The sequence below is a fragment of the Bacillus sp. N5-665 genome (genome assembly GCF_022637375.2).
Taxonomy (GTDB): Bacteria; Bacillota; Bacilli; order Bacillales; family Bacillaceae_G; genus Bacillus_A; species Bacillus_A wiedmannii.
This window is the reverse complement of record NZ_CP093324.1, coordinates 57,672-288,357: the sequence shown is the minus strand read 5'-3', so window position 1 is coordinate 288,357 and position 230,686 is coordinate 57,672. Positions and strand designations below refer to the sequence as shown.

Annotated in this window: 172 protein-coding genes, 25 pseudogenes and 1 riboswitch (2 of these 198 only partly in view); of the genes and pseudogenes, 65 read left to right on the top strand and 132 right to left on the bottom strand. The window is 32.1% G+C overall.

Annotated features, from left to right (window positions below; genetic code table 11):
• Window positions 1-1,261 (top strand): annotated as a pseudogene (locus tag MNO09_RS01305) (M56 family metallopeptidase); it begins 655 nt to the left of the window's first position.
• A 1,562-nt stretch (window positions 1,262-2,823) separates the two neighbouring features.
• On the opposite strand, the gene MNO09_RS01295 reads toward MNO09_RS01305, so the two are convergent.
• From MNO09_RS01295 to MNO09_RS01280, 4 genes and pseudogenes are all read right to left on the bottom strand, one after another.
• Entirely contained in the window at window positions 2,824-3,231 is a 408-nt protein-coding gene (locus MNO09_RS01295; protein ID WP_088106863.1) for an NUDIX hydrolase, read from the bottom strand.
• Between the two features lie 393 nt (window positions 3,232-3,624).
• Window positions 3,625-5,057, bottom strand: a pseudogene (locus tag MNO09_RS01290) (IS4 family transposase).
• 128 nt (window positions 5,058-5,185) lie between these two features.
• Entirely contained in the window at window positions 5,186-5,386 is a 201-nt protein-coding gene (locus MNO09_RS01285) for a helix-turn-helix transcriptional regulator (RefSeq protein ID WP_088106864.1), read from the bottom strand.
• Window positions 5,376-5,738 (bottom strand): DUF3796 domain-containing protein, encoded by a 363-nt coding sequence (locus MNO09_RS01280; RefSeq protein WP_088106865.1) that lies wholly within the window; start codon window positions 5,736-5,738, stop codon window positions 5,376-5,378. The genes MNO09_RS01285 and MNO09_RS01280 overlap by 11 nt, the downstream gene beginning before the upstream one ends.
• Before the next feature lie 572 nt (window positions 5,739-6,310).
• On the opposite strand from MNO09_RS01280, the gene MNO09_RS01275 reads away from it, so the two are divergent.
• Window positions 6,311-6,700, top strand: a complete 390-nt coding sequence (locus tag MNO09_RS01275; RefSeq protein WP_070169361.1) for a helix-turn-helix domain-containing protein — start codon at window positions 6,311-6,313, stop codon at window positions 6,698-6,700.
• Window positions 6,701-7,622: 922 nt separating this feature from the next.
• Window positions 7,623-9,023 (top strand): FAD-binding oxidoreductase, encoded by a 1,401-nt coding sequence (locus tag MNO09_RS01270; protein WP_088106866.1) that lies wholly within the window; start codon window positions 7,623-7,625, stop codon window positions 9,021-9,023.
• A gap of 41 nt (window positions 9,024-9,064) precedes the next feature.
• On the opposite strand, the pseudogene MNO09_RS01265 reads toward MNO09_RS01270, so the two are convergent.
• Window positions 9,065-9,226 (bottom strand): annotated as a pseudogene (locus MNO09_RS01265) (IS4 family transposase); the annotation flags it as partial.
• Window positions 9,227-9,557: 331 nt separating this feature from the next.
• Between MNO09_RS01265 and MNO09_RS01260 the strand changes: the two are divergent.
• From MNO09_RS01260 to MNO09_RS01175, 16 genes and pseudogenes are all read left to right on the top strand, one after another.
• A complete protein-coding gene (locus MNO09_RS01260) occupies window positions 9,558-10,004 on the top strand; it encodes a hypothetical protein (RefSeq protein ID WP_241949890.1) in 447 nt (148 codons plus the stop codon).
• A 222-nt stretch (window positions 10,005-10,226) separates the two neighbouring features.
• The gene (locus tag MNO09_RS01255) at window positions 10,227-10,466 is read left to right on the top strand and encodes a hypothetical protein (RefSeq protein WP_070168697.1); all 240 of its coding nucleotides are present in this window, start codon (window positions 10,227-10,229) and stop codon (window positions 10,464-10,466) included.
• Window positions 10,467-10,784: 318 nt separating this feature from the next.
• A complete protein-coding gene (locus MNO09_RS01250; RefSeq protein ID WP_241949889.1) occupies window positions 10,785-11,768 on the top strand; it encodes a hypothetical protein in 984 nt (327 codons plus the stop codon).
• Window positions 11,769-11,859: 91 nt separating this feature from the next.
• Window positions 11,860-12,762, top strand: a complete 903-nt coding sequence (locus tag MNO09_RS01245) for a hypothetical protein (protein WP_070168688.1) — start codon at window positions 11,860-11,862, stop codon at window positions 12,760-12,762.
• A gap of 659 nt (window positions 12,763-13,421) precedes the next feature.
• Window positions 13,422-13,791 (top strand): annotated as a pseudogene (locus MNO09_RS01235) (BlaI/MecI/CopY family transcriptional regulator).
• A gap of 226 nt (window positions 13,792-14,017) precedes the next feature.
• Window positions 14,018-14,455, top strand: a complete 438-nt coding sequence (locus MNO09_RS01230) for a GNAT family N-acetyltransferase (RefSeq protein WP_070168689.1) — start codon at window positions 14,018-14,020, stop codon at window positions 14,453-14,455.
• Window positions 14,456-14,843: 388 nt separating this feature from the next.
• Window positions 14,844-15,062 carry a hypothetical protein gene (locus MNO09_RS01225; protein ID WP_070168690.1) on the top strand — a complete coding sequence of 73 codons (219 nt, stop codon included), beginning with the start codon at window positions 14,844-14,846 and terminating at the stop codon, window positions 15,060-15,062.
• A 113-nt stretch (window positions 15,063-15,175) separates the two neighbouring features.
• The gene (locus MNO09_RS01220) at window positions 15,176-16,606 is read left to right on the top strand and encodes an IS4 family transposase (protein WP_241949888.1); all 1,431 of its coding nucleotides are present in this window, start codon (window positions 15,176-15,178) and stop codon (window positions 16,604-16,606) included.
• A gap of 351 nt (window positions 16,607-16,957) precedes the next feature.
• Window positions 16,958-18,079: an IS200/IS605 family element RNA-guided endonuclease TnpB gene (gene tnpB, locus MNO09_RS01215; protein ID WP_070169416.1), complete on the top strand. Its 1,122-nt coding sequence runs from the start codon at window positions 16,958-16,960 to the stop codon at window positions 18,077-18,079.
• A gap of 312 nt (window positions 18,080-18,391) precedes the next feature.
• On the top strand, window positions 18,392-19,321 hold the full coding sequence (locus MNO09_RS01210) for a tyrosinase family protein (protein WP_070169417.1): 930 nt from the start codon (window positions 18,392-18,394) through the stop codon (window positions 19,319-19,321).
• Between the two features lie 390 nt (window positions 19,322-19,711).
• Window positions 19,712-21,541: a S8 family peptidase gene (locus MNO09_RS01205; RefSeq protein ID WP_070169418.1), complete on the top strand. Its 1,830-nt coding sequence runs from the start codon at window positions 19,712-19,714 to the stop codon at window positions 21,539-21,541.
• 176 nt (window positions 21,542-21,717) lie between these two features.
• Window positions 21,718-23,196, top strand: a complete 1,479-nt coding sequence (locus MNO09_RS01200) for a S8 family serine peptidase (RefSeq protein WP_070169419.1) — start codon at window positions 21,718-21,720, stop codon at window positions 23,194-23,196.
• Between the two features lie 226 nt (window positions 23,197-23,422).
• On the top strand, window positions 23,423-23,653 hold the full coding sequence (locus MNO09_RS01195) for a hypothetical protein (protein WP_070169420.1): 231 nt from the start codon (window positions 23,423-23,425) through the stop codon (window positions 23,651-23,653).
• 329 nt (window positions 23,654-23,982) lie between these two features.
• Window positions 23,983-25,011, top strand: coding sequence for an endonuclease/exonuclease/phosphatase family protein (locus MNO09_RS01190; RefSeq protein ID WP_070169421.1), 1,029 nt, complete (start codon window positions 23,983-23,985; stop codon window positions 25,009-25,011).
• Window positions 25,012-25,791: 780 nt separating this feature from the next.
• A complete protein-coding gene (locus tag MNO09_RS01185) occupies window positions 25,792-26,964 on the top strand; it encodes a serine hydrolase domain-containing protein (RefSeq protein WP_070169422.1) in 1,173 nt (390 codons plus the stop codon).
• Between the two features lie 635 nt (window positions 26,965-27,599).
• Entirely contained in the window at window positions 27,600-28,058 is a 459-nt protein-coding gene (locus MNO09_RS01175) for a hypothetical protein (RefSeq protein WP_070169415.1), read from the top strand.
• 14 nt (window positions 28,059-28,072) lie between these two features.
• Here the strand turns inward: MNO09_RS01175 and MNO09_RS01170 are convergent, their stop codons facing one another.
• Window positions 28,073-28,879, bottom strand: a complete 807-nt coding sequence (locus tag MNO09_RS01170) for a Cof-type HAD-IIB family hydrolase (protein WP_070169414.1) — start codon at window positions 28,877-28,879, stop codon at window positions 28,073-28,075.
• Window positions 28,880-29,208: 329 nt separating this feature from the next.
• Here MNO09_RS01170 and MNO09_RS01165 point away from each other — a divergent pair.
• A pseudogene (locus MNO09_RS01165) lies at window positions 29,209-30,660 on the top strand (oligosaccharide flippase family protein).
• Between the two features lie 200 nt (window positions 30,661-30,860).
• Here MNO09_RS01165 and MNO09_RS01160 read toward each other — a convergent pair.
• Window positions 30,861-31,118: pseudogene (locus tag MNO09_RS01160) on the bottom strand (DDE-type integrase/transposase/recombinase); the annotation flags it as partial.
• A 184-nt stretch (window positions 31,119-31,302) separates the two neighbouring features.
• The gene (locus MNO09_RS01155; RefSeq protein WP_241950014.1) at window positions 31,303-31,599 is read right to left on the bottom strand and encodes a hypothetical protein; all 297 of its coding nucleotides are present in this window, start codon (window positions 31,597-31,599) and stop codon (window positions 31,303-31,305) included.
• Between the two features lie 27 nt (window positions 31,600-31,626).
• Between MNO09_RS01155 and MNO09_RS01150 the strand changes: the two genes are divergently transcribed.
• Window positions 31,627-32,037, top strand: coding sequence for a disulfide bond formation protein B (locus MNO09_RS01150; RefSeq protein ID WP_088106871.1), 411 nt, complete (start codon window positions 31,627-31,629; stop codon window positions 32,035-32,037).
• Window positions 32,038-32,314: 277 nt separating this feature from the next.
• Here MNO09_RS01150 and xerS read toward each other — a convergent pair whose 3' ends face one another.
• The 5 genes from xerS to MNO09_RS01125 form a co-directional block, all read right to left on the bottom strand.
• Window positions 32,315-33,391 carry a tyrosine recombinase XerS gene (gene xerS / locus MNO09_RS01145; protein WP_070168699.1) on the bottom strand — a complete coding sequence of 359 codons (1,077 nt, stop codon included), beginning with the start codon at window positions 33,389-33,391 and terminating at the stop codon, window positions 32,315-32,317.
• 853 nt (window positions 33,392-34,244) lie between these two features.
• On the bottom strand, window positions 34,245-34,613 hold the full coding sequence (locus MNO09_RS01140; RefSeq protein WP_088106872.1) for a hypothetical protein: 369 nt from the start codon (window positions 34,611-34,613) through the stop codon (window positions 34,245-34,247).
• 342 nt (window positions 34,614-34,955) lie between these two features.
• Window positions 34,956-36,800 (bottom strand): sensor histidine kinase, encoded by a 1,845-nt coding sequence (locus MNO09_RS01135; protein WP_241950013.1) that lies wholly within the window; start codon window positions 36,798-36,800, stop codon window positions 34,956-34,958.
• The gene (locus MNO09_RS01130; RefSeq protein WP_241950012.1) at window positions 36,800-37,477 is read right to left on the bottom strand and encodes a response regulator transcription factor; all 678 of its coding nucleotides are present in this window, start codon (window positions 37,475-37,477) and stop codon (window positions 36,800-36,802) included. The genes MNO09_RS01135 and MNO09_RS01130 overlap by 1 nt, the downstream gene beginning before the upstream one ends.
• A gap of 27 nt (window positions 37,478-37,504) precedes the next feature.
• Window positions 37,505-38,317, bottom strand: coding sequence for a C39 family peptidase (locus MNO09_RS01125; RefSeq protein WP_241950011.1), 813 nt, complete (start codon window positions 38,315-38,317; stop codon window positions 37,505-37,507).
• A gap of 845 nt (window positions 38,318-39,162) precedes the next feature.
• Here MNO09_RS01125 and MNO09_RS01120 point away from each other — a divergent pair.
• Together MNO09_RS01120 and MNO09_RS01115 are read left to right on the top strand one after the other, a co-directional pair.
• On the top strand, window positions 39,163-39,924 hold the full coding sequence (locus MNO09_RS01120; RefSeq protein WP_070169500.1) for a hydralysin-2: 762 nt from the start codon (window positions 39,163-39,165) through the stop codon (window positions 39,922-39,924).
• Window positions 39,925-39,992: 68 nt separating this feature from the next.
• A complete protein-coding gene (locus tag MNO09_RS01115; RefSeq protein WP_088106876.1) occupies window positions 39,993-40,400 on the top strand; it encodes a DoxX family protein in 408 nt (135 codons plus the stop codon).
• Between the two features lie 654 nt (window positions 40,401-41,054).
• On the opposite strand, the gene mmuM is transcribed toward MNO09_RS01115, so the two are convergent.
• From mmuM to MNO09_RS01095, 4 genes and pseudogenes are all read right to left on the bottom strand, one after another.
• Complete coding sequence (gene mmuM, locus MNO09_RS01110; RefSeq protein WP_088106877.1) at window positions 41,055-42,032, bottom strand: homocysteine S-methyltransferase; 978 nt, start codon at window positions 42,030-42,032, stop codon at window positions 41,055-41,057.
• Window positions 42,007-43,416, bottom strand: coding sequence for an S-methylmethionine permease (mmuP, locus tag MNO09_RS01105; RefSeq protein ID WP_241950010.1), 1,410 nt, complete (start codon window positions 43,414-43,416; stop codon window positions 42,007-42,009). The genes mmuM and mmuP overlap by 26 nt, the downstream gene beginning before the upstream one ends.
• A gap of 83 nt (window positions 43,417-43,499) precedes the next feature.
• Window positions 43,500-43,607, bottom strand: a riboswitch (SAM riboswitch).
• 522 nt (window positions 43,608-44,129) lie between these two features.
• On the bottom strand, window positions 44,130-44,834 hold the full coding sequence (locus MNO09_RS01100; protein WP_088106879.1) for an anthrax toxin lethal factor-related metalloendopeptidase: 705 nt from the start codon (window positions 44,832-44,834) through the stop codon (window positions 44,130-44,132).
• A gap of 221 nt (window positions 44,835-45,055) precedes the next feature.
• Window positions 45,056-45,434, bottom strand: a pseudogene (locus tag MNO09_RS01095) (Lrp/AsnC family transcriptional regulator).
• Window positions 45,435-45,633: 199 nt separating this feature from the next.
• Between MNO09_RS01095 and MNO09_RS01090 the strand changes: the two are divergent.
• Together MNO09_RS01090 and MNO09_RS01085 are read left to right on the top strand one after the other, a co-directional pair.
• A complete protein-coding gene (locus MNO09_RS01090; RefSeq protein WP_241950009.1) occupies window positions 45,634-46,215 on the top strand; it encodes a DJ-1/PfpI family protein in 582 nt (193 codons plus the stop codon).
• A gap of 136 nt (window positions 46,216-46,351) precedes the next feature.
• Window positions 46,352-47,023, top strand: a pseudogene (locus MNO09_RS01085) (LysE family translocator).
• A gap of 458 nt (window positions 47,024-47,481) precedes the next feature.
• Here MNO09_RS01085 and MNO09_RS01080 read toward each other — a convergent pair.
• The 5 genes from MNO09_RS01080 to MNO09_RS01060 form a co-directional block, all read right to left on the bottom strand.
• Window positions 47,482-48,834 (bottom strand): ANL family adenylate-forming protein, encoded by a 1,353-nt coding sequence (locus tag MNO09_RS01080; protein ID WP_088106881.1) that lies wholly within the window; start codon window positions 48,832-48,834, stop codon window positions 47,482-47,484.
• A gap of 38 nt (window positions 48,835-48,872) precedes the next feature.
• Complete coding sequence (locus tag MNO09_RS01075) at window positions 48,873-49,190, bottom strand: acyl carrier protein (protein ID WP_070169507.1); 318 nt, start codon at window positions 49,188-49,190, stop codon at window positions 48,873-48,875.
• Window positions 49,191-49,357: 167 nt separating this feature from the next.
• On the bottom strand, window positions 49,358-50,446 hold the full coding sequence (locus tag MNO09_RS01070; RefSeq protein WP_088106882.1) for a hypothetical protein: 1,089 nt from the start codon (window positions 50,444-50,446) through the stop codon (window positions 49,358-49,360).
• Window positions 50,447-50,474: 28 nt separating this feature from the next.
• Window positions 50,475-51,797, bottom strand: coding sequence for an alpha/beta hydrolase (locus MNO09_RS01065; RefSeq protein WP_070169509.1), 1,323 nt, complete (start codon window positions 51,795-51,797; stop codon window positions 50,475-50,477).
• A gap of 172 nt (window positions 51,798-51,969) precedes the next feature.
• Complete coding sequence (locus MNO09_RS01060) at window positions 51,970-54,054, bottom strand: alpha-amylase family glycosyl hydrolase (RefSeq protein WP_070169510.1); 2,085 nt, start codon at window positions 54,052-54,054, stop codon at window positions 51,970-51,972.
• 951 nt (window positions 54,055-55,005) lie between these two features.
• Here MNO09_RS01060 and MNO09_RS01055 point away from each other — a divergent pair.
• Together MNO09_RS01055 and MNO09_RS01050 are read left to right on the top strand one after the other, a co-directional pair.
• Window positions 55,006-56,259 (top strand): MFS transporter, encoded by a 1,254-nt coding sequence (locus tag MNO09_RS01055; protein WP_088106884.1) that lies wholly within the window; start codon window positions 55,006-55,008, stop codon window positions 56,257-56,259.
• Window positions 56,260-56,378: 119 nt separating this feature from the next.
• Entirely contained in the window at window positions 56,379-56,960 is a 582-nt protein-coding gene (locus MNO09_RS01050) for a hypothetical protein (RefSeq protein ID WP_241950008.1), read from the top strand.
• A 226-nt stretch (window positions 56,961-57,186) separates the two neighbouring features.
• On the opposite strand, the gene MNO09_RS01045 is transcribed toward MNO09_RS01050, so the two are convergent.
• The 4 genes and pseudogenes from MNO09_RS01045 to MNO09_RS01035 form a co-directional block, all read right to left on the bottom strand.
• Window positions 57,187-58,314: a copper amine oxidase gene (locus tag MNO09_RS01045; protein WP_241950007.1), complete on the bottom strand. Its 1,128-nt coding sequence runs from the start codon at window positions 58,312-58,314 to the stop codon at window positions 57,187-57,189.
• A gap of 357 nt (window positions 58,315-58,671) precedes the next feature.
• Window positions 58,672-58,749 (bottom strand): annotated as a pseudogene (locus tag MNO09_RS30960) (SdrD B-like domain-containing protein); the annotation flags it as partial.
• Between the two features lie 40 nt (window positions 58,750-58,789).
• A complete protein-coding gene (locus MNO09_RS01040) occupies window positions 58,790-60,211 on the bottom strand; it encodes an MBL fold metallo-hydrolase (protein ID WP_241950006.1) in 1,422 nt (473 codons plus the stop codon).
• Between the two features lie 68 nt (window positions 60,212-60,279).
• Window positions 60,280-61,479 (bottom strand): FAD/NAD(P)-binding oxidoreductase, encoded by a 1,200-nt coding sequence (locus MNO09_RS01035; RefSeq protein WP_241950005.1) that lies wholly within the window; start codon window positions 61,477-61,479, stop codon window positions 60,280-60,282.
• A 277-nt stretch (window positions 61,480-61,756) separates the two neighbouring features.
• On the opposite strand from MNO09_RS01035, the gene MNO09_RS01030 reads away from it, so the two are divergent.
• Entirely contained in the window at window positions 61,757-62,473 is a 717-nt protein-coding gene (locus MNO09_RS01030) for an MBL fold metallo-hydrolase (protein ID WP_241950004.1), read from the top strand.
• A gap of 19 nt (window positions 62,474-62,492) precedes the next feature.
• The gene (locus MNO09_RS01025; protein WP_353939945.1) at window positions 62,493-62,717 is read left to right on the top strand and encodes an IS3 family transposase; all 225 of its coding nucleotides are present in this window, start codon (window positions 62,493-62,495) and stop codon (window positions 62,715-62,717) included.
• A 114-nt stretch (window positions 62,718-62,831) separates the two neighbouring features.
• Here MNO09_RS01025 and gshAB read toward each other — a convergent pair whose 3' ends face one another.
• The 4 genes from gshAB to MNO09_RS01005 form a co-directional block, all read right to left on the bottom strand.
• A complete protein-coding gene (gene gshAB / locus MNO09_RS01020; RefSeq protein WP_241950003.1) occupies window positions 62,832-65,108 on the bottom strand; it encodes a bifunctional glutamate--cysteine ligase GshA/glutathione synthetase GshB in 2,277 nt (758 codons plus the stop codon).
• A gap of 76 nt (window positions 65,109-65,184) precedes the next feature.
• On the bottom strand, window positions 65,185-65,493 hold the full coding sequence (locus MNO09_RS01015) for a UDP-N-acetylmuramoylalanyl-D-glutamate--2,6-diaminopimelate ligase (protein WP_241950002.1): 309 nt from the start codon (window positions 65,491-65,493) through the stop codon (window positions 65,185-65,187).
• Window positions 65,494-65,675: 182 nt separating this feature from the next.
• The gene (fghA, locus tag MNO09_RS01010; RefSeq protein ID WP_241950001.1) at window positions 65,676-66,509 is read right to left on the bottom strand and encodes an S-formylglutathione hydrolase; all 834 of its coding nucleotides are present in this window, start codon (window positions 66,507-66,509) and stop codon (window positions 65,676-65,678) included.
• A 4-nt stretch (window positions 66,510-66,513) separates the two neighbouring features.
• Window positions 66,514-67,629, bottom strand: coding sequence for an S-(hydroxymethyl)glutathione dehydrogenase/class III alcohol dehydrogenase (locus MNO09_RS01005; protein ID WP_241950000.1), 1,116 nt, complete (start codon window positions 67,627-67,629; stop codon window positions 66,514-66,516).
• Window positions 67,630-67,750: 121 nt separating this feature from the next.
• Between MNO09_RS01005 and MNO09_RS01000 the strand changes: the two genes are divergently transcribed.
• Window positions 67,751-68,113 carry a winged helix-turn-helix transcriptional regulator gene (locus MNO09_RS01000; protein WP_000234698.1) on the top strand — a complete coding sequence of 121 codons (363 nt, stop codon included), beginning with the start codon at window positions 67,751-67,753 and terminating at the stop codon, window positions 68,111-68,113.
• A 354-nt stretch (window positions 68,114-68,467) separates the two neighbouring features.
• Here the strand turns inward: MNO09_RS01000 and MNO09_RS00995 are convergent, their stop codons facing one another.
• The 9 genes and pseudogenes from MNO09_RS00995 to hfq (MNO09_RS00955) all read right to left on the bottom strand — a co-directional run bounded on the left by MNO09_RS00995 (window position 68,468) and on the right by hfq (MNO09_RS00955) (window position 78,483).
• Complete coding sequence (locus MNO09_RS00995) at window positions 68,468-69,073, bottom strand: GNAT family N-acetyltransferase (RefSeq protein WP_241949999.1); 606 nt, start codon at window positions 69,071-69,073, stop codon at window positions 68,468-68,470.
• A gap of 627 nt (window positions 69,074-69,700) precedes the next feature.
• Window positions 69,701-70,216, bottom strand: coding sequence for a hypothetical protein (locus MNO09_RS00990; RefSeq protein ID WP_070169544.1), 516 nt, complete (start codon window positions 70,214-70,216; stop codon window positions 69,701-69,703).
• Between the two features lie 312 nt (window positions 70,217-70,528).
• Window positions 70,529-70,807 (bottom strand): AbrB/MazE/SpoVT family DNA-binding domain-containing protein, encoded by a 279-nt coding sequence (locus tag MNO09_RS00985; protein WP_241949998.1) that lies wholly within the window; start codon window positions 70,805-70,807, stop codon window positions 70,529-70,531.
• A gap of 492 nt (window positions 70,808-71,299) precedes the next feature.
• Window positions 71,300-71,743 (bottom strand): annotated as a pseudogene (locus tag MNO09_RS00980) (LysE family translocator); the annotation flags it as partial.
• Between the two features lie 510 nt (window positions 71,744-72,253).
• The gene (locus MNO09_RS00975; protein ID WP_241949997.1) at window positions 72,254-74,455 is read right to left on the bottom strand and encodes a M60 family metallopeptidase; all 2,202 of its coding nucleotides are present in this window, start codon (window positions 74,453-74,455) and stop codon (window positions 72,254-72,256) included.
• Window positions 74,456-76,070: 1,615 nt separating this feature from the next.
• Window positions 76,071-76,745: a DUF6037 family protein gene (locus tag MNO09_RS00970; RefSeq protein WP_241949996.1), complete on the bottom strand. Its 675-nt coding sequence runs from the start codon at window positions 76,743-76,745 to the stop codon at window positions 76,071-76,073.
• Between the two features lie 38 nt (window positions 76,746-76,783).
• The gene (locus MNO09_RS00965; protein ID WP_241949995.1) at window positions 76,784-77,230 is read right to left on the bottom strand and encodes a hypothetical protein; all 447 of its coding nucleotides are present in this window, start codon (window positions 77,228-77,230) and stop codon (window positions 76,784-76,786) included.
• 442 nt (window positions 77,231-77,672) lie between these two features.
• Window positions 77,673-78,215, bottom strand: a complete 543-nt coding sequence (locus MNO09_RS00960) for an SEFIR domain-containing protein (protein ID WP_241949994.1) — start codon at window positions 78,213-78,215, stop codon at window positions 77,673-77,675.
• A gap of 79 nt (window positions 78,216-78,294) precedes the next feature.
• Window positions 78,295-78,483: an RNA chaperone Hfq gene (gene hfq, locus MNO09_RS00955; protein ID WP_241949993.1), complete on the bottom strand. Its 189-nt coding sequence runs from the start codon at window positions 78,481-78,483 to the stop codon at window positions 78,295-78,297.
• Window positions 78,484-78,955: 472 nt separating this feature from the next.
• On the opposite strand from hfq (MNO09_RS00955), the pseudogene MNO09_RS00950 reads away from it, so the two are divergent.
• Window positions 78,956-79,321: pseudogene (locus tag MNO09_RS00950) on the top strand (cardiolipin synthase); the annotation flags it as partial.
• Between the two features lie 137 nt (window positions 79,322-79,458).
• Here the strand turns inward: MNO09_RS00950 and MNO09_RS00945 are convergent.
• Complete coding sequence (locus MNO09_RS00945) at window positions 79,459-80,673, bottom strand: MFS transporter (protein WP_070169562.1); 1,215 nt, start codon at window positions 80,671-80,673, stop codon at window positions 79,459-79,461.
• A gap of 57 nt (window positions 80,674-80,730) precedes the next feature.
• Entirely contained in the window at window positions 80,731-81,207 is a 477-nt protein-coding gene (locus MNO09_RS00940; protein ID WP_241949992.1) for a MarR family transcriptional regulator, read from the bottom strand.
• Between the two features lie 289 nt (window positions 81,208-81,496).
• Between MNO09_RS00940 and MNO09_RS00935 the strand changes: the two genes are divergently transcribed.
• Window positions 81,497-81,967 (top strand): MarR family transcriptional regulator, encoded by a 471-nt coding sequence (locus MNO09_RS00935; protein ID WP_070169561.1) that lies wholly within the window; start codon window positions 81,497-81,499, stop codon window positions 81,965-81,967.
• Between the two features lie 124 nt (window positions 81,968-82,091).
• Here the strand turns inward: MNO09_RS00935 and cypX are convergent, their stop codons facing one another.
• From cypX to MNO09_RS00920, 3 genes and pseudogenes are all read right to left on the bottom strand, one after another.
• Window positions 82,092-83,312, bottom strand: a complete 1,221-nt coding sequence (gene cypX, locus MNO09_RS00930; protein ID WP_070169560.1) for a pulcherriminic acid synthase — start codon at window positions 83,310-83,312, stop codon at window positions 82,092-82,094.
• 35 nt (window positions 83,313-83,347) lie between these two features.
• Entirely contained in the window at window positions 83,348-84,067 is a 720-nt protein-coding gene (locus MNO09_RS00925; protein WP_070169559.1) for a tRNA-dependent cyclodipeptide synthase, read from the bottom strand.
• 428 nt (window positions 84,068-84,495) lie between these two features.
• Window positions 84,496-85,769: pseudogene (locus MNO09_RS00920) on the bottom strand (IS4 family transposase).
• 570 nt (window positions 85,770-86,339) lie between these two features.
• On the opposite strand from MNO09_RS00920, the pseudogene MNO09_RS00915 reads away from it, so the two are divergent.
• Window positions 86,340-86,762: pseudogene (locus MNO09_RS00915) on the top strand (IS4 family transposase); the annotation flags it as partial.
• A 252-nt stretch (window positions 86,763-87,014) separates the two neighbouring features.
• Here MNO09_RS00915 and MNO09_RS00910 read toward each other — a convergent pair.
• The 5 genes and pseudogenes from MNO09_RS00910 to MNO09_RS00890 form a co-directional block, all read right to left on the bottom strand.
• A complete protein-coding gene (locus MNO09_RS00910; protein ID WP_241950024.1) occupies window positions 87,015-87,362 on the bottom strand; it encodes an S-layer homology domain-containing protein in 348 nt (115 codons plus the stop codon).
• Window positions 87,363-87,422: 60 nt separating this feature from the next.
• Window positions 87,423-87,647: pseudogene (locus MNO09_RS00905) on the bottom strand (helix-turn-helix domain-containing protein); the annotation flags it as partial.
• Between the two features lie 212 nt (window positions 87,648-87,859).
• On the bottom strand, window positions 87,860-88,771 hold the full coding sequence (locus MNO09_RS00900; protein ID WP_241949991.1) for a DMT family transporter: 912 nt from the start codon (window positions 88,769-88,771) through the stop codon (window positions 87,860-87,862).
• Window positions 88,772-88,937: 166 nt separating this feature from the next.
• Window positions 88,938-89,369 carry a PrpF domain-containing protein gene (locus MNO09_RS00895; protein WP_277884432.1) on the bottom strand — a complete coding sequence of 144 codons (432 nt, stop codon included), beginning with the start codon at window positions 89,367-89,369 and terminating at the stop codon, window positions 88,938-88,940.
• Entirely contained in the window at window positions 89,363-90,037 is a 675-nt protein-coding gene (locus MNO09_RS00890) for a PrpF domain-containing protein (RefSeq protein ID WP_277884431.1), read from the bottom strand. Before MNO09_RS00890 ends, MNO09_RS00895 begins: the two co-directional genes overlap by 7 nt.
• A 438-nt stretch (window positions 90,038-90,475) precedes the next feature.
• On the opposite strand from MNO09_RS00890, the gene MNO09_RS00885 reads away from it, so the two are divergent.
• The 3 genes from MNO09_RS00885 (at window position 90,476) to MNO09_RS00875 (ending at window position 92,847) form a co-directional block, all read left to right on the top strand.
• Window positions 90,476-91,591, top strand: a complete 1,116-nt coding sequence (locus tag MNO09_RS00885; protein ID WP_098654343.1) for a response regulator aspartate phosphatase — start codon at window positions 90,476-90,478, stop codon at window positions 91,589-91,591.
• Window positions 91,591-91,752 carry a hypothetical protein gene (locus MNO09_RS00880; protein WP_081339476.1) on the top strand — a complete coding sequence of 54 codons (162 nt, stop codon included), beginning with the start codon at window positions 91,591-91,593 and terminating at the stop codon, window positions 91,750-91,752. The genes MNO09_RS00885 and MNO09_RS00880 overlap by 1 nt, the downstream gene beginning before the upstream one ends.
• A 723-nt stretch (window positions 91,753-92,475) precedes the next feature.
• Window positions 92,476-92,847 carry a hypothetical protein gene (locus MNO09_RS00875; RefSeq protein WP_241949990.1) on the top strand — a complete coding sequence of 124 codons (372 nt, stop codon included), beginning with the start codon at window positions 92,476-92,478 and terminating at the stop codon, window positions 92,845-92,847.
• Window positions 92,848-93,322: 475 nt separating this feature from the next.
• On the opposite strand, the gene MNO09_RS00870 is transcribed toward MNO09_RS00875, so the two are convergent.
• The 5 genes from MNO09_RS00870 to MNO09_RS00850 all read right to left on the bottom strand — a co-directional run bounded on the left by MNO09_RS00870 (window position 93,323) and on the right by MNO09_RS00850 (window position 98,473).
• Entirely contained in the window at window positions 93,323-93,658 is a 336-nt protein-coding gene (locus MNO09_RS00870; protein ID WP_241949989.1) for a hypothetical protein, read from the bottom strand.
• Window positions 93,659-95,223: 1,565 nt separating this feature from the next.
• On the bottom strand, window positions 95,224-95,772 hold the full coding sequence (locus MNO09_RS00865) for a fascin domain-containing protein (protein ID WP_241949988.1): 549 nt from the start codon (window positions 95,770-95,772) through the stop codon (window positions 95,224-95,226).
• A 255-nt stretch (window positions 95,773-96,027) separates the two neighbouring features.
• Window positions 96,028-96,357, bottom strand: coding sequence for a putative mucin/carbohydrate-binding domain-containing protein (locus MNO09_RS00860; RefSeq protein WP_277884433.1), 330 nt, complete (start codon window positions 96,355-96,357; stop codon window positions 96,028-96,030).
• 308 nt (window positions 96,358-96,665) lie between these two features.
• Entirely contained in the window at window positions 96,666-97,934 is a 1,269-nt protein-coding gene (locus tag MNO09_RS00855; protein ID WP_241950023.1) for a glycoside hydrolase family 5 protein, read from the bottom strand.
• 311 nt (window positions 97,935-98,245) lie between these two features.
• Entirely contained in the window at window positions 98,246-98,473 is a 228-nt protein-coding gene (locus MNO09_RS00850) for a hypothetical protein (RefSeq protein WP_088107618.1), read from the bottom strand.
• 467 nt (window positions 98,474-98,940) lie between these two features.
• Here MNO09_RS00850 and MNO09_RS00845 point away from each other — a divergent pair.
• The 3 genes and pseudogenes from MNO09_RS00845 to MNO09_RS00835 form a co-directional block, all read left to right on the top strand.
• Window positions 98,941-99,488, top strand: a pseudogene (locus MNO09_RS00845) (DinB/UmuC family translesion DNA polymerase); the annotation flags it as partial.
• Window positions 99,485-99,826, top strand: coding sequence for a YolD-like family protein (locus MNO09_RS00840; RefSeq protein ID WP_070169062.1), 342 nt, complete (start codon window positions 99,485-99,487; stop codon window positions 99,824-99,826). The pseudogene MNO09_RS00845 and the gene MNO09_RS00840, both read left to right, overlap by 4 nt.
• 48 nt (window positions 99,827-99,874) lie before the next feature.
• Window positions 99,875-100,249, top strand: coding sequence for a hypothetical protein (locus tag MNO09_RS00835; RefSeq protein WP_070169075.1), 375 nt, complete (start codon window positions 99,875-99,877; stop codon window positions 100,247-100,249).
• A 35-nt stretch (window positions 100,250-100,284) separates the two neighbouring features.
• Here the strand turns inward: MNO09_RS00835 and MNO09_RS00830 are convergent.
• The 5 genes and pseudogenes from MNO09_RS00830 to MNO09_RS00810 all read right to left on the bottom strand — a co-directional run.
• Window positions 100,285-100,498: pseudogene (locus MNO09_RS00830) on the bottom strand (D-alanyl-D-alanine carboxypeptidase family protein); the annotation flags it as partial.
• Window positions 100,499-100,591: 93 nt separating this feature from the next.
• Window positions 100,592-101,836 (bottom strand): serine hydroxymethyltransferase, encoded by a 1,245-nt coding sequence (gene glyA / locus MNO09_RS00825; protein ID WP_241949987.1) that lies wholly within the window; start codon window positions 101,834-101,836, stop codon window positions 100,592-100,594.
• A 15-nt stretch (window positions 101,837-101,851) separates the two neighbouring features.
• Window positions 101,852-102,667 carry a pyridoxine/pyridoxal/pyridoxamine kinase gene (gene pdxK / locus MNO09_RS00820; RefSeq protein ID WP_241949986.1) on the bottom strand — a complete coding sequence of 272 codons (816 nt, stop codon included), beginning with the start codon at window positions 102,665-102,667 and terminating at the stop codon, window positions 101,852-101,854.
• A 58-nt stretch (window positions 102,668-102,725) separates the two neighbouring features.
• A complete protein-coding gene (locus MNO09_RS00815) occupies window positions 102,726-103,886 on the bottom strand; it encodes an aminotransferase A (protein ID WP_088107614.1) in 1,161 nt (386 codons plus the stop codon).
• Window positions 103,887-104,034: 148 nt separating this feature from the next.
• Window positions 104,035-104,760 (bottom strand): type 1 glutamine amidotransferase, encoded by a 726-nt coding sequence (locus MNO09_RS00810; RefSeq protein ID WP_088107613.1) that lies wholly within the window; start codon window positions 104,758-104,760, stop codon window positions 104,035-104,037.
• 418 nt (window positions 104,761-105,178) lie between these two features.
• Between MNO09_RS00810 and MNO09_RS00805 the strand changes: the two genes are divergently transcribed.
• Window positions 105,179-106,075: a LysR family transcriptional regulator gene (locus MNO09_RS00805; protein WP_070169068.1), complete on the top strand. Its 897-nt coding sequence runs from the start codon at window positions 105,179-105,181 to the stop codon at window positions 106,073-106,075.
• Window positions 106,076-106,459: 384 nt separating this feature from the next.
• Here the strand turns inward: MNO09_RS00805 and MNO09_RS00800 are convergent, their stop codons facing one another.
• The 6 genes from MNO09_RS00800 to MNO09_RS00775 form a co-directional block, all read right to left on the bottom strand.
• Window positions 106,460-107,683 carry a cysteine desulfurase gene (locus MNO09_RS00800; protein ID WP_241949985.1) on the bottom strand — a complete coding sequence of 408 codons (1,224 nt, stop codon included), beginning with the start codon at window positions 107,681-107,683 and terminating at the stop codon, window positions 106,460-106,462.
• A gap of 2 nt (window positions 107,684-107,685) precedes the next feature.
• A complete protein-coding gene (gene hemL / locus MNO09_RS00795; protein ID WP_241949984.1) occupies window positions 107,686-108,993 on the bottom strand; it encodes a glutamate-1-semialdehyde 2,1-aminomutase in 1,308 nt (435 codons plus the stop codon).
• Window positions 108,994-109,415: 422 nt separating this feature from the next.
• Window positions 109,416-109,556: a hypothetical protein gene (locus MNO09_RS00790; RefSeq protein WP_241949983.1), complete on the bottom strand. Its 141-nt coding sequence runs from the start codon at window positions 109,554-109,556 to the stop codon at window positions 109,416-109,418.
• 167 nt (window positions 109,557-109,723) lie between these two features.
• Window positions 109,724-110,299, bottom strand: a complete 576-nt coding sequence (locus MNO09_RS00785; RefSeq protein WP_241950022.1) for a replication-relaxation family protein — start codon at window positions 110,297-110,299, stop codon at window positions 109,724-109,726.
• A 22-nt stretch (window positions 110,300-110,321) separates the two neighbouring features.
• The gene (locus MNO09_RS00780) at window positions 110,322-111,488 is read right to left on the bottom strand and encodes an FtsK/SpoIIIE domain-containing protein (RefSeq protein WP_241949982.1); all 1,167 of its coding nucleotides are present in this window, start codon (window positions 111,486-111,488) and stop codon (window positions 110,322-110,324) included.
• Window positions 111,489-111,503: 15 nt separating this feature from the next.
• Window positions 111,504-111,824, bottom strand: a complete 321-nt coding sequence (locus MNO09_RS00775) for a hypothetical protein (RefSeq protein ID WP_241949981.1) — start codon at window positions 111,822-111,824, stop codon at window positions 111,504-111,506.
• A gap of 293 nt (window positions 111,825-112,117) precedes the next feature.
• On the opposite strand from MNO09_RS00775, the gene MNO09_RS00770 reads away from it, so the two are divergent.
• Window positions 112,118-112,339: a helix-turn-helix transcriptional regulator gene (locus MNO09_RS00770; protein WP_016090024.1), complete on the top strand. Its 222-nt coding sequence runs from the start codon at window positions 112,118-112,120 to the stop codon at window positions 112,337-112,339.
• 218 nt (window positions 112,340-112,557) lie between these two features.
• Here MNO09_RS00770 and MNO09_RS00765 read toward each other — a convergent pair whose 3' ends face one another.
• From MNO09_RS00765 to MNO09_RS00735, 7 genes and pseudogenes are all read right to left on the bottom strand, one after another.
• On the bottom strand, window positions 112,558-114,540 hold the full coding sequence (locus MNO09_RS00765; protein WP_140399270.1) for a methyl-accepting chemotaxis protein: 1,983 nt from the start codon (window positions 114,538-114,540) through the stop codon (window positions 112,558-112,560).
• Window positions 114,541-115,897: 1,357 nt separating this feature from the next.
• Complete coding sequence (locus MNO09_RS00760) at window positions 115,898-116,239, bottom strand: zinc ribbon domain-containing protein YjdM (protein WP_070168997.1); 342 nt, start codon at window positions 116,237-116,239, stop codon at window positions 115,898-115,900.
• 132 nt (window positions 116,240-116,371) lie between these two features.
• Window positions 116,372-116,611 (bottom strand): D-alanine--poly(phosphoribitol) ligase subunit DltC, encoded by a 240-nt coding sequence (dltC, locus tag MNO09_RS00755; protein WP_046955295.1) that lies wholly within the window; start codon window positions 116,609-116,611, stop codon window positions 116,372-116,374.
• Between the two features lie 71 nt (window positions 116,612-116,682).
• Window positions 116,683-116,964: pseudogene (locus MNO09_RS00750) on the bottom strand (hypothetical protein).
• 79 nt (window positions 116,965-117,043) lie between these two features.
• Window positions 117,044-118,807, bottom strand: a complete 1,764-nt coding sequence (locus MNO09_RS00745) for a SulP family inorganic anion transporter (RefSeq protein WP_241949980.1) — start codon at window positions 118,805-118,807, stop codon at window positions 117,044-117,046.
• A 135-nt stretch (window positions 118,808-118,942) separates the two neighbouring features.
• Window positions 118,943-119,383 (bottom strand): hypothetical protein, encoded by a 441-nt coding sequence (locus MNO09_RS00740; protein ID WP_016090019.1) that lies wholly within the window; start codon window positions 119,381-119,383, stop codon window positions 118,943-118,945.
• A 1-nt stretch (window position 119,384) separates the two neighbouring features.
• Window positions 119,385-119,738, bottom strand: a complete 354-nt coding sequence (locus MNO09_RS00735) for an ArsR/SmtB family transcription factor (RefSeq protein ID WP_016090018.1) — start codon at window positions 119,736-119,738, stop codon at window positions 119,385-119,387.
• Between the two features lie 262 nt (window positions 119,739-120,000).
• Here MNO09_RS00735 and MNO09_RS00730 point away from each other — a divergent pair, with 262 nt between their 5' ends.
• Entirely contained in the window at window positions 120,001-120,168 is a 168-nt protein-coding gene (locus tag MNO09_RS00730; protein ID WP_140399272.1) for a Tn3 family transposase, read from the top strand.
• Window positions 120,169-120,414: 246 nt separating this feature from the next.
• Here the strand turns inward: MNO09_RS00730 and MNO09_RS00725 are convergent, their stop codons facing one another.
• Window positions 120,415-120,921 carry a GNAT family N-acetyltransferase gene (locus MNO09_RS00725; protein WP_088107608.1) on the bottom strand — a complete coding sequence of 169 codons (507 nt, stop codon included), beginning with the start codon at window positions 120,919-120,921 and terminating at the stop codon, window positions 120,415-120,417.
• Between the two features lie 250 nt (window positions 120,922-121,171).
• Window positions 121,172-121,307, bottom strand: a pseudogene (locus MNO09_RS00720) (ABC transporter ATP-binding protein); the annotation flags it as partial.
• 181 nt (window positions 121,308-121,488) lie between these two features.
• On the opposite strand from MNO09_RS00720, the gene hfq (MNO09_RS00715) reads away from it, so the two are divergent.
• Window positions 121,489-121,674, top strand: coding sequence for an RNA chaperone Hfq (gene hfq / locus MNO09_RS00715; protein ID WP_087985476.1), 186 nt, complete (start codon window positions 121,489-121,491; stop codon window positions 121,672-121,674).
• Window positions 121,675-122,659: 985 nt separating this feature from the next.
• Here hfq (MNO09_RS00715) and MNO09_RS00710 read toward each other — a convergent pair.
• The 8 genes and pseudogenes from MNO09_RS00710 to MNO09_RS00675 all read right to left on the bottom strand — a co-directional run bounded on the left by MNO09_RS00710 (window position 122,660) and on the right by MNO09_RS00675 (window position 130,121).
• Complete coding sequence (locus tag MNO09_RS00710) at window positions 122,660-123,298, bottom strand: nuclease-related domain-containing protein (RefSeq protein ID WP_241949978.1); 639 nt, start codon at window positions 123,296-123,298, stop codon at window positions 122,660-122,662.
• Between the two features lie 16 nt (window positions 123,299-123,314).
• On the bottom strand, window positions 123,315-123,698 hold the full coding sequence (locus MNO09_RS00705; protein ID WP_088107606.1) for a hypothetical protein: 384 nt from the start codon (window positions 123,696-123,698) through the stop codon (window positions 123,315-123,317).
• 322 nt (window positions 123,699-124,020) lie between these two features.
• Window positions 124,021-124,676, bottom strand: a pseudogene (locus MNO09_RS00700) (hypothetical protein).
• Window positions 124,676-125,305 carry a hypothetical protein gene (locus tag MNO09_RS00695; RefSeq protein ID WP_088107605.1) on the bottom strand — a complete coding sequence of 210 codons (630 nt, stop codon included), beginning with the start codon at window positions 125,303-125,305 and terminating at the stop codon, window positions 124,676-124,678. Before MNO09_RS00695 ends, MNO09_RS00700 begins: the two are co-directional and overlap by 1 nt.
• A 328-nt stretch (window positions 125,306-125,633) precedes the next feature.
• Window positions 125,634-126,359, bottom strand: a pseudogene (locus tag MNO09_RS00690) (hypothetical protein).
• Window positions 126,360-127,540: 1,181 nt separating this feature from the next.
• Window positions 127,541-127,957 (bottom strand): VOC family protein, encoded by a 417-nt coding sequence (locus MNO09_RS00685; protein ID WP_088107604.1) that lies wholly within the window; start codon window positions 127,955-127,957, stop codon window positions 127,541-127,543.
• Between the two features lie 376 nt (window positions 127,958-128,333).
• Window positions 128,334-129,425 carry a patatin-like phospholipase family protein gene (locus MNO09_RS00680; protein WP_277884430.1) on the bottom strand — a complete coding sequence of 364 codons (1,092 nt, stop codon included), beginning with the start codon at window positions 129,423-129,425 and terminating at the stop codon, window positions 128,334-128,336.
• 135 nt (window positions 129,426-129,560) lie between these two features.
• A complete protein-coding gene (locus MNO09_RS00675) occupies window positions 129,561-130,121 on the bottom strand; it encodes a histidine phosphatase family protein (protein WP_088107602.1) in 561 nt (186 codons plus the stop codon).
• 380 nt (window positions 130,122-130,501) lie between these two features.
• Between MNO09_RS00675 and MNO09_RS00670 the strand changes: the two genes are divergently transcribed.
• A complete protein-coding gene (locus MNO09_RS00670; protein ID WP_088107601.1) occupies window positions 130,502-132,610 on the top strand; it encodes a hypothetical protein in 2,109 nt (702 codons plus the stop codon).
• Window positions 132,611-132,757: 147 nt separating this feature from the next.
• Here the strand turns inward: MNO09_RS00670 and MNO09_RS00665 are convergent, their stop codons facing one another.
• The 3 genes from MNO09_RS00665 to MNO09_RS00655 all read right to left on the bottom strand — a co-directional run bounded on the left by MNO09_RS00665 (window position 132,758) and on the right by MNO09_RS00655 (window position 138,408).
• Window positions 132,758-133,663: a DNA/RNA non-specific endonuclease gene (locus tag MNO09_RS00665; RefSeq protein ID WP_088107600.1), complete on the bottom strand. Its 906-nt coding sequence runs from the start codon at window positions 133,661-133,663 to the stop codon at window positions 132,758-132,760.
• A gap of 413 nt (window positions 133,664-134,076) precedes the next feature.
• The gene (locus tag MNO09_RS00660; protein ID WP_241949977.1) at window positions 134,077-136,806 is read right to left on the bottom strand and encodes a sensor domain-containing protein; all 2,730 of its coding nucleotides are present in this window, start codon (window positions 136,804-136,806) and stop codon (window positions 134,077-134,079) included.
• 699 nt (window positions 136,807-137,505) lie between these two features.
• Window positions 137,506-138,408 carry a hypothetical protein gene (locus MNO09_RS00655; protein WP_241949976.1) on the bottom strand — a complete coding sequence of 301 codons (903 nt, stop codon included), beginning with the start codon at window positions 138,406-138,408 and terminating at the stop codon, window positions 137,506-137,508.
• A gap of 1,171 nt (window positions 138,409-139,579) precedes the next feature.
• Between MNO09_RS00655 and MNO09_RS00650 the strand changes: the two genes are divergently transcribed.
• Window positions 139,580-141,481, top strand: coding sequence for an S-layer homology domain-containing protein (locus tag MNO09_RS00650; RefSeq protein ID WP_241949975.1), 1,902 nt, complete (start codon window positions 139,580-139,582; stop codon window positions 141,479-141,481).
• Between the two features lie 636 nt (window positions 141,482-142,117).
• Window positions 142,118-142,861, top strand: a complete 744-nt coding sequence (locus MNO09_RS00640) for a CPBP family intramembrane glutamic endopeptidase (RefSeq protein ID WP_088315381.1) — start codon at window positions 142,118-142,120, stop codon at window positions 142,859-142,861.
• Between the two features lie 1,061 nt (window positions 142,862-143,922).
• Here the strand turns inward: MNO09_RS00640 and hlyIIR are convergent.
• Together hlyIIR and hlyII are read right to left on the bottom strand one after the other, a co-directional pair.
• Complete coding sequence (gene hlyIIR, locus MNO09_RS00635; protein ID WP_088107595.1) at window positions 143,923-144,528, bottom strand: hemolysin II regulator HlyIIR; 606 nt, start codon at window positions 144,526-144,528, stop codon at window positions 143,923-143,925.
• Window positions 144,529-145,187: 659 nt separating this feature from the next.
• Entirely contained in the window at window positions 145,188-146,426 is a 1,239-nt protein-coding gene (hlyII, locus tag MNO09_RS00630) for a hemolysin II HlyII (protein ID WP_241949974.1), read from the bottom strand.
• Window positions 146,427-147,694: 1,268 nt separating this feature from the next.
• Between hlyII and MNO09_RS00625 the strand changes: the two genes are divergently transcribed.
• Entirely contained in the window at window positions 147,695-147,910 is a 216-nt protein-coding gene (locus MNO09_RS00625) for a hypothetical protein (protein WP_070169008.1), read from the top strand.
• 285 nt (window positions 147,911-148,195) lie between these two features.
• Entirely contained in the window at window positions 148,196-148,600 is a 405-nt protein-coding gene (locus tag MNO09_RS00620; RefSeq protein WP_241949973.1) for a DUF3221 domain-containing protein, read from the top strand.
• Window positions 148,601-148,920: 320 nt separating this feature from the next.
• Here the strand turns inward: MNO09_RS00620 and MNO09_RS00615 are convergent, their stop codons facing one another.
• Window positions 148,921-149,652, bottom strand: a complete 732-nt coding sequence (locus tag MNO09_RS00615) for a M15 family metallopeptidase (RefSeq protein ID WP_241949972.1) — start codon at window positions 149,650-149,652, stop codon at window positions 148,921-148,923.
• 258 nt (window positions 149,653-149,910) lie between these two features.
• Between MNO09_RS00615 and MNO09_RS00610 the strand changes: the two genes are divergently transcribed.
• Window positions 149,911-150,165: a SunI/YnzG family protein gene (locus MNO09_RS00610; RefSeq protein ID WP_000900627.1), complete on the top strand. Its 255-nt coding sequence runs from the start codon at window positions 149,911-149,913 to the stop codon at window positions 150,163-150,165.
• A gap of 613 nt (window positions 150,166-150,778) precedes the next feature.
• Here the strand turns inward: MNO09_RS00610 and MNO09_RS00605 are convergent.
• Both MNO09_RS00605 and MNO09_RS00600 read right to left on the bottom strand, forming a co-directional pair.
• Window positions 150,779-151,072 carry a hypothetical protein gene (locus MNO09_RS00605; RefSeq protein ID WP_064475225.1) on the bottom strand — a complete coding sequence of 98 codons (294 nt, stop codon included), beginning with the start codon at window positions 151,070-151,072 and terminating at the stop codon, window positions 150,779-150,781.
• Window positions 151,073-151,077: 5 nt separating this feature from the next.
• Window positions 151,078-151,278, bottom strand: a complete 201-nt coding sequence (locus MNO09_RS00600; RefSeq protein ID WP_064475224.1) for a helix-turn-helix transcriptional regulator — start codon at window positions 151,276-151,278, stop codon at window positions 151,078-151,080.
• Window positions 151,279-151,777: 499 nt separating this feature from the next.
• On the opposite strand from MNO09_RS00600, the gene MNO09_RS00595 reads away from it, so the two are divergent.
• Together MNO09_RS00595 and MNO09_RS00590 are read left to right on the top strand one after the other, a co-directional pair.
• Complete coding sequence (locus MNO09_RS00595; protein WP_241949971.1) at window positions 151,778-152,878, top strand: response regulator aspartate phosphatase; 1,101 nt, start codon at window positions 151,778-151,780, stop codon at window positions 152,876-152,878.
• The gene (locus tag MNO09_RS00590; RefSeq protein ID WP_081339416.1) at window positions 152,878-153,036 is read left to right on the top strand and encodes a Phr family secreted Rap phosphatase inhibitor; all 159 of its coding nucleotides are present in this window, start codon (window positions 152,878-152,880) and stop codon (window positions 153,034-153,036) included. The genes MNO09_RS00595 and MNO09_RS00590 overlap by 1 nt, the downstream gene beginning before the upstream one ends.
• 185 nt (window positions 153,037-153,221) lie before the next feature.
• On the opposite strand, the pseudogene MNO09_RS00585 reads toward MNO09_RS00590, so the two are convergent.
• The 9 genes and pseudogenes from MNO09_RS00585 to iolG form a co-directional block, all read right to left on the bottom strand.
• Window positions 153,222-153,581: pseudogene (locus tag MNO09_RS00585) on the bottom strand (hypothetical protein); the annotation flags it as partial.
• A gap of 240 nt (window positions 153,582-153,821) precedes the next feature.
• Window positions 153,822-154,706, bottom strand: coding sequence for an Rpn family recombination-promoting nuclease/putative transposase (locus tag MNO09_RS00580; protein ID WP_070169013.1), 885 nt, complete (start codon window positions 154,704-154,706; stop codon window positions 153,822-153,824).
• 175 nt (window positions 154,707-154,881) lie between these two features.
• A complete protein-coding gene (locus MNO09_RS00575; RefSeq protein ID WP_098251714.1) occupies window positions 154,882-155,673 on the bottom strand; it encodes a 5-deoxy-glucuronate isomerase in 792 nt (263 codons plus the stop codon).
• Between the two features lie 105 nt (window positions 155,674-155,778).
• Window positions 155,779-156,624, bottom strand: a complete 846-nt coding sequence (locus tag MNO09_RS00570; RefSeq protein ID WP_070169015.1) for a class II fructose-bisphosphate aldolase — start codon at window positions 156,622-156,624, stop codon at window positions 155,779-155,781.
• 128 nt (window positions 156,625-156,752) lie between these two features.
• Window positions 156,753-157,649, bottom strand: a complete 897-nt coding sequence (gene iolE / locus MNO09_RS00565) for a myo-inosose-2 dehydratase (RefSeq protein WP_098828684.1) — start codon at window positions 157,647-157,649, stop codon at window positions 156,753-156,755.
• 122 nt (window positions 157,650-157,771) lie between these two features.
• Complete coding sequence (gene iolD, locus MNO09_RS00560; RefSeq protein WP_241949969.1) at window positions 157,772-159,706, bottom strand: 3D-(3,5/4)-trihydroxycyclohexane-1,2-dione acylhydrolase (decyclizing); 1,935 nt, start codon at window positions 159,704-159,706, stop codon at window positions 157,772-157,774.
• 154 nt (window positions 159,707-159,860) lie between these two features.
• Complete coding sequence (locus MNO09_RS00555; RefSeq protein WP_098720609.1) at window positions 159,861-161,324, bottom strand: CoA-acylating methylmalonate-semialdehyde dehydrogenase; 1,464 nt, start codon at window positions 161,322-161,324, stop codon at window positions 159,861-159,863.
• Window positions 161,325-161,402: 78 nt separating this feature from the next.
• The gene (iolC, locus tag MNO09_RS00550; RefSeq protein ID WP_016136258.1) at window positions 161,403-162,401 is read right to left on the bottom strand and encodes a 5-dehydro-2-deoxygluconokinase; all 999 of its coding nucleotides are present in this window, start codon (window positions 162,399-162,401) and stop codon (window positions 161,403-161,405) included.
• A gap of 104 nt (window positions 162,402-162,505) precedes the next feature.
• Window positions 162,506-163,531 (bottom strand): inositol 2-dehydrogenase, encoded by a 1,026-nt coding sequence (gene iolG, locus MNO09_RS00545; protein ID WP_016136257.1) that lies wholly within the window; start codon window positions 163,529-163,531, stop codon window positions 162,506-162,508.
• A gap of 492 nt (window positions 163,532-164,023) precedes the next feature.
• Between iolG and MNO09_RS00540 the strand changes: the two genes are divergently transcribed.
• Window positions 164,024-165,304 (top strand): MFS transporter, encoded by a 1,281-nt coding sequence (locus MNO09_RS00540; protein ID WP_048562795.1) that lies wholly within the window; start codon window positions 164,024-164,026, stop codon window positions 165,302-165,304.
• Between the two features lie 86 nt (window positions 165,305-165,390).
• On the opposite strand, the gene MNO09_RS00535 is transcribed toward MNO09_RS00540, so the two are convergent.
• The 5 genes from MNO09_RS00535 to MNO09_RS00515 form a co-directional block, all read right to left on the bottom strand.
• Window positions 165,391-166,392: a LacI family DNA-binding transcriptional regulator gene (locus MNO09_RS00535; protein ID WP_016136255.1), complete on the bottom strand. Its 1,002-nt coding sequence runs from the start codon at window positions 166,390-166,392 to the stop codon at window positions 165,391-165,393.
• 593 nt (window positions 166,393-166,985) lie between these two features.
• Entirely contained in the window at window positions 166,986-167,615 is a 630-nt protein-coding gene (locus tag MNO09_RS00530) for a Type 1 glutamine amidotransferase-like domain-containing protein (RefSeq protein WP_016136254.1), read from the bottom strand.
• A 305-nt stretch (window positions 167,616-167,920) separates the two neighbouring features.
• Window positions 167,921-168,217, bottom strand: coding sequence for a hypothetical protein (locus MNO09_RS00525; RefSeq protein ID WP_048562796.1), 297 nt, complete (start codon window positions 168,215-168,217; stop codon window positions 167,921-167,923).
• A 258-nt stretch (window positions 168,218-168,475) separates the two neighbouring features.
• Window positions 168,476-170,017, bottom strand: coding sequence for a serine hydrolase domain-containing protein (locus MNO09_RS00520; protein ID WP_241949968.1), 1,542 nt, complete (start codon window positions 170,015-170,017; stop codon window positions 168,476-168,478).
• A gap of 24 nt (window positions 170,018-170,041) precedes the next feature.
• The gene (locus tag MNO09_RS00515; RefSeq protein ID WP_241949967.1) at window positions 170,042-170,584 is read right to left on the bottom strand and encodes a condensation domain-containing protein; all 543 of its coding nucleotides are present in this window, start codon (window positions 170,582-170,584) and stop codon (window positions 170,042-170,044) included.
• A 229-nt stretch (window positions 170,585-170,813) separates the two neighbouring features.
• Here MNO09_RS00515 and tnpB (MNO09_RS00510) point away from each other — a divergent pair.
• Window positions 170,814-171,939 (top strand): annotated as a pseudogene (gene tnpB, locus MNO09_RS00510) (IS200/IS605 family element RNA-guided endonuclease TnpB).
• Window positions 171,940-172,272: 333 nt separating this feature from the next.
• On the opposite strand, the gene MNO09_RS00505 reads toward tnpB (MNO09_RS00510), so the two are convergent.
• Window positions 172,273-172,635 (bottom strand): PH domain-containing protein, encoded by a 363-nt coding sequence (locus MNO09_RS00505; protein WP_016136249.1) that lies wholly within the window; start codon window positions 172,633-172,635, stop codon window positions 172,273-172,275.
• 581 nt (window positions 172,636-173,216) lie between these two features.
• Here MNO09_RS00505 and MNO09_RS00500 point away from each other — a divergent pair.
• The gene (locus MNO09_RS00500) at window positions 173,217-173,513 is read left to right on the top strand and encodes a hypothetical protein (protein WP_000219733.1); all 297 of its coding nucleotides are present in this window, start codon (window positions 173,217-173,219) and stop codon (window positions 173,511-173,513) included.
• 98 nt (window positions 173,514-173,611) lie between these two features.
• Here the strand turns inward: MNO09_RS00500 and MNO09_RS00495 are convergent, their stop codons facing one another.
• Together MNO09_RS00495 and MNO09_RS00490 are read right to left on the bottom strand one after the other, a co-directional pair.
• Window positions 173,612-173,734, bottom strand: a complete 123-nt coding sequence (locus MNO09_RS00495; RefSeq protein WP_353939944.1) for an IS3 family transposase — start codon at window positions 173,732-173,734, stop codon at window positions 173,612-173,614.
• A gap of 23 nt (window positions 173,735-173,757) precedes the next feature.
• A complete protein-coding gene (locus tag MNO09_RS00490) occupies window positions 173,758-173,928 on the bottom strand; it encodes a hypothetical protein (RefSeq protein WP_186367216.1) in 171 nt (56 codons plus the stop codon).
• A 472-nt stretch (window positions 173,929-174,400) separates the two neighbouring features.
• On the opposite strand from MNO09_RS00490, the gene MNO09_RS00485 reads away from it, so the two are divergent.
• On the top strand, window positions 174,401-175,075 hold the full coding sequence (locus tag MNO09_RS00485; RefSeq protein ID WP_144525189.1) for a hypothetical protein: 675 nt from the start codon (window positions 174,401-174,403) through the stop codon (window positions 175,073-175,075).
• Between the two features lie 208 nt (window positions 175,076-175,283).
• Here MNO09_RS00485 and MNO09_RS00480 read toward each other — a convergent pair whose 3' ends face one another.
• From MNO09_RS00480 to MNO09_RS00470, 3 genes are all read right to left on the bottom strand, one after another.
• Entirely contained in the window at window positions 175,284-175,688 is a 405-nt protein-coding gene (locus MNO09_RS00480; protein WP_098720478.1) for a hypothetical protein, read from the bottom strand.
• Between the two features lie 100 nt (window positions 175,689-175,788).
• The gene (locus tag MNO09_RS00475; protein WP_016135844.1) at window positions 175,789-176,112 is read right to left on the bottom strand and encodes a hypothetical protein; all 324 of its coding nucleotides are present in this window, start codon (window positions 176,110-176,112) and stop codon (window positions 175,789-175,791) included.
• 35 nt (window positions 176,113-176,147) lie between these two features.
• Window positions 176,148-179,042: a pre-toxin TG domain-containing protein gene (locus MNO09_RS00470; protein WP_016135843.1), complete on the bottom strand. Its 2,895-nt coding sequence runs from the start codon at window positions 179,040-179,042 to the stop codon at window positions 176,148-176,150.
• A gap of 203 nt (window positions 179,043-179,245) precedes the next feature.
• On the opposite strand from MNO09_RS00470, the gene MNO09_RS00465 reads away from it, so the two are divergent.
• On the top strand, window positions 179,246-180,898 hold the full coding sequence (locus tag MNO09_RS00465) for a Sau3AI family type II restriction endonuclease (RefSeq protein WP_088107581.1): 1,653 nt from the start codon (window positions 179,246-179,248) through the stop codon (window positions 180,896-180,898).
• A gap of 503 nt (window positions 180,899-181,401) precedes the next feature.
• Here MNO09_RS00465 and MNO09_RS00460 read toward each other — a convergent pair.
• Entirely contained in the window at window positions 181,402-181,866 is a 465-nt protein-coding gene (locus MNO09_RS00460) for a hypothetical protein (RefSeq protein WP_098720480.1), read from the bottom strand.
• 701 nt (window positions 181,867-182,567) lie between these two features.
• Here MNO09_RS00460 and MNO09_RS00455 point away from each other — a divergent pair.
• Complete coding sequence (locus tag MNO09_RS00455) at window positions 182,568-183,194, top strand: hypothetical protein (RefSeq protein ID WP_241949966.1); 627 nt, start codon at window positions 182,568-182,570, stop codon at window positions 183,192-183,194.
• 237 nt (window positions 183,195-183,431) lie between these two features.
• Here the strand turns inward: MNO09_RS00455 and MNO09_RS00450 are convergent, their stop codons facing one another.
• Complete coding sequence (locus MNO09_RS00450) at window positions 183,432-191,030, bottom strand: non-ribosomal peptide synthetase (RefSeq protein WP_241949965.1); 7,599 nt, start codon at window positions 191,028-191,030, stop codon at window positions 183,432-183,434.
• A gap of 366 nt (window positions 191,031-191,396) precedes the next feature.
• Between MNO09_RS00450 and MNO09_RS00445 the strand changes: the two genes are divergently transcribed.
• The 4 genes from MNO09_RS00445 (at window position 191,397) to MNO09_RS00430 (ending at window position 196,178) form a co-directional block, all read left to right on the top strand.
• Entirely contained in the window at window positions 191,397-192,323 is a 927-nt protein-coding gene (locus MNO09_RS00445; RefSeq protein ID WP_241949964.1) for an aldo/keto reductase, read from the top strand.
• Window positions 192,324-192,808: 485 nt separating this feature from the next.
• Window positions 192,809-194,461: a pyridoxal phosphate-dependent decarboxylase family protein gene (locus MNO09_RS00440; protein ID WP_241949963.1), complete on the top strand. Its 1,653-nt coding sequence runs from the start codon at window positions 192,809-192,811 to the stop codon at window positions 194,459-194,461.
• A gap of 104 nt (window positions 194,462-194,565) precedes the next feature.
• Entirely contained in the window at window positions 194,566-195,210 is a 645-nt protein-coding gene (locus tag MNO09_RS00435) for a GNAT family N-acetyltransferase (protein WP_241949962.1), read from the top strand.
• Window positions 195,211-195,911: 701 nt separating this feature from the next.
• Window positions 195,912-196,178: a hypothetical protein gene (locus tag MNO09_RS00430; protein ID WP_241949961.1), complete on the top strand. Its 267-nt coding sequence runs from the start codon at window positions 195,912-195,914 to the stop codon at window positions 196,176-196,178.
• A 110-nt stretch (window positions 196,179-196,288) separates the two neighbouring features.
• Here the strand turns inward: MNO09_RS00430 and MNO09_RS00425 are convergent.
• From MNO09_RS00425 to MNO09_RS00405, 5 genes and pseudogenes are all read right to left on the bottom strand, one after another.
• Window positions 196,289-197,633 (bottom strand): annotated as a pseudogene (locus MNO09_RS00425) (IS3 family transposase).
• 448 nt (window positions 197,634-198,081) lie between these two features.
• Window positions 198,082-200,805: an amidohydrolase family protein gene (locus tag MNO09_RS00420; RefSeq protein ID WP_241949960.1), complete on the bottom strand. Its 2,724-nt coding sequence runs from the start codon at window positions 200,803-200,805 to the stop codon at window positions 198,082-198,084.
• Window positions 200,806-200,816: 11 nt separating this feature from the next.
• Window positions 200,817-204,353: a GumC domain-containing protein gene (locus MNO09_RS00415; RefSeq protein WP_241949959.1), complete on the bottom strand. Its 3,537-nt coding sequence runs from the start codon at window positions 204,351-204,353 to the stop codon at window positions 200,817-200,819.
• Window positions 204,354-205,121: 768 nt separating this feature from the next.
• Complete coding sequence (locus MNO09_RS00410; protein ID WP_241949958.1) at window positions 205,122-205,532, bottom strand: hypothetical protein; 411 nt, start codon at window positions 205,530-205,532, stop codon at window positions 205,122-205,124.
• 127 nt (window positions 205,533-205,659) lie between these two features.
• A complete protein-coding gene (locus MNO09_RS00405) occupies window positions 205,660-205,878 on the bottom strand; it encodes a helix-turn-helix transcriptional regulator (protein WP_001105580.1) in 219 nt (72 codons plus the stop codon).
• Between the two features lie 145 nt (window positions 205,879-206,023).
• Here MNO09_RS00405 and MNO09_RS00400 point away from each other — a divergent pair, with 145 nt between their 5' ends.
• Complete coding sequence (locus MNO09_RS00400) at window positions 206,024-206,350, top strand: helix-turn-helix domain-containing protein (RefSeq protein WP_241949957.1); 327 nt, start codon at window positions 206,024-206,026, stop codon at window positions 206,348-206,350.
• 976 nt (window positions 206,351-207,326) lie between these two features.
• Here MNO09_RS00400 and MNO09_RS00395 read toward each other — a convergent pair.
• Window positions 207,327-207,969 (bottom strand): annotated as a pseudogene (locus MNO09_RS00395) (tyrosine-type recombinase/integrase); the annotation flags it as partial.
• Window positions 207,970-208,223: 254 nt separating this feature from the next.
• Here MNO09_RS00395 and MNO09_RS00390 point away from each other — a divergent pair.
• Window positions 208,224-208,796: pseudogene (locus tag MNO09_RS00390) on the top strand (DUF3900 domain-containing protein); the annotation flags it as partial.
• Window positions 208,797-209,195: 399 nt separating this feature from the next.
• Here the strand turns inward: MNO09_RS00390 and MNO09_RS00385 are convergent.
• Complete coding sequence (locus MNO09_RS00385) at window positions 209,196-211,085, bottom strand: P-loop NTPase fold protein (RefSeq protein WP_241949956.1); 1,890 nt, start codon at window positions 211,083-211,085, stop codon at window positions 209,196-209,198.
• A gap of 572 nt (window positions 211,086-211,657) precedes the next feature.
• Window positions 211,658-211,882, bottom strand: a complete 225-nt coding sequence (locus MNO09_RS30955; protein WP_016089934.1) for a DUF3961 domain-containing protein — start codon at window positions 211,880-211,882, stop codon at window positions 211,658-211,660.
• Window positions 211,883-212,273: 391 nt separating this feature from the next.
• Between MNO09_RS30955 and MNO09_RS00375 the strand changes: the two genes are divergently transcribed.
• Together MNO09_RS00375 and MNO09_RS00370 are read left to right on the top strand one after the other, a co-directional pair.
• Window positions 212,274-212,411 carry a hypothetical protein gene (locus tag MNO09_RS00375; RefSeq protein ID WP_241949955.1) on the top strand — a complete coding sequence of 46 codons (138 nt, stop codon included), beginning with the start codon at window positions 212,274-212,276 and terminating at the stop codon, window positions 212,409-212,411.
• 287 nt (window positions 212,412-212,698) lie between these two features.
• Window positions 212,699-213,829, top strand: coding sequence for a toll/interleukin-1 receptor domain-containing protein (locus tag MNO09_RS00370; protein ID WP_241949954.1), 1,131 nt, complete (start codon window positions 212,699-212,701; stop codon window positions 213,827-213,829).
• A gap of 279 nt (window positions 213,830-214,108) precedes the next feature.
• Here MNO09_RS00370 and MNO09_RS00365 read toward each other — a convergent pair whose 3' ends face one another.
• From MNO09_RS00365 to MNO09_RS00310, 12 genes are all read right to left on the bottom strand, one after another.
• Window positions 214,109-214,303, bottom strand: coding sequence for a hypothetical protein (locus MNO09_RS00365; protein ID WP_241949953.1), 195 nt, complete (start codon window positions 214,301-214,303; stop codon window positions 214,109-214,111).
• Between the two features lie 238 nt (window positions 214,304-214,541).
• Window positions 214,542-214,733 carry a hypothetical protein gene (locus tag MNO09_RS00360; RefSeq protein ID WP_016089930.1) on the bottom strand — a complete coding sequence of 64 codons (192 nt, stop codon included), beginning with the start codon at window positions 214,731-214,733 and terminating at the stop codon, window positions 214,542-214,544.
• Between the two features lie 303 nt (window positions 214,734-215,036).
• Window positions 215,037-217,040: an NACHT domain-containing protein gene (locus MNO09_RS00355; RefSeq protein WP_241949952.1), complete on the bottom strand. Its 2,004-nt coding sequence runs from the start codon at window positions 217,038-217,040 to the stop codon at window positions 215,037-215,039.
• Window positions 217,041-217,643: 603 nt separating this feature from the next.
• Window positions 217,644-217,820 (bottom strand): hypothetical protein, encoded by a 177-nt coding sequence (locus MNO09_RS00350; protein WP_016089928.1) that lies wholly within the window; start codon window positions 217,818-217,820, stop codon window positions 217,644-217,646.
• Window positions 217,821-217,959: 139 nt separating this feature from the next.
• A complete protein-coding gene (locus MNO09_RS00345; protein WP_241949951.1) occupies window positions 217,960-220,485 on the bottom strand; it encodes a hypothetical protein in 2,526 nt (841 codons plus the stop codon).
• Window positions 220,452-224,258, bottom strand: coding sequence for a hypothetical protein (locus tag MNO09_RS00340; protein WP_241949950.1), 3,807 nt, complete (start codon window positions 224,256-224,258; stop codon window positions 220,452-220,454). Before MNO09_RS00340 ends, MNO09_RS00345 begins: the two co-directional genes overlap by 34 nt.
• 2 nt (window positions 224,259-224,260) lie before the next feature.
• Window positions 224,261-225,391, bottom strand: coding sequence for a restriction endonuclease-related protein (locus tag MNO09_RS00335; RefSeq protein ID WP_241949949.1), 1,131 nt, complete (start codon window positions 225,389-225,391; stop codon window positions 224,261-224,263).
• 255 nt (window positions 225,392-225,646) lie between these two features.
• Window positions 225,647-226,039, bottom strand: a complete 393-nt coding sequence (locus MNO09_RS00330) for a hypothetical protein (RefSeq protein ID WP_016135816.1) — start codon at window positions 226,037-226,039, stop codon at window positions 225,647-225,649.
• Between the two features lie 121 nt (window positions 226,040-226,160).
• Window positions 226,161-227,513, bottom strand: a complete 1,353-nt coding sequence (locus MNO09_RS00325) for a hypothetical protein (RefSeq protein ID WP_241949948.1) — start codon at window positions 227,511-227,513, stop codon at window positions 226,161-226,163.
• A 169-nt stretch (window positions 227,514-227,682) separates the two neighbouring features.
• A complete protein-coding gene (locus MNO09_RS00320; protein ID WP_241949947.1) occupies window positions 227,683-229,113 on the bottom strand; it encodes a DUF6119 family protein in 1,431 nt (476 codons plus the stop codon).
• Window positions 229,114-229,211: 98 nt separating this feature from the next.
• Window positions 229,212-229,361 carry a hypothetical protein gene (locus tag MNO09_RS00315; RefSeq protein WP_241949946.1) on the bottom strand — a complete coding sequence of 50 codons (150 nt, stop codon included), beginning with the start codon at window positions 229,359-229,361 and terminating at the stop codon, window positions 229,212-229,214.
• Between the two features lie 974 nt (window positions 229,362-230,335).
• Window positions 230,336-230,686, bottom strand: partial view of a GIY-YIG nuclease family protein gene (locus tag MNO09_RS00310; RefSeq protein ID WP_241949945.1) — the end only. It continues 570 nt past the right edge of the window; only the last 351 of its 921 coding nucleotides appear in the window; the start codon falls outside the window, past its right edge; it ends in the stop codon at window positions 230,336-230,338.

Sequence of the window (230,686 nt, the reverse complement as noted above, 5' to 3'; positions counted from 1 at the left end):
TTAAGCCAAAGTTGTTATTGTCAACTGTACATATGAAAATATTAGATGAACATCAGTTACGCTATATTTTTCATCATGAATTAGCTCACATAAAACGAAGAGATGTTGGTGTGAATTGGCTTATGCATGGCTTATTAATTTTAAATTGGTTTAATCCCATTCTATGGTATGCCTACTCATGTATGCGGGAAGATCAAGAACTAGCATGCGATGCATTAGCCCTTACATATATAGATTCAGAGGAACAAATTGCGTATGGACATACTATTATTAGTCTTTTGGAACATTACTCAAGTTATTATCAAGTACCGAGTATGGCAAATTTCAGTAAAAACAAAAGGATGTTAAAAAGGAGAATTTTAATGATTAAAAAATTCCAAAAAAAATCGTATCGTTGGTCTGCACTAGGAGCTATAGCAGTTATTGCTGTATCATCTGTTTCCTTATTAAATGCCCGTGCTGATATGCCGACTAATCCTGAGAAAAAACAAATAGAAGTGAAAAATAATAGGAAAGAATTAAAAACACAAACCGATATTCCTATACAACAAATTGTAGAAAAAATGATTGGTACAAAAGAACAGGCAGAAGCAGAATTTATTGTTTCAGAAGGAGAGTATAATACTTTACTTACAGAACTTGGAGTGGCGCGAAATCTGTTTACGATGGAAGAATTTGAGCGATTTATTAATTTAGAAACAGAATCACAGATTTTGTATAAAAAAGTGAAATTAGCAGGAAGTCCTGAAAATTTAGATCCAGAAGAGGAAAAAAATATGAGAAAAACAGTGAAGAAATTGGACCATTTAGACAGAGAATTTATTCGCATTTTAGATTAACTAAAAAGGAAGCACAGAAATATCTTGATTTTCCAATTAAGACCCCTAGTTATGTGGTGAAAGGGTATAAATTAACTGGACAAGATGTTCAAACACCGATGACTACTGAAAAAATGAATCCCACTATTGTTTCTCAATATCAAAATGAAGATAATGTGTATATTGTGCACCAATCTGCAGTTACTGATCAGGGAGAAAATTTGTTGAACGAGGGAGGGAAGTATAATGAAAAGGTAACAAATTATGAATTAGAAGGTACAAAAATAAGCTTAATTGAAAGTCTCGATACAGAGGAAACCTATAAAGTAATGCAAATGATTGTTCCTGCAAAAGGAAAGAATAGCGCTTATCAAGTCATAATTCTTGCAGATAATTTAAGTAAAGAAGAGTTAGAGAAAATTATGCTGTCCTTTGTAAAATAAAAATAGAGTCTCAGGATTTTGTTCCTAAGGCTCTATTTTTTAACATAAACGAAACTATTAAGTGAGAAGAGAAATTGGTACAGTCTATATAATGAGAAAGTAAGATGAAAATCACTTTAGTTAGCTCGATTGATGTGGAGAAAGATTATATAAAAAATAACAATTTAAAACATAAATTGAATCAAGGTAGATATAGTGTATGGAGAACAGGAGGGAGTACGATTCAAATAGAAGTAATAGCAGAATACATCAACAATTCCCCTGTTAGCAATTAAAATTGTTGTTTATTAAATTTGATTTAGTGATTCTTATAATAGTGGTCCTCACAAACTCGTCCAACTAAAAAATTGTATACATAAAACGAAAAAAACCTCCTCTCTCTATATATCTACAAGAAGAATAACGCTTGCTATGAATTATGGGTATAAAATTATCTTAGGTTAATAGTAATGAGACGATTCTCCTCTATAAACAAAGACGAAGTTTTCAAGCAGACTCCATCTTTTCGGCGTACAATGAATTAGAACAATTATTAGTAACTGACTAAAATTTAACTTTGTAACTGAACTTTCCATTTCTTATAAAAATAAAATAATTGAAAGAGCACTATAGCAACAGAAACAAACGTAATAAGCAAAAAAGTAGTTAATTCTAATTGTACAGAAGATAATATAAATAAAGCTAAAGCAACTAAAGGAATTGAAAAAACGGAATTATAAAATCGTTTTTTATGTATTGAATTATACTTACTAGTTTCACACGTATTATTAACCACTAATGAATCACCTCAATATCTTAATTATATGTAAGTCTATTGTAAAAATGGTAAAGTAATGCATATAAATATATTATCATACAATCCCTTGTCCCGTCTAAAAATTCCGATTATTTATATATTGAAAGAATATTAAATTCTTTTTATTGATACCTAAAAATATTTAAAACAATATATTGGGTTCTGTTACAAAGATTCTCAAAAAACGTTAAACTCTAGAAAAAAGATCATGAGGAGAATACTGCGTAGGATATTATTTTGGGGATTTTTGGTTTAATAACTGAAAACTTAAGCTCTACAAACGAGAAAGTTTGGTGATTTGTCAACCATTCTCGTTTACTATCAATTAATATAAAATCTTAAGTTGATGAATTAAGGGTACAGCCAGTATTTCGGAAAAAATCTAAGCTAAGAACATGCAAGGTTTTATACAATTTTTCGGATAATCCAGTAACAAAAGAAAACCTTAAAATCGCACCAGGATAGGAATGTATAAATAAATGAATAGAGTCATAGAAAAGTAAAAAGGTGTATTCCTTGTGAAAGTAGTAATCTGCCTTTTTCTTTCTACCGATAATGAGACGTTATGTTAACCGAGTATGAATACTATATACATATTATATTTTATTTATCTTGTGTAAAAAGACTACGAAAATTTTAAAACCTAAAACAAGCATAACCCCATTCTAAATTTAAGACGGGGTTAAAAAATAGTTGTTTAATTTCCGATATAAATATACAAAGGAAGGCAATCCATTGAATGAATAATTAAGAAGTCTATTATACCCTACTTCCAATTAGTTAATTTTGTTTGGAATTGGGGACTTTCTAACATTTGTTGAATAATTTCTGTTAATTCCAACGGGAATTTAATTACTTCAAATCTATTGATAAATCGAATTTCCTTTATCTTATCTAACTCATTTATAAATGGAATACCACTAACAGAATTTGCAAAATAGAAGTATCCTTGCCATTGAGTATCCCCGAAACAAAAATTCCCTTGATATATCTCTGTAAGGTCATTAACTTGCAATCCAATCTCTTCTTTAACTTCTCGTTTAGCACATTCTAGAGGAGTCTCATTCAACTCCTGTTTTCCACCTGGAAAGTTCCATACTTCAGCTCTATCTTGAATGATTAAAATTTTATTACTCGTATCTTTAATCAATACACGAGAAAATGAATTTTGCATAAGATTATCCCCCGATTTTTCTTTAGCTAAATTTACCTAGATGCCTCACGATCTTCTTTATAATAAATTTAACATAATTTACTAGGCCATTTCTTTTTTAGTTTTGTTACACCTATTATTATAAGTTCTTTAGCTTTTTATTTGGTGCGTGGAAAAATATAATTAACTTCCGAGAACGATAATTATGTAAATAAGCTGCCCATATGGGCAGCTTATTGTAGTTTTTGCTTAGCGTGGTTTTTTTCCGAAATGCTGGCGGTACCCCATCGCCAGCAAGCTAAGGTTAGGGATTTCATGAGCTTCCGTTCTTGTTGCCTACATGCTTACTATTTTGTTTATTTGTTTTTAAAAATACGCATTCAAATAAACCTTGATAAGGTGTATTTTTAAAGGTTATGCAATTTTCTGCTTTAGATTGGATACAGTGCACTGATAAACAACGCCTAAAATATCAAAGACTGTCTTTTTCTCATATCGATGGGATTTTCGTCCGTTTTTCTGTAAGAGATCAAACAGACGAAGGAAAATTTTTGATACTTCTTGGGTGTCTTTTTGTATAGCTTCATATACTAAGTACAGATGATCTTGAATCATATAAATTGCTTTATATTCACTTAATTCTTTTTGTTTTTTCTGTAGTAACAGCTGTCGCATTTTGAGCATAGTGGAAGAACAAAGAAAAATAGCGATTAACTGTCCATAAAGATGAAATTCTAGACTCTCTCGCTTAATATTGTGACAATGATTGATACCAAAAAGAGATTTCCATGTTTTAAATACAATCTCTATTTGCCAACGTAGTGAGTAGATATAATGAACCTGTTCCATCGGAACAATTTCCCATGGTATTTTGGTAATATAAATATTGATTTCTGTTAAACGTTTACTTTTTTCAGAGTATGTAACTCCTTTTTTCTTTTCAACATAAGATTGCTGTTTCCTACGCTTTTGAATTTGAGTTGATGTAAGTCTGTATATTACAACTCGTGAGGGTAATTTTTGTTGTCCAATATAGGCATTCCGAATTTCATAAGTGTCCCCTGGTTTTATCTGATGCATGATATCTTCAAGGTTAAGTAAAACATATAAAGATTGCTTTTTTACTGTCCCATCCCGAAAGAATTCTGGAGATTTATTTTTTACATATACTCTATTATTTAATTTCAACCGTGAAACATAGAATACGCCTCGTTGGTCCATCTGGTCTAAATCTTTTAGAGAAAAGTATCCTAAATCTCGAATACATAAATCTCCTGGTCGTAAGGTATCCAAACACTCTGTTCCAAAGGTTTTATCATTATTTTTACCTGGTTCTATTTGAAAATTGAGGGATTTCCCACTATGTAAATCATACTCTAGTTGAATCTTAATACCGGCTGTTTGTGCACACCCTCCTGAACCAGGATAAATAGGAGCTAAAAGATTGGGTACTTGAAAAATAGTAGCATCTAAAATACGTATACGTTGAAAATAAGAGGTGTATTGGTTTGAGATTCGAGACGAATCGTTTAGTTTGCTTTTGATTAAAAAGAAAATACACGCTGTAGAAATAAAACAGCGTATCGGTTAAAACGTTGATTAAGTCCTTCTGTACTCATGAGTGTAGCTGTATTCGCATAAAGTTGACTACATAATCGAGTGAGGGAATCGCTTGCTACATGTTGGCTGATCCAAATACATAAAGCAGCCAAATCTTGTGAGCCATATTTACTTTTACGTTTTACAAAACCTGTCTCTTGTGCAAGTTGTTGAAGAATATGTGGAGATAGATATCGCTGTAGTTCTTCAGCGAACAAATGAAATTCATCTTGAATCGAAAGATTCATAAAAAACGCCATCCTTTCCCATAATTCTACTGAAAGAATAGCGTTTTTTTAATGCTATGGATACACAATTATCTTAACTTGATAGTGACCCCTAATAGGAATGTTTACTTACTTGCACTAAAATTAACTTATTCTTCAAACCAAAACAGCACTTCAATAGGTGCTTTTAAAACTTTCGAAATATCATAAGTAAGTTTGAATGAAGGATTATATTTACCATTTTCGAGGTTACCAATCGTTTCTCTTCTAACACCAACCTTGTTAGCTAAATCTTCTTGAGACATATTTAGCCTTACCCTATATTCTTTCATTCGAGTCTTAATTGGCATTTTGCATCCCTTTCTTTTCTCTATGTTCAAATATTTCAAGGCTAATTAGGAATGTACCGAATGGTATGAAAAACGAAATTGAAACAAGGAATCTAATTACAGCTAAATTTTCCAAAATCAAAACACTTAATGTTACTATAATGCCCAGTATGAGTGCTACGAAAAATGCTCTTGTAGCGGCGATACGAACATGCTGTATAAAGAGCTCATCGGGTACAACCTTTGCATACATAAAGAAGAAAAAGAAACCGAAAAAATAACCTACAACCGATGAATAATCACCTAAAAATGAGAACGGGCTTAAAAAGCCAAAAAAACCGAGAAACCCCAAATAAGATAATTTATTTTTCATTTAATCCCTCCTGCGTGATGTATTTCGCTCTTTATGATAAAAATATATCACATTGATTAAGAAATAAAAAGGTCCTATGGTTCAGTTCTATAAAAAGGCATGATTTTTTTATAAACAGTTAATCTTTTTTCAAAACGGTTAAATTTTGTTATAAACGATTCAACTTTCTTTCAAACCCACAATTAATTACCAAATAATTGTGGTTCACCTTGAATAGAAAGATTCATAAAAAACGTTATTCTTTCTAAATATAGCTTGAATAGAAAGAATAACGTTTTTTTACACTTGGGGATAGTCGGATTTCTTAAGTTGATGGGCATGTGGCGGTACCCCGACTATGTATAATTGCATAAAGTTTATAAAAAAATGAGAGCATAATTTGGTATTGTGTAATAAAGGGAATTTGTATTAAAATACTAGCATATTTTTAAAGTTCTTATATTGAGAAATAAAGAAAAGACAACCCAAGGTACCTTGCTCCAACTTTCTTATCAATCGTTTTTTATGGTATCTGTTTACAACTTCTTTATTTCTCTATATAGTGATATTACGTAATTAGGGAGGTTTTAGGAATGCATCGTGATTTACTAAATCAAAATACGAATTCGGTCGTTACTGGACTATTAGAGAACACACCGCATCGCGTTGTTAATAGATTAGGTGAACTGCTAAAAGAAAGGGGAATGTCACAGGGAGATTTAAGTCGCTTGACTGGTATTCGAGTAGCAACAATAAATGATTTTGCAAACATGAAGAAAACAAATGTGAACATGCTTCACCTTGTTCCAATCATGATCGCATTAAGAATTACAGATATGACTGAAATCTTTTATGTTGAGTTTCCTGACGAAGTGAAGGAAAGGTTTGCCGAAGATATGGAAGGTTATGAGGGCGGACTAACAGAAAAAATGATAAAAGAAGTTGAAGAGAATTCAAAAGAAATGTATGTACAAGAGAAATAATGGGGTGATTACCCCATTATTTTTTTATGAATAAAGAAAAGACACCCTAAGGTGCCTTCCTCCGACTTGAACCACTTTAATTTTAATAATATGTATTGGACTCCCATCCAAATATTATTTTACCATGTTAAGTAATATTGTGCATTGAGAAATACGGTACATTTTTTTATTTAAACGTAAAAAGCCCTAGAGGGGACTAGGACTTTTTGACAGAATGAAAATGATTTAAAAAAGGACTTATATAACGTAACATATGAATGTTTCATAAATGTGAACAAAATCTATATTTTGTTCATTAGTCATTTGGCGGGAGATTTTCTAGATAAGTATTAATTTGTATTCTTAGTTCAGTACTCTCATGTTCTAGGTCTTTAGTTATTTCCATATATTGGTCGTTGATGACGTTACTTTCTATTATCCTTCTATTAGATACTATGGAGAAGTTAGTGTCTGAATTATTATTAATGGAGAAAGTTGAAGGGGTAAATATTGAACATCTCCGTGAGATGCTACTAGAATTATCAAATACAGAAAAAGTAAAATAAAGCTTTGAATTGTTGATTTATATAACAATAATTATGTAAATAAGTTATCCATATGGATGGCTTATTTTATTTTTGGTTAACTTTTTCCAAAATGCTGGTGGTACCAAAACGCCAACAAGTAAAAATTTTATATTACCCTTAGAACGAGCTTTTTGGATATTTCTGAATTCGTAGTTTGATAGGCATGCGTCACTAGCCTATATATTAAAAGTACAAGCTTAAAAAGGTTTTTGTCGATTTAAAAGCTGAACGAAATTGTTTAATTTTATGAAAAAGGTAAGAATCACCAATATAATTGGCAGTTCTTACTTTTTTTTACATACATATTATTAACATTATAGCATTAAAAATTCTTGCACGGAGAGTGAGGTTTCTATATGCACTATGATGAAAATATAAGTTTAACAGGACGTATTGTTTCACCTGGCGAAGCACAATATGATTCAGCACGTCAATCGTTTAACACATTTTTTAATAGATTCCCTTTTGTTATAGTCTTTGCACAAAATACTCAAGACGTTGTGAATGCAGTACGATGGTCATTACATAATAATGTACCTATCCGAGTACGTTCAGGAGGTCACAATTATGAAGGCTTGTCAGTTTTAGATGGTGGTATTGTAATTGATGTCAGTGAGATAAATCAAATAAAAATAGATTCAACATCAAAAACTGTTATAGTAGGAGCTGGTTGTAAAAATCTCCAGTTAGCTGAGATTCTTGGGAAAGAAGGATTAGCTATTCCTAATGGGGTCTGTCCTAAACCAGCAATCGCAGGAATAGCTTTAGGTGGCGGTCAAGGTATTCTTTCTCGGCCATTAGGACTACTACTTGATCATGTAGTAGAAATAGAATTGGTTGATGCTAACGGCTGTGTATTACAGGTTAATGATCAGAAGCATCCTGATTTATTTTGGGCTTTACGTGGTGGAGGCGGAAGTTTCGGTATTTGTACATCTTTTCGATTTCGTACTCATGAAATTAAGACAGTTGGTTTTACTGAAGTTAGTTGGGAGCACCAGGATTTAAAAGCCGTTATACAGGAATGGCAAAAGTATACTCTACCTACTTCTGATAAACGCTTTACCCCTACATTATTATTGTCGTCAGAAAAGACAGCCCCCTTGTTGATGCATGGGATTTTTCATGGATCAGTTACAGACTTACAGAAATTGATACAACCACTTCTCCAAATTGGATCACCTATAAAGGTAGACATAAAAGAACTGTCTTATTTAGAAGCTATAACGTTAATTTCCAATCATCAGCCTGCAACTCCTTTTCCATTTAAAAGCGTAGCACCTTTTATGGACACTTTATTACCTGAAGAAGGTATTGCTACGATTCAACATTTTATAAATCAAGCTCCATCTAATTCTACTGTTTCCGTATTTTTTCAGGGCTTAGGTGGAACTGTTTCTGAAGTATCCGAAGAAGCTACTGCTTATTTTTACCGTAATGCTCTAATGAATATGGTGTTATTCTCCACTTGGGACAAACCTGAGGGAGCTGCACAAGGGATTCGCTGGGTAGAAGATTTTCGTCAAGCATTGATTCCTTTTACGAAAGGTGTCTACGTTAACACACCAGATCTTTCAATGAAAGATTGGTCAGATTTATATTTTGGTGAAAACTTCAAAAAATTGACTCAAGTAAAAGCTAAATACGATTCAGAAGATATTTTCAATTTTCCACAAAGTATTCCACCTGTTTTTGAACTACTCCCACTTTCACTTCGTTTAGAAGTGAGCGATTCAGTTCTATCGAACTCTAATTGATTAGGCTAACCCCGCAGTCCTTGCGGTTAGAAGCCTTATCGCTTTGATAGCTCTTGGGTGTCTTTCAATATAGCTTGGAAAAGAAGAAGAAAGTAATTTTTAATTATATATATGTCCTTATATTCATTCAGTTCTCTTTTCTTTTTCATAAGAAGTAATTGCCACATTGGAAACATGGTAGAAGAACAGAGTAGAATAGAAATCTTTTAAAATCCATCGAAAAAACACCTTCAAAAACGGAGGTGTTTTTAATTTATATAAACAAAAAACAGAATATATCACGGTTATCCAAACAAACACGATATTCCAATTATTATAAAAAAGTTAAAAATCATCAATTTTTAGTATATTATGGGTTTGAGGAGAAATTATACTTATAAGGGAGCTGTGTTAATTTGAAAAAATTTTTTGCTTTAGCTTTTGCTGCGGTTGTATTAGCTTTTGGAGTATTTCAACCATAATCACTAAATTTAGGGAAAGTTTTTGCGCAAGATAGTGTTAATAATAACAATACTAACTCAAAAAAGAATGACTATGTACCTTGTAAAAAAACCTGAAAACCTTTCTAAAAATGAAACAAATAAATATGCTGACGAACAAATATTAGACAAAGTAAAAAAACAATTAACTGATCTTAAAAATAATAAATTAAGTATTTATTCTACATCAAATTTTGAATGGGAAGAAGCTGTTAAAGTCGATTATAAAGAAACTAAAACATCGGCTATCATAATTCCTTCAAAAGAAAATCCTAATTCTAATGATACAAAACAATATTTAACTGTAGGGTTCAAAGAAACTGAAGGCAAATTAGCTGACCCTACATTTTTAGAATTGAAAACATCAAATAATGGTGATACGGTAATTTTAACAGTAAAAACTTTAGATGGTGAAAAGGTCGGAACTCTTGACCTAAATTCAAAAGATGGAAAACTTAATCAGGTGAAGTTATTTACTGATGGAAAAGCGAATCACTATTAAAAGAGAACAGTGCTAAAGCAGGTTACTGGGATGATGTTCAACGTTGTATCAAAAATAACTGGAAAACTATGCCTCAATGAGCTAAATGGGCTTGCGAAGGTGCATGTGGAGGATGTTTATTTGCTAGTCCATATGCATGCGGTGGTTGTCTTGGATGTCTAGCTGGTTACGCAATTGGTTGCTCTGCTAGTCAAATATAAAAAGAAGGATGTGATTTCTCAAATGGAAATGTCTAAAGGAATGCTGTTTTATAGACTAACATTGATTATCGCTTGTTTTGCAGTAGTTACCTTCACATATCCATCTGAATTTGCTAAATTCACATTAATCGCAGGTATTGTTGGTATTTTCATTACACTAGACAAAATAGTATCAAGGGAGAACAAAAAAAGAGTCTATCTCCTCGTATCATTACTCTTTATAATCGGATTTGCTATAACCTTCTACTACACATTTTTATAAAAATACTACACAATTAGCTCAAGTTAAATTTTTTTACGTAATAGCCAACAAGATCGGAAGGTCATAGGGTACCATACCTTAGCTTAATAGGGCATGTGATGCGCCCCCTACTGAACCTTTCTGCACAATTTTTCCTAGCTAAATTATATATTTATTAATATTTAAAGGCAACCTTTATAATCGAATATACTTATCAAATGATATAATTAACTATTCTGAATCCTTTTGATAAATATGTTATAGCAGTTACCTTTTATCACCTAATGTGTTAATATATTTATATATTATTCATTGAATATATTTGATAGGGGTGGAAATATGATTAAACTCAAGAAATTATCTACATTATTACTTGCAAGCGCTTTATTAACACTACCTACAAGTGCAAGTGCAGCAAATCTGTATGGTGTTGTGAGTAATAAATGGGATGGAATTGGCACTATTCAGGAAGCTGTAGGTATCGATGGGGATACTATTTTTGTTGGTAATTCTACTGATTTAGCTGTATTAAGCACTGAATCTGGTGGATCAATGGTTTCACATGAAAAGAACAAACCTTCTTTTCCTACAAAAGGCATTGTAAAAACATCTGATGGTAACTTTTTTATTGCGGGTACATCAGGAAAATGGAAAGTTGTAGATTCATCTGCAGGTTTAGTTGAACAAGGACAACTATCGGACAAACGTAATCCGAGATTTGTTAAGCAACTATCGGATGGAAGGCTTTTATTAGTTTACGATAAAGGTTATTATGCTATCCTTGATGGTGATTCTTATGGCGTAACACGAACAGGAAAATGGCCAAATGATTGGAATATTAATGATTCAATTCAGTTATGTGAAGACCAGATTTTGATGGTAGGTGATAAAGGAAAATATCAAGTCATGTCACTAGCAAATGGAAACGTCATCAACTTTGGAGATTGGGGATCAACAAAACATGATATTACGTCAATTGACAGACTTTCTGATGGTACTATAATAGCTGTTGGAGAAGGTGCAAAATTCGCCCTCTTTAATAAAGAAGGGAAAAAGATTGAGAGTTCAGAACTGACTGATCAAGAAAGTAAAAATTATAAATGGAATAAAGTGGTGGCCCTGAAGGATAAACATGCAATAGTAATTAGTTCCACTGGTCAGATGCTTTTGGTTCAGATTGATGGAAATAATAAAATTTCTGTTAAAGCAAAAACAAAATTAAATAATTATACTTCTAACGGCACTGTAGTAAAAATTAAAGAGAATCAAGTATTCGTTACCCTTGCTAGTGGTCGATATATGGTTTATCAAGCAGATTTATAAAAATTCGAATTCAATAGTAAAACCTTTGAAATACAACAACCGTATTATTTGTATAATTAAATTAAATATAAAAATAACCAGGGGGATTATTTTGAAAAAAATATACTTATTTGTCGGTTTTTTGATGGGGTTTATAGTATTTAATTTGGATGGTATTAAAGTTGAAGCTGCTGAGCTAAATGTAGAACAAATAAAACATTTAGAGTCTTTAGGTTTCACTAAAGAAGAAATTTCGGACATGCCTGAAACGGAAATAATGAAAAACTTAGAAATTGATGGCCAAGTTGTAGCTACCAAAGAAAAGTTTATTAAAGTTACTGAAAATGGAGTTAATAATTCAAGTAAAGAAATTGAAATTGATAAGAACCAGTATTTAAATGAAGTTCAACTAGAAGAAGCAAAAAGAGTACAAAAAAGCAATGGTGTGGCAAAGCTTTCTAGTAATACGAATACCACATCTTATAAAAAGGTTACAACTAATATTGTCTCTTTAAAAGCAAAACAAAAGTACAGGGTAAAAACTTCAATAGAATGGAGTGTTATGCCTAGTAATAGAAAAATAGATGTTATAGGTACAGGTGTTAACAGTTCTTTTTGGGCTCCTTCTCCAGGATCACAATACGGACAACAAAAATGGAAGCTAAAGTATGATTGTAATAAAACTAAATCTAAGAATGCAACTTATACGAAGGACAGCAACAAATGGTCAAAAGGACCTTCTGGCTATGCTTTAAATATTGATTTACCTAATGATGTTAATAAATCCTACGCTTGTTATAACGAAAAAGTACTAACTTTATCCGCATTCTCTTATTATACAGTTGAGAAATTAGCATCTACTACCCAGATAGACGCTTATGGTAAGTACTTGCATCAAGAAACAACATTCCAAGTTTCTCCGTCTATATCGTTTTCACCTCTTACGTTTGGAGTTTCAGCTAGTCAATCTGATAAATTTACAGAAACTACTACACATACACAAGTAAAATTCTAAAAACTTTTAAAAAGATTAGCATATATTGCAAGGAGTACGAGGTACAGCTCCTATAGAAAACAGAATGAAAGAAACACGAAAATCTAGTTAACTTTCTGAACAAAATTTTAGTAGCGCTTCAACTACTTAACTGAATTTGAAACAAAACTAAATACTAAAAAAAGAGAGCTATGCTCTCTTTTTTTAGTCCCCAGTAAAACCTTATGAAATTTGGAGTTTAACTAAAATGTAATTTAATTCTACATAAGTAACAAAAGATATTCATTAAGGATCTACTTTCTCGTCTAAATTGTTTAGAAATCCATGTCTTTGTACACTTTTGAAAAAGTGTATAAAGGCATGAAAGTAGGAACTAATTTTATAGTGTAACATGCTCTACCATCTACAGAAACAGTCCAATTAGTACTTATTATCCTGTCCACACATCGGGATAAGAAAATGGGTACTTCTTTAAACAGGGACAAATTTTTTTATCCAAAAATAATTATAGAAATAGAAGTATTCACTTTCTTGTCGCATTAGGAGGATATAAAAGTCCAAACTTCTGTTGATTTTTTTCGTACTTATGTTGATGGACATAGGAAAGGATTCCGCAAAGATAAAATAAGATTGACAACGAAATATTACAAATGTAATACAGAGGTTTGTAATTTTATCTCATGAAAAAAATATCTAAATTTTCGGAAGTTGAATTAGAAGTAATAAAAGTACTATGGTCAAAATCTCCACAAACGGCAAATGAAGTGATTGATGCGTTGGAGATGAAAATGGATTGGAAAACGAAATCGATTTGAACACTAATTTATCGATTAGTTCACAAAGAAGCAATTGCTTACCATCAAGATAATGGGGCGTATGTACGCTTATTATACTTTGGTTTCGCAAGATAGTAATTTACAAGTAGAAACAAAATCTTTACTTAAACGTTTCTATGATGCAGCATTTAAACCTTTGATTGTATATTTCTTGAAAGAAGAAAAATTGTCTTCAGAGGACATTAACGAACTTAAACGTATTCTGGATGAGTAAACTGAGGAAAATCAGAGGAAGTATAAATCATAATGATAGAAATGTTTATCTTTGTGTAAATAATTCAGTTCAGGTTGCTAATCTGTTAAATGTTCCAATTCTTTTCGTTTTTATCCTTTCCTATCCTAAATTACACCAAAAAAGTCTTGTCTTAATATATAATTTAATCGGAATGTTAAAATAATTCATGTCATCGATATATTAAATGCAAAAGGTAGGTAATTATATGATCCGTGAAGCTGAACCAAAGGACAGTAATGTAATTGAAAATCTATATAAAAAATTAGCACCACATAGCAAAAATATTAAGGTTTTACCAGAAAGAATTGAGCAGATAAGGGATGATTCTAATAATTTTTTGTTTGTCTATGGGGATAATGGTAACGTCAAAGGAAGTATATTTATGACGTTTTGCCTTGATCCTGGATATCAATTTAGACCGTATACTGTTTTAGAGTATGTGATTGTAAATGAAGATTTTCGAGGTAATGGGATAGGGGAAAAATTATTGAAACATGTAGAACAGATATCAATTGCAAGGGGATCCACAAGAATTATCTTATTAAGTAGTGCAAATAGAATAAAAGCACATAAATTCTTCACTAAAAATGGATACAATGGAACCATAAGTAAGGGTTTCAAGAAGTATATACCAATTAATTAAATTTTATTTATAAGTGTTTTTTCTTAGAGTGTTTAGAAAGAATAACGTTTTTTTGTACTTAGGGATAGTGAAAATTCTTAAGTTGATGGGCATGGGGTCCCGCCACATGTCCATCAAGCTAAGGATTTGAAACCACGCAAAAATGAAAATTTCACCTTTTTACAGTTATTTATAGAATTCGGCTCATTTTTTTCGTTTTGGAGAACAAATAATTTCTTAAGTTGATGGATGTGGGGTAGCATCACATCGCTATCAAGCTAAAAAAATAGGTCACCCCCAAAACGAAAAAACATGTTAAATTCCCATAGATAACTATCTTATATTAATTACATAATCTAGTGTGTGATATAATAATATAAAGATATTATATTTAAAGGGGGGATTCAAATTGGTTAAAAACTTACCTTTACTAATAGTGATTTTAATACTTGGTGTAAGTTCTTCTACATTAAGTACGACTGGATACTTTTCTCCAGTTATAGAATGGTCTTTAATGATTATAAGTATTATTTTAAACATTACTGCAGTGATAGGTTTATCACTACACGTTCTTGTATATCAACCTATGAAAAGATTTGAAACAAATTTAAAAGAGACCTTCAAATAAAATAATTATATTTGAGGTAATACCACATCGCTATCGAGCTAAAAAAATGTATCCATAAAAAGAAAAAATACGCTATTCTTTCTGTAGAATCATAGGAAAGGATGGCGTTTTTTATGTCTGTTTCTGTGTCTGACGAATTACAACTATTTGCTCAAGAGATTCAAAGTTTTTTATCTCCAAATACCTTACGGGATCTTGCTAGAGATGTTGGCTTTGTACAACGAACCAGTAAGTACCAAGCAAAAGATTTAGTAGCTTTATGTGTATGGTTGAGCCAAAATGTAGCTATGACTTCTTTAACTCAGTTATCTAGCTGTTTAGAAGCATCAACAGCAGTACTTATCAGTCCTGAGGGACTGAATCAACGATTTAATAAGGCGGCCGTCCAACTTTTACAACACCTACTAGCCGAACTACTAAGGAAAAAATTGGCCGCATCTATGCCGATTTCTTCTCCATACACTTCTGTCTTCAAGCGTATTCGTATTTTAGATTCAACTGCATTTCAACTCCCGGATGTATTTTCATCGGTTTATCCAGGTGCAGGAGGATGCAGCCATACGGCTGGGATAAAAATTCAACTTGAATATGATTTGTTAAGTGGACAGTTCCTACATATTCATACAGGTCCAGGTAAACAACATGATCGCACTTACGGCTCTCTGTGTGCCCCAACTGTGACAGCGAATGATTTATGTATCCGAGATTTAGGTTATTTTCATTTAAAAGACCTTCAACATATACAAGATAAAGAGGCCTACTATATCTCTTGTATCAAGTCGAATACACGTATGTATCAAAAAAATCCTAACCCTGATTATTTTCAAGATGGAAGAATTAAGAAAGGTACAGAGTATATACAGATAGATATGGAGACCTTAATGAAATCCCTTCAACCAGGACAAACATGTGAAATGGCTGATGCTTATGTAGGAATGATTGATAAAGTGCCAGCTCGTGTAATTGTTCATCGGTTAACAAAACAACAGCAACAAAAACGATTACAAGATCAAGCTGTAAGAGAAAAAAAGAAAGGAATGAAGTATTCTCCTCGTAGTAAACGACTCAGCGGTATCAATGTATATATGACAAACACCCCTACAGATATTGTCCCGATGGGACAGGTACATAACTGGTATTCTTTGCGTTGGCAAATCGAAATTTTATTTAAAACGTGGAAGTCATTCTTTCAAATTCATCATTGTAAAAAGATAAAACCAGAACGATTAGAGTGCCATTTATATGGTCAATTGATTGCTATTCTACTCTGTTCTTCTATCATGTTTCAAATGCGCCAATTGCTCCTCATGAAGAAAAAACGAGAGCTTAGTGAGTATAAAGCCATATATATGATTAAAGAATATTTTCTTCTTCTATTCCAAACTATACAGAAAAACACCCAAGAGCTATCAAAGGTGTTACTTCGTCTGTTCAATCTTCTACAGCAAAACGGACGGAAATCTCATCGATATGAGAAAAAAACGGTCTTTGATATATTAGGTGTCGTTTACAATTGTACCATGTCTGATAATCAAGCCGCTTAATTCAAAAAAGTGAAACCCGTTAGGGTTTATTTCGTATGCAAATCTTTCAATCACCTACACTTACCCTTTAGAAAAAAGAAACAATCTCGCCTAAAATTGACTTTGCATAAGCTTAGCTTGATAGCGATGGGGTACCGCCCCACATCCATTAATTTAAGAATTTTATCATTTTAGCCAAGAAGACTCCTTCCTCAAGGAACGCGAAGTGAGTAGGTGGGAGATGAATTGGCTTCGAACAAGAGATGGCAGGAAGCCATCTTAATTGTTCGACATACAGAAAGTGTTACTTCACTATATATCGAATGTATGTTTGGTGCATAATAGTTATATACCGAAATGGAGGTGAATGAAATGATGATCAATAAAGCCTATAAGTTTCGTATCTATCCAAATCAAGCACAAGCAATTCTAATCAACAAAACGATTGGTTGTTCTCGCTTTGTATTTAATCATTTCCTATCCTTATGGGATCACACATACAAAGAGACAGGAAAAGGCTTTACCTATGGTACATGCTCTGCCAAACTCCCTGCCATGAAGAAAGAGTTTGTTTGGCTAAAAGAAGTGGATAGTATTGCGATTCAGTCGTCTGCTCGCAACCTTGCCGATGCTTATACGCGCTTTTTCAAAAAACAAAACAGCGCCCCGCGCTTTAAATCTAAGAAGAACAACGTACAATCTTACACCACAAAACAAACAAATGAAAACATTGCCGTTGTAGGAAACAAAATAAAATTGCCAAAACTAGGTCTTGTTCGATTTGCCAAAAGTCGTGAAATAACGGGACGTATTGTAAATGCTACAGTTAGACGGAACCCTTCTGGTAGATATTTTGTGTCACTATTAGTTGAAACAGAAGTACAAGAACTTCCGAAAACACATTCTTACATTGGAATAGATGTAGGACTAAAAGATTTCGCCATTTTGTCAGATGGAAAACCCTATGAAAATCCGAAGTTTTTCCGATCATTAGAAGATAAGTTGGCGAAAGCACAGCGTGTTCTTTCTAGAAGAATGAAAGAATCATCTCGCTGGAATAAACAACGAGTAAAAGTAGCTAGAATTCATGAATACATATCAAATGCTAGAAAAGATTACTTGGACAAAATCTCAACTGAAATCATCAAAAGCCACGATGTTATCGGTATAGAGGATTTGCAAGTATCTAATATGTTAAAAAATCGTAAGTTAGCAAAAGCAATTAGCGAAGTATCTTGGTCACAGTTTCGAACCATGTTGGAATATAAAACAAAATGGTATGGCAAACAAGTCATTGTCGTATCGAAAACATTTGCTTCCAGCCAATTATGTTCCTGTTGTGGATATCAAAACAAAGACGTTAAAAATCTAAACCTACGTAAATGGGACTGTCCTTCTTGTCGTACACACCATGATAGGGATATTAACGCAAGTATCAATATAAAGAATGAAGCAATAAGGCTTCTAACCGCAAGGACTGCGGGGTTAGCCTAATCAATTAGAGTTCGATAGAACTCTTGACTTAGGAATCCCCCACTTTCACTTCTAAACGAAGTGAAAGTGGGGGTAGTTCAAAACACCTACAGGATGAAAATTCCGTGTATTTTTAAGATAATTCAAGGTGGTTATCGCTTATTTGAATCATAAAGCCACTTTTCATTTTTAAATTATAATCAATTTTTTTTTAATATAAAAGTGATGATGTAGAAGGATAATTTGTAATAAAAGAAGTCATGTTAATAATGAAGTGAAATTTTATTATTTAATAGAATTTACACTGAGTTCTAAAAAAGGAAGGTAAATAACATGACTTGGAAACACGCAGCACACAAACATTTTAATCTTTTTTCGGAAATTTATCTTGATTCAGAAAAAGCTGGTGATGAGTTGGAATCTTTATTTTCTAGCACTGATTGTACAGATGAAATCGAGCCTGAATTTATGCATATTACTGCTGAAGCGGCTGTTCAAATAATACGCAAAGATCAAAAGAATTTTGAAGAGAATGATGTAGCTGCATTTAAGAATGCTGTTAATAAATTAATTCAAGATGGGATTTATAATGATTTAGTTGGGTTTCATGCCGATATGTCTCATAATATGCACGGCAGTATGGGGCCAATTGGATTACTTAGATTTTTAGGATGGCACCGACGATACTTATTAGCCTTTGAGGAGGCACTACAAAATGCTGATCGTTTGTTACGTCCAGAAGCAGAAACCTTAATATCTGTTCCATATTGGCGATGGGTGGATCCATTTCCAGAATGGTTACAAGAATTTTTGACTTTTCCTGATCCAAGAACCGGTGGCCCTGTACCTCCAAGAACATTATCAGGATCAGAATTAAAACCTTCATCTAGTGATATTCATTTCATCATAAATAGCTTTGAACAGCAATTACCCGGATCTAATGTAGACGGATATACGAAATTTACGTATGGCTTAGAGGGTTTCGGAAGAAGATCTGATAACTCTAGACTTCCAGCTCATAATCAGATTCATGCATGGGTAGGTGGAATTATGAATGATACAAGTTACTCACCTTCAGATCCTGTGTTCTGGTTGCATCATGCTGAGGTTGATCGTTTGTGGCATATTTGGCAAAAACAACATCCAGATCTTCATCCTGCATTAACAGGAAATGATAGTATAATGGATCCGTGGACCGAATCTTATAATCAATTAGGTTCTATAACAATGTTAGGGTACAGTTATCAAAGTGAGTCTTTGTAAAGTAGTTAAATAAGTCATATGCCTCTTACCTGGTATGGATAAATCAAGTTAATATTTGGATAATGTAGGATATTACAAAGTTAGCTAGGACATATAAATTTTTATAAATGGGATAAAAAAGAATCGTTGTTTCAATGATTCTTTTTTTATTTGGAGGTTTCTTACAATTGTGCGTAGATTTCGTATATTAAACATTTTTGAGTCCAAAATGTTTAATATATGATTAGTTATCTTTTCGTGTATAAATTTCTGCATTTCTATTAATAAATGACTACATACAACATTATGATAGATAAAAACCAACGCTTAATTGACCTACATAAATTTAGTTAATATAAACCATACTTACTTAGAGAGCAATAAATCCTATAAATGGAAGGATGAGACCCTATGCGTTTAAGAAAGACAACGGCACAAATCCCTTCGAGTATAGACCCTCGACTTCAAAGAATTATTGAACAAAGTCAAAGAGAAGTGGAAATGCGAGAAGTTAGCACGGATGCTGCGAAAGACGTATCTGTCATCGCGAAAGTAAAGGACATTAATGAATGGAGTAACATTCCTGGTGTTCATCAAACAAATCCAATTTCTTCAGCACCTGATAAATCAAGTCAAATCGTGACGGCTAAAGTGTCTGTAAATGAATTAGAGGCAATCCGACAATCACCTACTGTGATTAGTTTAAAAGCTGCACAACCTGTTCAAACGGCACTAAAAAAAACTATTGAAGAGGTTGGTGCTAGGAATGACCTCCTACCACCAGGTGTGGCAAGAGATCATGGGGGGCAAGGAGTAGTAGTTGGCATAATTGATTCTGGTTGTGATTTCTTTCATAAAAACTTTCGCAATACAGATGGATCTACTCGAATACTCACTATCTGGGATCAGGCTGCAGAAAGAATCAATGATAGCTCAATCCCATATGGCAGAGTCTTCACTAGAGAAGAGATTAATAATGCCTTGACTTCTTCTAGGCCCTATAAAACCCTGGGTTACCCTGCTAGTGGGTCTTTTCCAGCCAATCCACCAAATCCACCTGGGTACAAACATGGCACACATGTCATGGATATTGCTGCGGGAAATGGTCAAGGAACGGGTACTCCTGGTGTGGCTCCGAGTGCAGATTTAGTGTTTGTAGAGCTAGCTGCAAATGATATCCCATGGGGAGGAAGGGATGTTGTTGGTTCTACACTTGGAGATTCTGCACAACTTCTTGATGCAGTAAAATATATTTTGGATACAGCTGGAGAACGTCCTTGTGTAATCAATATTAGCTTAGGAACCAATGGTGGTCCCCATGATGGAACGTCCCTTTTTGAACAGAGCATAGATAATCTTTTAATTGAAAAATCTAATCGCTCTATAGTTATTGCAGCTAGCAATTCATATGATGATGGTATTCATGCCAGTGGTACTGTGTCCCAAGGAAACTTTGTCGATTTGCATTGGCAGGTTAACAGTGGAGATTTTACATTAAATGAGCTTGAAATATGGTACGACGGTACTGATGATTTTATTGTAGAACTTATTACATCGAACGGAGAAAGTCTTGGTAGTGTTCCGCTTGGAGAAAATGGGAGCATTTTAAATAATGAAGGAGAAACCTTGATTTTTATGGCTAATCGAAAAAGTGATCCTAACAATCACGATAATCAAATTGGTATTTTCTTAGAACAAAATTTACCTACAGGCACTTGGACGGTTCGTCTTCATGGTAGTTCAGTAAATAACGGTAAATTTCATGCTTGGATTGAAAGAGATGATCGAGGTCAATCTAGCTTTAGTCCTCCACATGATAATACCCATACACTAGGGTCACTCTCTTGTGGACACAAAAGCATTGTCGTGGGTTCCTATGATGCTCATGTTCCTGATGCACCACTCTCCTGGTTTTCAAGCTCCGGACCAACAAGAGATAATCGCCAAAAACCTGAGGTTAGTGCTCCTGGTCATAATGTAACCGCTGCAGCGTCAGGTACTGTTGTTAAAGCAACTGAAAAGTCGGGGACTAGTATGGCGGCACCAGCAGTAACAGGGGTTATCGCGTTAATTTTCGCTGAAGCTAAATCTAAAGGTATCAATATTACGATAGATCAACTACGTGATATCTTAATGAAAACAGCGAGGAAAAATCCTCCTGCAGGAGAAGGATGGAACAATCGATATGGATGGGGACGCATTGATGCAAGTAAAGTAGTGGAAGAGGTTATATTAATGTAACTTCTGTGAATTTCTAAATTTGATGGAGAGAATATCGTACGTTTAAAAAAGGAAACGACTATAAATAAATAAATGGCAGCTATTGATGTACTCACTGCGTATCAGTTCTATGCTCAATGTACTGCATTAGAATCCTATAAAGTACATACTTAATTCTATTAAAGGAGTTTTTTATTTTGCAAAATTCAATTACATCTGAACTTCCATCAATTGTTTATGCAGAGGCATCTGTTCATTCAATAGGCGGAGAATCAGTATTTACAACATCAAAAGATATTACAAGTGAAACAGTTGAGAACTTCTATTCCGAGAAAAATAAAATACAAAAAGCTGTAAAAAAATTAAAAGAGAATGGATTTCAAGTGCTAACAATAGGAGAAACATCAATTTCAATTGCTGCTCCTCCTGTAATTTTCGAGAAGGTTTTTCATACTAATATTGTTACAAAAGAACGTGAAGTACAAGGCGTTACAGGAAAAACATCCACAACAATACTAGATTCAACAAATTCAAAGATGCTGGGTTTAATTGATACAAAGAATAGTGATTTAGCAGATGTTTTAGAGGGAGTGGCAATTAATGAAAGAGCATTTTTACATTCGCCATCTAACAGTGCAACCTTAGAGCGATTAGAAACACCTGGAAGTGTATCTCCTGATCCACCTAAAAAAGATTACTATTATTTAGAACCTCCACATGATTTAGTTCAGCATCTTTTAGCAAAAAGAGCACAACAATCTGGAATCACAGGAAAAGGGATAAAGGTTGTCATGGTTGATTCAGGATTCTATAGACATCCGTTCTTTACTAAAAGACAATATCACTTGAATCCAGTTATTCTTGGACCAGAAGCATCTGAACCAATACATGATGAAACAGGGCATGGGACAGGTGAAGCTGTTAATGTATATTCATTAGCACCAGAAGTGGATTTTACAATGGTAAAAATGAACAAGTTTGTAACGATGGGTGCCTTCGAAACAGCAGTAGCACAAAATCCTGATATTATCACCTGTAGTTGGGGATTTCCTACACCTCCAAATGGGTTATCAGCTTCACAAATATTATTTGCAGCGAAGATAGCAGCTGCTGTAAGAAAAGGTATTACAGTTATATTTGCAAGTGGTAATACCCCAGGAGAATCTTTTCCTGGAATACATCCGGATGTAATTTCTGTTGGAGGTGTTTTTGTAGCAAAGGATGGTTCTATGGAAGCTACACCATTTGCGAACGGTTACAAAAGTATAATATATTCAGAACGTCAAGTCCCTGATATATGTGGCTTATGCGGTCTCGAACCTATAGGTGCCTATATAATGCTTCCAGTTGAACCAGGGAGGAAATACGATGAACAAAATGCAGGAAAAAAACATCCACAAGGCGATGAAACGTCTTCTTTAGATGGCTGGGCAGCCTTTAGTGGTACTTCAGCTGCAGCACCACAGATAGCTGGAATATGCGCATTATTAAAACAGGTAAATAATAGACTAACACCTTTTCAAATCCGAGATGTTTTAAAGAAAACTGCACGAGATGTAATAAAAGGTCATTCCAAACAAAATAATCCTGCTCATCAGGGTCCCGATCTTGCAACGGGATTTGGTCTAGTAGATACTTCTAGAGCAGTTGATGAAGCTAAGCATATAGCACAATAATTTTGAAAAGTTTAGTTGGGGATCTAGAGTTTACTCATTTTAAAAAGTAGAAAACCTTGTGAAACATGTTAGTAACCATCAGTATTTATAAAACCAATAGTTGCTATAGCTTTAAAAAATCCAGTTAAAGTACCCAATTTCACTACTAAAGAACTATCGGTTGAAAAAGGTTTTAAGTTTAACCGAACGTCATTAAAAGCTAAAGTAGCAGTTAGGAGGATACAATATGATTGAAAGTTTAATTTTGGTTGAAGGACAGAACATTAGTACAGAAGCATTAAGAAGTATGTCTTTAGGAAATACAAAACAATTGGTTATCGGCGTTACACCACCTGCTAGGGGAGTAATCCTGCATGTCACAGCAACATCTTCTTCTTATTTAGGGAATGCACTCCTTGAAATTTCACAAGTTCCAGGTGTTAAGAACGTTTTAACATTGACACTTGAGAATAATTGATGGGTTCAAAAGTTAAGTAATTAGGCTTGTTTGATTAGTATTAAAAGGGATTTCTGTGAATTGGGGAGGGGGTTTTCTTTAGAAACTACCTACGAGCTCTTCAAATATACAGAGAAAATCACCGCTATAAGAGAAAGTTGGTCTTGGTACAAGGCTCTAATTGGTTTTAAATTCTATTATGCACTACCTGTATAAGCTTGGATTAATAAAAAACAGAGTGATCCCAGTGATTGATTTTTATAATATAGTGTCTAACTGAGTGGTGCTATACACATCTATTGATAACTATCCAATGGGTATAATTACATAACTAAAGAAGGTGAAAGTTTATGCAAATTCGTTTTGGAACATTTAACTTATATCAATTTGTTGAACCTCCTTACAAATGGTATGAGCCAAATAGTTTCTATTCAGATGCTGATTGGTTAATGAAAAAAGAATGGATTAAAAAACAAATATTAGACATGAAATGTGATGTTATTGGTTTTCAAGAAGTATTCAGTACAAATGCTTTGAGAAATTTAGTTGAGGAAGTAGGGTTTACTCATTTTACAACAGTCGAATCTCCTGTTACAGATATAAATGAACCATTAGTATTTATAAAACCTGTGGTTGCTATAGCTTCGAAATATCCAATACTCTCAGTAAGTCCAGTTGAAATTCCCGATTCAATTATAGAAGAAGTTTTCTTAGGAAAAACTTTTAAGTTCAGTCGAATCCCTATAAAAGCTACGATACGTATTGATAGCTCTAGGGATGTCATTTGTTATGTTTCACATTTAAAATCAAAAAAACCAGCTGTTAAAGATATTGTTTTTAATCCTAGTGAGACATGGGATAAACAAATATTAGAAAATTTACGTGCACGGTCAATGGGACATGTAGCATCTTTACTACAACGAGGGACAGAAGCGGCAATCTTATATCGTGAAATTTCAGAAACTCTACACGATCATAAAGAATTTCCAATTATCCTACTTGGTGATCTAAATGATGATGAACACTCTATTCCTATAGAAGCATTAACGAATAGAGAAAAACTTTTAAAAATAGGGAATAAAGTAATTCCTAAAGAGGAACAAAAAATTGTCTACGATTATAAACTTTATGATGCTTTTGACTTAGCTCCAAATCAAAGTGGAGAAAAAAGATTGCCTACACATTATTATGGGAAATTAGGAAACGTATTAGACTTTATTTTTGTATCTAATGCACTTAATGAGAAAAATGAAGAATACATTGGTCGAGTAAGTGAATATAAAGTGCTTGACAGGCATTTAAAATGTGATGATATTGAAAATAAAACACAGTCTGATCATGCTCAAGTAGTTGCAACTATAAAATTTAAAGATATTTAATCCTAATATTAGCAAAATGAGAGTGTACATACTAATAGCATGTCACTCTTTTTTATAAGTTAAAAAATCTTATATATTACAAATATAAAGACAAAACTTTTATAGGGTTAATAAATATTGTTTTATTCTTACTGTAAGGGGTAGCACCACATCGCTATCAAGCTAAGGTTTTAATATATCCCTCTAAATGAACATTTACTTTTTCTACAGGTAGTTCCTTTGAAAAGTCAGCTTGGTTTTTCGTTTTGAGGGCGTTTATTTTTCTTAAGTTGATGGATGTGAAGTACCTCCTTAGGTTAAATAGATTTCGGCTTAGAAACAAGTAATTTTAACAATGTTCGGAGTAAATCGAATCTTTAACAATTAAAAGACGAAAAAAGAAACATAGAAGTGGAAAACTTCTGTGTTTTTTTTATTTAATACATTTATTAGAAAATACTTTGCGTTTTCGGAAACAGATGCTCCTTCTATCCTATTATAGAAGCTATTTTGAACGTAAGAAATTTGTAAGGAATGGATAAGAAAAAAGAAATTTTTATTGTGTAGGATAAAAAAATAAAGAAGAGTGAAAGGGGGATTAGGTTTGGTAAGATATATTTAGTAAAAAAAGAGGGGTTGACCGTTTGTTAGGACAGAATGACGTTTGTAAAAATAATCATTATGAAGATAATTACGAATACCATGTTGCCCTTTTGTCATTGGTAGAGATGATAGCTGTGTGGTTAGCATGAAATAGCAAGCAGCCACCTATACAATATGAATAGAGGAGAGGAATTTCTTATGAAAACACGTAGTCAAATTACATTTGCAAGTCTTGCCCTTTTAATAGCTGGAAGTTCCCTGTTATACACAACACCAGCCTCAATTGTAAAAGCAGAGTCCACTGAAAATGTATCTAGTTCGTCACACACAAGCACTCAACGAGATCGTAATTCCGTCAAGCAAGCAATGCGAGATACATTGCATCTTGGATTCCCGGGGATACTTGTTAAAACCTATGAGGGTGGAAAAACGTGGGGTTATGCCGCTGGGGTAGCGAATCTGAGCACCAAGAAACCAATGAAAATAGATTTTCGCTTTCGTATTGCCAGCGTAACGAAGACGTTCACCGCAACGGTTGTACTTCAATTAGCTGGAGAGAATCGCCTGAATCTAGACGATTCCATCGAAAAATGGTTGCCTGGTGTTATTCAAGGAAACGGATATGATGCTAAACAGATTACTATCCGGCAGATATTGAACCATACAAGTGGTATCGCTGAATACTCAAGGACAAAAGAAGCTGATTTTTTTAAGAATAGAAATAAATCGTTTACTGCTGAAGATCTAGTGAAGTTGGGACTTTCGCTGCCCCCAGACTTTGCCCCAGGAAAGGGCTGGTCTTATTCAAACACAGGATACGTATTACTGGGTATCCTTATCGAAAAAGTAACTGGAAACAGCTATGCGGAAGAGATTGAAAATCGAATTATTGAACCACTTGAATTGTCAAATACATTTCTACCTGGCAATTCAAGCGTTATTCCAGGCACCAACCATGCCCGTGGATATTTCCAACCAGACGGAGCAAGTGAGCTAAAAGACATTACGTATTATAATCCAAGTATAGGTAGCTCGGCTGGAGATATGATTTCTACTGCTGACGACTTAAACAAATTCTTCTCTTACTTACTCAGTGGTAAATTACTGAAGGAACAGCAACTAAAACAAATGCTTACTACAGTTCCTACAGGAAGTGCTGAAATCGTCGGATATGGTCTTGGAATCTATGAAACTAGGCTTCCAAACGGTGTCTCGATATGGGGGCACTCAGGTGGCATTCCAGGGTTTAGTACTTTTGCTGGAGGTACACTTGGAGGTAAGCATACGTTAGCCGTCAATTTGAACAGTTTAGGAAAAGCTGACAATCCTGATCCTTTTAAAAATATTTTACTTGCTGAATTTAGCAAGTAGGCAAAAAGGAAAACCGGATAAATTTTTTATAGTTTTATAGTTAAACATATACCTTTCTGGTTCAAAAACGCCCAACTTACTCTAAAAAATACTTTTGGGTGTTTTTAGAATTTAGGTAGCAACCTAATGTTATTAAGCTAATAAAACAAAACCCTCCCTAAAATGAAAAAATACGCTATTCTTTCTGTAGAATCATAGGAAAGGATGGCGTTTTTATATGTCTATTTCTGTATCTGATGAATTACAATTATTTGCTCAAGAAATTCAAAGCTTTTTATCCCCAAATATCTTACGAACTCTTGCTAGAGATGTTGGTTTTGTGCAACGAACCAATAAATATCGATTCCATACGTATTTGTATTTTAGATTCAAACGTATTTCAGTCCTATAGGTTTCCTGCAAAAAAGAATGGAATTTTATCTATTTATAGTGATTTTTAAAACATTATAAAATAGAACAGTATACATTTATATACCGTTCTATTTAGTTTAAACGTAATGTATATTATACTTATAATAAATAGATATGTGATATAACAATATGGCATAAAGAATATGAAATGTTTATACGTTTGTATTAGCTAGGAATAACACTTTCAAATTAAATGTATCACAAAAGAAAGAGGAAAATGAGAGATGAAAATCAGTTCAAGCATAAATAACAGGCTTTACCCTTTAAATACTACAGTTTTAAATAATACAGCTCCAAGTACTATAACTTCACGTATAGTGAACAATAATCAAAAACATATTCCTGAAAATAAAACTAGGGATAATCAACTTTCTGAAAAAAATATAGAACAACATATTAATAACAAATATAATTCAATTAGCCCACAAGGTCTCTCTATATTTGAATTTCTTAAAATGTTATTGGATAAAGGTGTACCTATGTCGATAATAACAGAAATATTAGTGAGAATGTTAGAGGGGCATAGTAAGAAGAATGAAGAATTGGAAAAAGGATTAGAGAAAGAATCAGAGAAAGAATTAGTACAAGGGTTAAATAAAGAATCAGAGAAAGAATTAGTACAAGGGTTAAATAAAGGATTAGAGAAAGAGTTAGTACAAGGATTAGGTAATATTCAAAAATAATAACAATTTTCAGATTAACTGTTGTTAACAGTACAAATTAACTTTTCTAATACTTGAGCTACACCATCTTTATCATTGGTATCGGTAATAAAATATGCAGCATCTTTCAATTTAGGTATTGCATTTCCCATAGCAATTGGAAAACCACACGTATAGAATAGCTCTAAATCATTCCAATCGTCTCCAAAGACCATTATGTTATCCATAGAGATATTATTTTGAGTGCAGATTGCCCTTACAGCTCGTTCTTTAGAAACACCTTTTGTCATGATTTGAGTTAAAGTTCCTGCATCGGTACATAGCGTACATACTTTATGTGCAAACTGTTTTTGTAGTTTTTCATAATGAGTATATTGTGAAATTAATAATTTTGAGGCACTAACTTTTTTTAATTCATTTAATGGAACTACAATTGGATTTACAACTGCATTCATGGCTTTGTTGTAATCCAATGTTTTATTACTGTACCATCTATCTTCTGATTCAACTGAGAGGCATGCATCAGCCTGGTGAGTAATAACAAACTCTATAATTTCATTTGTGATTGCTGATTCAATCGGGTAATGTTGTCTGTAACCCAATGCGTTATCTATTACCAAAGCTCCATTGTAGTAAATCATAGTTGCAATGTCTTGAAGTTCGTGAGGAAGAAAAACTTTAACTGATCGTGGCGCCCTTGCCGTAGTAAAAATAACTTTTATTCCTTTCTTCAGACACTCCAGTATAGCCTTTCTATTCCTTTCGGACACTTTCTTTTGTGAATCTAACAAAGTACCATCTAAATCTAAAACGATTACTTTAATCTCGGATTCTAGTTCCATATGTATGTCCCCTTATTTACAGTATAAAATCCTCGTTTAATGTTCTATATCAAGTTATAAATCCCTGTATGTTCTATACATTTTCGGTTAAAATACCGTCTCATTATCGGGATCCAATGTATTTAAAAGACTATTAAAAGTCCCCAAGTTTGTTTGTACCGTACCCCTTATTTGGGGCATTATTTATTTCTCTTCCGAATTAGTTAATAGTTGCTTTACAAAGTTCGTATGCTGTAAAATTATACCTGTAGTTATTAACGACGGGTAGTAATTGATTCATTAAGGTATTTATTTCATTAATTAATATAACTCACATGAAAGGTGAAACTATGCAAAAGTCACTTGTATCAAATATTTTCTATAAAATAATGCTTAATACCTTTAATATCATTCTCCCAATTTTAGTAGGCCCTTATGCCTATCGAACACTCGGTCCAACTTCAATAGGGACAGTTAACTCTGCTGAAACCGTCTTTAATTATTTTTTCATTTTTGCTGTATTTGGTGTATATCAATATTGATTACGTGAAATCAGCTTAGTAAAAAATGATACGAAAAAAGTTTCACAACTGTTCACAAGCCTATATGTGATTAACTTTACAACAAGTATACTGGCTCTAGTGGCATTCGTACTCTTTAGTTATCTTGGATACGGTGACCAGAATTTATTCCCTGTACTACTCATCTTTGGATTTAATTTTATTTCAAATTTGTTTTATGTAGAATGGTTTAACGAGGCACATGAAAATTATGAGTTCATTACGAAGAAAACTGTTATCGTTCGACTTACTTATGTAATACTTCTTTTCGTATTAATTCATGGCGTGGACGACTATAAAAAATTCGCTACTTTATTGGTCTTATCAACATTTTTAAACCATTTTATTAGCTTTATATATGTAAAGCGTAGAGTTAAATTTGATTTTTCTAATTTAACAATTGTTGCACATTTAAAGCCGTTAGTGTTAATTGTTATATTTTCAAACGCTAATATGCTATATACACAATTAGACCGCCTCTTTCTACTAGAGAATAATGGAGAAGCTACAGTGGCTTTCTATGTAATGGCCTTTCAAATTATGACTATTATTAACACACTTATGTTAAGTGTTGTACAAGTTACAATTCCAAGACTTTCTTATTTATCAGGAAATGCAACTGACGAAGAATATGAATCAGTATTAAACAAAATTTCAAAAGTATATTTCATTACGTTGTTCCCAGCTGCCATTGGTTTAATGCTTATCGCTCATGGAGCTGTTATTATTTACGGCGGAAAAGAGTATGCTGCTGGTGACGTATTAATGGTTTTTGCAATTTATATGATTGCAGTAGGAATTGAATCTATTTTATCAAATCAAATTATTTACGTAAAAAAGAAAGAAAGTATTTTAGTACGCTTTTTATTTATCTGCGGTTTTATTAATCTTTTATCAAATTTCGCGCTAGTATTCTTTCGCGTACTTACACCAACAACAGCAATTATTACAACAACAATTGCTAACTGTACATTAATTACCTTGGAATATATTTATATAAAAAAGAAATTGAAAGTGAATTACACATTATTCGATATGCAAAAGCTAAAATATCTGTTCTACTCATTAACGTTTTTACCAATATCATTCTTTGTGAAGACGGTAATTTCAGGACAAATTCTACAAGTTATAGTCACAATGTTAGCATGCGGATTAGCTTATGCACTTATCCTATTCAAAGCAAAAGATGAGATTCTCTTTATGTTGTTAGACAAAATAACAGCAAGATTTAAACGGGCTTAATGAAATATAACAAAAACTCTTTTCTAAATTCATAAAAACACGTTACTATTCCTTCATTAACATAAGAGAATAGTAACGTGTTTTTAATTTTTAGAATAGTAAGAACGATAAAGTTGATGGATCCAGGATATCGTCACGTCGTTATCAAGCTAACAAAATACCCCCTAAAATAAAAAACGTGCTATTCTTTCTTTAGAATTATAGTCTGGGTTTTTCTCTACTGCTTTCACACGGGACTTTGAAACATGAAAAGACTGCAAAGCTTTCTTGAAAAAGCGCCTTGCAGCCTTCTAATCTCTTGTTTTGCTTAGAAAAGATTGACCGATTGTTTCCTTTTGAATCAGCAGCACGATACAAGTACATCCATTAACCTTTTACATTAATATATGTTTCATCGCCTCTCCAAGAGCCATTTGTTTAAGATAACGGTGGATTAGTTTGTTCAATTTGGGACCATATTAATTACGGACCCTTTTTAGAGTCATACTATCAGTATATACAAGTTTTATAGATTCAGTGCAATTATATTGAAGTTTTTGAACTAAAAATTCAAATCTTAATATTTTATAGAATTTCAAAAATATTAATGGCACCCTAAGATTAATTTGAAAATATTATAGCTTTCATTAGATTATTTTCTATTTATAATTTTATTGAAAGCCATTGTTTAAATTGTTGTAAATGTATCTTCCATTTCTCATGTTTTACTTGCTCTATTTTATTTAGTAGAAGAGAAGATTCGTGAAATGCATCATCGCCTTTTAGAGTGCTTTGTAAACCTGATAGTAAAGCATTAATAGATAAAATAACAATGGTAAAGAAAATAACAGGCCCCATCGCTAACCAGGGATAATTTATTAGCTTTTGACTTGTGTCATTAATTAATAAAAGGCTGCCTCCAACATTTAAGGAAATTGTTTCGAATAGTGCTAAATGCATCATTAATATCATTATTTGTAGTATTATATGATATATTTTTCTTTTCTTGTTTCACTAGTAGCTACGATAGGGAGTTTATATTTCAGTGAAGTAAAGGGTTATGTTCCCTGTAGTTTATGTTGGTATCAAATAATTTTTATGTACCCAATTCCTTTGTTAATTTTTATTTCAATACTAATTAATGATAAAAATATAAAATATTATCTTCGTTTTTTTTCATTAATAGGTATAATTATTTCTTCTTACCATAATTTCATTCAATTTACTCAACAGAAAAGTAGCTTTTGTGGTGTTACAAGTAGCTGTTTAACAATCTATGATAAATGGGGAGGTTTTATAACAATTCCGTTTATGTCTTTAACAGCATTCATAATAATATTTGCTTTATCATTTTTTTTAAATGAGAAGGTTCTGTTACAAAGTTCGAAAAAATCATAAACTGATTGATAAATGAGAAATAATGTTTGAGATATATCTAGTAGTTAAGTTGAAAAGTTCGATGAATGTATTACAAATAGTATTTCTCATTAAGTAGAAATAAATGACAAGTAAAAGGTAGATAAAGTATAAAATGTTTTTATATACCAATTAAGATAGAACTTAAATTGTGTATTTTTTACATAATAAAATTAAGTTTCAACAGAAATATATATATTATTTAAAACTAAGGTAAGGAAAAAGAATAAGAGTTTAGCAATGTAAAATTGCTAAACTCTTATTCTTTATTTTTTCCTATTCTTCCTAAACTATCTTTAATGGTTGTTTCCCCAAGCTGAGTGTATAACAAAGCTGTATCTTGGCTCGTATGCCCAAGTTGCTGCATGACTTGTAACGAATCTTTTTCTTCCATATATAATTTATTTGCCAATGTATGTCTTAATTTATGAGGAGACATTCTTTTTCCATATGCTTTAGTATATTTTTCTACTATATCTTGGATAGCCCTAACCGAAAGAGGCTGTGCAGTATGTTTATATTTCGACAGAAACACATTTTTTAATTCTTTCCCAGGAGCATATTTGTTATCTCTAACTTCCATATACTTTTCAAGATCATTCAATGCCATTGGAGTAATCCATACAGAATCTTCTTTATTTCCTTTACGGATTACATCAATTAGCCTTTCTTTTAAGTTTATATCTTCCATACGAAGATCGGCCAATTCACTTACACGAATACCGCTACCAAGAAAGAGTGAGAGGATAGCTACATCCCGATCTTTATCCCTTAGGAAATAGAACAACTGATGTTTTGTTAAAGATTTTTCATGTTCGAACTTAATGTAATTCAAAAACTCTTGATCGTCATCATTATGGAATATTTTTGATCTCATACGTTTTGCACGAGCATTTAATGTCTCTTTATCTTTATGTATTTCTATTTTAGCCATTACATTTCTATAAAAATAACATTCTCCATCTTCATTCTCTGATAGGGAAGTAAGGTACTTAAATAAAGATTTTAAGGCCGAAATTTTCCTGTTAACAGAAGAATTCTGCATGTTTTGTTGTAGTTTTAGAAATCTCATAAAGTTCTCAACATCTTTTTTCTTTAAATTCTCCAAATCAGAGAAGGATATGTCCTTAATAGGTTTCAATTCAATAATTTGTTCAGATAATAACCAATTAAAGAAGACTCTAAAATCATATACATAATTCAGTAGGGTGGAGGGAGAGGCATCATGCAATTCTTTATACTCCACAAATTCTTCTATGTAAAAGGGCATTTCATTTAAATTTTCGTATAATTTTTTACGATGTACGGATTTTTGACGTTGCTTGCTATAGTCCATAAAAATCACCTCATATATAATATAACAGAAAATGAACACGAACACAAGTTCGCATTAAATTCAATTTTTACACAAACTTATTTACATAATTAAATTATGAGATGCTGAAATATAATCAATAGTGAAAGGAATAATGTATTTACTCAAATAAAAATTATAGATAATTAAGTGAGAAATTCGTATTTAACCATAAAAAATGGTGGAAAAACTACATATAAATGTATTTAAAAATAAAACAATTTTTATATATAAATTCATGCAAAAAAATCAATATATGAAAACAGTTTAAAATTCGTTATCTAACATGTATTAGTTAATTTAATCATGATTTTGAGGAATTAATTAGATTAACATAAGAATAAATCCTATATATTAAAAGGTAATTTACTATGAAATTTTTCAATGAACAGTTCAGTATTTAATAATTTCTATATAAAATATGAATTATATAGCCACATACCAATATACCAAGATTCATGTAATTGAGCTTGAAATCCCTAAATACGGTATTAGATTTTTATTTAACTATATTATTGTTCGTAAAATTGGTATTTCGCGCGAACTTTATTTGTATTTTTAGAGTATATAATTGCCACTCTTCTATTGTCGAATTTCGTTGATTCCGATATTCTCTCTTTATATTAGAAATACCCTATGGAATGAGTTTTTTCAATTTCTATAAAATAAGTTTTTTATGGAAACTCTTATCTTATATTGATTCTGACTTATACGGAACAAAAAAGTAAAGATAACAGACATTTATATATAATAACTTCTCACTTAAATTCACGTTTAATGTGTGATTTCTATATAACAAAGAAAAAAAGCATCCGTTTGGGACGCTTTTCTAGCTTTATTTTAAAATTAACTCTTTGGGATCTGTAATAATTTGCTGACTCTCATCATCTTTATCAATTTCTTTTCTTAAGTATTCAAGTGTAATTTCGATTTCTTCCTTATTCTCATAATAAATTCCTTTTGTACTTATAATTTCTTGCTCTATTTGTTTTTCTCTTTCTTGAAGCGGATTGATTTCTGCTCTTATGAATAGTTTTTTTCTTTCCCCTTCAAATTTTTCACTCGCTTTTTTTAGAATTTCAATTTTTTTCATTAGAGTACAGGATTCAAGTTCCTTTTCTTTTTCTACTTTTACAATCGCTTTATACTTTTCTATTAATTTTTTTTCCCACTTTAATAATTCATCAAGAATATATTTTTCCATCGCCTAATCCCCTCCAATTAAAATATTCGATAAGAAATACAAATATCCTTTTATATGAATAAACTAATTATACATTTGGAATAATAATCCTAAATAGGGTGTGGGAAAATAAATGAAAAATTCCCTCTTAAGTTAAGAGTGATTACTATAAGGTAGAGATTGATAAGATATTTTTTCTCCAAACTTATTTATACTTACAATAAAAATTCAAGAAAATGGATAGTAAATAAGTAAAAAGGTGTGAAGTCATTGAATTGACTTCACACCTTTTTTAAAAATAATCTATATGAATGAATATCCCCTTTAACACTTTAGTAAGTCTATGCTTTCTGTCACACCTTACTATTTTGTATCCCATTTATCTAAACGGAAGTAGAACAATACCCCATCCTCTGTATTGGTTACGCCGTACTCTGCATCATGTAATTCGAATATATTTTTTACAATCGAAAGCCCAAGGCCAGTGCCGCCACAAACCCGTTTTCTTGATTTATCCACTCTATAAAATTGATCCCATATTTTCTCTATATTTTCTTCCGTAATATGTGAACCTTTATTTTCAAACCCTATATATACGCCATACTCTTCCTCTTTCACCTCAATCACAATGGTTTGTCCCGTATTTGTATAACGAATTGCATTTGTAAACAGATTTGTTATCACTTGTTCCAATAAGTTTGCTTTCCCCTTCACACATACATCATCTATATTTGTTTTGATTTGTAGTGACTTTTCATGAATTTGAACGTGAAGATTATTTTGAACCTGGTGTATCATACGTCCTATAAAAAACTGCTCCATTTGTATTTGATACGTTCCGGATTGATATTTTGCTAAATTAAGCATTTCATCGATTAGCACATTCATTTTCTCTATCTCTTTTTCTAACGCCTCCCAATAGTATTGATTCATTTCAGGCGCAATCCCATCTTGCAACATAGATGCCGATACTTGCATCACACTAAGTGGTGTTTTCAACTCATGAGAAACACCCGCAATAAAATCTTTTCTTGTCTGTTCTAATTGCTTCTCTTTTTCTAGGTCATCTTTCAACTGATTGATATATCCTTCCATTCTTGCTGATAGTTGATTAATATTGGAGGACAATTCGCCTATTTCATTTTTCGACTTTATGGATAGTTGATCTTGAAACTTAAATTCCATGATTTTTTTCGTCGCTTCATTTATTTTCAATAGTGGTTTCGTAATGATTCTTGAATAATAGAAAGACACAATAAGCGATAGAACTAGCACAAATGCAATGATGTATATGTAATAATCACTCATTAAATCGCTTGCTTTGGTAAGTGGTTGTAAAGACGATAATGTATATAGGATCTCTTGCACTTGACCATTTTTAATTATTGGTTTTATTGTTTCAATATACTGTATTCCATTAATACGAATTTCTTTTTGTGTCCAACTACTATCCTCTAATTTCACTTTATCTGTAATCCAGTCAGCTTGAAAATTTAATATGCGTTTCGCAAAAATATCATTGTTATACATTGTATTTACAGCGTCGGGGTCTGCATAATTGGGCATACTTATTTCTTTGACAACACCCTCTAAATAATAGAGCGCATACCGCCCATCAAGTATTATCAATTGATGTCCTTTTTTAGTACTATCCTGCGTATTTTTCAATATCTGATGATATGTTGAAGAATCAAACCTTGTATCATATCCTTTTGCTCTCATACTCATTGGGGTAACTATATCCTTACTTACACCCTTACTAGCTACATCCAAGAGAGCCACATTAGATAATTTATTTATGAAATCGGTAATAATAATACTAAAATTCGAACCCACATGTTCTTTTGCATTAACAAAATTATTAAACACAACTTTAGAAGTTTTTGTAGGGTCATTTCTATCTACGACTTTCAAATAATAATCCCCTGATGGCAACATTTTAATATTTGCTTCTTTATCTAGCCTTGCAATCAAAATACCATGCTGGTTTGCAAACTTCTCTTCTATCTTTTGTATTTTCATCTCTTCTTGTGAATGAGATTCATAGTATTTTTCATACTGTTGTAATTGTTTTTGAACACTTTCTTTTTCCTTATCAATATACAAGTATTTCGTCACATACATTTGACCAAAGAATATAACAGCGATGATCATGCAGCATAGTAAAAAAGTAAGGGAAAACAATTGTAATACAATTTTCTTTTTCATTATCTATCTAGCTCAAACTTATACCCCGTCCGTACGACAGTTGTAATATGTCTTGCTTTCTCTCCAAGCTTCACACGTACATTACGCATATGTGCCGTTAGTGTTTTATCATCCCCATCATAATCATAACCCCATATGTTCGTGATTAACTGCTCCCTTGTCAGCACTTGTCCCTTATGTTGCATTAAAGAAAGTAAAATCTCATACTCTGTATGTGTAAACTCTAGCTTTTGTCCATTTATCGAAACAGTACGTGCCGATTTATCTAAACGAATATCACATAAATCAATGCAGTCCTGGAATTGTACAATTTGATTACTCTCTTTGTATAAGCGATTTGCTCGCGCTAATAATATGGAAGGTTTAAATGGTTTCGTTACATAGTCATCTGCTCCTAGTTCAAACCCCAGTAATGTATCATCCTCATCACTTCGAGCTGTTAATAAAATAATAGGAACCATAGAGTTCTTACGAATCCGTCTACAAACGGACCACCCATCCATAACAGGGAGCATAATATCTAATATGATCAAATTGATATCCTCATGTGAAGCAAACATATCCAATCCAATTTGCCCATCTTCCGCTGTTACTACTTCATACCCATCATGCGAGAAATATTGCGATACTGCCTCTCGTATGATTTTCTCATCTTCAATGATTAACACTTTTTTCATTTCAATTTTCATCCAATCTACAATTATCTACATCGAAATGGCCATGGCTTGCCTTCCCATTTGAATCCATGCTTGTTCAAAATCATTTCGATTGATTGCTATATGTTTCTCCGTCTTTAACGGATCGTTAATATATACATATTGGTCATCATAATCTGTCACAACGACACTATGTTGTTGATAGGTCACTTTCATTTCGCCTGCTTCTGTTTTCCATGTATAAAATTGATCATCAGGTAACTGTTTAAAAAGAGCATTTGTTAATACCCATACAGGGAGTCCTTGATCTATGGCTTCATAAATTTGCTGAGGTTCTTTGTGACTGAGATTCTTCACTTTTTCTTCTGTTACATATAATTTTCCCAATTCTAATATCGGTTCTACATAAACACCTAATCCAGGTTTATCAAAAGTAGCCATATCCCCAATAAACCCTTTGTGCATATTTCCCTTCAAACCATTACTTTGAAATGGTACATGCTTTATTTTCGAAGCTAATTCCATCTTATCGACTTGAACACCAGAAAACTGTAATACCATTGCAAGACTGGTCACTTCACAACCGCGCATCAATTCTGGTTTTTGTAAAATAAGCGGCACATCCAATGGCCTTACTATCTCTTTCTCTTGTTCTATAGGTACATTTTCAGTTTCAACAACCTTTTCTGGCTCTGCAGATACATCCCTCTCATATTCTACTTCTAACCTTGTATCCTCTTCTTGTAGTACGGCAGGTTGTATTTTAGTAAATATAGGACTATCACTATAGGACATACCAATGCCTGTATTGAATATCGATAGTGCAAATACACAATAACTTGTTTTTCTTAATGAATTCATAATTATCTCTCCTCGATGTTTTCTAAGGAGAGTGTAATTTGTTCATATTTAGATAAAATCATATTTATAGAAAGACAAAGTGAATTTTATATCAAGATTATATAAAGATAACTCTCATATGTTTTAATCGTATGTGTTACAAATTGTGCTTTCAACAAGCAATATTTAACTATTTTTATTACTTAAACCTATTTCATCACGCAATATGAATTCTGTAACACGCAAATAAAACCGTAAGGGACATTCCTAAAGTTTAAATGGTGAAATACTTCTACGCGCAAGTGTGTAGTTTCTTTAACATATTCGTAATGTAATCAATAGACTCTTTATATATAAAAAAATCCCACCTAATTGTCATACACACGATAATTAGATGGGGTTGCATATTACATTCTTTACTCATCTCTTATATATACACATTCGACATATACAGTTGTTATTTAGGTAAATCGCAAATAATGACTTCTATTTATCTTTTTATGACCAGATCCACACATCATCATTATTTTGAGTGTTGTTCCTTGTTTCTTTCACTTTTTCGATATGATCTGTGTTGTAGTTAATCGAAATACCACCTCATTCCACATACTTCATATCAATTTTCACTTTCTCACCCATTTTAAATATTACAACCTTCTATTTTCCTAAAATTCAATTAAATTTTTATAAATTTCTAAAAAGTAATTATTGATAGGAATCCTACAGTGGAAAATGGAATTTATTCTCAAAAGTGATTATTTATTGTATCTGTCAAACTATTAGTTTATCTCCTCCTCATATTTCAATTGCTTTTCCATCATGATTAAACAAATAAATAAAATTACTGATAAGTAAGGAGCATTAGTATGATTATACAAGAAAAATTATCTTTTTCAGATCTAGATTCATTAGGTTCAACTACAGATTCCATAATGGACGCGTTTAAAGATCTTTATGGGCTACTTCCTTATGAAATCGCAATAAATAATGAGACATTTCCAATTCATAATAAGCCTGCTATTACTGAACGTTATGGTCACGCTTGTTATAAAACGCTTGGCCCTTTTATATTCAGCAATATTGAAGAGCCTTCAAAGAATGAAGTAAGCCTAGGGGAACAATTTGTATTTAATCCTAGTAATGAAGAAGCAGAAATTATAGTTACAATAAAAGAGAAATGGGCTAATATTCAATCTTGGACTTCGGAATCTACTACAGGTTTAACTTTAACATCAGATTTTACCATGGAAGGTGAATTTCAATTCGGAAACAAATTTAATATTTCAACTTTTGTGGGAGAAAGTAATTCAAAATCCATCATTACCTCCCTTTCCATTGAGCGTTCTATTAAAGTACCTCCAAATAGTAAGATAAAAGTTACAACAGTCGGAACATTAATTACAGAAATTCTACATTTCGAATCAATTATATCGGTAAACGGTATGTTTGGTGCATGTTTTCCACGGATGGTTCGTGGGCATTACGTTGGATTCAAAAGTGCCGGTCACATCCTAAATAAAACATTTGGATCCATTAAAGGGGCCATTAATAGTACAACAATTAAGGATATTCAAATAAAAACTGGAAAGATAGAGCCTTATTTTATTAACCAAAAATGGGAAAGTTGAAAAATAAAAAAAGCATACTGTTCTTTGACTCCATATCATATACAGATTATTAAAAGGAGGAAATTCAATTGCCAAACAGAGACCAGTTAAGTCTATTCATTATTAGATTAGTATTAGGTTTAACATTTTTTACCCATGGACTTACAAAATTTCAAGATGGAATCCATAATACAGAAAATTTTTTCAACAGTTTAGGAATATTTGAATGGCTTGCTTATCCAGTCGCAATTCTTGAGCTAATTGGTGGAATTTTAATTATTTTAGGGCTAGGTACAAGATTTATTTCAACCTTTTTTTCTATACTTATGGCTGGAGCGATTATTACCGTAAAATTCAATAATGGATTTATAGGAGGCTATGAATTTGAGTTATTATTATTAGCGGTATCTTTATTTTTTGCGGTAACTAACATCCAATCTATTTCCTTAGATAAATTACTACTGAATCGTAAAACTAAGCAACAGCAAACTTTATAAGTACTCTAAGGGGTCCCACCACACATCCATCAACTTAAGAATGGAAGCAAAGTCTACTTTCATTTTATGGGGTAAAGCATTCCTAAAATAGAAGCATATTCTTAATAATACGCATACCAAATAAACCCTATCGTTTTATTAAAAGTCAAGGAAATAGTAATGAGATCCTATATTTATGCGATTGAATATAATGTCACACATTTTATAAGGTTAAGAGGAAAGGATAGATGAACAGGAAAGTATACCTGTTTACATCTATCCTTTTTTACAACAATATGACCACATTTACTACTACAACAAGGATTTTTATCACAACAAATTTTCATATAGTTATTGAACTATTTTTTGAATAACTAAATTAATCTCTTCGTTAACTTTAATTACGAATAAATGGTCCCCTTCACCTTCAATTGGATCAACTACATCTTCATTAAAAGGTTCAGCATGTTGTCTACCATATCTATTAAACTAGCGGTTTTTATTTTCCCTGATTCCTTTCCATACCTAAGGTACCCAAAATTTAACTGGATTCCCGAGGCTACCATCCACATTTGTGTCTCTGAAAAGACATTTTGTGCCACTAGACGTAACTGTAGATTCCTGAACAAGCAAAATCATGAAAATACACACAAAGATAGATTATCATCCATTAAATTACTGTTTTGCTTCGTTCGAATAGAAAAACTCGGAAGAACGCCACTTGTTTGATATCTCCTCAATGTGATAAGGTGTCGTTCTGCAGCATCCACCTATTAAACGTGCACCTGCTTGGTACCATTCTTCAGATTGAATATCCAACGAGTTACATTGTTCATGACCATGCCATGTTTTTGTTTCTGGATTATAAGTTTCACCAGAGTTTGGATAAACAATAATCGGTTTTTTGGTGTTTGCCCTCAACTCTTGGATTGCACCAGTCACAACGGTTACTGGCGCACAATTGATGCCTATCGCTACAATTTGTTCACTTTTCTCAAAAGCTCGTGCACACTCCACGAGTTTCATACCTTCACTAATCTCTTTCTCATTTTTTAGCGAAAAGGAAAGCCACGCATATGTTTCTGGAAACTCACGCAATAATGTATCTAATACTCTTGCTTCTTGCAGAGAAGGAATCGTTTCAAATGCCAATAGATCTGCACCTGCTTCGATTAACGCAGACATTCTCGAACGGTGAAAGTCTGCTAATGTTTTATCTGTCACACCATAGTTGCCTACATACTCTGAACCATCTGCAAGGTAAGCCCCGTACGGCCCAACTGATGCAACAACCAATGGTTTAGGCCTATTCGTTTGCGTATTTTCCTTCCAAAAATCATCTCTTGCCCTTCTTGCAAGTAACACCGTTTTCTTAATTAATTCCAAAGCTTCCTGTTCTTGTATTCCACGTGCGGAAAAACCACTAATAGTAGCTTGATAGCTTGCTGTTATGGCACAGTCCGCTCCAGCACGAAAATAGTCCGAATGAACCTGATAAATTAGTTCCGGATTTTCTAGTAACACACGTGCCGACCAAAGGGGATCGTCCAAATTACATCCATGCGCCTCCAATTCTGTAGCTAATGCTCCGTCAAGAAGCATAATGGAATGTTGGGATAAAATAGCATCAATTGGGTTGATTTTGTTCGACATAATCTACACCCCTCTTTTTTAAATTTTTTGTTAGATAATAACTTCCATAGCAAAACAAAATAAACGGTATGCCGCAATATAAGGCAATTCTCTGTGTTGGATCGAATGCAATTCCAATACACGATGCCAGACAAAGGATAAAAGAAGCAATTGGTACTAATGGATATAGTGGTGTGCGATAAATCAAGTCCTTTTCAGAATTCCCTTCTTTCAAAAATTGTCTGCGAAATAGGAACTGGGAAGCACTAATACTCATCCAAACTACAACTACTGCTAGACCGGAAATGGAAACAAGTACGATATAGACAGTATCTGGTGCCACAATACTTGAGAGCAAAGCCAAAGCTCCACCCACCATGCTGAAAATGACGGCGTTGATTGGAACACCTTGCTTCGTCATTTTTCCAATAATCGGGGATATCGTATTCTTATTAGCAAGCGACCAAAGCATTCTAGAAGAGGCATAAAGGCCTGAGTTTGCCGCAGATAAAATGGCTATTAAGATAACGAAATTCATTATGTCAGCTGAATATGGCACCCCAATTCGTTCTAGAACTGCAACAAAAGGGCTCTCTAATACCCCTGCATCGGAAATAGGCAATAACGCAGATAAAACAACAATCGTTCCTACAAAAAAGATGATCAATCTCCACAGAGTAGTTCGAATGGCCTTCGGTATCATTTTTTCCGGGTTCGCTGTTTCTCCAGCTGCAATGCCTATTAATTCTGTTCCCGAAAAAGCAAAATTAACCGCAAGCATGGTCATTATAATGGCCGTAGCACCATGAGGAAATAAACCTCCACTTGTAAAATTAGAAAAGAATGGTGCTGCTTTTGAATGAGTCATCGGAAGAAACCCTAGCATTGCCGCTACTCCTAAAGCAATAAAAATCACAATAGCTATAACCTTTATCGATGAAAACCAAAATTCGGATTCGGCGAAAAATTTAACAGTCAGGACATTTAATACAAAGATCAAAATGGCAAAAAGAGCACTCCATACCCAAACATTAATTGATGGAAACCATCGCTTCATAAGTAATCCTGCGGCTGTAAATTCAGAACCTAAAGCAACAGTCCAAGTTAACCAATACAACCAGGCTACTGTATACCCTGTACCCGGTCCAATGTATTTAACTGCATAACTATGAAATGCGCCCGTTTCAGGCATATGTACGGAAAGCTCTCCTAAACATAGCATAACTAGATAAACCACTAGCGCACCAATCAGATAGGATAGAAGTGTTCCAAAGGGGCCAGCTTGTTGAATAGTGTAACCCGAGCTTAAGAATAAGCCAGTTCCAATCACCCCACCAAGTGATAGCATGACTAAATGACGTGCTTGCATTTTCCTTTGAAATTCTTGCCCATTTTTGTTCTCCATTTCTACTCTCCTTTAGTTACTATCCAGAAAAAACAAAAACGCACTCTAAAAAAGAGGGCGCTACTGACAAATAAAAACGGAAGCTCTCATCTATCAGGATTTTCACCCGCTGGAATTAGCACAGTGTCTACTTAAGCAGACCTGTTGCTGAGGTTTCATAAGGCCAGTCCCTCCACCTCTCTGGATAAGAAATATTTTTTTATAACCTTATCAATCCATTCAATAACTGTCAAGATAATTCTGTCTTTTTAAAAAATTATCTATTATAGAAATACAAAAAATAGAGTATTACTAGGGGTCTCACCACATCGCTATCAACTTAAGAATTTTATAACACCCCAAAACAAAAAAATGTACATTTTCACATGAAGATGTCAATTTTCTCTTTTTGGGCGTATTTGTATTTCTTAGCTTAATAGCGATGGAGCGTGCCCCCCTTTTAGAACAAAAAAATAGGATTCCCCTGGCCAGGAGAATCCTATTATATACCTTAAAATTATAAAAATGATTTATAGCATAAATAAATTATTTTATCAAGTAAAAATCACTGATCACAGCTTTTTTCGCACAAATATTGACACCTAGCAAGCGTTAAATGGATAAAAAGACTTTTCTTTAAGTGGCTCAAAAAAGAAGGAATTCTTGCCGTACCCCTTTTTGAATTCCGTTTCTATAACTTGGGAATCCCATGATTATGGAAAAATTCTATAATTCTACTTGTTTGAATGCTTTTCCGATGGGATATTCCGCTGCAACTCATTAATAAATTTATAAGTTAATGGAGCTTTTTCTTCTAACTCAGCCTTCGTGTCTGGACCAGCATAAATATAGGCAAAGGCTTCGGCGAAATATTCTTCCTTGTAATCGAAATATGGATTGTCATTAAAATCATCATGCTCCAAAGCGTGAATTTCAGTAAACTCATCCGAATAACTAATATTGTCAAATACATAATGATCAATGGAATGGGCTGTTTCATGCAGCTCAAGGCTTACAGAACTATGCATCTTTTTATAGCTGTAACCGATTCGAGCAACAACTGTCTGCCCACCTGCACCTGGCACATCATCCCACGTATATGGAGTTTGTTCCCATCCCCTTGGAACGGTTCCCCTTAAATATTCATACTCCGGCAAATCAGTAAGAGGGAAATTAATCAGTTTAACCTGAACTCCCTGTTTATGCATGGTGATCAATATATTAGTTGGGATGCTCCAGAGACGATCAACCATATTTTGGGTCTCTTCATGATCAAATTCACCCTTTGTTTCAACCGTCACAACCCTTTCAAGAACATTGTTCATTTTAAGTGATTGGGTAGTTCCGGATTCTCCAAATGCAGCAGTAGAAAATGAGAATGTTAAAACTATGGTCAATACTAACGCGGAAAATGCTTTTTTCAATAAAATCCTTTTCATAAGCTCCTCCTAAATTTAGTATATTATAGTTAAATATTCGAAAATTAATTCTTTTTCCCTTTATGGGGTACGACGCATGCCCATAAACTTAAGAAAACAAATCCACCCCAAAACGATAAAAATGATTAGAGACCCTGATTTTTTTATACAAGTCAGAAAAATCAGGGCTATTTTTAAAGGATTATTGAGTAAGCAATAGTTAATTGATTAGGCCTGTATTTTTATTCTTCACTAATAAAGGGAGCAATTATTTTTTTCATAAGAAGATAACACAATATTCGTTGAAGGCGTACCATATTGCATTGTATCATCAATAAATTGTTCTAAACTTTCTACAGAATATGTTGCTAATTTGACAATATAGCTAATTTCCCCTGCTACTCTGTAACATTCAAGTACATCTGGATGATTATAACAAAAGTTAGCTAATGATTTACAATCCTTTGATTTAAACAATATAAGCGCAGAAATTGGACGGTTTATTTTTTTTAGAGAAACATGTGCATGGTAACCTTCAATAATTTGTTGTTCCTCTAACTTCCGTACTCGCTCAGTTACTGACGGAGAAGATAAGTGAACGGCTTCTGCTAAATCCTTCATTGAAATTTTTGCATTTGACTGTAATAATCCCACGATTTTTTTATCAATTTAATCCATAAATTATCCAACCTTTTTTTATAAACTAGAATAAACTAAATTCTTTATATAATAAAGCCAAACAATCGAATATCCTTATTAAACTTATTTATCAGCCTTCTATGTTTGTATAAAATAAGGATATTAGGAGGCGATTTACGATATGAAAAAGATTTTATTATTATTAGCTGACGGATTTGAAGCAGTGGAAGCTAGTGTATTTACAGACGTACTAGGTTGGAATAAATGGGAGGGAGATGGATCAACCGAGGTCGTAACAGTTGGTCTTCGTAATAAATTAACCTGTACTTGGAATTTTACTGTCATATCCGAAAAAACGGTTGATGATATTCAATTAGATGAGTTTGATGCACTAGCTATTCCAGGAGGGTTTGAAGAAGCTGGTTTTTATCGTGATGCATACAGTAGAGAATTCTTACATGTTATTCAACATTTTTATGCCAAGCAGAAGCCTATTGCCAGTATCTGTGTTGCATCATTAGCGCTTGGTAAAAGTGGAATTCTTACAGACAAAAAAGCCACCACATACAGTCATCCAACAAGTAAACGAAAAGAGCAGTTAAAGAATTTCGGTGCAATAGTACAAAATGATTTAATTGTTCAAGATGGAAATGTTATTACATCTTCAAATCCAGGTACAGCTTTTGATGTTGCATTTTTATTACTTGAAAAACTAACATCTAAAAAGAACGCTAAACATGTAAAGGATCTTATGGGATTATAGGCATTGATCTTCAACAAAGGGGTACTTTATGAGTTTTTTGAGATTGCTAGAAGTAATGTGAAAAATCGCAACGCTCTAGTTTTATTTGTTGAACCAAGTGAAAAGAATAGTAATTGACTAAAATAGGAGAATTTTTATGATTGTAACACTTTTTACGTATATATTGTTAGGTTTATCTTTATCAATACCTGCAGGTGCTATGACTGTCCAAATGACCAAACAAGGAATGAGAAATGGTTTCGTACATGGTTGGTTTGTAGGTATAGGAGGAATGACTGTAGATTTATCTTTAATTGTTCTGATTTATCTAGGGTTCTCTAGTGTATTAACCAATCCATGGGTAGAAGCAGTTATGTGGTTGCTAGGTTTTGGGTTTTGGGTTTTGGGTTTTGGGTTTTGGGTTTTTAATGTTTATTGGAATAGAAAGTATTAAAGAAGCAAAGTCAGTAGTTAACATAGAGGGAGAAGGTCCTAATAAATCTTTATTAACAGCTTATTTATCTGGTTTTATGATTGCTATATCACCGGCTAATATTGTATTTTGGATAGGGGTCTTTGGTCCGGTTCTAGTCTCTTCATTAGGTAATGCAAGTACATCTACATTTATATAATAGCTGTAGGTATTATATTAGGTATCTTTATGCATGATATGGTCTTATTGGGCTTTGTCCATTTTACTAGACGTTTTCTAAATCCAACCTTTATTAAATGGGTATCTATATCTGCCGCAATAGTACTATTCGGATTTAGTGGTTACTTTGGTTACGAGTTTATAAAACAAGTAATTACTTTTATCTCAAAAGCATAACTTTTATAAAATTAAATAGGGTGGTTATAATGTAAATGAAAAAGATACACATTTTAAACCCAAACGCAACGTAATTGTGAATATGTTATATTACGCAGGTACCCTCTTAGGAATTCGTTGATCCCTAGTTTTTTTAAAATTCCCTACACGTAGCCTTTAGAAAAAAGAAACAATCTCGCCTAAAATTGACTTTGCATAAGCTTAGCTTGATAGCGATGTGGTGCTACCCCACTAACAAAAATAAAGCTTCTCCTCAACACTTCATTATTTGTGTTAAGGAGAAGCTTATTTAAGCGAAACTTGTAATTAAATTAAAAACAAGCCAATTCGAAAAAGGGCATGATAACATATCCCAGACGTAAGTCAGGCCAATCAATTTCCTAAATTAAAAGAACTTGAAGTACTTTTTTATTTGTATTTTAACCTAAGGCGACCTCTCCCTATTATAAAAGCCGTAATTACATAAATACTTTCTTATTTTTTTTAAACCTATCTGTATGCATTTTCTCAGTTGTTAGAACCACTTTTTGTGGAATCTTATATACTGGTAGTTTATCTTTACAGAACTCTCTCAATCGCTTTCTAAATTCACTTACAGTTTCATTCGTACTCAATTTAACAACAGCCTTAACCATTTGCCCCGTGATTACATTTTTTTCACCAACTACGGCGACCTCTTCTACTCCACTCATTAGCTGTATTACATTTTCAACTTCAGCTGGAAATACTTTTTCCCCGCCAATATTTATAAGCTCTGATTTTCTTCCTAAGATTTTAATATAATCTCCATCTACTTCCACCATATCTCCTGTCATAAGCCAGCCATCTATGGTAAATGGACTTGGAGCATTAATATAACCAATCATCGTAGACATTGATTTAACCTGCAACATTCCATCCACAACTCTTGACTCAATATTCCCATCGCTTAGCTTAATCCACAAAGAATCATTCGATTTAGATTGTGAATATAAAACCCCCAATTCTGACAAGCCATACATTTGTATAATTTTAATATGAGGGAATATTTCGTTTATTTTATTTAATGTAGCCTCAGGCATAACTTCTGATCCATAAGAAATAGTCTGCAAACTATTTAATTTATACTTTTTATAAACCTCACTCAGTATAAGTAAATTTATAAAAGTTGGTGATGCTGGTAAAGCTTGCACTTGATGTTTCTCAATCATATTACATACTCGATTAGGGGTACGTTCATCAATAATTACCAAACACCCTAGGCTAGAAAGAATTTGGAAAAGCGTATTAACTCCCCCAATATGATCAAATAACATAAATGGTATAACCCGCTTTGCACTTCTTGCAACGCTGTACTTCTTTTGAAGTAATGTAAAATCATGTACAATTGCTTTACTGTGTCCAGTTGTGCCAGATGAAAACAATACCAATCCGGGATGTTTTAACTTTTTCAGTTGTAATAATAATTCATTTTGAATGTAACCTCTTTGCATATTAATGATTTCAAAACGTCCACTTTCAACTTTAATCACTTTTTCTAATTCAACTATTTCATAATATTCTTTCTTCTTGCTGTCAACCAAGGAATTTAAGATTGGTACTACTGTACATCCTAATTCAATAAGGGCTAAAAACATTGCTATGGAATATGGAGAATAATCCGCTTCTAAAGAGACTATTTTATAATCCATCTTTCTATGTTCATTTAACTCCCTAGTATAAATCTTTGTTTGATTTAGTAACCACTCATACGTGTAAGTTTTATCCTCCCAAACAATAGCTTCGCATTCTTTGTTCAGTTCAAACCTTTCTAATAGAAAATCAATATGCATACCCAACCTCCTTTTAATTTTTATCCTTTAATATTTTGCTATGTTAGTGATTTTAACGTTTCCTGGCATTCTATAATATACGCAACTAATGTTTCTATTGTTTTAAATGGGCTATTATGTTGTGACATTGTATCTAAATTAACCAAATCAACGGATAAACCCAATTCATCTTCTAAGCCTTGTTCAATACTTACCAGTAAAGATACCAGTCCCAATGAATCTAAATACCCTTCCCAATCATAAAGATGTGCTTTCAAGCCTTTTTCAAGATCAATTTTATTTTCAAGATTTTCATTCACTTCTTCAACACAGCACAATACGATTTGAATAATCTTTTCTTTATTAGTATCTTCCAAGTAAATGCACTCCTTTTTATAAATTATTTTTTACTATGAAGATTTCCTTCCAACACCTGTAGAAGTGTTTAACATTAACACTAGATACACGATTTCATCTACTACTAATATACATAAGTATACATATAGTAGTTCCCTTATTTTACTTCTCAATTATCTCTTCTCTATCAAGACTGGAGACTATAATTATGTTGCAGAAGAAATAAAATATTCTCATGTAATACACACTCTCTGGTAATAACATCCATCATTATCAAATTAAAAGATTCAAGATCACTTAAGTTACTATCTTTTTTTAATAATTTTATATGTGCAATCTTATACAGTCTTTCCCATGATTGCTTTATATCCATTAAGTCACTAGCAAGATGCATAAATTTATCTTTAAATAAATCATTCATATCTATAAGTAAGTCATATAAAAAATATCTACTCCATCTCATATCAAATAAACATTTTAGATACAAAGGAAACATGTTTCGTTGCTTATGAAAATCGGTATTTATATTTTCTTTAAGTTCAAGTGCTGCAATCTTGCCAAAATAATATATCTTATTGTTTTTTCTCATAACTAAACCTCTAATATACTCACTTGATATCTTTTGTAATGTTCTCAAAAAAATATCTCTAATATTTTCTAGGTTTATTTTTTCCTCTATAATCACATTAATAGAGGAGTAAGATGAGATTCTTTCTATTCCTTTTGCCTGAACCAATTCAGGTATACCTCTTCCACCTTTCCAAAAAGAATGAAACTCCTCAAGTGATATCTCTCCCATATATTTATTAGGGACAGGATCTTGAACAAATACACTATCTTCTGTAAGTTTGTTAATTGCTAGGTAGTGGTCTGTAACATACTTATCCGTATGGATATCTATATGACTCTTTATAAATTTTGGATTCAAATAATCATTACTATAAGGTAGAAAAAATGTACTTCCTAAGGCAATAAAAACTTCTTGACGATTCAGACATTCTTTTATAAATTGAAGACCATTTCCAAAATCAGAATACACAGTTTTCTCCATGCGAAATGTTTGATTATATTCTAACAACTGTGTATATCTAGCTACAGAAGGTAAAGATGTGGTAGTATCCACACGGTAAGATGGTATGCTATATAATTCTTCGTTTGCTATTAAGCTCATGTAACTAATACTACCCATACTTTTTAATTTATCGTGAAGAATTGGTATATAACATGAATAATAATAAGGAACATCAAAGGTTGGTGTTAATTCCTTCATTTTCACTGCAGCACTCACCCCACACTTTTAATTTTTATAGTCCTATCCAGTTCTCGACAGTATAATTTAACTGTAAGTCCTTAGTAGCTTTAAATTTTCTATTTTGAATAGGTTGTCCAAATTTATCCACTTCAAAGAGCCTAAAGCCTCTTGAAAACTTAAACTTGCATGCAAGATCCCTTGGCACTGTAAAGTTCCCAGCAAAACGATTTTTTTCTATTCTATCTAGTATCATACCTACACTCATATAAATTCGTTCACCAGCTGGTGTATTTTCAGGTACTTCGACTGTTACGGAAACATCTACAAATTCTGATAATGTTTCTATTACCTTATATTTTTTTGGTATTCCCTTTACACCTTGTGTTACAAAGGTGACTTCGGCTTCTCCTATTTTTTTTGGTATAATCGTTCCATCATTCAAAACCTCTAATACATCTGGGTTATTGACTAAAAACACACCATCTAAATCACTCATTTTAAAGCCACTATCGTACGTCACAATTGGATTAATTTTCACCTTCATTCCAGTTAATCCAACTTCATCTCGCCCATCTAAGGTAACATTAACTATATTCCCTATATCTCCAAAGAAATATATTAATGGAAGATGCATACGATCTCCCCAGTCCTTTTCAAAATGAGCACCATTTGGATCCTGATAAAAAATTAAATTATCTCTATATTTATAACCATTTTTTAATAAAGTTTCTGCAATATCTCTTACATGTTTCACCAAGAAAAAGCCTTCTGCACTACCTATATCCATCCAAACTTTCAAGTCTTTTTTCCCTTTGTACATCTCATATAATTTTAATTCTGAATGGTCATCTTCGACTTTCACAAAGAATGGAGATATCATCCCTATTTTCCCAAACACTTTAGGGTTACGGAAACCGATATTATAAGTTGATAAACCTCCTGCTGAAGAACCTATTAAAGCAGTATTTTTAGCGTCAGACATTGTTCTGAAATTATCATCTATATAAGGTTTCACCTCATTGATTATAAATTTTTCATATAATAAACCTGAGCATTTTATATGTTTATCTGGTGAAATAAAATGGCAAAACTCATTGTTCTCTATAATTCTTTTATGTGCTATACCTACAATTATTATTTTTTGAATTTTACCTTCAAGAATTAGCTCATCAGCTGTCTTGTGGACATTCCAAGATTCATCATTTTTTAGTAAAGGCTCAAATAGACGTTGCCCGGCATGCATATATAATACAGGATACCTTTCCTGTGAATGCTTTTCGTAACCAGGTGGTAAATATACAAATAATTTTCTACTATTTTCTAGTGTTTCAGAGTAAAAATCTTCAATAGTAATCACTTTAGAAGCTTGTACCATAGCAACCTCCAAAATTGTATTTTTCACTTCTCTTCATACAGTTCAACACGGATTTTTATAACTCCAAAGCTATACTCTAGAAATCTTTAATATAAATTTTTGATTTAACCCTCAAAACGAAATAGCTCATGGATATAAATTAATGTTTTTAATAGCAAGTAGATTCATATCATTAAATCTCAACCAAGATAGATTTTTCTGCGGTTTGCCATTTTACCACAACCTCACCTGTTCCAAACTTTGGTGTCTGGTATCTATGATTCTCTCCCCCTTCAATAACTAGTGTTTTATTTACCCTTCTAATAAATTTAAATTCAAGCAGGGTATCTGCTGGAACACTTATATCAAAATAACCAGTGGGAAATTGATACATGATTTGGTTAAAAAATGGCCCCTCTGCTTTGCAAGGGTTCATATCCCCTAATGAATAAGTATTCCCCATTATAAAAACTTCACTCTCGGGTATTTCATATCCGTTTTCAATAACAAATCGAATACAAACTTGTTTTTTATTTAAGACCTCCACATGTTTATAGATATTACTTCTAGTTCCTTTATCTGTTACAACAGTAATTCCATATTTACCGTCGTTCACCACTGGAACTTTTACTTGAATACTAGTATGTGACCATGAAATCACTTCCGCCTCTTCTTCCTCAAAAAATACAGATCCTTTTTTAGAAGTAAAACCACATCCATCAATACAAATTATTTGACCAACCGTAGTCATTTTATGTCCCACAGTTCCTATTAAAGGTAAACTATTTACTCCTTTATGATGCCAAACATGTACAGATCCTGGTCCGAGCCATAATGAATTTATACAATTATTCTCAACTGTAATTACCTCACCATCTAAAAGGCCCTCTAATATATCTTTATACTTCCTAGAAGGAAGTGCTGTTTTAACATCTTTTATTTCATATCCTTCTGTTAAATTTCGATTCAAAGCTATTAATACCACATCACTGCCAAAGCATCTTTCATATACATAGAGATCATCTGTTATATACCGTTCCTTAGTAGTTCCATATGGAAGTGCATTATTTAATCTACGTAGCGAAGATAAAGCTTGTATTATCTTAAAATTGTCTGTATTTACATCAAAAGATTCCATTTGACCACGATTATTCGGATCTCCATTCCCGACCATATACTGTTCTGTACCGTAGTATATAGAAGGTATCCCCCTTGAAGTTAATAAAAATACCAATGATTGTTCTACTCCACGTTTACTTTGTCCATTCATGTGAAAACGATCCATATCATGATTGTCAATAAAAGTAACAAGATTGTTCGCATCATTATAAGTTTGATATGTTTCTTCAATCATTTTGTGTAAACCATAAATGGAATCAATTCCATCTCGAAAAACTTCACGTACTTTATGAGCAAAACTAAAATCTAACAAACTCATACCACTATTATTTGCAAAATGAATATTTCTATGATCATACTCATTCGGATTTATATACCATTCACCAAAAATAAATACTGGCCTATGATTATAGATTGAATTTAGCCAACTTTTTTGCCAGCCGTATGACATGTGTTTCACTGCATCAACTCGTATGCCATCTATTCCTTGATCTAACCAAAGTTTAATAGCTTCTTTAAAATACAAATCAATAACGATATTTTGATGATTTAGATCTGCAAGATCAAATAAATTACGATAAACTCCATCTTCATATTCTTCAAAATCCGTCCCACCATTATGATGAAAATAATGATTGTAATCATTATCGTATCCAGCAAGTAATAATCCATCATCATATAATCTACCATTTTCAGCATAGGTCGCATCATTGTGTAATGCAGGTGAAGTATGATTTGGTGCAAAATCCATAATAACTTTTATGTCTTTTGCATGAGCAGTTTTGATTAATGTTTGGAAGTCTTCAAATGTCCCAAAAAAAGGATTTGTTCTTTTAAAATCACGAGCCCAATACCCATGATATGAAGTACTTCCTACCAAATCATTTATTGGTGTAAAGATATTTTCTACCGGTTGAGATATCCATAGAGACGTCACACCTAGTTCAGTAAAATAATTTGCATTTAATTTTTCAATAATCCCTATCCAATCCCCACCAAAGTATTTCTTTTTATTTCTCCTAGATTCATCGTATAACTCTCCTTTTGGGTTATATGATGGACATCCATTAAGAAATCTGTCAGTTACAATTTGATATATTATATCTTTAGAAAAATTCACACTACTCCTACTAAATTTAAGCCTATCTTTTTCTTTCAAATGACAACCTCCATCCTATAGAAGTATTAATCAGCTATTTTCAAACATTCAGCACTCTACCCTTAAGTACCATTTGAAAAATAGTTAGAATATATTTTCCCTCCTAACTAGTAACTAATGTTTTTTTAATTTTTATATAAAATAACGTCTACAAGTAGGTTCTATATTTGTCCTGTAAACTGTACCATTTGATTTATGTCGAAGTAAGGGAAAAATTGTCATTATATAGGGAGGATAAATATAGAAAATCTTTTCATTGAATCAGCTTATAAAATGGAGAACTAATAAAATATATAGACAAAACATTTTTAATTTGGTAATATTCTCCTGAAAATATTTGGTAATTTTTTCAGGAGAGAGGAGTATTTAAAATAAATACTAGATTTTTAATAAAATCACCATTTATACTACTAATTTCAATCTTATATGCCTAAATTAACTATAAAATATAAATATAGTTTCTGTTATTACAAATATTAAAAACCTAGGAAAAAGTTGTAAGGAAATTTCAAAATAATCTGGAGAAATATTTTATTTTTGAAAATCTTATATAAAAGTTAAAACATTATTGTACAGTTAAAATGTTCTCCCTTAAATATTCATTAACAATTTCTCTATACATTATAGACTTGCTTCTACCAATGTAATAATGCTATTAGTAGTTATTTTCATGTAATTTGATTTCATAAAAATTTTAAAAGTAATATATCTTAAAATTTTTATGATTAAAAAATAATGTATAGGGATTATATTAGTTACTTATGTACTTAAATCTATCTCATCGCTGCCCTTATTACGTCAGAATAACAATATTTTATATTAATATAACTCTAATGCAGCAAGATTCTATTTCATTAGCCTTCTAATTAACTTGATTACTGAAATTCACCCCTTTTAGTTTGTAAGCAAATTTTCAAAATTAAATACTTAAATTTGTGAGGTGGCCATACTATGCAACAACAAGTCGAATTAGATTCTTCTCTTGCTGTTTCTTCTAAAAAGACAATATGGAAAAATCGTACATTTACATTTGTATTTACAGGTTATACTTTGTCAATGTTTGGGAATTCATTTCACAGTATTGCTTTAAATCTCTGGGTACTGCAATCCACCGGTAGTGCTAAATTAATGTCTACGATCGCCATAACTCATATGGTTATGAGCATGTTGTTTTCTTCCATCGCAGGTACTGTTGCTGATAGGGTCGATCGCAGAAAATTAATGTGGATAACAGATATGATACGAAGTCTTTTGATACTAGTTATTGCACTTTGTATTGCACTCCCTGGCACACCATTTATTCTCATTATTATCTTAACTGCCCTCACTTCTTGCGCAGGGCTATTTCAATCTCCCGCCTTCCATGCTTCCTTAATCGATATTGTAGGAAAAGAAAAAGTTCAACAAGCAACTGGTGTATTAAATGTCGCAGATAACGTTTCCCGAATATCAGGGCTAGCTATAGGAGGAATTGTCGTTGCAGCCTTTGGTGGCAGCATCGCTATTTCAGTGGACGCATTTACTTTTATGCTATCTGCCATTCTAGTGTTGTTAAGTGGAAAATTTCCTAATTCTATTAAAAAATCTGATGTGAAAAACTCATTTCATGAAGACCTTATTGCAGGCTTTAAGTATATATGGAAGAATCCATTTGCTAAGTCTGTTATTATTCTCTCACCCACTTTAATTACATTTTTCACCGCTTCTTTAATGCTTATCCAGGTAATGTCTGTAAAAGTATGGAAAGCAAATCCTATTGAATTTGGAATAATAGAATCCAGTATTCCAATAGGTTATATGTTAGGCGCAGGGATTATCATCTTTTTTGATAAAAAATTACATCGTCGTGGTTGGTGGATAATTCTTAGTATGGTTTTATTGGCTCCAATCTTTGTAGGAATATCCTTTGCACCATCAGTACTGTATGCAGTGCCTTTAATTCTACTCTTGGGAATACTTTTTTCGTTCTGCACACTGTTAGTCAATGTCATTATTAAGGTTGAGGTATCACCCGAATTGCAAGGTAGAACCTTTGGAACACTTGGTTCCCTTACGAGTATAGCATCACCAGTCGCTCTAGCTATTTCCTCATTTTTTGCTGACATATATGGTCCACCATTAATCTTATTAATAAATGGAGTCTTATTATTTATTTCAGGGCTAATTGTGCTGTTCTTTCTTAAATCAATTAGATCATATAAATAATATTCTTTAGATATACCAAAAACACAGTAAGTATCTAAACATGAAAAATGCAGAAAGTGTTAGGGATACCGATACCCACTCTTTCTGCATTTTTCTATACTACTTAAGGAGAGATTCATATGACAAAAAAAATCCTTCTACTAGGAACCTTTCTGTTAGCAGCTAGCCTATTAGGTTGCAAAGATACAGAACACAAGGATACTCTAAATAAAATGGAAACACCTCAAAAAAATTCTGAAGGTGAAAAAGAAAAAATTCCATTTAATAATATGACAACAGAAGAATATTTGAAGAACTATAATAATATAAAGAGTACATTATCTGCTCAGGATATCAAAATTCTCCCATTTAATCTTGAGCTAGAAAAAAAATCTAATACATATAGATTTTATTATCCAAAAACAAGAGATGATTTAGATAGAAATGCAAAATGGGTAAGTGTTATGTTAAGGGAAGGCGGAAAAATGATTGATGGAATTATGTATAATGGCCATGCAGATAAACCTACGATTAAAGCGATGATACAAGCTACTAACATTACATGGACTAATGAATTAGATCAATTAATTGATTCAATTGGACATGAAGATTTTTCAAAAACAGTACAACTTGAAAAGATGAAACTATCAGTTAAAGGTAATTCGAATAATATTACAGTTATGATAGATTCAATTAAGTTAAACCCACCTGAATCTCTTTAAAATAAATTATGTTCCGAATTTCTATTAAATATGTGACGCTCCTTTGATTTTACACTCAAAAGAAATTTATATAACCTTAAACACTTAACTATAACTATGAGGCTATACAAAAAAATCGTCAGTGCTTTTAAACAGCGACTGACGATTTTTTATTCTCCTACACCTTTGTGACAAAAAGGCATCAGCAATATGCTCCACCTTCTTATTTAATCTTAATCCCAAATCATTATTCAATGATTTCAAAAAGATTATTACCATTATTACCACTTGGTAAAATGAATTTTACATGTTGGTCTGCTGGAATAGTTATATAATGATATTGATTGGGTTTTGTTAATTTATTAGTACTTTTCCAAGTTCCTGAAGTCCAATAAGTTACTTGTGAAGAAAATGCTAGTGGCGGAAATTTCTCTGGATCAGATGGCTTATCATTTTCTGAAATAATTTCAGGTTTAATTCTAATTTTCTTTCCTGCCGCATTTTTAAATTGAAAGTCGTAAACAATTCCATAATTCCCTTCAAGAGTTGGGTTAGAATTTCCTAGATGCCATATAGGTGCTTCGTATTCATTAATACCAACACGGGATTGAGGATAGGCTTTACTTGTTTTTGAACCTACATAAAAGCTACTTGTTATCGCATTATCAATAACAGCATACCTTTCATCGTAATTATAATTAGCAGTTGAAGTATTTTTATTATAATTTTTAACCTGTGGTGTTTTTATAGAATCAAAGATTTCTGAAGGGCTAGGGAACTGTCCATCTGGTTTTTTCTTTGAAACAAATTGACGTAGTGTTAATTTTGTATTCGGAATGAATTTAATTTTCCCATTAACTGCAAAAGTCTCTTCTACATCTTTCTCTAATATAAATACATGGCCACCTGCTGGAATAGTAATAGCTTGATCATTGCTGCTATTTCCATATTTAACTATAGTACTAGATGTAATTCCCATTATATCCCAAGAACCGTCAGGGCTAACCGGATATGCCGCATTTACAGCGCTATTTTTAATTCTTATAGTTTGTGGTAGACGATCTTCATTGTATACAGCATATCCAAATTTCAATGTAGCCCCTGTATAATTCCGATTAAAAAATTCAGCACTATATTCTTGATTTGCTTCTAATATTCTTTCGTTTGTGTAGTAAGCATACTTACCAGCGTCAAAGTTCGATCCCATATTTGGATTATCGTATACAACTTCAGGTGCATTTGTATATATGTACTTTGCCCCACCTTGTTTATATTTTACTTGTGTAATCGTAGAAGCATCTACCCCTCCTGAATCAGTTATTCCTAAAAACAAAAGTGACGATAGCAAAACGGATGAAAAAACTTTTCTTTTCAAAAATACAGCTCCCTTCCATTTATTACAACTAAATCTAGCATACGCTCCACATACAATAAATGTAAATAAAATATACAGCTGTTGTTATTGAGAAATACTGATTCATTTAAAGATAAATCCTTTTGTTCATTATGTATGTATTAATAACAACTTATAATGGTTTAATAGTTTTTCTACTCTAAGTTCACAAATACACTAGTTTATCCAAATAAAAATCCCTATCGAGGTTACGCTAGGGATTTTCATTTGGATAAATTAATTAAATCTAATGTTATTAATTCTAAAATATTTCTTTAAATAAAATAAGCATCTCCCACTTTTAGTTCAATAGCTAGAAATAGACGATGCAATTTCTACCTATGGAACTAGATTTTTTTTATATCCTAACTGTATACTATCTATATTATAAGACTTAATAATTTCATAATATCTCGTTTATTTAGTTGCAGGATTAAAGAACTAGTTTATAAAAAAATTAATTCTCGTATGGTAATCCCGACTTTTTCCACGCAAGAAATCCCCCCTTTAAATTAACTACTTTCTTTATATCAGCTTTTTGTAAAATGCTAGCTGCTATAGCGGAACGTAACCCCGTTCGACATTGTAAAACTATTGGACAATTTTTCGGTACATCATCTAGCCGTTCAAGTAGATTACCTAAAGTGATATGTATTGCATCATGAAGATGTCCTTCATCCCACTCTTTTTTACTACGCACATCGATAACCTTTACACTTCCATCTTTTATTAACGGATATAATTCATTTGATGTTTTTTCCTTATAAATCTCTAAACTTTGGAAACTTTGAATTACCTTTGAAGGTGCAAAAGCAATAATATTATCTAAGCCAATGGACTCAAAGTCTCTAATAACTTCCTCCACTTTAACCTTTTCCGCATCTAAAATTATTAAAGTTTCTTTTTTATAATCTAATATTCCCCCACACCAAGTTGTGAAAGAATTATTATAAGGTATGTTAATTGACTTCTCGATGTGGCCAGCAGCAAAACACTCTACATCCCTTATATCAACTATTTGCTGAACACCCCTCATCACTTCTTGAAGTTCTTCTATTGTATAAATAGCAGTAATTTCTCTCTTCTTACGAGTTGGTGGACCATACTTATTTAAATTCTTCATTAATGGAAAATACTTTGGAGGCTCTGGCTGTCCCGTCAATAAATTCGATACAAAATTATCTTCATCATTACACTGAAACGCCCAATTAAACATCTTTTCATAACCTAATGTGGAAGTTGGAATTGCTCCTAATGCTTTTCCACATGCACTTCCTGCACCATGTGATGGCCATATTTGCAAATAATCGGGGAGTATTTTTATTTTTTGTATAGAATCAAATAATTGTTTCGCTCCTATTTTCGCGGTATCTTTAATACCAACAGCAATTTCTAACAAATCGGGTCTACCTATATCTCCTACAAATATAAAATCACCTGTGAATATTCCTATCGGTTTATCATTCGTATAATTATTTTGACTTGTATCGGTTACTAAAAAGGAAATACTTTCAGGCGTATGCCCTGGGGTATGAATTACATTAAATTTTATATGACCAACCTTAAACTCTGTTCCCTCTCTAACCAAATTGTATCGGCCTTCGTTAAGATATTGATATTTCCACTCACTATCTCCTTCATCTGATACATATAAAATTGCATTAAAAAGAAGGGAAAGTTCTCTAGACCCAGAAAGAAAATCTGCATGAATATGAGTCTCAGCCGAAGCAATTACTTCCATCCCTTCTTTTTTAGCAAATTCTATATATTGTTCTATATAGCGGCCAGGATCAATAACAATTGCTACGCCTTCCTTCTGACAACCAACTAAATAGGAAGCATGAGCTAATTTTTCATCATAAAAATATTTTAAAAGCATATCTATTCCCTCCAAATGCTTAGTTCAAATTACTTCTCGGTTGTTACAACAACTCTCTCTACCTTTCCTTATAGAATCCCTTTTAACATTAAATTCCAATACATATAAGGCAACATATATCTTTTAAGTAAAAACATACTATACCGTTCTTTCGCTTGATTAAACGGAAACGTTTCTTGAGGCTTATGTTCATAGTTAAATTCAGCGAGTATAAGACTTTTATATCCTGTAACAATCGGACAGGATGTATACCCATAATAATTAGCCTGCAAGTCTCTTCCATTAAGTACGTCTAAAATATTTTGTTTTAAGACAGGTATTTGTTTTCGAATTGCCGCTCCAGTTTTAGATGTAGGTAAATTGGTACAATCTCCAAGTCCAAAAATATTCTTATATTGTACATGCTGCAAAGTATAAGGACTTATATCTACCCATCCCTGATGATCACTTATCTCACTTTCTTTAATAAAGTTAGGTGGCCCCATTGGTGGAACAACATGTATCATACTATATGGTACTGTTTCTTTTTCCATTGTTTGCGTATCTTCAAAAATTGCTTCTCTCTTTTCAGCGATAATTTCAACTAAGTTTTTATTATAATTCGTTATAATTTGCTTTCTTTCAAGTACTTGTTCTAATGCATTAGCATAAAGTGGAACCTGAAATATGTTAGCGTTCGCAGAATAAAACATTACTTTACTTCTGTTTCTTACACCGCTATTAGAAAAATACTCTTCTGCTAAATACATAATCTTTTGTGGAGCACCACCGCATTTAATAGGAGTATTAGGGTGGGTAAAAACCGCATTTCCTCCTTTAAATTTTTCAATTTCTCTCCAAGTAGAATCAACATATTTATAAGAGTAATTGCTACAAACCCCATTAGTCCCAATAGACTCCTTTAAGCCTTTAATGCCGTTCCAATTTATTTGTATACCGGCTGCTACAATAAGAATTTCATACTCAAGCAGCAGTCCATCATCTAAAAGTAGCTTATTTTCTTCCGGAAACAACTTAACAACACTTTTAGGGATCCACGTTGCCCCTTTTGGAATAAGCAATTCTTGATTACGCATCGTACTTTCCTTTGAAACAATTCCTCCCCCCACTAAACTCCATAGTGGTTGGAAATAATGTTTTTTTGATGGGTCAATAATTGCTATACTTTCTTTCAATAGGGGTACATTTCGTAACAAATGTGCAGTAGAAGATATTCCAGCAGTCCCAGCACCAATCACAATGATTTTATATCTATCTCTGGTCTTCATTATCCTCCGCCTATCTGAAATTAGTTTTCAAGTTAACTCATCGTAGTAATAATATTATAAGTTAAAAACACTCTTGTTTTATCTGATTTAAATGAATATTTTGTTAATATCACCCATCGACATTACTATGTGGGGTAGCACCACATCATCAAGCTAAGAAAAGCAAATGCCCCTAAAACGAATACACACACTGTTTTTTTGTAAAAAAATGTATAAGTAAACTTACGAGCATGGTAGTATTGGATAAAGATATGAATATAACAGGAGGATTTATTTTATGGAGTTGAGAAAGCTAACAGATCGTGTTTTTTATACTATGTTTAGTAAAGAGTCCGATAGACCAGTTCTAGGATATATAAACGGACAAAATTATTCTTTAATGGTAGACTCAGGAAATTCTAAAAATCATGTTGAATTGTTTAATGAAGCTGTACGTAATGAGGGATTAAGAAAGCCAGAAAGAATTGTAATTACACATTGGCACTGGGATCATACTTTTGGGATGCATGCAGTGGAAGGAATTACAATTGCCCACAAAAAGACGAATGATAAATTAACAGAATTGGCTATGTGGGAATGGACAGATTCTGAAATGAAAAAAAGGTTAGCAGAAGGAGTTGAAATTGAATTTGCAGATACTTGTATTCGTAAAGAGTACCCTTTGCTATCCGAAATACGAGTAGTGACTTCCGATATATCCTTCAACGGTTATATGGAAATCGATTTAGGAGGTATTGTTGCACAATTACATCATGTAACCTCTCCACATAGTGACGATTCTGTTTGCATATTTGTACCCCAAGAAAGAGTATTATTTATTGGAGATGCTGTTGGAGTGGATTATTATAATAATAGTCACTTGGATAAAGATAAATTGAGTTCTTTAATTACAGCGATTGAAGGATTTGATTTTGATGTTTGTGTAGTAGGGCATGCTGAGCCAGTAAGTAAATTAGAGATTGTTAATTTCATGAATTCTCTTCTGATACGTTAGTGGGAAACGTGTAAGAGAAATGGGGATCAGACAATCTAGTAGGGGCAATTGTTTAGACAATGCACCAATGGAATCCTTTTTTGGTCATATGAAAAATGAATTAGATTATAAAGATTGTCAAACCTTTGAATCTCTTGAGCTCAACATAAAGGATTATATGGAGGAGTATATTTATAATCGTTATCAGTGGACATTAAAAAAGATGGCTCCGATCGAATATCGGAACCACCTTTTAAGTGCTTGATTTTTCAGGGATTTTTTATTAAACTGTCCATTTTATAGGGTACAGTTCACATATCTAAGGGCTTGTTTAATTAATTTTAGGATGTTATTTCTACAACATAAACATTAAATTTAACTATCTGTAATTACTAACTAATAATTCAGGGAATAAATAATGTAATACATGCATAGTTAAACGTCTAGATTTTCCTTTATACGGATATATATGCATGTACATTGATGGATTAAAGTTTGCCTCAATAATTCCATAAGCATTTTTATTTGCTGCAGGAACTTCTTTATTTTCAATAATTAAATCTATACCACTAATTTTAGCTCCAAGTGCAGATACCGCATCTACAGCTATTTTCTTATAATCATCGGGAATTTGATCTGTCACATCAATAGAGTCTCCACCTGTACTGATATTAGAATTTTCTCGCAGGAATACAATTTCGCCACTTGTTGGAATTGAATCTTTTCGATACCCTTGAGCTTTAAGCATTAAGACCTCTAATTCACCTAATTGTATAGTTTCTAAAGGTGTCCTATGGTCCATTCCTCTTAATGAATCCAAGTTTTTTTGAAGGACCAATTCTTCAATCGTATGTGTACCGTCCCCTACAACATTAGCAGGAATTCGTAATAAAACAGCATGAACTTTGTCATCTAGCACAAAAAATCGATATTCTGTTCCATAAACAAATTCTTCTATTAATACGGATGAGTCTTCTTTAAATGCTAATGTGAGTGCTTTTTGATAGTCTTCGTAACTTGCTCCGGCTTCTTTAAAGATAGATATTCCTAATCCATAATTTGTTGTTTTTGGTTTTACAACAAAAGACTTTCTTGCAAATAAATCATAAGAACATACGGCTTTTTCTATATCATTAAATTCCTCACCTATTGGTACACGAAATCCATGCTGTTGAAGAATTTTCTTTGTTACTGTTTTATTTTCCATAATTAAAGGTGAAATATAACTATCTTTACTAGTCATATTCCCATTTTTCACATATTCAACATGATTTCCTAGCTTTAGTATTAAAAATTGATCTTGTCGATCTAAAACGTCTAGTTGTATTCCTAGTTGAATAGCATCAAACATTAAAATTTGTGTAGATAACTCCATGTCAGTAAATCCTGATAATTGATACGGTTTATCCCATAATTTCCTATAATTCCCTTTAGCAATACGGGTAGCTACCTGACTTTGACTACTTTTTATAATCTCTTTATAAAATCTTCCAGCTAAAGTCTTACTTGGATTTGTTAGCATTTCTCTCAAGTTAACAAATAAGGTATTGGAAACCGTTATGTCTAACATCCCTATTAAATTTTCCATCTCATCAATAATAAGCTCAGCCTCTCTCTTAAATTGCGTATGTTCTAACGGATGTTCAAGAGCCACTACATTATTTAGAAAGTCACCGGTTTTTACCCATTCATCATTATTATCGCATTCATCAATCCAAAGTAAATAAATAAGGAAAAGATGTAGAAATTCTGCTTGTTCATGGCTAATTCCATATGTTTCAAAAGGATTTAAATCTAGGTTTCTCAATTCAATATAACGAATACCATGATTTTTTAAATCTGAAACTTGAGGACCTCCCCTTAAACGGACAGATGCATAAAATTCTTTTTCTTCTAATAAAATCCCTTTATCCACCAGTGTAGAAAGATCGGATATATAGTTCTGTATACTACTATAGGATACTTGAACATCATTATCATTGCTATAACCATATATACTATTTCTGATGCTTCTTACGGCGTTATTTAAAGGATTGATTTCAAAGGAATTCTTTTCACTACTAGGAGAAGCACCGAAGAAATAAGTTATTAACCATCGATAGTGTAAATAATTTCTTGTGACTTTCAGATAAATTTCTGTTTTAAATTGATTATAATCTTTTATTTCTGATTGTAATTTAAATAATTCCTGAATCAAATCATCACTAAATTCAAAATTGAAATGTATACCACTAATCATTTGTTTTCGTCTACCATAAGAATTAGATAAATATCGCCGATATAAAACATTTTCATGATTATTAAGTTTTGCAATAACAATATCTTCTTCTTTTTCTGGCAACTGTGGTGGCATGCTTAATGGCCAAAGCATTTCGTTTTCCCCCATAGAACGATAGGCTACATCATGGATAGCTGCTAAGTAATTAAATAAATCTTCTAGTGTCTCGGTAACAGGTGTGATTAATTCCATTTGTGTTTCAGAGAAATCTCGCTGAATATAAGGATGTTCATCTCTTACTGAAATACTTTTTGGATGTTCCGTTTTAGCTAAACTTCCTGATAGGTCAACTCGTTGGCTTTCTTTTTCAACTCCATAACGTGCTTTTAATAAATATGGTTTAATACGGTCATTGTTTAACATTTTTTTCATTTCCATATAAACTGGTACCTCCCATCAACTCAAATATTTAATATAAAAATAGATAAATTTATAGCCTTTATTTTTTTGGAATTCAGCACTTGGATATTAATGGCCAAAGCATTTTATTCTTATCTGCGAAAAGATAAGGGATTTCGCGTATAGCTGCTAAGTAATTAATAATGTCTTGTAATTTTTTAGTATTAGGCTGAATAAATTCTATCTGTACTTCTGCAAAATCTTGCTGAATATATGATTTTGTATCTCTTATCGAAACATATTCAAACTTTTCAGTTGAACTTTCAACTAAGTCAACTTGTCGATTTTCCTTTTCAATCTCATAATGAGATTTTAATAAGGGTGGTTTAACACGGTAATTAAATAACATTTTTTTAATCCACATGGACTCTTCCTCCCAATTTATTTGTTTTTACAAACGATATAATATGACAAAATATAACAATCAAAAGTACCCACATCTCTACATGCGGATACTTTTGTTACTATATTTTGCTGTAAACTTAAATACTTCATATGACATTGGAAGTGGGTATTGTTGTAACCATAATTTGTTGTAAATAAGAATCATCTTAAATACTTCATATGGAAAGAGAAATGCTCATTTAAGAAAGTGGCAATAAAGAAGTAGCTATGATCATATCCCTCCATTTTTTTATAAGTTACTATTTGACTATTTTTTTGAGCATTCTCTAAGAAAATATGCTCTTCCAATTGTTCCGGATAAAACTCGTCTTGACTACCTTGCATAATAAGAATAGGTGGAATAGTATCTTCTTTAATTAATTCTGAAGCATCCCATTCTTTCCAAGAATCTTTGTCTTCACCTAAATAAGAGGTGAAAGCATTTATTCCCCATGGGGCTTGACTAGGGGTTAAGATTGGAGAAAAAGCAGAAACCGCTTTGAATCTCTTAGCATTTTTCAAACCGATCACTAAAGCACCGTGTCCTCCCATTGAATGCCCCATTATGCTTTCTTCACCTGAAAAATTAGGTACTATAGTCGAAGCAATGGATGTTAATTCATCTACTATATACGAATACATTTTATAATGCTGTGCCCAAGGATCCTGGGTAGCATTTAAATAAAAACCTGCCCCTTGTCCAAGATCCCATGCTGCAACATCAGAAACGTATTCTCCACGTGGTGAAGTATCTGGCATAATCACTGCAACTTGATGCTTTTCAGCCAAACATTGAAATCCACTTTTTTGACTAAAATTATCATCTGTACAAGTTAAACCAGATAACCACCATATAAGTGGGATTTTTTTCTTTTCTTTATTTGATGGTAAGTAGATACTAAATTTCATATCACATTGCAAGACTTCTGAATAATGGCTATACTTACGTTGCTCTCCTTCGAAAGAACGATGTTGTTCAATACATTTAAGACTCATTATCTCACTCTCCATAAGTTAAAATCGTACGAATGGATTCACCTTTGTGTAGTAAGTCAAATGCCTCATTGATGTTTTTAAATTCTAAATGATGAGTAATAAATGAATCTAAATCAATTTCACCCTTCATATAATCTTCGACCATTTCTGGAAGCTCAGATCTTCCTTTAACTCCACCAAAGGCTGATCCACGCCATACTCGACCCGTTACTAATTGGAATGGACGAGTATGAATCTCTTTACCAGCACCGGCTACACCGATAATAATACTTTCGCCCCAACCTTTATGACATGCTTCAAGAGCGGACTTCATTACTTCAACATTACCAATACATTCGAAACTATAATCCACGCCTCCATCTGTCATTTCGACTAAAACTTCTTGAATTGGGCGATCATAATCTGCAGGATTCACAAAATCAGTTGCTCCCATTTTTTTGGCTAATTCCCACTTTTCAGGATTTAAATCAACGGCAATAATTCGACTTGCTTTTGCTTGTGCTAATCCTTGAATAACAGCTAATCCAATCGCTCCTAAACCAAATACAGCTGTCACAGCTCCTTCTTCAACTTTCGCGGTGTTGTGTACAGCACCGATACCTGTAGTCACACCACACCCTAATAAGGCAACTTTATCTAACGGAGCGTTTTCGTCGATTTTCGCTAAGTTAATTTCATTAACAACTGTATATTCACTGAATGTACTAGTTCCCATGTAATGGTAAAGTGGCTTTCCATTATAAGAGAAGCGAGTTGTTCCATCAGGCATTAAACCTTTACCTTGTGTTTCTCGTACAGCACTACATAAGTTTGTTTTACCAGAACGACAGAATTTACACTCTCCACATTCAGGTGTATATAGTGGAATAATATGATCACCAGGCTTTACTGAAGTAACTTCATCACCTACTGAAACGACAACACCTGCACCTTCATGACCTAGTACAGCAGGAAATACTCCTTCGGGGTCGTCACCTGATAATGTAAAAGCATCTGTATGACAGACAGAAGTATATAGTATTTTAACTAATACCTCTTTTGCTTTTGGCTCTTCTACATCGATTTCTACGATTTGAAGTGGTTCTCCTGGCTTAAATGCAACAGCAGCTCTACTTTTCAATTGAATCCCTACTTTCTTTTTTTATTGTTTACACCACTAAGATTACACTTTATAATTTTAATTACAATACTGACAAATTCGTCACTATAAACATTTTTTCGCGAGAGGAAGATCAAAAATTATGGTTATTCATTATAAGGACAAGGAATTTTTCACTGGAAAAGATTTAGCTTTATCTGTGATAGGAGGGCGTTGGAAAATAGCAATTATATGGTGTTTGTTACAGCGTTCACCTTTAAGATTAAGTGAAATACAAAAAAAGCTTCCTGATGTGAATCAACGCATGTTAATCAGACAATTAAGAGAGTTAGAAGAAGATAAAATAATTACTAGATGTGTATATCCTATAGTACCTCCAAAGGTTGAGTATGAACTTAGTGAAATAGGTCGTCGACTAGAACACGTAGTAACTGCTATCTGTGATTGGGGAGATGATTTTAATGAATTTGTAGAAATGGACGCTAATAAAGTACCTGTTGAATAAAACTTAATGCAATTTTAAGTAGTTCTATAAAAGTTACGGGGACAATGTATAAAAGCATGTGCATGAATAGTTCAAAAAAGCCACGAAACGCTGGTATGAAGGCGTTTCGTGGCTTTTAAATATTACCAAGCTTATTCATAAAATTTATCGCGCATTATCGTATGTCAATAAATTCATTCTCTAAGTTATATTAGGTTGTACTGTCAGCAAATCAAAAAAATACGTTAAGTATATTTCAACATAAAAATGCTGGCGATACCTTCTATTAAAAAAGACGATTCTTGTATTACGAATATAGGGTAAATAGTATAATAAAACAAAACCAGACCTTATATTTAGAGTTTTTGAGTTTGATTATATATAATCAAACTTTATAATCAAACTTTTTATTTGTATGGGGTAGCACCCCATCGCTATCAAGCTAAGCTTATGCAAAGTCAATTTTAGGCGAGATTGTTTCTTTTTTCTAAGGGGCAAGTTATGTCTTACATCTTTGAATCCTTGCTTTTCATATAAAGTAATAGCGCCGGTATTTTCAGACAGTACATTTAACTCTAAATAATCTAAATTTCGATTTTCAGCCCATTTTTTTGCTTCTAATAACAAAGCGGAACCAATTCCTTGATTTTGATATTTGGTTCCAACAATTATATCAGTAATAAAAGCGTATTTATGTTCAACCAAACACTTATAGGATGGTGTGATTAGTTCTTGAATAAGTAAAAAAACTACTGTACCGTTATCGATTTCAGCTATTAAAATATCCGAATCCTTTTCATTGATTGTCTTCCTGATAAACTCTACATCCTGAATAAGAATAAATTTATGCTTTTCTTGATCTTCATTAATATAATTAAAACCTTCACATGTATTACACCAATATCCTATATCATGCTGATCTAAGTCAAAGTCGCCATCATTTACAGTTCCTTCTGCAAAGCAGAGTTTACATTCTAACAAATCTATTCCTCCAAACACTTTTTATCTGTTAGGACTGATTTTAGCAACTTTCATAAAGTATATCTTATTAAAAAATACCTTATACTAAATATTTTAATATTTACCTCGGAATTTAATGGTAATAAAATACTGTACAATAATACAAAAGGAATCCTTTATTATAAAGGATTCTTTTTGTATTATTCAGCTTACATTCATAGTAATGACTTGGAAATTATGCGAAATTTATATATATAATATAGATTCCCCAAAGAATGTAACTAACTTGTGTTATGATATACATTGTAAATTCGAAACCAGTGAGCTTTCTTTCTCTTTTTATTTTTCGTAAATACAGATAAAAACAAAAAGTAGATAAAAGCATTAAAAATACAGAAACATTATATATATTCTCTATACTAGTAATAACCGATCAACTCCTCACCTGAAAATTAGTTAGTATAGAATAAGCATATCATATGAAAGTTTAACTTACTTCAAATCTACTTTTTTTCAACAGAATATACTTAATATTTTCATATTTAACAGAAAGACTTGTTTAAAAAGATAAAAGAATCTCTTTTGCATCAATAGATTCACAAAAGAGATTCTAATTTTAGTTCATTTACTTATAAGATATCAGGCTTATTATTCATGAGGGTTAGGTGCAATATAAGCTGGAGCTGGCCCGCAAGTTACTGCAAAAGCAAATAACATCGCAGGCTTATATGGTAGCCCAAGCAATGAAAGCATTCCCAATGCTCCCCAGTAATCCTCTTTCTTAAGATACGATTTTATTTGATTAAAATATGATTTACTAATACCTAATGCATCCTGCCAACATCTTTCCCAAACATTACTTGAGTACATATTAGATGGAATATCCTCATCATTCATTACATAAACACCAGCAATAATAGCTGCTTTATCTTCATTGTTATATGAAGATTTCGCTAATTCTTCTTTATTAAGAACATACTTACCTGTTTCTTCATCTTTTACCATTAATACCGAAAATATATATTCTAATTCTTTAACTTGAGCTTCTAACTCTTCAGGTGTAGCCTTATTTTGTTTTCCATCTTGTATAGTTGCAGCTGAAGCGAGAGTTGGAACAAAAACTAGGGTAAGAGCCATTAACATAAACATCAGTTTCTTTAACATAGTGAATTAATCCTCCTAATTTTAATTTTTCTACTTCCCTCAAAACTATAAGTGTATACTATTTATTTTTCAGACCTCTACTTTTCCATCTACCACCCTCTATTTCCAATATTTATAACAATAATAATATAACCAACTATAAATGTATATATTTTACAATCAATCCATCTATTACAATCATTTTAAATTCTATATATTTCTATAAAATCAATTTTTTAGTAACCCGAAAATTTCACTTTAAGTATAGGACGAACATTATATATTAAAAAAACAAAAAAACTAATATGTTCAACATATTAGTTTTTTTGTTTTTTATTTTACTAGATACTGTTCTAATTCCTGAACCAATATCTTAGCGCCCTCAGGGCTTAATGTAATTTTACCCTTTGCTAATGAAATATTTTCATTAGTTACTTCGCCTGTAATAGCACATACACTACCAGGCGCATATTTTTTAAAAATTATATTTTCGTTTTCCACAAATATTTCAATAGGATCCTTCTCTTTAATTCCTAGTGTGCGTCTTAACTCCATAGGAAGTACAATTCTTCCTAATTCATCTACTTTTCTTGTAATACCAGTTGATTTCATATAATCTCTCCCTTACTTCATATATAATATAACTTTCCTACTTATTATTAAGTTTACATATCTTAAATTTCATAATTAGTATAACAGATGTATTTATTATTATCTAAATTGTTTTAGTTCGTTGTATCTTTTAAATATATATGGTGTATCTAGCGAATAATAAACTTATTGAATACCTAAAATAAAAAACTAATATGTTGTATACATATTAGTTTTTTACTTTATAACTGATATTTAAAAATTTATGCACTTTCTTCTTTTCCAAAATTAATATGGTTAGAAATAATAATTAACATGCATACTACTGAAATAAAAACATGTTCTTATTTAATATAATCGATTCACTTCTTTATAAAAAGTTTGGTTATTTTATTGAAGCTTATTCCACAAACGCACCCATTTGTTAACTTTTTTACTGTTTGAAAGCCATACTTTTTATATTGATTCATTTATTGGAAAAATCGAAAGTTTTAAACTCTCTCTATTACAGATTTATTTTTGGAAAAATAGCCTAACTCCAAATACTAATAATACTGTGCCAGTAATACCCTCTATTGTACGTTTCACCTTTTCTTTTCTTAAAAAAGTTCTTAATTGACGTATTAGAGAGATATAAAGTAAATACCATATTGCTGTCAAAGTCGTAAATGTGAGTCCCAACAAAAGAAATTGGAAGAAATGACTTTGATTACTCACAATAAATTGGGGTAGAAAACTAAGGAAAAATACAGCCGTTTTTGGGTTTAAGATTGCCGTAGTAAATCCTTGTCTAAAACTTTTAACCGTTCCAATATCCTTAGAGTTTATTTCCACTGAACCTGACATATCTTCTTTTTTAGAAAAGGCACTTTTAATTGACTTTACAGCTAAATAAATTAAATAAAATGCCCCAGCATATTTTATTAATGTAAATAGTATAGCTTTTTTCCTTAAAATATTAAATATAAAAAGTGTGATCAGGATAGTATCATAAACTTTCAAGGTGTTGTAATTGAATTATAGAGGGCTTCACTTGAATAATGTTCTTCTGTAAATGAGCGTTTTTTAATTACTTTTTCTCGGAACACTCTTAATTTTCTTTTGTTTATCGAGGGTATTAGTATCAACTTGATCAAACATTATCCAAAAACTACATTGATAAAACACACAGCAAAGCTATGCATACATTTTCTTTAGACAATTAGCTAAATATCATTTAAGCTGTAATTTTATAAAAATATAATAGCTGATTTTAAACGTAATTGGAAATAAACGTAAGTCTATCACCTATTTTCACACGCATCTCGGCTATACCCCATATTGATATAAAGGCGTTATCCTTTCCTATGATTTCTCAGAAAGAATAACGCCTTTTTCTTTTTAGGGGGTATTTTGTCTAGTTAGCTTGATAGCGACGTGCTATACTTCTCAATCATTAGAATATCCCCCAGCCATTTGTGTAAACGATTAATATCCCCAAATGTCTACTTCAGCTACTGAAGCAAATCCATTCTGTCCATTCGTTACTTCCATTTTTACATACTTTGCAGTAACTGGGGTAAATGTTGCCGTTTTCTTATCACTATTATTTCCCCATGTTCCTGATGATACTTTGTCATATTTAACGCCATCTACACTCGTATAAATATTGTAGCCTAAAATGCGGCCGTTCTCTGACCCGTCTTGTCTTGGGAGATAGTCCACTTTTGAAATTGTTTGATTTTTATCAAGTTCCAATGTTAAATTGTATGGATATTGATTTGGTGTCCAACTGCTATGCCAAAGTGTATCAGGTTTTCCATCGATTGCCTTACTCGCTGAACCACCGGATTCCTCACTATTTGCACTTGCTTTCATCGTATTTTTAGGCAATACGTATGGTTTAACAGATGGAGAATCAGTTAGAATATCTACTTCAGCTGCTGAGGCAAATCCATTCTGTCCATTCGTTACTTCTACTTTTACATATTTTGCAGTAATAGGATCAAATGTTGCGTTTTTCTTATCACTATTATTTTCCCATGTTCCTGATGATATTTTGTCATACTTAACGCCATCTACACTCGAATAAATATTGTAAGCTAAAATACGGCCATTTTCTGACCCATCTTGCCTTGGAAGATATGCCAATTTTGAAATGGTGCGTGTATCACCAAGTTCTAGTGTCAAATTGTAAGGATATTGATTTGGTGTCCAACTACTATGCCAAAATGTATCTGTTTTTCCATCTATCGCCTTACCAGCTGAACCTGTTGATTCCTCACTATTTGCACTTGCCTTCATTATTTTTTTAGACAATACAGCAAGTGGTTTTACAGGTTTAGCATCCGTCGCTTCCCATATAGATGCAATTAATGTTGGGTTATTTAAAGCTTCTACTTTTTGTCTCGTTTCTTGGGTTGCCTTTAATCCCCACTGATCAAAAAACGGAAGTAAATTTTGTTTTGCTATTTTCGATGTATTGTAAATAAATGCCTGTATTTTATCTTCGTCTGTTTTGGGAAGTTGATCCTCTGGTATCTCACGATATAATTTGTGAAGATTTGGATAAAAATCATCCCCATATGCCAAATGAAGCTGCCAAAGCATAACAAGTTTTACAAACAGGTCGTCAATATTTTTATATTCTTTATTCGTTTGTTTTAAATACGCAAAAGCTCTATTATAATCTCCCTCTGTATCTAAACGTGTTGGTTTATTTGGGTATATTTTCTTGAATGCAGCTAAAGAATATAGATTATTAGTTACTTCACCCATACCTCTTAAATCATTCCACGTCCATGGATATTGTTGTCGTGCATGTCCTGCTTCATGCATTTGTCCCCATCCAAACTCATTGACATTTAAAGTACTTTTGATAGCTTCACCAGCAGTAGTAAATACGGCTCCATCCCAACTTGCATACATGCCCCAACTTTGTGCGTTAGGGTTTTCTACAAAGGCCCAAATACGACGAGTTGAACGATGTAAAGGATTAGGATCTGTTTCAGATAGCCCCGATATCTTGTCTTGCGCTCGAATCATTTCATCATATTTATTTAATAGTGGCACAGGATCTTGATTTACAATATATTTATTGGCACTATCACGAGTTACAGTTAGTACTGCTCGTTCTGATTTCAATTGTACCGCATGTGCATCTGGATATTTGTTCATCATGGCGATCCAGTCTTCTTTCGTGTGTTTCCCTAATTCAAAGAATGGAATAGGACTACCACCTTGTGTTACCTGCACCTTAACTGTTCCTGTACCTTGATAATTATCAAATCCTAATACGCCGCCGTTTGGAGAAGAGATGGTATTAGAGCCAGGAGAAAGATCAATTTCTTTTCCCCATTCTTTATCATATTGATGTGTCCCAATAATGGCTCTAATCTTTTGCGTTCCTGATACTGTAATAGTAACCTGTTCATTAGGTTTTACATAAATTCCTGTTGGCATATAATTTTTTTGTTCACCTCTTTTTTCTCTTTTTGCTTCATCCCAAAAACTTCCTGTACCTAGAAGGTCGAACTCTCTTTGTTCAAATTGAGTTACAGTTTGTGTAGTTTCAGCATGTACATCTAAATTGTTTGTCATAATAGGTGCAAATAACGTGGTTGCTAAAATAGCGGATGTCGCAAACACCTTTATTATTTTTTGTAATCTACCATTTTCCCTTCTGTTCATATAAATCATTCCTTTCGTTCAAATTCGTTATTACTTACATACGAAATATCAGTTTTCTCACTAATGCCAAAAGTGGATTTATTAAATGCGCACTTATTTTAAGCAATGTTGATTATATTTTTGGATGAGTACAAAAAAAGCATAGTAACACTTCAAATTCTTTTCCTAATTAATCTAGAAACACATTACCTTCATTGGTTTCTTAAATCACTCCTCTAAGTAAGAATTTAAGATAAATGTCCTATCTCAAAGCACCTTTCCTAATTTTAGGATTACGCGTTAAGTATAATTCAAAAATAAAGTTATACAATTGAGAAAAATAAAAAATGTTAAAAATTCACTCAAAAATAAGGTGTTATATGGGGATAAATTTAATAGATATATATGATGTTAAAAAATATTTTAAATAGAGTATTTTAAATTCATAAAAGTAAAAAAGATTACGAAATTCTATTTTTTATAGATATGGCGGGTCAATATACGAATCTTCACCGTACTTCTTAGACGAATGAAGGGGTTTTATCAAAAAACAAAAATCCGATTTTAAATTATATTAGAAATAAAAGTAAGTCTGTAACCTATTTTTACACATATCTCGGCTGTACCCCAGGATAGTTCATTTCCATTCAGGAAATCTCCACTTTGGTGTCTTCATATAAAGAAGTACCCACTTTCTTGTCACGATATGCGGACAAAAAAGTGGGTACTAAATGAACTACATTTGTTGGTAATTCAACATTTTACGCTAGAAAATTAGTTCCTACTTTCATGTCTTTCTACAGTTGTACAAGGACGTGAAACTCCAAACTAAAATTTTATATAGTTATTTCCAATTATAAAGCATAAGGATATCCACACACACCGTCATTAGTTTTTTAATATTTGAAATACAAATTAATGTGTAATTTCTATATAAAAAAGAAAAAAGCACCTATTTTTATAGATGCTTTATTGTATTTGATTGATTGTGTATCTAGTCGTAATTACGATTGCCCCTAAAAACAATATACCAACTATTACTTCACCTGGTGTTGTCCAATTAAACATACTCTTCACCTCCTCGCTCTAATAATCAGGAGGAAAGATTACAAACATTTTAAAATCACATTATATTAATTTTTCTTTTTCATTTATATTTGTTACAAAGAAAAATGTTAGTTCTTTATATTTAAAGAAACCTAACTACAGATCTTTGGAGAACCTATTTTAAAAATGAACTAATTTATCTTAGAAAAGTACATCTTAATTTTCAAATCCATTCAATGTATACAATATAAATTTTGTCGGTAAGCCTTTGTAGTTATAAAGTTTAGAATTTCATGTCCCAAAATCAAAAAGTATAGACTTTCATGTCTCTTTTCTGGGACATGAAAGTACCTACTAAATTCATAAAAATGGCTACTTCCCCCTTTATAAAACATATAATTTCAGTTATTTTTATCCATCTACTTTTCAATCCCTTTATTTTCAATGGTTTTAATGTAAACTTTTTCGAATTGCCATAATAAAAAAGATTTATATATCCTTTCTAAATTAGACTCAAATCAAGTAGATCTATATCTCGATGATGATAAATTGGGGGAATATCTCAATTTATCGCAAACACAAATAAAACTTATAAATCGTTTATTTTATTATCCATTTCTTTTATTTCTTTATTAATATCTTTTGGCATAGTGGTAAAGCATACTGATATATTTCTATTTCCAATAATTTTGTTAGCATGAGGCAAGAGTTTTTGTGTTTTCGCATAATTTTCTAGGCTGCGTTTCTCCCCTCTTTTATCATTATCCCTAAAACTGAGAAAATAAATTTTTTCATGTTCATTATCCTGACTTGTAGGGTATGAGTATGAGCAAACCCTTCTATCTAGGTTGTCTTGACTAGCTTTTGTTGGTATAGCAGCATTTAAGGCTTTAAAAAAGTGCCATGGATGAAAATTCCCATGTTTCGATTGATCAATTTCTAGAAAAATCTTAAGTTTATTGTACAAATTATTATCAAGTTCTATCGGTAATTCAAATGATTCAAATTGCTTCGTTTTTTTATGTTTTAGTGGTAATTCTATATACTCTCTGGTTCCTTTTTTAAATAATCCTAATACATATTCTTTGTCTGAAGATTCATTGTACTTTTTTTTCTTTAAATCTATGTAATCATATTTAAATATAGCGCATATTTGCAGATTATTTTTGTACTGAATTCCATTTATAACTTGGTAATCAAGCTGCTGTTTTAACATTGAATGTGACAATGAAAAAAGTCTTGTTAGGTTAATTGTTTTTGACATATAATAGTCCCCTTTAATTACTTACATTTCACATTTTGTTAGTATATTGCTATTTCACTTGGAAGTAAATTATATAGTGATGGAACACTTGATCTATATTCTTCAGCTGATACTCTTTTTACACTTTCTAATTGTCCTACACTCTTAACCCCTAACAAGTTTTTTATTTCATCAAAGTGCTCTCTTGATTTTAATCTTTGAAGTATAGGTAATATAGGGTCTGAGAATTGGAAATAAGCATATGTTACAGGATACCAACGTTTACTATATTCTTGCTTCTTTCCTAATAATCGTTGAATATCTTTTATGCAATACAACATACAGTCCGCTTCTATTAGATTCTCCCATGAATATCCGGAGGAAATAGATTGCTCCTTAATTAAATCAGCGTGTACACTTGTACGGTTTAATTGTAATCTTCTATTTCGGGTGTCTACTAGGCTATGTAAATAAAAATAGAAGAATCCATAACTTCCATCTTGCATTTCATTATAATTCAGATATTCTACAAAATATCTATGCTTACAAATTTCATTGAGTTTCTCATACATTTTTCTGCAAATTAATATTGTTGTAGTATATAGAAATAGCGCATGAATAAAATATCTATAATGTTCAAATTGAACGGGTCCTGTTGTTCCATATGGACCAGAATAAGCATACAGGGTTTCAAAAAATCGATCAGCGTTTTAGTATCAAATAATGTATGATTACTACATAATAACTCAATGAATTTAATATAGTTATTTCTCAAGGGAATCATTTCATGAATTAGGTTATAAATTTGCTCATCATATGGTTCGGATAATTCCATAATTCTATATTCTTCTAAATCCTCTAAAAAAGCTCTTTTATAGTCATAAGACAAGGATGCTATTCTTCCAGGTCGGTGAATAATAGCATCCTGCATAGAGGATAAAATTCCATCTACCCTAAATCTCGTTTTTTTTCCTCAAATAAATAGCTTGGAGCCGTTCCTAATTCTGGTTTTCGTAATAATGGTTTGTTATACAATAAGCGAAGTAATTCTTCAAAACCCTTTTCAAAATCTCGATCTAAATCCATATATATTAAAACGTTCATATGAACAGGAATATACTCCGTATCTAATTCTTCTCTTTCTAAAATAATAGGAATAAACTTTTCTTGTCGCACTTGGTTATATATGTGTGGTCCTATTATTTGTGTTTCTGTACCGACTCCACCGGTATAAGCAGCAGCTTTATCAGCGTATATTTTATTGCATAAGACTAATACTTTATCAATCGTAGGATCTGTTACCATACTTTCCATAAAAGCAAACAGACTATTACCAGGATTTAAATCCCAAAAATCTGCCACAACATCAATACCATTTTCCCTTAGACGCTGTGCAAATCTGATGACTTTCTCTTGGTATTCCTGAGATGTCCAAGCATATGATATGAATATTTTTGGTGGTCTTGAACCAGAGTTTAACTTATTTTCCATATGGGTATCCACTCCTTTAGTTAGTGCAATTTACGGGTAATTCTCATCTTGTTATTTAAAATTTTTTAGCTATCAAAAATTACTTAGTAATAGTGGAAATGGCTTGTTTGTAAATTAATTGTTGTATATTATGAACCATTACAAGAACAGAGTATGTATCCATTGAAAGTATTTGTCCTCGTATCGGAACACCACTTTTCAAAAATATAGTAACCGTTCTTTTTGTATCTATTATTTCTGTATACATATCTTCCTGTATCATTCTCATATATCTCCCTCCCTCTTTAAATCGTACCATATTTCAGGTATTGATATTATTGGAATACAGTCATCATTAATTAAAAATTTATAAATTTTTACAAAATATTTAATATGTTGGTATTTAAAAGCCCTCCTAATTGTAGGAGGGCTTTTATCTCTCATATAAGTGAATCTGATTTTATGATTTTTAAAATGAATGTCGTATGTAATACCTCTATAATGCAGACTGATTAGAGCATACTCTGATTTATTTACACTTGATTTTTATACTAGTGCATACAATTAAAATCAAAACATTTCATGAGCATTTTATTATTATTGGCTAAGTAGTTTAGAGTTTATTGTCCTATGTTCAAAAGGTTTAGACTTTCATGTCCCGTTATTGAGACAAGAAAATACCTACAAAATTTATGATAATGGCTATTTATCAACGATTGTTCATGAGATTTGAGTTTAGACTTTTATGTCTTCCTACAGCTGTTGCACCAGATGGCACAGTTACAAAAAAAGCTACTAAGGTAACTACTAAAGATGTTCAAAATAAGGATCCTTTATATATCGAACCTAAAGTTAATAAAAAATATATGATGTTTTTGAAAAAGAATCAATTATTTGGAAACTACTACGGATCAATTGAACCATTCGCCATTATCTTTGCTGAAAATAACAAAGCAGATTTTCAGACAAACATAGAAACTATTAATGAAAATAAGATGTCTTCTAAGGCACAAATTGTCGGAAAAACAATTGTATTAAAAAATGAAAGACATGAAACTATTACTGACAATATTAGCAGTAAGAACCTTGATGAATTAAAAGAACAAGTAAAACAAAAAAACAATTAATAATTATAACTTATAATTATTTCTCCTAATTCATAAGATGATTAAAATTAATTTATAACAGTTATTACAGATTAAAGAAAGATCAACTGGAACTACCAACTACCCCACTTTCTATGCTGGAATCTTAAATGTTTTTCTTATTTTAGAGTTTCTTCTTTTGTCACAATTTTAATAAATCTCTTCTTAATTCGAATAAGCATACCAAAAGTGAGGAAGATAAAAAACCCTCCAAATATAACAAATACAAATGTAGGTTGGAAATATGTTAATAATACCCCCGAAACAATTGGTCCTACTGCCATTCCCATATATCTAATAAAGTTAAACATTCCCATCGCGCTTCCTCTATTATGTTCAAATTCATTTGCAATCATAGTAGCAAATAAAGGAGTGAGGATACCAATTGATATTCCGTGGAGAATTAAAGCAATTGTTACGCCAATTAAAGTATTCGAGTGTGTCACAGCAAATAATATAGCGCTCAAAGATAAGACTACATTTCCAGTTATAAAAAGTTTAGTTATTGAAATTTTAGATTGAATAGTTTTAAAAGTCATGCTGCCAATTATTAAACTTATTGCCATCGGTAAGTAAAGTAAACCTACTATCTGTAAACTTAATTGGTAATAATCTGTTAATAAAATTGGTAAGTAAACGATGAAAGAAAAATAGAGAAAAAATGCAAAGAAACTTAATATTAATATAGAACTTCCCACTTTACTTTTAAATATAGAAGCATAGTGCGATAGTAAAGTTCTAACATTCAAAGCTTTATTGCTCTCCACCTGATCTTTCGGAAAATATAACCAATTAATAATAAACAGAACTAAAGATACTGCTACAAGTAGCCAAAAAACACCCGGATAGTTATATTTTCCGCCAATAAAACCTCCTAGTACAGGTGCAACAGCAGGCGCAATAGATAACATTGTTTGATATGTACCCATTGCACTTCCTCGTTGTTCTCCTTGAAATATAGAGCCAATTGTAGTTGCCGCAATAAGTGGTATTGCAGCTGTTCCTATAGCCTGTAAAATTCTACAAATTAAAAACACTGTAAAGTTACTTGTAATCGCACAACCAATACTCGCTATAATTGTTAAAATAATACTAGGAATAAGAATAGTCCTAGCCCCTTTAAAATCAATTATAGAACCAAAAACAATTTGCATAATTGCCGTAATAAAAATAAATATTGAGACTGAAAGATTAACCATTGTTATAGAAACATGAAATGAATCTCGAATTATTGGGATTATTGGAGAGTAAATATTTTGGTTTAAAGAAGCGAAAAAAGCACTAATACACAACAAATATAAAAGAAAAGAAGTACTTGATTTAACTCGATTCATACTATCCCTCCTAAAAGATTATTAATAATCAGCTAACTAATTTAAGGTGAAATAACTTTATTTCCCCAAGATTCTTTCGTTTGTATTCTGTAAAAATTTTAATATTGCATTTTGTTCTATTTCGGAAAATGAATCGACAAACTGATAAAATTCATTCTCTTTCTGATCATGGATTTTCTGATGCAATTCACAAAGTGATTGTCCTGCTGGAGTTAGTTCATAATATACCTCCTTCTTATTATCAATCGACTGGAAACGAGTGATTAAATTTTCTCTTATTAATTTGGTATTAATTTTTGTGATATTCGCTTTAGATAAATTCATTTTCCTTGCAATTGTAATATTATTTATTGGTTGGTTTTCACCAATACAGGCTATTACGTGTATACTTGTCATATTTGTCGGTACATGTTCTATTTGTTCCATTTTAGCCTGCTTAAAAAAAGTCTCAACGTCCTTATCTGCCTTTTGTTCATTAAGATGTAATAAATGTAAATAATTATCGTAGATTTTCTGTTTTATGCCCTTATTCATTTAAATACTTCTACCCTTCTTTATCTTTTTTGTTTACCGGTAAACTATTTTGATTTTATATCTTCACCTAACAATTGTCAATTGCAAAATTAGAATTTATCTTATTACATAAGCATTTTAACTGTATACCCTTTTCATAAACAAACTTAATAAAGTTCTATTATTTTATAAAAGTTATTTTTAATGCATACAAGTCACTTTTTAAAATTCTTGACCGGATTATTGTTTACTGGTAAACTTTATATATAGTTAACCGGTAAACAATAATCCTAGATAGGGGGAATTTATAATGATAAATATTGTCCATGAACAAACCTTAAAAGCTATTGAAGATTTTGTCATAACAAGAGAAAAGAAAAAATATGCATCTCAAGAAATGATAAAAGAATTAGTTAGTGAATCTGAGAACATAAATAAAAATTGGACTCTGACGCAACTACATATAGTTTCGGTAATTCATGAGAATAAACAACAAATGAATAACACTCTATTATCTATGGAATTAAATATTTCTAAAGCAACTATTTCTAAAGCTATTCGCGTTCTTATAGATGATAAAATTTTATTACCGCATCAAAATGCAGATAATAAAAAGGAAATCTTTTATACTTTAACTGATAAAGGAATTCAGTTAGCTATTGTTCATAAGAGGTTACACAAAATTGCACATGAACGTTACAATGAGTTATTCCAACAATTTAATGATTCCGAGTTACAAGTTGTAACTAATTTTTTAGAAGCTTGGAAAAAATGTATTTAATGCTTTGTTATTTCAGCTTAAAAAGTATATATGTTTAACCTTTCCATAAAAATAGAAAAACTAAGGGGCTTTTAGCCCCTTAGCAAAAATCGGATTTTATTAACAATCAAAATAGCAATGATTTTTAAACTAACTTATCAAAAAGAATAGGCATAGAAATAGGTCCACGTGTATAAAGTCCTTTTTCAACATATTGAAAATCTTCTTCCAATTTAATGTTTTTCATATTATCTAAGACTACATTTACAACTATTTCAATTTCTGATTTTGCAAACGCTGCCCCTACGCAATTATGAATACCTGATCCAAATGCAAGATGTCTTGCAGCACCACTAAATGCCTTTTTAATATCAAGATCTGGACGATAAATGTTGAATTCATCAGGTCTTTCAAATGCATTAGGATCACGATTCGCCGCTCCAATCATACAGAATACAGTAGTTCCTTTTGATAATTGGATACCACTTATTTCCGTGTCTTTTGCTAATTGACGAGGAATCAATTGCACTGGTGGATTATAACGTAAAGTTTCAGCAATAGCCAAGGGTACTAATGAACGATCATTTAATACATCTTGCAATTGTTTCGGTTGGTTAATTAAATTATAGATTAATAAAGCAAGAGTCTTATCACCAGGTTCTGTTGCAGCTAATAGTATATTTAAAATTAATGCTAGAATATCAGTATCAGTCATAGCTATGCCTTCATATTTAGCACTGCATAATTTAGAAATTAAATCTTCCTGCGGGTTTAACCGCCGCTCTTTAATAATCGGTTCTAAATAATTAGCTAACTGTTCACTACACCAGAGAGAATGTTTTCTTGCCTCCGGTGGTTGATTTATACTGGTAATAAATTCAGCTACACCGCTATGCCATTCACCTATCTTCTTATGATCTTTCTTATCTAATCCAATCATATCCATTGTTACATAAACAGCAAATGTTCTGCCAAAATCATTAATTAAATCTATCTTTCCATTTGGAAGGTTTGGAGATAGTAAATCTTCTGCATTCTTTTTAATTAAGGGCATTAATTTTTTTAAAGCATCTCCCATAAAACTTCTTAAAACAATTTTTCTTTTAGCTACATGCTCTTTTCCACGCATTTGTGCTAATACTGGCCCACGCATTACTGGTTCAGCACGTTCAGCTAATGATTTTGTTGTAAATGTATCAGTATCATTTAATATATTACGAACATCTTGATATCTGCTAATAAAATAACTATCAATCTCAGGTTCATAATGCACTGGGTCATTCTGACGTAGGTATGAAAAATACTTATATGGATTTTCTTGAAATTCTTCTGATAATATATTTACCGTTTGCACTGTATTTGACATATTACTTCCCCCTTGTATTGGATACTTAATATTTATTAAGATAAATCTTCCGTTTCTTGAACCATCAAATATCCTTGATTTGGTTTCATCTTGATAGAAAAATCATTTCTAACTATCTGTTCACCAAGTTCCCATGGTTTATGATAAATAAGTACAGTTTCTTGAGTTCCCAAAATTTCAGCTCCTCCAATGAAAAATGGAAGTTCTGCAATGACATATTCTACTGCAATATTTAGCATGTCATTTGAAATTTGATCAATATCTATATTGGTACCCCTTGCCCTACCTAGAATGGCAGCGTGTGACATTTCTAAACAAGCATTTCGAAAATGAGTTTCGTTTACAAAGGTATGTTCCGCTTCTGCTCTCATGCTGTTATATGCATAATTATCACTAAAATCAGAAAAAGTATGGATAGCATTTACATTACCCCCATGCTCTTTTAGTGCTTTTTCAGCTGATCTTCTATTTCGTGATACTTCTTTTCTAACCTTTCTTTCCGCCTTACCTTTTGGGGTTCCTAAAGCCTCAAGTAAATTTGCAGCTTCTTTTCCAGCTAATAAAACACTGACATCATCAAAAGTATGTAATGCCCATTCAATCAGTCTATTAATATATTCGTCTGAAAATCTACTATTAAACGGACTAATACCTATTAATGCATGGTTACTACGTTTAAATATCTCAGCACAATTAGTAGATAAGGGGTGAGAACTAAACTTTTGAACCTTTCTTACCGCTATAGCATTTGTCATACAATCATCCCTTTTAATAATTTTATCAATATAAACCGTTTTATTGATTTTAAATAACTAATAATATATCAAACTACATACAATAGAGATAGAATATCTTGATGTTATATAAGATTAATAAAAATGATACTAATCAAAAATCCCACTTAATGTTCACCGGTGAACAAAACCAATTCTATATCGTCACTGTTGCTTTGTCAATATATGTTATTCGGAAAAAATAGATAAAACGAAAATTTCTAATTTTCGTACATAATTATGTACGAATTTGAAATTTATACTGTATGCTGGGGTATTGCCACACATCCATCAACTTAAGGTATATTTTTATACAAAATGTGGTCTTTCCATATAGTTTTTTATTATCTGTTATAGATTTTATAAAAGTGGGTATATCAAATAAACCCTGACGGGATTTAATCTTTTTACTATGCTACCTGATGAGTAGAAGTTGTATACTCATATACAACACCCAAAATATCAAAGACTGTCTTTTTCTCATATCGATGAGATTTTCGTCCGTTGTGCTGTAGGAAGTTAAACAGACGAAGGAGAACCTTTGATAATTCTTGGGTGTTTTTGTGTAATGCTTGGTAAAAAAGTAAAAAATAATCCTTAATTATGTACATCGCTTTATATTCACTTAGCTCTTTCTGTTTCTTACGCAACAGGAGTTCTCGCATTTTAAACATAGTAGAAGAACATGATAGAATACTAATGAGTTGTCCATAAAGTATACCGTAATACCTTGTAAAAGTTTTGTACGCTCTGTATATGTAATTCCTTTTTTCTTTTCGCGAATAGCTCGATCACGTAGGCGTTTATGTTTTTGTTCCTCGGTACATCTATAAACCACAATGCGAGTAGGCAGTTTGTCTTTACTCCCTACATATACATCATGTAATTCATACACTTGGCCAGGTTGTAATTGTTTCATGAAGTCTTCCAAATGAATTTGTATATATACCGGTCTCAATTAAGCGGGTTTTGTTTTAAATACGACTGTTTCGAATTCTTTTCTATATATTTTAGTTGGTAACTTAAGACGTGATAAATAATATCCTTGCTTATCTTGAATAGACTTAAAGTCTTGTAGACGAAAATATCCTAAGTCACTGATATACAGTTCATTCTTTTGTGCCATGCCTGTTCGAGTCGCACTATATGCCTGATCACTTCATTTTCCTGGTTCAATTTCCACATCAGAAAATTTTTCACTCAACAAGTCATACTCTAATTGAATTTTCACACCAGCTGTATGACTACATCCTCCGGCACCAGGATAAGTAGTGAATCGATCTGTAACTTGGAAGGTTGTAGAATCAAGGACGAGAATCCGTTCAAAATAAGAAGAAAGAAAATGAGAAATCTTAGATACTCCTCCAATTTTAGCTTGTAGAAGTGTAGTAAATACAGTGCGAAAGAAGGTTACAGAAGCCGAATTAAATCGTCGATTAAGTCCCTCTGGACTTAATAAAATTCCTGTTGAAGTTTCTAATTGACTACAAAGTTGAGTAAGAGAGATAGTAGCGATTTGTTGATTTAACCATACACACAAAGATAAGAAATGGTGCCCATGGCACTTACGTTTTCGTTTCATCCCGCCTGATTCTATAGCTAATTGATTAAGTGTAGCGGGAGACATATATTGATATAGCTCTTCGGCAAATAAAGATAACTCTTGTTTTTGGTGCATATTCATAAAAAGCACGTCACCCTTTCTCATTAACATAAGAAAATAATAACGTGCTTTTAAATTCAAAAATAGTCTAAATCCTTAAGTTGATGGATGTGTGGTGCTACCCCATCGCCATCAAGCTAAGTTTTTGATATACCCCCTAAATAAAATTTTTCTTTTTTTACAGGTAATTTCTTTGAAAGGTCAGCTTATTTTTTTTAGTTAATGAGATATGTGGTGGTATCTTGCTATTTAGATATGCAATTAGGCATTTTCTATTTACTTTAATTTCTTCTATGATAATATATAATCTATATATTTTTATATTAAATAAAGAGTGGGAATGATTAATGAAGAAACAGTCTCAATATATGTATCATTTAATTATTAGCATACTATCACTTTTAGCTATACCATTTTTGCTTTTTGGAAACTATAAAAGTACTATTTTTAAGTACTCATTTATCTTTATATGTTTAATTAATATGATAATAAATTTCCTTTCTTATTATAAAAAAAGAAATAATTAGTTCTCCATAAAATTAAAAAACACGCTATTCTTTCTTTAAATCATAGGAAAGGATGGCGTGTTATATGTCTGTTTCTGTGTCTGACGAATTACAACTATTTGCTCAAGAGATTCAAAGTTTTTTATCTCCAAATACCTTACGGAATCTTGCCAGAGATGTTGGTTTTGTGCAACGAACCAGTAAGTACCAAGCAAAAGATTTAGTAGCTTTATGTGTACGGGTGAGCCAGAATGTAGCTATGACTTCTTTAACTCAGTTATCTAGCTGTTTAGAAGCATCAACAGCAGTACTCATCAGTCCTGAGGGACTGAATCAGCGGTTTAATAAGGCGGCCGTCCAACTTTTACAACACCTACTAGCCGAACTACTAAGCAAAAAATTGGTCGCATCTATGCCGATTTCTTCTCCATACACTTCTGTTTTCAAGCGTATTCGTATTTTAGATTCAACTGCATTTCAAATCCCTGATGTATTTTCATTTTATTATTAATAATTACGGTACATGAAATTATTAATAATAAAATGAAAAAAGCTCCCCTGAAAGGAGCTCCTTACATTACAAAACACTTAAGAAATCCTTCTAATAACAGCTATACTTAGGATTTGGATTTGGATTATGGTTATAACTCATCCACCCCTGTTTGTTACGATAAATCATTGGTCGAAGACTATTCTTTTTCTGTGTATTATTTCAAGCTTTTTGGATTTTTTCTTTTTGTGAAATTTACCTCAAAACAAATTAACTAGATAACAAAACGTAAAATAACAATGCAGCTGCCTCTTGTCGTTTCATACTTTGTTTTGATAGATAATCTGCTGATCCATCTTCATTATATATAACCTCAGGCCCTACTAAACGATGACCTACAATGGTTTTCACGGATTCTATTACCCAATCATCAGTTTCTCCTTTTAATGTTGCATCTGCAGATGGCGCTCCTAACATTTTTAAATACTGCCAGGTAATCCATGCTGCTTCTTGTCTAGTAATTGCACGGTCTGGATGGAATTGTTTCCCTTCTTTTTCATATAAAATACCAATTTCATATAACTTTTGAATATGTGGTGCATACGGATGGTTTTTCACATCAGAAAACACTGGTTCTTTTTTTGAAGGTGGCGTAAAGTAAGCAATTTGAGATAACCAAATACTATCCACTTCTTTTAGCCAAACAAACTCTTTCTTCATGGCAGGGAGTTTGGCAGAGCATGTACCATATGTCAAGCCTTTTCCTGTCTCTTTGTATGCGTAATCCCATAGGGATAGAAAATGATTGAATACAAAGCGAGAACAACCAATCGTTTTGTTGATTAGAATTGCTTGTGCTTGATTTGGATAGATACGAAACTTATAGGCTTTATTGGTCATCATTTCATTCACCTCCATTTCTGTATATAACTATTATACACCAAACATATATTCGATAGATAGTAAAGTAACACCTTCTGTATGTCGAACAATTAAGATGGCTTCCTGCCATCCCTTGTTCAAAGCCAATTCAGCTCCCACCTACTCACTGGGCTGTGACCCTTCACGCTCCTTGAGGAAGGAGTCTTCTTGGCTAAAATGATAAATATTATTAGTCATGAACTGACTGCTCTTCTTTGTTCTGTATTCTTTTTATTTCCGCGTTGTATAACTGGAATAACAGCGATACCCATCACAAAAATTGCACCTGTAATTTGAATAAATGATGGAATGCTTTTATTAAATATTATATCTAGTATCAATGAGAACAAAATGTTTAGATATAACAATGCAGACAAATTTGATATTCTTGCTGTTAACTTATATGCCTTTCCTCTAAACCATTGATTTCCTAGACTTCCCATTGCCATTAGAAATAAAAATAAGAGTACGATTGGAGTAGTAGTAAATACTTCACTATAACTCTCCTTTGAAAATAATGCAGATAGTATACCTGCTATTATTGTTCCATATAAATACGTATAGGTCATAATTGATAAATTATCATCCGTTTGTGTACTTTTATGTAAAAAGAATTGTGAAAATGCTAAAGATACTCCTGAAAATACTCCTATTCCTAAATAAAAGAAGGATTCATAATCTATACTACCTGTTTTTAGTATTAGAAAGACTCCTAAAAAGCCAACAAATGCCGCTATTATTTCTAGCCCTGTTGCACGCTTTGTTTTCGAAAAAAGTGTAATAAGGCAAATAAAAATTGGTCCTGTATTATATAAAACCATTGCTATGAAAAGTGAAGTCTTAGCCGCGCATAGAAAAAATAATGCTTGTGATAATGTAATAGAAAAAGCTCTTGGTAATTGTTTATAACTATTTATCCAAAAGGAGATTTTCTTCATTCTTGTTATAATAAAAGGAATTAATAATAAAAAAGGAATTAAAAACCTTGCTGTAAGAGTTGAAAAGAAATAACCCGAGACAATAGCATGTTCTGCGAAGAAGCCTGATAGTGAAAAACTAATGCCTGAAAGAATCATAAAAAAGGTCGCTTTTTTTAGGCTATCCATTCGATTTATGCCTCCTCATTGAATTCCCATTTTTACTCTGTGTTTATAGAATGTTGTCTTCTCAAACACCTGGTAAATAAAATGACCGAGAAACAGATTTATTATATTTCTCGGTCTTAAAGTAATGTAAGATTTCTATTAATGCCAGAGGAAGATTCCTCAGAAATTACGGCAATATTAATTCTCCTTTAAAAAGTAATCTTGCTGTCCGAGTAACACTAGACTTTTTAATTACATATCCACAATTTGATTCCTCAACAACAGATTCTGTTTGAATTTTCCCAGCTGGGTGCTCTATTATAATTTGGCTCGGTTTTAGCATTCTGTTTTGATAATTATTATGTACAACATGATATGCAGTTGTACCACGAATATTTATAGCTGCTGATAATACAAGCGATCCTGTTACTGCATGAGTACTATGACATTGGTGGGGAATAAAATATCTAGATGTTATGGTTCCTGATTTCCTTGGCTTTGAAACGATTGCAATCTTAGGAATAACTTTATTAGATACGTCCCCTAAATTTGCAAGATAAGCTACTTCTTTTCTAATCAATTCAATCTTACGTAAAAATGATTTATTCGAATTTAACACCTCGGGGGGGCATCTCCTATAATACCTAATTCATTGGCCCGAATGATAATTAAAGGTACAGATACATCGATACAAGACACATAAATTCCATTAATAACATTCAGTTTTTCTCCGGTAGGAAATAATTTCTCCGTAACTGATCCTATTGAATTTTTAAAATTCAGAGCAATAGGAGCGCCCGTCCCTGGAACACCATCTATCTTAATATCTCCTTCATATACAACATTTCCATTTTTAGTTGCTATTGTCGATTCAACGATTACATTTGTATTTAGGTTTCGTATCATTATGGTTCTTTCTCCTGATCCAACTTTAATCAGTCCACTCTCTACTGCATACGGTGCAACAGCTGCAATTATATTTCCGCAGTTTATGCTATCATCTAATATCATTCTCTTTAGATCTGCTTGCAAAAATAAATAATCGATATCTATCCCTGGTGTAGTAGACGCCCGAATAATCGCAATTTTATTTGATAAAGGATCTAATGTACCCATTCCATCAACACCTCTTGCATTCCCTGCCCCTAATGCTTTTAAAATAATCTCATCTCTAATAGATTGATTGGAAGGCAAATCTTTATCTAAAAAAAGAAGCCTTTTGACGTTCCTCCTCGCATGATAAAACAAGGTATTTTCATTTATAAGCATCTCCCTTTTATACTTCACACCATAAAACTTTTATTCTTTATATACAAAATATAAAATATATGTTTTATTATTTTGTTAACTAATCTAATCAAAGAAAAATATATTAGTTTGCAATCTTTTTCCCTTCCTTAATTGTAAATGAAATCCTTAAAAGGGTTGAATTGTAAATTATGTTAATCACCACCTATAATTTGGTATCCATTCTAACAATAAAGTAAAAAATAATTAATCGTATACTGTATATAAAAAAGATTAATTATTATGAACATTAATCATGTTAAATTGATGACATTTACCAAACAAATAACTTAAATTATAAGTACATTCGACAACAATTGATTGTTTTCTGAATATTATTGAAAAAAATGTAAAATCACTTCATTTTCCCTACTATTTTGCTATGATAGTTACAATTAAATTGGATTAGGATATTTCTATAGGATGGGGGAGTATATAATGAGTGTTTCATTAAAGAGAAATGAAGAATTAACCTCTCTATTGAACGACTGGTATCGATCTATGCTATCTCAACAAGTTATAAAAGCTACTAATCTGAAAAAGAAAATTGATGAAAAAATTAATAAGTTAAGCATTGAGTCAAATCAAGAACATCAGGATCAAAATTTGTTACTTTATTACTCACTACTTGAATTTCGTTACACAGTCTTAACAGATAGCCTCGGTATTCAACAAAATAGTTTTGATGCTATTAGTGATTATGATATGCCTACAGACCATTTTCTACGCTTCTATTATCACTTTTTTAAATCCATTCATTCCACTTTTATATCAAGTTTTACTGAGGCAGAGGAACATTATAAACTGGCAGAAAAGATATTAGTAGACATTCCAGATGAAATTGAACACGCTGAATTCTACTATAGAATTGCTACTTTTTATCACCATACCTATAACATGCTAGCTTCTATCGAATACGCAAATAAATCGAAAGCAATCTTTTTGAAGTATGAAGGTTATGAAGTAAAAACAGCCTTTTGTAATAGTTTGCTAGGTGGTTGCTGTATCTATTTAAAGCAGTACGAACAAGCAGAAGAATATCTACATTGTGCAATTGAATTACTACAAAAGAATAAGGAAGAAGATTCTGTGTTATACGTAAAAAGTACTATGGGGTGGCTGTATTCTGATCAAAGTATGTCTACGTTAGCTATTCGTCACCTTTCAGAAGTAACAGAGAAAATCCCTACACACTTCAAGGCTATCTTCCTACAAGCTAAGGAACATTATAAAATAGGAGAACAATCGACAGCTAACAAACTCATTGATAAGGGATTACAAATCTGCAGAGGAATTCATAACGAAGAATACACACACCACTTCTCTATTTTAAAAAGATTAAACGAAAATATTCCATTGGAAGAATTAGAAAAAATCATTCAAGAAGGAATCTTATACTTTGAGGAAGAAGAATTATGGGAATTTGTTGTCGAATACGCTGAATTATTTGCTACAAAATGTAGACAATTAGAGAACCACCAAAAGGTAAGTGACTATTTCCATATTTGTTACCAAGCAAGAAGAAAATCAATTGAAAAAGGAGTGTTCAAATAATGAAAAAAATCAGCCTATTATTATCAGGTGTTGCTTTTATTGGGGTTCTAACGGTGGGAATTTCTCAGTTTTCTAAAACAGATCAGCTTGCTACCCATGGACATTATCCTGCTCCTTCATATAGTGTTGGCGATCATGGTGGTGCACCACAACAAAATTAATATAAGTGTATTTAAAGACCCTCCATTTGGAAGGTCTTTAAATATCAAAATATGTATTGTTCTTTTTGGCTACGCCAAACCAAAATTCTTCTCTCATCTATCACCCAGCACTCTCTTAAGACAGGAGAACTCTTTCGGAAAATCCGTTAAATAATAAAAATAGACTAACTATTATATCTACCAACTCTTCATATGCAATATTACATGCGAAGAGTCTTAAATATTCTGTTATACTATGCATGTGGATTTTTCATCCAAAAATCCTCTTAAACGCATATTTATGTATATGCCACCCTAATTGATGAAAGTGAGAAAAATGTGTATCATTTTTCTCACTTTTTTTATTTAAATTGTGGTCTTGTACTTGATTCTTTAGTTATTTTAAATGATAAAAACTCAAAAAGAGAATTCACTTTTCAAAATCATCCTATCGAATCAATTATTGTCTAATAATACCACATCATCTTTATCAACTCATTTTAGAATATTTGAACAATAATTTTATATACAAGATCTGCATAAATTATTCATTTTCATTTATATAAGGCCTACATTTTCACTTCTGATAAATTCTTGAACATTGAATTATTATTCACAAACCAAAAAACACGAAGTATTTTGTAGAATTTTGTCTATCAATATGTATGTACACCCTTATGTAGTGGATATAGACTGTGAGGTGTAAGGAGGTACCTTGCAAAATAATGAAAAGGAGATTATAAAATGATTAGATTAACAAAATTCTCAAAGTTAGCATTTGCAACATTAATTGTGGGAAGTAGTTTAAGCGTCTTTGTGTCGTCACACAGTGTACAGGCTGACACCTTAGATAATTACCAAGACACTGTAAGTTTCATACCACCTTCTAGTGCTAGGCAAACATTGGAACAAAAAAACACTATTGTTCCAGAATCAAAAGTTATTAAAAACCATTATGTAAAATACTCTAAAACACATTTCCAATCTAAAGAAAGTATACCAAAAGAAATTTATTATTCTTCAGAAGGTTTTAAGGGCTATATACAGGCAAGTACCGTTTTGGATATGGGAAATCATTTTGTAACGCTATATTCTGGAACCGTTATTCGATGTTAGATTTTTAATCCTACCTCTTATAATGATCAATAGCGCACTGCCAATACTGTAATATCTATTGTTCAAAAAATAAACCACAAAATCTTTTGATTTCATGGTTTATCAAATATAAAGATAATGCTAAACGAATACTCTAACATTACCTTCCCCAAAGCTAATTATAGAGTATTTTCCCCAAAAAGACACTCTTGTAGTGTCTTTTTTATAATATTTTGATTTACTCTCATCTTACATTTGTTAAATTCAGATATGTAATAATGCATATTACTTCGATTGCATATTATGATATAATTTCATTGTGAGCTGATACATAATTTCTTTAAATTAAAAAGCTAAAACCTCATTTACCCAATTGGGGGCGCCTTATGGCGTCTTTTTTTATTCTCTTGAAGTAAAAAACAGGACCGTAATATCATTGTTCAAAAAAATTGTATACTTTAACAAGAATTCCACCTACTAACACTTATTTTTGGGGCTAATTATTTGTTTCAACATAATAATTTTCCATCTCGTATATGCAATAAACAATGATAGCTAAACTCCAACTGACACCATAATAATCATGTGTGTAGAAGTCATAACCTGCCTTAATACCTTTTTCTATTACAACCAACGTAAATCCTAATGCCATCCATTTGTTAATTTTCATCTTAATAAACGTTTTAGCTATAAGTATTAAAAATAAAATATTTATAAGGCAGTTTATCATTAGCTCATACTTTTGAATGTATACTGCCATTATACAAGCAGTGATATTAGTCGCAATACCAAAGGCAACCACGGCTCCCCAAATCCTGTCCGAAATTTCCACTCCTGATTCAATCCCTTCCCTAATAACATAACATTCTTTTCCTTAATTCGTTCCTACACCCTATTCAAGGTATGCTGTATTATCCTTGTCTGATGAATATCTATTTATCTTTTCATATAGTGCAAACAAAATTCCCTCTCATAATTTTCTCTTTATTAGGCAAACTAGGTTTAAGCCGTTTGAACTAGCGGCTTCACTCTTCTGATATGGGGTTGCAATTTATAGTAATTGACTAACTCATTCAGTCCATTGGCACTGGCAGGCAACAAAATTGTTGTCTGCCATTTTCATGTATACTTTTTCTAATTTCATTCCAAACCATACGTTTGCTTTACTGATTTTGAAAAGGACGGAATTTGATTTTGAATAAGTAAAAAAGATAAAGCTCAGTCCACTTTTGGTATAGGACATTTTCTTTTTACATATACTATTTTTGAGCCTTTTTACCATTACGTGTCCTATTGGTGTCTTAAATTCCTCCTAAAAAAGGGCGGCAGATACGACTGCATGCCCTTTTTTATTTATATTGCTGTTCTCTATCCAATAAACCAAATGAAAACTAAAAATGTACTATTACATATTCTGTTCAGTCCAGATTATGTTAAAATTTCTTATGTTGTTTATTTCATAGTCGAATTATGGTTTTGTATCTAATTCAACAATATGTGAGCTGTATACCAAAAGAAAAGACACCCGAAAGGTGTCTTTTCTTCTTATAATCTAAAAACATTTTTCTTTTTCAGGAAGATTCAATGATCTCACAAACCTAAACCTCTTATTTAAAGACATTTTGATTAGTATGCTTAAGAATTTTCATCAATATCAACATGTTATTAGTTCACTTCCAAATCATATTTCCACTACTATATTTGCTTTCTCAAAGATTTTCTGTCTTGTTCTTAATTTTGTCAAAATCCTCATATAGCTATACAAAACATATATGCTATTATGTTTTTAAGAAACTATGTGTTCCCTTAACCCTGTATCCGGCCCTGTATTTTTTACAGGGTCTTTGTTGATTTTATTTACTTTCATTGGCTTATAAGAGTTAATACACACCCAATTTCAATTAAAATCGTTTAAATCTTAGTTAAAATTTGAAATGATAAATCTATTAGCTTTTTTGAAAATTGTAATCTAATACTAGATATCTCAATGTATACTTCACTAAACACCGGTTAACACTATAAGCGTAGTGTTAACTATTTTAATTGAATATTAATAATAGTAAGTATAAACATTATCAATTTACTATATCTTACATTTATGTAAAAATAGATGTATGTTAAGCTTTTTCAAAATCTTTCCCCTAATAAAGATTTGAAGTAGCATTTCATGATTCTCCTTACAGTTAATATGCCTTGAAAAAGAACCCTATAGGGTTCTTTTTCTTCTTATTACATCTACAGCAGTTACTTATTTAACATACAAAAAGGACTGACAATTACTTGTAGTCCTTTTTGTACCTAAATATACACTTGTCTTAAGTACTTAATCCTTTATTTATTATGCATTATTATTAACTAAACATGTCATTATCATTTAGAAATATAACACTTCCAAATTTAGAAGTACACAATAACAAATCTTTCCCAGCTTCCAGCTACATAACTATTAGCTGTTAATTCTCTACCACCATTTGCTGATATAAATCTACCATTACTTAACGCTTGTAATACATATATCCTATTGTCTCCACCATTATATAAAATAAATTTTTCCCACGCCCCAATTGATGTACGATCTGCTACTACTCTACCATTTGGCTCAAACGAAACGTACTTTCCATTACTTTTCGCTTTTAAAGCAAACGTATATAATTCCCCAGTCGGAATTAATTCAAATTTCTCCCATTCATTAACTACACTACGATTTGCTACTACATTTCCCGATGGCTCAGCAGACACATATTGTAAATTTGCAGCTTGTATAGCAACAGTCCAGCTTCCATTAAATAGATTCACACCTTTTAGTGAACTTGCATTTGATTGGTTGGCTGCCAATGCATCATTCGATGGGGTTATCATCATTATTATTAGAACCATTGGCAACACCATTAAAACCAACTTTTTAAAGATCTTATTACCATTTGCATGAGTTATGAACCTCTTCATTCCCATTCCTCCCTTAATATATAACACTCATATACATCATACCAAATATGTAAAATATTGTAATGCAAGAGAGTCTTTATCAACAAATACCTTATTATTCTGTTTCTTTTTTCTCAAATCTATAGCACCTAAACATCACTCGGTCCTCAAACATATTTTTAAAATTAATTTCACTTTATTTTAAATAAAAGCCAAATAGCCGTTCATAATGAACGACTATTAAGCATCTAACTAAAAATTTGAATATCTTTCATGTTAATCTATTTTGTTTAATCCCGTTGAAGTAACTTGATAGATTCTTTTTTTGCCTATATATTCTTGTTTATTATTCTCAAGGTTAGTAAGTGTAGCCCGAATCTTTTCATTTACTGCTTCCCCTTCTATATGGGTAAACTCAATATAATCTCCCATTTTGACTGGCACAGTTTGGCTTTCAGCCGTTTGCTGTCTATTTCTCACTATTTCTTTATTGTACACAACACTACCGGATGAATTCTGTACTTTGATACTCGCATACATATTATTAAAATAACAAACTATTATGTTTTGATTCAACACCTTTAACTTCCATATAATTGTATAAATGTATTATTTTGGCTAAATGAGTAAATGAATTTCAACATTTAAAGCTTATAATCTAGCGAAAAATTCATAAAAGTTTTTTAACTTCAAAGGTTTAAATAGTTGCAACCACTTTTATTTAAACTTCCTCAACTTTTTTCTAAGCTATTCTCTAAGAATCTTATTATTTATTGTAAATAAAACAGGTTGCTACTCTATATGTAAAAGAAAGGCGGAATTTTTAATATGACTCCGCCTTTTTTGATATAAAAAGCATCTAATTCTATTTGAATTAGATGCTTACATTTAGTTCTTAAACCAAGTATTCTAAACTACTTATGCCCCTGTAAATCTTTTTTTATTACATCCCATAGTGGATTATCTTGACGTATCGGTTTACCCTCTTCGTCCCATTTTATTTTTCCTGTTCCCAATTCATAATTCATTCCCGTCCATGTGTCTTCACGGAATGCATAGAATGATTTATGCCAACCTTTTTGGTTGAAGATAGAAATAAGATCTTGCATGTATTGGGTAGCTCCTGGAACGGTACGGTTAATTCCAAACTCCTCTGCAATAATTCGATTAGATGGTACATGATTTTTCTTAGACCATTGTTGAATCGGCTTTAAAAATTTCTCTAATCCATGTTTATTCCACATTACAGGCTTATCTAAATCCCCTACTTTTACTAATCCTGGATATTGATATTCCTTGTTTTGTTTTTCACCTTGACTCGTTAATTCATATGGTTCATACATATGAAATGCGTAAAGTGTTTTTTTATCCTCTACTGGTTTTAAATATTTAAAGGCCCATGGAGTAGCATATAAACCTGAATCTAATATAACTGGTGTTTCTTGATCCACTTCTCGAATGGAATTGATCACCTTTTCATAAAATCTGTTTAAATCTGCTGTTGTTCCTTTCACTTTTGCATACCAATTCTCGTAATCTTCCGTCCAAAAGTCATTATATCTATTATTTTTAGCTGTTTCTGGATGCGGTTCATTTATAATATTATAACCGACCACTGCAGGGTGATCTTTTAGCTCCAATGCAAGGTCTTTCCAAAATTGACTTGCTTGATCTTGATATTTCTCTTCTTCCCATATTCTGTCGTCATTCTTGTTATTATTAAATTGGCGCCATCGATCACCAGGCAAGGATAACATTGTAAGAACAACTTTCATTCCCTGCGATTGCGCGGCATCTAAATCCGCTTTTAATTTTTCTAAATCCTCCTTTACTAATCCCTGATAGTTATCTGCATTACCTATCAGAAAATCCTTTCCAGAGGTATCTGGTTTATCCTCAAATAAAAAATCTTTATCCTTTGCCCATTTATCAGGTGCTAAACGAACATATTCAATATTAGCTTCTTTTGCACTTTTATAGTTCTCAGGTAATGACGTACTATTCATGAAATTAGTCCCCTTCCTTTTTGAATCCCAAAAACTAATTTTTGAATCGCTCTTGTAATAGGTATCAGCTCTTACATTCATTTCCTGTACTCCAAAATTCATCATGCCTAACAACGCAACAATTGGTAAAAATTTTTTCACAACTTTTCCTTCTTTCTCTTTATATTTTACACACATAACATACCTGTGTTTTGTTACAGGAATATGGCAATTTTCCAAAAATACCTTTTATGTTTATAAAACAGAAGGTCATTCACTCATAAATAAAAAAAATAATTAAGAAGTTGCATCATTTTCTAAAAAACAAAAAAGGAATCCTTTACGGATTCCTTTTTGACTTGCACTCTTTTTCAAATAGTGCATTTATGCACCTACTTTTAGTATACCTTACAATTCTTATAAAATAAATAAGATTAAATAAATTTTATTTCTATATTTTCAAAAAACATCATATTCCCTTATAATTCTACAAATAAAATAGCGTATTATTAAAACTCGTCTCTTGAACATTCCTTTAGTTGTTCCATAGCAATTTTACGCGCATGTTCCTCACTATCTATCAAAGTCAATCCTTGTGATATATAACTCCAAAATTCATAACCACAATCCTCCATCCATCTATAAGCTTCTGCCGTATATAGTCCATCTTTTCTTCTAATGATTTGAACCTTATAGTTTTTACTTGAAGAAAAAAACTCTTGTATAACCTGCTCCATTTATGAAATATCCTCCTTAAATCTATTTAAAATTATATTTTCACATAAACTCGTAATCGCAACCTCTTTTACGATAAATTACTGTAACTTTTTGAAAGGATAATATACCTTACATACTCCCATTATTTTCTTCCTGAACTACCCACTATAAATAATACAGTTTATATCCTAAAAATTTCAATAACATTAAGCTGTTACTTCTCTCTTTCGTTCTACTTATTTCTACTATATATAATTAAATATTTTTTCAAAAACCACTTCATAAAAGAACGTAAGTTCGTGTATAATAAGAACGAGAATAAGAACAAATGTTCTAGTTGTTATTAGGAGGAGTTATAGTGTATGACTATTCAATTTTACCGAATAGAATCATTTTATGTGTTGATCTTCGTAGCTTTGATGCTTCTGTTAGTTGCATCAAAATGGGATTAGACCCACTTCATACAAAATTAGCTGTAGTCGGTGATGTGAATAGGAATGGGATTGATTTTAGTCGGATTTCAGAAAAATATGTTCCGGTTACAACTTCTATAGGAAAAAGCCAAATTTTAATGCGTGATTATACAATAGAAGAATTTCCAATTATCCTACTGGAACATACCGAAGAAGTTTGCTATCGATTAAGACAACAAAACAAACTTGCTCAAACCGTTCATTTTTCTGTTGGATATAGTAAAAATTATTCGGGTGGCTTTAGCAAAACACATACCTTAAGCCGTCCGACTAACTTAACCATGGACATTTATCAAGTTTGTCTATTTTTCTACATCAACAATATACTGGAGAACCAATTAGAAGCATTACTATTTCTCTAACAAAACTAATTGGTGAAGGAGAAGAACAAATTTCCCTTTTTGATAACATCATACAACGAGAAAAAGAAATAAAGCTAACGAAAGTAATGGATGAAATACGCACAAAGTTTGGAAAAAATAGCATATTAAGAGGAATTTCCTATACAAATAATGCAACAGCAAGATACAGAAACACACTATTAGGAGGACACAAAGCATGAACAACACTAATATGCCAAAAGGAAGAGGAATGGTAAAATGGACGCCGTTTGCAGCAATGCCAGAACAATTCGTCGGAATGCGTGAAATGATCAAAGAAAAAAATAAAGTAGCACGTCCCATTTTAGCCTCTGAAGAGAAAGAACTGATTGAAAACATGTTACTATGTTCGTTGCTATCTGAAGAAGAGATATTAATTACATATTATGAAGACGGTTATTTACTCACCAACTATATGACCGTTATCGATATAGATCCATTACATAGCTCTATCATATGTACGGATGCTTTCTATAATAAGATGACAATACAATTTCCGAATATAATAGACGTAAAATAGAATACATTTAGATGATTATGTTTGGAGTGTTATAAAGAAATGTATACAATGCAAAGAAATCGGATAAGAAAGAATACAGCGAGAACAATTATTCAAAATGATATAAATAACTATCCCTATTTAAATATACCTATGATTATCAATGAGAAAGATGGCATAACTTACGAGGTTTTAAGCGTTGGTTTTCATAATAATGATGCAGTAGCGATGATAACAACAGATGGTTTCGCTACAACTAGGGTAAATACACCTATCGTAACAGTAAAAAACAATGATGGTAGTATCCAAGCATTCCGCTTACCTTTAGAATTGGAGTATTGGGTATTTTCATGCATGTGTGCTGCTTCAACAAGGAGAAATCCGTTCCCATGTAAAGTTGCTTTTGGAATCATTGATACTAAATTTCATGTAGAATTTAAGTGAAAAAGGAGCAAATTAATTTGCTCCTTTTATCGTTATGTATGCTCTTGTCCTTTTCTTTTTCATTGTTTACATACAGTTTTGTTGATAATTATAGGATCGCAACCCTGAAATAGCATTCAACTGGATCCCTTCTTGCTTTGCTAAATCAAATAACTTTTCTAGTGCTTCTGCTGCTTCTTTACGAAGGTGGCTCTTTTCTAACGTTCCACTGAATAAGAATGGTACACTTGGTACAACTATATACTCTGGTTACTAGTCTTCGGGCAATCCATTAATTTTGCTAAGAATTAAATACAAGGTGCAAAAAACCGTCCTGAGTTAATTCCTTATTACCTCTTTCATTTAAGTCATATCCTTGTATATTGGAAATTTCTTAGTTAATTCTTTTACGATAGAGCATGCTTTTTCTTTAGCTCTTACATCCTGGGAATTCTTTAATACTAAACAAATGATTTCAGCAATTTTAATCATTTCTAGTTCTCCCATTCCTTGTGTTGTAACCGCTGGTGTCCCCAGACGAATTCCACTCGTAATAAAAGGACCCTTTTTATCAAAAGGAATTGAGTTCTTATTAACCGTTATCCCTACTTCCTCTAATAATATTTGAGCCTCTTTTCCTGTTAGGTTCATATTACAAAGATCTATAAGTAACAAATGATTGTCCGTTCCACCTGTTAACACATTAAAGCCTAACTCTCTTAGTTCTTTTGCTAACACCTTAGCATTCCTTATTGTATTTGAAATATATTTTTTAAATTCGCGCTGCAACGCTTCATTAAGAGCGACTGCCTTGGCCGCAATCATGTGCATAGCCGGCCCTCCTTGTATACCTGGGAATACACTCTTATCTATTGTAGCAGCCCAATCTCTTCGGCAGAGTATAATTCCCCCTCGAGGACCACGCAGGGTTTTATGGGTAGTGGTAGTAACAAAATCAGCATATGGAACTGGACTCGGATGCATTCCAGTAGCTACAAGCCCAGCAATATGGGCTATATCTGCCATAAAAAATGCATTTACTTCTTTTGCGATGCTCGATAATCTCTCAAAATCAATAATCCTTGAATATGCACTTGCACCAATTACCATCATTTTAGGTTGGTGTTTCAGCGCTAAAGTTCTAACTTCATCATAGTCAATATTGAAATTCCTCTTATTTACTCCATAAGAAATAAAATTGTATAATACACCCGAGGAATTAACAGGGCTCCCATGTGTAAGGTGACCACCATGGGATAGATCCATTCCTAATACTGTATCTCCAGGCTTCAGACAAGCCGAGTAAACAGCCATATTTGCTTGTGCCCCAGAGTGAGGCTGTACATTCGCATGATCCGCTCCAAATAATTGTTTTGCTCTCTCTATAGCTAAGTTCTCTACAATATCTATATGTTCACACCCGCCATAGTATCTCTTTCCTGGATACCCTTCAGCATACTTATTAGTCAGCACTGTGCCCATTGCCTCTAAAACTGCTAGACTTGCAAAGTTTTCAGAAGCAATTAGTTCAATATGTTTTTGTTGGCGTTGTAATTCATAATCAATTGCCTCAGCTACTTGATAATCTGTTACCCTTAATTTTTTCATTATTAACTATCCCTTCTAATGAATTAGTATTTTTTTGTATGCACTATGATTTGTTGAGCCAACATATTGATTGAGAGCGAATGAACTGCGTATTGCTTCTGTAATAAATAGTTTTGCAATTCTTACTGCCTCTATAACGGACTTCCCTTTCGCTAGTTCAGCAGCAATCGCTGCAGAGTAAGTACATCCAGCACCATGTATATGGTCGGTTTGGAATCGTTCTGATTGTATATATTTAAAATTCTCTCCATCATACAGTAAATCTAATGCTGTCTCATGTTCTATGCGGCTTCCACCTTTCACTAAAACATATTTTGGACCTAAATCGTGAATAATTTTTGCGGCTTCTTTCATCCCTTTAATGGATTTAATTGGGTTCATTTTACTTAAATGTGCGGCTTCCAGTAGATTAGGTGTGACAATTGTAGCTTTTGGTATGAGCAAATCTCGTAAACTATCCACTGTTTCGGGATGCATTACTTCTGTTACACCTTTGCAAACTAAAACCGGATCAATAACAATATTTTCGAGTTGATGTTGATCAATTACCTTGGAAACCAGCTCAATTAGTTGAACCGATCCAAGCATTCCTGTTTTTACCGCATCAATACCGATTCCTTCAATAATAGTACTTAATTGCTCCTTTACTGTTTTAATTTCTAGTGGAAATGTACGATGCTCCCAATAATTTTTAGGATCCATCGTAACAATAGTTGTTAATGCCGTCATCCCGTAGACATTTAACTCCTGAAATGTTTTCAAATCGGCTTGGATTCCAGCACCTCCACTGCTATCCGAACCAGCTATAGATAAGACCTTATTTTTTACCATAAGAAAAACTCCTTTTCAACTACTAATAGTGATAAACGAAATTCGTCAAAGCGTGTATCTAGGATTGTAATTCACCTAGATACTTTTCAAGACGATTTAGAGCTTCCTCTAACACCTCCATTGTCTGTATATAAGAAATCCTCACATACCCTTCTCCATATTCCGTGAACGAGTCTCCAGGAATGAGTGCAACCTTAGCTTTTTTTAATACATCAGCAACAAATTCTGATGAGGTTTTCCCAAACTTTGAGATAGACGGAAAAAAATAAAATGAACCATTTGGTTTGATTACATTGAGTCCCATATCTTGTAACCTCTCATATACATAGTCACGACGTATACGATATTGTTCACGCATGATGTAAGCATCGTTAATTCCTACTGTCAATGCCTCGATAGCAGCAATTTGACTAATCGATGAGACAGCAGCCGTCGTGTATTGCTGTAGCTTCTTCATTTCCTTAATCAGATATCTTGGTGCAAAAGCAAATCCTACTCTCCATCCTGTCATCGCATGGGATTTTGATAGCCCATTAATGACAATTGTCTTCTCTTTCATTCCCTCCACTTTCGCAATTGACACATGCTCTTCTTCAAAAACCAGTTCGCTATATAATTCATCTGAAACAACCATTACATCTTTATCAACCAGTAAATCCCTAATTGCTTTTATTTCTTTTTGGTTCAGTGTAACTCCAGAAGGATTCATCGGTGATGGGATAATGACACACCGTGTTTTATCTGTCATCATTTTTTGAAGAGCCTCTACTGTAACCTTAAATCCCGTATCCCTTGTGTCTAGATAAATAGGTGTTGCGCCACATAAACGAATAACCGGTTCGTATCCGGGATAAATAGGAGTTGGTAGAATAACTTCGGAACCTTCGCTAAGTATAGTTCTAAGAGCAAGATAAATCCCTCCGGTTGATCCGTTAGTTACTAGTATTTCGTGGTTAGGATCATAAGTAAGTCCATATTTTACATGCATGTAGTTTGAGGTAACTTTAAGAAGTTCTGTATAACCAGAAGAAGGTGGATACGTGGTATGGTTGTTTTCAATTGCCATTTGTCCAGCTAACTTTATGTGTGCTGGAGTAGGAAAATCAGGTTGACCAATAGTTAAATGGATAACATCCTCATATTGCGAAGCCATATCAAAAAAGGTGTCCATTTTTGAGGACTGCAATCGTGTTACTCTATTGTTTAATAAGTGTTTCATGTTTCCATAGCTCCTTTTAGAGGGGGGATGTATTTTATGTAGCGAAAGCCACCTCTCGCTGCCAAAGATGGTGACCAGAAAGTTAAATATTATATGAATCTTTGATTTTTCACATTAAAATAAAGTGATTAATTGTAGCATTAGAAATTTATAGACTATTTTCTACGTTTGCAAATACCTGATATTTCATCTCCATTGCATCGAGCAAAGTAAATAGGATGATTTTTGATAGAACCAACGAGTGTGTCTCTTCAAGCATTTCATGCGGCCGTTGTACATACATCCCTTGCTCAATTTCATCAGCACAATGTACTATTAATCTCTCAATACTGGCAGCATTTGACTCTAAATGAAATTGTAATCCAATGACATGGTCTTCATATACGTATGCCTGATTAACACATCCTTTGCTATACGCAATTCTCTTTGCTTGCGGAGGAAGTTGGAATGTGTCTGCATGCCAATGGAAAGGAACAAACACCTCAGGAAATCTGCTAAAGAAATCGATTTGCTTGGCCTCCTCCGACAATTTAACAGGAAACCAACCAATCTCCTTATAATGATTTTTAAATACTTTTCCCCCAAGGACTTCTGCGATTAACTGAGCTCCAAGGCATATCCCCAGTACTAGTTTTCGATGCTGAATAGCTTTCTTAATTAACTGTTTTTCCAATCCAAGCCATGGATATATTTTCTCGTCATAAACACCCATCGGACCACCTAGTATGACGAGCATGTCAAATTCCGAATAAGAGGGTAGACAATTGCTTTCATATAATAATGTCCCTGTGACTTCATGCCCTTTTTCCTCCGCCCAAGTTAAAATGTGTTCGGGTGATTCAAAAGATACATGCTGCAAATAGTGTATTCTCAAATTCTTTCCCTCCTTAAGATGTAGTTAAATTATTTAGATTTTAAGTATAATCTTGAGATTACCATTAAACAATTCAATCATTATTATAGAAACGATAGTTTTTACTTATCATTTTGTCTAATTGATGACTCATAACATACGTAAAAACCCACCTGCAGTACGGATACCTGAAAAAAACCTTTCCATTCACAATTAATCTATTAATTCACAGATTCAGCATGCATACGTACAAGTGGCAAAAGACAAGTTCACCTAAAGATTGTATGAAACAAGGTGATTACTGTCATATGAACAAAACCTTTTCAATGTAAGAGAAATGACTGTATGTACGAACACAAACAATAGATATTTACTATAATTTACCCTATAATGATTATTATTTCCTATAAAAAAATAATAACTTTTGGAGGAATATCTATTGGATCTAAAGCAATTGGAATACTTCATGACCTTATGTCAGGAACTACATTTTACTCGTGCCGCCGAAAAGTTAGGAATCGCCCAACCCTCATTAAGCCAGCAGATCCGTTTGCTGGAACATGAAATCGGTACGCCATTGTTTGATCGTGTTGGAAAACGAACCACTATTACCGAAGCGGGCAAAACACTGCTTCATCATAGCTATAATATATTCCATGAGCTATCACAAGCTCGTGCCGCAATTAGTGAAATACAGGGTCTAAAAAGAGGATCATTAAAGATAGGAGCACTCCTGACAGTTACAAATTACTTGATTCCTCAAACTTTAATTGAATTTCACCAAAAGTATCCAAATATTGAATTGGCTGTTTCAGGTATGCGAACTGGGGATATTTATAACGGTCTTTTACAAAATGAACTCGATTTGGGGATAGTATTTTTGCCAATGCAACATGATGAATTAGAAACTATTCCACTCTTTAAACAACATCTTTCCTTAGCAGTTCCAATCAATCATTCCGTTGCAGAAGAGGAATTTGTCACGCTTGACGTTTTAAAAGATACACCTTCTATTTTATTACCTGACACATATTTTTTGCGGCAGCTGATTAACGAACAATGTAATGAGCTTGGATTCACAGCAAAACCAGTTATGGAAATGACGACTATGGAATCAATCATTCAAATGGTCAGCAAAGGCGTCGGCGTCACCATTCTACCCAAAGGTTACCTTGACTATATCGACAATAAACTTATACGGACAATCCCTATTCAAAACCCGATGCTTATTACGCAAATTGGCATCGCTTACCGTAAAAACAAATATTTGTGTGCAGCAAGTCGAGTATTCATGGAGCAGTTAATTTCCACTATAAAAAGTGAAAACTTTAAATAGATTGCACTTTATACACGTCGAAATCAGTCTTAAGTTTAAGAATCCTTTTGACCTATTGTATTTTACTTAAACTATAATGTACATCCGAAAAGAGTTGAATAAAAACCCTGTATTTATCATACAGGATTTTTATTTTCTTATTCCACAAAAGAGAAGCATACTTGAAATAAATCTATTGAAACATATATGAAATGCATAGAAAATGGAGACAGCAAAAACTAAGAAAAAATTAGGGACTCATATATGGTATTTCTTTTCATTTTTCTTAATAAATTCATAACTGGTAGTCTTTTGCCTTCCTCATCTTCTTTTATAGATTTTCACTTAAATAATTGCTTTCTTTTTAAGCTTCTAAACATACTCATTATTAGTCTGCAAAGCCTATTAACCTTTCACCTTAAAGAATTCTCTTGCTTTATGGAGAGCAAATATGAATCGATCAATCTCTTCTTCTGTGTTATACAAATAAAAACTCGCACGTGCCGTGGAGCTGGTCCCCAGATGTTCCATAAGTGGCTGACAACAATGCTGTCCAGCACGTATGGCTACTCCATATGCATCCAAAACAGTAGCAATATCATGCGGGTGAATATTCTCCACTTGAAACGTCACCAGTCCCAAACGCTCTTTTTCTGGACCAACTATCGTTAAGTCCTCAATCTGCTTCATTTGCTTTACTGCATAGCCAGTTAAAAGCTTGTCATGCCTTGCAATATTTTCTATTCCGACTTGTTCAAGAAAGTCTATCGCCACTCCTAAACCAATAGCCCCAGCAATAATTGGTGTACCCCCTTCAAATTTCCAAGGGGATTCCTTCCACGATGAATTATATAAATTAACATGATCAATCATTTCGCCCCCAAATTCAATTGGATCCATCTTCTCAAGGAGTGATATTTTTCCGTATAGAGCACCAATTCCCGTCGGCCCACACATTTTATGGCCTGAAAATGCATAGAAATCACAGTCCAAATCCTGAACATCCACTTTTATATGAGGAACGCTTTGCGCTCCATCCACTACAATAACAGCTCCATGCTTATGCGCAATAGCTGCCATTTTCTTCACCGGATTAGTGACACCTAACACATTTGAAATATGCGATACAGCAACTATCTTCGTCCGTTTTGTGATTGTATTTTCTACATCCTCTAGAGTAAATGCTCCATCTGGTTGCAGTGGAATATATTTCAATACAGCTCCGGTGCATTTTGCTACTTGCTGCCAGGGAATTATATTACTGTGATGCTCCATTGCAGAAATAACAATTTCGTCCCCGTTTTTACATACCGATCGTGCATAACTGCTTGCTACTAGATTAATTGCTGCTGTGGTACCTCGAGTGAATATTATTTCTTTTTCTAATTTTGCGTGAAGAAAACGAGCTACCTTAAACCGTGCTCCTTCATAAGCATCCGTTGCCCGTGAACTCAGTAAATGAACCCCACGATGGACATTTGCATTATCCCATTCATAGTAGTGCTTTAGTGCCTCAATTACCTGAATTGGCTTTTGTGCTGAAGCGGCATTATCTAAATATACTAGGGGATGCCCATTAATCTGCTGATTAAGAATCGGAAAAAGTTTACGTATTTCTGAAAAACTCATGATTACTCCCCCAATCCTTTACTTACCATACTTAATACTCGATAATGAGCCTCAATTGTTGTTTCAATTACCTCATCCGAATGAGCATTCGATATAAACATGGCTTCATATGGCGTAGGGGCTATCAAAACTCCATGATTTAACATAGCCGCATAATATTTTTTAAATAAACGCATATTTGAAAGTTGAGCAGTTTCATAATCCACAACCTCATGTTCCGTAAAATAAAAGCAAAGCATTGAACCCACTCTATTTACTTTCAATGGAATACCAGTCAGTTTGGCATTTTGTATAAAACCTTCAGCTAATCTAGCACCTTTTCTTTCTAGTTTTTCATAGATTCCATGCTGAGACAATAATTGCAAAGTCGCATACCCGGCTGCCATGGCAACCGGATTTCCAGATAATGTTCCAGCTTGATAAATCGATCCAGTAGGGGCCATTTGTTCCATAATTTCTCGCTTACCGCCATAAGCGCCTACTGGGAGCCCTCCTCCAATTACTTTTCCTAGACATGTAAGATCTGGCTTAATTCCGTATAGACCTTGCGCTCCATAATAGCCTACACGGAAACCAGTTACCACTTCATCAAAAATGAGTAGACTTCCATAGCGCTCAGTAATCTCACGCAACCCATGAAGAAATCCTGGCAATGGTGGTATGACACCCATATTTCCTGCTATCGGCTCAACAATAACAGCAGCAATCTGCTCACCAAATTTTTCAAATACAAAACGAATACTATCTATACTGTTATAAGGTACTGTAATGGTATTGGAAGCAACACTTTTCGGGACTCCTGGACTGTCAGGTAAACCCATTGTTGCCACACCAGATCCGGATTTGATTAAAAAGGGATCCGCATGTCCATGATAGCCTCCTTGAAATTTCACGATTTTTTGCCGTTTCGTATATCCTCTTGCTAAACGTATGGCACTCATGGTAGCTTCTGTACCAGAATTGACCATACGTATCATTTCAATAGATGGAATACTTCTACATATTAACTCCGCCATTTTTGTTTCAGCTTCTGTTGGTAAGCCAAAACTTGTTCCCTGACTTGCTGCCTCCTGTATGGCTTTAACAACTTCCGGGTGAGCATGCCCTAATATGAGTGGACCCCATGAGCCAATATAATCAATAAATTCATTTCCATCTATATCCAATACGTATGCACCCTGCCCATTTTTAGCAAAAATAGGTGCTAGATTGACGCATGAAAATGCGCGAACCGGACTATTAACTCCGCCAGGCATAATTCTTTTAGCTTTATTGAACGCTATTTCAGAATTTGTGTCTTTCCTTTTCATGTGCAATTCCCCCCTTTTCAACGACTAATACGTCGCCATACATAAAAAAATATGAGATTATACTCTATAAATTTCATACTACTCTATCTATCTTTCATTCATACTCTTATCCGAAAGCTTATTTATAACCATTTTTTGTATAAATCAGCAATCCATTTATCTTCCACTAAAAAAATTGCTTCACGAAAACGACTTTTGCACCTGTAAAAATAATTACCAATAAAATCGACTTGTGTAAGTTACACGCTATGATGATTTTATGGTGTAGTCTACAAACCGACATTATCATTTTCATAATAGCAATCGGAAAGCTAAAAATAATCTGCCCCAAATGCATGGACTGCCAATCGTTGCGATTCATCAATTATCTATGCGTGCTGATGTACATCATCTAAACAAGCTATATTTATTAAATCCATAGATTAGGTATTTTCACCTAAGAATAATTTAAATGAGTCCTCCATTCCTTCTCCTATTTTGTGACCTGGTATATGGAAAGAAACCATTTTTCGCTTTGCATGTTCTACTAAACCTGTAAACAATGGTATGCGTTCATCGTTCATAATGAATCTCAATTCCTTTCCGATAGTATTTTGTATTCCAACTTAGTTTAGAATGCAGTGATTCATAGTTCAATATAATAATAAATATAGTTTCAATAGGAATTACCTATTATAATAAAATCAAGTAGGAATCCCCCACTTCTAAACGAATTGAAAGTGGGGGTAGTTCAAGATTTAATCATTAAATTATTCATAAAATCCTTTATAGAATTCGCCTGGAATATGCGGAAATAAGAAGATTGAACTTCGTAATGTTTGTCAGTAATGATTAGGATTGAAGGGAAAAATTTAGAAGCTTTCGGTTGCCAAGATTCATTGTGCCATTCTTGACTATGGAAGTATAACTCGTATCTATTTATCTTATCTTGCATTATTTTTTTACTGTATACTGACTTTTGAACTTCAATAAAAAATGGGGATCTACGCCATATCGTAAAGGCATCTGGCTCCATATACTCTTTCCCATACTTAGGTTCCACTTTGAATAGTTTAGGATTTTCGTAGTAGACAAGTTGTTTGTATACGTCCACAATACCAAGGAAATGAGGAATTTTTTGACTCGTTTTTTTGATAGAACTTGGTTGTGGAAAATAAATGTATGGGTGCTGTAATACGTTTGCATCAACATAACCATCTCTCCTTAATCGTTTCATAACCGTATTACAACAAGTTACTGCATTCTTTAAACCTTGAAAATGCAAGTCAATAATATCATCACGAGACATGCATCTAAATCGCTTCAAATCATTTAAAATTCCTTTATCTCTACTCCTCATCATCTAACACCCCAAATAAAGGAATTTCTTCTTTTAGAGGAATTTGGAGCATTTTCTCTTCTTTAGACATGCGAAAAGGTTCAACAATTTGTTTTGCCTTACTTAATTCCAAATAAGGTGCTTGCACTTTCTTTAATCCATTTCGTTTTAATATCATTTGGCCCGATTGCTCTAAATGCTCTGAACCAGGAGTACCCATGATATTACTATTAATCGCACTATCGCATTTAAAACCAATTCTTACGGTCATATTGAGTTTTAACTTGCCATCCAACACCTTTGCATCCGGCCGCTGCATACTAAGCATAAGAAAGACCCCAAGTGATCGACCGACTGCTGAAATTTTTTCAATTGTAGTCATACACTCTTTTTCATCTTTAAGCATCGCCACTTCATCAATAGCCAGTAAAATATACGGTTTTTGATTATCAGGATTCAATTTGTTGTACGCATCAATATGATCAACCTCGAATTGTTCCATGAGTTTTCTTCGTTCTCTGATTTCCTTCCACACCTTTTGAAGCATAATTTTCATTTCGATTTCTTCCATACAAACTTCTTTTACATGCTTCACTCTTCGCAAAAAATGAAATTCAGAGTTTTTTAGATCCCCAAGATACAAATGCAACTTATCAGGTGACATATATTGAATGAAAGTGGATAGTACAACACGCACCATACTACTTTTCCCGCTTCCCGTTTCCCCTGCAATTAGTAAGTGTGGTGTATTGGAATTAAGCATATCGTATGTAATCATTTTCCCAAATTGATCCCGGCCAACCACAACAGGTAGACGATATTCCTTTAATAATGAATGCCACTCTTTATAACAATACTTATAAGGTTTTAGTCCAGAATCTGAATGGAATACATGTAGTACAAACTTTTTCACATCCCCTTCAATCGTAATATTCCGTCCTAATATTTGTTGGAAACAAAACCACTTCTTTTCAATCTTTTGTGGATCTAATCCGTTTGGTATCGTAAATACATACCTCACACTTTCTGTTGAAGAAGAAACATTATGTACCTTTGGATAAATAGGCACTTTCCCTCCACGTGTTTGATGTTCTGTATATAGACCTGCTTTTGCAAAAACCTCTTTAAGTCGATTCCTTAACTTTTGTGTATGAAGCCACTCCTTTATAATGCTCATTTACTCCATTCCTCCCTAAAACATACTTACGATGCGAACAAATGCGTATCCAATCAAGCAAACTCCACCAATTCGCATACCATAATAAATACTTCCACTCACAACCTTTGCAGCAAATATATGTTCATTTTGTACCAAATACTTTTCTAACAAGACTGCCCCAATTAAAACCGTCCCCATTATTCCTAATGCAATATAAGTATTTAACACTTGATCGGACATATGAAAGAATGCAAAAGGACTTAATGAATTGTATTTACGAATTGTATTTTCTTTATCTTTGTACGGCCGATCTATAAACTTACGAAAAAAAATCCTTTCTTTCCTTACTCGCATTTAAATGCCTCCGTTCTCTTTATAAACAGAATAAGAAAACTTATAAAACATAGGGTTGATTCACTTATTACCTTGTTAACATTACTTTGATAGTTAATTTGGTATGTACTTTGCCAATACAAAGGCTAATTGATTTGATATCTATCTTGATAATACGTTTGCTAGCAACTTTGATAGCGACCTTGATACATCATATTGCGAACAGCTTGTACATTATTAACACTTTTGTTTAAAAAAATCAGGCTTTGGTAAAAATGTGATTAATAGAGTATCTACGAATAGGAGTGTTCGCAGTGTTTGGCTTAGGAAAACCGTTATCTAAGTTTGGTAAATTTTTAAGAAAGAATGATATTACTCAAACAGAATTAAAGGAATGGAGTGGGGTAAACCAAAATACAATTAGTCGTATCTCCCGTTCGAATCAATACAAGCCTTCATTAGGGAATGGTCAAAAGATAATTAGGGCCTTAAAAAGAAAAGGATTCGGCGTAGACTTTGAAGATTTTTGGATGTGATAATTCGCTCAATATATATTACTGTATCAACACTACACTTGAATGAAAGAGTTATTCAAGAATGAATATATAATAAAAAAGATCAACTACATTTTAAGTAGTTGATCTGCATGTGCAAACTCTATAAAAAATACATATTATATTTATTTACCACATTATAAGGTTTTAAACTTCTATCCTTAAACATACTATCTAGGATTCTATCCTAGAATCTGAACTTATATCTTAAATCCACCAATTAATTCTTGAAGCTCTTCGGCCATCTGTGCTAATTGTATTGCTGAAGAATTTATCTCTTCCATAGAAGCATGTTGCTCCTCAGATGAACCGGCTATCGATTGCATACTTGAAGAATTCTCTTTCACAGCCATAGATATTTGATTAATTGATGTATCGACTTCCATTACATCACTTGTCATTTTATTTGATAATTCCACCATACCATGTACTTTTGACACGATATCATTTGCAGATTTTGAGATTTCATAAAAACTTTGTTTTGTATCATTCGCAACCTGAATCCCCGACTGCACTTCAACTCCTACTTCATTCATAGCTTTTACAGTCTCATGTACATCTGCTTGTATTTCATTAATTAAACTTCCAATTTCCATTGAAGATTCGGATGATTGCTCCGCTAACTTCCTGACCTCGTCGGCAACAATTGCAAAGCCACGCCCCTGTTCTCCTGCTCTAGCCGCTTCAATCGCTGCATTCAATGCTAATAAATTTGTTTGTGCTGCAATATTTTGAATTACTTCTAATATACTTCCGATTTGCTGCGATTTCTTATCTAATAATTTAATTACATTATCGGATTGAGAAACAGAATGATGGATAGACTGCATTTGCGTTACAGTCTGTTCTACTAATTGTTCACCCTCATTGGCTTTTTGTTTTGTGTATAAGGATGAAGCCGATACTTCAGAAGCATTATCAGCTACGCATTGAATGTTTCGTGTTACCTCACCAATTAATTTCGCTCCAGACGCCACTTCATTATTTTGAACTTCTGCACTATTCGATATTTCTTCCATTTCTTTTGTAATTTGTTCTGTCGCAACACTGGCTTGCTCTACGCTAGCGGTTAGTTCCTCAGATGAAGCAGCCACATGTCCTGCAGATGTATTAATTTGAGAAATTAAATTACGCAACGACTCTGCCATTGCATTGAAACTACCACCTAATTGACCAAGTTCATCCTTTGAACGAATATCTATTTTCTCAGTTAAATCTCCCTGGCTAATTCTTTGAGCTGAAATAACTAATTGCCTTAGTGGATTAATAATAGATTTAAGAATGAAGAAAATTACAATTCCACCTAACAACAATGAAGCCCCTATTATAGTGAGCGTTTTATAAAAAATAGGATTGGTAGCTTCTTCAATTTCTTTAATAGGCATTACACCAGCTATTTTCCAACCTGTTTTTTTGTTTGTTTTAAAGCTTATGTTTCGATCCTCACCATTAAGGCTATAAGTAATTACTCCATCTTCTTTCTTGTATAGTTCATCTGCTAATGATTTCTCTAACTTCTCACCTGGCTTAAGTGTAGGATGAACAACGATAGTCTTATCTTGACTTACTATAGATACAAAGCCTTGTTTTCCTATTTTTATCATTTTAGAAGTTTTTACGATATCATCAATATTCAAGTCCACACCAATGACACCACTTTTATCAGCATTTTGCTTTGCAATTGCTATTACCATATTTCCTGTAGCCTTTGATTTATAGGGAGACGAAACAATAATCTCTCCATTAGCTTTTACTGCATCCTTATACCAACTACTTTCTAACGGATTAAATCCTTCTGGTATTTTTCCAACAGGTGCATGAATAAATTGATTATTACTGGACGTAGTATAAATTGTTTCTATCTCTGGATGTAACTGTATATATTGATCAAATTTACTTTGTACATTTTGCAATTGGTCAGCATTATAATCACCTTGTGTAAGTATCTTTGCAAAATGAGTTACATCTACATGTTTATTTTCTAACTCATCATCAACTATCTTATTTAAAATACTTACATTATCTTTCGCAGTTTGTAGAATTGTATCATTAAGATCTGTTTTCGACTCATCATAAGATGTTATTCCCACGATAAGACTAGGTATAATTAATATTGCAATAAATGCCATAGACAACTTCGTTTTAAGCTTCATTTGTTCCAATCTTTCTTTTATATTAAACACTTTCTACTTCTTCCTTTCATTCTTACAACTGATATAGTTTATTTAATCGTTTGCTCCTTTATTTTTTCTACATTCATTTATGGTATCATTCGATATGAAATCACCGTTATATCCTTTTACATACATCTTCTCATATAACAATTTATTTTTTACAAGCGGAGTTTTATCTATCCACCTTTCGATTATGTTATTTTCTATATTAAGCAATGTTAAGACTACAAATTATTCTAAATTACCTGGATGAAACATGGAATTCATTTAAATAATGATTTTTGACTTTAATTGGATTAAAAGTTTAATCTAGAACGATTCAAATTTGATGAAATCCTTACCATAATAAGTTTTTCTAAAACTTAACTAAGTGAATTTATTCTTTGGATAATTATACTTAACAGCCTTTTAACCACTCTAACCGCTTCACTTCATTCATTTATTTACTACAGCCACTTTTTTATTATTGGATACTAAACCATAAATTCTAAATAGGAGAATAAAATAAATTGGAGGACTTCATTGTAACACGTATGCATAAGTTTTAAATATTAAAATTAAAAAATATTTTTTCATTATCTTATCTTCATGAATTACTAATAATAGATTGCGAACTTTTTTGGGCCAGCGGCTATCAGGTTATTACAGATAATTAGAATGAATAACAGTACCAATCAATATGTATTTTAATGATGATGTTCTTTATTTAACCTACCACTAAGTTATTTGTATATTCTATAGATATATCATTACTCTATCCCTTTTAATAAAACAGGACACTTAGTCAGTAAAGAAAGTTATTCTATTACCTAAGTTGTTGATTTTTTACATATTTTCTTTTGATATTTTCTTACTCTTTTTTTTAATAAATATATAACTACGTTTTTCCCATATGTATACATTATAGATGCTTACTTTTCTTTAAACTGAAACTTACATTAGAACGCTTTTCTTTATTTCTCAATATTAAGACCCTGGGATTTTTATTATTAATCCTGTAATATACGAGCCAGAAGTAAATAAAAAGACTTACTCTGCGCTATTGAGGGAGAATCTGAGGGCCATCTCAATATGTGGCTACATAGAGCCTCGCCACCAAAACTTGGATATTATATGCTAAGAGACAGTTCAGATTTAAAAGTCGATTTTCACACGTTAAGGAATTTCCCTTCTTATGTTTCTAGCATATTCACGCATCATTTTTTAAAAATACAGTTGAGATGAGTTCAAAAAAATAGAAAGACCTCATTCAAGCATACTTATCATGAATGAAATCTTTCCCTTATAAATGTTATTTAATTTCCACCTTGAAAATGGTATATGTTAATTGATTTTAAATAATTAAGTCCAACTAGTTCTATTTCATTTAAATCTTTTTAACAAATTTAGATTTTAATTTCATAGCTCCAAAACCATCAATTTTACAGTCAATATCATGGTCGCCATCTACTAAACGTATACTTTTTACTTTTGTACCGATTTTCACAACCGATGAAGTTCCTTTTACTTTAAGATCTTTGATTACTGTTACAGAATCACCATCGTTTAAGACATTTCCATTAGCATCTTTAATAACCTTTGTATCTTCATTATTTTCAGTTTCTAATTCTAATGTCCACTCATGAGCACATTCTGGGCAAACAAAAAGATTTCCATCTTCATAAGTGTATTCTGAATTACATTTTGGGCAATTTGGTAAATTAGACATATTTTTATTTCCTCCACACTTTATCATTCTAATAAGTATTTTTTAAAATTTCTGTTTACAACTTCATAAGAATAGCAATTATGAACTTTAATTTTGAAAAGTGGTTCTTATCTGTATCTCAAACACCTATTTTCATCCCATAGCTTTCAATTTCTTAATAATCATGTTCGGTGTCGCCCATTCGTCACGGTCAAAGTCAGAAATAGACACTTCGATGTTTAAACGGTCTTGAAATTCTACTAATAAAGATACTGTAGCAAAAGAATCTAGAATTCCTTCTTCAAATAATTGCACATCTGGGTTCTCTTTTACGATATCATTTTCACATACTTCTTCTAACACATTTAACACTTGATCTTTAAATTCAGACATTATTTTTTCTCCTCTATAACTATAATTTATAATAAACTTCTTCATAGACTTCTATTTATTAACACATTATTTTAAAAAATCTGTCCCATCATCATTACAAAGTTATGCCTGGCCTTTGTATAATAGTTATTAAGACATAACAGATAGTTGTTCCCCGGAACTTATATGATTACAAATCCGGTATTTGTTTCTTGTGGAAAAGGAATATATATATGATCGATACCGTTTATATAATCCATTTTGCGTTTAAACGTAAGGAAAATATTCTCTTCTTGCTGTTCGATAATCACTTATTGGATGTATGAAAAACCTTCTTGTTCACACCCTGTAAAAATATTCTCCGCATTCGCCAAAGTAAACTTTCTCCTTCTCTATTTTTATAAAAGGATTAGAAGAGTGAACCAAACAAACTTTGTATGTGAAGTGAATTTTTTAAAAATCTAATGCATTTGTCTTATTCTTTATTGTATTCACTTCCTGGGATTGCTGAGAAAGCCCGGTACACTCATGAAATGCGAAATGCTTACATCCTATACATTTTTTTGTATTCAAATGTCCTAAAGCACAATTAATAGCTTCCCCAGTATGATCAAAAAAGTTTTCTTTCCCAATCTCAGCATACAATCCACTCTTATCTAGTGTTACTTTTAGTTCTGACTGAATTCCTGAAATAAGAAGTATGCCACCTTGTTTTTTAAAATGCTGAACGATATTCCTAAAGTAAGACTCTCCTGTGGTATCAATAAAAGGAACTTTTCCCATACGCAAAATTAGAACTTCTGGTTTATAATTAATAGTCGTTAAAATATTATGTTCAAATGTTTGAGCAGCCCCAAAGAATAATGGCCCTTCTATTGTGTAAATACTAATTTGTGGGCAGTCATGAGCTTTATTTACCACATGTGGTAACAATTTTTCATTCCTTTTTGTATGATCAGGAAGCACTTTTGTTATGACAAGCATATTACTCATACGTTTTGTAAACAAAATAATAGCTAAAATAAGACCAATTTCCACAGCTGTCGTTAAACTAGTAAATACAGTAAGTAAAAATGTTATCAGTAATACAAGAGAGTCTCCTGTCTTCATTTTAAGTATGTGATAAAAATGTTTTTGTTCGCTCATATTCCAAGCTACCACCATTAAAATGGGAGCCATACTAGCAAGAGGAATATGTGAAGCATATGGAGCTAACAGTAAAAGTGTAAATAACACAAATCCCCCATGAATAACACCCGACAGCGGAGATACAGCCCCACTCTTAATATTAGTTGCTGTACGGGCAATTGCTCCAGTTGCAGGAATTCCACCAAATAACGGGGTTACAATATTAGCAACTCCCTGACCGATAAGCTCTTTGTTGCTGTTATGTTTACTATTAGTCATCCCATCTGCCACGACAGCGGATAAAAGAGATTCAATTCCACCGAGCATCGCAATAACAAATGCAGGACCAATTAACTGTTTTATACGTTCTAATGTGATTTCTGGTATATCAAACTGAGGAAGTGTATTTGGAATCGTACCATATGCTGTACCAATAGTAGGTACCTGACCTGAGAAAAATACAGTTGCAATTACAGTTGAAATAACAACACCCACTAATGAACCTGGTACTTTTGGCAAAATCTTTGGTGTGATGAGTATAACAAAAAAGCAAATCAAAGCTGTTATAACACAATAAAAATTGGTAGTATTGATATGCGTAAAGATTTCCTTCAGATTCGCTGAAAATTCCTCATGCTTTTTTATACCTGTTAGACCTAAGAAACTAGCAATTTGTCCCGTAAAGATAATAACAGCAATTCCTGACGTAAAGCCAATTGTTACAGGACGTGGGATAAACTTAATCAAAGATCCTAGTTTAAAAATCCCCATAAGGCATAAGATGATTCCGGCTAATAAACCAGCAAGCAGTAAATTTTCATACCCATAGGTAATTACAATCCCTAAAAGAATCGGAACAAAAGCACCTGTAGGCCCTCCAATTTGATACTTCGAACCACCAAATAGTGAAATGAGTATCCCAGCAATACATGTTGTATAAATCCCATACTCCGGCTTAACGCCAGAAGCTATAGCAAAGGACATAGCAAGTGGAATCGCTACAACTCCGACAATCATTCCAGAAAGAAGATCCCTTTGAAAATGTCCCAATGAGTATCCTTCAAACCTTCCCGTAAATAACCCTCTCATTACAAACCCTTCTTTTCTATTTTTAATAAGTCTTACTTCTTTTGAAAGAATATTTTTTTAATAAAATTGAGTTACAAGTGCGTTTCTCATACCCTTATACAGACAATCTTTAACTCTTTACACAAGAAAATCATCCTAATATTGGTTATATGTTTTACTTAAATGACGTTCTAATTTACCAATATCTCCTCCTTCTTGTATATAGGAATTTAACCTTTCTACTAAAAGTAAACTACCTCGACTATCTAAATTTTTCATTTCAATAAACGATTTAATTTTCACATTATCTGGGGTGCAATCTCTACGAAACATTTGCCCCGGAATTCCATTCCAGAAACGATTCCATTCGTTCAGTAACCCTATTTGATCAAATAAAAAGCTTTGAATCCCACATAACCAAGCTGTACAAGCTGTATTTCTCTTTTGACATCCAACTCCATCCTGTAGATGCTGGCATGAAAAACAGCAAGAATGCCCACTTTTAATACAAACATTACAAACATGATGGGCTCCTATTGAGCTAAATACTTCAATCCCATGCTGAATGATATCTTCTTTTTTAACGTCAATGCTCAACCTATCCCTCCGTTACCATGGTTTCACTTTCTGTTTCATCTAGCTCTTCTAACATTGAAATTGTATCGATTAAATGGTTGTTAAAAATTTTACGTGCAACTACCAGTAAATCCACAATCATAGGATCTCGTAGAGAATATAAAACTCGTTTTCCATCTTTAGTACCAACAACAATGTTTTTTGAACGTAGCACACTTAATTGTTGAGAAACAGCTGAACCTTCCTTGTTAAGGATAGTTTGAATTTCATTTACACTTCTTTCACCCTCTGACAATAGTTCTAGAATACCTATTCGCAATGGATGTGATAAGGCTTTAAAAAAATCAGCTTTAAATTGTTGCATTTCATTTCCCATAAAAACACCTACTTATTTTTGATTAAAAACACAAAAGTATCATATACATCTTCAAATGTTTGAATATGTATATGATACTTCCAGGACTTTGAATTTTCAATATAAATCTTAAAATATTAAATAAGAAACAAAAAGTACACAAAACATTTGCTACACTCTATTCGCAAAGAAACAGCATCAGATTCCATTGTCATGAGCAAAATGGACTCTTACTCCCGGCAAAACAGTCTTATACCAGCACTAAGGGACGTATTGAAAAACACTGTTTAACGTAGACTATATTTTTTTCAAAACCTTACGCCGATGGATTCTACGAAGATTGAATTTATGCGAAGTTACGAATGCCTTAGCACACGTAATTTTTTTGGAAAATACGGGGATTTTCGAGAATGAGCACTACAAGAACAATTACAGCGTGCCAGTGCATTAAATTTAATTATCAATACAATCAGCATATGGAATACTGTATATCTAACCAATGATTATTCAAATAAAAACTCCCGTATCATTAAACAGATACGGGAGTTTTTTTATCAATTTCACTTTCCTCATTGTATAAACTTTACTTTTCAGACACATCGCTCACATTTTAACGATTTTATACACCAAGCTATTCTCAAAAATCAATAGCACAATTTTAATAATAATTTTGATTTTAATAATGCGGTCTGAGACACTACTCTTCTTCTAAAATAGCGTAATAATATTCATCCCACCATTCATTTCCATGGGGTATACACTTCCTGAAATATCCTTCTCTTCTCATTCCAATTTTCTCCATCACTCGATATGACGGGATATTTTGTGGCTGACATGTAGCTATAATTCTATGTAATTTCATTTCCTTAAACCCATATTTTAATGTAGCTTGTGCTGCTTCAGAAGCATATCCTTTATTGAAATATTTAGGATTGAATACCCACCCGATCTCATAAGTATGCTCACCAAAATATTTATGAAAAACAATATGACCAATCAAAATATTTTCATCTATCAGTATCACAGGAAAGTTCTCTGCATTTTCACCCATATTTTTATTTACAAAGTTTCTTGTATCTTCTTCAGTAAAAGCCCCTACGGGTATGTATTTCATAACATCGCTATCTGATGTATACTCATGGACAGCTTGCCAATCTTTGAACTCAAAATTTCGTATTAATAATCTTTCTGCTTTTATAAACATTTACTTTTCTCCTTTCAAAAAGTTGTTTCTTTACTTCAAATCCAAATTTAACCCTTAAATTAAAAAGAGCTTGTAGGAATTTCTACAAGTTCTCTTTAATTTAAGATGAATTTATGGAACAAACAAACTATCTTACAGATTCATCATTAAAACTAAGGGAATAGTACTTTGACAAATATATCATATAACAAATATTAACATCCGTAAATTTCGAAAATTATGTTAATTAAGAACAGAAATAGCTTTTTTCTTAACTGTTCTTAATTTCGTTTACTACTAACTTCTTTTTACTTAAATAAACTGCTCGATCTGATTTTTTTCAACTCTTGCCAATGCGTAACAACAATTACACATTTACCTTCTTGATGTTCGAGTTCCTGAAACAATTACATTTAATAATGTAAAAAGGTATCTTATAATAAATAAGAAAAGGTCTTTACTTCATTGTAAGGGCTTTTATTTTTTATAAAAATCCATCCTAGAAATGTTATAATTACTCCATTCCTTTTATATTAATAAGAAGAATTTAAAAAGATTAGAATATTTAAAGAGAGGAGGAAACTACTAATGTATACACAAGACAATTTTTATAAAAAATTAATTGAGGAACAAAGGATAGTAAATATTATCCTACTCAACGGAGTTAGAATACCTGGAATCATTATTGCTGTGGATAAATTTTCAGTGCTAATCTCCAGCAATGGAAAGCAACAATTCCTATATAAGCAAGCAATTTCAACGGTCGCTGTATAAAATACCGTAAGTTTTGATGTTTCATTATTAATATTCTACACTTTAAAATTAAATTTGAATTATATTATATTGTATGAAGCTATAAAAAAGGAATCCTTATTAAAAGCATCCACCCCAGGAAAATATAAAGAGATACATAAATAAAAAGAATTAAATATATTATAATATAAAAACAAATAAAACATATTGAGAAACAGATAATTAGATTGAATATCCTGACTATTAAACATAAAATGAGTATGAGTCTAATAGCAACTAATCTCTAACCCTTGTATGAAAAAGAGGTCGAGTATCATGACCTTTTTTCCATACGTAATTTTAGCCTGTTCATACAGGCTCTTTTTATTTGATAGAAAAGAAAAATGTTTGCTATACTATATGCACACAAATATATGCAAAATCACAAATAAAACAAGGGCAGCCTGACATAGCTGCCCTTGTTTTATATTTATCGTTTTCCGACAAAAGACTCCTTCCTCAAAAATGTGAAGGTGTAAAACACCAATTTTAGGTGGGAGATGAATGTCGGTTGGCATAAGCCAACATGTTTGCTACTATATACTTGTACAGATTGCTCTTTGAAAACTGAAGATATGAGGTTGGTTGCAGAAAAACGTTGCAACCGTAAAATCTTCAACGTTCTTTCGCCCCACGTTTGCTGAAGTTGCGAAAACCAAGCTAAAGTAGGAAACGTGGTGAGTCAACGTACAAGATGCTTATGTTTTCACCGTAGGGACTACGGGCGGCGCCTGCTAAGATAACTGTTGGATACATCGGTGTTCGCAGGAATCTCCCACTTCAAACAGTCCGTAAGGACGCTAAGTGGTGAGTAGTTCAATTCTACAATATATCTTTAATCATTCTTTTTCATCACAAAATCTTTTGGGTTACCTTTTAACTGGTAATACTTCACGTTAAGACGAATAACTACTACGATGATTACCAAAAATCCTATTATATATAACATTGTTCCTTTCTCCGTTTCTTATTGTTTAGCGAATCTATTCTGTAAATACTTCACATGTTTCTTCTCAATATCCTTATCCATAATGTTTACTTGTAATATAGTTTGATAGATATGTTGGACTTCATCGATTGTTAGTTGCGGTTCAATATATGATTCAATACATTTTTTTAGATCGTTATTATATAGGACATGTTTATCTTTAGAATGAACATTTACCCTTTTTAGACTGCATTTTGGATGAAACGCGGCAATAGAGATACACGGCAGCTGTTGTTCCATCACCCATTCAATTGCCTTTATATGTTTATAGTTTTGTCGAAATGGGTTTTGAAAAGAGGATTTCTTTCTAAAAATACCCTGTTTCCACCTGGCTGATTTCTCACTTCCATAAATCCAGCCCTCGTAGTTCTTTGTCTCTATAACAAATACACCTGTTTCCGCAATAACAATATGATCAATTTGCGTTGTATCACCATACTCCGTATGAACCGTCACATCATGTAACACATAATAACTATTGGGATTTAATTTGCCCAATATAGGTTTCACAAATTTTCCCCCAGCTTTCCTTTTCCATTTCGGTACATGTTTTTTTAAAACGATGTTCAAAGGAATCAGAATTACAATGAGAATCAGTTCGAATATCAATACTTTCATAATAAAATCCTCCTTTTCACACTCTTACGTTTCTGCGCATCAAACGATATACATACGTTTCTAACCCTAAAATAAAATATGAGATACATAAGCCTTTTATCACCATCTCTACGAATCCCAATGCTAAAGAAACAAGGAGCCCACCCCGAAACTGAAAAGGTCTAGTTACCCTTCTATTTACTGGCTTTTCAATGACACCAAAGTTAGCCCAGGTGGGTAAACGTTTTTCTACATTCTTTATTGTGCCCATTAATCCGTATTTTAGGGACAGAATGAAACAACCGATTAATAAATACACAATAGAAGAAAAATAGACAGATAGGCCCATAACAATAATTGTGAGCAGCCAACCGATTAAAATGGAATTTCGTAAAACAAAATACTCTCGATTTCTTTTCAAAACAAACATTCCTTTCAAAATAGAAAAGGTTATTTTCAATTGATAAATATTTACATTTAATTATAAGCATGACATGATACACCTCTATTAATTTACGAACTAGCCTAAAGAGAATTGTAATAGATATGTTAAAACTTATAGTAGATAATACGGTAACAGAACAAGAAACAGATTCAGTTTTTTCAAAACTTTTTACCTACAAAAATACAACTGTATTTCTAAGTGGCATATTATCTCCTATATCGCTGGAAATACTTGAAGAATATGAAAGAAGAAACCAAATAGATAGATAAAAGGTACTGAATGCAGATTCAGTACCCACTTAATCTCTATATATAGTTTTTAATATATTAGCAAATAGCCATGGCGCGAGTACGTCTAACATACATAGCAAACAAGATCCCGTTATAACACGGTTGGACCACCGGTAATACTCAGGCTGTTTCGTACTCTCATGAATTCTCCTTAAACGAATACCTGCAATTAGCATGAACGGTGGAAAATAAGTGCAGTTGCTTTAAACAGGTCTAAAAAATCCGTAAAGATGTTCATAAACGAAAATACATCCGAACTGAACAAGAAGTACACACTTAGTCTCAGGGACATCATACTAATAAATGAGAAAATCATACTTCCAGTTGCCCACTTCATCCATTGGCCATTCTTTGTAATTAACGCCATAACCATGACAATAATGCCTAATACGAATGAAATAGAAAAGATATTTACTCCTACCTTAAAAGCCGGAGCATACAGACCTTCAATCTTTTGTATGATTGATGAGCCAAATGAATCATCTTTTTCTTTTGTTTTCGTTCGATTGTTTAATCCCTCTTTAAAGGATGACGAAACATCGTTCCCCTTCAATTCATTAAAATCTACTTTTACAGAGGCCTGAACTGCTTGTAAGGGGACAAATAGTAACATCATTAAAACAAGCGTACATAAGACTTCTATCATCCTTTTTTCTTGTTTCATCACACATCACCTGCTAATTTTGGTTTAACGCTCTTTAATTTGATTTGATTTCCTTCTGCAACATAATAGAGATCTGCTGCATAATAGATATTTGCTTTTGTATATGCCCCCATAATTGCATTCGCGATTTCTTCCTTCTCTACTGCCATATGTGTTTCATTTTCATTGTAAAATCCAATTTCAATTCGATTAATATTATTATTTAATACTGTAAGATGTAACTCTTTTAAACTATCTAAACGATTACCTAATCCACACACTAACTTAAATACTTTATTTGCAATTGTTGGTGGTTTGACATAAGTCGTATTAAAATGAATAGTTTCATCATCTATTAATCCATCCTCCTCAACTGCACATGTCATAATGAACGAATGATTTTGTTTTTCTATTTCTTGTTGACTCAACTTGCGATCAATGACGTATTTCAAGCTTATTGTTAGATTTTCTATATATTCATCCAGTTCGGTATTTGAAATTTTAACCTCTGAGAATTCCGGAAAAATCATATACGCGTGTATATTAGAACTACTTTTACTTACACGTAATAACTGAACTTGTTTCTTTTCATAGCGCACCGCTTGTTCTAATTTTTCTACTACGTTGTTGCTTATATGATCGATTGCCATATATTATCACTCCTATTTACTTTAATAAAATTTTTTTCATACAATACTCATGATTTGGTACTATCTATTTAAAGCATTGTAAAATTACGAAGAGTTCTCAATTCTCCTGTTCTAAGACTGATAATCACCTGAATCTCAAAATATTTTAATATTACAATGACATACAATTTTTCATTATAGTTGAATATTCTCATATGGTGAATCGTTCTATCCCACTCATTTGTACAAAAACAAAAAAATTTCATCCTTGTACAAATGAGTGAGAAAATACTGTTTTTCATGCTAACTAAGAAAAAATAACTAGGAGATACATTTATATATTTCCTAGCTATCTACCACTCCATCTAACTAATGTATAGGAATAAGAGGAATCAATTTTCAATTCTAAATACAGCAGTTGATTTTCTGGTAATATTTCTCCCCCTGTATGAATCCAATAGCGCTTGTTATTAGATATGTTTATTATGCAGGTGAGTTCTTGCTTTCGTTCTACTATTTTAGCCGTCTATACCACAACCTGAAATTCTTTCTCTTCTAATACTAAATTTTGAACAGAAGTACCATGTGCTGTTTCTTGTAGGATTTTCAGCTGTTCTAGTTCATGAAATGTATCTTCATATCCTAATAATCCCTCTAGTGTATCCATATTGCTTGAAAATGGTATGTCCTCATCACTCGGAAATGAGGTATCATATACTGTTTCAGAAGCAGGAGTATAGTGAAAACTCTTAACATGCTCCCCTACTTCAGCATCAATTTCCTGTTCTAATTTGTTACTGAATTCTTCATCCAAATTCTTTTGAACAGTAATAGCAACTAAATCATATATACCTGCTACATCTTTTTCTAAGGTGATTTCTTTTGTTAGGACAGTAAAACGCTCTTGTTCCCTACCAATAGGTCTATTTTCTCTCGGGCACCAATAAACGGGACGTTCTACCGGTGTATTTTCTCTTTCTTTCCTCTTCGCTTCTTCTATTAGAAATTTTTTTCTTGAATTACGAACTACAAAAAATACATAACAAAATAAACCGATAAAAATGTTTGTAAACATGGTTTTCCCCTCTCGATTATGCAAATAAATCGAGTTCAAATTTCCCATCGATTACTTTGCTTTTTCGTTCCATTTCTTTTGAGCAGTATCTACTTCTACAATCCATTTACCCTAGAATGCAAAATCTTATTTATGTATAAGCAGACGCTTATCCACATTCAGTGTTTCCCTACTGTTAGTGTGGGTGGATAATATCTCACCACTAAAACATTTCCTACACCCATAATAATTGCCCCCCCGTTCTTTTTTGCAATAAAAAAAGAAGATCCAAGTATATACATCACTCAGTTCTTCCTTTTCCCCTCTGTAAACTACCTAGATTTTATTAAAATAGTAGTTCTTCACCTGTAATTTTAGATAGCGCATCCCTACCAGCAAATATATCATCCAGCTCTTTGGATTACTGTCTTGTTTCCTGCTCTTTTGAATCATCTAATACCATCCAAATGCTATCTTTTTTCATTTTCATATCTCTTCTTTCTTGTAATTTGTTAAGATTCATAACCCAGCCTGCGAACTTGAAAACAGTACAAAAAGGCTTCTTCAAGTCGATTAATAATGTGCATAGCAAAATAAGCTATATATACACTAATCGGCTCAAAGAAGCCCTTTCACAATTGAAACAAGACGTAACTTGCTTCTACAACTCAACCACAACACAAGAAGGTGTGGGAATAAACGGAATCAATTAAACTAGCAATACAACTATATATTATATAATAACGTTATATATTTCAAGAAGTTTTAATTAAAGTTAACACATTACCTAAAAGAATCCTTTTCCTTAAGCTTGTGAAGGACGATTGTCAAAAAGTATTAGGGTATTGCGTTAAAGGTTAATAATATACTTTCAATTTTATCTAAAAGTTTTCAAAAATTTGTTTTGTTAAACTTGGTTTTCTATTCATACTTATCTCCATAACTTGAAATAGTCCTTTAGGACAGCCATTGGTATTGGTGGATATTTACAAAAATCGCTAGTGTATGTGAATTAAATTAAAATGACAATAAAGTTATTTAATTTTAAATCCTAAAATACATATAACCCCGTTCTTATTTTAAAGGGGTTAAAATAGAGTCGTTTAATTATCAATATAATATACTTCACTGCACAGATAATCGCTACACTTCACAGCACTACATACCATTCTTCGGTGAACTGTGTATGTCGACGGCGAAGGTCACGCTTTTCGGGCCGAACTCAGAACCTCTAAATAGTGCTGATTGTACATAATACCTAAGATGTTACCAAAGGGATCGATTACGGAAGCAGTAATGAAACCCTCACCTCTCCCTGTTGGTGCCTCGTACTCTTTTGCTCCCATAGACAACAGCTTTTTGAATGTGGCTGTTACATCATCGACATGCCAATACACTACAGCACCTGCTGGACCGGTCGCTGAACCATTAGGTGCGTAGCGGCTATCAATCAGGCCCAGTTCGTGCTGGTAGTCGCCAAGGCGAAACTCGGCATATCCAGGACGTTCGAAGTATGGTTCTAAGCCCAATAGTTCGGCATACCACTTCTTTGCCGCTGTTAGATCATTTGTCCAAAAACTGACTGTCGTTAGTCCTCGGAATGTCTGTGTGTTGCTCATAATCAAATTCCTCCTTAATGTTGAGTAGTACGTCCAGATGCTAACTTAATAGCTGCTTCTGAATTAACTTCAATTTACTTAAAAATAATCCTTTCTATCATTTAAGGAAATTGCCATTTGACTGAATAACATGACTGATATATTTCAACATTTTCATTTGTAATTAAAAATTTTTTTTACTCAACAATTAGTAAAACTGAAGGATATTCGACTCAGTCATTTTCAAATACGAAATACATAAAAAGACTGCAGGTGATATAACAAAATAATCCTGCTCAGTAAGGTCTTAATCTTGCCACAGAATTAGATTTAGTCGATGCTTTAAAAGCAATTGTTGAAGCTGAACATAGGCTACAACAGTAAATTAGGTTGATTTTCAAACACTCGGGATGATTTTATTTATACTTTGATTGTTTGGATCATCATATATTTTGAAGAATTCTTCCGCTGCCTGTTTACCAGATGCTATTAATTCCAGTTGCTTCTCTTCTGAAATATTAAAATCTATCGCCGTTACCCCTACTGTGTTAATATAAATAGTTCGTACAGTATCATCTTTATGTAAATGCATACTATCTTGCCCTTTCACAATAGTCCCCATTAAATTCCAAGTAAAATCAAAAAAGTTGTCTATTTCGTGAGAGACTGGTGCAGCAATATTTCTCATGACATCTATTTCTGCTTTTGAATCTAAACGAAATCCTAAAGTCTCTTTATTATAAACTTGCACATCTTCCAAATTAGCACTAACTCTTTCTGCAGGTATTTTCTCTAAAAATTCTGCTGCTCTTTCATAATAAGAAGTGACTTGATAATGTTTTTCATCTAATACATACTTTTTTTGGTCAAATAATCTAACAGGGTAATTATTTAATACCCTTCCATCTACAAAATATTCCCCTTTCCAAACAATGGGTTCGAAAAAAAATGGAATAGATATAGAAATTCTAACCGCTTCTGCAACAGACATATCAGGTGTTGTTTCATGTGAAAAAGTTACAACTTGTCTAGTTGAGACATTTGTGCCCTGGAAATATAGTTCTTTTCGTGTTATTTTGACTATTTGCTCAAAAGTTAAATCTTTATCCTTCATTTCTTCTTTAATAATTCCTTTTTGAGCCCATTCTTCCATCTTTGGTTTAATAATATCTTCTTTTATCCATTTTAAAAACTCATCCCCTTTGTATCTACCATATCCACCTACTAGTAGCCGAAATGTATCTATAATTATTCCATCATCATCTTTAAATTTTTCAAATTGTACCTTCTTTAATTTTTCCGTTAAATCCTCAATCGAATATCCTAGTCCCAGAATTAAGGCTGTAATTGCACCCGCAGATGTACCCCCAAACCTTTGAATATTTGATAATATTTTCTTTTCATTTTCTAAATATTCTAAAGCTCCAACATATCCAATACCTTTAATTCCGCCTCCTTCAAAAACTAAATTTTTAAAAGGGTAATTCATTTAAATACCTCCTTGGAGATTTTGTTAATAATTACTTAATTTAATTAAACGAATATCTTATCTATATTACAGTTTAATTATTAAATTCAAAATAGCAAAAGTTTATAAAACTGTTCAGAGCGTAAATCAATATATCTAAGGATGAATATGATTCACTTTGAAATTCCCGTCACTCATTGTTATTAAATAAGCATCTGGAGAAGTTAGTACCCATGCTTGGTCAAAGCCAAAATGCTTATCAAAGTAATGTAGCAAGAGTATTGTGGTAATTCTATGTGTTACTAAAATATAATTTTTTTTATTATTTTCATTCATAATATCCCTCATCACTTGATGAGTTCGCTCCATAACTTGATGAATCGATTCTCCGCCTTCATCTTCGAATTTTAAATTCACACATTCAAACCGCTTTCTAATTTCCTCCTTGAAATTTCCTTGTATATTTCCAACATTAATCTCATTCAATCTAGAATCCGTACAAAAATCCGAATTCAAATGTTGAGAAAAAATATGTGCTGTTTGTATAGCCCTTAGATATCTACTAGAAATTATTTGACTCTCTTTCATATCTTCTTTTTGTAGAAGGGATACTACCATATCTTCTACTTTTTTTCTTCCCTCTGATTTTAATGGACAATCGTAATCGTTACCTTCCGCTTCACCATGGCGAATTATAAATATCTTTTTTTCATGCATTATTCATTCCTCCAATATTGATCGATAACGCATATCAACATATATACTCACCTTTTTTTAATGTTTATATTCATTTTTTAAATTAATATATTTATATATAAATTTTTATTTAAAATATAAGATTAAGATATTAATCGTCATTACATATAACAACAACCTAATTATATGGTTATGTTTTAATCTTAATAAGCATTGCTAGCCTCTTTATCAAGATAGGAAGAAATTTACTGTTATAAAAAATATCATTTCCTATAAAATAAGCATTGTGTTTGGAAAGGAAATATATATAGTTTATTTATTTCAACTGATTCTTCTCATGGTTTATGGCTCTAGGCACTTAGGAAGAATTACAGGCATTAATAGTTATGGAGGTAATGAAGATGGATTATAACAATTCTATTGAACCAGAGCAATTATTAGCAAAGGGTAACCCTTCTAGTATAGGAGAAGAATCCTCAAATACCGCTATTGCTCCACCAATCAGTGGTTTATATGCATGGACTGAACAACAAATCCGTGAGGAGCTTCGCCTCGACGTAGACGGACGCTACCCACAGATGATAGCAAGTGGAACTATTACTCCAAATCTGTCTTCTCCAATTCATTGGATTGCCCAGTTAACAGCTAATGGTCCAAATACTTGGAAGGGTAATATTAAAAACAAATACCCAGAAGGAATACAATCATTTCCTTACACAAATGTAAAAATACAGGTAACACGCGGTTCATTTCCTGGGCAGCATACTGCAGAAGTCATATTTCTTATCGGGGGGGAGACAGACAGAACTAGAACTTTTCGGTTTCAATCTCCTTACTTCCACTCTGTGGAATTTGAATTTGATGCAGAAGAAGGTACAACTCCAATCACAACTTATCAAACGCACTCCCATCGAGACAAGCCAGCGTTTTTGCCGGATGAAACTTTGTCAATTGCGGAAGTTTTTAAACGAACCGGGTTTGATGTAAAAGTATCAGAAGGTAATAATACCGTTTCCCGAGACCATACAGGGACAAACAGGAAATGGAGCGATCAAGAATTACATGATGCCATGCAAGTATATTGGTCTCACTTTGACAATAAGCCTCAATGGTCCATGTGGGCATTCTTTGCAAATTCGGAAGCTGAAATGGGACATAGTCTGGGTGGTATTATGTTTGATAGCTTAGGTCCGAATCATCGTCAAGGGACAGCAATCTTTAATAACTCATTTATTGCAGATCCACCAGCAAGCGATGAGAACCCTGTTGCATGGGTACAACGCATGCGTTTTTGGTGTGCGTGCCATGAAATGGGACATGCCTTTAACCTTCTACACTCTTGGCAAAAACACCTAGGTAACCCTTGGGAACCATTGGGGCTCCCTCTTATCCCGGACCCAAAAGCTCTAAGCTTTATGAATTATCCTTACACATTCGATGATAAGGGTAACAAAGATGACAACTTACAGCGGTTCTTTAAAAAATTTGAGTATCGTTTTAGTGATCAAGAACTTTTGTTTATGCGACATGCACCTGAGCGCTTCGTACAAATGGGTAATGCTGACTGGGCTGTAGATCATGGTTTTGAACAGACGAATGTTTCTAGTCATCCTTCTTTTAATCTTGAATTGAGAGTTAACCGTAACACACCTGTGTTTCAATTCTTAGAACCTGTAGTTTTTGAAATCAAATTAACCAATACTTCAAATCAACCTCAGTTAATAAAGAAACATATTTTGTCCGATTTAAACGGAATGTCTGTGATTGTAAAAAAAGAAGGAAAACAAGGACGTAAATTACTACCTCATGCTCAATATTGTTGGAAACTAGAGACCAAGGTAATTATGCCTGGAGAATCACTTTATGAAACCATTTTCGCTTCCGTTGGAAAAAATGGCTGGTTAATTGATGAACCAGGATTCTATAACATTCAAGTAGCCATGCAAATAAACGGCAATAACATCGTATCAAATAACTTAAGACTTCGTGTTTTTCCACCTGCCGGATACGATCAGGAATTTCTTGCTCAAGATTTTTTCTCTGATGAAGTCGGCCGTATTCTTGCATTCGACGGTAGTCGTTTTCTTGAAAAAGGGAATGATATCCTTCGTGAGGTAACCGAAAAACTTCGTGACCATGCGGTTGCTCTTCACGCTCATATCGCTCTTGCTAAACCATTGGCGTTCGATTATCAATTCCTTGACTTCACAGAAGACTCAGATACAAGAGGTAAAATAAAAATAATACCTGCTCAACCAGACGAGGCACGTAAACAGTTTGCTTCTGCTTTAACTGAGCATAAACAGATAGCTGCTAAGACACTTTCCCATAAAGAGTATAATCAATATATGGTAACGTACAGTGAATTCCTAAGCAGCCAAGAAGAAAACAAAGAAGCCGCAGAGGTACAGAATGACCTTTATCAAACGTTGTCTGAGCGGAATGTTCTAGACAGTGTATTACAAAAAATCAAAAATCGACGCGAAATCTATGAACAAAAGGAAAATTAATAATTTACGAACAAATAAAAACGTAGAAATAAATTATTTCTACGTTTTTATATTCCTCTAAAGTCTTTTAACTTATTTTACAAAAGTGATTAACGAAATAAATACCAACTATAGATTAGAAAAATTAATGTTTGGTATTTTTTCGATCTACTTTAATATTAAATCCTCTTGATTTCGGATAATGTGTGCTTCAGGAGTAACGATGTTGGCTCTTTCAGTATTAATGTTAGCATGATAACGCAGCGGATTCGTCCCATAAAGATGTTCATCAAATATTATTCCTGTAACTTCAGTTATAGTTGTTAAAGGAACTTGGTATGTTGTTAGTACATCCATTCTTTCTAACAAGTGATATTTTGTAGAAGAACGACTTTCCTCATGCAGGTTATGTAGCCAGTAATCATCCTGTATTATTTTGAATGCTACTGAATGAAGATTATCATCACTACCAATATAAAAAGCCACTTTCCAAAAGCCAGCTGGTATCTTAATTCCACAACCTAAAGGTTTTTGGTATCCACAGTACTCTCTATCATTTTCTGTAAAGATAGGTCCTGTAAAAATTGAAAATTTCTTGTCTCTACTCTTGCTTCTACTAATAATCCAATTTTCAATATCACCCCATTTTGTATGATGGAATTCCTTATGTTGAGGAGCAATATTCGCAAAGCAAAATGAATCACAATTTGCTTTTTTTGCCTCATCTGGATTCCCCCAGTCTACATCGTCTCTTCTAACAAGGTGACCTCTATCCCATAGGTCTGCTTGTCCTCCTGCATATAGCCAGTTTCCTACTTGATTTTCATTTTTAATCCGCTCATCCAGATGCCAGTTATCGCATCTATCAAGATTCATATTTCTTTCTACATCGGTATTATTTGCTCCATAAATAGCAAATTTCCTTTCTTTATTCATAACAATTGAAAAATGTGTAAATGGATAAATTTTACCTCCTTCTAATGCAACTTGACTTATATCCTCACGTAAACGCGGAAATGAAATTGGGAACTCTTCTCCTAAAAAAATAGTATCAAAACCTTCATTTAAACCCATTATTAAAAAGCCTCCTTATCTGTAATTTTTATGTGGGTAATTATTTCTTCCTGCTGCAAAAAGTCTAAAGAATAAATCTCTATGCAACACTATTAGCAGTAGACATGTTGATCCCCTCATCATTTTTCAGTTAAAATAATTTTCCCACTCTGTTTAGATTCTCCTAATATTTACGGTATTTATGCAGATTAATGTACAAACTATAATCTAGTGATTACGTCAAATATTATAAAATCTATAAGGGTAGTTCTTTCAATACTCACCAATAAGATATAATACGGGGAAGATAGATACTTAATTTACTCTCAAAAACCAAAACCCAGCTGCATATCTTTTGAAAATAAACTAAAGAAAAACGTTCTACTCCATATGAGTAGAACGTCTTCTCACTTTAATTCATATATTTTTTGGACTTATTTATTTTGTTTCGTATTTAAAAAATTAATAAATTCATCTTCATTTACAGGCTTACTGTAGTAATACCCTTGAATTAGATAACATGCACTTTGTTGTAACACTGTTAATTGCTCCTCCGTTTCTACCCCTTCTGCTATTACTTTCATATTTAAAGTATGGGCTAACGAAATAATAGTTTGTATAATTTCATCTCCATCATTTGAAGTTCCAATCCTATTCACAAATTCTCTTGGAATTTTCAAAGTATCAATTGGATACAAAGGTAGATACGCTAATGAAGAATATCCTGTACCAAAATCATCAATTGATAAATGTACACCATATGATTTTAATGCTTTTAACTTCGATAAGGTTTCTTTTTCATCTACCATGGCAATTCGCTCTGTTAATTCCAAATCAATTAAATTAGCTGGTACCCCTATTTCTTCAATGGTAGATATAATCGTTTGAACAAAATCTTTCTGTTCAAACTCTATAGCTGATAAATTTATCCCCATTTTTAGATTTGTATAACCTGCAGAATGCCATTCTTTCAGTTGTGAACACGCTTGCTGTAGCGTCCATTTTCCAATTGAAATAATCTGTGATGTTTCTTCAGCGATAGGTATAAACTCAAAAGGTGAAATTAGCCCCAGCTCTGGATGTTGCCAACGTATTAATGCCTCTGCACCAATAACCTTTCCTGCCTTACTATCCACTTGTGGTTGGTACAATAAAAACAACTCATTATTTTCAATTGCATTCGGTAAATCTTGCTCTAATTGTAATCGTCTTGTTATTTTTTGAGATAATGTCTCGTCGTATATACAAACAGCATTGTTACCTTTTTCCTTTGCGCTATACATGGCGATATCAGCATGTTGTAAAAGTGTAGTAGTGTTTATTCCTCCAAACGGATACACTGCTATTCCTATACTAAGAGATAAGTAAAAACTATGCTGATTTACTACAAATGGTTCTTCAGTTATACGAAACAGAGTTTCACATAAATCCAGTAGCTGTTGCTCTGTGTGGTTATGGACTATGACTGCAAACTCATCTCCCCCTATTCTCGCTAGAGGAATAGACGGTGACAGACATGTCCTAAAACGCTTAGCAACTTCTTTTAAAACACTGTCACCGATTGAATGTCCCATTGTATCATTAATGGTCTTAAAACGATTTAAATCTATATACAAGAGTCCAAATTCACCCTGCGTTTTTTGTGCACGCTCAATGGATTTTTCTAATTCTTGTTGGAAGAATATTCGATTTCCAATCTCCGTCACCGTATCATGAAATGCTAGATAGTTTATCTCATCTTGTTGTTGCTTCATTCTCGTAATGTCTTTTACCATTACATAACTCCCAAAAGTTTGTCCTTCTATCATAATAGGAACAATGGTCACGCACCAAAAATGAATGTCCTTCTCATTATTGTTTTTCACCCGTAATTGTAAAGAAGTCGAACTGCATCGTTTTCCTTCCTGTAGAGCTGCTTCCAATTCAGATCTATCTTCATCTAAAAAAATTGAAAAGCACTCTTTTCCTATCAATGCAGCACTGTATTTCCCTAATAACATACTTCCAGACTGGTTTATATTTAATACGGTACCATTTGAATCAATTGTTAATATAGGATCTGGATGATACTCATATAAGGACTTAAACCTCTCTTGATTTTTCACCAAATCATTAGACTTTTTTATTAAGTCTGCTGTTCTTTGAGATACTTTTTGCTCTAATTGATTATTGAACACTTTTAATGTTTCGGTTAAATCTTTGTTTTGCATTCGTACAATTGTATGACGAATCAGTACAAATACAAAGGCAATACAATTGCCCGTAATCAGTGTAGATGAAGAAGTTTGCTCTTTCAAAGTAAAACCAATTAAGATTGCAACTGCAAGATAAGGAAATATGACAAGAAGTTTCTTTCCAAATGTCGGATTAATAATAAAATAATTTCTTCTAGAAGATGCACTCCTTGGGATAGTAGCGGCAATGGCAATAAATAATAGAAAAACTCTATACAAACACCTTAATAATATGAGTGAACGATGTGATAAATCATCTTGTAAATAGAAATATAAATAGTCCGTAATAGACAATCCAGTTAATACTAAGATGAAAATAAATAATTTACTTTTCGCATTAAAAATTGCTGGTCGAAAGATAAGGCTAACTCCTAGTAAAAGAAGCAATAGATCTATAATCGGGAAAATAAATGAAAGAAAAACATCTCCAATTGATAAGAATAAAATATTTGCAGAAGGTTTATTAAATAGGTACCACTCTAAGGTAAAAATAGCAGTAACAACAATACATAAATCACAAATCAAATACGCTTTCTCCCATTTGTTACATTCCATCATGATTTTATAAAAGAACGCAAAGAGAAAGAAGAATAAGAAAAACAACAAAAATACATCAGAGATATTAAAATTTTGTATTGGTAATTCTATATTAAGTACTTGAAAAGCAGATATAAAATTCCCTATCAAGAAACACCCTATTGCAATAGTAATACAAGCCCAAAACACTCCTAACTTAACTTTTCTGGATACTATAGAATAGAGTAATGAAATAAGTACAATAGTTTCAACAACTAAAGATGAGAGTCGTATATTAAAATCTGATACAAAATACTGATTCGGAAAAACAAATAAAAATATAAAGCAAAAGCTTAAATAAGCTATTAGAGCCAATATCAATACATAAAATTGCACATGTGAATGTTTACGCAATATATTCACCTTCTTAAGTCTTTCATTATTTTTTATTAAATTTGTTTCTAATTATTATTTCTATTATGACCATTTCAAAAGATTTCTTTCAAAATAAAGCAACCTCAAATTACACCTGTTAATATTCAACAATTATAGAACAGGAATTATAAAAATGTTTCTAACCGTATGAAACGAAAGGAATCTTCTGTCGGAAAATGATAAATCACCATATTTCTCTGCATCCTTTTTCTCATAAAAAACCACAAATATGTCTAGTACTCTAGCATGCTTTCAAATGGATTGGACAATGCTAACATCATGATTCCAAAATTAATAGATTACAGAAAGGCTTATACTGATTAGATGCATTAAATATTATCAACAAAAAAAGTTTTTATATCACTATAAAAAAATTTCACGAAATTAAGTGTATGTATAGACTTTCCAGTCAAAAGAATATAAACAGGACAATCATTATATAAACATGTATCTCTGAGAAATTATATAAATGTAACATATCCCCAATTAATGGAGCTATTATAGTTACTTATATAAATGAGTGTCCACGACAGAAATATGACATTTTTGCAGCAGCTAATAAAAATGAAACAGAAGATAATGTTTTAAAGTAACTAATTCAAAAAAGCCTTGTAACATATTACAAGACTTTTTGAATTGGTATATACATTATAGATGGATAATTTTATTTTCTTAAAATTAAGACCAAACCCATTGCTCTTTATTTGTATTCTGTTTAATTTTATCGTTAATTTTTTGAATATGGTCATACGTTGTTTTATCCATTCCATGGAAATTAGATCCATCATGAAAATCTACTTGAACCATATCACCTATATTAAATTGTTGACCTTGTGTTAAATCCACATAAACAACATCATTTTCCCCATTTTTAGAAGGGTACTTGACAGCTACATAATCGGTATAATCTTTGTCTATTTTTGTAATTTCTCCGATTACAAAATTAGGTTGACCATCTTCTTTTTCATACATTCCTGATTTCAATGTTGTACCTTCTTTTTCTAAAGACTCAGTACTAGTACTATAATCATTAATTTGCGTTTTAACTTTTTCTACATTTGCATTTACAGCTATAGGTGGTATGGATCTCGCCCAAAAATCACTTTCTACTTTCACTAAGTCATTAACCTTAAAGTTATGAGTGTTTTTTAGAGGTACACGAAGATCCTCTGGATTTCCGTTATTATCTATATATGTAACTAATAACTCATTAGAAGAAACTTCACTTACATGCCCTACTGTATATTGTTCGTAGTTTCCAGGAGCTAATTCAAAATGCTCAACAGAATTAGCCGTTAAACTTGTAGTAAATGCGTTTTGAAGTAATGGACCATTACTATTTACTTTTACATATTCACCTGGTTTTGCATTTGCTTGAAAATCAGTATAAATAGTTACACTTTCATTTAATTCTTTACTTTCAATGATAAAATACTTTGACTGTACTTCTATTACTTTCCCCTCAACTGTAGTGTTGAACTCTTGTACAGCTGCACTTGCTGTTATTGAATCTAATCCTGGTATGTTGCTTCCTGTAAATGCTGCAATTCCTAATGCACCAGCTAAAATGACTTTCTTCATATGCTAAAACATCTCCAATCATATCTATTCACTAAATGATTTTAATTATCAATCATCATGTAATCATTATAGTTACACCTTTTAAAGAACGTCAATAAAAATATCCTTACACTTTTGTAAGGTAATAAGGTTAATAATATAGAAAGGAAATTTTTCACGAAGTAAATTTTTTATGTTTATTATTGATTAAAAATGAAGATAATCCACCTATCTGGGGTGATTGTACAATTTATTAGCAAATCGTATCATTTATTATAACACCTAAATTTTCACTAATTTGCTAACTTAAAGAAAAAACAACCAATATTTAGAAATATATTAATACAAACTTTTCCGTTTGTATGGCAACTTATTAATCTTTATGGGCGATTTAAGTTTAATAAACAACAAGAGTCAGTTGACATGGATGCATTTATTCAAGAATTAGCGCGATCAAAGTTACTATCTAAAATACAGTAAATAGTATATTCGAAGTACTTCATTAGAAATTTTAGGAGAGTATTTCTTATTCGCCTTTTTCAGGGGATGTGCAAAAATACCCCACATACAAATCTAAATTATTTAATCTACTCCATTATTTTCAATGATTACTTGATAACGACCAACATAGATATAATCAAACCTGTTGCACCATTTGGAAAGAGGCCACCCTGACTGTTTAAATTTAAAAACCCCGCATTATGATGACCAAATAATACGAATAAAAATAGAAGTCCAGCGAAGATAAAAACCACAATAATTTACTAGTAAATTATGCTAAATATCCCTCTTTTATTTAATCTAGACAGCCCTCTCATTACATGGGATTAAAAACAAATTTATTCATACTTATAGTTATTATAATGAGTAATTATTCACCTTATATAATAATTACTTACTATATTATTAACACGGTTATCTTACAAAAATGTAATTCTTTTTTAATTGACACTCGTACATACGAGTAACTATACTAGTTACACATGCTTGGTGAATATATCAAATAGTCCCTTACTACAAGTGTATGTCTGTGAATTCTTTTCGAAATAATATTTTGAATCAACCATATATTATTTATCTGTAATATAGTGATGATACCAACCCAATCTATTAAAATAGGTCATATTACTTATGAGTTTAACTATAAATGATAGATTTACCAAGCTGTAATAATTTTTAGGAGTGTTACATTTTGAAATACAAATTAATTGCTACAGGAATTCTTGCTGGAAGTCTACTTTCCTACTCAACTAGTGCATTTGCAAATACTCACAAATTCCCAGATGTTCCTGCATGGGCTGACAAATCCGTTAATTATTTAGTTGATAAAAAAGTATTAAGTGGATATCCAGATGGCACTTTTGGTTCAAGTGATTCATTAGATCGAGCTGCTGCTGCAACCATTATGACAAAAGCTCTAGGTATACAAGTTGACTTCGATGCAAAACCATCCTTTACAGATTCTCAAAATCATTGGGCAACCCCTTATATTGCAGCTGCTGAAAAGGCAGGAATCATTAAAGGTGAAGGAAATGGAATATTCAATCCCTCAGGAAAAGTTACACGTGCCGCTATGGCAGCAATGCTAGTAAATGCATATAAGTTACAAGATATTACAAATAGTAATGGACAAATTACGTTTCATGATTTAAAAGGACATTGGGGTGAACAACATGCAAACATTTTAATACAAACGGAAATTTCTAAGGGAACTAAAAATGGAAATAACTGGTCCCCTAATAGACCGATTACTCGTGCAGAGGCTGCACAATTTCTTGCAAAATCTGATCAAATCCACCACCAAACAAAACAAGTAGAAAATACTGTAGTTGGAGTAATAAATGATGCAGACCCTTATTATGTGACTGTGACCTATAAAGATGCTAATGGCAATAATCAAGAAGTTACTATAGACTTCCCGAATGGTAGTAACTCTAACTTTAAAAACGGGGACAAAGTTAAAGTTGCTAACAAAAATCAATGGAAACATCAAAAAATCTATGGACAAACTGTATTTTACACTGATGTAAATTCTATTTCTAAAGTAAATGAAGAATCTAACAAACAACAAGAAAACCATGTAGTTGGGGTAATAAATGATGCAGATTCTTATTATGTGACTGTTGCATATAAAGATGCTAATGGCAATAATCAAGAAGTTACTATAGACTTCCCGAATGGTAGTAACTCTAACTTTAAAAACGGGGACAAAGTTAAAGTTGCTAACAAAAATCAGTGGAAACATCAAAAAATCTATGGACAAACTGTATTTTACACTGATGTAAATTCTATTTCTAAAGTAAATGAAGAATCTAACAAACAACAAGAAAACCATGTAGTTGGGGTAATAAATGATGCAGATCCTTATTATGTGACTGTTGCATATAAAGATGCTAATGGAAATAGTCAAGAAGTTACTATAGACTTCCCGAATGGTAGTAACTCTAACTTTAAAAATGGGGACAAAGTTAAAGTTGCTAACAAAGATCAATGGAAACATCAAAAAATCTATGGACAAACTGTATTTTACACTGATGTAAGTTCTATTTCTAAAACAAATGAAGAATCTAACAAACAACAAGAAAACCAATTAATGAGTAAAGATAAAGAACAAAAACTCTTAGCACAACTAAAAAAACGTTCTGGTACAGTGACAAAAAAATCTGAAGATAGCCTTGAAATTTCAAGTGAAAACCAAACCATTCGTGCCTATGTTAATTCAAAAGTACTACCAAACATTCAGATAGGTGATACAGTAAATGTTTATGCTCAAGCATTTGAAATGGCCCCTATTCTTCTAAAGGACTTACCTTTCGAGGCAAGAAACGCGATTATTCAAAAAGGAAATGAACAAAATATTGTAGAGAATCAATACAAAAAAATCACAGGAAATGTTACAGGAAAATCTGATAATTCAATCTTAATTTCAAGTAACAACTTAACTTATGAAATTGAAACTTCAACCGAAGTATTACAAGATATTGTAATCGGTGATACGGTAAACGTTTATGCTGCATCTTTTGAGTTTAGCCCTATTTTACTTGCTGGTGTTCCTGTGAAAGCTATTTCTCCTATTGTTGAAAAAACAAACTAATATTCAACATTCTATAAATTTGTTAACTTCATCCGAAAAGAACTCCTAAGTAACATAGGAGTTCTTTTTATGAAGTTATATATTTTCTATCGTGCTCGTAAGACCTAGTATATTAATCGTGATTTACTATCAGTCCAACAGTAACTATCTTATTTTTATTTCCATAAGTTTTTATCAAGAGACAGAGCTTAATTTGCCCTTTTTTCTTTGAACTCCCCCACTCTCACTTCTAGATAAAGTGAACGTGGGGAATCCAACTGTTTTTAAGAAATATCAAATTTTATGAATAGGGTAAAGCGCATAAATTATCTGAGATAAAATTTATAAATCTAAACATAAGGATATAATTAAGTATACTACTTAGAGCATTTAACGAGAAAAAAAGCCCTTAAAAGTTGCATCACACTTATGCAGCTAATCACTATAGTAAAAACAAAGATTTTGTTCTATTAGTGAGCCAACCAGGACATCACTTAATGGAAATAACATGTTTGATTGATGATCCAAAACACCGTGAAGCAATTGAACGCTTGGAACAGCGTCAATTAGAAGATAGTACTAGCTAACGTAATATACTTTAACTAAAAATGGAGCATATTAAGATTTTTATAATATTTTTAGGAGTTGTAAATTTCAATGAATAAATTCACTAAATTAGTCGCTGCTGAAGATTTTTCAGAGAATGTGTGGACAAAGAAAGATTATATCGTTTTACTTTTAATCCCATTAATATTATTTGTAGGCTTTATTACTCAATATTTCTCAGTAAAAAATCAGTTGTCAGTAATTATTGATACCAGTTTACGCATTATTATGTTTATTTTCCTTATGGTTGTTTATGCTCCGATGCTTCGTAGACATTGGAGTAAATTTAAACTGGCATGGAAACGTTCCGTTCTATTAGTAATTGTTGGTGGTGTTCTTTTACAAATTATAGTTAGTTTGGTTCGCTCACTTATTCCAAGAGTTAGCACCAGCTTAAAAACAGATGTACCATCTTTAATTGACCCTTTAACTGCAAGTCCTGAAATGTTCATGCTCTTAATTTATATCGCTTTAGGTCCTATTGTTACAGGATTAATTGAAGATACTGTTTTTCGTTATACACTTCTCGGTAAAATATTTCAGGGTAGTTTTTTAAAAAAAGCATGTATTATCATTTTGAATTCAATTCTTTTCGGGTTAATTCACTATTATAATTTCGGGAGCGTAATAGGTACAATCCCCTTCATGTTTGCAGGTCTATTTCTAAATATAATATATCTATGGACTAAAAACATTTGGCACGTGCTATTAATCCACACTGTCAATAATGCGGTCCTTACAATAGGGGCGCTATTAATCATAGTAATCTTACGACTACTTGGCCTAAAGGCATAACAGCGGAATAATGAACAAGCATAAAAGCCTTAAAAGAGTATTTCTCTTTTAAGGCTTCTTTTAACGTATTTTCCGAAAGAATTCTCCTTCTTCAAGCGTGTGAAGGGCGTAGCCCAACGATAGGTGAGTCCTTCCCCTATTCCTTTGTACATATTGTACTATATAATAAGGAAGCAATTGAACACAAATTGAATACCATCAACTGTTTTCACAATTAAGATTTCTTATATTTTATATACTTTATTTATTAACATAGATTACACTCCACTTTCATCTCCCACCTAAAAATTTGAGTCTCACACCTTCACATTTTTTGAGAAAGGTATATTATATCGGAAAATGATAAAGGGGTTACGTAACATAAGCCTTCCTTTCTCAATTAATTCATTCTCATCCCAGCTGTACCCACTTGTTAGGTATCCCTCTACCATTGAATTGACTATTTTCTGAGTAATTTGCCTAAGTAATATTGGTAGTTTGAATAATTTCTTTAATCGATACACCTGTTTTGATGGTGGGTCTATCCCGTAGCTTAACCATCTATGATGATTTACATAATATTCATAGCCATACTTTCTAGAACAATCCAATACTAGTTTATACTTCCAAAAAGACCATGAAAACTCAAATATACTTTCTCTCCCCTTTGTTCTAGCTGTATGTGAACTACCGGCCACTTAACGTCCTAACTGGGGGCTTCTCGGTTATTCATTACTTTTAATAGCTAACTCGTCCTAAGACAGCCGGGCTAACTCCCTTGTTCCAAAGGTTATTTTATTGCTATTTACGCTAACGTTAATAGGCGTATTTAAGAGCTCTGCCTAAAGTCTTCTCTTTTTAATTCCCTCTAATATTAAAAAATTAACTGTATTAACTTCATCCAAAAAGCACTCCTCAATAACCTCGGAACACTTTTAAAACATTTTTTTATTAAGATTACAAAACCTAGTATACTCCCCATACATTACTACCTGTCTAACATCAACTACCCCTTTTTCTTCCGTCTTCCTCATTTTTTGGTAACAAGAATCCCACAGCTGGTCCCTTTAGATTTTGGATTGTCAAATGCTAGGTTTATTGGTTAATGCGAAAATAACCCTATTCACTAAGTCTTCTGGCATCCATTCATGATTATTATCATTTGTTTCATCCGTCCCTAAAGAATCAATGAACTTTTTAAACTTTGGAAATAAAACAATAGAAGTGATCCAATGTATCGTATGATTTATAGAGAAGAAATAAAAAACCTCTTGTTTTTCACCCTCCTGTAATATTTCTTTTAACTGTTCAAAACTACCTAAAAAATAAGGTTTAATCTTTTCTAATCTGGAACTTTCCTTGATAATCTCCTCATATGCCAATGTTCCAATTTCAGGATTCTCTTTTATATGTGTAGTAAAGACTGTTAAATATTCTCTTAGGGCATTGATAGGATTTAACTGATTCTTCTCAAGAAAATTGGGTAACTCTTTAACAAGACCATATTTCTTAAATACCTCATAATATAGGTTTTCTTTCCCATTAAAATAGTAAGAAGCCATAGCAACATTCACTTTCGCTTCTTTTGCAATTTCCTGTATGCTCGTACCTTCATAGCCACGTTCTCCAAATTTCTTCTTAGCAGCCTTTAAAATATTTTCCATCGTCCGCTCTCGTGATTTTCCCATTCCCCACACCTCAACTAGTATATAGCTCATTTCAAAAGTTCAATAAGGACTTTGAATTGATTATCTTTTTAATTAAATTTAATTATATGTTTAAAATGAGAATTTAACAATCGATGAATTCTTAATCACTTTGGGCAATTCATTACACAACCAATATTTTAAAAACACAACATCTTCTGAACATATTCTTCTCCTACTTCATCAATAAGGCATCCATTTAGAATCCATACGACAAACAGACAGGCATCTATTAAATAGATAGTGAAATAATACTGACAAATTTTCCGGCAACATTTTATGTATGTCGAACAAGTAAGATGGCCTCCTGCTCTTCCTTGTTCGACACCAATTCATCTCCCATCTACTCACCGTGCTGAGGCCCTTCAAGTTCCTTGAGTAAGTTGTTCTTGGCCAAATGATAAAATGAATAGCTCTCAATTACTTCATTCTCTTATCTAAATTAGGGAATGAAGTAATTGGGTGACAAATATCTATTTTCAGCTTAATCTTGTATGCGAAGGAAAAAATAATAAGGATCAAATCTTATCTATTTTACGAATAAGATTTGATCCCTTCATTGCATAATACGTGTTTAAAAAATGCCACATTACTCATGTCTTGATAAAATAATCATCCATCAATTGTATTTCATTTATTGATTAGATTTGTTTAACCTCAATATAAGGTCCTTTAATGTTTAACTTGTTAATATCATTTGAGATATTACCTACAGTTGTTTTTTCATTAAACGTATAGACTTTTTCACCATTTACAAAGATACCCCAATTTTTATCTGCATAACTGATACCATAGCCAACATTGCTAGATGTAGCTTTGAGTTGATTTCCATTCATTGAAAAAGATAATTTACCTTTTCCTTTGTTAAGTTTTTCATTTACACTATTGATACCATTCTTTTGCTCTTCAAGGGCTTTTTGATTATCAAGAGTAACTTGATGTTTGCTCCAGTCTAATTTATAGTGGTTTGTAAAGAACTCATTATATGTATCCTTGTTGTTTGTTCCCCACCATTTTGAACTTACCCATTCAATATTGTACTGATCTGAAATTCTACGATTTGTTATTTTTAAATCTGATGTAGCTTCTGTTTTATCAGCAGTAATAACCGCTACTACGTTTGGAGAAAAACCATATCCTGTTAAAGCTGGTACTATATCTTTTGAAACAAAATTATTGGTTCCTTCATTATAACTACGTGATTTCATGAATAGTTGGTTACCATAGAAAGTATTGAATGAATCACGATTATAAATTCCCCACTCTGGGAAATTAAATGATTGGAATCCTACTTTCCAATTTAATTTTTTATCTGTCTGAGTCTCTAATACTGTTTTATAATCTGCTTGATCGTAAGATACACTTTCTTTCCAAGCATAACTACCTGTAATACTCGCTTCAGCATTTGGTCCTTTATCATTTACCCCAACTTTAACACTACCACCAAGTGTATACCCTACTTCAGAACTAACCTTTGCTGAAGTCATTGTATTAACTGGGGCAGCTTTATGAAATTGAGCACTATCATCACTTGTTATTTCTGCTTCCGTATGATATGCCGATGGCCATTTTAATCCGCCATTATAGTATCCGCCATTAATTGTATATTTAGCATCTATATTACTACCATCCGTAGTAACAATTGCAATCTTTTTATCTGCGTACGGATCCTCAATAAAGGAAACCTTTATTGAATTTTTGATATTCTGCTTCATGTCATAAGTAGTTTTAAAACTATTATAGACCTTCCCACCATTTTGAAGATTTTCTACAGTTCCCTTAGAATCTGCCAATGCAGATGTTGTTTGTAAGCCAAATGTTCCTGACATAATAACGGAAGCTACCGCAACACTTTTAGCTATTCCTTTTGCTTTTTTCATACAAACAGCCACTCCTTCTATAAACATATTATTTTTAAATTTCAATACTAGAGATAGATTCATAACAATACAATGTAGAAATTTATAAATCTTTATGACATTAACTAGCAGCACCTGTTTCGCTAATTTTCATCTCTCTTATTGATATCCATTATCAATATTATTAAAACACAAGATAACGATTTAAACAACAATTTTAAATTTATATTTAAAATTGTTGTTTAAAAAATAACAAAAAATTATAGGTATTCTTTACTCCTCATTTCTTCTTGTGTAACTATTCGTATAAAAAAACCTAATCCTATAATACGTTCTTATTCTCAACTAATTTAATTACAATTTATTATTTATTCTAAAATTTTTATAAATCTCTATTTTGATTATTTTAAAAAATGAATTCAGTACAAACAGCTTTATAGATTTGATTAGCTTATAAATAACGCATTTCATTACTTATCCAAGACATGTAACATTCTTTTCACAAATGTAATATATACCCAACTTTAATATCTATTATATTCACCCATACATACGAGTTTAATCAAAATAAACTTTATATCTTATGAATCACTAATAGCACCTGATTTTATAATAAATAATTTAAAAATAACACTACATATTCCTCTTTTATTTAATTCAAGGAACCCTTTCGTTTCATAGAATATAAAAGATTCTTATCAACTCTTAGATTTATTATAAGTGAGTAATTATTCATCTTATATAATAATTACTTACTATATTATTAACATAGTTATCTTACAATAATGTAAGATTCATTTCATTGACACTCATATATATAAGTTCCTATACTAGTTACACAATGTTGGTAAATATATAAATAGTCTCAAGCTCTAAGTGTGTGACTGTGGATTCTTTTTAAAATAATATTTATTTAATTATATATTTCCTATCTGTAATATATAATGCCACTTACATTTGTTCTGGTACGTAGAAACTAAAATGCTCTTAAAAAGGTGTGTGATAAGTATGTAAAAAGAATATAGATTCAAATAGAAACATTATCAGCCAGATAGGTGAAACCCCATATACTAAAGCATAAACATTTCAATTCATATATTTCAAATAGTGATAAGTTGTATTTTAAAAATGAAAAAATCCAGATTTATAGTTATGCTATTAATCATACTTTTCGACATACTGTATAACTTTTTAATAAATAAAAGTTATCCTTCCTTTTTAGGGATCTAGACAAAAACACCCAGGTGACGTTTTATGTTGCCTAATACAAATTAGGAGGAATATGTATCATGTTCCAAGAGAGGAAAATAAACGGAAGACCAGTTTATTACTTAAAATACTTAGGTGAGACAGTAGCAATCTGTTCACGTAATGCTTGGAAACGTTGGGAAGTCAAGGGCATTACTATCGATATTTACATATCGGCAAAAACAAAGTTTCAATCAATTAATTTATTTGAACATAAATATAAATTGTATTTAAGAGGGATGAAATATGATAACTGATTTTATTTGCAAAAGACGAAAAAAGAAGAGGGGTTTCTTCCCTCTTCACCAATAAAATCGGACATATTTACAATTAAGGAAGGGTATACATTCATCAGGGGATGAATGTAATAATAATAGTTCACCTAGTGAATTATAACATAAATTCGCTTCCATTAATAGATATCTTTAACATTTATGGAATATTCGTGACAGAACGGTTAAACATCTTAATATTAAAAGGCTTTATATGCATAGAACTTGAAAATGGCTAGTGTAGGATAAAATATAAGGGGGATATATATTATGTTTACAAAAAAACAAAAATTAATAACAACCGTAACAGCTTTAACATTAGGATGTGGATTTACTTTCGGATTAACACCGGCATTTGCAGATTCTAATAAGGCGTCTGTAAGCACTGAACCTATTCATTCTATTCAAAAGCAAGAACAAGAGCCGTTTACTGGATATGTCATTTCAGTAGAAAACAATTATTTAGTGGTTGCTGCTACATCTACAAAAGATGAAGCTCTCGCTTTTCAAAATGATTGGTGGGAGTTAGTCTCTCAGAATAAAATTTTAAGGGTTCCTATTTCAGATGGTGAAAATTACACTATAGGTGAACAGATAAATGTTTATGCTGCTGCATGGACCAAATCTTTACCGCCAATTGCTGTAATGCCTAAAATTGAAAAAGTAATCCAATAGATTATGATAAAAATAACAGGGCATCATTCTAATTAGAATGATGCCCTGTTATTTAGTAAAAAACTGAATACGTAATATGTATATTCTTTTTCGTTACTCTCTGATTCCCATTATATATTAACCTAATATTTATCAAATTACGCCTGACGTAGATCCTACATCTCACATTACTGTAAAGATATGAATCGCTCCTTTTAGTAGTTTCGTTTATAATTCCATGGCATACCCTTTAAAAGCATTAAGAAATACCTTATTTCATACCCCCTATCTTTTATAACCTTACTGCTATCGCTAGCCGGTTTAACTCTATAATTCTATTTTCACAGATTCATAAATTCTTCTAAAGTCAGCTTTTTCTTATATATACTTTCAGCAATATCCCCGACGTAGCGAATATGCCACGGTTCATATGCATATCCAGTGATACTCTCTTTACCTTTTGGATAGCGAATGATAAAACCTGCACGATGCGCATTCTCTTTCAGCCATTTTCCTTCTTTCGTATTCGCAAAGGTTAACTCTAGCCCATTATTTGCACTTTTAGAAGAAACATCCATCGTTAATCCTGTTTGATGTTCACTATGTCCTGGCTTTGCCGAGAAGCGATCCGTATGCTCTTGTCCTTTTCTTTTTACGTTGTTTGCATACAGGTTTTTTTGATAATCATAGGAGCGAAACCCAGAAACAGCATTCAACTGGATTCCTTCTTTCTTTGCTAAATCAAATAACCTTTCTAGTGCTTCTGCTGCCTCTTTACGAAGGTAACTCTTTTCTAGCGTTCCACTGAATGAGAATGGTACATTTGGTACAACTAAATCCTCCGGTTTATAGTCTTCGGGCAATCCGTATTCCTTATTAACTACAGCCTGTATACTAGACAAAGAACTTGCTATGTTATTTGAAGTACCATTTTGTTCTTTATTTATGGAGTTTTCACGAGTTTCATAGTTTGTCTTTTTTGGTTCTTTACCAATAGATTGATTGGTGTAAAAGATAAAGATACCTAGTATCACAAACATACAAGTAAAAATCCCTACTAATTTAATTCTCATTATTCATTTCCTTCCTGCCACTCTTAATGTTTCTCGTTCATAATACTACAAGCATATCAAATTCATATTAATTCGAGGTGAACTTTTGTTCTTAACATATTACTTAACAGAAAGACAGCATATCCTCCTATTCGTTTGACACACTATAGATGCTAACACGTAGAAACCAATTCTATTCCTACATATGGAAAAATAATCTAAAAATTTGTATAATAAGATTAGAAGTGTAGCATTCTATTATAGAAAGGTCTTGGTATGATGCTGGGTATTCATGTTAAAAAAACAAAAGAAGAGTTAATTATTTCATGGCAATTGGCGAAGATTACGATTCCATTACGTGATGTAATTGAGGTTACTGAAGATGCTACCTATGCGGGTGTTGAAGATACTAGTGCAATCCGTATTGGCACTGCATATGGAACAACGGATCGTATTTTAATCAAAACGGTAAAACAAAATTATGTATTATTTACGACAAATAAAGTTTCAATTTTAAATGCAATAAACGCTTAAAAATGAACAAATTAACGGGCTTAAACAAAGTCCAAGTTAAATAAAAAGGTGCGAAGCCATGGAATTGACTTTACACCTTTTTTTAAATACTTTATATGAATGTAAATCCGCTTTAACATTTCAATAAGATCTTTATCACTTCTATCACATCTTACTACTTTATATCCCATTTTTCTAAGCAAAGTAGAACAATACCCCATTCTCTGTATTAATTACACCATACTTCCCACCATGTAAGTCAAATATGTTTTTTACAATTGAAAAAACAAAGCCCGTGCTGCAGCTTGGAAATTTATTGAGATATAGAAGGTTTTTATGCCTGAATACAGCATGAAAAAAGCCTTGGCGACCAAACCAAGACTTTTTATGACCTTACGACCTATCAATTAACAAGAATCAGAACCACCCGACTTCTTGTTCATTATTATCTAGCATACACCCTCACTGTACTATACGTTTTTTATATTTTCAACACTTTGCATTCTTTTTACACAACATTCATACTTTTCAAGTCTGAATGTACCCTTACTCTACCTCTGCCATATAAATCTCCATTCAAATACAGTTTGTACATCGTTATCTTTCTACCTTCATCATAATCAAATACACTATATTAGTAATTTCTGCTGTTTCTATTGATAAATATAATAAGACTGCCTAGTACACTTAAGGAAAGCACAAAATATAACAATAAATCAGGTAGAAATTCTAAAGAAATTATATCTATTGATTGAAAAATAAAAATGGCAATGATACCTATAGATAAGATGTTGTACAACACATTATTTGTTTTATATTGAATTTCTTTTCCTCTTTCGTCTTTTGCTTCATCACTGGATTGAAATTGTATTACATACATCTGACTGATGAATATTACAACTAAAAATAAAATTTTTAACCACAACATATGACTCACTCCTCCCGATAATCGAACACGTCAGTTATTGGCTTTTCAAATGCATTTGCGATTTTAAAGGCAAGAATTAGAGAAGGGTTATATTTATTCTTTTCAAGAGTAGCGATAGTTTGTCGACTAACACCAACCCTTTTTGCCAATTCTTCTTGAGTCCAACCTTTTTCTGCTCGGCAAACTACAATTTTATTATGTAACAATAGGAACACCTCTCAGGAAAATTGTAATTTATTTCTTACAATTCGTAAAGTATTTTTTACAAACCCTTCAACACTTGAAAACTAAAATATAAAGATTTCGTGTTATAAACCTCCAAATTATCCCCTTAATAACAATTAAACCCTTTACTCTAAAGTATTTAAATTTCCCTAATCAAAACTAAGAAAGTATCAAATCGTATCTGATTAAATAGAATTTTCGTTTGATACTTCTGTACACACTCATTATGATACTTACTTGGCGGAAGTATAAACCTACTCTCCCTCTTATAAGAAGTATTCAATAGAAAATGATTAAAAAATAAAAAAATCCATTAACGAAACTTTTCCTACCTTACCTATACTTTTTCAAATTTAAAAGCATGGATAACTAAATTATTCAGAATATTCTGTATATTAATGAAAAAAATCGTGGTTAAATTTAATTTATCGAATTCCTGTTATTATCAGAATAAGCCTTTACAGAGAAATGGGGGATATTATGACTGTTCAAGAAAAAAGTAATAAACAATTAATGGAATTATTACATGAATGGTATGAAGAAATTCGTTTATATCATGTAGTAGAAGCAAAACAAACATATCTAAAAGTAAAAGAAAGTTTAAAAGGAATAGAAATAGACCAATATGTATCATTCTATTATTCTCTACTGAATTTTAGACATAAAGTCTTGGTAGATGGAATGAGTATTACAAAAGATTCTTTCAATCAAGTAGAAAAACCACCTCATATTAAAGATGAATTTTCATTTTTAGCTTACTATTATTATTTCTTTAAGGCAATCCACTCTACAATTATAGCAAATTATACTGAGGCGAAAACACACTATGAAAAGGCGGAAAGGCTTTTAAACGATATACCTGACGAAATAGAAAAAGCTGAGTTTGAGTATAGATTTTCAACATACTGTTATCAATCTTATCAACCATTTGAAGCGATTCAACATGCAGTAAAAGCCAAAGAAATATATTTGAATCATGTAGGCTATAAAATTAATATTGCTTTATGCGACAATGTATATGGATTGGCTTGTATAGATCTAAGAGAATTTGAAAGAGCGGAAGAATGTCTCAATATGGTTATTGATGTTTTTAAGAAGTATGATGAAGAACAATTATTATTACGAGTACGATCCAATTTAGGCTGGTTATATAATATTCAAGATTTATATCCATTGGCGATTAGACAGAGTTCTGAAATTATAAATACCATTCCGAACCATTTTAAAGCATTATTTGTCTTAGCAAGAGCATATTATAAGTTAGAAGACGTTGAAACAGCAAGATCATATATCGAGCAAGGAATAAAATATACAAATGAATCAGGAAATGAGGAATATAAACATCGTTTCGCAGTTTTAAATGAACTAATCACAGAAATGCCTAGAATTAAACTAGAAAAAGTAGTTACTGATGCCATTTCTTATTTTGAAAAAGAGGAAATGTGGGATTGTGTAAAAGAATATGCAGAGATTTTAGCACTGCAATTTTACGAGGCAAATAATCATGTTAAAGCGAGTAAGTATTTCTATATTAGCAATAATGCTGATAAGAAACATTTAAGAAAAGGAGCGTTAAAGTAATGAAAAAAATAAAAAAATTGTTATTCAGTACGATAATAGTAAGTACATTAGCATGTAGCTTGATTAGTTTAAATGTATCACAACACTCTTCTTTTAATGGTGGAGATACGCCAGCACCAACAAAACTGAGTGTCTCTGGTGGAGCATCTATTAATTAACGTAATCCAGTTTTCTCACTTGAAAAAACAGAAAATTCATACTATAAATACAAAAAAGTTGAATAAAGTGGATAAAATATTGCACTCCCAGTCCGGAACAGATTTGTTTCGGACTATTCACGTTACTATAATTGTGCGTAGGGTGATAGACTAAAAGTAGACAAGATTTTCTATACATAAAAAAGAGCATCATATCCCATTGCATTCATCGCTACCATCATTGGCGATTGTGGCTGATCATTGAATAACTCTACTGAGTTTCCTTGAATTGTATCCCCAGCATCTACTAATATGGTATTGGGATTTTCCTGACGCACCTTCTTTATCACCGTATAAAGCTGCGTTAAACTTCCACTCGTATTTGCACCATCAAACGCATAATCCCAGGGCATAAATCTACCATGAATATCGGCAGTACCTAACAGTGTAATATTAATATCAGATTCCTCAGCTTTTGAGATAGATGATTTGACTGTTACTGCTGTTCCAAGAAGTATAAGAATAACAAAATAACATAAATAGTTCTTCCATTTCATTTTTTGCATAATAACAATATTTCTCCCCTTTTTGTACTGTCATAAAGTTGCTTGAACTTTAAAAATGTAACTTATTATTCGGAAAACTTCAACTACAAAAAGTAATTTTTGAGGTGGTTCTGCATAAAAAACAAAAAATGATATAGAAAAAGCACTGCCGAATTGTTCAGCAATGCTTTTCTATTAAACGCACTATAACAAAGAGCGTCTACTTTCTTTTATTCATAAGTACTATAGGTTAATAAATGTTCACTTTAATTTTAAGATACGTTCTATTTTCTCTACACTCAACTTACTTGCTTTTGCAATAGTTTCAAGTGGTACACCTATTTCATGCATCCCTCGAATCATTTGCATCTTACCTTGCTCAATACCTTTTTCCACGCCCTCTTGTTCTGCATGTGCTAACTTGGCTTGTTCATCTAGAAGTAATTTCTCTCGAGCTTCATAAGCTGTTCGGAAAGAAGAATCATGGCTCATATTTTCCCATTTATTAATTGCCTTTTGTAAAATTGGATCTTGATTCATCGCAATCTCCTCCAATGTTTGAGTTAAATGTTCATCTTCATGTGCTGGTAATAATAACATCCAACGAACAAATGGATTTTCCCAAGGGTTTACTTTTTCTTCACGCCATTGCTTTACTAATTTCGGTATCTCTACAAAATGGATTTCAATGTCGTCACTTAATATTTGTTGCATTTTTGTATTCCATAATTGTCCGATGGTATGAAATTCATCTTCCTGAGAAAATAAAATAAAATCTAATAAGTTAATGGTAATTGTTTTCCGAAGTGAACGATATGGCATCCCTTCTTGCATTTGGGATGTATAAAGTTTACTCCAATAATATAAAGATCGCTTCACCATATCATGTGTATTTCGAAGCTGAATTTCGATATTTACCTGCGTCCCATTTTCTAAAGTTGCTAATAGGTCTAAAATTGATAATTTATCATCTTCATAAGATTTATGGAGATGCGGATCATCTAGTTGTAGCGATGTAATAGGTGCATCTAAAGACTCCTCTAAAATTGCATTTAAGAACCCCGTTAAAATTTCTTCATTTCCTTTCGTCCCAAATAACTGTTTAAAAGCAAAATCAATTCGTAAATTTACTAATTTAGTGGACATGGATTTCCTCTCCCTGTCTATTTCATCTCTTATTCTTATTGTACATAATAAAAGGTAGAACATGCAAACAGACCCTTATGTTATCTCACATAAGAGCCTTCTTAAATTCAAAAAATTGGTTCTGAGCAAAAAAATTGTAAGTGACATCTTTTTTGTCCAGAACCTTTATTTTTATCTATTCTTTTTCTGGCCAAATTTTCGCGTTTGGTTCTAATAACCACTTGTGGTCTTCCTCCATGATACGATCATTCCAAGGATTATTCTCAAGATGTCGAATCATCCAACAAAAATACATGGCATATCCAGGCGCCGTTGCTTGCGGATGGTCTAGCTCACCCGGAATTGTAATAAAGCTATTATGTACAACGCGATATGCATCCTCACCCACCATTGCACATCCAAATCCCTGTGGCTTATTAAAGCGATAATAATATACCTCTGGCTGATCATGGTGATGTGGTGGATAACTGGACCATCGCCCTGGATAAGAAATAACTTCTCCTACTACCATATTAGAATATGCTGCATTGTTATAGTCAAAAATCGTACGAATAACACGCTGCGCCGTTCCCTCCCATACTCCATCTCCAGCTACAACACTTTGACACTCATTTGGAGTATATAACTTAGACGCAAATTCTTGATCATTATCTGTTTTTTGAACAAGCACTTCACTATCTGAAAGAGCAGTAATTGTAACCTTCACATTTTTAGATACATGTAAGCACCAAGGGTTTTCTTCAAACACAGACTGTCTTTGAATAACTTGTTCGATTCCTTCCCACTCTAAACGTATTGCCCCTTCCAGTAAAAGAACCGCTGTTTCATTCTTATTATCAAATAGCAACTCTTCTTTTCCATTAGACATCTTATATATGCCTATATCCATTAACATATCACTGCATTGACCGTTCATTTCTGTTAATACATTATATCCCTCATTTAATTCACCTAATTTTCCTAACATGGCTTTCTCCCCCTTTTATTTAATGGCTACTCAATCATTCTCTACTTTTTTCAGCTAACTACATTCCGAGTTTCGTCTAACTATTACTGAAGAAAGCTTTTCTATTTATACTCTGTTTTCACTTCCGAATATTTGCATATGACTTTTAACATTTTCGTATGCAGCCTCAATAACATCCTGATGGTACATAAAATAATCTGAATACAGAGTATTTAGGACGGCATTGTTAACCGCAGTAATTACATTCTGAAAGGTGGCTGTTGCTACATTAATTTTTCGAACACCATGTTGAATACATTGCTTGAAATCCTCTGGACTAATGCCAGAGCCGCCATGTAAAACGAGTGGGATATGGACTACTTCATTAATCTCTTGTAGGCGGTCTAATCGTAAATTAGGATCGCCATTGTACATACCATGCACATTTCCAATTGCAACCGCTAAGGCATCAACGTCTGTTTCTTCTGCAAATCGTTTTGCTTCTGTAGTGCTTGTCAGCAACATTTCAATATCTTCTGATCCGTCCTCACTACCACCAACTCTGCCAATCTCAGCTTCTACCGTCGCTCCATACTGTTTCGCAAGTTCTACAATTTCTTTTGTCTTTTGGATATTCTCTTCTAACGGATAGTGAGAGCCATCAAACATAACCGAGCTAAAACCAATCTCTAACGTCTCTTTAATCTTTTCAAACGTCATCCCGTGATCAAAGTGAACTGCTACTGGAACAGTTGCTTTTTTCGCTGCAGCTACCATCAAAGGACCAATCATATGAATTGGCGAATGATTCAAACGAACTTCCGCAATTTGTAGAATAAGCGGTGAACTTAACTCTTCAGCTGCTTTAATAGCTCCCATTACCATTTCCATATTAGCGACACTAAAAGCTCCAACCCCATAATTATCTTGATTTGCTTTCATTAAAATATCTTTCATTTGAACTAATGGCATTACATACTCCCCTATTTCAATATTATTTATTACATGTAAAACCAACCGTCACGTCTTTTTACCCCTTTTGTAAGAAGACATGTTAATTACCATACCATTTACTTAGGGATAATCTTAAAATGCTTAAATTACAGACCTGCTTTTTCTTGTATAAATTTTCGGGCTTTTAATGCGTATTCAAAAGGATTCGCTAAAGCTGGGTCTTGCTCTGCTTCTACCACAAACCACCCTTGATAATCAGAGTTTGCAAGGATAGTAAACACTTCATCAAATACAATTACGCCATCCCCGGGAACTGTAAATGCCCCATTCTTCACTGCCTGTAAGAAGCTCACTTCGTTTTCCTTTACAGCATCTACTACTTCTTGACGAATATCTTTTAAATGTACGTGTTTAATACGAGGTAAATATTTTTTCAAAATATAAAGTGGCTCTTCTCCTGAAAAAACAAGATGACCTGTATCAAAAAGCAGAGATACAAGCGCTGGATCAGTCATGTCCATTAACTTTTCAATTTCTGCCGTTGTTTGAACACCCGTACCCATATGGTGATGGTATACAATATGTAGCCCCTTTTCCTGAGCTAATTTACCGAGGTGATGTAATCCATCCGCAAGCTTATACCACTCTTCTTCTGTAAAAACAGGCTTATTTTTAAATAGTGGTACATCCATTAAACCTTGAATACTATGCCCTTGCTCTGAAACAACGATGACTTTTGCACCCATGTCATGCAAGAAATCCCTATGCTTAATAAATGCTTGTACTGTCTCTTCAAGCGGCTTCGTTGTTAAAAACGTACTAAACCATGCACTAGCAATTTCCAAGTTTCGTAATTCCAAAGATTTTTTTAATACAACTGTGTTTCTCGGATATTTATTCCCTACTTCACTTCCATTAAATCCAGCTAGTGCCATCTCACTAATACATTGCTCAAACGTATTTTCTGCCCCTAGCTCCGGCATATCATCATTTGTCCAAGCAATTGGTGCAATTCCAAGCTTAACTGTATTTTCTTTAAACATCCCCTTGTCTCTCCTCTTTACAAAATGTGATAGAATTTCGCCAAATTCTCTTAACTGGTTATTGAAAAGAGAGCTTCCTAATCAATATGCATGTAGATAAAAAGCTCTCTTTGTGTCCTAATCTAATAAGATCTTGCCTGTTGCAAGTTACTTACTTTACTCTCGTACGCAGCTTGTATACTTTGACTTTTAGATACTTCCGCAACACCTACATGCCACCATGACTCGTATCCATTTGTCATTGTTTTTGGTAGTACTTTAATATCAATCAATGTAGAAACTGTTTGTTTTTTCGCATCGATAAGCGCTTCCTGTAATTGTTCTAGTGATGTAACATGATATGTTTTCACACCATATCCAGCTGCGCTAGCTGCAAAATCAATTTTCATAATTCCCCCGTCTAATTTACGAGTTTCCTGATTTCGATAGCGAAACTCTGTTCCAAAGCTCCCCATTCCATTACCCATTTGTAAGTTATTAATACAGCCAAATCCGGAGTTATCAAACAATAAGACGTTAATTTTTTTGTTTTCTTGAAGACTTGTGACAAGCTCTGAATGAAGCATCTGGTAACTACCATCCCCTACCATTGCATATACTTCCTTCGATGGTTCAGCTAGCTTTGCACCAAGTGCGCCCGCAACCTCATAGCCCATGCAAGAGTATCCATACTCCATGTGATATGTATTTGGTTTTCTTGATGCCCACATTCTTTGTAAATCACCTGGAAGACTTCCTGCCGCTCCAACGATAATTGCATCTTCATCCAGTAATGTATTGATTTGTCCTATGACTGCAGTCTGTGTTAATTGTGTACCAAGTGCGTCTACATACTCATTTAACTTTCCATCGAAATGGCCTTCTACTTCTGGTGTGAAATCTTGACCTGTAAAGCGAATATTATGTAGACGTGATAATTCTGTAGACCAAGCCTCTTTTGCATCTTCAATTTCTACTGTGTAACTAGATCGATAATCCATTACTTGCAGTTCATCTATTAGAGCAAGTAGCGCTTCTTTCGCATCCGCTATAACCTTTAATGCATCTAGCTTATTCGCATGGAATTCTGAAATATTGATGTTTAAAAACTCAACTTCTTCATTTTGAAATAATTGTTTAGATGCCGTTGTAAAATCAGTAAATCTCGTCCCGATCCCAATAACAAGATCCGCTTCCTTTGCAATTGTATTAGCTGCTATATTTCCAGTTACCCCAATGCCACCAAGATTATATGGGTGACTACTTTCAATTGCACTTTTTCCAGCCTGTGTTTCTCCAAATGGAATGTGGAATGTTTCAGCAAACTGTTTTAACTCTTCTGCCGCTTCTGCGTATCTTACACCACCACCGCAAATCATAACTGGTTTTTTCTTTCTCTTAATCATTTCCACTGCATCCGCTAAGCTGGCTTTTGTAGGTAGACGACGTTCAATACGGTGAACACGCTTTTGGAAGAAGTAACTTGGAAAATCCCATGCTTCTCCTTGGACATCTTGTGGTAAACAGATTGTTACAGCTCCTGTATCTGCCGGATTCGTTAAAACACGCATGGCTTGAATCATAGCTGTCATCAATTGTTCAGGACGATTTACCCGGTCCCAATACTTACTTACTGCACGAAAAGCATCATTCGTAGAAATAGATAAGTCATGTGTTTGTTCAATTTGTTGAAGAACAGGATCAGGCTGTCTCGTTGCAAATACATCTCCTGGAAGTAATAAAACGGGAATATTATTTGCAGAAGCAGTTGCTGCAGAAGTAATCATATTTGCTGATCCAGGACCAACAGAAGAAGTACATGCCATAATTTGTTTTCTATGTTTTTGTTTTGCAAAAGCCATCGCAGCATTTGCCATTCCTTGTTCATTTCTCCCTTGGTAAACTTCTAATTCCCCTGCGTCTTCTTCTAAAGCTTGACCCAGGCCTACTACATTCCCATGACCAAAAATCGTAAAGATTCCCTTAATAAACTTTTCTCTCTCTCCATCAAACTCTACGTATTGTTGATTCAAAAATTTCACCAATGCTTGCGCCGTCGTCATTCTAACAGTTTGCATATGATTTTCTCCTTTCTATCTCTATCAGTCATTCTGCATATGAAAAAGGAGTATTAGGAATTTGATAGACTCCTAATACTTCCTTCTTATCTTTTACTACTTCCCTTGCTTTTGCTTACAAACAACTAGAGAGGTTCTACTTCTCTCTTAATGATTACTTTTCCCAACGTGATGTAAGCATTTTCTTTCTTGTATAAAACTCAACGCCGTCCGTACCGTTCGCATGAAGATCACCATAGAAAGAGTCTTTCCAGCCAGAGAACGGGAAGAATGCCATTGGCGCCGGAACCCCAACATTCACACCTAACATACCTGATTCAATTGTTTCACGGAATTGACGTACACTTGCCCCACTATCTGTATAAATGCAAGCGCCATTTGCAAAACGAGACTCATTCGCAATTTCAATCGCTTCATCCAATGATTTCACACGAACAATAGATAAAACAGGAGCAAAAATCTCATCTTGCCAGATCTTCATTTCTTTTGTAACATGGTCAAAAATTGTTGGACCAACGAAGTAACCAGCTCCTTTTACAGCTGTATCTTCACGTCCATCACGAACTAATGTAGCGCCCTGTTCTACACCTGAATCGATGTAACCAATTGTGCGCTCTTTATGGTTATCACGAATAACTGGACCTAAAAATACATCTTCATCAAGACCATTTCCGATGACAATTTTGTTCGCTTCTTCTACTAATCTATTAACTAATTGATCTGCAATATCTTCTTCTACTGTTACTACAGAAGCAGCCATACAACGCTCACCAGCTGAACCGAATGCAGCACTAATAATTTGCTTTGTTGCTAGTTCAAGATTCCCATCATTTAATACAATGGAATGGTTTTTCGCACCCGCTAATGCTTGCACGCGTTTTAAGTTTTCTGTTCCTTTTTTGTATACATATTCTGCGACAGGTTGAGAACCTACAAACGAAATTGCCTTCACTAATTTATGTTCCAGAAGACCGTTTACTACATCGTGAGCGCCATTTACGATATTTAATACACCTTTTGGTAAGCCTGCTTCTTCAGCTAATTCTGCTAATCTTCCTGCTAGAAGTGGTGTACGCTCTGAAGGTTTTAATACAAATGTATTACCACAAGCAATTGCAAGTGGGAACATCCAGCATGGAACCATCATTGGGAAGTTAAAAGGTGTAATGCCGCCTATAACACCAATTGGGTAACGATACATACCAGACTCAATACCTGTCGCAATATCAGGAAGCTGTTTTCCCATCATTAATGTCGGAGCACCCGCTGCAAACTCCACGCACTCAATACCACGAAGAACTTCACCGTAAGCCTCGTTATAGCTTTTTCCGTTTTCAATCGTAATCAGTTTCGCTAACTCTTCCCAGTTATCTACTAGTAATTGTTGATATTTAAATAGAATACGAGCGCGTTTTGGTACAGCAGTTTTAGACCAAGATTTGAACGCTTCATTTGCTGCTAATACAGCTTGTTCAACATCTACTTTTGTTGAAAGTGGTACTTGAGCGATTACTTCTCCTGTTGCAGGATTATATACAGCTTCCATCTTAGTTGAAATGGATTCTACCCATTCGCCGCCAATGTAGTTTTTTACAATTTGTGCTGTTTGTACTGTCATATTCATTCTCTCCCTTTTATGTAATGTAGAAGCGTCCAATAGGATACGCCCTTACTTGATTATTGATTTATGAAGTTTTTATACCAATTCCTCAGCCGTTTCCATGAATGCAGAAATCTCTGCCCTGGTTGGCATTGCATCAGAACAGCTATGTTTAGAAATAACAATTGAAGCAGAAGCGCCACCTAATCGCATCGCTTGAGGAATCTCAAGCCCTTGCATTAAGCCGTAAATAAACGCAGAAGCATACGAATCGCCAGCACCAAACGTCTTTAATACCTTTGTTTTAAAGATACCGCCTCGGTGAGATTGACCGTCTCTCGTATAAGCGATTGAACCATCCCCGCCGTGCTTAATTACGACGATTTTCGCATGATGAGAAAACCATCTTTCAGCCGTAACTTGATCATTAGATTGTTCGTAGTTTAATAGTTTTTCCATCATATCGAATTCTTCACGCGTTCCAATAATGACATCAGACTTTTCAGCCGCTAGATTGTAATACACAGCCGTTTCAGCTTCTGACTGCCATGTATAAGGGCGGTAATCCACATCAAAGAATACGACTACATCATGCTTACGCGCATATTCTAGCGCTAAAAATACCGCCTCGCGAGAAGGACTTTTCGCTAAAGCTGTTCCTGAAATTAAGAGAGCTTTTGATTGTTTAATATAGTCCTCAGATACTTCTGTTGGATCAAGATTTAAATCGGCGACATTGTCGCGGTACATTAAAATACTGCAATCTTCAGGGCTTTTAATTTCTGTAAAAGCTAGACCTGTCACTGAACCTGTACGATCAATACATATCTGATCTGTATTAATATTGTTGTCCTTTAGGTATCCTGTAATAAAGCGGCCCATTTGATCATCGGACACTTTACCGATAAATCCTGTTTGTAAGCCAAGACGCGCCGCACCAATTGCGATATTCGCAGGAGATCCCCCCACATACTTAGTAAACGTTCTTGTTTCTTCCATAGGACGTTGTGTTTCATTGGCATTTAAATCAACGCATAAACGTCCAACTGCAATTAGATCTAATGGACAATCTTCTTTAAAAATAAGTGGATTCATTGCTACTACCTCCCGTGCTTTATGTAAAGGTAAATGATATGGTTCAGAAATTTTATGGCCATACTATTTACCACTCTTTAACTTTTTAGAAGTAAGCGCTCTCTTTATTGATTTAGAGCAGGCTGTTTATGCTCAATTTGAACAGGTTTTCCTGTTAGTAAAGATTCCTTCGCAGCTTTCGCAATTCGTTCTGCTTGTAACCCATCATTACCACTGCAAATAACAGCTTGTCCTTCTATAATTGACTTTGTAAATTGTGTTACTTCTTCAATGTAAGCCTGCGTATAGCGCTCTAAGAAGAAATAAAGCGGCTTATCTTTTACAACACCTTCTGTTTTTGACACTTGTACTGTTGTCGGGCAGCAATTATCAGCAGCGACTGCTCCTTTTTCACCAAATACTTCAAGACGCTGGTCATATCCATAAACAGCTTGGCGGCTATTATCAATTACCCCTAAAGCTCCATTCGCAAATTTCAATGTGACAATTGCTGTATCAACATCATTTACTTCCTGAATGGATGGATCAATTAATGTTGTGCCATATGCAAATACTTCAACAACTTCACTATTCATCACATACCTAGCCATATCAAAATCATGAATCATCATATCCATAAACAATCCACCTGAAGAACGAACATATTCTATACTTGGCGGTTGTGGATCTCTAGACGTAATTTTTAAAATATGTGGGTGTCCCACTTCTCCTTGTTGAATAAGATTATAGACTTTTCTGAAGTTAGGATCGAAACGGCGGTTAAAACCTACTTGAAGAGATACTCCTTGTTCTTTTACTACTTCCAATGCATCTAATGTTTCTTCTACTGAGAAACTAACTGGCTTTTCGCAGAAAATATGTTTTTTCGCAAGAGCCGCTTCTTTAATAATTTGCGCATGTGTATTTGTTGGTGAGCAAATAAAGACAGCATCAATTTCTGGATCTGCTAATAAATCCTGATAGTTTGTAGTCAGAGTGGAAATTCCTTTATCTTGAGCCCACTTTTCTAGATGACCAATTACTACATCTGAAACCGCTTTAATTTTTACTTGTGGCATAAGCTGCAAATTATCAACATGTAGTTTCCCAATTCGTCCAGCACCAATAATCCCAATTTTTAAAACGTTCATATGATTTCTCCCTCTATATTAAAATTTAAGAAACGAAATGAAAGTCTATAGGGTTTAGCGTATCAAATCAGTTAAGCGCTTTCCCTATTTTTCTTCATTATACACACTTGATTCTAAATTGAAAACATTTTTATTTTTTTGAACACTCCCCTTTTCATCCGAATTTTAAGTTCCCTCAATAAACGTATTACATAAAAATAAAAAATAATAATTAGAAATAAATCATCTAAAAAGCTATAAATATATTCTTTTAAAATACTGATATAACAAAGAAAACCAAGCCTTTTAAATAGTAACCCCCATCTATAAGGTATTTCTTTCTTTTCATACTCACTATTATTTTATTGTCCAATAAGTAAATAGAATGCCTCTATAAAAGAAAGTTGTAAATTGTCAAAAAATTTAATTGACGACCTCATAATGTAAGCGTATACTTTTTTTATCAAAAAGAATTAAGCGCTTAACCAAAAATAACTTATCGGTGGTGGGAGAATGAACGCTATTAGTTCAAACAAAACATTTATGGACAGGATTGGGATCCCTTCTAATTTAACTTGGGGATACATAGGGATTATTGTTTTTATGATTGGGGACGGGTTAGAACAGGGATGGTTATCCCCTTATCTCGTTGAAAAAGGACTAACGCTAGAACACGCTGCTTTCTTGTTTACTATTTACGGAATTACTGTATCTGCTTCTTCTTGGTTTTCGGGGGTATTTGTACAAATGTGGGGACCAAGAAAAGTCATGACGTTTGGTTTAGTATCATTCATTTTAGGTTCAATCGGGTTCATAGGTATAGGAATTCAACATATGAATTATCCCGTAATATTAATTTGCTATGCCCTACGAGGGTTCGGTTATCCTTTATTTGCTTATTCTTTTCTAGTTTGGGTATCTTACAGTACTCCTCAACAAATGCTTTCAAGAGCAGTTGGCTGGTTCTGGTTCGTATTCCAGCTGGGGCTTAGTGTTATAGGAGCCTTTTATTCTAGCTATATGGTTCCTAAAATCGGAGAAATCGCTACATTATGGAGTGCTTTAATTTTTGTTGTCGTCGGTGGATTATTCTCAATTGTTGTAAATAAGGATAAATTTAAAGCACAAACCGTAAGCGCTAACAAATCAAGTGAATTACTAAAAGGCATTACCATCGCATTTGAAAATCCTAAAGTTGGTATAGGCGGTATTGTAAAAATTATAAACTCGGCCGCTCAGTTTGGATTTGTTGTTTTCCTACCTACCTATATGATGAAATATAATTTTACGATGACTGAATGGCTTCAAATTTGGGGTACTCTATTCTTTGTAAATATGGTGTTTAATATTATTTTTGGTATTGTTGGAGACAAGTTTGGTTGGGTAAATACAATTAAATGGTTCGGAGGAGTCGGTTGCGGAATTGTAACTCTTGCACTCTATTATGTGCCACAAATGGTAGGACATAATTATTGGGCGATATTATTTGTTGCCTGTTGCTATGGAGCAACACTTGCCGGCTATGTACCTCTTACCGCGTTAGTCCCATCTTTATCTCCTGAAAATAAAGGAGCTGCAATGTCTGTCTTAAATTTAGGTTCAGGATTATCAGCATTTGTTGGACCATTAGTAGTAACTGCCTTCATCGGGCCATTAGGTGTTGGTGGCGTAATGTGGATCTTTGCTGGTTTGTATTTCTTTGGTGCATTTTTAACCCATTTCCTTACTATTCCAAAAGAAAATGAGATGGAGCAGGATTTAAATACGAAAAGCGGTGAGCAGTTCTCTGTATAAACCCTATATAAAAGAAGGTCATCCTAACTATACTTAGTTACGATGACCTTCTTTTGTTACATTCAAATAGGCTTATGAAAAATCTATCATGTAATATCCTTTACTGAGGATCGCTCTACTAACTGAGGAATAATTGTAATTTTTTGCTTAGCATGCTCCTTCATTTCCATCGTTTTTAGCAGTTGTTCAAACGTACAGGCTGCCATTTGTTTAATTGGCTGTTCAATTGTTGTTAACCCCGGATCTGCAATCTCAGCATAGATTGTATTATCAAATCCGATAATTGATAAATCTTCCGGAATTGAAAGCCCTTGTTTTCTTGCTTCATTCATAAGGCATATAGCAATTAAATCTGTACAAGCAAAAACCGCTGTAGGCCTGTAAGGCAAATTAAGTAATTCCTTACTTGCACGTTTACTATCTTCCACTGTCGAATAGCAGCTAATGATAGCCTCATCATCTAACGAAATCTCCGAATCCGTTAGAGCTTGTTTGAAACCATTCAATCTCCCTACGCTACTTTTTCTATCCTTCTCCAACATAATCGTTAAAGATGTATGGCCTTTCTGCGTTAGATAACTTCCAGCTAGATAGCCTCCCCTCATATCATCAGTTGTCACAACATGAGTCGTGATGGAAGGATGATCTACAGTGAATAGTACAAGTGGTAAATCTCGATTCACGATTTTTTTTACAAGTTTATAATCGTTTAGCTCCGTCGCAATAATAATGCCGTCTACTTGCTTTTTAAATAGTAAATCAATGTATTCGTGCTCACGTTTTGTTTGATGATCTGTACTACATAAAATGAGTGTATACCCTGATTCTCGTGCACTATTTTCAAAAGCTCTTGCTACTTCTGCAAAAAAAGGATTTGAGATATCTGGGACAAGTACCCCAATCGTATATGTTTTTTTACCTGTTAACGCTGCTGCTACACTACTTGGCTGGTAATCTAATTCATCCATTACCTGATTTACTTTGTTTATTGTTTTTTCACTAATACGCCCAGTTTGATTAATTACCTTGGATACAGTCGCTATTGATACACCTGCTTTTTCCGCAACATCATAAATTGTTGGTTTCACTTTAATTATCCCTTCTTAATCATCTTTTTCTATATTTTATCATAAATATATTTTGCTTCTTGGTACACAGGAGGAATTTTTTAATGAATTTACCGGAAGAATTCTCCTTCCTCAAGCGTGTGAAGGGCGATAGCCAAACGGTAGGTGGGAGATGAATTTCGGTTTGGCATAGCAAAAAACTTTTGATAAACTAGCTATCTGAAGTTCTTTGATAGCTTGATATAGGAGGTTGCAGGAAGAAAATAGAGTGCGAAAACCAAGCTATTCGGTAACTGCTTAAAATATCAACCGTATACAGGGAGCGTCCAAGCGTTGGACTCTAGACGTAACGCTCAAGGAGTCGAAAGGTTTCTTTCATCGTGGAGCTGAGAAGCTCCCAATTCAAGCTTTGCTAAGTGGCAAGTAGTTCACTAATATCTCTAATAATTACATTAATAAAAATAAAGAAGAGTCCTGTATTAACAGGACCCTTTTTCTATAGTTTCAACATAATTGTTCCTCAATTTATAAACATAAAGGAGATGGTTTTATACATGATCCCTTAGAAGAAACCGAAAAGAGTTTCTTCTTTGTTAATATAAATTGAAACTAAATTAGATTTTCAAAATATCACCAATCAATTTAATCTCTTCTCCCTCAATAACTATCCCATCACCATCTTTACAAGCATAAATCTCCCTATTTTTCAACTTAGAATAATCTTTTAATAAATCTAAATATTTCCCACTTTGTTCCTCGCTCCAATGAGGCATAAAATCAAAATCTACAATACCTAGGGACTCTCTATCCTCTAGTCCTATAATATCCTCGTCTAAAAATTGGGCTGTATCAATACTTTTAGTTGTTATTATACTACCAGCACTAACACCAATCAAAACCCCACCATTTTGCAAATATGATTTTAATGAATGCAATAAATTTCTTTTTCTTAAGGAATATAAAAAGCAGAATGTATTTCCACCAGAAAGATGTATTCCATCATAATTAAATATGTCATTAACCTTTCTTTCATCGTATTCTTTGTCTAAATCAAAATATTTCACATTATTAATTCCTAAATATCTATAGTATTTAACTACATAATTAAAATATTTTCCTGTTACATCTGAAGATGCTCGAAGATATGCTATTGAAGGATTTTCTTTATTTAACAACCTTAAAAGTTCATAATCCAATTTTCTATCTTCTTGTACTTGATCACTGTATAATACTATTTTTCTCATTAAACTCCCCCCTATTTTCTAATCAATAACTTATCAATTTTGAATTTTTGAAATTTATTTTTGACCTTTCTCACAAAAAAATAATACCAATTTAATATATAACTTTTTTAGTATCTCTTAAGGTACATTTCCTAAAAGCGGTATTCCATATCTGGACTCGATAATTCTTTTTTTATCATATTCTTTTAAAATGAATTTTAAATAGTCTATTAACTAAAGAGATAGACTATTTAACGGATTTGATTTATTTTTTATGTGTCAGTCCTGAATGTTTAATCACACATTCATTTTTTAAAATTCCCTAATCACTCCATTATCTCATAGGCTTTAAACAGGTCTTCAAGTTCAATATTATTCATAGTTTCATCTACGGAAATCATATATGAGGTAATAACTGATGAAACTTTTTTAGCAAGTTCTATTCTTAATTTAAGAGATACTCTACCTCCATAATCGATAAGCTCATTAATTACTTCTTTATAGTCAGATGGCGATGTTATTAAAGCCGTACTTAAAAATACTTTTCTGGCACTATGACACATAGTAGGCCCTCCAACATCAATTAATTTTCTTATTTCTTCTAGTTCTTTATAATCTTTCATATAATGGACTGAATTCTTCCCTTTTCAATTTCTTCAAACTTGCTATAAGAAGATTCCAGTGATTTTTTTACAATTTCCATTCTTTTTGAATATACTATTTCATTGGTTAAATCTATTAATTTCCCCCTCATAACCTTTTGCCCATAGACATAAAGAATAAGTCCTAAAACGAAATACATTAACAGCTTAATCTTTAACGCATTATTACTTGTTACAGTCATATTAATAGTGAAAATTATAAGCGCATTATCAAAACCACTAATAACGCTTTATAGATAACAAAAATATTCCCTTATCGTTTTCTTTTTTGAAAAAGCTTATAAATACTAAGTATATATACACTAACCATACACTGGTAAATACAAAATAAAGTGCAACTTCAACACTATTAGGAAGCCATACAAAAACAAATTCCCAGGATACTCCTCTATAAAGGATATATGGAATTAAATATATACAGTAACTTATTCCCAGCATGAACAGAAAAGAAAAAACAAGCTTTAATAAACTCTTTTTTCCATATGTATTTAAATGCCTTTGTTTATTTAATATTGCTTTTAATGTGAAAAATAATATGCTTAAAACTATTAAAATTGAAATACATATAATTACACTAGCTATTGTATCTGCGCCTTTATTTAAATCTATTATATTTTTATTGTAAGTGCCCTCTTCTAAAATCTTATTAATACCTTGACCTATAAGTTCTACATATTGTGAGTTCGTATTACTTAGTACTGCAACCCCGACTTTATCCTTAGGATTAAATACTATAAATGAAGAATAGTTAGGATTATTCCCGGCATGTGAAATTTGATTTTCACTCTTTGGATAAATGAACCAACCACTAGCATAGAATGATCCATCACTTAATGGTCTAACTGTACGATTGGCCTCTTGAGATTTTCCAACTATGTCTTTATCAAATTTCAAATCATTTAAAGTGCCCAGCTGAATCTTAAGCCACTTAGCCATATCTTCAGCACTGGAGATAATATACCCAGCCGGCTTATTCCCTCTATACACAGGTGCATCATATACATCATTTTTTAAGAATTCGAGTTTATACCCTTTAGCGATATATTCATTAACAATCTCATTTTTATAAAGATAAGTATTATGTAAACCCAATGGCTTTAAGACATTTTCTTCAATATAGCCTTCATAAGATTTCCCTGTCACTTTTTCAATAACCAACCCTAAAACATCATAATTTATAGTTGCATACTGGAAATCCCTACCTGGTTCACTATCTAATTCTATATTAATTAAGGTTTTAACTGTTTCTTCAAGTGCATTATCTTCATTAGAAACTGGTATCTTATCTATCGTTTTAAAAGGTATACCACTTGTTTGATGTAATAATTGTTCTATAGTTATTGAAGCTTCCTTACCTTTATATTTAACTTTTAACCATGGTATATATTTAGTTACTTCATCTTCAAGTTTAATTTGTCCACTTTTTTCTAAATTAAAAATTCCTAAAGCAGTAACTGCTTTACTATTAGATCCTATTTCAAACAAGGTTTTAGAAGTAACTGGCTTTTTAGCATCTATATCTGAATATCCGAATTCTTTTTGATACACAGTCTTATCGCCTTTAACTAAGGTAACTGCTAGTCCTGGAACCTTACCTTTATCCATATTTTCTTCTATAAACTTTTCTATTTTTAGTTTTGTATCATTTGTTAATAAATTTATCTGTTCAACCTCATTGTCTAATGCATATCCCTTAAGTGGTAATACAACTATACTGAGAAAAACACTAAGTATAACTAACAATTCTCTTAAATTTTTCATAATAATATACCCCTTGCGTAACTTCTAATTAAACAATGCATCTAAATCTTCTTGTGAAATTTCTACAGCATCAAAATCCGATGGGGTGAATTCCTTGAAATCCTTTTCTATGCACTTATCTAAAATTACCTTCAAAGTATTCACATAACTTTCAATAAACCTTTGGATTGTTTCATCTTTAAATCTATTTTTACTGTAGATAATATTTATCTTTAGTGCACCATTTACCACCATAGCCTCTAAATCCATTAGTGCTGTCAATGAATTATTCTTGTCACTATCTAACGCAAATTCAATGTTGTTTAGATTTAATTGGTTCTTATCAATTATATTATCAAAACTTCCAAGATAATTGAATCTTATATACTTGACTTCTTGTTCTTTAAATTCCCTATTTAAAAACTTAAGAATGCTATAATTAAATCCTTTATTAGGTATGTTTCTAAGTTGTTCCTTTAATGATTTAATTTTATCCTCTATCTCCTCATGATCCACCTTAAAATATGCAGGGTACATACTTGTAAACCATCCAACAGTTCTAGATATGTCAATTTGACCATTTATCAACTCTCTTCAGTGTCTTTCAAGTTCAACTATTACTTCAGTTTTATCATTTTAGCCAAGAAGACTCCTTCCTCAAGGAACGCGAAGTGTGTAGGTGGGAGATGCATTGGCTTCGAACAAGGGATGGCAGGAAGTCATCTTAATTGTTCGACATGCAGAAAGTGTTACTTCACTATCCACCGAATGTACGTTTGGTATATAATAGTCATATACCGAAATGGAGGTGAATCAAATGATAATTAATAAAGCCTTTAAGTTTCGTATCTATCCAAATCAAGCACAAGCAATTCTAATTAATAAAACGATAGGTTGTTCTCGCTTTGTATTCAATCATTTCCTATCCCTATGGAATCACGCATATAAAGAAACTGGAAAAGGTTTAACATATGGTACATGCTCTGCCAAACTCCCTGCCATGAAGAAAGAGTTTATTTGGCTCAAAGAAGTGGATAGTATTGCGATTCAGTCGTCTGTTCGCAACCTTGCGGATGCGTATACACGATTTTTTAAAAAACAAAATAGTGCCCCGCGTTTCAAATCCAAGAAGAATAACGTACAATCTTATATCACAAAACAAACAAATGAAAACATTGCCGTTATAGGAAGCAAAATAAAATTGCCAAAACTAGGTCTTGTTCGATTTGCCAAAAGTCGTGAAATAACGGGACGTATTGTAAATGCTACAGTTAGACGGAACCCTTCTGGTAGATATTTTGTGTCATTATTAGTTGAAACAGAAGTACAAGAACTTCCGAAAACACATTCTTACATTGGAGTAGATGTAGGTAGGACTAAAAGATTTCGCCATTTTGTCAGATGGAACACCCTATGAAAATCCGAAGTTTTTCCGATCATTAGAAGATAAGTTGGCGAAAGCACAGCGTGTCCTTTCTAGAAGAATGAAAGGATCTTCTCGTTGGAATAAACAACGAGTAAAAGTAGCTAGAATTCATGAATACATATCAAATGCTAGAAAAGATTACTTAGACAAAATCTCAACTGAAATCATCAAAAACCACGATGTTATCGGTATAGAGGATTTGCAAGTATCAAATATGTTAAAAAATCGTAAGTTAGCAAAAGCAATTAGTGAAGTATCATGGTCACAGTTTCGAACCATGTTGGAATATAAAGCAAAATGGTATGGCAAACAAGTCATTGTCGTATCGAAAACATTTGCTTCCAGCCAATTATGTTCTTGTTGTGGATATCAAAACAAAGACGTTAAAAATCTAAACCTACGTAAATGGGACTGTCCTTCTTGTCGTACACACCATGATAGGGATATTAACGCAAGTATCAATATAAAGAATGAAGCAATAAGGCTTCTAACCGCAAGGACTGCGGGGTTAGCCTAATCAATTAGAGTTCGATAGAACTCTTTACTTAGGAATCCTCCACTTCTAAACCAAGTGAAAGTGGGGGTAGTTCAAGCCTCTTTCAAGTCCTAATGCACACCTTAAAAATAGCACTTTTAAAAAGTGCTATTTTTACTTTGCATGTCATCCATCCATGTATAAGGATAATAAAACTCTTTAATTTTATCTTTAGAAAGGCAATAACCTCCCATCAAACAGGATGATAGAAGGTTATTAAAGTCATTTAAAATTTGTTTTTTGTTTTAATGTTTTCAATTTTAGCAAATCATACTATTGTTTAATTTGAGAAGCAAATTTTAAAAACAAACTTCTTTATTTCAAGATCATAATTTTTTCTTTTACAAATACCGCAAACCTCTCCAGGTCACCTTCCTCAATTAAATTCATCACTTCACGTTCGCCATCATGAAAAAAAATGATTTTCTTTCCTGTTAATAATCCTTTTTCTACATCTATTGAATTAATTTTGGCATAATTAAATACTTTAAACGTTTCACTCCCTAAATATTTTGTATAAAAACACATACGTTCATTTGTAGCGACCAATATCCCTTTTCTTTGACTACCCATACCAAATACTTGATATTGAAACATTCCATATAGGCTATTTTCAATAATCTCATTTTCATTAAGATGTGATTGTACCAATGTCATAGCCGTTTTTATATTTTTCATGACAACTCCTCCTGTATTCTCCCTTTATTAACTATAAGGATATTAGAATATCTATATTTTCATCATACAGGATAAAGAGTTTAAATTCCAATTAATACCACTTTTTAGAAAAACTTTATTAACTGTGAACAATCCTACGATGAATTGAGATTTTAACTTTTGAATATTTTATTTAATCCTTACTAATAATATAAATAAATTGGTACCAGCCAATCAGTATCCATAATAAATCTCTCTTTTTTTGAATTCTTCCTGTGGCAAGGCGGCTATTTTTTATAGCTGCCTTGCTTGAATTAATTATAAATATTTACACATACTATTAGCGGAATGCTTGAATCATTGTCATTGAAAATGTTCAGCACTTCCGCTCCTTAAGAGAACAGTCTACGCAACTGTTCTCTTTCCTATTTCCTTTTTCACAAATATAATATGACAAGCATTATTAACTCCGCTACAATCAATAGCATCTCAACATTCTCAACGTTTCCTCAACAATTTCACAATATTTTTCATGGACAACAGCACACTTTCTCAACAGTTTTAATATCTTAATATTAAATACTGAAAGGAGATGTTGAAAAATGACTTGGTTCATTATTTTAGGATTTATGCTTATTTTAATAATAAGCGGTTTTCATGCACATAGTATTCATATCATTTTCAAAATAGGTTCAGATACAAAAGCTGTGCCAAGTTGGTCTTTCGTTAATAAAATAAACTTCCAAACATTAAAAGAATTAATAAAAGGACTAAATAAGGATAAACTTAAAATCCTTACAATAGGAGAACTTGTTATTCCTTTAAGTTTCTTTAATAGATTATTTAGCAAAACATTAATTTTTCTATTCCTATTCTTTTACTCTCAATACTTAAACTAACGTAATATGAGATGAGTTAAAGAATAACAATCACTGCGCGTAGCAAGCCAAAAATCGATCGTCTATGATGAACTGGACCTGAAGAATTAAACAAAAAATTATGCGGCTGTTTGAATTTGAGTCCGGTATTGTACTGGACTCATTCCTTTTAACTGTACTTTGATTTTTTTTCGATTGTAATGAACTATATAATTATCTAATACTATCTTAATCTGTTCCATACCTTCGAATTTTGTAAGATAAATTACTTTTGCTTTCTCTTGTTCTGTAATTCCATTTCTTTTTGAACGAAGGCCTTTAACTTTTTTAAGTAATCGACTTCTATACGTAAACATTCATTTTCATCTTTTAATGCCTCTATAGCCTCTTCAATAGCTGCTTTATCTAACTTCAATCTTGTATTTGTAATTCCCATAGCTGGATCCCCTTTCTTCTTTTATATAGGAAATCCATGTCTTTTAAATCATATATTTCCCTTCATCTATGAACCATTTCAATGAATTCCTTAACAAAAACGATTCATTTATTTCCTTCGTATTTAATCTATTTCTAAACATTTCAGATATATTCTTTGATAAATCCCACTATATTCATTCCATATTTTTCTCTCCTAAATGAACCGTAGTACATATTATCCACAACATATTTATAGGTTTTTATATTATTTTTAACAAAATCTGCTTACATTTAAATAGACATACCACTTTAATCTGTCAACTCCACCTATATTGATAAATATAAAAAATCGGATTTATTCGACAATTCAATGACTTATAACAGGAAAATATATACATTAAATAAAACCTGATATATCTTTAGTTTGTAAGTTGTAGTTAGTTGGCCAACTTTCCATACAATTTAATAATTTAAAATATGGGGGATCTAAAATGAATCAAATATTAAGAAAAAGTAAGAAAAAAATGATGTATCTAGTTGGTTCACTTCTAATTTCTCTATCAATGTTTTCAACTACTAGTTTTGCAGCTACAGAAGGTGCTGTAAAAAGTGTTACAAATAGTACCTATACTGGGATTGCAGCTGATATAAATCTACCAAAATCAGTTGTTGTTAAAGATGGGTATGTGAATTGGTATTTAGGTATTGGAGCATCTAAAGTTGAGGGTGGTATTTCCAAAACACCAAGTGGATATAAAGTATTTCTAAATTCAGGATATAATGAATCAGGTCAAAACAGTAAGTATTGGAACACACAGTTTGATGCGTCAATTAAAGATGGTGATCGAGTGAACCTTAAAATTATTAATAACGGAAATGGTACGGTTACTATGTATGTAAATGGAAATCCTAGATATGCAAATCAGCCTGTATATGGCTCATTTTCTCAATATGAACCAGTAAAAATGGTTCAGGGGGTTGAAGATACTGGACGTAATTCCTTTAGCCAAGCTAGCTTTTCAAACGTACTTCTAAGAACAGATACATCTGGGGCTACCTACAAAAGTTGGAACGGTTCAATTTCTTCCTCATTTTCAAGACACGGTACTTATGGTAACAATTTCACAGTTTATTCTCAAGTACCATTAAGCGTAAGTTTACGCTAAAGGTGTTATTTGAACCATAATATTTTTGAAAAAAGTAGTTGCACTTGCAGCTACTTTTTTTATATAGGGTACATTGTAATAAATATTTGTGCCAACATAAATACTATCTATCAACTTTTTCAAAAATAAGCTGTTTATTTAAATGTTATGTACAAAAAAACTAGAAATATTTAATTATATGTTTTTTATAGATTAATCAATTCATTTACTATTTCTCAAATTCATCAATTTCAGCTTTACGCTTTAAAAATATTTCAATATCTTTATTCACTCTTTCCATTAAACCAAGAGCATGTCTATCATTTAAAGCTAATTCTTTATAACCCCATATATATTCTATTGTTGTCGCTTTACTATGTTTATGATCTGCAAAATACCATCCTAAAGGTTGTAAAGGATTCGATACTTCAAACAATTCTCCAGGGTACCATGAAGGTAAGTTTTCATTTTCTCCTAAGATTAGATAGTCTAATTCTCCATTGAATAAACTAATACCATAAACCACATATTCCTTATGGATTTCTAAATTTATTATTGAATCTCTATTATATCCTTGTTTTAATAACTCCTCTGAAAATGTATCTCCTGAATTTTTTATACACATTATTTTCATATACAAGCTCCTATCATCAAAAAATTAGTTTTTAAATTTAAAATTAACAAAATTAATATAATAAAAACCGTAGAAAATGATTATTTCCCACGGTTTTTGATTAAAATTCTCTAATATTAATGGCAAAGTGCGGTTTGAATCTCACTTCTATCGCTTTTTTTTCTTCAGAGCACTGAATATGAAGTATATCATTACGGGTATAGACACGTTCTACAGATTCCATATTAACATCAAATACACACCCTTCATTATAAGAAAGACTTAAATTAACTGTATTCTCATAAACTGACATAATCATTATTAATTTAAACCCTAATGAATCAATTTTGCGATATAGATACACACCTGCACCTTCAATTAAAAAGTCTTCTGGTTCACTCTCGAATAGCTCTAAAAGTTCGTATTCATCATATTTAATATCCACTATTTGTACCAACCTTTTGCAACGTAAAATATTATTTATTTATCCTTCTTTGCGGGAACAGCTGTTATTACATCCCCGTTGTCATTAAGTATAACATAACCATCTGCTCTACTATATTTCCAAGTTCCTGGTTTATCACCTGGAGAACGAGAACCAGTTTTGATAATATCTTCAACCACATTTGGTGTCATACCACGAGGATCAATTTTAGAAAATAGTTCGTTATATTCTTTAGATCCTGGTTTATATCCCTTTTTAGCAGCCATTTCCCGAGCTCTTGAATTAAGCTCTGCTCTTATTTCAAGGGTATCTGGAGCCATTCTTTCTAAAGCATGCTCAGTATATTTACGACCATTGATGACCCCTCCACCTCTTGGCATGCTCCATCCAATGCCTGAAGTTCCTTTTGTTGCATTTTCAATAGCTTTACCTTTCTTCTCAAGATCACCAATCTTTCCAACAACTTTACCAACAACTCGTGTTGTACCACCAGATACGGCTGCCAGTGTACCCCACGCATAATCTTCTGGACCGTATTTTTGACCTGTTACTAAGTCTTCCCCTTTTATGAGTTGTCCAATTTCTTTTCCTGTACCAATTATAGGCGTAATATCCAATATGAATGATAAATCTCCATCATTCTTACGATCATATACTCTAGATGGATCCCCACCTAAATCACGTAGTACATTACTTAAGTCGATATTTCCAACATTGATGGCAGCAGCAGGAATATCAATCTTATGACTTGCTATTTTATTAGCCGAGTCCATAAAGATATTTGCAAGATCTATTCCCATATTGAAATCTGTGTAGAATCCTGGGACTTTGGCATCCAATGCTTGTAAATCTTGCGCAATGATTGGAGCGTTTTTTCGTGTTACTTGTACAAGTTCCTCCAATTGAGGTTTCGCTTCATCTACAGAATGTTTTAAACGAATCGAACTATTTACAACTGGTCCTAAGTCTTTAATGACACCCGAAAGCCCTTCAGCTAACTGACGATGATTTTCCTCAATTTGACGAAGTCCTTTATTAATCTCATTTTGTGTTTCAATAGCTTTACCTGCAACCACATCTAGCGCTTGATAATAGCCAGCATAGACTTTCATAAGGGATTCATAATACTGCAAAATAGATACATATACATCAGCACTAAATTCCATCCACTCTTTTCCGTACGCTAGAGCATCTTTTCCTGTATTTCCAAGTAGTTTAAATAGCTCTTTTCTTTGAGTGACCGTTAAATTTTTAATGTCACCTTTCATTGCATTCACTAATTCTTGCAATTTATCATGTGATTCTTTCATCAATTGCATTTTATACTGTGCATCTTGCTTTGCATTGTTTATGTTAATAGAAATACTTTCCCAGGTCTCTGCATCATCTAACCAACGCTGTTCTTCTTTTTCTAAAATCTTAATCGTGTTATTTATGACTGTTTCGTCACTTTTTAAATAATCTAATACACCCTCAAATATTTTTATTTTCCCATCAAGAAGAGTAAGTGGACTTTTGGCTTCCTGGTCAAAAATAATGGCATCATGGATACGCACATATCCTTTTTCTCCTTGATAATTCACTTCATACCAAGAGCCAACTTTCCCTGTTACTTCTATCACTTCACTATTATTTACACGTTTTGCACGCAATACTTTTCTTAAATCTGGCTCTGGATATACTTTTTTAACAAGGGATTCTAATGTAACCCACCCTTTAATCATTTCTCCGTCTTGATTAAAGGAGAATTTCTTGTCTTTATATGTAAAATCTCCTGTTTGTAATGCACCTGAAGGCTGTAGTAAGTACCAACTAAACTCTTGCTTCATCCAACCATTTTTTGACTCATGAGAAGCATCAAAATAATATGGTTTCCCATCAACATTTGTAAAACCTGATTGTACATTACCTAATGGACTAAAGTAATAGATTTTCCCATCAATATGTTGGATTCCGGTCTGCACTACGCCATCGGTTCCCAGATAATAATCTGATCCATTTGTATGTACCCATCCTGTTTGCATAAACCCATCGGTACCAAAATAATAACGTTTCCCATCAATCGCTTGGAAACCAGTTATTCTTTGCCCATCTTTTTTATAATACGTCCATTTTCCTTCTTCTTGTACCCACCCTTGTTTATTATCTAAATAAAGTGCTTCTTTTAATTGATCAATCCATTTTAATCCATTCGCAAGAAGAGCTAAATCACTATCTAGTTGTTTATCAAATTTCTTTTGAATATTGGGCGGAAAGTATTTTTCAGGATCTTTATGATACTCAGTTATAATAAAATGAGACAAATTCGTTGCTTCCTTTGTTACATCCCATGAACGAACTGGTGATTCACCAATCACAACAGATTCAAATATCCGAACATAACCGACTTCTCCTTGATATTTGACCTGATACCATAAGCCCTGCTTTGAAATGACCTCTAAGACATCCCCATCCTTTACAGGTTTAGATTTAAATAGAAATTTTGTTTCTGGCTTTGGATAGATTCTTTTAACAGCAGAACGAAGGGTAACCCATCCTTTTTCCATATCTCCGTACTTATTTATTTCAAATGGTTTTCCTTGATAGGTAAATGTTCCTGTCACATACTTCCCATCTTTTAAATAGCTCCATGAGGTTGCAGAAAAACTCCATCCGGTCTTTAGTTTACCAGGTTCACTATAATATAAAGTGTCTTTCCCTGCCTGCTTTTTCCCTTCAACTAGCCTTCCATCTTTAAAAAAGGAGTACTCTATTCCATCTAAAGTAATGTTATCTCTTTGCTTACTTCCATCTTTTTGATAATAAAACCAATTCTCATTTTCTTTGACCCAGCCTACTTTATTTAAAACTTCGGCTGCTTCTGTAAATGTTGGTGCATAGGTAGAAAATAATAAAAATAATGATACTATAAGTCCTATGACTTTCTTCATACTCGCATCTCCTTAACAATTTATTAAAAAACTTTTTAATTATATATTAGATTTTATTACTATAAAAATAATAACTATGGATATGCATAATTGCATATCCATACATAAAAGGATCATGTCCATAACCTGATAGCACATTATCAAAGTCATTGATATACTATAATTAACAATTGTTGTTCGTTTTATTGGAGGAGTTGATTGATTTGAGTAATATATATAATAGTAAGGAGAAAGTACATAAAAGAGCATTAGAAGCGATTGGAAAAACGCTTGGAGAAATTGATGTAAAGAACACTAAGAATGTGAAAAATAAATCCTATCCAGGCAATGTAATAGAGCAAATCTGGTTTGACCATCCTGCAGACAATTATGCCGAACCAGATTTTCCAGAAGCTGGTGTAGAATTAAAAGTTACCCCCATAGATAAACAAATAAAAAATGTTAAAGGGAAGAAAGTCAAAAAATTGATTGCTGGGGAAAGACTTGTTTTAAATAAAATTAATTACCAAAATGAATATGGTAAATCATTTGAACAAAGCTCATTTTGGCATAAGAATAAGCTAATTGAATTAATTCAATATTATAGACGTGATGTCTCGCATAAGAAGAAAATTTCTAGCGGAGAATTAATTGAAGATAAGACAAAATTTAAAGTATTATATGCGAATCTACTTTCAATGTCAGAGTTAAAAGATTTTGGCTTGCCTAAAGATACTATAATAGAAATATCTGAGAAAGATTTAGAAATCATCAAGCAAGACTGGAAAAAAATATCCGAATATATCAACTCTGGTAAAGCTGAACAATTATCAGAAGGGCTTACAAATTATCTAGGAGCATGTACAAAGTCAACAACTGGTGATGATTTTACAAAACAAAAGTTTACAGATGTTCCTGCAAAACCTAGAGCCTATTCATTTAAATCAAAATTTATTAATAAACTCATAAATAATCATATTATTGGACAAGACCATACCGAAGCAATTAATAGTATTGTGAAAGATGTTAGTGAGTTAAAAAAGAAAACTCTTGAGGAAATTATTATCTCTCGTTTCACTCCCTATTACGGTATGAAACAAAGTGAATTGATTCAAAACCTTGGTATCGAAGTAGGTAAAAATCATTCACAAAAAAATATTAATAACATATTAATTCGTGGAATTCTTAATTTGCCAGCCACTACAGATGAAGTTACATCAGAAGAAATTGAAAAAGCAGAAATTAGTTTAAAAACGGTTACTTTAAGAATGGGACAACCAAAGGAACATTTTAAATTTATGGGGATTCCTTCATTTCTTGAACTAGTTAACGAATCTTGGGAGGAATCAAGAGTTTATGATTTCTTAGAGAGAAAAAAATTTCTACTACTTATCTTTAATGATTTTAATAAACAGAAAAAAGATAGTAATTCGTACGAAACAAACCCTGAAAAAATCACTTTTTTAGGAGCTAAATTTTGGAATATGCCCATTCCTGATATAGATGGAGCTGTAAAAAGAGTTTGGAAAACAGAGGTAGAAAAACTAAAAAACGGTGTTGAATTAACTTTTACCAAAAATAAAAATAATGAAATCAGAATATATAATAATTTCATTAAACCATCTCTTGAAGATATTTTACATCTTCGACCCGATGCCAAAGTTGCTCAATACAGATTAAAATACTATAGAGACGTTGTAGTTAAAGGGACTCCTAAAAAGATATTAATGAATAATTCTAGGAAATTACCTCACCCAGCAACATGGATAAATCGACCCGAGAGTGAAAAAGAGAAATTTACAGATGAATATATGACAAAACAAGCTTGGTGGCTAAGTAAAGACTATATTTATGAACAAATTAAAGATTTGTTGTAGAATAATGCTTTAATCTAATTAAAAAGCTTACCAATATTTATATTTAGATCATAGATGTTAAACTCAATAAAATCAAAGGCAGGAACATATTTGATATGTACAAAATGTTCCTGCCTTTTAATTATGTGGCGAAACTTCACATTCATCCACGTAAAAATTTTTTAACACACTTAAAACAAAAATGTACATTCTCTCGTTTTGGGTCATTTGCTTTTAATAACTTGATTTGGATGGGTACCGCCAGTATTTTGATTGCTTTCATCTCGTTTAATTCTAGAGTCTACAAATGTTTTTTCTTGTTGATTCCTTAAGAATTTTATGTGTTCTCTAAGCTCTGAGTGATTATAATGCATAGGTTGAGCCGAACTAACAAAGGTAATTAGGAGTAAATTTATTTATAATAGAATTATCAGTACGAACATTCGAATAAGCTTCTACTTTGTGTATATATCTCATGAAAAACAAAAAAACACCCAATTGGATGGCCTCTAAACTTACTAGTTTTAATATTTTTCTGCTACTAAAATATAATCAAAGTTATTATCTTCATTCCCCCTTACCGATGAACTTACTTCAATATAATAGTCTTCCCATTCTTCTGCTTCAAAGACGATTTTTTCCATATCATTAGAAAGGTTCAACGATTTTTTTATTATTTTACCTTTCGAATTTCGTACAAATAGATCAAAATCATTATCATCATGCATTCCCTGCAAAGTAACTTCAACTTTCATGGTATCACTTGGGGAAAATCTAAAGATATCTATACCGTCTTTATCGTCTAAATTTAAATTGCCATAAACCACACAATCATACCCCAAATCTAGTCTATTGGCTGTTTCAAGAGTATTATTTGGCTCCGTATCTCTAAATTCTTTCTGTTTTCTAACAGCGTCCACAAAATTTGTACTACTAAATACAAGTGTTACGGTTCCTAATAATATAATCCCTAATTGTTTTAAATTCATTTTCCTCATCCCCTCTTTATTTTTTGTGTTTATTATAAAAATATATACCTATATTTTACTATTTTGTAAATAATTTTACTATTGAGAAAAATCTGTTTATCCTTCTTTATTTATTTTACAATCATTTTATAGACGTTTTCTAAGAGTCGAAGTTTTCGAGTCGGTATGTTTAAATTTGTTTCCCCAGCTTTTAGAGGTCAAAAAAACAGGTGGATTCAGCGGATTAATTTGTAATAAAAAATAGTAATAGACAATCATGATGGCCTATTTCGTCTTTTTTAGATGTATTAAATGGCTTGTATTTGGCTCTTAATCCTTCGATTTCCTTACCCTTCTCCTTAATATCCTCTCGAAAGGATAATCTAACCTTGTATAATTTTTTCACGGTTATTATTTTCCACTGTTTAATTAGGAAATTCATATGTTGACCATTTACGCCTAGGATTTTTCTTTCCACATTTCGCACGACGGTTCCTTTTTTCTCTACGGTAACAATTTCATACATACATATCTTTCTTTCTATTTGAATGATAAATTATAAAATCAAGATTTATTATTATGCAGAATTACATTCCAATTGTAGTTAATAATTATTTTCATTGTAACTATAATGATTACATGTTAGGTGATATACGAAAGTTATTTACGAATTAAACCTAACTGCGCATTTAACTACAACCGAAATGGAGATGTTATAAGGTATGAAAAAAATCATTTTAGCTGGTGCAATAGGAATTGCAGCTCTTGCAGGCACAAATCTACCAGGATTAGAAGTAACAAAAGCAAGTGCAGCTTCTATCGAGTCAAATTTATCAACAATTGAAGGGCGTGTAGTTGAGGTTACTGATAATGTTATCTCTGTTGAATCAACAAAGTATTCAGAGCCTATCAGTATTTATTTAAACTCTACACCAAATGTAAAAGTTGGTGATCAAATAAAAGCTACTGGTGCAATGATGCGTAATTTTACGGACTATATGATTGCAGAGTCAATTGAAAAGGTTCAAGGTACTGATACATTACACCAGGGAAGTTATTTAAAACATGTTTTTGCATACGAATATGAAATAGGACATGTTACAAAAGTAGATAAGTTTAAATCTGGAATAGAAGAATATAATTATGTAATTGTTCAATATACTGGAAATGACGGAAGTAAACGTAATGTTACAGTTTATTTGACACATGGGCAGAAATTTAATGTAGGTGAAAAGGTTAAAGTTCATATGGCGAACGCTGAAAGAAGTAATGAGTGGTCGATAACAGATGAGATTGAAAAAGTTAATGATTCTCAAGCATTAACTGATGATCGATGGATTTGGTCTTAATAAAATTGTATTTTTTCTCTTATTGAAAAGAATTATTTGTCTTGGTTAATTTCTTCTGTTAGTAATATGAAGAATTGAAATATTATCCAACCAACTAAATGTATAAACCGTTTAATCGAAAAGAACTTGTAGATAAAACTACAAGTTCTTTTTACTTTTCCAAATAATAAGAGAAAGTAAACAAATATTCAAAACTTCATATTTATAAACCAATCTGTTTAAAATCGATGGTATATTCTATAGCAATATTGGTTCTTTAATGGCTGGGAAAAACTCGATACTCATAGCGTAATGTAATAGCAAATTGATATATTCTTGATTTGGTTCTAAACAATGTACATTCTTCAGATATCCTTGCGTATACGAACAAGATGGTATAGCTACCGATAGTTCTTCTACAGATTCTAATAAAGGCATTATGAGCTCTAAAGCTTTCTGTTCATCAGTAGTTAAATTCGTATTAAAAAACTTCTCTATATACTTTTCTTGTTTCATTAACATAATATCGTATCCAAAATCTTGTAAACTATTTATAAGTTGGTCCCATTTAAGCTGAGTTGGATTACAAATATGCATGGTTTTATTTAATGTATTGGCCTTATAGGATAATTCAGTAATAGCTAAACTTCCATAGTCTACAGGCGTTAAATCTACATACGTATTAATTTCAGGTGCTATGTTAGATAGGCATATCCCTTTTAATAATCTATAAAATGCATTTTCATTTATATTATATTGAAATTTACCCGTTTTTGAATTACCTACTAAATTCCCCACACGATATATCGTGGCACAAACTCCTTTTTGCATTGCTTCTCTGACCATTTTCTCGCCTTGAAACTTACTTTCTAAGTACACATTATCTAAATTTTGACCTCTATCAAAATTAGACTCAAGGAATTCAAATTCTTTTGGATCGCTTTCAGCCTGTCCAGCCACACTTAAAGTCGATATATAATGAAAACGTGCATTTGTATTCTTAGCTAATTCCAATAAATATTTTGTAGACTGAACATTTACCTTTTGAAAATGCTCACGTTCTCCATAGTGTCTAACTTCTCCACCACAATGTATGATTGACTCTACCTTATTATTTAAATGGTCCAATTGCTTTGAATCTAGACCTAGATTTATCAAAGATAAATCTCCTTCAATTAATTCTACTCTCTCCTCCAACTTTTGGAGAATTTCTTTACCGAAATAAAACATCATTCTTTCTTTTAACTTTGAACCAATTACTTGATCCTCATTATTTCTTACTAGACAGTAAATAGTCGTAGATGGCAACTGTAATAAGCGTTCTAAAATGTGTGCTCCTAAATATCCTGTAGCCCCTGTAAGGAAAACTGCTTTTGGATAATTCACCCTATCTATCTCACATTCTTTTATTTTATTTCTTTTACAAGCAGGAGGCGTTATCGTTTCATTTTCCATACATGCTACATTCATATTTTTCTCTTTCTTTAACGACATCTTTTCCATTTCTTCAATATGAGAGGCTAAATTTTCTATTGTTCTATACTTAAAGAAGTCTTGAATTTTCAAGTTAGGATATAACGGTTTTAATTTAACTAATGCCGGCATAACTTTTAAAGAATGTCCACCCAAATTAAAGAAATCTTCTTTTAAACCTATAGATTTTATGTTTAGAACTTCAGACCATACCTTTGCAATGTTTTTTTGCACTTTAGTTTGAGGCTTAAGTATACACTCATCCTTTTGCTCATGGTCAAGCTCTATTGCAGGCAGTTTTTCAAAATCAATTTTCCCATTCGCCGTTATTGGTATTTCTAACACGTGAGAGTAATATTTAGGGATCATATATTCTGGCAATACATTTGATAAATGTACAGCTAACTTATTTTTTTCTATCCCTATAGCGTCCACTGTTTTATAATAAGCTTGCAATAGCATTCCATCTTTCGTTTGTGTTACCACAGCCTGATTTATCCCCTCAAATTGTAATATTGCATCTTCTATCTCCCCTAGTTCAATTCTGTGCCCTCTAATTTTAACTTGCTTATCTTTTCTTCCCATAAATTCTATATTTCCATTTGGTAACCACTTTGCTAAATCACCTGTTCGGTATAACCTTTTACTGTTATCTTCTGAATATGGATTTGCAATAAATGCCTGTTTTGTTTTCTCTTCCTGCTTCCAATACCCTTTGGCTAATCCTAAGCTCTCAATATATAATTCACCCATGCAACCTACCGGACAATGTTGCATATATGAATTCAATATATGAACCTTTGTGTTAGAAATTGGAATACCAATCGGTATGCTACCTAAAATGTTATTTTCGCATTCTAATTCTGGTATGAAATAGTACATCGCTGAAACAGTTGCTTCAGTAGGACCATACTCATTTACCAGTTGCACTTGGTTTTTAAAAGTATTTTGCCAACTCCTAATAGCATTTGTTGATGCAGCTTCCCCTCCCATTATCATAAATCTTAAAGAACGTATCTTCTCGCTATCCGGTTTAGTTAATGAGGTCGATAATTCATTAAAAAATACTGTTGGTAAATCAGAAATAGTTGCTTGTATTTCTTGGACTGCTTGGGCATATTCGACAGTTGAATAGCGCTGTTCATCACTTAATACATACAGCTCCGCTCCATTTAACAAAGTAGAAAAAATTTCCGATACAGAAGAATCAAAACTATGAGAATAAAACTGTGTTACTTTATCATTTGGTGAAATCTGAAATACTTCATTTCTCCATTCAACTAAATTTAATACTCCTTTATGCGTTAATAATGTACCTTTTGGTTTGCCTGTTGATCCTGAAGTATAAATCACATATGCCAAATCATCTGGCTTATTAAAAATTTTCACATCATCATTTATAGTCGTACGATATATATCCTCTATTATTGAAACCATATAATTGCTTACATTCAAATGACTTTTGTATTTGTTACTCGTTATAATTCTACATGCCTCGCTATCACTAACTATATAATTTATTCTATCCTCAGGGTATTTTACATCGATTGGTATATAGGCAGCACCGGCTTTTAATATTCCAAGCATAGAAACGATACTATTCATACTTCTATCTAAAAATATGGCTACCTTATCACCTCTTTTTATACCTTTTCCGATTAAATGTTGAGCTACTTGATTAGAGCTCATATTTAATTGTCTATATGTTAAAGATTCCGTTTCAGTCGCTATAGCAATCCGATTTGATTGTCTTTCTACTTGCTTATAGAATTGCTCCTGTATATTTTGAAAATAAGGATATGTTCTTTCTGTCTGATTTACCTTTTTATATAGAGATTCTTCTTCCTGTGATAGGAATGAAAGATTTTCATATGCTACTGTTCGTTGATGAATAAATGCGTCCATTATATTAAGTAAATTTTGAGTAAATCTATTAATTGACTTTTCCTTGAAAAGGGTAAGATCATACTCAAATGAAATCCCTAGATAATCCAACCCTTCTTCAACAGCTAAAGAAATGTCAAACTTACTAACATCTTGTTTATTAGGTAACAATTGAAGCTTGTACGCATCATGTTGTTGCAGAATATCTTTCTGATAACTAAACATAGTAGAAAAGATCGGGTTATTTCCAAAGCTTCTATCCGGATTTATTTGCTCAATTACTTTATCAAATGGGTATGATTGGTTTTGGAAAGAATTCAAACATTTTTCTCTCACTACTTGTAATAGCTGTTTTAAATTTTTTACATCATTTAATTGTGTTCTAATCGCTAAAGTATTTACAAAAAATCCTTGTATTTGTTCAAATTCTTGATAATTCCTTCCAACAACCGGTGTACCTACAATAATGTCTTTTTGATCCGTTAGATAATGTAAAAATTGAATATATGCTGCCAAAAATAGCATATACATCGAAACATTCTCTTGTTCACATACTTGTTTAAAAGACTCTTTCATTTTATTATCTAACTTCATTTCAAATACTGTACCTCTATTTGTACTTTGATAATTCTTACTAAAATCTAAAGGAAGATTTAGTATAGGAAGAGGTGCTGCAAGTTCGGCCATCCAATAAGATTTTTCTGTATCCCACCGACCTAATTTTAACTGCTCCTGTTCCCACTCAACATAATCTACATATCGATTAGAAATAGTTGGCAACTCAGGATTTCTTCGTTTAGCAAAGGCGCTATATACCTTCATTAATTCATCTAATAAATTCCTTACACTCCACTCATCAGTAATAATGTGATGTAAATTGATATATAAATAGGATTTTTTCTTATCAAGATTAAAAATTCTAATCCGGAAAAGCGGTCCATTTTCCAAATCAAATGGTGTATGATCCGTTTGCTTTATTGTTCTACGTATATATTCTTGTTGTTCCTTTTTAGCCATGTGTTCAATCTCATGGTGTATCAGGTCAATCGCTATTGATTTTAATATGACTTGTCTAGGCTCCCCATTTTTTTCAATAAACACTGTGCGGAGCATCTCGTGTCGTTCAACTAAAAACCTTATGGCGTCCTGTAAAATATCTTTTTTCAAACTCGGCTCAATATATATGTGTAGTGGTGTATCGTATACTCTATTAATAGCGTTTGATTTATTTAAAAACCAGATTCTTTTTTGAGCACTTGATAACTGATAACTTTCCTTATCTGCAACTTTTAATATTTGCATCTTCTGTTCTTCCCTATCATGACTTACTTCCATTAATTTATCGATGTAAGCAGATAGACTAGCAATTGTTGTATGCTCAAAAATATCTCTAATTTCTATTTTCAAATGAAACTCTTTTTGAATTTGATTTAATACTTGCACAGCAATTAATGAATGTCCCCCAAGTTTAAAAAAGTCGTCATCTCTACTGATTCTATATTTCCCTAAATTTAAAATCTCTGACCATGTTTTTGCCAACCTTTTTTCTGTGCCACTTATTGGTGGTATATATTGATTTTGCATATTTTCAAGTAAAGATGGGATTTGTAATTCTAATTTTTTTCTATCAACCTTACCACTTGGTGATAATGGAAATGTTTTAAGATGAAATATATAATTTGGCATCATAAAATCTGGTAATCTTTCACTTAAGAATGTTTTTAAGTTCCCTTGTTTTATCTCTGTATTGTCTTTTAATACATAAAAGCTAGCAATTTTGTCATTTTGATAAGTTACTACTACTGCATCTTTTACCTCTGGGTGTCTAAATAATGCTCTTTCTATTTCATCAAGCTCAATTCGATACCCACGTAGTTTTACTTGATTATCTTTCCTTCCGATAAATTCTAAGTTTCCATTTGGTAAAAGACGTACTAAGTCCCCAGTATGATATATTTTTTTATTTAGATTATATGATTTTTCGAAATAAATAAATGCCTCTTCTGTTTTTTTCTTTTGATTTATATATCCTTTAGCAACTCCATCACCACCAATGAATAATTCACCTACTACTCCTGACGGACATAACGTGTTGAACGGACTGACCACGAAAACTTTACTATTAGCAATTGGTTTACCTATTGGGATATTAGAAGTTTCTTCTTTTATCTCATGATTTACTTCATAAATGGTTGTACATACAGTAGCTTCGGTAGGACCATATGCGTTAAGAATTGGAATCTTTAACCCTACTTTACTTTGCCATTTACGAACTGATTCAGTAGGTATGGTTTCCCCTCCTACAAATACACATTTTAAGGAATTTAATTTAAGCAACATTTCTTTTGGCATATCAACTATTAATTTAAAAAATGCAGTTGGTAAAAGAACAAATGTAATACCATTCTTGTTAATTACATTTATAAATTCTTCTGCAGAACGTTTTTCCATTTCAGAAATTACATGCATTCTTCCTCCGCATAACAAAATCGGAAACATTTCCAAAATGGAGGCATCAAAAATCATCGTTGCAAATTGTAAAAATACATCATTTTTGTCTAAATGAAATTGATTCATTAATGAATATGATAAATTAATTACTCCTCTATGTGGTACAACTACACCTTTTGGTAAACCTGTTGAACCTGACGTGTAGATAATATAGGCTGCATCTTCTATGGTATGTGTAGACGCGATATTTTCTATAAAATCAGTGTAATGAAAATCCTCTAGATAAATTGTATGAATCGCAAAACTTTCAATTAATCCCCTGAATTCTTTCTTTGTAATAATCATTTGACTTTCACTATCTTTTAATATAAATTCTATTCTTTTTTCAGGAAACTTTGGATCAATTGGTACATAAACTCCACCTGATTTTAGTATACCTAGAATGCATACAATTGTATCGATCTCTCTCACCATAGTAATACTTACACGCTGTCCCTTTTTTATATCATTTTCACGTAAATAATTCGCAATTTGATTTGACCTTTGCTGCAAGTCATAATAGGTAATCGATTTATCCCCAATTGAAATCGCTATTTGATTTGGCGATTTTAATGCTTGTAGATCAATTAATTGATCTACTGTTTTTGAATTAGGATATGCAAGAGTATTTGAGTTTATATCTTTGTATAAACGATGATCCTTTTTTAAAAGTAAATCCAATGAATGGATAGGTTCGTTCACATTCTTCATTAGTTTTTGTAACAAATATATATATCTTTCAACTAAATCATTCATACTATCTGGTTTATATAATGCTGAATTATAGTCAATCTCAATTTTATTCTCTGTTTCCCCTTCATATCTCATTATTCTCCAGGTCATGTTAAAAGGATTTACTCTTTTACAATCTGTTAAAACTGTGGACTCAATATCGGGAATTTTCAATTGAGGTATCCTTACCGTATTAAATGCTGTTGAATAAATCATATTATGATGTGTATTATTATTTAGATTTAAGTCTCTTACTATATGTGAATATGGATTATGTTTATACTTAATAGCCAAATGAACAGATTCATTCACCTTGTTAAGTATTCCCTTAAATGTATCACCTTTTTCTATTGTTATACGTATAGGTAATGTATTAACAAAATAACCAAAAGCATTCCCTTCTTCCGTTTGTGGTCTAGTATTAATTGGAATACCTACAATAATTTCTTCAGCATTTGTCATTTGATGAAGCAAGGCACAATAAGTACTTAACATAACCCGATAGACACTTATGTTATTTCTTTTAGCAAAACATTGTATTTGATAAAATAGATCGGCATCAATATTCTTACTTATATTTTTGTTCGTATATATCGGTTCATTCATTTTATTAATAGTAGCAGGAAACTCTGTAGGAGGTAATTCACCTTGTAAATAATCTTTCCAATAGGATGATCCTTCTCTATATATTGCACTGTCAATAAAACCTTCCTCAAATTCTACAAGGCTCTTATAAGGAGATTCTAATACTAAACCCGTATTTTCTTGAAGTAATTCACAATACGTATGAGACAATTGTTGGATAAAAATTCCTAAACTACATCCATCATAAATAATGTGATGAAAAATCATATGTAAAATAAATTCATCTTCACACAATTTAATGATGTGGAATTTAAACAAAGGCCCTTCTTCTAAATTAAATTTCTCATTCACTATAGAGTCTAAGAATTTTTTTAAAATAAATTTTTGTTCTGTGTTTTTAAAAGCAGTTAAATCCTTAATTGGTATATCAAAATCTATACTCTTTTGAATGAATTGTTTAATTTTTTCGTCCCTCTTAATAAATAGTGTACGTAGCGCCGGGTGAGATTGCACCACTAAAGTAAGCGTTTTCTTAATATTATCTATTTGAAGATTTCCTTTTAGCTTTATTATGGTAGCTTCATTGTTCATTCCATTTTCTAATTCCATTTGATGAGCTATCCATAATGCTTCTTGCCCTACTGTTGCATCCAATTCTTCTACAATTTCATATTGCTTTTGTATTTCCTTCATATGAATTTCTCCTTTTATAAATATTTCAAAGCGGATAATATTTACAATTACAACTATATGTACACATTCTGCGATTTGTAAATGTATATTTCCCGACTAAATTCAACATTTATTTCGCTTATTGCATAGTTATTAAAATGATGAATAAAATTCATATTTATACCGTGAAATTTCATACTTTTATTCAATTTAAGCATAAAAAACCATTTTACTAATAATTACAATTACTTTTTATAAAGTAATCTCATATAGATTTATTAAAATATACACTCTAATTTACACCCCGAAACCAAATTCAAGAATATTCCAACTGGTCACTATGTATATTTCTAATAATATACACTGAAAAGGAGGAGTCCGTATAAAATGGAATATAGATTATTAGGTAAAACGGGATTAATAGTTTCAGAGATAGGATTCGGCTCTTGGGCAATTGGTGGAGATGAATGGGGAGCAGTAAAAGATAATGAATCCATTGATGCAATCAATAAAGCAATTGACCTAGGGGTTAATTTTATTGACACTGCTGACGTTTATGGATTAGGTCATAGTGAAAAGTTAGTTGCAAAAGCTATAAATAAACGTAGGCAGGATATCATTCTTTCTACAAAAGGTGGATTAATTGGTCATCATTATGACGCCAATCAACCAGCCGTTTATGGAGATCCTCAAAAGATCATTGATGCGTTTGATGCTAGTTTACTGCGGCTTAAAACGGATTATATAGATGTGTACTTTTGTCATATTTGGTGGGATAAACATGAAGAAACAGAAGCCTTTCTACAAGCTTTCCAAACCTTAAAAAAATCTGGTAAAGTGAGAGCAGTTGGCGTTTCTACTAATGATTTAGATTATATTAAACATTTTAATCAGAATGATGATTTAGATGTTGTACAATTCGATTATAGTATTTTAAATAAAGAACCTGAAAAAAACATCCTTCCTTATATTGAAAAACATAATTTAGGTGCTGTGATAAGAGGCCCACTTAAGATGGGAATTTTAACTGGGAAATTTAATCATGAAACTCAATTTCCAGACGATGATTTAAGAAAAGATTGGCCCCAAGAAAAGTGGTTTAGAGATTGCTTAAACAAAGTAGAGAAATTAGGTTCACTTGTACGATCAAATCGAAGTCTAGCGCAAATTGCCTTACGTTATGTTTTAAGCCACCCAGCCGTTTCAGTTGCGATTCCTGGCGCAAAAAATTCTACCCAGGTTGAAGAAAATTCTTCACACTTAACTCGTCCATTATTATTAAATAATGAAATTGAATTCATTAAGAAATTTTAATCGAATAATTATTCTTCTATAAAAATTATGCTGATTTTACTACCAAATCCATACTACTATTTCTTCTCCACTAGAACATATCTTTAACACTTCCACCTTATTTTTTTATCTTTTCCCAACAATATCTACAGTTTATAAGGTAGTTGTGCCCTTATATTCAACTACCTTATAATAGTTCTACATTATATTAAAATATCTACTACGCTAGTTGAATACATATTAGGACAACATATAAATTAAATAAACAATTAATTCAGATATTTTTTTAGAAACTCCATTATCTCACAATTACTTTTTTTAAAATAAATCAAAAAAATTTTCTTTACTTTAAATTCCATAGTTCATATAATCTTCTATGGAATTACATTTTTTTCTAAATAGCTCCTCATTTCTAAGTATTCAAAAGGGCAATTACAAATTATTATACCCTTATGTTTAACCAAGTAAAATAAAAATCCAGTTTTTTTACAAGGAGAAGTGACTGCATGCAAGATATTTTAAATCTATTTCCGAGCGTTGATGGAAATGAAGAAAAACAACAACTTTTATTAGAATCTATGCAGAAAATAATTAAAAATCTTGATCAATTAAAAAATGAAGAGCGAGCTACTTTAGGTAAATGTGAGGAAAAATCAGAAGGATACTACAATGGCTTAATTCACCAAAGTCATATTCCACTAGCTGGAATCACCATGTCTGAGGTTATAGAAGAGCTAAACCAATTTATGAATGGACATCCTTATCCAAATAAATATTACTTGTCTAACGCTGTACCACTACCAAGTATACCTTCACTATTAGGTGTACTAACCATGGCACTTTTAAATGGTAATGGCGTTTGGGATGTCTATGGTCCAGGGGCAGCTGAAGCAGAGGTAAAAGTTGTATCCATGCTTTCAAAACTGATTGGTTATAATCCACATAATAGCGGTGGTTATACAACATGGGGTGGACAAGGTTGTGTATTTTCGAGCTTACGTTTAGCAATTTCCAAACAATTCCCATTAACAAAAGAACATGGTGCTCCACAAAATGTTTATTGCTTTGCTTCTGAAAATGCACATTATAGTTTATTAAAGTCAGCTGAAGCAACTGGCATAGGGTCGAATCACTTAATAAAAGTGAAAACTGATCCCTATACAAATTCTATGGATATAGATGATTTAGAGGCTAAAATGATACAAGTTATTAAAAATGGCGGTATCCCCCTTTATATTCTAGCTACTATGGGGTCAACAGATACATTTACCATTGATGATATAAAAAAAATTAAAGAGAGCGCTGAAGCAATACAAAAAAAATATAAATTAAAACCAATTTATATCCATGCGGATTCTGCAATGGGCGGATTCTATAGTTTCTTTAATAATTATAGTTTTGAAGAAAATTCACTCTCATTTGAGCCTAATGTAAAAAATGCCTTACAATACGTACAAGATAAAATGCAATATATGTCCCTTGCGGACAGTGTATGTTTTGATTTTCATAAATTAGGACAAACACCTTATGCTTCAAGTATTTTAATCGTAAAAAATCATACTGATTTACAACTGATGGACATTGAACAAGATGATACACCTTATCTTGGTAATAGATCCTATGGGAGTTATCATACAGGCTATACCTTAGAATGTTCACGAGCTGGTAGTGCTATTCCGATGTATATCAATCTATTAGCCTTTGGAATTGAAGGATATCAAAAATTATTAGCAAATTATGTTCGTGTAAATCTATTATTTAGAGAGAAGTTGCGTGAGGCTCTACCTCAAGTCGCAATCACAAATGATTTTACATATGGACCAATTACAACCTTCCGTTTCTATATGAATGGAGATGGCCAAGAAAATTGGGAAAAAGAAAGAATGGGTCTTGCAACAAAAGAAGAGATTGAGGTTACAAACCGATTAAATATAGAACTATTTAATTATCTAGGAAAAAATCGCGATCAAGTATTTTTTGGTGATACAACTCGTTCTTGTGTAGTAGATGTATTAAACAGTAACGATAGAAATCCAATTTCCACATTAAAATTCTTTTCTATCTCTCCATATACAACTGTTGAATGTTTAGATGATATCGTATCATTTCTTTATGAGCATATTTCGATTGATACTAAACAGATTTATTCATATGTTTAATAACCACATTTGTTAGCGCTTTAATAGTTAAATTTAACTAAATTAAATAAAAATCTTTATTCTTATAATTACTATTAACTATATCAGGAAAAGAGGAAAAACATATGAATATAGAGCTACTAGATACACACCACGTGAAAGATGCAGCACATTTACTTGCACATTCTTTTGTGAATAACGAACCTCTTGTAAGCAGTTTACAAATTCCCTTTGCTCCTTTTCACACAATGTGCGAAGAAATGATAAAGAAAGCTGTACCTCAAGCTATGTCATTTGTAGCAATAGATAATTTTGAAATTGTTGGAGTTCTTTTAACAAAAAAAGTAACCCAGCCACTAATAGATACAGAGAAAGCGATTGAACTATGCCCGCAAATGGAACCTATTTTTCAACTTTTAGATACATTAGAGACAGAATCTATTGAGTTTTCTCATTTGGATAAAGAAAAATTGGTCTATCTAGACATGGGCGCTTGTCATCCAGATTGGATGGGAAGTGGGATAGTCACCAGCCTTCTTTCACATGCCATTCAAGAAATAAGTAAAAAAGATTTTGATTTTATTGCTGCTTGTACAAATAAAATCTCTCAAAACATTCTTAAAAAACTGTTTACGACCTTGGAAATGAATGAAATAGTGTATAGTAATTTTCCTTATAAGGAAACATACCCATTTGCTAACACGACAACTTCTTTAGCAGCTCAATTACTATATATACCTCAATCCCAATTCGTCATTAAGGCCATATAAATTTGTGTAGAAGTCTAGCTGTACTTTTGTACGGCTTCTTTTTTATATAGAGTAAATTAGCAATAGATATTCTTTCATAAGTGACACCTTTTACACTTTAACTTCATCGAATTCAATAGCCACTTTCTCAGCATGCCTTATTTCTCTCCTTAGCCTACCTCAAGATCCCCTTCTATTTATTTCAACATGTTTCATCGTGTTTTAATTTGTTATGCTCCATTATTTCATCTATACAAGTAACTTAAATACTTTTCACTATTTTAATGTCTAATCTTTTACTTTTTAAGTAACGAGTGATACATAGATTCCCACTTTTAAACACTTTAAGACATATTACTTGATAACCACTTAATATTCCCTATAATACTGAGGGTTACAATTCTCTTTCATTTTGTTTATCTATTCGTATTACATACCCTATAGCTATCTAATCTTCCTTAAAGAATCCAATGTACAATTCATGATAAAAAGAAACAACCATTTCATATTTAGCATTTAAGAAAAAAGAGTGAGAATTACTGGATTCCCCTTTCTTTTGAGCCTTTTTAAAAGCTCTTTAAAGTCTGATTCTATTACATTCCTGCTAGGTAACATGTCTACTAAACATTAACAATTTGTATAGCTATATAAAGACTCTACTAATTCATTAAAGGAATCTCCTTCCCCCTATCGAATTATTGTAGAGGAAAGGAGAGGAATACATGGAAATTCTAGGATTAGATCCTCGCGCATTAGCGACCTTAGGTGCACTTGAATACACCAATCGTCGCAATAAATTAATCGAAGGCTCGGAGAATAACATATACGAGTGTAAAGAAATAAAAGAAATACTTCAATCACTTCCTAAAGAGAAGCAGATTGAGGTTCTTGAGAATCAAGCTCACTTTGAAGCTGTGGCAAAGATGATTGAACAAAACAATTTAATTCTTTTAGAACAGATGAAAGCTCTACAGCTAATTCAGAAATAACAAACTTATGATTGATTAATTCTACATATGCTTCCATAAATAATGTATCTTTATTTATACCATCAGCCTCTGTTTTGAAGTGACCCCCGAAAGTTAGACAAGTCGTTTCATTAGGCAGCCTCTAGGGTATAGGCCCGGTATTGTACCGGGCTCATACCCTAGAGGCTGCCTTAATTCTTTTATGATTATAGTAGTCTATATACTTTGCTAATTCTTGTTTGAAATGTGTTATACTTTCAAATTCTTTTCGATACAGAAATTCTGATTTCATGATACCAAAGAAATTTTCAATAACAGCATTATCATAACAGTTTCCTTTGCGAGACATACTTTGAGTTATGCCACACTTCTTAAGGGAATGACGGTATTGTTTCATTTGATAGTGCCAACCTTGATCAGAGTGAATGAGGAGTTTATCTGGATCGGCTACACAATCAAGAGCTTGGTCTAACATTGTTGAAACAAGGGAATAGGTCGGTCTTGCCCCAATTGTATACGTGATAATTTCACCATTAAATAAATCTAACATTGGTGATAGGTATAATTTCTCCCCAAATAACTTAAACTCCGTAATATCTGTAACCCACTTCTCATTTGGTTTTTCTGATTGGAAGTTGCGATTTAAAATATTCGGCGCAACTTTCCCAACTGTTCCTTTGTAAGAGCGATATTTTTTCATACGAACCAGACATTTTAACCCTAATTCTTTCATAAGACGATACACTTTTTTATGATTTACTTTATGCCCGCGATTCATAAGTTCATCGCGAATACGACGATAGCCATAACACCCATCGTGTTCATTATAAATAGCTTGAATCAGTTTTTTTACCTCCGCATTTGGATCAGGACAATTAAACTGTTTTATCCAATAATAGTACGTACTACGCGGAATATTGGCGAGTTGAAGTAACTCCTTGACAGGAAATTCATGCCTTAACTCGTAAATTACTTGCGCTTTGTCTTGCTTGGTGATTTTTCCTTGTTTTGAACTAAGGCATTCAACTTTTTTAAATATGCATTTTCCATACGTAAACGCTCATTTTCTGCTTGTAAGGCTTCGATTGATCCTTCAACTACTGGTTTTATTTTTTTATCTTTCATGGTTGGACGCCCCTTTTTCTTTGGTTGTAGGGCATCCACTCCTCTTGTTTCATAAGCTATTTTCCATTTCCGAAGTGTTTCATAAGACCGAATATTGAAAAGTGCTGCTGTTTCTCTGATAGATGTCCCGTGTTCGTTCATATAATAAAGTACATCTAGTTTATACTGGGCTGGGTAGAATGTATAGCACTTTTCAAAGGCCCTTTCACCTGAAGATTCATATCGTCTAATCCACTCACGAAGTACAACAGGAGTAACTCCTATAGATTTAGCAATTGTTTTTCCACTTTCTGTACCATCTACATATCGTTTCACCGCTTGGATTTTTTCTTTTGAAGAAAATTTAGCCATAAAAAAATGCACCTCCAATTGTTAGACTGTGTCTAACAATTGGGGTGCACTTCATTTTTTGAAGAGCAGCTACTTTTTTATATACAGTAACTTAGTAATAGATATACGAGCGAACATAACTAACATCTATTATAATTTAACTTCTAACACTTTATCAGTATATCTTATTGTACGATTTAGCATCCAAACACTTGACTTTAATCTAGTCACTGCAAATATGGATGTAACTACATTTTTTATTTTACAAGTATATCAAAGCAGCCCTCTAAAAAATAATCCTATTGTATTTAGTTACACTCTTTAAAATATCAAATACAGTCTAAGTTAATATTAAACATTCAAAATAATACCCATTCTTATAACTTGTTATTTATGTTATATATATTGGAAGAATTAACTTTTAGTTAGAGAGATTTGACCTTTTATTTTCGTTATCCTATATATAAGTTTAAAACTCATTCAATCTTTTTAATATACCTTGTATTTCTTCTTCTAAACTAACATTGTCTATATCTCTAGTTTCAATAAAGCTACTAGTCATTCCATTTTTTCGAATTTTATCAATCCATGTAATTGCTTGCTCACGAGAAAAACCTTTTTCTATTAAGGAGTAAAATATATAAGCGTATTCATTGCTTATATTAGTATTAAATACTATTGGATCGTCAGTATTTATAGTTACCTTAATAGAATCTGAAGTGGAATTAACCTGATTTAAATTATGAATATAATGTTCAAAAATATGCTCCATTTCACCTATAGCTATATTAGAAGAAGGGTTTGTTTCTACAACAATTCCTTCTCTTGATATTTTTCCCTTTATAAAATCTTGTATAGATTGAATAATAGCAACCTCATCATCATTGATTTCAATTTGTATCGGCCTACTTAATTGTTCATTATAATAACTGCAATGCTGTGCATATTTTAAACCGGTTAAATCCCACCTCTTCTCATGTTCTTTTTTTAACAATGGACATTGAACTTTAGAGCAATCTTGGGCTTCATCATTACTCCAATCAGAATAATTAAATTTCTCTCTATAATTCTTCCATAATTTAAATACATCTAAACCTTCCAAGTCCTTATAAACTTCTTCTGCAATTTTCAAGATTTTTAGTTCTAAATTTTCTATATGTATACTTAAGTTATGTTGTCTATTCAGCCCCCATAGCCAAAGAAGGTTATCTAAATACTCATGCTTAGGTAAGATTACAACCTTATGTTTCTTTGCCCATCTCACTGCGGGAACTCCTAAAACAATGCCATGTCCTATTCTATCACCAGAGCGATATTGAAAATGCTCGATAACTTCGTCTATATGGCGCAAACCTGTTATCATATGTCTAAAATCTTCTCCCACATGATATGTAAAACCTAAATTCCTAATCGTTTTAATAGGATAATCGTAATATACCAATTTATGAGAATCACTATTTCTAGCTCTTTTATAAATAGGCGCAAACACCCAAGGCTCTGTATTTGTTTCTAAATTAGCTGCATCGATTCCAACTAAGTAATCTGCCAAACCTGGAACCGTCTCTCTTAGTTCATTTACAGCTTTCATTTCCATATAATAGCGCTGTTGTAATTCATGAAAATACATTTTTTTCTTATCATCTTTCCAACATTTTGAACTTAAAGACATATCTTCTTCTTTTATAAAGTGAATTATAATTCCTATTTGAGGAGCTATCCTTCTCTCTAATACAAAATCCTTAATCAATTGTTTATAAGCGTTAAAAAAAGATTTCAATTTTTTAACTAGAGAGTTAACTTTTTCATGTACGGTTTGCCCTTTTCCTACAGTTATTCTTAATTCTAATTTCTTAATACTTGATTTGTGGACTATAGTATGGAGTATTAATCCCCATTTCCCTATATCTGATTCATCTATTTCAACTGTATCGGTAGCACGTTCAATATACCCCTTAAAATATTCTAGTCCTTTAATATTATTCTTTTGAATTTCTAATTTGAATTTTTCATTTTTAACTCTAATATATTGCCAAAATAATTTATGAAAAAGGGTATCATTTTTATTGATAAACTTCATATACTTTAAACACTTAAAAAGAAATACATTTTCAACAGTTGTATACTCTCCATATGAACCTATAACACTATGCAGTATATCTTTTACAGCTAGATAAGTTTTCCATTTTAAATTTTCATGAGGTGTCTTAAGCTCAATATTTAATATATCTTTAACTCCTTCATATAAATAAAAATAATAGTCATTGTCCTGTGTTAAATCTTCTCCAGTAGCTATACTATGAAGAAAAGTTAGTGTATTAACTTCTTCTTTTTCATCAATGGTTATTTTATCATAAAAACTAGTATAAAATTCATTGATACTTAGTTTATGAGATAAACCAGATTGATAATGGTATCTTAAAAAATTACCCAATAATAACCTTAAAGATGACATTGCTAAAGTATACTTATAGAGGTCAAAATCGGCACCTATTAGTTCATTGGTATAGAAAAAATCACGTTCAGCTGCTTGAGATATATATTTTCTTGTAGGAGACATTAGAGCCTGCCAGTTTAATGTAAAGTGCCCTCCTGCACTAAAATGCATATGAGTTTCACTCATGCCTTTTTGTAAAATCTGATTTAATTCAATGTCCTCCAAACTGACATGTGAATGATAACCTTTTAAATAACGCTCATCTTCCATTCCATTATCAAGCAAATAAATAATAACTAGAATATCAGTTGTAAAAATACGATTTAGAGAATTCCATAAAGCCACTTTATATATACCTTGATATGGTCCTAATAAATTTTCCTCTTCTGCACTTTCCCAATATTTCAAAGCTATTTTTCCATTCCTATGAGTAATGAACACTCGACTTAATTCATTTAATAGATTCATATAGAAAAAAGATGCATTATTTCCAAAAAGGTTTTCTTTTATCAAATTACTATTAGGATAATAATATTTTTTTATAAGTAGCTTTACTTCATCTAGATTATGTACCCGATTATTACGAGTAATAATCGGGTACATAATCTTTAAAAGTTTTTTAAAATATACATTTCCGTGACCTTCATCTTTTTCTTCTTTATTAAAATACTCTTCAATAATATCATTTTTATAAAAAGCATATTCATTTAAAGATGTTGTCAGTATCTTTAATTGCAGTTCAATTTTATCATTTAACATTTTCTGTCACCTTACTCAACAAACAGTTTTTTTTCTAAATAGCGGACAAATCTTGTTTGCTCATTTTCGTTTCTTTTTTGAAACACAAATTTTTCTAACTCTTTTTTCAATTCCCTACAATAAACTGTAGCTTTCTCTTCATTAATACGTCTATCCTCCACCAATACCTTCGTATAGATATAAGGAGCAATTATGTCATTAAGGGCCGGTAGAGTGACCTTTAGAAACTCTTGTCCTTCACTAAAAATATTAGAAGGTTTATTTTTATACTCCTCTAGTTTTCTAATAATGTTAGTAATTCTTGTTCTATAGAATAATGTAGTAACTCCTAATCTTGAATCTAGATATCTTTTCAATTCTCTTATTAACCTACTAATTGAATCTACATGTAGTTCCATTATTTCTTTTTCTTGAAGTTCGGAAACAATTTGTTTAATTTGGATACTTACATCTTTTCTCTTTATAAGAGTTCGTAATATCGCTCTGTCATCTTCATCTAATTTGATATCCAAACTATCCTCATGCATAGTAGATTCGAAATCTATAGGCTTTTCGCTATCAATTAAAAAGTTTTTAGCTTCTTCTATACTTTCTTCATATACTTTCAAGACCTCTAATAATTCTTCCGTTTTTAGTTTTAAATCTCTATCTCCATATCCAAGAATACCCTTTGTTTGTTGATAAATTGAACTTAACAAATAATCTTTAAATTTATTTTGTAATCCTCCTGAAACTTCAAGGGATTCGGAAACTTCCAAATCAAATTGAAGATTTATATTTTCAATTTGCATTTCCGTATTTCCTTTCTCTGATTTCACTCTATTAAACTCACTAATTAATATATCTAGCTCGTTATTCCAGTCATTAATTTGTTTTCTTCTTCCCTCTATATCCAGTGGTAGATGCGCTTTCAATAATAAACTTTCTTGCTCTTCCATAAAGTATTTTTCAATAAAGTTAATTATATCTTTTCTTATTACCACGTGTTTATCTTTTACAATTATACCTACTCTAGTTAATTCCTCTAAATCTTCTTGAATTAATTTTTCATATTCTTTAGATAGTTTCTTTGGATCAAAAATAATATCTGGTATTTGATCTGTCACTATATCATTTTGATCAATCCATATATCTTCTAATGATTCTCTCACAATAATAAAGCTTTTTTTAAATGAATCCCATTCTTCCTTTCGTAATTCATTTTGAGTAAATGCTTCTAACTCTTTAATTTTATTCAACATTCTTCTTCTAGTTTTAATTAACTTTTCTTTATTCCCAATATTCACCAACTCTTCTTCTGTAACTTTGAGCTGATTAGTAATTGACTCTATTCGATCATCAATAAAATCCAAACTATTAATTAAAGCGTCTTTTTGTTGAATTAACCTTTCTAAATCCAAACCTGATTTAATGAAATGCTTCATCTCAATTTGTAGCATTCCTTTAAAATCGCTATAAGCATCTTCAAGTTTTTCAAAATAATCATGTAAGCGATCCTCTAAGTATTCCTTATTTAACAAATATTCATCAGACATATAGTTTGGGATTAGATGAATTCTTTCTACATCATCTATAAAACTTAATTTATTTTTCACTAACTCTATGACATCAAAATAAATTTCCCTGTATGATTTCCCCTTATTATTTATAAATTTTATTTTATTTTTTACCCAATTCTCATCCTTTTGAAATACAAGTTGAAATAAGTAAATTAAGCCTTCATAGCCAAAACTGTAATATTCAGGAATATAATAATTCGTATTAACTACTATAAACTTATTTAATGTTTCGAAATAAACTTGCTCTAGTCTTTGAGTTCCCACATTTTCTTCTATAAATATTTTATTACTATTTAAAGGGGCTTTGTTATCAAATGCTGAATAGATATGTAATAATAATTCATCATCTGCTATATCTGGAAATAAATTCTCATTCTTATGATTCAAAATTTTAGATAATAGATTTCCAGATGGATAATTAAAGTAGTTAGGTATTACTAACTTCATTATTTTTTCGAAGAACAAACAGAGTATATACAATATTGTAAACTCTTCTATTATTATGCTTTCTTCCCTATTATTTAAAGAATTTTGAAGAAATAAATCCATAAGTACATCGTAGTTAATACTTACTAAAAACTCTGAGTTAGCTATAACTGGACTTGATTCATTAATAACTATAATATTGTCAATAATTTCTTTATGTTTTTGAAACTTGACTGACGAATTTAAAATAATTTGTAAGAATTGATTTATATCGCTTATATCCCATTGTTGATTTTCACTTAAATGGACTTTTTGATATAGATAGTAGTACGGATTGATTAATCCTCTTGGATTATCATCGAAAATGCCAAAGAAAGCATAAGGGATTTTTTCATTATTTATTGAAAATTCTCCCTCTCTATCCCCTATTCCCCAAGAAATTTTATTACCTTTATTTTCAATTTTAGAAATTAATTCAGATAGTGTGGGATTATTCGAAGTATTCCTTTCAACAAATTCATAAGAAAAGTTACTCTTATCTCTATCACTTAATTTTTTCATGTAAAATCTAAAAGAAGGCGGTAAAACTTTCTTTAAATATTCTTGACTTCTTTCCTTTCTTAATTCTAATGCTGAAAAAGATTCTACTTCTTTCTCTTGTAACTGTTGAACCGGTACAAATACTTTATTATAATCTTCACTGTTCACTCCTTCTTTTCTAAGAAATTCTAAACATATTATCTCTGAAAACACTTTAAAATCCCCTGAAACAAAAACAACTATGTTAGGGTGATTAAGATAATTCCTTATTGTTTCTAATACCTCTGGACATCTATGTGCACTTATATCTACATCATCAAAAAATACAAGAATTAGAGGCTCGATTTCTTTATTAAAGCTAAGCTTTTTTTTAGCTATTACTAGAGCATTAATAAAATTATTAAAGTCTACAATTAATGAATGATCGGCTTGGGTCATTTTGGCTTTATCACTGAGATATTCTTTAGTACCTTCATCTCTTTCCAAAATCTTGTTTAAATATATTTTTTTTCTAATCTCATAAGTTTTTCTTAACTTTTTATATTTAGTTCTCAATTCACTATCTTCATTCTCTAGGCATTTATTCGAACCATAATAAGCAATATTTTTTCTCTCATTTGCTTTTAAATCAGGATGAAGTTCCTCTACATATTTTTCCAGATAAGATATAATCCATCCCAGAGCATCACTTGTATCTCCCAAATTATCAGGAACAATTAAGGGCAACGTTATATCTTTATTTTTATATTCCAAATCATGAACCTTTTTTAAAGTTAAGAATACCGATGTTTTACCAGAACCTCTTTCTCCCAATATTGAAATTACATTATCAAAATTCGTGTACATTTCATACCTTTGATAATCATCAACATTCATACTTTCAAAATTTTCATTAAACCTTTTAGCCTCTTCCCTAAACTGATTTATTTGATTATTTATTTTCAAATAATTAGGTAGTAGAACTGTAGCTTGTTTCTCAGTTAAAATTCTTGCACCAATTTTTATATTTTCCCTCGAATACATATGTTACCCCCATAAATCCCGATATTATTTAATCATTTTTTAATAGAAAGTTGATTTCACTTAGATAAAAACTCTATTTTTATTATTAGAAGTTGCAATCAAGATTTTTTTATTCATCTTGATAAATAAAGTTTAGAATAACTGTTCCAAATCTCCTATTTCAGGTTAAATATTACCATATATAGAGAGATTTTCACATATAAATCCTTAAAGCAAATAATAGTTATAAACTGTAAGTTTAGTAGTTTATTTAACTTTAAGACAGTATATTCAGCATAAGTGAGGTAAAACAAGTAAAGAACTTCAAGACAGTCTCTAGAGATGTGAACACTTACATTTAAACAATAAAAATATATTAGCAATATAGCTCCTTCACTTCTAATCTAATGCGAAGTTTTCTCCTACAAAAAACATTGGAATATGTACTCCCTTTATTAAATTTTATTAAATGTGCAATCTTAAGGTACTACACTCACATTCTAGTTTACATAAAAATCAAATTACTTTTTTCGAAAACTACTTATCAGATGAACGTATATTTCTTTTGTTTTATAAGACTTCACCAAATTACTAAAGGAATCTCCTTTCCTCTATCGAATTATTTGTATAGGAAAGGAGAGAAATACATGGAAATTCTAGGATTAGATCCTCGCGCATTAGCGACTTTAGGTGCACTTGAATACACCAATCGTCGCAATAAATTAATCGAAGACTCGGAGAATAACATATACGAGTGTAAAGAAATAAAAGAAATACTTCAATCACTCCCTAAAGAGAAGAAGATTGACGTTCTTGAGAACCAAGCTTATTTTGAAGCAGTGGCAAAGATGATTGAACAAAACAATTTAATTCTTTTAGAACAGATGAAAGCTCTACAGCTAATTCAGAAATAACAAACTTATGATTAATTAATTCTACATATGCTTCCATATATAATGTCTCTTTATCTAAACTACCAGCCTCTGTTTGTACAGGGGCTTTTGTTATGCGTTGATTCATATTTTGAATTTGAATCGTTTCTTTCACATGTGTGAATAGATCTTCTAATAATCCAGGTGTAGACTCTAACTCCTGCTTTTCAATTTCCTCTGTTACGGCACTTATAAATTCCCATAGTACTTTTGCACCTAGTAGTTCTGCTAATCGTTTTTCACGCATTTCAAATGTTTTCATGTTCATGTAAATACACCCCTATAATTTATATATAATAATAAAAAAATTATATTTTTATGTAAAATTGCCTAAAACACTTTCTAAGTTTACATTTCTAAAAAATCACTACATCATCTTAAAAATCTAACATTTTTCAACACACTTCGTGTTGTTCTGAATCAAAAAAAATTGTTTGAACTGTAACACCATAGAAATTCGCTAGTTTTATTTTTATATTATCTCGTGGGATTCTCTGTCCATTTTCATACATCTGTAATGTACTAATACTGATTCCCACTGCTTTTGCCACCTCTTCTCTAGATCTTCCATTTCTTAAATTAATTAGATTTTCAGCTACTCTTTCATAATTCATACATTCTCACCCCTAAAGACACATTTCGTGTTGTTAATTAAAATATAAACCGCACAATTTGTGTTGTCAATAGATTATAATTATCAACTTTTAAAAATTTTAATTATTTAACACATAATGTGTTAATATATTATCAGGTGATAGAATGAAAACGTTTGGAAATATAATTCGTGATTTAAGAAAACAAAAAGGCATTACACAAAAAGAACTTGCCCAATCGCTTCAACTAAGTGAAAGTACAATTGGTATGTATGAACGCAATGAACGTCAACCTGATTACAATACCTTGATACGTATAGCAGATTACTTTAATGTATCTACTGATTTCCTTCTAGGGCGAGATTCTAATGTTAAAGAGGACAGAAACAATAAAGAACTAGATCAATGGTTAAATGATATAAAACTTGCTCCATCCCAAAAGCGTGAAGAATTAAAACGTTTTTGGAATTTTATAATGCAGGAAGAAAAGTAATAAATTAACCCCCCCACCTATACAGGGTGGAGGTTTTGAGTTCGAGCCTCTCCGGGGTCATAGTTGTAGAAACCGTGTCAAATTAATGTTTGATGCGGTTTTTATTTTCCGTTGACTTAACATTGACTTGACGCAGGGTGGCGGTCGGCTGCAACGGGTAGTTATACGCCTCCCATTTCGTTTTTTCTATAACACTTAATAATGAAGTAACAGTTTCAAAACATAAAGGAACACGTGTAAAGACATAGTGACGAATATTCGCTACACAAACGATTGACGATTTGTTCGAGAGATTCTATCATGCCAAGGTAGCTGAAGGACGAGCTACACGCACTTTGCATCAGTATAAAGAAAACTTCCGATACTTTACATATTTCCTCGATTACAAAGGTCTTAGCAGAAAGATAGATACAATTACGACGTTTACTTGATACTCCAAATAAACAAAGCTATAGCGATTTTCAAGATTACGTTATTATGAATCTCTTATAGACACATTCTTACGTATCAGCGAAGCGCTGTCACTTAAAGTTCACGATATTGATTTTTCAATAGTAACTACCTCCGATTGTTATTGAATTCTTTTTCCTACGTATAAATCCGATCCCTGAATTACTTCGTAACGTTAATTTCAAAAAAGCTTCGAAACTTCTTATTCGTATATCTTGGAAGAGGCGCCAGTAGAGGGGTGTCCAGCTACTACTCGTCTCTCACGCTATTAAATCCGACCCTAAGTCGATTTTGTAACGGAGAAACTGAAAATAACGCAAAAAAGACGTGAACCAAGGTTCACGCCTATATTTCAATTATTCTACTATTATTTATTCTTCATCTTCGTCATACATAAAATGTCTAGCTATCTACCACCTAGCCTACACTCTTAACTTTTGAAGAATTTAAGATACTTAACATCCTCATCTTCAAAACATCTTCCTTCCGATTTTTTGTTAGCAAAGCTGAAAAACTCTTTTGCTATTTCTAAATCAACATCTCTCCACCGTAGCCCTAGCAATTCACCTGTTGCATTCCAGTTACAAGGGCCATATGAAAGACGATAAAATATCTAATATCCTGTGCATCTTTCAAAAACAACTCTACCTATTGCTCGTTCCACACCGTTAATTCTTCCTTATCAGTTTTAGGTAACTTTGTTTTAACTGCAACATTTTTGGTGATTAACTCCAAATCTATTGCATGTTCAAGAGATTTTTGAATGCTTTTGATTATCTTCTCGATTGTTCCTCTCTTTAAACCTTCGTCTCGCAGTGAATTAACGTAGTTTTGCATGTGCAATGATGTTGTTTGATATTGCCTAGAGAAGAAATGATACGACTGTTTAAATCCCCTTTCAGGACATTTGTTGTTTGGATACCAACACTGTGTTTCTTTGTATTAAACCAACTCTCCAGATACTCACCATAAAGTAGCTTACTAGGTTCTATGTATGTTCCAGTATGAACTTCTGAAAGCAGCTTTGTTAACGCATTTTCTGCTTCTTATTTAGTAATGAATTCCCTCCTCTTCTTTTTCTTTCTTCTACCTGTTAGTAAATCAATGTCAATGTCCACAATATAAAAATACTTACCTGTTTTCTTATCCTTTTTGACGCTTCCTTTTATCGTTAAGAGCCACCTTGGAGTCCTTAAATGTGCTGTATATGGTAATTTCATTATAGTGGATAACTAGGTATTATGGATTAGAAATTTACGTTATATCAACACAAAGACAACTGAATGTAACTTGAAGATGTTTTCAAACAAGTTGAAGGAAAGTAGCGAGAGATTTCATCCACTGAATAAGTTATTCTAATCACCCATTTAAGAGAAGGATCTCTCCAGATGAGTTTTTTGAAGCTGTAAACAACAGAAACCATATGAAAATCATCCAGTACCCCTACATGCCTGAAGAAGGTATAGTCGAAGTGGGTGAACTAAAAATACATCAAGCATCACACGCCCGCTACTTTGAAGACTTCTTAAAATTTGTCGAGTACGAACGCTCTATGCCTGAAATTATGAAAACACAAGTAATGGACATGGTATACGATCAAATTGAAGATGTATTTGAAGAAGGTACGGAAGAACGCGAGCAATTCGATCAAGCAATGGAAGTATGGGCTGCCAGTCCGAAACGCGAAATTATGGAACAATTTTCAACTGAAGAAGTAATGGAAGCTACCGCTCAAATCGTCGAGCATACTCCTGAAGTGGAATTGAAGCTAAAAGCAGATCATATCTCTGTGAAGGCCCTGCTTGCTGATTTCGGGGATCAAATACATATTGCAAAGGTAAATGACCGATATGTGCTTATGATAGAAGCTGATACGCTTACATTTGAAAAAGAATTCTCTCCAATTGAGTTTCTGAAGCCGGATGAATTGCAAGACGTAATTGAGCGGATTGAGAATAAGCAGCAGTATTCTTATGATCCGAACGGGATTGAATAAATCTTTCCATATAACTTTTTTTACTGAGCGCTATTAATGAGCGCTCTTTTATTTTGGTCACATTTACGTATCTATTTGGTGGTCACTAAAAGTATATGGATACTAAAACCACTTATTTTTATACAGTTTCACATTACCGACCAATTGAAAGTCTGACCACTTTCTTCTATCATAAACCTTGTAATGAGAATTGGCCTTATTACATGGTTTGTGGAGGGGATTTGATTTAACAAAGGGAATAAACTTTTAAGGTTTGTGACCAAAATGTGACCGCTATTTAAATAATTTTTCTATTTGACATGACTATTCCCATTAAAAAAAGCATAGGGATCTCCTATGCTTTGAAAATCAATAAAAATCAACCTTCATAATAATCTACATTGAATCCTTTTTTACTTTCTATTTTTCTGGGTCTTTCAAAAGATGATTTATTACGTCTTCTAAGCAATAAATTAAATCTACTATGATACTTTTCTTTAAGGCATCAATATTAACTTCATTTAATCTTTTACTTAAATTATTTTTTAAAATAATAATCGAATCTATTTCATGACTATGAAATTCACTAGCGTTGCTAATCCTTAAATACTTCTCACGAAGAAAACTTAATAAAAATCCTAATCCTCTATTAGAAGATGCTATAATTTCATCACAAATTTCCTCTTGATTTATTATGATAAAGAAATCATTTTCGTATCTAATTTCATTCATACAAACTCGAAAATTCTCTATATTCCCTTCCTTTATTGATTTAAAAAATCCTTCTAAATTATTTTCTTTTTTTGCTCTTAGTTTCTCAATTCTTGTATTTTTTAATTTGTATACTAAGTTTTTATAATTCTCATTTTCAAAGTTCATGTGAAAATGACGTTTAAATCCACTCCCATCATCATCAATCTCTAACTCATACGAGTCAAAAGCTTTCTCTAACCCACTATTACAGATTTTATATAACTGTTTTGAATTAATGTCAAAATATCCTTTTTCATTAAATTCGAATAATGAATGGTATATTCGTGGATAGCTGTACGGATGATACTCCCCATTCTCCAGACTTAGAACTACTATATCAACATTTTCTTTCAATTCTTCCAACTCAAATTCAGTGTAATTGTCAACAATTTTCAAAGCTTTATCTTTTTCATCTTCCTTTTGTATATATTTTCTCTTTATTTCTTCTTCAAATAATTTTACATCTAAATGTCCTGTCAATATATATTCTGAAACCGATTTATAAATATGAATAAATTCTTTCAATATTGTTTTATCTTTAAAGTACTTATCCCAAAAAAGTCTCTTATATTCTTTTTCCGCTTTATTATCTTTATTATCTTTATTATCTTTATTATCTTTATTAACTTTATTAAGTTTATTTTCAAATGCTATCATAAAACCTAGCGCTTCTAGTTCGTATAATGGTTCCAATTCTTTTTTATCTTTTAATATTCCATCTTTAAAATCTACAGATATTAATAGAATATTAGTTAAAATAGATAGATAAATTATGTCGTTATTTTTTTCTAACAAGTTACATTTATTCATTACTTGAGATAAACTATCAAATACGAACCTTAATGTTCTTAAATTAATTTTATCACTTATACTATTAATTATCTGTATGATAGTATCATCATTACTTTCGTAAAATTCGGTAATTTCCTTATTTCTTCCGTAATTATTTTTCATAAAACTTGGTAAAATTTGATTTATCGTTCTATTATATTGTATAGTTCTTCCAATTACTTTCTCTTTAATTTTATAAAATTCTGTTCCGTCTTTCAGTTTTTCTTCATTCGAAATAAACAACGTCTTAATATTTTCATGTTCAATATAAGTTGAATTTATATATCCTAATACTTGTTGTATAGTAACAGATTTATCAATCCTCTCCAAATCATCAAAACATAACACGCACTTTTGTAAATGTTCACGATATTTTGTTATAGTAGATAAATTCATATCTACAGTTTCCAAATATTTAAAATCTGGTAGTTTCGAACCTATTAATAAGCCAACCCTATCAATCATGTAAGAATAACTCCCTGGCTTATTAATAGAACTAAGAAATACGCCCTCTCCAATTTCATCAACACTTTTTATGCCATTTAATGAAATGTAAATAACTCTATAATTATCCTCATTAGTTGTTTGTATTTTCTCTATTTTTTCTTTTAATATTTTAGTAAAGTAATATGTTTTCCCTATTCCCCACGGCCCATTAATTTGAATAGCGTAGCTTGTTTTTTCTAACATTAGATATTCTTGAATTGTTTCGAAAATTGTATCCATTCCTTAACCTGTCCTTTATTAACATTTTAAATTACAATTCAATATTACCATATTTATGCTTTTTACATTAAAAACTTCTCAAATTTACACTTGACTTCTATGGTTGACAGAAAATAATGGGATGAAGATATAGGACAGCGGCTAGGGCAGAGAATGACTACTTTACAACGTTTCAAAAATAAAAAACATCGTAAAAAGTAGTCGTTCTGTCAATCATGGTCTATCAGGTTAAGGAATCCGTATAGTAACACCTTGTTTAAACTCTGTAATTTCTACACAACAGACTGTTTACAGATAAAGCTTATCCTATCTGTAGAAACAATCAGGAGAGGAAATACACTGCTGGCGTATCCTTCATTACTCGTAACCTATAACTCTTTCAGCTACCCGTTCCCGTGACACGCCAAGAAACTGCCGTACCGTTAATGGCCGTACTCGCCTAGGCTCCTAACAACGCAAACAAGGAAACATTATATGTTAGAACGCTTAACTTTCTGATATTGGCTTAGCTAACCTGTTCACGTTTAACGAGTTTTAGGTCATTTCTCGTGTGGACCCGCCATCTTAGTTACCTATAAAAGACAATAGGAAATTAGATCTCTTGTATATTTATTTTTCCGAATGAAAATATACACAAGGCTAGCGGTTGTCCAATATTTAGTTAATGAAAGAGCCCATAGCACATGAGCTATACGCATATTGATAAGGAATAAAGCAGAAGCCACAGTATAAAAACCATAAAACCAAATACAGTCAGCGTTCGTTTCTAAACCGAAGTACTCGTTTAATTTTTGCATATATACCGCTATCCTCTTCTCGACTTATCCAAAAGTATGACTTTAGAAGTGAAACTTTATCAATAAAAATATGTTACTCAAGGAGTCATACGTTAATAGTATTTCTGGAAAAGTTTCACTTTGATATGTAAATTGTGTAAAATGAAAATTAATAAACAATCGGCATGAACGGAGGTATTACCATGAGTTCTATAGTATTCATTTTAGGGGAGACAATAGAAGAAATAGGAATTACAAAAAAAAAAACAATTAGCTGCAGAAAATGACATCGATAAAACATACCAAATTGAAGACGTTGTACAGTGCATAAAATAATTGTACTATTTTTGTTTATGGATATATTTCGCAATACTCTGATTTACTTAACTAGAAGTATTTAAGGTGGAGAAATATGGAGACAAAAACGACTATGGACGATAATACTTACATCATTGAAGTAAATCAAATAAGAGTTCCGTCAAAGAAAAATCCGGCCGAAAAACATCATAAGTATTGGGCATTTTCATCATCATTCTTTCTGTTGTTTTAGAACTTATTTATGCAGCATTTGAAAAAAACAAGTATCTGTTACTTTGACTGCTGGAGCTGCAAGAAACGTACTTTAGTAGAGTAGAAAAGTAATGATTGGAAATCTTGAATTAGTGGTTAATTTACTAGTATGAAATATTATTACGCTTTCATCAAGTGACTTTAATTGGATATAAAAATTAAGTACCACTCCTTCAAAAAATATCTTTCAACATATTAACGGTTTCACAATTTATTAATTAGTTGAGGCAGAAACCATCATACTACAGAACAAAGGAGCAAAAAATCATGAGTAAACAAGAACAACTACAGACACAACTACAGGACTTAATTGATAGTGGATATCAGGTTAGACAAACGTGCTTCACAAGCAGTCAAGGTCTTGAATACATTAGCGGTACAGATTATGTTACTTGGATTCAAAAATGCAAAAGGTTTCTAAAACAAAATATTCATGATAAAGATTTTATTGAAGAATTTGAGGAAATTGCCAATAAAGCTGAAGGAAATTCTGATGATTACTTTGATAGGATGATAGGAATGCTCCGATCTTGGGTTGGTGAAGATATCCCTGAATCTGTAAACCCTAAAGACGAAAACGCTCAAACTAAAATTGAAAAAATATTTATCAGTCATGCTTCTAAGGATATAGAATATGTGAAAGCATTAGTATCCCTTCTAAATGACATAGGTGTTAAAAAGAATCAAAATAATATTTTTTGTAGCTCTTTACCTGGTTACGATATCCCTCATGGGGAAAGTATTTATGAATTTCTTAAAAAGGAATTAAATAAAAATAACATTATGGTGTTATTTGTTCTATCGGATAATTATTATCAAAGTGCTCCTTGCCTAAATGAGATGGGGGCTGCATGGATTACCTCTAAAGAATCCACTACAGTCCTTACACCAAACTTTGATTTCAAACAAATAGCAGGGGCAATTGATCCTACTAAGATTTCGTTTAAAATGAATAATTCAGTCGGGCTGGATAAATTCAGGGACAGTATAATTCAAACTTTAGAATTAGCAGCTACGGATTATAAAATCTGGCAAGGTGACAAAAAAAATTATTTAAGTAAAATCATTGAGCTTGCAGACTCCGAAGCATCTACGCTAAATACAAATATTGAGCTAGAGAAAGTTAAAAGATGCGGTACAGATCAAATAGAGCTACAATTACGCTTTATTAATGTAACCGAAAAGGAAATTGAATTTCAATACATTGATGTTGAGCTAGCTGACGAAAACGGTGAAAAATTATGTATTTCTGTCAGTGATGAATTACTTGATGATATAAAATTAATGAGTAAAGAAAACAAAATTATAAGCATGCTACTTCCTTATGATTCTTCCTCTAATTATCAAGTAAGAAGAAATGTCAGTAAAAATGCTAAAATTAAATTTGCAATTTCATAAAGTTATACAACTAAAAAAAGGCTCCCGTATATAGGAGCCCTTTTTTTAGTTTTACTTTCAGATATGTCGGACTTACCACAAAACGTATGTAAAATTATATATAAAAGAATATAAAGAAAATCTCATTTTGAGAGGTAAGTTGCTCAAAATGAGAGGTAATAAGAGAAAAGAACAAATAAATTATCATAGTATCTATACAAATATAACGAATATTAAGAATAATCAATCTTAATGGTTTAATCTGCGAAAGTTTTTTTAAACTATTTTTATACTTATTATCTACTTTGCTGATTGTATAAAATATTGTTGATCATCTATAAAAACAGTGCGTTTGACGTCTCGATTTCTTCTAAATCTTTCATAATTAACTTTCAAATCTCTCGCCGCTTGCTTTACTGTTTGATATGATTTATAACTGAATACTCCATTCTCATCAGTGAAAAATACATTTGTCACAGTATTTTTATCTTTCATGCGGTTTTCTTCTTGTGACATACACTGTATGTTTTTCAACGAATAGTTTCCTTTACTGCCAAAACTTACGTAATGTATTTTCGTTTAGCGCTATGCAGATATAACGTATGCCTCGTTCTCGTAAGAATACGTGTAGCGCTGGCGAATAACAGTAGAAGTACTCTTTGTTTTCCATATATAAACCCTCCGATAAATTAAGGTAAAATAAAAAAGGCGGGCATTTCGCCCGTGCATAAGTTTAGTTAAAGTATTCGCTTGTTTTAGCGACGCGACTCGTAAGTCCGTCGGATAATATATCTTCGAACTCATAGTTATAATCGTCTGCTTCTTCGTATGTAGCGAGTGTTAACAATCCAGCGCTGCCTTCTTCGCTGAGTAAATATGTTTTATCTACCGTGTCTTCAATTTCGATTGCATAGTTATCTACCATATTACCGTCTTATTTTCCATTACAATACGTAAAAAAGACGCCGGATAACCGACGCCTAATTTCATTATATCCTTCTATACAGTATAGGTAACTAACAAACAAAAATTTAGTAATGAAATCCTTTATTTTCCCATTCATGCTTTTTGTCACTTTTTTATACATAGTTTGTATTACTCATGCCTCGAATGTAAATCCGAGTTTTTATAACTTAATTTCTAAAAAACTTATAGTTCATTAATTTAATATCTATTATATTATCAAACAGTATTTACATACGCATTTAATTCATTAAAGGGTCATATTTTATAAATCAGTAAAAATTATGTCATTGTTTCTTTTTTCAATCTGAATTTCAATACGTTTAACATACTTTATACATTCTTTATAATTAAAGTAATGCCTTATTTCTCTATTACCTATAAACCTTGAATTTAATATAGACTCCATATTTGCTTTGATTTCCGCTTCACTTAATCCACCATCCAAATATGAAACAATGTGCATATCTTTATTTATTTTTGCTATATGTTCACCCTTCCGAACTTCAAGGGAATTCAATATTTTAGAATTTTTATTTTTAAGTAATGTGAACAAATGGACAACATTAGATTTTTCACTAAAAATTCCAAGTTCCCTATTTAACCTTAAATTCCTCACGTACGTTATGGGATAAAAGGTTTCCGGATTAGTGGAATAATACTCTCCTAATATCCTTTGAGTATCTCTTAACGGGCTAGGGGTCTCATGACCAAACGTTTCAATTTCTTTTTCTTCAACATTATTTTTAAAAGTAAATATTTTTCCATACATAAATTCTTTATATAAAAGTTCCCCTTTAAATCTATATTGAGCTTGATCCCCTATATACTCTATATAATTTTTTAAAATCGGATAAATTATTGCTTTATCGAATGTTTCTTGATCAATATCATAATATAAATCTAACATATTTAAATAGATTGAAACCCTCTTACTCTTCATAACATTTCCAAGTATTTTTTCTTTCTTATCGCCATTATCAATAAAAATGAATTGAGCTGCAAAATATTCCATAAATGATTTATGTGCCCATCTATATGTTAAACCTTCTTCTATAATTAAAGGTACATTATAGATTAAATCCTTAAAAACATCATGAGGCTTTATGTTTTCAAAGTAAGGACTATCAACCGATTCTTCAATTAATGATAATAACTTATCTTTTGTATATTCAACTCTATTCTCTATTAAGCACAAATACCCTAATTTCCTTAAAAGCTTATGCAATTGGTCGATTGACAATCCACTATACCTTTGACGTTTATAACCATCTTTGGATAAATCATGCTCTTCAAACAAGGCGTCATATACTTTTCTATAAAATTGATCTTTTTGTAATGGTACGTCCCGTTTGTGCTTATATGTCAAATATATTAATGAAACAAGAAAAGGCACCTTTAAAAACTCTTCCAAATCATTAAATGCTTCTTGTTCAATATTTTTGTTAATTTGCTTTATAATTGATTCTGACAGATTTAGTTTTAAAAACCTATCGTATCTTTCAATTAATCCATATGCCTCATTAGTTTCCATTCCATTAATATGAAATTTTTTGAATTGACCAAAACTAGAAAGAACATCATCACTTCTTGAAGTAAGTATAAATATATTATTATTCGATTTCGCTATGAATTCTTTTAAATTATGAGTTACCTTATCTTTATAATCAAATGGAATTTCATCAAACCCATCTAAGAAAAATATAAAATCCCCACGATTTATTATCTCTAATATGACTTGTTTATCATGTTCTAAATGTATTGAATTGAGTTGATTTAGTACCAAATCAACTATTTCCGTTTCTTCTTGTAATTTTCTTAACTCAATAAAGATAGGAATGCCTTCATTTTTCTCTATACAAGAAATAAATAATTTTTTCATAATTGTTGACTTACCCATTCCAGCACTATCTTCTATAATAACTTTTTTATATTTATTAAATAAAATGCTATTATAATTAGTTATAGGGTAACTTTCCTCACCATTTTCACTACTAATTCTTAGAGGATAGTATATTTTATCTATGTCTACCTGATTATTTCCTAAAGCAATAACATTAACAAACTTATTTTGTTCATATGTCCGAACAAGGTAATCATGAAAAACATCAAAAAAATAGCTTTCTAGCTTTTTATCTATTTTTCTTCTCTCTTTAATGGCTTCCATTTTTGGCTTGACCCAAGTATTCATAACTCCTGTAACACTTTGCTTTATTACCTCGGTCGCTGCTACAACTGCAAATGGATTCGTTGCAATTTTATTTAACATATAATAATAACTCCCCTAATACTATTTATAATATATATATGATGACTTTACTTTTCTTCTAACGTTTCTTAATAACGAGAATTCACAATTTTTCTTATCATAAACCTCTTTTAATCCCAATTCTTCTTTCCAATTCCTTATGCAAGTTAAATAATAATTTGCTAGTATATATTACCATATAAAATAAAAATTTAAAAACCTATACGTTGTTTATAAAAGAAAAAAGACCGTTTCATTATTCGGCCTTTTACGTAGTAAATTCTGTCTATACATTACAATTCCAACATATAACCACCTGCACCCGCGTAAACTCCCGATACACCCTCCGCCTCTCCTTGTTCCTAGACTTCGCTTCCCTATCGATTTTCCACGTTTCTTTTCTTGTACGCTTCCTACGCACCAGAGCCTTATAGTTAGGTCGATCTACTCCATATTCTTCCGCTACTTTCATTGATACTTCACCGCTATGTCTCCTCGACAACTGATGATCACTCATAATCGGATATTTTTCACGAGCCATTTTATCCGGGTGCGTATCCGAAAGATCTTCGTATAGCAACAAGTCTGCTAAACGTTCGAGTTGTTTCGGGTCGGGTCGGGTCGTTATCCAACCATTCCTACATAAGCGTCTGTGAGCGATTTATTTCCTTTCGCACGTACATCTCTATTACTAATCGCGCTAGAATCGCTTTCTCTGAGACTCTTAATTAACGTATTTACGTACGATTCGAATTGCGTTGTGTTGCGAAAATTTTCTACTGATTGTAATTCTGCGCTCATTTATTTACCTTCCTTCTTCAATAAAAAATAAAAAGGAGAGCCGAAATTAAAAGAGCCTAGTATTAAACTACACCCCTGCCCCTAAAAACTTCTAATGACTTAAACTATAAATTTCTTTAATTCAATTCATTTTCTATTTTTATATCTTTATAAATTTCTCATAATCCTTAATTTTATTTGATTGTAAACATATATTCTTTATATACTTTTTATAGTGCTTTTCATATAAATGAACTGGTAAAGGCATATTTATAAAACCACCATATGTTAAAGAGATAAAGCGCAAAGCATGTATTGCGGAATAAATAATCCACCTATTTTCTTTATTCATATCATTTGTTTTATACCTTGTTGTTGCTCTAACTGAAAATGGCTTATTATTGGTTTGTTTAGATTGGGATTGAATAATCTGAACTTTAGATGATTTAGGCGGAACAGAAAGACATTCTCCATTAGATTCAATCATAAATGCTCCGGAACTAGCCATATTATCTTTATTTAAATTGGTAATATGAGGTAAATTATCTGATACCAAGTAAGTAGCTACTCGAAACGGTACCCTTTTCATTTTTTTCAAAAATGATGGCATCTGTTTTTCTTGAAAGATAACTACAGCATTTTGTTCTTTACACTCTTTAAGAATCATAGATGAAAATTCATAATCATTATGTTTTGATGTAAAAACATTATGCCTTTCTGATTCTTTCAATTTTAGAATTGCCTCATCTATACACATCCAGTTTTCTGATATAGTTGAATATTTAATCTGAACAATTCCGTTTTCAACTCGAAAAACTGTAAAAATATAACCTTCCTCACCCGAAATAAGAGTAACTGGCTCCTTAATAGGAAAATAATATACGAATGGTTGAGACACCTTTTTACATTCCTCAATCATTTGATTAACAAATCCTTTTCTTATAAATAGATCAGCAATACAAGATGATAGTTTGTTTTCCAATTCTTTATCTGTCATATCTTTTTTATGAAAACACTGTGTTAACCATCCGAGCTCTAACATTCCTCTCTCTGTAGCAACTTTATTGTCATTTACTTCACCTTTTAAATTTTCCAACTCTAATATCGCTAATCCCGGTGATTGCAATTTGATTTGCTCTTCTCTTAAAAATTGATTCTTAATTAGTTCCATTCGTTTATAAAATGCATCCTCTGGTAAATCTACACTTGTATCTAATCCTCCCATCAGATACATATATTTACTCGCATTAACTAATCGGACGTAAAAAGCTTTTTCCATCATTCTTTTTCTATCATAAAATTGAAAAATACCACCCCCTATATTTTCCATCATATATCTTGCATGGTTATTATAAGGATTGGGTTTTGATTCCCCTTTACTAATCGTTTCTTTTACTACAAAATTACGTAGGGCCTTTTCAAACATCTCTTCAAATTTTGAGCTATCAATTGTAGTTGCATACGTAAGAACAATCTCTTCATTATCTCTGGATTCAAGCGGATCATCTATGTATACCGATCCACCTTTTAAAGAGCTACTAAGACCACTTTTAATAAGTTCAGGTTTTGAATGATATAACTCTAAATAACTCAAAATTTCACTGAAATTTTTTACTAAATAGTATTTATCATTATAATGTAAACCTCTTTGTGCTGGTTTTACTCTATCATTATTATTCTGGGGTACCGTAGAAATGAAATATTTTCCATTATGTATACTAGGATCTTTACAAATTTGATTTATATTAGGCAACTCCCCACCCAATTCCTTCGTGTAAATATTACTTGAGGTAGCATACATTCCGCCATATCCTGGGGATATACGCAATTTTAATTGTTGAATTCTTGAAGTTTCTTCATTCCAAATATACAAGGAGCGTGTCTTGTTTCCATTTGGTATATTAATAAATCCAGTAACAGGATTTATTAAAGGAGTCATTAACCATGGTTTAGTTGAAGTGCTTATATCAATTAATAAATCGCTCTCCCTTCGCTCAAAATTTAATGTGTATGCATAGCTTGTACGTTTATTATTTACTAAGAAATCTTTTGACATTAAAACGTATTCACTATCTTTAACACAAATCCCCCATTCTTCTGGGAAAGACCAATAATTCTCACTTTTTCTAGCTTGAAGTAAGACAGTAGTATTATTATTCTCTAAATATGAGTCTTTTCTCTTCATAAAATCAAAGAAAATCCAACTCGATAGATATTGTTTATAGTTTTCTAGTAATAATAACTTAGAAAGAGAGACATTCTGTAAAAGTGGTTTTATTTTTGCAGACACAAGATGTGGTTCGTATTGGAGTAAAGTTTCATATTTTTTAGTCTTTTCATATTGCTTTGCTATTTCAATCCTTTTATGAAGAAAACGCTGATATCTATTTAAAAGAAAATTTGCTGTATATACACTATTTTCATAATCTATATGCGGATCAAGTAGTAACCAAGGCTCTTTTCCCATCAGTGCCTTATCATCCATACTCATACAAATGAGGTCTTTATGATGATGGTAATGATAATCACGAAATGTGGCTATTTTAAATCCAAATGCTCGATCAACTGAAATCACTTTTTCCCAGTAACTTGAGATTTCACTCGGCATATATACAGCTATCACTTCTTCATTTTCTAGTTTTTCAGCTTTCATTAAAAAAGAGTGAACAAAGTATTTGTTTGACATGTTTCTTCCTCTTTCCATCTTTTATTAATTTTTCTTAATCCATCTAGGAAATAACCATATAAGCTATCCTTTGCTTGCTCATTTATCCAATTGGCGCTCAATAGTTCTTCCCAGATTTTAATCATACTATCTTGAATAGTATCTTCTTCAAACGAATGAATTGCATGTTGTTTTGCAAATGCTGCATCAAGATAATAAACTCTAACATCTGTTTGTCCTCTTTGAAGCCTTCCAATCATTTGAATAATATTAATTAGCATAAACCACGATATAACATTCCTATCCTCTTGTTCTTCCAATTGACTCCAATTTTCTTCTACAGATAATAGATGATACATTTGGGCATTTGTTTTAGTTCTTATTTCTTTAATTCCGTTATAAAACATATAAAATGGGTTGTTATCTTCCACCGATTGTTTCATATATCTTTCTTGCTTTTTGTAAATACCATTTAATATCTTAATAATATTATCTATAGAATCTGATGGAATTAATGGTCTAACCATAAAAAATATACTTCCAAAATAGGATTCGGACTGATATTTTCTTGTACCTTGGTTGTATTTCAAAATATTGTAACCTCTGTTAATTGACAATAAAGGCGTTATCAAAATATCAATTCCACGTTTTGCGATTCTTTCTATTTCTCCAAGTACCACATGATTTTCATCACCTTTTTTAGGATCATTCGTTAGGGCCGCAACCTTTTCTTTAAAAATAGGACGCAAAGCCTTCAATACCCAATCAGTCTGTTCATAAGAGTTAACAACTAGTATAACCTTACGATTTTCTCCTCTTTTATTCCAAAACTCTAGCTCTTCTCGAATTAACAATTCTAATTCTACAGCCATTTTTGTCAAAGCTTGTTCCTTATCCTTAATACCTGATACACGAATGGGAAGCATCAATCCATCATTATCCCGGGCATCTTCGTCCTCATATACAGGATATAAGAACTGCTCTACCTTTGAAGATGGATTAACAGAGGTCATTAAATAACTAAGTGGTACATCCAAATGAAAATGTAAAGATTTTTCTGCATACATAGTTGCTGACATAAATACCATTGCCGGCCCTTTACTATATGTAGCACTATATTCTTCTTGATATTTATCTGTCACCGGTACCCTATCTTCATAAGTAACAGTGGAAACATGTTCATATAATGAAGAAAAGTTCGTTAAAAAATCTCTTCCTACTCCTAGATAGTCATAAGTTTGTAGTACACCAATATGATTTCCTGCTTTTCCTTTTCTCTTCTCCCTAAAATAGTATTGAAAATGTTTACCTGTAGGTGAGCTAGGTAAAAACGGCAAATATCTTTTAGTATGTCGATAATAACTATTAATATCTTCTATATTTGTATTTAACAACAATTCCATGCTAGATTTTTTTGTGATTAACATTTTAAAATGAAAATCAAACATAATAAGAGTCAACATAAAATAAAAATATTTCATTAATTGTTTCTTCAATTTCAAATCAGTCAGTTGCCTAATTTCCACATGATTATTCATATGTTTAAGATGCACAACAACTTTTTCAAAAAAACTATATAATGCTTCATTTTCCATTTGTGTAATTTCCCTAGGGTTATCATCTAAAGTTTTTATTTCCTCAAGATCATTAAAAAAATTACGAATTTCTCGTTCAATAATAAAACCTTTTTCATTTCGTAAAGTACGATTTAAGTTTTTTTTCATATCTAATGTAACAAACAAGTCAAAAAACGGATGATTTTTCGTTAGCATTGTATGAGGTACTTCAAATAAAGACTCTGTTAATTGCTTACAAATTTGATGAATACCAAATGTCTTATTATGAACTTTCTTCCTAACAAATAAATTATTCTTAAGTATCTCATGCATTAAATGTGAAAAGTCACTCGCTTTTTTCGTATGGAATCTCCAGGATCCATGTATTGGTACGCCCGCCAATGGATATTGGACATCTAGATTATGACCTACGGATAAGAAATTCTTCTCAAATAATGTATCCTCACTTCCAAGTAAATGATTTTCTGACAGCAATAGACTATCAGAATTAGCCTGTAAACTATCTGCTTCATCATTAAATATTACATCCAACTCAAAGTGAGCAATTTCTGCATATGTCATATCATATGGATTGGCAAGGGGCATTGGTTTAGAATAAAAAAAAGCCTCTTCTGTACCTATCCAAACTGGACTTTCAGATAATAACCTTTCCGTTACATACATACCGCAATTATTAAATAGTGGACAAGAACAATTACACTCTTTCTTTCTCACCATTTCTTTATTTTGCACTTCATAAGGATCTAACAAAGATGAAGTATCAGAATCCACTTCACTATCTTCATTAATATGAGGCTTGTATACTACCTTTAAAGACATACAAGGTTTCTTTCTCATCTCTTCAATACCCGTATATGATTCTATGGAGCACGTCCCCTTGAAAAATTGCAATACATACTCCTGGGCTAACTGTGCTAATGGATTGATTGTATGATTTCCAGCATTCTCATGTTTGACCTGTTTAACAAAATTCTTAAGATGCTTTTTGGCATTTGCATTACCAATTATAGGGACTGCTTTTACTCCTATTTGATGTAATCTATACACTAACATTAGTGCTTCAGTCACATTAACAGTCCAGACACCTACCTTTGCCCCTTTACCTTTTGGTAAGTCTTTTTGAAATTTCCATACGTTTGTTAATCGAACAATTTCTAAGAGCATTAATGTACTTTTTCCTATCCCTACTCCTGCAGCAATGCCAACTTTATCATCATATCTAAAAAAATTATTTCCTATTAAATTCATAGAATGTAAATTAAAATCTTCTTGTGCCTTTCTAAAATCCCGACCATTTACTATATTCATGCTTTTATAATGCTCTTCAATAAGAGGAATAGAATTATTTGTCCAATGACCATTTTTAAAATCAAGAGGCAAATGCAATTGGTCCCTACGAATTTTTTTTCTTCCCGAAGGCAATTTTATTTTCATTAAATCCCCAGCAAGTTCTTCCTTCTTTGGTACAAGAAATTTAGGAAATCCCTTCTTTGGTTGTTTACCCTTTTGGTGAACAATATTTATTTTAAATTGTTCTTTGTCATTTTTGTTTAGTCTGCCTGTGATATCTTGTTTATAAAAATAAACCGACTCTTCTGGTTCAACAAATGTATCCAAAATTTTCTTTTCATGTGCAATACATTCTTTCAATAATAATTTTTCGTAATTATTTTTTCTATTTTCAAAATACTTAGGATTCATTTCTATCAAAATTTCTTCGTCTTCGTCTTCGTCTTCATTCTTATTGGATACCATATTATATAAACGTAAAACCTTAGGCTTACTTTGATACTCAATTATCTCATCTTCCCATGTCGGTTGTGTCATGAAATTAGAAAAATAGACTCTAATAACATCCATTTCCTCTAAAGATTCTAACCTATGTGGTTTGGGCAATAAAAATTTGTAATTAGGTAGATATGACCAAACATTTTTTACAGTTGGCTGTCCCTTTCCTTCAAACACGCGAAAAAATGTTAAAATTATAATTTCAACAACAACAATTTTACGGAGATAATATTCAAATGCTCTTTTTCTAAAGTTTCTTTTTTTATATTCTGGCCATGTACAAAATATCTCTTCTCTTACCTTTTTCATAGTCATATAATTCTCAATAATCCCCTGTGAAATCATATCACTTTGCTCAAAGAAATATTTAGTCTGTTCGTAAAATTCTGAAACTACATCTTTTGATGCTGTAGTAAAGTTTTTACGCATTTTTATTCTCCTTTTTTAGAGTCTGCAAACATGTTAATTATTTCTCTAAAAGAATAAACTTCTATCTCATTAGCCTCTTTTTCTAAAAGAATTCTCTTAACAGCCTTTAAATATTTTTTATTGGCTTTTTTATCTGGTACTGCAATTAATACATCTTTTAATATTCCAGCCTCCTTGTCCATTATTAAACGTTGTGCCAACACATATTCACTAGAGTAATCCTTAACATCTATATACAAGGAAACACGCTTATCATGTATTATTTTTTCTGCCCTAATGTCACCCTTAGCCTCAATTGCAGGATACATATTTACAGTTACTCCTTTTTTTCCTAATCTGTGGGCTAGCTCAATTTCCTTTTTACCTGGAATTACAGTGGTTCTTTGAATAGCTTCTTTTGTACGATGTGTAACCTTTAAATTAATTAAATTTTGATTCGTTAATACATTATTTTTATCGTAGGATTCCCTACAATCATTGGATAGACAATAAAAGTATGCTAATGCTTTTTGTTGTAAAGTCCATCCACAACTAGGACATATATATTCATACTCCCCAATAATCGGCTCATAGCACTCTTCTAATAGTTTATTAATAAGAAAACTATCATTATCTAATCCTTCAGCTATTTCATTTTCAGCATAATATGGATGTATAAGTGGATGCTCAATCAAATAGTTTCGGAAAAACTCATATTTTTGTTGCATTGTTTTATCCACTATAGATTTTTCCCTACAATATCTAATAACATCTTCTATTGCCTTTGTTTGCGCCTCATATGCATTCTTATGCTCATTGTAAATATGTAAAGCTTCCGACGTAACCCCAACTCTTTCCCCTAATAATATAAGATTCTCATTAATTCTTCTTTCTTTAATAGAGTTCATATTAAAATATCCCCATTCTTTTATGGGTGTTCGTAATAAAGTTAGAAATTCATATAAATTGCATGGATATTTGGATCCTTTGGATCTTAAAAATTCACCTTGTAACTTTTTAAAAAATCTTTCAAATTCAATTACTGCTTCTGAGTCATCCAAAACATAAACTATTCTTGTTATATCTTCTTCTAGCATTTTAGCTTGTTCAATAATTTCGATAAGTCTATCGTAGGTTGCTATTCCCAATATCACCACCTCCTTATTCTTCTATATTTTAGCTAGAATAGGTATGTACAATCAACAAAAAATGGAAATATTAATTATAAAAAAGCTTGATTGAATACTAAATCCCCTATAAATAACAATTTTTTAATGAGCGAATTCAAAAATTACTTACTCACATTTACCCTTTTACTATTTTCACCACTAAAAAAGAGCATTCTAGGTATGAACCCAAAAGCTCTTTTAACTGTTAATAATTATATTTGTTATTCTATATACAAATACTTACTTCGAAATCATTCCATTTAATAAACCTGTTCTGTTCAACCAACTTTTCATGTCTTCTTCAGAAACAACATAATACCGTTCACCATTTGAATTGTAACATTCTTCAACTTCTACTTGTAACGGCATTGTCGAAATTATTATATTCTTACGATTTTCTGTCAAACGTCCCACCATATCCTTAAAATAACGGTCAACCCAAGAATAACCTATATGTCCTTCTACATGTAAAGATAAGATAAGTCGAGACGGTTTGTAATTATTCGCCCAACCATTCCCTCTTGGAGCACGAATATATCCATTTTTATATGTGGTTTTATCGCTCTTCCTACTTTTTTGCGTTAAATAAAAATCTCCCTTTTCATATCTTACTTCTAAACATCTTGCTAACATAACAATCTGCTCCTCTCAATATTATATTATGAGTTACCTCATAGTTAAAATATATACAAGTTAAGATTAATTTTCTTGGAAACAGTTTTAAAAATTTCTTATAAAGGCCTAATAATTTGATTCAATCCATATCACATTGAAGTGCATCAAGAATTCCCTTATTAATTGAGTAAATAAACTCAACACTATCGATAACGTCATAAAACAAATATGTTCTAAGTAGAAGGTTATACAATTCCTTATGAATACTGGCTTTGGCAACATAGAGATCCAACAACCCTTTTTCTCGAAAATATCCTCTACTTATCTTTTCTCTAAAAAACATATAATGAGACTTTTTTTCAAAGGGCTGGATATCTTTATTCTCAATGGTTTTTAGATAATTTCTTACGATATTCATTGTCTTTTTATTCTTATAGGTCACCTTACTCATATAAATTTCTCGAAAATATACTTTGATATCCTGTAAACAATTTGAAAAACATTGTCTACCACCAGCTGAACCCATAACACCAATAATTCTACGAGTTTCCTCTAATTTTTTTTCAAACTCATAGATAGCGTGGCCTTCCGTTATTATCTCTTTTGACATCTTAATTTTTTCTTCTGACAAAAATATTTTATTTGCGATAAATTTTTCATCTAATTTGCAAAATAAATCTGTATTTCCCTCTATCTCTGACGTCAGAATGTCTAATATTTTTAATTCCTCATGAAATTTACTGTAATGACTCCTATAAGAGACAAAAAATCCAGTAAGAGTTTCTGCCTTCAATGTAGTAGACTTTTTCTGTGCTATCCTCTTTTTTTGCAATTGAAAATTAATTAATTTAAATACTTTATTAAGTTGATTCGATAAATTATTAATAATACTTTTCTTATCGATATTACTCGAACTTACAATAACTCTATATACTAAGAATTGAAGGATTGTCTCAGCTACATAATCTATATAATCCCTAATAATATTAAGATTCCTATAGTTTAACCGGATGTCTTTAATAAAACGTAATTCATTAAAAATCACCCTTATAATATTTTCATTACTATTACTCAATTCATGTAAGACATTTTGTGTCGAAACTTTATTGTTCCTTATCATTAGACGGTTTTGATTACACTCTAATGATATCTCTAACAGTTTATAATTTGATTGTTTACGAATGAATTCAAGTGAAAATTTCCCAACCATATCTTCCAAATAAAGAAAGTTGTCAAAACTTCTATCAACATCGTTTTTTCCTATATTAGACACAACCTGTCTTTCCTTTGTAGTATTTAATAGAAAATTTAGCAGTTTCGCTTTTTCTTCCATCTTCAACATCTCGTAAGGAAAATCCCTAAATACACTCCCCTTATCATTTAAATTCTTTATTAAATGTTTTAATCTATTTTCTTGCCCCTTCTTTAAATCTGCCTCATCACATTCAGGCATGTATTCTGTAATATAATAATCAAGTAATTCCTTATCCAAATAATCACCATATTTCCCACATAAAATTTAAGGTAAATTCCAAAATTCTAATGTTAACGATTTTACACTTAGATTACAAATAAATCCAGATACTTTTACCTATCATTTCATTAACAACAACTAATTTAATATATCTAGATCATCTTATAAACAGAGTTGTCTAAAAAAATTAATCATTCTTTTTCTTATCTTTGCTTTTTGTCAAATCTCTGGAAATTAATATCTCTGGTATATAGCCTAACATCCTTATTTTAGTTAGCCAATCTATAATCTCTATCTTGAGGTAAATAGAATTATTTTTAGAAAAATCCACCAATCCATCTTTACCAATTAAATTTTTTGTTTGTAATACTAACAGCATTGCTACTTTTTTAACCCGATTAACACCATATACTTTCAAAACATCACTTTGCGTATTAAATATTTCTGCACTATGAAGAGACTGTTGAATACAATAGCGTATATCAGGGGTGGATCCTATTTTAACATGAATAAGAGCTTGCTCTTGTTCATCATAAAGATCCGCAAATTCAACATTTTTAAAATATTCATGATCATTTTTTCTATCCAGAAATATAAAATTATATGTATCCTTTAAATAGAGATTAAAGGGATATTCAGCATAATTAACTTGGTCATACTCATTTTTATTTGAGGTCTGAATCTTCCTACCCTTTTTTAAAACTTTCTCAGTAAGATTATATTCGCTATAAAAAGAAGTACATTTATTAACCTGAACTATTCCTTTCTCAATAAAATCAATATACGACTGATTAAAACTAGCCCATTTTCCTCGATATAAACAAAATTCTTTACCACGGTAATTGATACTGTAATCTAAAATTTTTAATAATTTCACTTTCCTATTTCTGTTTGAAACTGGTTTTATTGAAACCTTTGTAATATCTGTACATTTAAGCTCTTTAAGCATTTCTCCTATTGACTCTATTGAATAGGAATCTAACTTTCTTGTTTTTTTATCATAAATAATCTCTACCTGATCATCTTTTGCCGGGTTTATAAATATAGTACCATCCTCTTCAATATAGTATGAGAGACTTACACTGACGGACCCCATTTTAATTGCTTCTAATAAGCCTTTATTTAAATCAGAAAACATAGGCTGGTTATCTTCATTATTTTTCAAAAAGGTCATTCTAGGTAGTGTCCCTGATTTTTTCTCATTCTTATAGATGTAATGTAGCTCGTGTATGATATCAATTATATTTTGAGGTTTATAGGAGTTAACAGAAATTTTCACAGATGAACTAAAATTCATTTTATCTTCATATTTTGATAATAAAAATTTAGAGTACTTTTCATCTATATTAATTTTACTTACTAACAGTTCATTACTTTCCCCAATTTCTGGTGTAACATATGAATTTACATTATACTGAGTAAGTGATTTACTTTTAGATTGTTTAAAGAACTTTGCGGACTTAACTTCAATAGATTTCTCATTATATATTATCTCCGCAATATCGAAACCAAAATCCATATCTGCATAACTATTGGCATAACTATATCCTCTTCCTAAAGAAATAGTATATAAACTATTATCTAACCAAAGCAGTATCATACCAAAAGCGGATTCCACTGTTTTTGTCCTTTTAGAAGCATCTTTAAAGAACCCAGACCAATAATTGGCCCATTCTATTTCTACTACCTCATCATTATCTAGCTTAAAGAAAAAATCTATTGTAATATTTTCAACTTTTTTTCATTTTTTATTACTAGCTGACTAGTATATTTTTGAGTTTTACCAATCCTCTCCATATTTTTTCTCTTTAAGTAATCTATAAAATCCTCTCTATTCATAACTTGCTTATATATACTTAATTCCATCTTCATTCCACCTTCTAAAAACACTTATACTATTTTTTGATCAGAAAAGGATAGACTTACAACTTTGTTTTATAGATTATATTAGTCATCCTTAATTCATTTTATAATTATATATTTATAAATAGAATTTATGATTATATAATTTCTATTTATAAAATCTCTTTTATCATAATTCTATCATAGCTTGATTAAAATCTATTTCTGAACTTTCTATTACAAATCCAATTTTCAAACGCCGTGCTCATGATAGATGCGTTTTTCATTCTAAAAATAGGATTTACTCTTTATTTTTAATCAAGTTTTGCAAGTGCCATCTTTTATTCCTCTCGAATGCATTATTGTTTAATATCACTATTAATACGGGTCGTCAAAATGATATTAGATAAACTTCTCTTCTATTATTCCCACCTCCATATTTCCCAATTACAAAAAAATTTTTATATTCATTTTTCAAGTTATAAAATTAAAAAGGATTAATACTCCTTATGCAGTGAGTATTAACCCATATACCACTTTAACGTGAAATTTGTAGATTTAAAGGAATAAACTTTTTTCATCATGTTTATATACCAGGTAATATTCAATAAATGGGTTTATTTTATATCTCTATTTACCAAGAGGTAATATATGAAAAATACATAACTAATCATCGCCATAAAATTTTACTTTTTACATTAAATATCTGAGGTGTACTCATGTAAGTATTAACTATTAAAACTATTCCTTTCACAAAGGAAGCAATTGACAGAATTAAAATAAATTATAAGGTCTTTAATGACTATCCTATTGTTTATATTCTACAAAAAGAGACGGAAGGCTATATAAATGCTTTTAATTGACTTCACACACTTAGACTAAATAGACATAATACTTTTAATGCAATCTGGAAAAATTTAATTGATTGATTCCTCAATCTTCCCACTATATTATATGTAATATACTTTAATTAACGCTAAATCTAAAATTAGTAAAATTTATAATTCTTCAAACTGTATATTAAATATTTTGTTAAAATTTTGATGTTCATAACAATAAATATGACCTTGAAATTTGTCTATATTTGAAAGGCAATATGTTTTAACCTTTTCTGAAACATCTTTTTTACAAAAATCACAAGTTGTATCTACACTAATGATCGGAGTGTTTGGATATACCTTTCGTACTTGCTGAGCTAGTAGAAATGGTATTAAATGAATATGAGCTTGAACATAATCTCTTTCACGATACATTGTTAAGAATATATTGACGTATTGATTAAAGCTATTTGCTTTTCGATCTTTTTTCATATAGGAACCTATAATAGAGCCTAATCCTGGTGGATTATT

Coding starts and splice junctions, on each gene's coding strand:
- MNO09_RS01260 (WP_241949890.1), top strand. CDS start 9,558: ATGTACCTTGTAAAAAAACCTGAAAACCTTTCTAAAAATGAAACAAAT.
- MNO09_RS00850 (WP_088107618.1), bottom strand. CDS start 98,473: ATGGAGCAGGTTATACAAGAGTTTTTTTCTTCAAGTAAAAACTATAAG.
- MNO09_RS01295 (WP_088106863.1), bottom strand. CDS start 3,231: ATGCAAAATTCATTTTCTCGTGTATTGATTAAAGATACGAGTAATAAA.
- MNO09_RS01275 (WP_070169361.1), top strand. CDS start 6,311: ATGCATCGTGATTTACTAAATCAAAATACGAATTCGGTCGTTACTGGA.
- MNO09_RS01135 (WP_241950013.1), bottom strand. CDS start 36,800: ATGAAAAAGAAAATTGTATTACAATTGTTTTCCCTTACTTTTTTACTA.
- MNO09_RS01190 (WP_070169421.1), top strand. CDS start 23,983: ATGCAAATTCGTTTTGGAACATTTAACTTATATCAATTTGTTGAACCT.
- MNO09_RS00960 (WP_241949994.1), bottom strand. CDS start 78,215: ATGGAAAATAAGTTAAACTCTGGTTCAAGACCACCAAAAATATTCATA.
- MNO09_RS00340 (WP_241949950.1), bottom strand. CDS start 224,258: ATGCGTAAAAACTTTACTACAGCATCAAAAGATGTAGTTTCAGAATTT.
- hfq (WP_241949993.1), bottom strand. CDS start 78,483: ATGAGAATGATACAGGAAGATATGTATACAGAAATAATAGATACAAAA.
- MNO09_RS00460 (WP_098720480.1), bottom strand. CDS start 181,866: ATGAATTTAAAACAATTAGGGATTATATTATTAGGAACCGTAACACTT.
- MNO09_RS00665 (WP_088107600.1), bottom strand. CDS start 133,663: ATGGGTTTAAATGAAGGTTTTGATACTATTTTTTTAGGAGAAGAGTTC.
- MNO09_RS00840 (WP_070169062.1), top strand. CDS start 99,485: ATGAACAACACTAATATGCCAAAAGGAAGAGGAATGGTAAAATGGACG.
- MNO09_RS01125 (WP_241950011.1), bottom strand. CDS start 38,317: ATGAATTCATTAAGAAAAACAAGTTATTGTGTATTTGCACTATCGATA.
- MNO09_RS00620 (WP_241949973.1), top strand. CDS start 148,196: ATGTTTACAAAAAAACAAAAATTAATAACAACCGTAACAGCTTTAACA.
- xerS (WP_070168699.1), bottom strand. CDS start 33,391: ATGGACTATAGCAAGCAACGTCAAAAATCCGTACATCGTAAAAAATTA.
- MNO09_RS00580 (WP_070169013.1), bottom strand. CDS start 154,706: ATGTCCACTAAATTAGTAAATTTACGAATTGATTTTGCTTTTAAACAG.
- MNO09_RS00745 (WP_241949980.1), bottom strand. CDS start 118,807: ATGAGAGGGTTATTTACGGGAAGGTTTGAAGGATACTCATTGGGACAT.
- MNO09_RS30955 (WP_016089934.1), bottom strand. CDS start 211,882: ATGCAAAAATTAAACGAGTACTTCGGTTTAGAAACGAACGCTGACTGT.
- MNO09_RS00570 (WP_070169015.1), bottom strand. CDS start 156,624: ATGCCATTAGTTCAAATGAAAGATATTTTAATGAAAGCAAATCAAGAT.
- MNO09_RS00540 (WP_048562795.1), top strand. CDS start 164,024: ATGAACGCTATTAGTTCAAACAAAACATTTATGGACAGGATTGGGATC.
- MNO09_RS00375 (WP_241949955.1), top strand. CDS start 212,274: ATGGAGACAAAAACGACTATGGACGATAATACTTACATCATTGAAGTA.
- MNO09_RS00935 (WP_070169561.1), top strand. CDS start 81,497: ATGATAAATATTGTCCATGAACAAACCTTAAAAGCTATTGAAGATTTT.
- MNO09_RS00415 (WP_241949959.1), bottom strand. CDS start 204,353: ATGTATTCGAGGGAAAATATAAAAATTGGTGCAAGAATTTTAACTGAG.
- hemL (WP_241949984.1), bottom strand. CDS start 108,993: ATGAAAAGGAAAGACACAAATTCTGAAATAGCGTTCAATAAAGCTAAA.
- MNO09_RS00470 (WP_016135843.1), bottom strand. CDS start 179,042: ATGAAGAAAGTCATAGGACTTATAGTATCATTATTTTTATTATTTTCT.
- MNO09_RS00970 (WP_241949996.1), bottom strand. CDS start 76,745: ATGTCAAAAACAATTAACCTAACAAGACTTTTTTCATTGTCACATTCA.
- MNO09_RS00505 (WP_016136249.1), bottom strand. CDS start 172,635: ATGAAAAATATAAAAACGGCTATGACATTGGTACAATCACATCTTAAT.
- MNO09_RS00530 (WP_016136254.1), bottom strand. CDS start 167,615: ATGAGAAAAATAGTATTATACAGTGATCAAGTACAAGAAGATAGAAAA.
- MNO09_RS00555 (WP_098720609.1), bottom strand. CDS start 161,324: ATGACAGTACAAACAGCACAAATTGTAAAAAACTACATTGGCGGCGAA.
- MNO09_RS00680 (WP_277884430.1), bottom strand. CDS start 129,425: ATGAATTACCCTTTTAAAAATTTAGTTTTTGAAGGAGGCGGAATTAAA.
- MNO09_RS01015 (WP_241950002.1), bottom strand. CDS start 65,493: ATGTGGATTAAAAAAATGTTATTTAATTACCGTGTTAAACCACCCTTA.
- MNO09_RS00725 (WP_088107608.1), bottom strand. CDS start 120,921: ATGTTTATAAAAGCAGAAAGATTATTAATACGAAATTTTGAGTTCAAA.
- MNO09_RS00695 (WP_088107605.1), bottom strand. CDS start 125,305: ATGGCAATCGATCATATAAGCAACAACGTAGTAGAAAAATTAGAACAA.
- MNO09_RS00945 (WP_070169562.1), bottom strand. CDS start 80,673: ATGAATCGAGTTAAATCAAGTACTTCTTTTCTTTTATATTTGTTGTGT.
- iolE (WP_098828684.1), bottom strand. CDS start 157,649: ATGTTTAAAGAAAATACAGTTAAGCTTGGAATTGCACCAATTGCTTGG.
- MNO09_RS00655 (WP_241949976.1), bottom strand. CDS start 138,408: ATGAAGAAAGTCATTTTAGCTGGTGCATTAGGAATTGCAGCATTTACA.
- MNO09_RS01040 (WP_241950006.1), bottom strand. CDS start 60,211: ATGCTTTTAAAATATTTTTATGATGAAAAATTAGCTCATGCTTCCTAT.
- MNO09_RS00965 (WP_241949995.1), bottom strand. CDS start 77,230: ATGCAAGATGGAAGTTATGGATTCTTCTATTTTTATTTACATAGCCTA.
- MNO09_RS00355 (WP_241949952.1), bottom strand. CDS start 217,040: ATGTTAAATAAAATTGCAACGAATCCATTTGCAGTTGTAGCAGCGACC.
- MNO09_RS00800 (WP_241949985.1), bottom strand. CDS start 107,683: ATGAGTTTTTCAGAAATACGTAAACTTTTTCCGATTCTTAATCAGCAG.
- MNO09_RS00430 (WP_241949961.1), top strand. CDS start 195,912: ATGGAAATTCTAGGATTAGATCCTCGCGCATTAGCGACCTTAGGTGCA.
- MNO09_RS01035 (WP_241950005.1), bottom strand. CDS start 61,479: ATGAAGACCAGAGATAGATATAAAATCATTGTGATTGGTGCTGGGACT.
- MNO09_RS00345 (WP_241949951.1), bottom strand. CDS start 220,485: ATGTCAAACAAATACTTTGTTCACTCTTTTTTAATGAAAGCTGAAAAA.
- MNO09_RS00445 (WP_241949964.1), top strand. CDS start 191,397: ATGGAATATAGATTATTAGGTAAAACGGGATTAATAGTTTCAGAGATA.
- MNO09_RS01270 (WP_088106866.1), top strand. CDS start 7,623: ATGCACTATGATGAAAATATAAGTTTAACAGGACGTATTGTTTCACCT.
- MNO09_RS00360 (WP_016089930.1), bottom strand. CDS start 214,733: ATGGTAGATAACTATGCAATCGAAATTGAAGACACGGTAGATAAAACA.
- MNO09_RS00455 (WP_241949966.1), top strand. CDS start 182,568: ATGAAAAAAATCATTTTAGCTGGTGCAATAGGAATTGCAGCTCTTGCA.
- MNO09_RS01195 (WP_070169420.1), top strand. CDS start 23,423: ATGATTGAAAGTTTAATTTTGGTTGAAGGACAGAACATTAGTACAGAA.
- MNO09_RS01175 (WP_070169415.1), top strand. CDS start 27,600: ATGAAAATCAGTTCAAGCATAAATAACAGGCTTTACCCTTTAAATACT.
- MNO09_RS00525 (WP_048562796.1), bottom strand. CDS start 168,217: ATGAAAGATTATAAAGAACTAGAAGAAATAAGAAAATTAATTGATGTT.
- MNO09_RS01285 (WP_088106864.1), bottom strand. CDS start 5,386: ATGCCAATTAAGACTCGAATGAAAGAATATAGGGTAAGGCTAAATATG.
- MNO09_RS00775 (WP_241949981.1), bottom strand. CDS start 111,824: ATGCGAGTAAGGAAAGAAAGGATTTTTTTTCGTAAGTTTATAGATCGG.
- MNO09_RS00880 (WP_081339476.1), top strand. CDS start 91,591: ATGAAAAAAATCAGCCTATTATTATCAGGTGTTGCTTTTATTGGGGTT.
- MNO09_RS00400 (WP_241949957.1), top strand. CDS start 206,024: ATGAAAACGTTTGGAAATATAATTCGTGATTTAAGAAAACAAAAAGGC.
- MNO09_RS00855 (WP_241950023.1), bottom strand. CDS start 97,934: ATGTGTGTAAAATATAAAGAGAAAGAAGGAAAAGTTGTGAAAAAATTT.
- MNO09_RS00940 (WP_241949992.1), bottom strand. CDS start 81,207: ATGAATAAGGGCATAAAACAGAAAATCTACGATAATTATTTACATTTA.
- MNO09_RS00625 (WP_070169008.1), top strand. CDS start 147,695: ATGTTCCAAGAGAGGAAAATAAACGGAAGACCAGTTTATTACTTAAAA.
- hfq (WP_087985476.1), top strand. CDS start 121,489: ATGTATACACAAGACAATTTTTATAAAAAATTAATTGAGGAACAAAGG.
- MNO09_RS00485 (WP_144525189.1), top strand. CDS start 174,401: ATGAATCAAATATTAAGAAAAAGTAAGAAAAAAATGATGTATCTAGTT.
- MNO09_RS00790 (WP_241949983.1), bottom strand. CDS start 109,556: ATGAACGATGAACGCATACCATTGTTTACAGGTTTAGTAGAACATGCA.
- MNO09_RS01120 (WP_070169500.1), top strand. CDS start 39,163: ATGATTATACAAGAAAAATTATCTTTTTCAGATCTAGATTCATTAGGT.
- MNO09_RS01030 (WP_241950004.1), top strand. CDS start 61,757: ATGGAGTTGAGAAAGCTAACAGATCGTGTTTTTTATACTATGTTTAGT.
- mmuM (WP_088106877.1), bottom strand. CDS start 42,032: ATGTCGAACAAAATCAACCCAATTGATGCTATTTTATCCCAACATTCC.
- pdxK (WP_241949986.1), bottom strand. CDS start 102,667: ATGGTAAAAAATAAGGTCTTATCTATAGCTGGTTCGGATAGCAGTGGA.
- MNO09_RS01220 (WP_241949888.1), top strand. CDS start 15,176: ATGTCTGTTTCTGTGTCTGACGAATTACAACTATTTGCTCAAGAGATT.
- mmuP (WP_241950010.1), bottom strand. CDS start 43,416: ATGGAGAACAAAAATGGGCAAGAATTTCAAAGGAAAATGCAAGCACGT.
- iolG (WP_016136257.1), bottom strand. CDS start 163,531: ATGAACGTTTTAAAAATTGGGATTATTGGTGCTGGACGAATTGGGAAA.
- MNO09_RS01185 (WP_070169422.1), top strand. CDS start 25,792: ATGAAAACACGTAGTCAAATTACATTTGCAAGTCTTGCCCTTTTAATA.
- MNO09_RS00605 (WP_064475225.1), bottom strand. CDS start 151,072: ATGTTGTGGTTAAAAATTTTATTTTTAGTTGTAATATTCATCAGTCAG.
- MNO09_RS00710 (WP_241949978.1), bottom strand. CDS start 123,298: ATGAAAGTATTGATATTCGAACTGATTCTCATTGTAATTCTGATTCCT.
- MNO09_RS01255 (WP_070168697.1), top strand. CDS start 10,227: ATGGAAATGTCTAAAGGAATGCTGTTTTATAGACTAACATTGATTATC.
- MNO09_RS00420 (WP_241949960.1), bottom strand. CDS start 200,805: ATGTTAAATGATAAAATTGAACTGCAATTAAAGATACTGACAACATCT.
- MNO09_RS01130 (WP_241950012.1), bottom strand. CDS start 37,477: ATGAAAAAAGTGTTAATCATTGAAGATGAGAAAATCATACGAGAGGCA.
- MNO09_RS00670 (WP_088107601.1), top strand. CDS start 130,502: ATGGATTATAACAATTCTATTGAACCAGAGCAATTATTAGCAAAGGGT.
- fghA (WP_241950001.1), bottom strand. CDS start 66,509: ATGAGTCTTAAATGTATTGAACAACATCGTTCTTTCGAAGGAGAGCAA.
- MNO09_RS01100 (WP_088106879.1), bottom strand. CDS start 44,834: ATGAAAAGGATTTTATTGAAAAAAGCATTTTCCGCGTTAGTATTGACC.
- iolD (WP_241949969.1), bottom strand. CDS start 159,706: ATGCAAACTGTTAGAATGACGACGGCGCAAGCATTGGTGAAATTTTTG.
- MNO09_RS01090 (WP_241950009.1), top strand. CDS start 45,634: ATGAAAAAGATTTTATTATTATTAGCTGACGGATTTGAAGCAGTGGAA.
- MNO09_RS00315 (WP_241949946.1), bottom strand. CDS start 229,361: ATGGAATTAAGTATATATAAGCAAGTTATGAATAGAGAGGATTTTATA.
- MNO09_RS01080 (WP_088106881.1), bottom strand. CDS start 48,834: ATGCATATTGATTTTCTATTAGAAAGGTTTGAACTGAACAAAGAATGC.
- MNO09_RS00865 (WP_241949988.1), bottom strand. CDS start 95,772: ATGAAGAGGTTCATAACTCATGCAAATGGTAATAAGATCTTTAAAAAG.
- iolC (WP_016136258.1), bottom strand. CDS start 162,401: ATGAATCCACTTATTTTTAAAGAAGATTGTCCATTAGATCTAATTGCA.
- MNO09_RS01025 (WP_353939945.1), top strand. CDS start 62,493: ATGGGGATCAGACAATCTAGTAGGGGCAATTGTTTAGACAATGCACCA.
- cypX (WP_070169560.1), bottom strand. CDS start 83,312: ATGTCAAATACAGTGCAAACGGTAAATATATTATCAGAAGAATTTCAA.
- MNO09_RS01000 (WP_000234698.1), top strand. CDS start 67,751: ATGGTTATTCATTATAAGGACAAGGAATTTTTCACTGGAAAAGATTTA.
- MNO09_RS00595 (WP_241949971.1), top strand. CDS start 151,778: ATGACTGTTCAAGAAAAAAGTAATAAACAATTAATGGAATTATTACAT.
- MNO09_RS00450 (WP_241949965.1), bottom strand. CDS start 191,030: ATGAAGGAAATACAAAAGCAATATGAAATTGTAGAAGAATTGGATGCA.
- MNO09_RS00520 (WP_241949968.1), bottom strand. CDS start 170,017: ATGAAAAATTTAAGAGAATTGTTAGTTATACTTAGTGTTTTTCTCAGT.
- MNO09_RS00760 (WP_070168997.1), bottom strand. CDS start 116,239: ATGTCTAATTTACCAAATTGCCCAAAATGTAATTCAGAATACACTTAT.
- MNO09_RS01055 (WP_088106884.1), top strand. CDS start 55,006: ATGCAACAACAAGTCGAATTAGATTCTTCTCTTGCTGTTTCTTCTAAA.
- MNO09_RS00490 (WP_186367216.1), bottom strand. CDS start 173,928: ATGGGAATTACAAATACAAGATTGAAGTTAGATAAAGCAGCTATTGAA.
- MNO09_RS00410 (WP_241949958.1), bottom strand. CDS start 205,532: ATGAACATGAAAACATTTGAAATGCGTGAAAAACGATTAGCAGAACTA.
- MNO09_RS00575 (WP_098251714.1), bottom strand. CDS start 155,673: ATGTTAGGAAAATTAGGTGAATTAAATGAGGGATATAATGTATTAACA.
- MNO09_RS01170 (WP_070169414.1), bottom strand. CDS start 28,879: ATGGAACTAGAATCCGAGATTAAAGTAATCGTTTTAGATTTAGATGGT.
- MNO09_RS00640 (WP_088315381.1), top strand. CDS start 142,118: ATGAATAAATTCACTAAATTAGTCGCTGCTGAAGATTTTTCAGAGAAT.
- MNO09_RS01150 (WP_088106871.1), top strand. CDS start 31,627: ATGATATATTTTTCTTTTCTTGTTTCACTAGTAGCTACGATAGGGAGT.
- MNO09_RS00685 (WP_088107604.1), bottom strand. CDS start 127,957: ATGAGCAACACACAGACATTCCGAGGACTAACGACAGTCAGTTTTTGG.
- MNO09_RS00480 (WP_098720478.1), bottom strand. CDS start 175,688: ATGAAAATAATGTGTATAAAAAATTCAGGAGATACATTTTCAGAGGAG.
- MNO09_RS00385 (WP_241949956.1), bottom strand. CDS start 211,085: ATGGATACAATTTTCGAAACAATTCAAGAATATCTAATGTTAGAAAAA.
- MNO09_RS00675 (WP_088107602.1), bottom strand. CDS start 130,121: ATGCATGAAAAAAAGATATTTATAATTCGCCATGGTGAAGCGGAAGGT.
- MNO09_RS01065 (WP_070169509.1), bottom strand. CDS start 51,797: ATGGTACAAGCTTCTAAAGTGATTACTATTGAAGATTTTTACTCTGAA.
- MNO09_RS01140 (WP_088106872.1), bottom strand. CDS start 34,613: ATGGAAAAATATATTCTTGATGAATTATTAAAGTGGGAAAAAAAATTA.
- MNO09_RS00835 (WP_070169075.1), top strand. CDS start 99,875: ATGCAAAGAAATCGGATAAGAAAGAATACAGCGAGAACAATTATTCAA.
- MNO09_RS00900 (WP_241949991.1), bottom strand. CDS start 88,771: ATGGATAGCCTAAAAAAAGCGACCTTTTTTATGATTCTTTCAGGCATT.
- MNO09_RS00495 (WP_353939944.1), bottom strand. CDS start 173,734: ATGGAACAGATTAAGATAGTATTAGATAATTATATAGTTCATTACAAT.
- MNO09_RS00815 (WP_088107614.1), bottom strand. CDS start 103,886: ATGAAACACTTATTAAACAATAGAGTAACACGATTGCAGTCCTCAAAA.
- MNO09_RS00985 (WP_241949998.1), bottom strand. CDS start 70,807: ATGAAATCAACTGGTATTACAAGAAAAGTAGATGAATTAGGAAGAATT.
- MNO09_RS00500 (WP_000219733.1), top strand. CDS start 173,217: ATGACTTGGTTCATTATTTTAGGATTTATGCTTATTTTAATAATAAGC.
- MNO09_RS00435 (WP_241949962.1), top strand. CDS start 194,566: ATGAATATAGAGCTACTAGATACACACCACGTGAAAGATGCAGCACAT.
- hlyII (WP_241949974.1), bottom strand. CDS start 146,426: ATGAAAAAAGCAAAAGGAATAGCTAAAAGTGTTGCGGTAGCTTCCGTT.
- MNO09_RS00780 (WP_241949982.1), bottom strand. CDS start 111,488: ATGAGCATTATAAAGGAGTGGCTTCATACACAAAAGTTAAGGAATCGA.
- MNO09_RS00590 (WP_081339416.1), top strand. CDS start 152,878: ATGAAAAAAATAAAAAAATTGTTATTCAGTACGATAATAGTAAGTACA.
- MNO09_RS00405 (WP_001105580.1), bottom strand. CDS start 205,878: ATGAATTATGAAAGAGTAGCTGAAAATCTAATTAATTTAAGAAATGGA.
- tnpB (WP_070169416.1), top strand. CDS start 16,958: ATGATGATCAATAAAGCCTATAAGTTTCGTATCTATCCAAATCAAGCA.
- MNO09_RS00615 (WP_241949972.1), bottom strand. CDS start 149,652: ATGAGAATTAAATTAGTAGGGATTTTTACTTGTATGTTTGTGATACTA.
- MNO09_RS01280 (WP_088106865.1), bottom strand. CDS start 5,738: ATGAAAAATAAATTATCTTATTTGGGGTTTCTCGGTTTTTTTGGCTTT.
- glyA (WP_241949987.1), bottom strand. CDS start 101,836: ATGAAAAAATTAAGGGTAACAGATTATCAAGTAGCTGAGGCAATTGAT.
- MNO09_RS00975 (WP_241949997.1), bottom strand. CDS start 74,455: ATGAACAGAAGGGAAAATGGTAGATTACAAAAAATAATAAAGGTGTTT.
- MNO09_RS01250 (WP_241949889.1), top strand. CDS start 10,785: ATGATTAAACTCAAGAAATTATCTACATTATTACTTGCAAGCGCTTTA.
- MNO09_RS01155 (WP_241950014.1), bottom strand. CDS start 31,599: ATGCATTTAGCACTATTCGAAACAATTTCCTTAAATGTTGGAGGCAGC.
- gshAB (WP_241950003.1), bottom strand. CDS start 65,108: ATGGAAATGAAAAAAATGTTAAACAATGACCGTATTAAACCATATTTA.
- MNO09_RS00350 (WP_016089928.1), bottom strand. CDS start 217,820: ATGAGCGCAGAATTACAATCAGTAGAAAATTTTCGCAACACAACGCAA.
- MNO09_RS00370 (WP_241949954.1), top strand. CDS start 212,699: ATGAGTAAACAAGAACAACTACAGACACAACTACAGGACTTAATTGAT.
- MNO09_RS00925 (WP_070169559.1), bottom strand. CDS start 84,067: ATGACAAATGCTATAGCGGTAAGAAAGGTTCAAAAGTTTAGTTCTCAC.
- MNO09_RS01210 (WP_070169417.1), top strand. CDS start 18,392: ATGACTTGGAAACACGCAGCACACAAACATTTTAATCTTTTTTCGGAA.
- MNO09_RS00610 (WP_000900627.1), top strand. CDS start 149,911: ATGCTGGGTATTCATGTTAAAAAAACAAAAGAAGAGTTAATTATTTCA.
- MNO09_RS00365 (WP_241949953.1), bottom strand. CDS start 214,303: ATGAAAGATAAAAATACTGTGACAAATGTATTTTTCACTGATGAGAAT.
- MNO09_RS00440 (WP_241949963.1), top strand. CDS start 192,809: ATGCAAGATATTTTAAATCTATTTCCGAGCGTTGATGGAAATGAAGAA.
- MNO09_RS01205 (WP_070169418.1), top strand. CDS start 19,712: ATGCGTTTAAGAAAGACAACGGCACAAATCCCTTCGAGTATAGACCCT.
- dltC (WP_046955295.1), bottom strand. CDS start 116,611: ATGTCTGAATTTAAAGATCAAGTGTTAAATGTGTTAGAAGAAGTATGT.
- MNO09_RS00735 (WP_016090018.1), bottom strand. CDS start 119,738: ATGGGAAATGAAATGCAACAATTTAAAGCTGATTTTTTTAAAGCCTTA.
- MNO09_RS00330 (WP_016135816.1), bottom strand. CDS start 226,039: ATGTTAGCAAGATGTTTAGAAGTAAGATATGAAAAGGGAGATTTTTAT.
- MNO09_RS00885 (WP_098654343.1), top strand. CDS start 90,476: ATGAGTGTTTCATTAAAGAGAAATGAAGAATTAACCTCTCTATTGAAC.
- MNO09_RS00990 (WP_070169544.1), bottom strand. CDS start 70,216: ATGTTAAAGAAACTGATGTTTATGTTAATGGCTCTTACCCTAGTTTTT.
- MNO09_RS01230 (WP_070168689.1), top strand. CDS start 14,018: ATGATCCGTGAAGCTGAACCAAAGGACAGTAATGTAATTGAAAATCTA.
- MNO09_RS00875 (WP_241949990.1), top strand. CDS start 92,476: ATGATTAGATTAACAAAATTCTCAAAGTTAGCATTTGCAACATTAATT.
- MNO09_RS01050 (WP_241950008.1), top strand. CDS start 56,379: ATGACAAAAAAAATCCTTCTACTAGGAACCTTTCTGTTAGCAGCTAGC.
- hlyIIR (WP_088107595.1), bottom strand. CDS start 144,528: ATGGGAAAATCACGAGAGCGGACGATGGAAAATATTTTAAAGGCTGCT.